At 54.8% G+C, this 226334-nt stretch carries 186 protein-coding genes, 1 rRNA gene, 1 pseudogene, 1 riboswitch and 1 other annotated feature; of the genes and pseudogenes, 42 read left to right on the forward strand and 146 right to left on the reverse strand.

The window, feature by feature from the left end; all coding sequences use genetic code 11:
* Positions 1–66 (reverse strand): 16S ribosomal RNA (locus tag K1558_RS17825); the annotation flags it as partial.
* A gap of 513 nt (positions 67–579) precedes the next feature.
* Positions 580–1455 (reverse strand): nucleotidyltransferase-like protein, encoded by an 876-nt coding sequence (locus tag K1558_RS17830; protein WP_238653002.1) that lies wholly within the window; start codon positions 1453–1455, stop codon positions 580–582.
* 129 nt (positions 1456–1584) lie between these two features.
* Here K1558_RS17830 and K1558_RS17835 point away from each other — a divergent pair, with 129 nt between their 5' ends.
* Positions 1585–1950: a YgzB family protein gene (locus tag K1558_RS17835; protein ID WP_238653003.1), complete on the forward strand. Its 366-nt coding sequence runs from the start codon at positions 1585–1587 to the stop codon at positions 1948–1950.
* 110 nt (positions 1951–2060) lie between these two features.
* On the opposite strand, the gene K1558_RS17840 is transcribed toward K1558_RS17835, so the two are convergent.
* From K1558_RS17840 to uptA, 18 genes are all read right to left on the reverse strand, one after another.
* The gene (locus K1558_RS17840; protein ID WP_238653004.1) at positions 2061–3782 is read right to left on the reverse strand and encodes a glycosyl hydrolase family 18 protein; all 1722 of its coding nucleotides are present in this window, start codon (positions 3780–3782) and stop codon (positions 2061–2063) included.
* 271 nt (positions 3783–4053) lie between these two features.
* A complete protein-coding gene (gene perR, locus K1558_RS17845) occupies positions 4054–4485 on the reverse strand; it encodes a peroxide-responsive transcriptional repressor PerR (RefSeq protein ID WP_238653005.1) in 432 nt (143 codons plus the stop codon).
* 124 nt (positions 4486–4609) lie between these two features.
* Positions 4610–6532, reverse strand: coding sequence for a DUF4097 family beta strand repeat-containing protein (locus tag K1558_RS17850; protein WP_238653006.1), 1923 nt, complete (start codon positions 6530–6532; stop codon positions 4610–4612).
* Positions 6533–6568: 36 nt separating this feature from the next.
* Positions 6569–7042 carry a GNAT family N-acetyltransferase gene (locus tag K1558_RS17855; protein WP_238653007.1) on the reverse strand — a complete coding sequence of 158 codons (474 nt, stop codon included), beginning with the start codon at positions 7040–7042 and terminating at the stop codon, positions 6569–6571.
* 82 nt (positions 7043–7124) lie between these two features.
* Positions 7125–8570: an Asp-tRNA(Asn)/Glu-tRNA(Gln) amidotransferase subunit GatB gene (gene gatB / locus K1558_RS17860; protein ID WP_238653008.1), complete on the reverse strand. Its 1446-nt coding sequence runs from the start codon at positions 8568–8570 to the stop codon at positions 7125–7127.
* A 32-nt stretch (positions 8571–8602) separates the two neighbouring features.
* The gene (gatA, locus tag K1558_RS17865) at positions 8603–10060 is read right to left on the reverse strand and encodes an Asp-tRNA(Asn)/Glu-tRNA(Gln) amidotransferase subunit GatA (protein WP_238653009.1); all 1458 of its coding nucleotides are present in this window, start codon (positions 10058–10060) and stop codon (positions 8603–8605) included.
* A 25-nt stretch (positions 10061–10085) separates the two neighbouring features.
* On the reverse strand, positions 10086–10373 hold the full coding sequence (gene gatC / locus K1558_RS17870; protein WP_238653010.1) for an Asp-tRNA(Asn)/Glu-tRNA(Gln) amidotransferase subunit GatC: 288 nt from the start codon (positions 10371–10373) through the stop codon (positions 10086–10088).
* 190 nt (positions 10374–10563) lie between these two features.
* A complete protein-coding gene (locus tag K1558_RS17875) occupies positions 10564–10947 on the reverse strand; it encodes an ATPase (protein ID WP_238653174.1) in 384 nt (127 codons plus the stop codon).
* Between the two features lie 159 nt (positions 10948–11106).
* Positions 11107–11874: an ABC transporter permease gene (locus K1558_RS17880; protein ID WP_238653011.1), complete on the reverse strand. Its 768-nt coding sequence runs from the start codon at positions 11872–11874 to the stop codon at positions 11107–11109.
* On the reverse strand, positions 11871–12785 hold the full coding sequence (locus K1558_RS17885) for an ABC transporter ATP-binding protein (protein WP_238653012.1): 915 nt from the start codon (positions 12783–12785) through the stop codon (positions 11871–11873). Before K1558_RS17885 ends, K1558_RS17880 begins: the two co-directional genes overlap by 4 nt.
* The gene (locus tag K1558_RS17890; RefSeq protein WP_238653013.1) at positions 12785–12976 is read right to left on the reverse strand and encodes a PLDc N-terminal domain-containing protein; all 192 of its coding nucleotides are present in this window, start codon (positions 12974–12976) and stop codon (positions 12785–12787) included. Before K1558_RS17890 ends, K1558_RS17885 begins: the two co-directional genes overlap by 1 nt.
* Positions 12977–13038: 62 nt before the next feature.
* Positions 13039–13275 (reverse strand): hypothetical protein, encoded by a 237-nt coding sequence (locus K1558_RS17895; protein WP_338019713.1) that lies wholly within the window; start codon positions 13273–13275, stop codon positions 13039–13041.
* Entirely contained in the window at positions 13272–13604 is a 333-nt protein-coding gene (locus K1558_RS17900) for a DUF5345 family protein (RefSeq protein ID WP_238653014.1), read from the reverse strand. Before K1558_RS17900 ends, K1558_RS17895 begins: the two co-directional genes overlap by 4 nt.
* Positions 13588–14130, reverse strand: a complete 543-nt coding sequence (sigY, locus tag K1558_RS17905) for an RNA polymerase sigma factor SigY (protein ID WP_238653015.1) — start codon at positions 14128–14130, stop codon at positions 13588–13590. Before sigY ends, K1558_RS17900 begins: the two co-directional genes overlap by 17 nt.
* A 58-nt stretch (positions 14131–14188) precedes the next feature.
* A complete protein-coding gene (locus K1558_RS17910; RefSeq protein ID WP_238653016.1) occupies positions 14189–14395 on the reverse strand; it encodes a hypothetical protein in 207 nt (68 codons plus the stop codon).
* Between the two features lie 191 nt (positions 14396–14586).
* On the reverse strand, positions 14587–15216 hold the full coding sequence (locus K1558_RS17915; RefSeq protein WP_238653017.1) for an MBL fold metallo-hydrolase: 630 nt from the start codon (positions 15214–15216) through the stop codon (positions 14587–14589).
* Positions 15217–15221: 5 nt separating this feature from the next.
* A complete protein-coding gene (locus K1558_RS17920; RefSeq protein WP_238653018.1) occupies positions 15222–15788 on the reverse strand; it encodes a thioredoxin family protein in 567 nt (188 codons plus the stop codon).
* Entirely contained in the window at positions 15785–16399 is a 615-nt protein-coding gene (gene uptA / locus K1558_RS17925) for an undecaprenyl phosphate transporter UptA (RefSeq protein ID WP_238653019.1), read from the reverse strand. The genes K1558_RS17920 and uptA overlap by 4 nt, the downstream gene beginning before the upstream one ends.
* 257 nt (positions 16400–16656) lie before the next feature.
* On the opposite strand from uptA, the gene K1558_RS17930 reads away from it, so the two are divergent.
* Positions 16657–17013, forward strand: a complete 357-nt coding sequence (locus K1558_RS17930; RefSeq protein ID WP_238653020.1) for an autorepressor SdpR family transcription factor — start codon at positions 16657–16659, stop codon at positions 17011–17013.
* Positions 17013–17666, forward strand: a complete 654-nt coding sequence (locus K1558_RS17935) for an SdpI family protein (RefSeq protein ID WP_238653021.1) — start codon at positions 17013–17015, stop codon at positions 17664–17666. The genes K1558_RS17930 and K1558_RS17935 overlap by 1 nt, the downstream gene beginning before the upstream one ends.
* Before the next feature lie 327 nt (positions 17667–17993).
* Here the strand turns inward: K1558_RS17935 and K1558_RS17940 are convergent, their stop codons facing one another.
* The 3 genes from K1558_RS17940 to K1558_RS17950 all read right to left on the reverse strand — a co-directional run bounded on the left by K1558_RS17940 (position 17994) and on the right by K1558_RS17950 (position 22876).
* Entirely contained in the window at positions 17994–20423 is a 2430-nt protein-coding gene (locus K1558_RS17940) for an O-antigen ligase family protein (protein ID WP_238653022.1), read from the reverse strand.
* 553 nt (positions 20424–20976) lie between these two features.
* Positions 20977–22167 carry a class I SAM-dependent methyltransferase gene (locus tag K1558_RS17945; protein WP_238653023.1) on the reverse strand — a complete coding sequence of 397 codons (1191 nt, stop codon included), beginning with the start codon at positions 22165–22167 and terminating at the stop codon, positions 20977–20979.
* Between the two features lie 46 nt (positions 22168–22213).
* Entirely contained in the window at positions 22214–22876 is a 663-nt protein-coding gene (locus tag K1558_RS17950; RefSeq protein ID WP_238653024.1) for a DUF6483 family protein, read from the reverse strand.
* Positions 22877–23122: 246 nt separating this feature from the next.
* On the opposite strand from K1558_RS17950, the gene K1558_RS17955 reads away from it, so the two are divergent.
* Positions 23123–23620: an ArsR/SmtB family transcription factor gene (locus K1558_RS17955; RefSeq protein WP_238653025.1), complete on the forward strand. Its 498-nt coding sequence runs from the start codon at positions 23123–23125 to the stop codon at positions 23618–23620.
* Positions 23621–24931: an MFS transporter gene (locus K1558_RS17960; RefSeq protein WP_238653026.1), complete on the forward strand. Its 1311-nt coding sequence runs from the start codon at positions 23621–23623 to the stop codon at positions 24929–24931. It begins immediately after the preceding gene.
* Between the two features lie 69 nt (positions 24932–25000).
* Here the strand turns inward: K1558_RS17960 and K1558_RS17965 are convergent, their stop codons facing one another.
* Entirely contained in the window at positions 25001–25783 is a 783-nt protein-coding gene (locus K1558_RS17965) for an alpha/beta fold hydrolase (protein ID WP_238653027.1), read from the reverse strand.
* A 69-nt stretch (positions 25784–25852) separates the two neighbouring features.
* Positions 25853–26380, reverse strand: coding sequence for a spore protease YyaC (gene yyaC, locus K1558_RS17970; protein ID WP_420800443.1), 528 nt, complete (start codon positions 26378–26380; stop codon positions 25853–25855).
* 170 nt (positions 26381–26550) lie between these two features.
* Between yyaC and K1558_RS17975 the strand changes: the two genes are divergently transcribed.
* A complete protein-coding gene (locus K1558_RS17975; protein ID WP_238653028.1) occupies positions 26551–26775 on the forward strand; it encodes a DUF1128 domain-containing protein in 225 nt (74 codons plus the stop codon).
* Positions 26776–26885: 110 nt separating this feature from the next.
* Here the strand turns inward: K1558_RS17975 and K1558_RS17980 are convergent, their stop codons facing one another.
* Positions 26886–27608: a pirin family protein gene (locus tag K1558_RS17980; protein WP_238653029.1), complete on the reverse strand. Its 723-nt coding sequence runs from the start codon at positions 27606–27608 to the stop codon at positions 26886–26888.
* Between the two features lie 337 nt (positions 27609–27945).
* Here K1558_RS17980 and K1558_RS17985 point away from each other — a divergent pair, with 337 nt between their 5' ends.
* Positions 27946–28449: a YtxH domain-containing protein gene (locus K1558_RS17985; protein ID WP_238653030.1), complete on the forward strand. Its 504-nt coding sequence runs from the start codon at positions 27946–27948 to the stop codon at positions 28447–28449.
* Between the two features lie 134 nt (positions 28450–28583).
* Positions 28584–28916 carry a DUF5665 domain-containing protein gene (locus K1558_RS17990; protein WP_238653031.1) on the forward strand — a complete coding sequence of 111 codons (333 nt, stop codon included), beginning with the start codon at positions 28584–28586 and terminating at the stop codon, positions 28914–28916.
* A 143-nt stretch (positions 28917–29059) separates the two neighbouring features.
* Here the strand turns inward: K1558_RS17990 and K1558_RS17995 are convergent, their stop codons facing one another.
* The 10 genes from K1558_RS17995 to K1558_RS18040 all read right to left on the reverse strand — a co-directional run bounded on the left by K1558_RS17995 (position 29060) and on the right by K1558_RS18040 (position 39977).
* On the reverse strand, positions 29060–29830 hold the full coding sequence (locus K1558_RS17995) for a sigma-70 family RNA polymerase sigma factor (protein WP_238653032.1): 771 nt from the start codon (positions 29828–29830) through the stop codon (positions 29060–29062).
* Positions 29827–30279, reverse strand: a complete 453-nt coding sequence (rsbW, locus tag K1558_RS18000; RefSeq protein ID WP_238653033.1) for an anti-sigma B factor RsbW — start codon at positions 30277–30279, stop codon at positions 29827–29829. Before rsbW ends, K1558_RS17995 begins: the two co-directional genes overlap by 4 nt.
* Before the next feature lie 18 nt (positions 30280–30297).
* On the reverse strand, positions 30298–30636 hold the full coding sequence (locus K1558_RS18005) for an STAS domain-containing protein (RefSeq protein ID WP_238653034.1): 339 nt from the start codon (positions 30634–30636) through the stop codon (positions 30298–30300).
* Between the two features lie 100 nt (positions 30637–30736).
* Positions 30737–32407, reverse strand: a complete 1671-nt coding sequence (locus tag K1558_RS18010; protein ID WP_238653035.1) for a response regulator — start codon at positions 32405–32407, stop codon at positions 30737–30739.
* Positions 32408–32423: 16 nt separating this feature from the next.
* Positions 32424–33293 carry a CheR family methyltransferase gene (locus tag K1558_RS18015; RefSeq protein WP_238653177.1) on the reverse strand — a complete coding sequence of 290 codons (870 nt, stop codon included), beginning with the start codon at positions 33291–33293 and terminating at the stop codon, positions 32424–32426.
* Positions 33294–33375: 82 nt separating this feature from the next.
* Positions 33376–37044: a response regulator gene (locus K1558_RS18020; protein ID WP_238653036.1), complete on the reverse strand. Its 3669-nt coding sequence runs from the start codon at positions 37042–37044 to the stop codon at positions 33376–33378.
* Entirely contained in the window at positions 37044–38213 is a 1170-nt protein-coding gene (locus K1558_RS18025) for a SpoIIE family protein phosphatase (RefSeq protein ID WP_238653037.1), read from the reverse strand. The genes K1558_RS18020 and K1558_RS18025 overlap by 1 nt, the downstream gene beginning before the upstream one ends.
* Positions 38214–38423: 210 nt before the next feature.
* Positions 38424–38771, reverse strand: a complete 348-nt coding sequence (locus tag K1558_RS18030) for a YflT domain-containing protein (protein ID WP_238653038.1) — start codon at positions 38769–38771, stop codon at positions 38424–38426.
* A gap of 91 nt (positions 38772–38862) precedes the next feature.
* Entirely contained in the window at positions 38863–39399 is a 537-nt protein-coding gene (locus K1558_RS18035; RefSeq protein WP_238653039.1) for a hypothetical protein, read from the reverse strand.
* A 71-nt stretch (positions 39400–39470) separates the two neighbouring features.
* Positions 39471–39977: a DUF948 domain-containing protein gene (locus tag K1558_RS18040; RefSeq protein WP_238653040.1), complete on the reverse strand. Its 507-nt coding sequence runs from the start codon at positions 39975–39977 to the stop codon at positions 39471–39473.
* Between the two features lie 188 nt (positions 39978–40165).
* Here K1558_RS18040 and K1558_RS18045 point away from each other — a divergent pair, with 188 nt between their 5' ends.
* Positions 40166–40333 carry a DUF1328 domain-containing protein gene (locus tag K1558_RS18045; protein ID WP_238653041.1) on the forward strand — a complete coding sequence of 56 codons (168 nt, stop codon included), beginning with the start codon at positions 40166–40168 and terminating at the stop codon, positions 40331–40333.
* 129 nt (positions 40334–40462) lie between these two features.
* Complete coding sequence (locus K1558_RS18050) at positions 40463–40867, forward strand: hypothetical protein (RefSeq protein WP_238653042.1); 405 nt, start codon at positions 40463–40465, stop codon at positions 40865–40867.
* Positions 40868–41084: 217 nt separating this feature from the next.
* On the opposite strand, the gene K1558_RS18055 is transcribed toward K1558_RS18050, so the two are convergent.
* Both K1558_RS18055 and K1558_RS18060 read right to left on the reverse strand, forming a co-directional pair.
* Positions 41085–42170, reverse strand: coding sequence for a C40 family peptidase (locus tag K1558_RS18055; protein ID WP_238653043.1), 1086 nt, complete (start codon positions 42168–42170; stop codon positions 41085–41087).
* 188 nt (positions 42171–42358) lie between these two features.
* Positions 42359–43252, reverse strand: a complete 894-nt coding sequence (locus K1558_RS18060) for a cation diffusion facilitator family transporter (RefSeq protein WP_238653044.1) — start codon at positions 43250–43252, stop codon at positions 42359–42361.
* Between the two features lie 138 nt (positions 43253–43390).
* Here K1558_RS18060 and K1558_RS18065 point away from each other — a divergent pair, with 138 nt between their 5' ends.
* Positions 43391–43576: a hypothetical protein gene (locus K1558_RS18065; RefSeq protein WP_238653045.1), complete on the forward strand. Its 186-nt coding sequence runs from the start codon at positions 43391–43393 to the stop codon at positions 43574–43576.
* A gap of 54 nt (positions 43577–43630) precedes the next feature.
* Here K1558_RS18065 and K1558_RS18070 read toward each other — a convergent pair whose 3' ends face one another.
* Complete coding sequence (locus K1558_RS18070; protein ID WP_238653046.1) at positions 43631–45256, reverse strand: ABC-F family ATP-binding cassette domain-containing protein; 1626 nt, start codon at positions 45254–45256, stop codon at positions 43631–43633.
* A gap of 120 nt (positions 45257–45376) precedes the next feature.
* Positions 45377–46375 carry an MBL fold metallo-hydrolase gene (locus K1558_RS18075; RefSeq protein WP_238653047.1) on the reverse strand — a complete coding sequence of 333 codons (999 nt, stop codon included), beginning with the start codon at positions 46373–46375 and terminating at the stop codon, positions 45377–45379.
* Positions 46376–46923: 548 nt separating this feature from the next.
* On the opposite strand from K1558_RS18075, the gene K1558_RS18080 reads away from it, so the two are divergent.
* The 3 genes from K1558_RS18080 (at position 46924) to K1558_RS18090 (ending at position 50497) form a co-directional block, all read left to right on the forward strand.
* The gene (locus K1558_RS18080) at positions 46924–48057 is read left to right on the forward strand and encodes a virulence factor (protein ID WP_238653048.1); all 1134 of its coding nucleotides are present in this window, start codon (positions 46924–46926) and stop codon (positions 48055–48057) included.
* A 99-nt stretch (positions 48058–48156) separates the two neighbouring features.
* Positions 48157–48376: riboswitch (Lysine riboswitch) on the forward strand.
* 158 nt (positions 48377–48534) lie between these two features.
* Entirely contained in the window at positions 48535–50022 is a 1488-nt protein-coding gene (locus K1558_RS18085; RefSeq protein WP_238653049.1) for an amino acid permease, read from the forward strand.
* Positions 50023–50179: 157 nt separating this feature from the next.
* Complete coding sequence (locus K1558_RS18090) at positions 50180–50497, forward strand: DUF3889 domain-containing protein (protein ID WP_238653050.1); 318 nt, start codon at positions 50180–50182, stop codon at positions 50495–50497.
* 7 nt (positions 50498–50504) lie between these two features.
* Here K1558_RS18090 and K1558_RS18095 read toward each other — a convergent pair whose 3' ends face one another.
* The 8 genes from K1558_RS18095 to xylA all read right to left on the reverse strand — a co-directional run bounded on the left by K1558_RS18095 (position 50505) and on the right by xylA (position 62589).
* Positions 50505–51650: a transglutaminase domain-containing protein gene (locus K1558_RS18095; protein WP_238653051.1), complete on the reverse strand. Its 1146-nt coding sequence runs from the start codon at positions 51648–51650 to the stop codon at positions 50505–50507.
* 196 nt (positions 51651–51846) lie between these two features.
* Positions 51847–53589 (reverse strand): ABC transporter substrate-binding protein, encoded by a 1743-nt coding sequence (locus tag K1558_RS18100; protein ID WP_238653052.1) that lies wholly within the window; start codon positions 53587–53589, stop codon positions 51847–51849.
* 72 nt (positions 53590–53661) lie between these two features.
* On the reverse strand, positions 53662–54561 hold the full coding sequence (locus tag K1558_RS18105) for a carbohydrate ABC transporter permease (protein WP_238653053.1): 900 nt from the start codon (positions 54559–54561) through the stop codon (positions 53662–53664).
* A 14-nt stretch (positions 54562–54575) separates the two neighbouring features.
* Positions 54576–55532, reverse strand: a complete 957-nt coding sequence (locus tag K1558_RS18110) for an ABC transporter permease (RefSeq protein WP_420800445.1) — start codon at positions 55530–55532, stop codon at positions 54576–54578.
* 144 nt (positions 55533–55676) lie between these two features.
* Positions 55677–57455: a sensor histidine kinase gene (locus K1558_RS18115; protein ID WP_238653055.1), complete on the reverse strand. Its 1779-nt coding sequence runs from the start codon at positions 57453–57455 to the stop codon at positions 55677–55679.
* A 183-nt stretch (positions 57456–57638) separates the two neighbouring features.
* Entirely contained in the window at positions 57639–59180 is a 1542-nt protein-coding gene (locus K1558_RS18120) for a response regulator transcription factor (RefSeq protein WP_238653056.1), read from the reverse strand.
* A gap of 164 nt (positions 59181–59344) precedes the next feature.
* Entirely contained in the window at positions 59345–60841 is a 1497-nt protein-coding gene (xylB, locus tag K1558_RS18125) for a xylulokinase (protein WP_238653057.1), read from the reverse strand.
* Between the two features lie 428 nt (positions 60842–61269).
* On the reverse strand, positions 61270–62589 hold the full coding sequence (xylA, locus tag K1558_RS18130; protein WP_238653058.1) for a xylose isomerase: 1320 nt from the start codon (positions 62587–62589) through the stop codon (positions 61270–61272).
* A gap of 344 nt (positions 62590–62933) precedes the next feature.
* On the opposite strand from xylA, the gene K1558_RS18135 reads away from it, so the two are divergent.
* Both K1558_RS18135 and K1558_RS18140 read left to right on the forward strand, forming a co-directional pair.
* Entirely contained in the window at positions 62934–64094 is a 1161-nt protein-coding gene (locus K1558_RS18135) for an ROK family transcriptional regulator (protein WP_238653059.1), read from the forward strand.
* Positions 64095–64225: 131 nt separating this feature from the next.
* Positions 64226–64420: a hypothetical protein gene (locus K1558_RS18140; protein WP_238653060.1), complete on the forward strand. Its 195-nt coding sequence runs from the start codon at positions 64226–64228 to the stop codon at positions 64418–64420.
* Positions 64421–64646: 226 nt separating this feature from the next.
* On the opposite strand, the gene K1558_RS18145 is transcribed toward K1558_RS18140, so the two are convergent.
* From K1558_RS18145 to bglB, 14 genes are all read right to left on the reverse strand, one after another.
* Positions 64647–64883: a glutaredoxin family protein gene (locus tag K1558_RS18145; protein WP_238653061.1), complete on the reverse strand. Its 237-nt coding sequence runs from the start codon at positions 64881–64883 to the stop codon at positions 64647–64649.
* Positions 64884–64961: 78 nt separating this feature from the next.
* Positions 64962–65903: a thioredoxin-disulfide reductase gene (gene trxB, locus K1558_RS18150; protein WP_238653062.1), complete on the reverse strand. Its 942-nt coding sequence runs from the start codon at positions 65901–65903 to the stop codon at positions 64962–64964.
* 159 nt (positions 65904–66062) lie between these two features.
* A complete protein-coding gene (locus tag K1558_RS18155; RefSeq protein WP_238653063.1) occupies positions 66063–68030 on the reverse strand; it encodes a heavy metal translocating P-type ATPase in 1968 nt (655 codons plus the stop codon).
* A gap of 749 nt (positions 68031–68779) precedes the next feature.
* Entirely contained in the window at positions 68780–71293 is a 2514-nt protein-coding gene (locus K1558_RS18160; protein ID WP_238653064.1) for a GH36-type glycosyl hydrolase domain-containing protein, read from the reverse strand.
* Complete coding sequence (locus tag K1558_RS18165) at positions 71290–75453, reverse strand: glycoside hydrolase family 2 TIM barrel-domain containing protein (protein WP_238653065.1); 4164 nt, start codon at positions 75451–75453, stop codon at positions 71290–71292. The genes K1558_RS18160 and K1558_RS18165 overlap by 4 nt, the downstream gene beginning before the upstream one ends.
* 2 nt (positions 75454–75455) lie before the next feature.
* Positions 75456–76121 carry a hypothetical protein gene (locus tag K1558_RS18170; RefSeq protein WP_238653066.1) on the reverse strand — a complete coding sequence of 222 codons (666 nt, stop codon included), beginning with the start codon at positions 76119–76121 and terminating at the stop codon, positions 75456–75458.
* 882 nt (positions 76122–77003) lie between these two features.
* Complete coding sequence (locus K1558_RS18175; protein WP_238653067.1) at positions 77004–79292, reverse strand: helix-turn-helix domain-containing protein; 2289 nt, start codon at positions 79290–79292, stop codon at positions 77004–77006.
* 87 nt (positions 79293–79379) lie between these two features.
* The gene (locus K1558_RS18180; protein WP_238653068.1) at positions 79380–83456 is read right to left on the reverse strand and encodes an Ig-like domain-containing protein; all 4077 of its coding nucleotides are present in this window, start codon (positions 83454–83456) and stop codon (positions 79380–79382) included.
* A 35-nt stretch (positions 83457–83491) separates the two neighbouring features.
* Positions 83492–85267: a hypothetical protein gene (locus tag K1558_RS18185; RefSeq protein ID WP_238653069.1), complete on the reverse strand. Its 1776-nt coding sequence runs from the start codon at positions 85265–85267 to the stop codon at positions 83492–83494.
* 32 nt (positions 85268–85299) lie between these two features.
* Positions 85300–86958 carry an extracellular solute-binding protein gene (locus K1558_RS18190; protein ID WP_238653070.1) on the reverse strand — a complete coding sequence of 553 codons (1659 nt, stop codon included), beginning with the start codon at positions 86956–86958 and terminating at the stop codon, positions 85300–85302.
* A 57-nt stretch (positions 86959–87015) separates the two neighbouring features.
* Entirely contained in the window at positions 87016–87891 is an 876-nt protein-coding gene (locus K1558_RS18195; protein ID WP_209991818.1) for a carbohydrate ABC transporter permease, read from the reverse strand.
* Between the two features lie 16 nt (positions 87892–87907).
* Positions 87908–88891 carry an ABC transporter permease gene (locus K1558_RS18200; RefSeq protein WP_420800444.1) on the reverse strand — a complete coding sequence of 328 codons (984 nt, stop codon included), beginning with the start codon at positions 88889–88891 and terminating at the stop codon, positions 87908–87910.
* A 155-nt stretch (positions 88892–89046) separates the two neighbouring features.
* A complete protein-coding gene (locus K1558_RS18205; RefSeq protein WP_238653071.1) occupies positions 89047–90144 on the reverse strand; it encodes an SGNH/GDSL hydrolase family protein in 1098 nt (365 codons plus the stop codon).
* A complete protein-coding gene (bglB, locus tag K1558_RS18210) occupies positions 90137–91207 on the reverse strand; it encodes a beta-galactosidase BglB (protein WP_238653072.1) in 1071 nt (356 codons plus the stop codon). Before bglB ends, K1558_RS18205 begins: the two co-directional genes overlap by 8 nt.
* Before the next feature lie 218 nt (positions 91208–91425).
* On the opposite strand from bglB, the gene K1558_RS18215 reads away from it, so the two are divergent.
* A complete protein-coding gene (locus tag K1558_RS18215) occupies positions 91426–92226 on the forward strand; it encodes a polysaccharide deacetylase family protein (protein WP_238653073.1) in 801 nt (266 codons plus the stop codon).
* Positions 92227–92298: 72 nt separating this feature from the next.
* Here the strand turns inward: K1558_RS18215 and K1558_RS18220 are convergent, their stop codons facing one another.
* The 9 genes from K1558_RS18220 to K1558_RS18260 form a co-directional block, all read right to left on the reverse strand.
* The gene (locus K1558_RS18220; RefSeq protein WP_238653074.1) at positions 92299–93555 is read right to left on the reverse strand and encodes an amidohydrolase; all 1257 of its coding nucleotides are present in this window, start codon (positions 93553–93555) and stop codon (positions 92299–92301) included.
* Between the two features lie 6 nt (positions 93556–93561).
* A complete protein-coding gene (locus K1558_RS18225; protein ID WP_238653075.1) occupies positions 93562–93996 on the reverse strand; it encodes a RidA family protein in 435 nt (144 codons plus the stop codon).
* Complete coding sequence (locus K1558_RS18230; protein WP_238653076.1) at positions 93993–94439, reverse strand: RidA family protein; 447 nt, start codon at positions 94437–94439, stop codon at positions 93993–93995. The genes K1558_RS18225 and K1558_RS18230 overlap by 4 nt, the downstream gene beginning before the upstream one ends.
* Before the next feature lie 29 nt (positions 94440–94468).
* Complete coding sequence (locus K1558_RS18235; protein WP_238653077.1) at positions 94469–95239, reverse strand: amino acid ABC transporter ATP-binding protein; 771 nt, start codon at positions 95237–95239, stop codon at positions 94469–94471.
* 27 nt (positions 95240–95266) lie between these two features.
* The gene (locus K1558_RS18240; protein ID WP_238653078.1) at positions 95267–95950 is read right to left on the reverse strand and encodes an amino acid ABC transporter permease; all 684 of its coding nucleotides are present in this window, start codon (positions 95948–95950) and stop codon (positions 95267–95269) included.
* Positions 95947–96624, reverse strand: a complete 678-nt coding sequence (locus tag K1558_RS18245) for an amino acid ABC transporter permease (RefSeq protein WP_238653079.1) — start codon at positions 96622–96624, stop codon at positions 95947–95949. The genes K1558_RS18240 and K1558_RS18245 overlap by 4 nt, the downstream gene beginning before the upstream one ends.
* Before the next feature lie 24 nt (positions 96625–96648).
* Entirely contained in the window at positions 96649–97551 is a 903-nt protein-coding gene (locus K1558_RS18250; RefSeq protein ID WP_238653080.1) for a transporter substrate-binding domain-containing protein, read from the reverse strand.
* A 188-nt stretch (positions 97552–97739) separates the two neighbouring features.
* The gene (locus K1558_RS18255) at positions 97740–98630 is read right to left on the reverse strand and encodes a LysR family transcriptional regulator (RefSeq protein WP_238653081.1); all 891 of its coding nucleotides are present in this window, start codon (positions 98628–98630) and stop codon (positions 97740–97742) included.
* A 487-nt stretch (positions 98631–99117) separates the two neighbouring features.
* Complete coding sequence (locus tag K1558_RS18260; protein WP_238653082.1) at positions 99118–100182, reverse strand: hypothetical protein; 1065 nt, start codon at positions 100180–100182, stop codon at positions 99118–99120.
* A 621-nt stretch (positions 100183–100803) separates the two neighbouring features.
* Here K1558_RS18260 and K1558_RS18265 point away from each other — a divergent pair.
* Complete coding sequence (locus tag K1558_RS18265; RefSeq protein WP_238653083.1) at positions 100804–101907, forward strand: IS4 family transposase; 1104 nt, start codon at positions 100804–100806, stop codon at positions 101905–101907.
* Between the two features lie 155 nt (positions 101908–102062).
* Here the strand turns inward: K1558_RS18265 and K1558_RS18270 are convergent, their stop codons facing one another.
* The 7 genes from K1558_RS18270 to K1558_RS18300 form a co-directional block, all read right to left on the reverse strand.
* Entirely contained in the window at positions 102063–103358 is a 1296-nt protein-coding gene (locus tag K1558_RS18270) for a homocysteine synthase (protein WP_238653084.1), read from the reverse strand.
* 146 nt (positions 103359–103504) lie between these two features.
* Positions 103505–104503: an alpha/beta fold hydrolase gene (locus K1558_RS18275; protein ID WP_238653085.1), complete on the reverse strand. Its 999-nt coding sequence runs from the start codon at positions 104501–104503 to the stop codon at positions 103505–103507.
* A gap of 399 nt (positions 104504–104902) precedes the next feature.
* Positions 104903–105625, reverse strand: a complete 723-nt coding sequence (locus tag K1558_RS18280) for a GntR family transcriptional regulator (RefSeq protein ID WP_238653179.1) — start codon at positions 105623–105625, stop codon at positions 104903–104905.
* Positions 105626–105635: 10 nt separating this feature from the next.
* Positions 105636–106649, reverse strand: coding sequence for a sugar kinase (locus tag K1558_RS18285; RefSeq protein WP_238653086.1), 1014 nt, complete (start codon positions 106647–106649; stop codon positions 105636–105638).
* Complete coding sequence (dagF, locus tag K1558_RS18290; protein WP_238653087.1) at positions 106642–107397, reverse strand: 2-dehydro-3-deoxy-phosphogluconate aldolase; 756 nt, start codon at positions 107395–107397, stop codon at positions 106642–106644. The genes K1558_RS18285 and dagF overlap by 8 nt, the downstream gene beginning before the upstream one ends.
* Positions 107397–108503 carry a DgaE family pyridoxal phosphate-dependent ammonia lyase gene (locus K1558_RS18295; protein WP_238653088.1) on the reverse strand — a complete coding sequence of 369 codons (1107 nt, stop codon included), beginning with the start codon at positions 108501–108503 and terminating at the stop codon, positions 107397–107399. The genes dagF and K1558_RS18295 overlap by 1 nt, the downstream gene beginning before the upstream one ends.
* On the reverse strand, positions 108481–109581 hold the full coding sequence (locus K1558_RS18300; RefSeq protein ID WP_238653089.1) for an amidohydrolase/deacetylase family metallohydrolase: 1101 nt from the start codon (positions 109579–109581) through the stop codon (positions 108481–108483). Before K1558_RS18300 ends, K1558_RS18295 begins: the two co-directional genes overlap by 23 nt.
* A 267-nt stretch (positions 109582–109848) precedes the next feature.
* On the opposite strand from K1558_RS18300, the gene K1558_RS18305 reads away from it, so the two are divergent.
* Positions 109849–112185 (forward strand): helix-turn-helix domain-containing protein, encoded by a 2337-nt coding sequence (locus K1558_RS18305; protein ID WP_238653090.1) that lies wholly within the window; start codon positions 109849–109851, stop codon positions 112183–112185.
* 299 nt (positions 112186–112484) lie between these two features.
* Here the strand turns inward: K1558_RS18305 and K1558_RS18310 are convergent, their stop codons facing one another.
* The 6 genes from K1558_RS18310 to K1558_RS18335 all read right to left on the reverse strand — a co-directional run bounded on the left by K1558_RS18310 (position 112485) and on the right by K1558_RS18335 (position 122741).
* Complete coding sequence (locus K1558_RS18310) at positions 112485–113501, reverse strand: glycoside hydrolase family 130 protein (protein ID WP_238653091.1); 1017 nt, start codon at positions 113499–113501, stop codon at positions 112485–112487.
* A gap of 236 nt (positions 113502–113737) precedes the next feature.
* Entirely contained in the window at positions 113738–116914 is a 3177-nt protein-coding gene (locus K1558_RS18315) for an alpha-mannosidase (RefSeq protein WP_238653092.1), read from the reverse strand.
* Between the two features lie 3 nt (positions 116915–116917).
* On the reverse strand, positions 116918–119221 hold the full coding sequence (locus K1558_RS18320; protein ID WP_238653093.1) for a glycoside hydrolase family 3 N-terminal domain-containing protein: 2304 nt from the start codon (positions 119219–119221) through the stop codon (positions 116918–116920).
* 29 nt (positions 119222–119250) lie between these two features.
* Positions 119251–120861 (reverse strand): extracellular solute-binding protein, encoded by a 1611-nt coding sequence (locus tag K1558_RS18325; protein ID WP_238653094.1) that lies wholly within the window; start codon positions 120859–120861, stop codon positions 119251–119253.
* Between the two features lie 36 nt (positions 120862–120897).
* The gene (locus tag K1558_RS18330; RefSeq protein ID WP_238653095.1) at positions 120898–121809 is read right to left on the reverse strand and encodes a carbohydrate ABC transporter permease; all 912 of its coding nucleotides are present in this window, start codon (positions 121807–121809) and stop codon (positions 120898–120900) included.
* 17 nt (positions 121810–121826) lie between these two features.
* Positions 121827–122741 (reverse strand): ABC transporter permease, encoded by a 915-nt coding sequence (locus tag K1558_RS18335; protein ID WP_238653096.1) that lies wholly within the window; start codon positions 122739–122741, stop codon positions 121827–121829.
* Between the two features lie 357 nt (positions 122742–123098).
* On the opposite strand from K1558_RS18335, the gene K1558_RS18340 reads away from it, so the two are divergent.
* Both K1558_RS18340 and K1558_RS18345 read left to right on the forward strand, forming a co-directional pair.
* Positions 123099–125855, forward strand: a complete 2757-nt coding sequence (locus tag K1558_RS18340; RefSeq protein ID WP_238653097.1) for an alpha-mannosidase — start codon at positions 123099–123101, stop codon at positions 125853–125855.
* 27 nt (positions 125856–125882) lie between these two features.
* Entirely contained in the window at positions 125883–127163 is a 1281-nt protein-coding gene (locus tag K1558_RS18345; protein ID WP_238653098.1) for a glycoside hydrolase family 125 protein, read from the forward strand.
* A gap of 519 nt (positions 127164–127682) precedes the next feature.
* Here the strand turns inward: K1558_RS18345 and deoC are convergent.
* From deoC to K1558_RS18425, 16 genes are all read right to left on the reverse strand, one after another.
* A complete protein-coding gene (gene deoC, locus K1558_RS18350; RefSeq protein WP_238653099.1) occupies positions 127683–128360 on the reverse strand; it encodes a deoxyribose-phosphate aldolase in 678 nt (225 codons plus the stop codon).
* Positions 128361–128525: 165 nt separating this feature from the next.
* A complete protein-coding gene (locus tag K1558_RS18355; protein WP_238653100.1) occupies positions 128526–130283 on the reverse strand; it encodes a methyl-accepting chemotaxis protein in 1758 nt (585 codons plus the stop codon).
* Between the two features lie 208 nt (positions 130284–130491).
* Positions 130492–131946, reverse strand: coding sequence for a SulP family inorganic anion transporter (locus K1558_RS18360; RefSeq protein WP_274528642.1), 1455 nt, complete (start codon positions 131944–131946; stop codon positions 130492–130494).
* A 160-nt stretch (positions 131947–132106) separates the two neighbouring features.
* A complete protein-coding gene (locus K1558_RS18365) occupies positions 132107–133183 on the reverse strand; it encodes a bifunctional 3-deoxy-7-phosphoheptulonate synthase/chorismate mutase (protein ID WP_238653101.1) in 1077 nt (358 codons plus the stop codon).
* A gap of 493 nt (positions 133184–133676) precedes the next feature.
* Positions 133677–135944 carry a PAS domain-containing hybrid sensor histidine kinase/response regulator gene (locus K1558_RS18370; protein ID WP_238653102.1) on the reverse strand — a complete coding sequence of 756 codons (2268 nt, stop codon included), beginning with the start codon at positions 135942–135944 and terminating at the stop codon, positions 133677–133679.
* 188 nt (positions 135945–136132) lie between these two features.
* A complete protein-coding gene (locus K1558_RS18375) occupies positions 136133–136522 on the reverse strand; it encodes a response regulator (protein ID WP_238653103.1) in 390 nt (129 codons plus the stop codon).
* 150 nt (positions 136523–136672) lie between these two features.
* Positions 136673–137347 (reverse strand): Na-translocating system protein MpsC family protein, encoded by a 675-nt coding sequence (locus K1558_RS18380; protein ID WP_238653104.1) that lies wholly within the window; start codon positions 137345–137347, stop codon positions 136673–136675.
* A gap of 300 nt (positions 137348–137647) precedes the next feature.
* Positions 137648–137992 (reverse strand): 4Fe-4S dicluster domain-containing protein, encoded by a 345-nt coding sequence (locus tag K1558_RS18385; RefSeq protein ID WP_238653105.1) that lies wholly within the window; start codon positions 137990–137992, stop codon positions 137648–137650.
* On the reverse strand, positions 137989–139596 hold the full coding sequence (locus tag K1558_RS18390) for an FAD-binding protein (RefSeq protein WP_238653106.1): 1608 nt from the start codon (positions 139594–139596) through the stop codon (positions 137989–137991). Before K1558_RS18390 ends, K1558_RS18385 begins: the two co-directional genes overlap by 4 nt.
* Before the next feature lie 47 nt (positions 139597–139643).
* A complete protein-coding gene (locus K1558_RS18395) occupies positions 139644–140444 on the reverse strand; it encodes an alpha/beta hydrolase family protein (protein ID WP_238653107.1) in 801 nt (266 codons plus the stop codon).
* A gap of 29 nt (positions 140445–140473) precedes the next feature.
* Positions 140474–141541 (reverse strand): ABC transporter substrate-binding protein, encoded by a 1068-nt coding sequence (locus K1558_RS18400; RefSeq protein WP_238653108.1) that lies wholly within the window; start codon positions 141539–141541, stop codon positions 140474–140476.
* A 53-nt stretch (positions 141542–141594) separates the two neighbouring features.
* Positions 141595–141927, reverse strand: a complete 333-nt coding sequence (locus K1558_RS18405) for a 4Fe-4S binding protein (protein ID WP_238653109.1) — start codon at positions 141925–141927, stop codon at positions 141595–141597.
* Positions 141924–143531: an FAD-dependent oxidoreductase gene (locus K1558_RS18410; RefSeq protein WP_238653110.1), complete on the reverse strand. Its 1608-nt coding sequence runs from the start codon at positions 143529–143531 to the stop codon at positions 141924–141926. Before K1558_RS18410 ends, K1558_RS18405 begins: the two co-directional genes overlap by 4 nt.
* A 49-nt stretch (positions 143532–143580) precedes the next feature.
* The gene (locus K1558_RS18415; protein ID WP_238653111.1) at positions 143581–144468 is read right to left on the reverse strand and encodes an ABC transporter permease; all 888 of its coding nucleotides are present in this window, start codon (positions 144466–144468) and stop codon (positions 143581–143583) included.
* Between the two features lie 15 nt (positions 144469–144483).
* Positions 144484–145305 (reverse strand): ABC transporter permease, encoded by an 822-nt coding sequence (locus tag K1558_RS18420; RefSeq protein WP_238653112.1) that lies wholly within the window; start codon positions 145303–145305, stop codon positions 144484–144486.
* Positions 145306–145374: 69 nt separating this feature from the next.
* Entirely contained in the window at positions 145375–146151 is a 777-nt protein-coding gene (locus tag K1558_RS18425; protein ID WP_238653113.1) for an ABC transporter ATP-binding protein, read from the reverse strand.
* A gap of 391 nt (positions 146152–146542) precedes the next feature.
* Here K1558_RS18425 and K1558_RS18430 point away from each other — a divergent pair, with 391 nt between their 5' ends.
* The gene (locus K1558_RS18430) at positions 146543–147667 is read left to right on the forward strand and encodes an LLM class flavin-dependent oxidoreductase (RefSeq protein WP_238653114.1); all 1125 of its coding nucleotides are present in this window, start codon (positions 146543–146545) and stop codon (positions 147665–147667) included.
* A gap of 524 nt (positions 147668–148191) precedes the next feature.
* Here K1558_RS18430 and K1558_RS18435 read toward each other — a convergent pair.
* Together K1558_RS18435 and K1558_RS18440 are read right to left on the reverse strand one after the other, a co-directional pair.
* The gene (locus K1558_RS18435; protein ID WP_238653115.1) at positions 148192–148425 is read right to left on the reverse strand and encodes a hypothetical protein; all 234 of its coding nucleotides are present in this window, start codon (positions 148423–148425) and stop codon (positions 148192–148194) included.
* A 4-nt stretch (positions 148426–148429) separates the two neighbouring features.
* The gene (locus K1558_RS18440; protein WP_238653116.1) at positions 148430–149431 is read right to left on the reverse strand and encodes a TIR domain-containing protein; all 1002 of its coding nucleotides are present in this window, start codon (positions 149429–149431) and stop codon (positions 148430–148432) included.
* A gap of 225 nt (positions 149432–149656) precedes the next feature.
* Here K1558_RS18440 and K1558_RS18445 point away from each other — a divergent pair, with 225 nt between their 5' ends.
* Positions 149657–150826 (forward strand): N-acetylmuramoyl-L-alanine amidase family protein, encoded by a 1170-nt coding sequence (locus tag K1558_RS18445; RefSeq protein ID WP_238653117.1) that lies wholly within the window; start codon positions 149657–149659, stop codon positions 150824–150826.
* A 67-nt stretch (positions 150827–150893) separates the two neighbouring features.
* Here K1558_RS18445 and K1558_RS18450 read toward each other — a convergent pair whose 3' ends face one another.
* Positions 150894–152477: a response regulator gene (locus tag K1558_RS18450; protein WP_238653118.1), complete on the reverse strand. Its 1584-nt coding sequence runs from the start codon at positions 152475–152477 to the stop codon at positions 150894–150896.
* A 29-nt stretch (positions 152478–152506) separates the two neighbouring features.
* Positions 152507–154339, reverse strand: a complete 1833-nt coding sequence (locus K1558_RS18455; RefSeq protein WP_238653119.1) for a sensor histidine kinase — start codon at positions 154337–154339, stop codon at positions 152507–152509.
* A gap of 209 nt (positions 154340–154548) precedes the next feature.
* On the opposite strand from K1558_RS18455, the gene K1558_RS18460 reads away from it, so the two are divergent.
* From K1558_RS18460 to K1558_RS18485, 6 genes are all read left to right on the forward strand, one after another.
* On the forward strand, positions 154549–155439 hold the full coding sequence (locus K1558_RS18460) for a carbohydrate ABC transporter permease (RefSeq protein ID WP_238653120.1): 891 nt from the start codon (positions 154549–154551) through the stop codon (positions 155437–155439).
* Positions 155439–156275: a carbohydrate ABC transporter permease gene (locus K1558_RS18465; RefSeq protein WP_238653121.1), complete on the forward strand. Its 837-nt coding sequence runs from the start codon at positions 155439–155441 to the stop codon at positions 156273–156275. The genes K1558_RS18460 and K1558_RS18465 overlap by 1 nt, the downstream gene beginning before the upstream one ends.
* 107 nt (positions 156276–156382) lie before the next feature.
* Complete coding sequence (locus tag K1558_RS18470) at positions 156383–157699, forward strand: ABC transporter substrate-binding protein (protein ID WP_238653122.1); 1317 nt, start codon at positions 156383–156385, stop codon at positions 157697–157699.
* 224 nt (positions 157700–157923) lie between these two features.
* Entirely contained in the window at positions 157924–158460 is a 537-nt protein-coding gene (locus K1558_RS18475; RefSeq protein WP_238653181.1) for a sigma-70 family RNA polymerase sigma factor, read from the forward strand.
* The gene (locus K1558_RS18480) at positions 158447–159658 is read left to right on the forward strand and encodes a DUF4179 domain-containing protein (RefSeq protein ID WP_238653123.1); all 1212 of its coding nucleotides are present in this window, start codon (positions 158447–158449) and stop codon (positions 159656–159658) included. The genes K1558_RS18475 and K1558_RS18480 overlap by 14 nt, the downstream gene beginning before the upstream one ends.
* Before the next feature lie 26 nt (positions 159659–159684).
* On the forward strand, positions 159685–160641 hold the full coding sequence (locus K1558_RS18485) for a DUF5643 domain-containing protein (RefSeq protein ID WP_238653124.1): 957 nt from the start codon (positions 159685–159687) through the stop codon (positions 160639–160641).
* 95 nt (positions 160642–160736) lie between these two features.
* Here the strand turns inward: K1558_RS18485 and K1558_RS18490 are convergent, their stop codons facing one another.
* The 3 genes from K1558_RS18490 to K1558_RS18500 form a co-directional block, all read right to left on the reverse strand.
* Positions 160737–162032, reverse strand: coding sequence for an Nramp family divalent metal transporter (locus tag K1558_RS18490; RefSeq protein WP_238653182.1), 1296 nt, complete (start codon positions 162030–162032; stop codon positions 160737–160739).
* A gap of 635 nt (positions 162033–162667) precedes the next feature.
* A complete protein-coding gene (locus tag K1558_RS18495; RefSeq protein WP_238653125.1) occupies positions 162668–164374 on the reverse strand; it encodes a glutamine--tRNA ligase/YqeY domain fusion protein in 1707 nt (568 codons plus the stop codon).
* Positions 164375–164452: 78 nt separating this feature from the next.
* Positions 164453–164714, reverse strand: a binding site (T-box leader).
* 346 nt (positions 164715–165060) lie between these two features.
* A complete protein-coding gene (locus K1558_RS18500) occupies positions 165061–166617 on the reverse strand; it encodes a tetratricopeptide repeat protein (RefSeq protein ID WP_238653126.1) in 1557 nt (518 codons plus the stop codon).
* A 117-nt stretch (positions 166618–166734) separates the two neighbouring features.
* Here K1558_RS18500 and K1558_RS18505 point away from each other — a divergent pair, with 117 nt between their 5' ends.
* Entirely contained in the window at positions 166735–167943 is a 1209-nt protein-coding gene (locus tag K1558_RS18505) for an oxalate decarboxylase family bicupin (RefSeq protein ID WP_238653127.1), read from the forward strand.
* Between the two features lie 63 nt (positions 167944–168006).
* Here K1558_RS18505 and K1558_RS18510 read toward each other — a convergent pair whose 3' ends face one another.
* Positions 168007–169296, reverse strand: a complete 1290-nt coding sequence (locus K1558_RS18510; protein WP_274528643.1) for an arsenic transporter — start codon at positions 169294–169296, stop codon at positions 168007–168009.
* Between the two features lie 207 nt (positions 169297–169503).
* Between K1558_RS18510 and K1558_RS32850 the strand changes: the two genes are divergently transcribed.
* Both K1558_RS32850 and K1558_RS18515 read left to right on the forward strand, forming a co-directional pair.
* A complete protein-coding gene (locus K1558_RS32850; RefSeq protein WP_274528644.1) occupies positions 169504–169635 on the forward strand; it encodes a hypothetical protein in 132 nt (43 codons plus the stop codon).
* A gap of 476 nt (positions 169636–170111) precedes the next feature.
* On the forward strand, positions 170112–171182 hold the full coding sequence (locus K1558_RS18515) for an LLM class flavin-dependent oxidoreductase (protein ID WP_238653128.1): 1071 nt from the start codon (positions 170112–170114) through the stop codon (positions 171180–171182).
* 83 nt (positions 171183–171265) lie between these two features.
* On the opposite strand, the gene K1558_RS18520 is transcribed toward K1558_RS18515, so the two are convergent.
* The 4 genes from K1558_RS18520 to K1558_RS18535 form a co-directional block, all read right to left on the reverse strand.
* Entirely contained in the window at positions 171266–171751 is a 486-nt protein-coding gene (locus K1558_RS18520) for a cysteine hydrolase family protein (protein ID WP_238653129.1), read from the reverse strand.
* Between the two features lie 147 nt (positions 171752–171898).
* Entirely contained in the window at positions 171899–172753 is an 855-nt protein-coding gene (locus K1558_RS18525; RefSeq protein ID WP_238653130.1) for a carbohydrate ABC transporter permease, read from the reverse strand.
* A 3-nt stretch (positions 172754–172756) separates the two neighbouring features.
* Positions 172757–173728, reverse strand: coding sequence for a carbohydrate ABC transporter permease (locus K1558_RS18530; RefSeq protein ID WP_238653131.1), 972 nt, complete (start codon positions 173726–173728; stop codon positions 172757–172759).
* 65 nt (positions 173729–173793) lie between these two features.
* Positions 173794–175215 (reverse strand): ABC transporter substrate-binding protein, encoded by a 1422-nt coding sequence (locus K1558_RS18535; RefSeq protein ID WP_238653132.1) that lies wholly within the window; start codon positions 175213–175215, stop codon positions 173794–173796.
* A 343-nt stretch (positions 175216–175558) separates the two neighbouring features.
* Between K1558_RS18535 and K1558_RS18540 the strand changes: the two genes are divergently transcribed.
* Complete coding sequence (locus K1558_RS18540) at positions 175559–178213, forward strand: cation-translocating P-type ATPase (protein WP_238653133.1); 2655 nt, start codon at positions 175559–175561, stop codon at positions 178211–178213.
* 66 nt (positions 178214–178279) lie between these two features.
* Here K1558_RS18540 and K1558_RS18545 read toward each other — a convergent pair whose 3' ends face one another.
* The 6 genes from K1558_RS18545 to K1558_RS18570 form a co-directional block, all read right to left on the reverse strand.
* Positions 178280–180106, reverse strand: a complete 1827-nt coding sequence (locus K1558_RS18545) for an APC family permease (RefSeq protein ID WP_238653134.1) — start codon at positions 180104–180106, stop codon at positions 178280–178282.
* A gap of 138 nt (positions 180107–180244) precedes the next feature.
* Positions 180245–181003, reverse strand: a complete 759-nt coding sequence (locus tag K1558_RS18550) for a DUF5071 domain-containing protein (RefSeq protein WP_238653135.1) — start codon at positions 181001–181003, stop codon at positions 180245–180247.
* A 25-nt stretch (positions 181004–181028) separates the two neighbouring features.
* Positions 181029–181970 (reverse strand): metal-dependent hydrolase, encoded by a 942-nt coding sequence (locus K1558_RS18555; protein WP_238653136.1) that lies wholly within the window; start codon positions 181968–181970, stop codon positions 181029–181031.
* Between the two features lie 106 nt (positions 181971–182076).
* Entirely contained in the window at positions 182077–183117 is a 1041-nt protein-coding gene (locus K1558_RS18560; RefSeq protein ID WP_238653137.1) for a hypothetical protein, read from the reverse strand.
* A 388-nt stretch (positions 183118–183505) separates the two neighbouring features.
* Positions 183506–184252 carry an SAM-dependent methyltransferase gene (locus K1558_RS18565; protein ID WP_238653138.1) on the reverse strand — a complete coding sequence of 249 codons (747 nt, stop codon included), beginning with the start codon at positions 184250–184252 and terminating at the stop codon, positions 183506–183508.
* A 207-nt stretch (positions 184253–184459) separates the two neighbouring features.
* Positions 184460–185125 (reverse strand): VOC family protein, encoded by a 666-nt coding sequence (locus K1558_RS18570; RefSeq protein WP_238653139.1) that lies wholly within the window; start codon positions 185123–185125, stop codon positions 184460–184462.
* Between the two features lie 181 nt (positions 185126–185306).
* On the opposite strand from K1558_RS18570, the gene K1558_RS18575 reads away from it, so the two are divergent.
* Positions 185307–186698, forward strand: coding sequence for a WD40 repeat domain-containing protein (locus tag K1558_RS18575; protein ID WP_238653140.1), 1392 nt, complete (start codon positions 185307–185309; stop codon positions 186696–186698).
* On the opposite strand, the gene K1558_RS18580 is transcribed toward K1558_RS18575, so the two are convergent.
* From K1558_RS18580 to K1558_RS18635, 12 genes are all read right to left on the reverse strand, one after another.
* Positions 186699–187454: a class I SAM-dependent methyltransferase gene (locus tag K1558_RS18580; RefSeq protein ID WP_238653141.1), complete on the reverse strand. Its 756-nt coding sequence runs from the start codon at positions 187452–187454 to the stop codon at positions 186699–186701.
* A gap of 14 nt (positions 187455–187468) precedes the next feature.
* Positions 187469–187717 carry a hypothetical protein gene (locus tag K1558_RS18585; RefSeq protein ID WP_238653142.1) on the reverse strand — a complete coding sequence of 83 codons (249 nt, stop codon included), beginning with the start codon at positions 187715–187717 and terminating at the stop codon, positions 187469–187471.
* A gap of 45 nt (positions 187718–187762) precedes the next feature.
* Positions 187763–188836: a WG repeat-containing protein gene (locus tag K1558_RS18590; RefSeq protein ID WP_238653143.1), complete on the reverse strand. Its 1074-nt coding sequence runs from the start codon at positions 188834–188836 to the stop codon at positions 187763–187765.
* A 149-nt stretch (positions 188837–188985) separates the two neighbouring features.
* Positions 188986–190395, reverse strand: coding sequence for a glycoside hydrolase family 1 protein (locus K1558_RS18595; protein WP_238653144.1), 1410 nt, complete (start codon positions 190393–190395; stop codon positions 188986–188988).
* A 24-nt stretch (positions 190396–190419) separates the two neighbouring features.
* The gene (locus K1558_RS18600) at positions 190420–192294 is read right to left on the reverse strand and encodes a beta-glucoside-specific PTS transporter subunit IIABC (RefSeq protein WP_238653145.1); all 1875 of its coding nucleotides are present in this window, start codon (positions 192292–192294) and stop codon (positions 190420–190422) included.
* A 192-nt stretch (positions 192295–192486) separates the two neighbouring features.
* Positions 192487–193344, reverse strand: coding sequence for a BglG family transcription antiterminator LicT (gene licT, locus K1558_RS18605; protein ID WP_238653146.1), 858 nt, complete (start codon positions 193342–193344; stop codon positions 192487–192489).
* Between the two features lie 131 nt (positions 193345–193475).
* The gene (locus K1558_RS18610) at positions 193476–194357 is read right to left on the reverse strand and encodes a stalk domain-containing protein (RefSeq protein WP_238653147.1); all 882 of its coding nucleotides are present in this window, start codon (positions 194355–194357) and stop codon (positions 193476–193478) included.
* Between the two features lie 169 nt (positions 194358–194526).
* Complete coding sequence (locus K1558_RS18615) at positions 194527–194895, reverse strand: VOC family protein (protein ID WP_238653148.1); 369 nt, start codon at positions 194893–194895, stop codon at positions 194527–194529.
* A gap of 71 nt (positions 194896–194966) precedes the next feature.
* Complete coding sequence (locus K1558_RS18620; RefSeq protein ID WP_238653149.1) at positions 194967–195740, reverse strand: MerR family transcriptional regulator; 774 nt, start codon at positions 195738–195740, stop codon at positions 194967–194969.
* On the reverse strand, positions 195715–196641 hold the full coding sequence (locus K1558_RS18625; protein WP_238653150.1) for a DUF2268 domain-containing putative Zn-dependent protease: 927 nt from the start codon (positions 196639–196641) through the stop codon (positions 195715–195717). The genes K1558_RS18620 and K1558_RS18625 overlap by 26 nt, the downstream gene beginning before the upstream one ends.
* 166 nt (positions 196642–196807) lie before the next feature.
* Positions 196808–197377 carry a chloramphenicol phosphotransferase CPT family protein gene (locus K1558_RS18630; protein ID WP_420800446.1) on the reverse strand — a complete coding sequence of 190 codons (570 nt, stop codon included), beginning with the start codon at positions 197375–197377 and terminating at the stop codon, positions 196808–196810.
* Between the two features lie 79 nt (positions 197378–197456).
* A complete protein-coding gene (locus K1558_RS18635; RefSeq protein WP_238653152.1) occupies positions 197457–198194 on the reverse strand; it encodes an SDR family oxidoreductase in 738 nt (245 codons plus the stop codon).
* Positions 198195–198374: 180 nt separating this feature from the next.
* Between K1558_RS18635 and K1558_RS18640 the strand changes: the two genes are divergently transcribed.
* Both K1558_RS18640 and K1558_RS18645 read left to right on the forward strand, forming a co-directional pair.
* Positions 198375–199283 (forward strand): AraC family transcriptional regulator, encoded by a 909-nt coding sequence (locus tag K1558_RS18640; protein WP_238653153.1) that lies wholly within the window; start codon positions 198375–198377, stop codon positions 199281–199283.
* A gap of 118 nt (positions 199284–199401) precedes the next feature.
* Entirely contained in the window at positions 199402–199884 is a 483-nt protein-coding gene (locus K1558_RS18645; protein WP_476641284.1) for a DUF4303 domain-containing protein, read from the forward strand.
* A gap of 54 nt (positions 199885–199938) precedes the next feature.
* On the opposite strand, the gene K1558_RS18650 is transcribed toward K1558_RS18645, so the two are convergent.
* The 4 genes from K1558_RS18650 to K1558_RS18665 form a co-directional block, all read right to left on the reverse strand.
* Entirely contained in the window at positions 199939–200319 is a 381-nt protein-coding gene (locus tag K1558_RS18650; RefSeq protein ID WP_238653155.1) for a type II toxin-antitoxin system HicA family toxin, read from the reverse strand.
* Positions 200316–200660: a hypothetical protein gene (locus K1558_RS18655; RefSeq protein WP_238653156.1), complete on the reverse strand. Its 345-nt coding sequence runs from the start codon at positions 200658–200660 to the stop codon at positions 200316–200318. Before K1558_RS18655 ends, K1558_RS18650 begins: the two co-directional genes overlap by 4 nt.
* A 28-nt stretch (positions 200661–200688) precedes the next feature.
* Entirely contained in the window at positions 200689–201141 is a 453-nt protein-coding gene (locus K1558_RS18660; protein ID WP_238653157.1) for a GNAT family N-acetyltransferase, read from the reverse strand.
* Between the two features lie 247 nt (positions 201142–201388).
* Positions 201389–203482 carry an ATP-binding protein gene (locus K1558_RS18665; protein WP_338019714.1) on the reverse strand — a complete coding sequence of 698 codons (2094 nt, stop codon included), beginning with the start codon at positions 203480–203482 and terminating at the stop codon, positions 201389–201391.
* A gap of 113 nt (positions 203483–203595) precedes the next feature.
* On the opposite strand from K1558_RS18665, the gene K1558_RS33080 reads away from it, so the two are divergent.
* Together K1558_RS33080 and K1558_RS18675 are read left to right on the forward strand one after the other, a co-directional pair.
* Positions 203596–206604 (forward strand): carboxypeptidase regulatory-like domain-containing protein, encoded by a 3009-nt coding sequence (locus tag K1558_RS33080; RefSeq protein ID WP_238653159.1) that lies wholly within the window; start codon positions 203596–203598, stop codon positions 206602–206604.
* A complete protein-coding gene (locus tag K1558_RS18675) occupies positions 206564–207301 on the forward strand; it encodes an S-layer homology domain-containing protein (protein ID WP_238653160.1) in 738 nt (245 codons plus the stop codon). Before K1558_RS33080 ends, K1558_RS18675 begins: the two co-directional genes overlap by 41 nt.
* Before the next feature lie 121 nt (positions 207302–207422).
* Here the strand turns inward: K1558_RS18675 and K1558_RS18680 are convergent.
* Positions 207423–208746, reverse strand: a pseudogene (locus tag K1558_RS18680) (adenylosuccinate synthase).
* Between K1558_RS18680 and K1558_RS18685 the strand changes: the two are divergent.
* Complete coding sequence (locus K1558_RS18685) at positions 208715–209335, forward strand: LysR family transcriptional regulator substrate-binding protein (protein WP_238653161.1); 621 nt, start codon at positions 208715–208717, stop codon at positions 209333–209335. The pseudogene K1558_RS18680 and the gene K1558_RS18685 overlap by 32 nt on opposite strands.
* A 37-nt stretch (positions 209336–209372) precedes the next feature.
* On the opposite strand, the gene K1558_RS18690 is transcribed toward K1558_RS18685, so the two are convergent.
* Positions 209373–209759, reverse strand: a complete 387-nt coding sequence (locus K1558_RS18690) for a MerR family transcriptional regulator (protein WP_338019715.1) — start codon at positions 209757–209759, stop codon at positions 209373–209375.
* A 222-nt stretch (positions 209760–209981) separates the two neighbouring features.
* Here K1558_RS18690 and K1558_RS18695 point away from each other — a divergent pair, with 222 nt between their 5' ends.
* From K1558_RS18695 to K1558_RS18705, 3 genes are all read left to right on the forward strand, one after another.
* Positions 209982–210737 carry an SDR family NAD(P)-dependent oxidoreductase gene (locus tag K1558_RS18695; RefSeq protein ID WP_238653162.1) on the forward strand — a complete coding sequence of 252 codons (756 nt, stop codon included), beginning with the start codon at positions 209982–209984 and terminating at the stop codon, positions 210735–210737.
* A gap of 232 nt (positions 210738–210969) precedes the next feature.
* Positions 210970–211575, forward strand: a complete 606-nt coding sequence (locus tag K1558_RS18700; RefSeq protein ID WP_238653163.1) for a TetR/AcrR family transcriptional regulator — start codon at positions 210970–210972, stop codon at positions 211573–211575.
* 76 nt (positions 211576–211651) lie between these two features.
* The gene (locus K1558_RS18705; protein ID WP_238653164.1) at positions 211652–213811 is read left to right on the forward strand and encodes an MMPL family transporter; all 2160 of its coding nucleotides are present in this window, start codon (positions 211652–211654) and stop codon (positions 213809–213811) included.
* Between the two features lie 134 nt (positions 213812–213945).
* On the opposite strand, the gene glmS is transcribed toward K1558_RS18705, so the two are convergent.
* From glmS to K1558_RS32860, 10 genes are all read right to left on the reverse strand, one after another.
* On the reverse strand, positions 213946–215778 hold the full coding sequence (gene glmS, locus K1558_RS18710) for a glutamine--fructose-6-phosphate transaminase (isomerizing) (protein WP_238653165.1): 1833 nt from the start codon (positions 215776–215778) through the stop codon (positions 213946–213948).
* 459 nt (positions 215779–216237) lie between these two features.
* Positions 216238–216378, reverse strand: a complete 141-nt coding sequence (locus K1558_RS18715) for a hypothetical protein (protein WP_238653166.1) — start codon at positions 216376–216378, stop codon at positions 216238–216240.
* Positions 216379–216600: 222 nt separating this feature from the next.
* Positions 216601–217941 carry a phosphoglucosamine mutase gene (gene glmM / locus K1558_RS18720; protein ID WP_238653167.1) on the reverse strand — a complete coding sequence of 447 codons (1341 nt, stop codon included), beginning with the start codon at positions 217939–217941 and terminating at the stop codon, positions 216601–216603.
* Positions 217942–218057: 116 nt separating this feature from the next.
* The gene (locus tag K1558_RS18725) at positions 218058–219506 is read right to left on the reverse strand and encodes a CdaR family protein (protein ID WP_238653168.1); all 1449 of its coding nucleotides are present in this window, start codon (positions 219504–219506) and stop codon (positions 218058–218060) included.
* Positions 219499–220332 (reverse strand): diadenylate cyclase CdaA, encoded by an 834-nt coding sequence (gene cdaA / locus K1558_RS18730; RefSeq protein ID WP_238653169.1) that lies wholly within the window; start codon positions 220330–220332, stop codon positions 219499–219501. Before cdaA ends, K1558_RS18725 begins: the two co-directional genes overlap by 8 nt.
* 201 nt (positions 220333–220533) lie before the next feature.
* Positions 220534–221148: a zf-HC2 domain-containing protein gene (locus K1558_RS18735; protein ID WP_238653170.1), complete on the reverse strand. Its 615-nt coding sequence runs from the start codon at positions 221146–221148 to the stop codon at positions 220534–220536.
* 97 nt (positions 221149–221245) lie between these two features.
* On the reverse strand, positions 221246–221812 hold the full coding sequence (gene sigW, locus K1558_RS18740; protein ID WP_238653171.1) for an RNA polymerase sigma factor SigW: 567 nt from the start codon (positions 221810–221812) through the stop codon (positions 221246–221248).
* 682 nt (positions 221813–222494) lie between these two features.
* Positions 222495–225287 carry a phosphoenolpyruvate carboxylase gene (ppc, locus tag K1558_RS18745; RefSeq protein ID WP_238653172.1) on the reverse strand — a complete coding sequence of 931 codons (2793 nt, stop codon included), beginning with the start codon at positions 225285–225287 and terminating at the stop codon, positions 222495–222497.
* A gap of 299 nt (positions 225288–225586) precedes the next feature.
* Positions 225587–225868: a holin gene (locus K1558_RS18750; protein WP_238653173.1), complete on the reverse strand. Its 282-nt coding sequence runs from the start codon at positions 225866–225868 to the stop codon at positions 225587–225589.
* The coding region (locus tag K1558_RS32860) for a M15 family metallopeptidase (RefSeq protein WP_274528646.1) at positions 225865–226334 on the reverse strand (470 nt) is incomplete at its 5' end. The genes K1558_RS18750 and K1558_RS32860, both read right to left, overlap by 4 nt.

Below are 226334 nucleotides of genomic sequence, written 5' to 3' on the forward strand. Positions count from 1 at the left end.
CTCGACTTGCATGTATTAGGCACGCCGCCAGCGTTCGTCCTGAGCCAGGATCAAACTCTCCAATTAGGACGCTTACGAAGTAAGCGCTTATAGAAAGAGCGATTGCTCATTTTGAAACATCTGACGAGAATTTGCATTCTCTGTTTTGAAATCACCGAAGTGATTTCTGATACTCACTCGTTGTTCAGTTTTCAAAGATCAAACACATCTTTTGTCGCTTTATTTTGTCTCAGCAGCGACCTTTATAATATATCACAGCGCCCTCGTTTTAGTCAACCTTTTTTTTAATTTCTTTTTGCGGCTGATTAACGAGTGTCTTGCAACACATCGCAATGTCAGAGGGACGAGTTATAATTTAACATACGATCTGCACTCAAGTCAACCCTTAAAATACCCTTCACAAATAAAAACACCCCCACTAAGTGAGGCTCTAGCTTCGATGATGATTCAGATCCTTTGCGGGGATCTCAAAACATATAATTTCCTATCCAATAAAAAAAAGAGAGTGCATCCCTCTCCATTCAATTGCTGTCTTTATCTAATTAATGGGTCATCCCCCATGCTGAACTTATTGCATCATTAAAGGGTATAGCGAATGGCATGTCCATCCCCTGCTTCCACTGCCCATGAGGTGATCTCCCGGATCAAGGACCGGGACACAAGCTTGCGCAGCACTAACGGCAATTCAGCCTGCAGATGACTTAACCCGGAATGCTGCAACAACTCCTTAATGCTCCATGCCTCCTGACGGCTGCCCAGAATACGAACCAGCATGGCACAACAGTCCGGCATCTTGGACATCAAGGCAAATTCACAGGCGAGCAAGATCAGTTCAATCCTCTGATCCAGCGTCTCGGTACTGATTGTAAGTTCCTCATACAGCTTATGGACCGGAGAGTTCAGGTTCTTGACTTGCCCCCAGACTGCCGGTTCCGGGAAATGTCCCGCTTCGCTCACTTCAATCCGTGCCCAATGGTACAAAGCAATCAGCACACAATTATAGGCATCCATAGTGCAGCCTGCCTCAATGTACCGCTTGGACTTGATATACATATGTAAAAAGCGCGCGAATTCCATAAACAGCACCCGCTCTTTGAGCGCCCCGTCAAACCGGTTGAGCTGCTTCCGCATCTCCACCAGAATTCCCTTCGGGTCCCAGATGACCTCCCCGGATATTAGACTGGTCAGCAGTTCATTATTATCTCCTGCCATCACAGCGCGTTCCAAAGCGGATAGACCCACATGCACCGATTGCGTCCGCTGATCGCCGGCAATGGTATGGGTTATGATACGTTCGGTCTCCTGTTCTTCGTACAGCATGAGGATCACCATATCATAATCGTGCAGCAATGCACTTTGAAAGGTGTCTTCCCCTCGTCGCCGCCAAGCCACAGCCCCCAAAACATTCTCATCGAATGTCTCCCCACTGAGTAGGGTCAAATTGGACAGTTCCATACTTCCCTCCATCGAATATGGCGATTTAGCATCCAGTCAGTTATAATCACTATAAATCATAATATTCTACATCTTCATGCCAGTTCCTCCTGAACGACCGAACTATATTTCAGTTAGGAGATCGCACTCATGAAATTTAAATCGGCCAAAATTAATGCATTCCGCACCTGGGGGCTGCTGCTCACCATGGTGGGCATGGGTCTTATGATCATGGGCACCGCAGGCATTGTGTTCTGGGGATCCGCAGGCAAGGTGTTCGCCGGAATCGGTCTGGTGATCGGCCTGATCGCTTTGATGGCCAGCATGGCCATCTATTTCTGGGCCGGGATGCTCTCAACCAGCGCCGTTCAGGTGGAATGTCCGGAATGCCACAAGCTGACCAAAATGCTGGGCAAAACCGACCGCTGCATGTTCTGCCACACGATTCTCACGACCGACCCGTCGCAAGCCACGATTACGGCTGAACAGCTTGAAGCCCAGCAGCTTAAGCAATAATCCTATCTTACCGTTGTTTATTGTAATCATTTGCCTATCAGAAATATGCAGCAGTATATGATTTTCTGCTAAAAAGGTGTTGTCCCCTGGAGGACAACACCTTTTTATAATTATTCTATGATGGCCTTCAAGGCTTCCCAGGCTTCAGGGCTGGCGAAGCTCCGGTTCCACGCCGCCACACCGCCGAGCTTCAGGGAGCGGGCAAGCTCCACTCTCGCTGTAAGCGAGGTCTTGTCCTCGATCCATATTTTGCGCAGAGCCTTATCTTCCTTATACTCCACGTAATTCTGCCCGGCCTTCGGATCGAACTCCGGGGTCAGCTTCTTCTCGGCAATGATCTCCTTGACCGCATTCATACTGACGGCCTTGGAGCTAACCTTGGTCTTGCCCTTCTCAGTGGTTTCCGTCCAGATTCGCGTGTAGAGCGGTACGCCAAGAATCAGCTTCTCCGCAGGCACCTCGTCCTCCTCCAGTATCCGGTTAACCGAAGTCTTGACCCAAGGGAGAGAGGCAACCGAGCCGGCTACCGGACTGGCGGCCCAGTGTTCATCATAAGCCATGACGATGAGGAAATCCGATACCGCGCCAAGCGCCCGGCGGTCAAGGAACAGAGACCACATTTCACTATTGGACTTGGGAGTTACATCAATAGAGACAATCAGATTCCGGCTCTGGGCCATCGGCTTCAGCTCACGCATGAACTGGGTAACATTCGGCCCGTCCTTAGTATAGACATTCTCAAAGTCAATATTGATCCCATCCAGATTGTACAGATCTGCGTACTTCAGCATCTGCACGATCGTGTTCATCCGCTTCTCATACGTGGACAGGGCTTCGGTAGTGAGATCCGGTTCAAAGCTGTTGCTCAGCAGGCCCCATACCTCCATCCCCTGATTATGCGCCCAATCCACGTAGGCACGGTCAGCCTGGCTGCGCACATTGCCGCTCACATCGATAATGCTGAACCAGGTAGGGCTAACCACATTCACTCCCGGCAGTGCCGCGAATTTGGCCGGATTCGGCTTACGCTCATACACGGCTTCCCAGAACATGTTCACCGGCTTGCCCTTCCAGCTCCGTTCAGCGCGTGTAGGGGTTACAGGCTGTTTCTCTACGGCTTTGGTTCCGTCCGGGGTAATGTCACTGGCCTTCACATAACCTGAATAGCCGTTGTCCAGCTGAACAAACATCCAGTCCTCAGGTTCTGTATTCCATATTCTGACCACCGTTCCAGGAGGCATATCCGCGAGGATGGGGGCATGCACCGTGGCTTCCGTACGCAGCGCTCTGGTGTTTCCGCCTTCCTTCCCCTTCACCTTGCCGAGCGGCACCGATTCCCCGGCTGTCATCAGCAGTACTGCACCGGTGGCTGTGTCCTCATCGATGTTGAATCCGTACAGATTCTCCAGCGTGTCTGCCGGCAGGAAGGTGACTTTATCCTTAACCTCGGGAGCAAGACGAAGCTGCAGAGGCTCATTGTTCAGGCTTGCTGCTGTGGATGATTCCTGCATATATAATAAACTGCTGTCTGTTGAGAGAATGACGGATTTGGTCTTGTCCTCATATCGGATGGAAGAATCAACGTATTCCTGCAGGAAAGGCAGCGGTAAAAGCAGGCTGTCGCCCGTTCCCGAGGCGGAATAGCCTGTAAGCTGTCCTTTGACGAAAATAGGCTTGTCCAGCCCCTTCCAATCCGGGTCCTGATGCTGGCGGTTCGGCATTACATAGTAAACAACATAAAAGGCTGCAGCGGCTATAATGACAAGTCCCAATAAGCGGCGTACAAGACTCCCGCGCTTCTTCACGCGTCCTCGTCTCTGTCTTCTGTCCAAGATAGGTCCTCCAAACCATGTGCTTTAATTTGTAAAAACGGGCATTGCTCCTGTTAAGTATACGCCATGCAGGTCTGAATGGTTGCGCCATTCTTCTGGAAGGGATGTCTTATTGCAAGTGGAAACGGCTTCGCCGTTCTTTTAAGGACGGCATCGTTTCAGCGAGAAATAGAAGGATAAGTTATCGTGTGGAACATATAAATTCTATATTTTAACAAAAAACGTGCAGAATCCGCAGCCGGACTCCACACGCTTATAGGTTAATTTCAGTTCAGTGCTGCTTCTCGCCGCAGCATTTGCAGACTCCGTACAGCTCCATACGCAAGCCGTGAATCTTAAAGCCTGTAGCCGCTTCAGCACGCTGCTCCACTTCATGCAGGGCAGGATAGCTGAAATCCTCAATCTTGCCGCATTCCTGGCAGATGACATGATAGTGATCAGACACATTGGCATCGAACCGGCTGGAATTGTCACCGTAGGTCAGCTCGCGGACCATCCCTGCTTCCATGAACATCTTCAGATTGTTATACACCGTTGCCACACTCATGCTGGGAAACTGAGGCTCAAGCGCCCGGTAAATGTCGTCAGCCGTAGGATGATTCATCGCTTCCATCAGATACGTTAGAATCGCATGACGCTGGGGCGTAATACGGACACCGGTTGTCTTCAGCTGCTCCAATGCATGTTGTACTCCACTACCCATCCATGCCACCGCCTTTTGATTACAACTTAATAATAACTCTAATGTAATTGTAAGACCGTGGTTTCGTTATTGTCAACGCGGTCATTACATTATATTGATTATTATATAATAAAAATTACTTAATTCAATATTTGCTCACATTTAAATTGCTGTTTCCATCTACACGGAGCTTGAATTCACCGGTGCCGATCTGGCCGGAAATCAGTTTTTTATCGATCACGAGTCCTGGCAGATCTGTCTTAATATCCCCGTAGCCGCTGGAGCCCTCTACCGAAAAGTTACCTGTAAGCGGCAGGAAGAGCTCAATATCGCCTACTGCACTGTAAATCTCCCAGTCGCCGCCGAAATCCGCGGAACGGACATGGATTCTTCCGTTGAGTGATTCGGCATGCAGCTTCGATCTGGCTCCCGCCACCTCCACGTTGCCGTTCTTGGTGGATACATCTACTGCATCGCCGCTGTCATAGGCCTTGATATTACCTACAGCCGTCGACAGCTTCATCGCCCCGCTCACCTCCCAGGCTGACACATCACCGCCGCTTGTCCCCAGCTCCACATCGCCCAGCACACTTCTGGCGCGCACTGCGCCGTTGAGCGTTTTGCCTTTGACATTCCCGAAAATGCGGTGCAGGATCAGTTCGCCGTTCCCGGTCTCCAGCGAGATATCTGCAATAGCTTCCACATTCTGCAGCGTAATCCCGCCGTTCATCGTGCGGACATTCAGATCAAACCGCCGGTCCTCCGGCAGGGAGATATCCAGATTAATCCGCGGCTGGCGTTTGCCGGATTCACCATATGCCTTGGTCTGGGGAGTGATTTTGATGGTTGTCCCTTCACTCACCTCGACAAAAGACTGATCCGCAATCGCCTCAGCCAGCACACCATCCAGCTGATCCACCCATACCGTCGCCTTAATCTCAATATCCTCAACAGCAGCCCGGTGAATGAGAATGTCTCCGTTGATCGCATCAATGCTGACTTTGGAGGTATTCAGTTCGACCGGAACGACCAGCGGCGGCTTCTCAAATTGATGTCCCTCCGCTTCCCCGTAATCAACCGCTGCCGCCGTCAGATTAAGACTGACCCGGTTCCACAGATGCAGATAATGCTCCTGCTCGGTTACGATAAACACACAGGCTGCCAGAACTATGGCGGAGATCAGGCCGCGCAGGTCCATCCGCGCTCTGCGGACAGTGCTCCCTGGCTTGCGGCGGGAGAATACATAGATCAGCAGATATTCTATGCCCCAGAGTACAGGGATGACGGGCCACCATTTCAGCAGCAGCATCATATAATCCGTGCCGTAGCTCCAATCCAGGAAAAGCAGCGTGCCTACAGCGGCCAGCGTGGCCGATGCTGTATATCTGCCGACGCGCCGGCTTCTCCGCTCCCCGCTCTCACGCACCAGCACATTCTTGGCCACCTCGCGAATGCCCATAAGCACGCCCAGCCCTATGAGCAGGACTGCCGCCGCAGCACCGGCCGAGCTCTCAATGAAGGCTTGCAGCCACGGCGGCTTCTGCCGGAAGAGAAAGAGCAATACTCCCCCGGCGAGCAGCATAACGCCGAAGGATACCCCCGGCTCGCTGATCCTTACCCGCCGTCTTGCCGAAGTGCCCGAATCAATAGTCTCCTCGTCTTCAGGGCCATGCTCTTCAGGAAAGCGCAGAATCCGGTCCGCTGCCTGGAGCGCATCGAACACGTTGTAGAAATACATTACCGGGATAAACAGCGCCAGGAGAATCAGCAGCGGCACATTAATCTGCATTCCAATAGAAGAGAAATACAGCAGCGCCATAATATCAAGCAGCAGCAGAAAAATAAAGGTGATTCCTTTGCGGAGCAGCCCCAGATACACATGGCCCGCGCCGGGCAGTACCGCTGCAAGCAGGCCGGCTATAAATTTCCGTTTGCGGGGACGCCGCTTGAGCCGGGGCGGTATTGTGACCGGCTTCATCGCCGCCGCTGTTTCAGGCTCCTGCACGCCTGATTCGTTCTGTTCATCCCTAACAGGATAATCTTCCTGTTCCTGTTGACCGGAATTCATCCTCGGTTATCCTCCTTTCTGAATCATTGGTAGGTCTCATTGCCGCTTGCCTGCCCGGTGCAATTCCAGCAGCTCTACTCCCGGAGCCACTTCCTCCGCTTGAGCAGGGACGAACCCGTGCTTAGTATACAGCTTCACCGCCGGCAGATTCAGCGTCCCGGTAGATACGATGAATTGCTCCATCCGGTCATAACGGTCAAAGATATATTCCAGCAGTCTGCCCGCCACGCCTTGACGGAAATGATCAGGACTGACCATCATCCGGGTCACCGTAAGCTTACCGGGGGATTCTTCCATTACTGCCACAGCGCCCAGGAGCTCCTCTGTGTCATCCAGACAGCCGTAGAACTCCTCCTTCACCCGGCTTAGCATCTCCCGGGTCTCCAGCAGCGGCGGAATGTCACGGAACCCGATGATCTCTGCCTCCAGGCGGTAGGCCTTATGCTGAAGGCTCCACAGGTCATCCAGCGTGAGCTCATCCTGCAGATTCAGCTTCATTATTGTATTCATCCCTATAAGTCCCCTTATATCTGTACAGGGCCTGCCGTTGCCGACAAGCCCTGTGCCCTCATTCTATGATCTATTACCCAATCTAGCTGTTCAGCACTTCAGCAAGCAGGGTGTTCACCAGACCAGGGTTGGCCTTGCCCTTACTCGCTTTCATGACCTGTCCGACTAGGAAGCCGATTGCTTTCTGCTTGCCGGCCTTATAGTCTTCTACAGATTGCGGATTCGCCGCCACTACATCCTGAACAATTTGCTTGATGGCTCCTTCATCGCTGATCTGCACAAGGCCCTGCTCTTCAACAATGACGCCCGGGAGCTTGCCGCTCTCCAGCATCTCCTTGAAGACGGTCTTGGCAATTTTGCTGCTGATGGTTCCGGCAGCGATCAGGCCGATCATCTCGCCCAGCCCTTGCGGCGTAATCTTCACCTGGGATAATTCCAGATTATTGCTGTTCAAATACCCCAGCAGGTCGCCCATCATCCAGTTGGCGACAGCCTTGGCATCCTGTGTATAAGCAAGACTCCCCTCGAAGAAGTCCGCAAGCGGCTTGGAGGAGGTAAGCACTCCGGCATCATAGGCAGTCAGGCCGAATTCATCGCTGTAACGGGCCTGACGGGCATCTGGAAGCTCAGGAATGGTGGAGCGGATTGCCTCCCTCCACGCATCGTCAATATGCAGCACAATCAGATCCGGGTCCGGGAAATAACGGTAGTCATGGGCTTCTTCCTTCCCGCGCATGGACAGGGTCTTACCTCCGGCTTCGTCCCAGCGGCGGGTCTCCTGTACAACGACTCCCCCGTCATCCAGGATCTCTGCCTGGCGGATCTGCTCATATTCAAGGCCACGGAGCACACCGCGGAAGGAGTTCATATTCTTCAGCTCGGCCCGGATGCCGAATTCCTCCTGCCCTTCAGGACGCAGGCTGATATTCGCATCACAGCGCATCGAGCCTTCTTCCATCTTCACATCCGATACGTCGCAGTACTGCATTATGGCGCGGATCTTCTCCAGATAGGCGCGTGCCTCCTCCGGCGAACGCAGATCCGGCTCGGAGACGATCTCAATCAGCGGGGTGCCTACACGGTTGAAGTCAACCAGTGAAGCGAAGCCTCCATCTACATGGGTCAGCTTCCCGGCGTCCTCCTCCAGATGCAGGCGGGTGATTCCGATCCGCTTGGTCTCGCCGTTCACCTCGATATCGATCCAGCCGTCCAGTCCGATCGGCTGATCATATTGCGAGATCTGGTAGGCTTTGGGCGAATCGGGGTAAAAATAGTTCTTGCGGTCGAATTTGCTGACATCGCCAATGGTACAGTTCAGAGCCATCGCCGCTTTCATGGCATACTCTACCGCCTGGCGGTTCAGTACCGGCAGTACACCCGGATGGCCGAGACAAACCGGACAGGTGTGCGTGTTGGGCGGAGCACCGAATTCGGTGGAGCAGCCGCAGAAGATTTTGGACTTGGTATGAAGCTCCACATGAACTTCCAGCCCGATGACCGTTTCATATTTCGACATAGATAATCTCATCCCTTAAAAGTTTTGTGGGCAACTCCTTCAAGCTACAATTGCGGGCGGGCCTTATGATGCTCTGTGTGCTGTTCAAAGGCATGGGCAACGCGCAGTACCGTGCTCTCGTCAAATTCCTTGCCGATAATCTGCAGACCCACAGGCAGGCCTTCGGCGAAGCCGCAAGGAATGCTGATGGCAGGTATGCCGGCCAGGCTGACAGGGATGGTCAGGATATCGTTCAGATACATCGTGAGCGGATCTTCGGTCTGCGAGCCCAGCTTGAAGGCTGTAGTTGGCGCAGTCGGCCCGAGCACGACATCATATTTGGTGAATATGTCATCAAAGTCCTGCTTGATCAGGGTGCGGACCTTCTGGGCTTTCAGATAATAAGCATCGTAGTATCCCGAGCTCAGCGCATACGTTCCGAGCATAATCCGGCGTTTAACCTCAGGGCCGAAGCCCTGGCTGCGGGAGTTATGGTACAGCTCCAGCAATCCGCCCCCGTCATCCACACGCTGGCCGTAGCGGACCCCGTCGAACCGGGCCAGATTGGAGGAAGCCTCCGAGGAGGAGAGCAGATAATAAGCGGCAACAGCATATTCGGTGTGCGGAAGAGATACTTCCTCCCATACCGCGCCGAGCCCTTCCAGCACCTTAAGCGCCGCCAGCACGGATTCACGTACCGCTGCATCTACACCTTCGCCGATGTACTCCTTCGGCACAGCAATCCGCAGGCCGGCAACATCGCCAGTCAGCGCGCTAAGATAATCAGGGATGTCCACTTTGGCCGAGGTCGAATCCTGGGCATCATAACCGGCAATAGCCTGCAGCACGTACGCGGAATCTTCCACGGTGCGGGTAATCGGGCCGATCTGATCCAGCGAGGAGGCAAAAGCAACCAGGCCGTAACGCGAGACCAGACCATAGGTTGGCTTGAGGCCTACTACCCCGCAGTAGGATGCCGGCTGCCGGATCGATCCTCCGGTGTCGGAGCCCAGTGTGAAGTAGACTTCGCCCGCAGCAACCGCCGCTGCCGAACCGCCGCTCGATCCGCCGGGAACCCGCTCCAGATCCCACGGATTGGATACCGCACTGAAGCTGGAATTCTCATTGGAGCCGCCCATGGCGAACTCGTCCATATTCAGCTTGCCGATGGTTACGGCATCCGCCTGGCGCAGCTTGGACACTACGGTTGCGTCATACAGCGGCTGGAAGTTGGCCAGGAACTGGCTGGCACAGGTGGTGCGCAGACCCTTGGTCACAATATTATCCTTAATTCCGGCGGGCAGTCCGAAGAGCAGGCCGCGGGAAGCCCCTGAGGCCAGCTTGTCATCAAGCACACGCGCCTGCTGGCGGGCCCCCTCCTCATTCAAAGTCAAAAAGGCATGAATCTTACTGTCACGCTCCGCAATAATGGATAACGCTTCCTCTGTCAGCTCACTGACCGAAACTGCCTTGGTGTGCAGCATGTTATGTACTTCAGGTAACCGGTATTGAAACAGGCTCAACTTGCTTCCTCCTCTCTTGGTATCGTTATTCCAGAACAGCGGGAACCTTGAATTGTCCGTCTTCATCATCGGGTGCGTTAAGCAGAGCGTCCTCCTGGGTCAGGCTCTCCTTCACCACATCCTCACGCATCACATTGCTGACCTGCAGCACATGCGTCGTCGGCTTCACATTCTCGGTATCCAGCTCATTCAGTTTCTCGGCATATTGTAAAATAGCATTCATTTGTTCGGTGAAGGTAGCCTCTTCTTCCGGGCTTAATTGCAGGCGGGCCAGCCTGGCCACATGCTGCACATCTTTGACAGTGATGCTCATATTGGATATCCCTCCTGTTTAAAGGGCTAAAGCGCCCGGATAACGTTTTTAATTATATTGTAGAAGGCCTTACAATTCAATGTGCTTGTCAACAGAAGGAAGATCAGGGAGGCGGCAGGGGGGACAGATTGGAAGGAATAGGCGGGAGAATGGGTGAAAAACAAAAAGCCGGCATTATGCCGGCTTCTACTTAAATCCAGGCGCGAAGGTTCACCTGCTTGATGAAATCCGCCTGGGACATACTCTCTTGGGATGTTGTCTCTATCTCTTCCGCCTCGGCTGCTTCACCGTTCATCAATTGATGGAACAGCTTCTCATTGTACGTTGACAGTGCGTAATCTATCAGCGCCTCATGCGTGGCTCTCTCGGCTTCCGCTGCCAGCATCTGCTCTTCGGCCTCAATGTCCTCAGCTGTAACATAGAAATTCCTGTTAGCCTCGGGAACACGAATGACATAATCAAACGCATTATCAGGATTGCGGTCGTAAGCAATCAGGTAGCCATAGTCTCCGATAGGAAGGCTCTGCTCGAAAGCGTCCGCGACAATGACAATCTTCTCTCCTAAACGCAGCATCATCCTACCTCCTGACTAAAATCTATCATGGATTTGCTTGTTTCAACAGTCTACTAAAAAAAGATAGAGCTGTCCAGCAGCAGGATGGCACTATTCCTGAATTGTCACAGAAAAAACGACGAAACATCTTGTAAACTTACATTTCTGTTACAAAATCCGTCAATCCGGTAATTTATGTCTGCCTGTCAGCAGAGAAGCCCCAGCGATGCAGGCTAGGATCAGCAGCAATGCACAGATCACCGGACCCGCTTCGGCTGTCCCGTCCGCAAGGACTGCCGCAGACAATCCGGGCAGCGCAGCCGGCAGCCAGCCGGTCTGGGAAGGCAGCAGGCTGTGAGCCAGGCTCATTCCGGCTGCCAGCAGGAGAGCAAGACCTGCTGCTGCAGGCCCGCGCAGCCAGGCACTGAAGAAGAGCGTGAGGGATACCGCGCAGAGCAGCCACAGCGCATAAAGCGAGGAGGCCGCTGCGACAGCACTCCAGGGCAGTTGCCCCATTAACAGAGCCGTATAATACGCAGCCCCTGCCGTCCCCAGTCCCACGGCCAGGAGCAATACAGTCAAATGTGCCGCCCACTTAGCCGCAACAATGGAGACAGGGGACAACGGCTTGGCCATCAGCAGCTCAAATGTCCCGCTTAAGCGTTCACCTGCCAGACTGTTCATCCCTGCCAGTGCGAGCACCAGCATCCCGATCGTTCCATATTGTCCCAGCGCCTGGGCCATTACCGTTGCAGCGCCCGGCAGCTCGTAGTTCTCCAGTAGAGCTGCAGGAGCATTGGAGGAGGCTGCCAGAATGTCAGGCATATAATAAGCGACCAGCGGCTGCATAATCCCCAGAATGATGAACACCACAGGCACCCAGACCAGCCTGTAGCTGCGGACAGCCTCAAGCAGCTCCCGCAAATACAGCGTCCATAGCCTCCTCATGCCCCCACCACCTTCATGAACAGCTCCTCCAGCGTAGAGGAGCCTGCCTCGAAGTGCAGCAGGGGAATATCCAGCTCTGCTGCGGACTGCAGAATCATCCGGCGGGCAAGTTCAACATCGCTTACGTTCAGCAGCGCCTTCCCGTCCGATATTTCGGCCCCATTAACCAGAGCACTGTGACTCAGCTCCTCCAGCCAACGGACAGCCCGTTGTTCTCCAGCTACAGCCAGTCTGATGACCGGAAGGCTGTATTCTGTTCGCAGGCGGGCTAATGTTCCCTGCTCAGCGATCCGCCCCTGGTTCATCAATATGACCTCATCGCAGATCTCTTCGGCATCATGCAGAACATGGGTGGAGAAAATGACGGTCGTCTCCTCGCGGATCTCCCTCAGCAGCTCCATCACCTCACGGCGGCCGATCGGGTCCAACGCAGAAACCGGCTCGTCAAGCAGCAGCAGGCGTGGACGGTGCACCAAGGCCTGGGCTAACCCCAGGCGCTGCTTCATTCCGCCGGAATATCCGCCGATCCGGCGGCGTGCCGCTTCCTTAAGTCCCACCCGTTCCAGTACAGCGGCCGATGCCGCCGACGCTTCCCGGGTGCGCATACCGCTTAGCTTGGCCGAGAACATGAGATATTCCAGCCCGCTCATCCAGTTATAGAATGCGGGGGCCTGCGGCAGATACCCCAGATGCCGGCGGTAATCTCCTCCAGGGGAACCCCCGGCGAAACTGACCGCACCGGAGGTCAGCGGCAACAAGCCGGCAAGCATCCGCAGCGTTGTCGTCTTCCCCGCTCCGTTCGGCCCCAGCAGCGCGACACAGCGGCCGGCTTCAATACTGAAGCTGATTCCATCCACAGAGGGACGGCCGCCATAGGTCTTGCGCAGATCAGCAACCTCAAGCAGCGGCATCACAGATCCCTCCTTCCCAGCGTGAAATAGGCGATGCTGCCGAGCAGGTTGCCAAAGATCAGGAACAGCACCCACATCCATCTCGGACCCCGCACCTGCTCTGCCTTCGTAAGTGAGATCAGACCAATAACCGCAAGCAAAACCTGCAGAGCCAGCAGCGGCCCGATCAATCCCCAATTGATATCGTTCATACCCGTATCCCTCCAGTTCTCATAAGTGTGACTGAAAAAGATAGACGGAAAATAGTGGTACGTTAGCGGTTCCTGCCAGCCTTCCGCTTCCGGTTATCCGGGAGAACTACAAACAGCAGATAGCATAATGCCGGTGTAGGCACAACAGTAAGTCCCCATATCCCCCAGAACCAGGCCTTCCATCCCTGGCCTCTGTCCCGGGCGTGGAGGAACAACCAGGTTCCCTGCAGCATCACTACAGCCACCAAAACAATCCATAACCAGAGTGGCAATTCCTGCAATTCCTGCAGTTCCTTCACGGCTGTGCCTCCTCCCGCCGGCGTCTGATCCACGCTGCTCCCGGGATACCAAGCGCTGCCAGCAGAAAAATCGCCTGCAGGCTCAGGTAGAGCACCGGTGCAGAGCTTAGAATGGAGATTACGGCAGTAATCAGCACCAGGGCAAGGAGGATGAATAACAGCAGCTCCTTGCGTCGCTGCCTGCTCCGGCGGAGTGCTTCCGATGCTATAAGCTGCTCCAGCTCCGGCAGTGAGGGAGGAGTGACATCATCATACTGTCTGTCCAGATTCTCCAGCTCTGCCGAGAGCTTATTCAGAAGTTCTTCATCACTGTTAAATCTCACCATCATTCAGCTCCTTCCGCAGCTGGCCCAAGCCGGCAGCTACACGTGATTTCACGGTTCCCGCAGGAATCTCCAGCATTTCCCCGATCTCATCGTACCCGTATCCGTAATAATGCTTCAGCAGAACCGCCATTCTATGCGCGGAGGACAACCGCGACATAGCATCAAGCACATCACTCCACTCCATATTACGGCTCTCAAACCCCCATCGTATCCGGCGGGTCCCGTGCTCCTGCGCCTGCTCCTGCTTCCACTTCATCTCACGCCGCCAGCGCCGCTTGCGGTCAATGTACAGGCGGCTGGCGATCGTAATCAGCCATGAAGAAAATTTGGACGAACCATTGTACGTTCCAATCTTCTCCATACACCGGACCATCGTATCCTGGGCAAGCTCCTCAGCAAGCGAAGGGTCCATGGTGGCCTTCACCAGATACTTGTACAGGAAGGGATAGTGCTCCCGCAGCAGCATAGCCAGCGCTGCAGCATCTCCCTGCTGTGCCCGGCTGATCTTCTCCAGCATCGCGTCGCCCATAGCCCCTCCCCTATCCTTTTCTATCACATCTGTAATACGCTTAAGTAACAGCTATCGTTCATTCACCGTCGGAATTATTCTGCAGCTCCCAGAGTCTGCGTCTCCACGGCTGGAATCTCCCCCTGCCCCTGGGGAAGCTCCAGAACAGGGTACTCTTAGTATCGCTTCTCCCTGCCGCATCATCCGCCTTATTGCATCCGCCTGCATCTATGTCAGCTGTTTCCGATTCTCCGTAATTAAGCTGGTACTGCATTTCTTCCTTCAAGCTGCTTCCTCCCAAGAAATTAAGATATCGGTGTGCACAAAAAAAGAACGCAAACCGGGATTATTTCCACAGTCTGCGTGCTTCGCGAGGTAAATGTTACATTTAATTAACATCATTGTAGCAACTCTGTATCTTTTTGTCCATCCTAAATTTCCCGGATCATGTCGCATCTGACCAAAAGATGTCGTTATTTATGCCGGGACATACGGATTGTGAAGCTTCTCATATCCAATCGATGTCCGCGGCCCGTGGCCGGGGAACACCCTGACTTCCTCATCCAAGCGGTACAGCTTGCCGCGGATGGAGTCGATGAGATCACGCTCTCTGCCTCCGGGAAGATCCGTGCGCCCTACGCCCATTTTGAACAGGACATCACCGGAGAATAAATCGCTGCCGCACAGGAGGCTAACGCTTCCCGGAGAATGCCCGGGCGTATGCAGCACGCGGAATTCAAGTCCAAGCAGCTTGAGTGTCTGGCCTTCCGCCAGATCGTACTCTGCCGGATCTGTGCTGACGGGAGGCGTAGTATCAGGCCACATTAAGGAGCCGTTCAGCTTCGGACTGCCCAGCCACTCACTCTCCAGCGGATGGATGTAGACGGGGCATTTCTTGGCTTTGCGAACCTCGTCAAGTCCCGCAATATGGTCGAAATGGGCATGGGTCAGCACAATGGCTTCAATCTCCATCCCCTCAGCTGCGCGGAGCAGGGCCGCAGGATTGGCGCCGGGATCAATAATCACCCCACGCTTAGGATCTGCTCCCGTGAGCAGGTAAGCATTCGTCTGGAGTGCCCCCAGATTATAAGATCGAATATTCAGCATCGGCGTTAGAATCCGGAGATCAGGCTGCGCAGCTCTTTGGCGATAACCGCGTGTGATTCCGTCCCTTCCCCGTAGGCTTGGCCCATTGCTTTGCGCACTTCGGTGATTTTGCTCTCATAGTCGGCCGCTTCGCGGTCGGGATTCTCACGTTTGAACTCTACCATCAGCGATTGAACATGCGCCGGACGCGGGCCCCAATGCCCCAGCACATAACCTCCGGTATCGGCAAAAATAACAACAGGAACGGAGCGCCCGCCCATCGTCAGGAACTGATCCATCAGATCCTGATTCTCTTCGAGAATCAATACCTCCGTCTTAATACCCGCCGTCTCCAGAATCCGGAAGACCACGGGAACATTGCGGACCACATCTCCGCACCAGTCAGCGGCCAGAATCAGCACGCGCAGATCATCGCGGTGATTCAGGCTCTCGAAGTATTCACGGTCACTCTCATCTTCCCAGGCAAACTTCTCATACCACGATTCAAAAGCCTGCTGATTCTTCGTCATAGACTCCACGAACTGGCGCGGAGTAAGGCCCTGGCCGAATTTGCTTGCTACATTCTGCTTCATGCTGCACTACCTTTCTTCTTGGATTTGTACCACTTGAACAGGAAGTATAGAACAATTACCGCAATGGCGGCAAGAATAATCTCATGCGTATACTTGGCTGCGACCTCATCAATACTCTTCCATCTGTCTCCTAGCGTATATCCCAAATAGACGAACAACACGCTCCACGGAATTACAGCAAGAGTTGTCAGCAGCGTGAACCGGCCCAGGTGCATCCGGGAGATGCCAGCCGGAACCGAGATCGCATGACGGACAACCGGAATGAAACGGGCGGTGAAGATAACGCCGGTCCCGTACTTCTGGAACCATTCCTCGGAATGGTCAATGTGCTTTTTGGAGATGAAGATGTACTTCCCGTACTTCTCCAGCACTGGCCTGCCGCCGTAACGGCCAATCCAATAGACAAAGATCTGGGCCACCACACCCCCAACCGTTCCGAACAGCACGGCGCCAAAAAAATTAATATCTCCCTGTGAAACCAAATACCCGCCGTAAGCCAGCACAATCTCGCTTGGAATGACTTCAATCATGAGGCCGATCATAATCCCGAAATACCCCAGAGACTGAATCCATTCAAATAGCTGTGACACAATATCAGATATGAAATGCAACTGCAGCTCTCCTCCCATGCTTATAATTAACCCGGCACTCTGCTGGCAAAATGCAATGCCCGGTCTGCTCTATGTATCCGGCTTCTCCTAGCCTATTCTAGCATATGCCGGCTTACGACTTCTACTTACGGAAAAGGAATATGCTGAGTTACGCCGATTGCAGAGGATTAATGTGATTTTGCAGGTTGACAATGCCTGAATTGAGTGACTATTATATATTTAGATAATTACTTAAATATCGAAAGGAGGAGGCGGAGTTGAATGAATCATTCAAAGCACTCGCTGATCCGACCCGGAGACAGATTCTCAGGCTGCTGCGTGAAAAGGACCGGACGGCCGGGGAGATTGCTGATTTTTTCAATATGTCCAAACCCAGTATCTCTCACCACCTGAATGCGCTGAAGCACGCCGGACTGATCCAGGATGAGCGGAAAGGCCAATTTATTCTGTACTCCCTGGACTCGACGGTGCTTGAGGAGGTGCTGGGCTGGTTTCTGGAATTGACGAGCAGGGGCAAGGGCGGCGAAGACGACACGAAAGCCGGATTAAAGAGCTCAAGTTCTAAGAGCAACAGCAACCCGGGCACTATTTTAAATACGGAGGATGGATCATAATGGCGAACTTCAAATGGAAATGGCAGGATACACTGATTGTATTCTTAGGACTACTCTCCCTGGGCTACGCGCTGGTGAATTACGGCAGACTGCCGGATCAGCTTCCGTCCCACATCGGCATCACCGGCAAGGTCGACCAATACTGGAGTAAGGGTTCGGTTATTGGCTTGTTTGCTTTTATGGGATTGATCTTCCCGTTTGCCATCCAATTTATCCGCAATTTCGATCCCAAGAGCGAGAACTATAACAGATTCCAGGGTGCCTATAAAATGGTCCGCCTTGCGGTTGCCGTCATCTGCGATGGTGCGCTTGTCCTGTCAGTCAGCTACGGGCTGGATGAGCAATTCGCTGCCGGGAAATGGGCCACGGTAGGCATCGGGCTGCTGCTGGCGGTCATCGGAAACTTCATGCCGCAGATTAGGGATAACTATTTCATCGGCATCCGCACGCCCTGGACACTGGCGAATCCTGTAGTATGGCAAAGAACCCACCGTTTCTCAGGAAAAATGTGGGTAGCAGGCGGGGTGCTGATTGCACTGGCAGCCTTTATGCCCGGAACCCTGTCGCCCGGAACGGTTATCGCCGCGCTGATCATTATCGCTCTTGTGCCGGTAGTATACTCGTGGATGATCTCACAGAGTTTCAAGGCGTAAGGAACGGCTTGAGGCTAACGGGGAGCGCAAGGACTGCTGGACGGAGACGGGAATTGCTGTGCTGGTTGGAGGCAGGATGAGCCGGACTGTGTTCTCAGGCTTCAATAGGGCATTAATAGGGACCGGCAATCTGCAACGAATCCAGCGGCTCATTCACAGCAGTCATGCGGATGCTGTAGGCGCTGGAAGGATCACCTCCTTGAATGGAACAGCAGAAATCGGTAGCGGGTACAGGATCAGCCCTATCTCCAGCTTGATGTTCATGCTCAGCCTTTAACACTCCTGAGGTTCATGACTGTATTGCTTAGCGTTACTGGCAACAGCAGGTTATTGGCCCGTCTCGGTTGCCGTGAAACGGGGCGGATCTGTGAGTATGGACTGCTCCTGTAGCTGTCTAAGCTGAAGGTAAATTTCATCCGCCTGCGGAAGCACAGCAAAGCCTCTGTCATTATGCTGCGGTCCTCTGCTCTCTTCCTTAGCGGCCAGCAGGCGGTATTGCCGCAGCAGCTCCAGTCCTGCGGCCGCGCTGTCTGCTGCTGTAGCTCTATCCCCTGCTGCTAAGCTGCGCCTGCCCAGGTTCAGCATTCCTTGCAGCGCTGACAGCCTGCGGGCAGCATTGAACGGGTCGGCCTGCTGGCTCCGGCGGACCCAGTAGAGCGCCTCCCCCGGACGTCCCCCCCGCAGATAATCTGCGGCAAGCTCCCATTGCAGGACAGCACTGCCCGGAGATAGCTTCAGGCTCCGCAGCAGCATGCCTGTCCCCTCCTCTTCCGGAAGAAGCCGCGATAGAGCAATTGCCGCCTGCGGCTCTCCGGGATTCCACTTCAGCGACTCCTGCAGCAGGGCTGCTTGTGCGGCTGGATGAGGATCATGGATAGCCTGTCTGAACAAGTCAGCTCCCCTCATCGCCCGGTAGGACAGCCCGCTGCACAGGACGGCTGCTCCGCAGAGGGCAAGCAGGCCGGCTTGTCTCCATTTGCGCTGCCGGTTCCCGGGTTGGCTGGGGACGGGCATACGGGAGTGGACGTTTGGTTGAACCGGAACCGCACGACCGGACGGGGAAGCACTGGATGAGGCATTCTCATCCGGAACTACGGGTAAAGCTCCCTCCGATGCATTGATTCCCGGATGAGGCAATGTGGACGGGGAAGGATTTGGCAGGGCCCCATGCGTTAACCGGCTGCGTTCCGTAGTCCATGGCGGCCTGCCCGGGGCCCCGGCCCGGCTGTTCTTCTCTGCCAGCGCCCAGGCCGGCAGCAGCAGGAGCAGCAGCCAGAACAGGCCATAGCTCCAGTCGAAATCGACGGCGCTATGCAGGATGATTACCAGCAGCGGCGGCAGCAGCCGTGGCGATGCCTTGGCGATCAGCCAGCCTGCGGCCAGCAGCAGCAGGAGGATCACCATCAGGCCGGCGATTCCCAGATTCAGCAGGGTGTCGAGGTACCCGCTGTGCACCTGGCTGCCTACATAGGGGCGGGACTGGGCGGCGAGGTATGACTGCCGCCAGGTCCCGCCCCCGCGCCCCAGCCAGGGCGCCTCTGCCGCGAGCCGCCAGGCGTCGCGGTAGAACAGGCCGCGCGCGGCGGCTGTCGGGGACGGCCCCGTGATCCGCGCGCGTACCAGCAGCAGGACGGCGCTGGCCGCCGCCGTCCAGCCCGCCGCCGCCAGTGCCAGCCCGGCGGCGCGGTCCCTGCCCGCCGCGCAGCCGCAGCGGCGGTACAGCCACAGGCCGGCCAGCACCGCGCCGGCCCAGAGCCCGGCCAGCGCCAGCAGGCCGGGCAACGGCTCTGCCGCCAGCCCGGCCCGGGCCAGCTGGCGGTAGAGCAGCGCCGCGGCGGCCACGGGCGCGGCGCCGTTCATGAGAAGCGGCACGAACAGGTGCCGCTTCGGGAGCAGGGCTGCGGCGGCAGCGATCGCCGCAGCCAGCCATGCGCCGCGCGACTCGCTGAGGAGCAGCGCGGCGGTGTACGGGAACAGCGGCGAGAGGCGTGCCGCTGTGAGCCATCGCGGGACGGCCATGCGCCCCGCAGCCGGCTTGAAGCCATAAGCGGCTGCGAACAGCCGCTCCAGCAGATACACAGCCATCAACGCGCCCATGGCATTGGGGTACTCAAGCAAGCCCCCCAATCTGGCTCCTGTTGCACTGACTCCGGGAGACTGCGTATAGGCGACGGCATAAGGAAGCGGCAGGCCCCCGCATACAGCCAATAGAGCGCTCAGACTGATCACGAGTCCCGTAGTATGCCAAACCGCAGCTAACCAGGCTCCTCCCCGGCGGCTTCCGGCAACAAGCACGGCGAACACCGCAAAGCTGCCATAGAATCCCCAGCGCAGCAGCTCGTTCAAAGTTCCCAATGAGGATAGTGGAGCACGCAGCATATGAATAGCATACAGCAGAAAGATTACGAGGCAGCTCCCCGGCAATAACCAAGCCGCCCCGTACCACCTCAGACCGCGACTTCCACCATCAGCCAGTCCCCGCCCGCTCTTGCCCCATACCACATTATCACCTGCAAGCATTACACCGTTCCCGGTCTCATCACCACCTCCAAGCCTCGCACCGTTCCCGCCCCCGCCAGTAACCAGCCAGCCCCCTCCGCTCCATCCAGCAGCCTCTGCCGGTAAACGCTCTATATTACCTTGTGTCCGCAGATCCCCTTCTCTTATAACTAACGAATTAGCCTGACTCGCCGCCCTCCTGGCGTCCTTCTTCCCAGACCATCCCCGCATCTTCCCCGCACATACCAGCAACGCCATGCCTCCGCACCATGCAAACCATAAGGTCAGGAACAAATACATCTCCCCAGCGAAAAAAAAACCCCGAAGCGCACATGCCACCGCCAACGCTGCAAATAATGCCAGCCCGCCAGCCACTGTAAGTAACCTAATCCTCTGCTGCTCAGATCTGCCCATAACCTTAGATATCTCCCATTCCTCTTGTTACTTAGCAGTCTGCCCATATTTCCCGCAAAACAGAAGACAGTGATGTAGTTAGCAGAAATATGCTGTGGCAGTGAGGGAGGAAAGGGTACGAAAGGAGAGTATACGCGGAAATGAAGAGCACTAATACACTTGATCTCAGCAAAAACCACCGTCCCCTGCTAATGAGGTGTATAAATACCCTTGATTTCACCGAAATGGGGCCATGCGCGAAAAATGAAGTGTACTAATACCCTTGAATTCACCAAAATCGGATCGCACACATCCGCCGCCCATTGAGTTCACTGTTTCCGCAACAAAAAAACGGCCACCCCCGTCAGGAAGCAGCCGCCCTCTCACACCCTTAACTATTCATCACATGAAGCTAACTCTAGCTCTCCTGCCCTCCGGAGGGCAGCAGGTCGGAGCAGGCGCGCTCCAGGTAAGGCTTCGCACCGAGGAAGTCGCGGAAGGCGCTGTACTCGCGCCATTTGGTGGCGTTGTCGCCGCTGTCGCTGCGGACAGCGCGGATCAGGATGTTCTTCGGCGTGTGCTCCATGTCGATGAATTCCAGCAGCTGGGTGCGGTAGCCCATCAGGTCCAGCAGCTTGGCCCGGATCGCGTCCGTCGCCAGAGCGGAGAACCGTTCCTTCAGAATACCGTGCGACAGCAGCGGATTCAGCACCTCGCTCTGCACCTGTGCGAACAGCTCATGCTGGCAGCAGGGCACGGACAGAATGACCGATGCGCCCCAGCGCACGGCTTTCTCCAGCGCGGCATCGGTGGCGGTATCACAGGCATGCAGTGTCACAACCATGTCCACCTGCTCCAGTTCGTTATAGTCGGCAATGTCACCGACCAGGAACCGCAGCCGGTCGTAGCCCAAACGGGCCGCAAGCGCGCTGCAATGCTCAATGACATCCGCCTTGAGGTCCAGGCCGACAATATGCAGCTCCCGCTGCTCACGGACAGCCAGGTAGTGATACAGTGCGAAGGTCAGATACGATTTGCCGCAGCCGAAATCAACAATCGTCAGCGGACGTCCGGCCGGAAGATCGCCCAGCACATCCTGAACCATCTCCAGGAAGCGGTTGATCTGGCGGAACTTATCATACTTCTTGGCCAGCACCTTGCCTTCGCTGTTCATGATGCCAAGCTCCACCAGGAACGGCACCGGCTCGCCTTCATCCAGCACATACTGCTTACGGCGGTTATGGGCCAGATCCGGCGTCTCCTGCTTGCTGGCTGATTTGGTCAGAATGGATACCTTATATTTTTTGCTGATCAGCACTTGGTAGTCGGCAGCAGTGGTGCACAGCAGACCCTGGCGGAAGGTCTCCCTGAACAAGGACAGCATCTCTTCTGCGGCAGTCTCTGCCGGAATATTACGGTGTTCGACCTTCGGGCCGGTATAATACGCAAACTGGTAGTGCAGCTTGCCCTTTAACATGACAGGTTTGATCTGGACTTTGCTGTAGGCGACCTCGCCTTTGCTGCGCAATTGGCTTAAGGTAGCCGTAATCAGGGTGCGGCCGGTGATGACTTGCTGGGTCAGTTCCTTCAAAGCTTCCAATAGGTACATCTCACTTTCGGGTTCAAGAATGGAGCACGCTGGCTCCTGAATGTCGTTATATTATAGCATTAACCGTCAGCCGGCTCCATTCCTCACGCCCCTGCTCAACTTCTTCCAGGGGAAGGCCGCCTTCCGCCAGACGCTCGGGGCTGGCCAGCAGCAGACGTTCATAGAATTCCCGGCCTTCCTCTGCCACAGCCTCCCCCTGCTCCCAGAGCCGGTACAGGCTGTTCTCCGCTTGGGCATAGCTCCCCATGGATTCGTGATAAGCCAGCAGAAGACGCTCCGTCTTCACCGGCAGGCGGTACGGCTCCACTTCCTTCAGCAGCTCATTGATCTCACCGGTCATATTCATCAGCTCACGGTCAGCCCCGTGCAGATCGGCATACAGGAACAAGTGCAGGGAGCGCATCGCCCGGAACAGAGCCTGATCGCGTTCACCCTTCGCCGTATAAATCCCGCTCTCCTCTTTCAGCAGCCTGGCTACCCCCTGCAGCTTATCCGCCTCCAGCACCGTGCCCAGGCGAAACATATCAATAATATCCTCAACGGACAGCGAATTCAGCAGACGCGAGTTCAGCCGGAAATGCCGCATCAGCAGCTCATCCACTTCCCATAAGGCTTCGGTTGTTTTTTTGTCCTGCTTCAGGGTTAGTACCTTGGCCACCATCGCTGTCATATCCTCAATCATGCGCACGATATAATCTCTCCGGAACATCCTCTTCACTCCTCACGAAAAGCTGTCTTATTGATTCCTATCCCTGTGTCCTCCATCTTAAACCATTCCACAGCTCTGTGCGAATGACGCCCTGGCTGCCTTTTATTTTACTATGTATTGCTTAGAAATCATTGACAAAAAAGAAATGGTGAACTATGCTGTTACTACTTTATCGATCTGGATTACAGATTGAACTGAGATCCAGATTGAATTCCCTCTTAAATGACAAAAAAGGAGCATTCAGCAATGTCAGATGTATATAATGAACAGCCGTTTCAAGTATCCCCCGAACAGAGCAAGCTGCTGGAAAGTGCGCTGCGGATCAAAATTATGCATATACTCGCTGAAGAACCGCTGACCTCAAAGCAGGTTGCCGAGAAGCTGGGCAAGACGCCGGGAAATATCCACTACCATATCGTGAAGCTGTACGAGGGCGGGCTGCTGGACCTGGTCCGTACAGAAGCGTCCGGCGGCATTATCCAGAAATTCTACCGTTCCAAGGCCACCTGGTTCCGCTCCGAGAATCACAGCGGCTACCAGTTCCTGCCGGAAGACAAGGTTGAACATTTCACGACCCGGCTGACGCTGTCTCCCGCAGAGCTGAAGGCGTTCCAGCAGGAGATGATGAAGCTTATCTCTTCCTGGGAATCCAGAGTTACAGAGGGAGATGAATATGGCATCGACATTGCGATCGGCCGCCTGCATTCTAATGATAACAGTACAGAGCCGGAGGTAAACCCTTAGATGATTCCTTCAGGTACTGCTGAAAAGGCAAAAAGCCATCCGCTGAGCCGGTTTGCCGCGCCTTTTGCAAAATCACGGGCCTTCCCCTTCTTATGGCTGGGTAATCTGGTATCGTTCCTCGGAAGCTCAGTCACCATGGTGATCCTTCCCGTACTGGTCTATTCGCTGACCGGCTCAACGACTACCATGGGCTTCGTAATGGCTGTCTACATGCTGCCCAATGTGATTATGCTGCCGGTGTCCGGACATATTGTAGACCGTTATGACAGGGTGAAAATTATGATAGCAGCGGATATCGCACGCTTTGCTATTATGATTGTCATCTGCTTCCTGTCCTTATCGGATATGCTGAGCATTCCGCTGCTCTATATATTCATGGCCTTCTACGGTATGTTTGACGGATTGTTCCGGCCGGCATATGCTGCGACCCAAGCCACGGTATTCACGCCTGACATCCGGATTACCGCCAACTCACTGACGCAGATGAGTCTGCAGACGATAAGGCTGATCGGACCTACGCTTGGCGGGCTGCTTATTACCCATATGTCGGCAGGTGTCGGCTTTGGGCTGGCCGCTTTTACCTACCTGTTCTCCCTGGTCTGTCTGTTCTATCTGCGCAAAGCCCTCATGTCTGGAAGGAAGGACACCGCTGCTGATGCTTCCACCGGACTGCCGGAATCTCCTGAGGCCGCCGCTCCCGCTTCTGCGGACTGGAAAGCGGATTTCAAGGAAGGCATCGCTGTACTGCGCAGCCATCCATGGCTCTGGATCACGATTCTGACCTTCTCTTTCTTCAATATTTGTTACGCCGGGGTCACCAGTATTCTTGTTCCTTGGCTCTTCAAGGTTCATCACGGCTGGGCTCCTTACATCTATGGATTAGCGGTTACCTTCTCCGGTGCCGGCGCCATTCTCGCAGGCCTGCTGTACGGCCTGAGGCACAAGTGGGCCAACCGCGGCATCATGGCTTACGGCGGAGTATTGATCAGCTGCATCTCGCTGTTCCTGCTGCCGTTCGCTTCCCATGCAGCGGCAGCCATTGCCCTGTTTGCCGTCGAGGGCTTCGGACTGATGATCTTCGGCCTCATCTGGGAGATCAGCCTGCAGGAGCTTGTGCCCCAGGAAGCCTTCGGCCGGGTAGCCAGTCTTGATCTGCTGGGCTCCTTCGCCCTGCTGCCGGTCGGCTACATCCTGGTGGGCTGGCTGGCAGATCTCATCGGCGGCACAGCCACCATATTTATCTTCACCGGGCTTGGCATTGCCTGCGCTGCATCTGTACTCTGCATTCCTGCTATCCGTAAATTTCAATAGAAGACAGCACAAAGAAGCAGCTCCGGGCCTATTGGCGGAGCTGCTTCTTTGTGCTATAGGGCTTCTGTCTTATCCATTCGCCGACAGAACAAAATCCTTAATGCTCTGCGCCAGCCGCTCCGGCGCTTCAAACATGCTCATATGGCCTACACCGTCCAGCGTCACCTTGGTAATATTCCGGTTATCCGAGGTGAAGGTCTGCGAAGGCGCTACCTTGGAATCCTCCGCTCCGGCGACCAGCAGCACCGGCAGCGCTGTAGCTGAGATCACATCCCGGCGGTCGGGACGCTCGCGCATAGCCAGCGCCGCACCTGCCGCGCCCTGCGGCGGCGTCTTGTAGCCGATCTCCTTCGCCCGGTCCACCAGCTGAGCGGCCGCTCCAGGGGCAAACAGTCCGGGCACCAGCTGATCTACAAAGGCAAAGATGCCTTCATTCTGGATCAGGCTGACGCTGCGCAGCCGGTTCTCCTTGGCTTCCTCGCTGTCCGGATACCCGGTCGAGTGGATCAGCCCGAAGCCCTTCAGTCTTGAGGCATGGCGCTGGGCAAACGACAGCGTAATATAGCCTCCCAGCGAATGGCCGAGCAGATAGCATTTCTCAATCTCCAGCATGTTCAGCAGGGACAGCACATCATCGGCCATCTGCTCGATGGTGTACGCTCCAAGCGGAGCATCCGAAGCCCCGTGCCCGCGCAGGTCAGGGGCAATGACCCGGTAATTCTTGACTAGCTCGGGGATCACCTTCTCCCAATATTCCGCGCTCCCGCAGAAGCCGTGCAGCAGCACGATAACCTCGCCTTTTCCCTGATCACTATAGCAAATATTGCTTCCTTCGCAGCGGACATTTTCCATGGTTGCTTTCCTTCTTTCTATGTAGAATGTCTATATTAATAAGCTAGAACAGGCCGTTTTGAAACGCTATCATTCTGCCAGTCCGAAGCCCCGGGCGGCAGCTCCGGAAATCTCGTCTGCCATGACCATCACCCGGTGCAGCGGAGTGGTCTGCAAGGTGCGGTAGGGACGGGGACTGTTCACATCCACGACTGCGGCCAGGCTATAGTTGCCTACGGCCGGCAAGGCTAATCCGACAGACTGTGCGGGCCGCAGCGGCCGTGCCGACGCGAAGTAGCAGCCGAGGACCGCCGGCGGGCCCAAGCAGGCATCCACTGCAATAATGATCTGCCCTTCCGGAATCGCGGCTATCCTCTGGACCAGATTGTTAGCATCGCAGGGGTCCGGCAGTGTTCCCGCAACGTTCGGGAAGCCGTAATCCAGCAGGCGGCTGCCCGTGAGCGGCCCAAGCGCATCCCCCGTGGAGCGGTCGGTGCCGATACACAGGAAGGTGATCTCTTCTGCGGAGTGCAGTGCTGCGATCCCGCCGAAGAAGGCAGCCAGGCCTGCGGCATCCATTTTACGGCGTTGTCTGCTCTCCTCTTCTCTGATGGCCAAGGTCCGGCCTCCCCTCATTCACAGGCTAGAGCTTGCCCGGACTATTTCCCTTTAATTTAACATGTTTGGCCGGGAATGCACAAAAAAATGGTCACCCGCTGCTCAAACATGATAAAATACTTGGACTGTACAAGACATTCTATATCGATTAGAGAGGACGGTTGTATGTAATGGATCTGTCGAACCCCAGCCAGGAGAATATTGAATATATGATCGAAGGCATCAAAAACAAGCTGAAAATGGCCAGCGCCGCCGCCATGCAGGCTTCAGCGTTCCCGGTCGAGAACTACGAGGATATCCAGGACATCTATGAGGTGGCTATGGGCAGCGACCGGCTCAGCATCTCCCAGGTGGAGGCGCTGGTCTCAGAGCTCGGCCGCCTGCGCAAGAAATAATCTCCGCACCAAGCATAAGCCCTTCATCTTCGTTGTCCGCTGTTACGGATGCTGAAGATGAAGGGCTTATATGTGCAGGTATCATTCTCAAGGCTGTACGGCTGCAGATGCTACGGGAGATCAATCAGAATGAACTCCGCTTCCCCTTCGCTGCTGATTCCCTTAAGGGTCATATCACAGTTCTTGCGGATACGGGCGGCATCCCCCTGCTGAAGCTGAAATACCCCGTCTGAGCAGGCGATCTCCAGATGGCCGGAAATCACATAAAGATGGGTACGTCTCTCTTCCTGCTGCGGGTAACGCAGCTCCCGGTTCGTCTGCAGAACCGACAGATAAATGTTCACATCCTCACCGAGTTGAAGCGCCCCTTGTGCCCCTGACCCGGAAGCCACCGGCAGCAGATTGTTCAGCTTGAGCTCCGGCGGGAAGAAACGGGCATCCCATCTTGGGGTCATGCCTGGCCGGTCCGGCAGGAGCCAAATCTGCAGGAAGCGGACATTCGTGCTGGGCGAGGGATTGGTCTCGGAATGGTTAATACCTGTGCCTGCGCTCATCATCTGCACGCTGCCGGCCTGAAGATCTGCGTGATTCCCCAGATCATCCTGATGCTTCAGGACGCCTGACACCACATACGTAATAATCTCCAGATCATGATGCGGATGCTCATGCATTCCCTGCTCCGGCTTCAGCTCATTGTCGTTATGCGCCAGCAGGACACCGAAATGGGCGTTGCTCGGATCATCATAGTCGGCAAAGGAAAAGCTGAATTCACTGTGTATCCATTCTCTATTTGATGTATGACGCTCTGCGGATGTTACGACTTTAATCATCATAATGCACCTCCATAGATGTTGGAACCTTCTCCATAGCATGAAGCAAAGGGCTCATTGAATGCTCCTTAGATTGAAATGTATACAGGCGCGATAATTATTTATTTCTTACCCCCTTACATTCACTGTCAATCAGCTTTGTAAAGCCGCAGATTCGACTGATTCTATAGAGAAAGAAGCCTCTTACGAACTCATACTGCCTCTCCCTCCGGCAATCTTTCCCACGCTTCTCCTCTGTTTCAGCCCATAGCACAACGTTTATATACGAAGTAAGAACCTTCAGGGTATGGCCTTTCAGACTATCCTGAACCCAACCAATTCAATTGAGGAGTGATTAATAATGAATAAAGCAGAGAAGGATTATCCGGTAGAAAGCGGAAGCACATTCTTTAAAGGTATTTTCATTGGCGGTCTGCTGGGAGCGGCAGCGGCCCTGTTGTTCGCACCGAAGCCGGGACGTGAAATGCGCAGCGATTTGTCCGACAAGCTTACGGTAGCCACCGACAAGACCAAGGAGGTTGCGGGTGCTGTAACCGACAAGACGAAATCACTCGCCACTACGGTCAGTGAAAAAGCCACGGATCTGGCCGGAACAGTATCTGCCAAGGCGTCTGATATCTTCACCACCGTCAGTGACAGCAAGCAGCAGATTGCCGCGACCTTGTCAGAGACCGGCAAAAAGATCGGCGAGACCGTAAGCGATGCCTCCAAGGACGTGGCTGCTGAAGCCAAGAATGCTTCCGGCGAAGTAGCCGATAAGGCGAAGGATGCCTCCCAGGAGCTGGCGGATCAGGCCAAGGACGCCAAAGAGGAAGTTAAGGATACTTACAAATCCTCTTATTAAGTTAAGCGGGGAACTCCGGCTGATGACACAGTCAAGAGAGGGGCCAGATCTCAGGACTGGTCCCTTTCTATTTAAGCATGCCTAATGAACAATGAATTCAGCCTGTTCCAGGCTACAGAAAGCAGGGACGCCTTATGGGAGAAGCTAATAACCGGACCAGGTCTTATGACGTCGATGAGCATCCCTTCGAGCTGCGGCATGAGGTCAAGCGCTTAAATGCCAGGCTTGATAAAATTGCCGATTCCCTTGAGAAATCAGAGTTCAAAGATATTCTGGAGAACTACACCGACCCCAAGAAACGGATTATCACCAATCTGATGGCGGGCATCTCCAGAGGCCTGGGGCTCTCACTTGGGACTTTTGTCATCCTCGGGTTACTGGGATACATTCTCAGCCTGTTCCTGGATGTACCGGTCATCGGGGAATATCTCGCCCAGATCAAGAAATATATAGACTCCAACAGCTAGGCCTGTTGCTCTTACCTCCCTCCTGCAGCCGGCTTAGTGGCCATAGAATGCAGGCGGGAGGTTATTGCTGTCTTCAGCAAAAAGAGCAAGCCCGTATCCCAACAAGGATAGGACTTGCTCTGCTTGGGTCATCACATGAATAATTAATAGGATGAATTCGCCATAATCTGCTTCAGCTTCTCGGTGGCCCGCTTCTGGATGCGTGATACACTCATCTGGGAGACGCCCAGCTTCTGGGCAATGGCCCGCTGGGATTGGCCGTCCTGGAAGGCCAGCAGCAGTACCTGCTGCTCCTGCTCCTTCAATTGTCCGAGCGCCTGCTGCAGATCCATACGCTTCTCAACCGTCTCGTAGTCGTTGGCCTCGGAGCTGATCAATTCGCCAAGGGTGGCCCCGCTCTCCTCTTGGGATAGCGGCGAATCGAGCGAAACATAATGATAACATTCTCTGCCGGCCAGTACTTCCACCGTTTCTTCCACGGTCAGATCCAGATAGCTCGCAATCTCTTCAACCGCAGGCGAACGCTCTAACCGGATGGTCAGTTCATCGATTGCCTGCTGGACGAGTGCGCCCTTTTCCTTGATCCGCCTTGGAACCTGTATGTACCAGGATTTATCGCGAAGGAAGTTTTTCATATGCCCGATCATGCTTTTCATCGCATACGGCTCAAATGGAATGCCCAGGCTGATATCGTATTGCTGGAGCAGCCGGATCAGTGCCATCTGCCCCACCTGGTACAGATCTTCATAGAGATCCGGACGGTTGCGGGCAATCTTGCCGGCGGCCATCTTCACCATCGGCTCATATTTACGGATAAGCACGGTGGCAATTTCATTGTCTTTGGTCTGCTGGTATTCCCAGATCAGGCTTACTGCATCATTCATGGACTCAGGGGGAGTCACTTTGTCATTCATACTTTCTCCTCGCTGAAATTAAGCCGTTTGGTCAGGGTAACGACGGTTCCTTTCCCTGCTTCGCTTACGACACTAACATCGTCCATAAGCGCCTGCATCAGATAGAAACCAAGTCCGCCGACCTGAACATCGTTGAGCTCCTTGTCATGAAGCGTCAGACGTTCCCCGGCCGCATCCATACCGTCAAAGCTCTCCCCTTCATCTTTGACAGTGATGGACAAGGCACCTGATCCTACCTCAAAGATTACATCAACCAGACCGTCCGCCTGCCCGTAGGCATACAATACGGAATTATTACAGGCTTCCGAGACGGCTACCTTCATATCCTCAATGTCCTCATAGGTGAAGCCCATCTTGGAGGCAATACCATATAAATTAAGTCTGACGATATCGACATATTCTGCGCTGGCGGGTAACTGAAGAACTACTCTTTGCACGTCATCACTCATCCTTAGTTCGATCCTTTCCTAGTGGGAATTCTCTTGGGGGGCAAAAAACTTAGAAATACCAGTCATGTCAAACAGCTTCTGGATTTGCGGAGGAACCTCATCCACGGTAAATTTGACGTCCATGCCGTGTCTTGCCTTGAGGATCGACAGCAGAATCCCGATGCCGGTGCTGTCAATGTATTTCAAATCCTTAAGATTGATGACGAGGTCAAGCCCCGTATCTCCCACCAGCGGTTCCATGACTATACGGAAATCAGGAGCCACAGACAGATCAAGCTCACCTACCAGATAAACGGTGCAAACGGAACCTACGGTTTCGGTTTTTGCGTGGAACTTTTCGCTTTTATGTGTATTCATAGACAATCTCTCCTGATTTTAAATGTTTTCTTTACCAATAACCCTAATGAACCATTGTTGAAACAAAAAAGGGAACATTGCTTAAGTGGTAATTCATGGATCAGGCATTGAAAAGTGAGGTGTTCCGCCGTGTGGCGGGGTTATCCCTGCCGGAATATTTAGATATTACCTGCTTAATGCTGCTAAGCTTGATTGGCTTGCTGATATAAGCGTCCATGCCGGCCTCAATACACCGGTTCTGGATTCCGTCCATTACATTCGCGGTCATCGCAATGATGACTGTCCGGTCCGGGGAGCCGGCCGCATCCTTACGGATCAGGGAGGTAGCTTCCAGGCCATCCATCACAGGCATTTGCAGGTCCATGAAGATAAAGTCATATACGGATCCACGGGCCATCTGTACCGCCTGGCTGCCGTCCTCGGCCACTTCGGCATCATAGCCCAGCTTGCTGAGCATACTCACCATCAGGCGCTGGTTAATCGGATGGTCATCCACAACAAGCACCCTGCTCCGGTGTTCCTCTTCGAGCTCATCCCCCGGATGCTCTTCTTCCCGGCAGCCGCTCTCCAGCTCCTCCTCAGGCACTGCGACCTGAATAGTGAACACGAAGGTAGCCCCCTTCTCTTCCATCGACTCCACGCGGATATCGCCGCCCATCATGCCCACGAGCGATTTGCAGATGGCCAGGCCAAGCCCGGTCCCGCCATACTTGCGGGTCATAGAGGAATCCAGCTGGGAGAAAGGCTGGAACAGCCGGTCACATTTATCCGGCGAAATGCCAATCCCTGTATCCTTGACGGTAAATTCAATTACCAGTTTATGATCGGATGAAGGCAGACTGGAAGCCACTAAATACACGCCGCCCTGATTGGTGAATTTCACCGCATTAGCAACAAGATTAATGAGTACCTGCCGCAGACGGGCCATATCGCCATACACCAGCCGCGGCAGCTTCTGATCGATGAAGTAGGCCAGCTCCAGGTTTTTTTTGCCGGCCTCCGCAGAGAACAGACTGAATACCTCCTGAATAGTGGTCTGCAGCTCAAACAGCTGCTCCTCCATCTCCATCTTGCCCGATTCCATCTTGGTGAAATCAAGAATATCGTTAATTACAGTAATTAAGGTATCGGCACTCTTGCGTATAATCTCCGTATACTCCTTCTGCTCCGGGGCAAGCTGAGTCTCCATCAGTAGATCAATCATACCTACGACCCCGTTCATCGGCGTACGGATTTCATGGCTCATCATCGCTAAGAATTCCGTCTTGGCGGTAGCGGCAATCTCTGCCTCCTCCTTAGCCTTGACCAGCTCTGCGTTGGTCCGCTCCAGCTCCAGCGTCTTCTGCTGCAGTTGCATCGCCTGGATCTGCAGCTTCTTGCTGGTCAAATACATATTTACAAAGCCTTCAATCTTGGATTTCAGAATCTGCGGAATAAACGGCTTGACCATATAATCAATTGCACCGGCGGAATAGCCTGCGAACAGATGCTCCGCCTCCTTGCTGTTGGCCGAGATGAAGATAATCGGAATATCCTTCGTCTTCTCCCTAGCCTTGATTAATTTGGCGGTTTCAATCCCGTCCATACCCGGCATCTGCACGTCGAGAACAATCACGGCGAACTCATACTTCAATAAGCACCGCAGTGCTTCTTCTCCAGAATTGGCTTTGATAAGCTTGTAATGCTGACTCTCCAGAACGGCTTCGAGTGCCAGCAAATTCTCGGGACGGTCGTCAACCAGCAGTATATGAATCGGTTCCTGAACCCCCATAGGCCCTCCTTACCCGCTATTTATTCTTACGGTATATTTTTTCAACCCTGTCCAGAGGCTCATAGCTGTCACTGTATCTTGTGAAATGAATGGACTCCTTGGAACCAAGCACCAGGACTCCGAACCGGCTGAGGCTCTCGTGAAACAGGCCGTGTACATGGTCGCGGAGCTCATCATTGAAGTAGATCATCACGTTGCGGCAGAAGATAACATTGAATTCATTGAACGAGGTGTCTGTGGCCAGATTATGCTCGGCAAAAATGATATTCTTGCGCAGATAAGGCTGCAGAATCACCGAATTATATTTCGCTGTGTAATATTCCGAGAATGCACGCGTGCCGCCCGCATCCATGTAGTTCTTGGTGTATTGCTTCATTTTGGAGATTTCATATACGCCTTCCTTGGCCTGCTGCAGAGAGCGTGCATTCATATCCGTGGCATAGATTCTGGCCTTGTCATACAGGCCTTCTTCATGAAGCATAATTGCCATCGAATAGACCTCTTCGCCTGTGGAGCAGCCTGCGTGCCAGATCCGGATATACGGATAGGTCCGCAAGAGCGGGATGACCTTCTGACGGAAGGTCAGGAAGAGCCCGGGGTCGCGGAACATCTCCGTCACAGGGATCGACAGGCTGTAGACGAACCGCTCGAAGCAGGCCCGGTCATGCAGCACCTTCTCCTGCAGGGCAGAGATGGTAGGCACATTCTCGGCATGAACATGATGCCAGATCCGCCGCTTCAGTGAAGGCAGCGCATAATTTCTGAAGTCATAGCCGTACAGGCGGTGAACCCCGCTGAGCAGCAGTTCAATCTCAATCTGCTCCAGCTCCTGCTTGCTGCCTGACGGCGTTCCCTGCTCGCCGTACCCGTGTTCCATAGCTGCCATCATTATCCATGCTCCCTTGCCTGATCCTTGATTTACGAATCGCTTCTAATGCTACTGTATAGCTATTACCCCGAAATCCCGGTTACGAATACAGCCAGACCCGCATTAACGAAAGAAGCTGGTCGGTACTGATCGGTTTCTTCATATAATCCGAGGCTCCGGCCTCAATACATTTCGCCCGGTCCTCCTTCATCGCCTTGGCGGTAAGGGCGATAATCGGCAGCTTCTGGTACTGCGGCATCTGCCGGATGCGGCGCATCGCTTCATAGCCGTCCATCTCCGGCATCATCATATCCATCAGCACCAGATCATAATCATGCTGCTCTACGAGCATATCAATGGCCTCCCGGCCGTTCTCGGCAAACTTCACTTCCATGTGATAGCCTTCAAGGACGCTGGAGAGGGCAAATACATTGCGGATATCATCATCGACCAGCAGAATCTTTTTGCCGTCGAACAGCTCTTCCTTATTGTGCAGCTTTTGCAGAATTTTACGCTTATCCTCCGGCAGATTGGCCTCTACCCGGTGCATGAACAGAGTAGTCTCATCCAGCAGCCTCTCCGGTGAGCGGACGTCCTTAATAATGATGGATTCTGCATATTTGCGCAGCTGTGTCTCTTCCTTGCTGTCCAGATCCTTGCCGGTATAGATAATAATAGGCAGATCATTCAGCTCTTCATCATCACGGATCTGGTCCAGCAGCTCGAAGCCGGTCATATCCTCCAGCATCAGGTCCAGCACCATGCAGTCGTACCTCTGCTTGCGCAGCTCGCTTAAGGCTTCGCTGCCGGTTGAGACCGCCGTGATCACCACATCATCGTGTCCGATCAGTTCTTCAATGGAACGGCGCTGAATATCGTCGTCCTCCACAATCAATAGATGCTTCAAGGTGCTGGAGGTGTAGTTCTCAATCTGCTGGAACGCCCGGTCCAGCGCCTCGCGGGAGGACGGCTTCCGCAGATAGGCCATCGCCCCCATCATGAGCCCCTGCTTGATCTCGTCATTGACCGAGATGACATGGACTGGAATGTGGCGGGTCTGGGAAGCACCTTTGAGCTCTCTAAGGATTGACCAGCCATCCATGACCGGCAGCTGAATATCGAGAATAATTGCATCCGGCAAATGAGTCTTGGCCATCTGCAGGCCAACATCCCCCTGCATGGCCACCAGTCCCTTGAAGCCCCGCCCGCGGGCCATACCGAGCAGGATCTTGGCGAAGCTCTCATCATCCTCAATAATCAGCAGAACCTTGTCGCCGCCGGCCAGAGAGTCACGGTCATCTTCCACAACCACTTGCACTTGCGGGGCAGGGGCAATATCTCCGGTAACCTCCCATGGCAATTCTTCCTTGGACGGCATGAGCTCTATGACCTCCCCGGCCGGCGCAGCCTGCACCGCTGCCGGAAGCAGGCTGTAGTTCGCCTGGACAGGCAAGTATAGCGTAAAGGTACTGCCTTGGCCCTCACGGGATTCCAGCCCGATCGCTCCGCCCATCAGACGGGCCAGCTCGCGGCTGATCGACAGCCCCAGCCCGGTGCCGCCGTATTTGCGGCTGGTCGTTCCGTCCACCTGCTGGAAGGCCTCGAAGACAATATCCATCTTGTCGGACGGGATGCCGATTCCCGAGTCCTTGACGGACAGGGCAATATATTCATATTCATGCGGCAGATACGAAGGCAGCTGCTTCGTATCTGCATGGCTGACCTTAAACTCAACATACCCTTCGCTGGTAAATTTGAAGGCGTTGGACAACAGGTTGCGCAGAATCTGCTTCAGCCGGTGGCTGTCGTTGTACACGCTATCCGGCAGCGGCTCCTCGAAGGACAAGCGCAGTGACAAGCCCTTCTTGGCTGCCAGCGGAGCGAAGTTCTGCTTCACGAAGGTCTTCAGCTCGACCAGCGGAATCTCTTCATGGTTCAGCTCCATTTTGCCGGCGTCGACCTTGGACAGATCCAGAATCTCATCAATCATCTTCAGCAGATCCGCACCTGACATATAGATGGTATGGGCAAATTCCACCTGCTTATCGGTCAGGTTGCCCTCCTTGTTCTCCGTAAGAAGCTGTGAGAGTATCAGCAGGCTGTTAAGCGGAGTCCGCAGTTCATGGGACATATTGGCAAGAAACTCAGATTTGTATTTGCTGGTCACGGCCAGCTGCATCGCCTGCTTCTCCAGCTGCTGCCGGGCCTGTTCAATCTCGTCCTTCTTCTCTTCCACCTCCTGCACCTGCTCCTGCAGGGCACGGGTCTTCTCAACCAGCTCTGTATTGTAATGCTCCAGCTCTTCCTGCTGCCGCTGCAGCAGCTCCTCGGAGCGCTTCAGCGCATCGGTCTGCTCCTCCAGGTTCTCATTGGAGCGGCGGAGCTCCTCCTGCTGGGTCTGCAGCTCCTCCGACTGGCATTGCAGCTCTTCGGTCAGCGTCTGTGATTCCCTCAGCAGCTCCTCTACCACCAACCTGCGGCTAATATTGTTCAGAATGATACCCAGATTGCCGGACAGCTGATGCAGCAGCTCGTTCTGCAGCGGTGAGAATGGGGTAAAGGAGGCGAATTCGACCACACCCAGCAGCTCTTCCTCAAATAACAGCGGGTAAATCGAAATGTAACCCGGATGGGATTGCCCGAAGCCGGAGCTCACTGAGATATAATCATCAGGAGCCTCTGTCAGCTTGATCGGCAGCTTGTCAAGAGCGCACTGCCCGACCAGTCCCTGTCCGATCTCGAAGCTCTCCTTCGGAGAGACTCCCTCCTCACCGGCATAGTAAGCGCTGCTGACCAGCAGGTTCGGATTGTCCTTACTCTTCAGATAGACCGCACCATACTGGGCGCTAAGCACAGGGGTGAATTCACTGACGAAGGTCTGGGATACCTGATCCAGCGAGCTGACGCCGCGCAGCAGCTCCGTAACCCGCGCGGTATTCGCATTCAGCCAAGCCTGATCGCTCTGGGCCTGGGTGTAGGACCGCTCCAGCTGCTGCTTCTGCTCAATATCCTCGGCCATGCGCTGGAACACGCGGGCCACATCACCAATCTCATCCTTCGACTTCACCCTGATCCGGCGGATGGTGCGCATTTTACCGTTTCCGAAGCTCGTAATCATCATCGATACCACACCCAGGCCGCGTGTAATGCTAGGGATCACCCACAGAATGACACCCAGCCCGAGCAGCACGCCTACGATCATAATAAGAGTAACCATCTGGATGGACCGGTCGGAGGCACTCTGGGCCTTGTCGTTCTCTTCAGTCATGCGGAAGGCATTATAATCGGACAAATCATTCAGGCTGTCCAGCACCTCATTCTGAATGGCTTGCCCTTCCGCATTGCGGTACGTATTGGCATTCTGGAACAATCCGGCGCCCAGCATCTCCAGCACCTTGTCCTGATACTTGAGATAAGCGGAATAGGAGTCCTCAATTCTTGAGAGCATCTGCAGCTCCTCCGCAGTCTTCAGAGAGCCTTCGATGTTCTTCAAGTGCTCATCAGCCTTAACTACCTTCGCGGCAATCTCTGTCTTCTGCGCTTCAACGGATGTGGTATCCGCGTTCAGCATGGAGGTCGTCAGAATCCGTGCCATATCATTCACTTCACCCCGGAGCCCCGAAGAGGCCCGTCCCTTGGTGTATCTCTCCTGGAAGCTGTCCAGCTGACCGCTCATATAATGAAGCCTGTCATACCCGATCATGGTCAGAGCCACCATAATCGCCAGCAGGGCGCTGAACCCGATCAACAGTTTCGCCTTAATCTTCATTACCTGTCTGTTCCTTTCTTCAGCGAGATCCATACCAGACACTTATCGTCATCACGGTCCGAGTTGACGGGTTCACTGAGGAATGCGGCCCGCATTGCCTCTTCCTGCCAATCATGGCTGGCATTCAAGTGCCCGACCATGAATTCAAGCTGCTCCTCCTGCCCGCCCTGCACCATCTCCAGCAGACCGTCCGTGAACAGCACCAGATGGCCGTCCTCTTCATAATTCAGGCTCTGCTGCTGAATATCGATGCGGTCAAACAGTCCTACCGGGTGGCAGTTGCTCTCCAGCAGCACCGGCGTCTTCGCCCCTCCCTCAAAAAACAGTGCCGGCGGATGCCCTGCATTGACATAATTAATCCGCTTCATCCGCGTATCAATGACCAGATAGATGGCCGTGAAGTAATACTGTACGAGTTGCTTCTCGATATATAACTGGTTGAAGCGCCGGTTAAGCTCCTGAATGACCTTCTCCGGCTCCACATAGGTGGTCACGGTATCCTTAAGCACCGAGGCCAGGAACATACAGAATAGCGACGAAGAGATGCCATGCCCCATCATATCAAGCAGGATTACGGCATACCGCCCGTCTCCCAGCGGATACCATGCATACAGATCCCCGGCCAGCTCGAAGGAAGGCTGATAGATGGCGTGAACCTCCAGCAGCTCCTCGGCCAGCGGCAGACTGAGCACAGCATTCTGGACCAGGGCGGCCAGCTTCAGCTCATCCTGGATACGCTGATCACGCTCCTTATGCCAGTCTTTCTCGCGCTTAAGCCGCAGGGCCAGACGGATGCGGGCCATCAGTTCGACCTTGTTGATCGGCTTCGTTACATAATCTACCGCCCCGGCATCCAGCGCCTCTGCCAGCTTCTTGGAATCACCTACCGCGGTAACCATAATAATCGGGATATCCTTCAAATGCTCATATTGCTGGACCACCCTGCAGGCTTCAATACCGTCCATCTCCGGCATCATCATATCGAGCAGAATCAGGTCGACATCGGACGGCCGGGGCTTCTCTGTCTCGGCACCCGCACCGACACCCAGCAGCTTTAACATATCTTTTGCGGACGAAGCCGTTATGAAATTGCGGTAATCTTCTTTTTTGAGGATCTCACGGATAATAATGACGTTGGTAGGATTATCATCTACGATTAGAATTCTCAAGTCTCCCTCACCTCACCCAAATAATATTTATCATACGATATTTTAACGGTCTGAGACCAACCTCCAGATGCTGGAATGAATGTGAAACCTGCAAATTCTTATATTTTCAACAAAGTAACCTCCAGCTCCACTATTATGCTGTGGAACTGGAGGTTACGCTATTGGACTATTAAGGCTGCACAAGCGGAAGCTGTACCAGCCGGCCTGACTTTACTTGGAATTCCTCCTGGCGATGACCAATACCTTGCCGGAATCAAGCTCCTTCTCATAGAAGGCCGCCTCCGCCGCGCTGAAGCCCAGCGAAGTAATCTTATGGCGGAGCGCATCGCCCCGGGAACGGAAAAGGTTCGCAATCGCACCAAACAACCCTTCCTCACTCAGCCCGACCTCATTCGTATCAGCAGCATCTACGATACGGCCTTCACGGTCTTCATCATGGCTGATTACATATAAGTCATCTCTGGTGTACCCGCTGCTCCGCAGACGATTCACTTCTTCTATCGCCTGGACACCATTCTCCAGCAGCTTGGCATACGCCTGTGTACCGATCGAATCCATGAACTCACGCTCCTTCAGGAATGTTAGAGGGCAAACACAATGATAGATGACTGACCATTCATTAACCATTATTTCAGCCCCTGAAACAGTTCTAGAAGGAATTGGCGTCGAAAAGATCCAGTCCGTCCCAAGCTCCGGTGTCCAGATTGCGGTAGATTTTGAGCGCGGCATTTCCTCTTAAATAAACATCGCCGTCCTCCGCCTCGAAATCAGCAGCTCCCAGCACCTCATGGACATTCATAGCCTGTGGATTCAGAGGCTGATTATTCAGAATCAGGCCATACTCTGCTGCTTGTGAAGGCGAAGCGTGAACATAGAGGACCACATCTCCGCAGACTCCTGCCGAGACATCGGCATATTGATATTCCAGGCATCCGGTCATGGGATCGTCAGCGGTCTGCAGCGGAGCCCCTTTGGCCTGAACCAATTCTTCCTTTGTCATATACAGCCTGATCCCTGATAAGGAGTCAAAGCTGCTTATGTAGGGGTCAGCAGACGCATGATGCCCGTAAGCGAACATGACCGGAGGCTGGACGGAGGTGTACGGAGCGGCAGGAGGAGCCTCAGCTTGAGCAGGTACAGACATGTAAGAGGACAAAAGGCTAAGCAAGAGAATTAACAGGTTCATGCTGGTTCCCGCCTTTCATACGCTGAAGTATCCCTCATCCTAAATTCCTGCCGTACTCCATAGCGCGGAGATTAACGGCGGAATTTCTGCCAGATCGCGGCTGCGGCGTCTACGCCTTTGAGGGCTGCCGCTATTTTGCCGGTGGACTTGCTTGCATTGACGGCCTCATAGGATTGAACAGTTCTCTCCTCGGAGGGAGTGAGCGGAGCCTCCTTAATCGATACAGCCTTTGCCTTATCCTTGAGCTCACGCGATTTGCGGAACTTCTCAATGACGGTTACAGATACCTGCTTCACGGTCAGAGTCAGCTCATTCATCACATCACCCAGGTTCTTGACAGAGTCGACGATCGGATCGATCTTCTGGATTTTGTTCTGGACATCAGCGGTGATGTCATTCGCATGCCGGACGGTGGTCTTCACCTCATACGTAAGCTCATCAATGGTCTTCTGTACTTCCTGCAGCGTCTGACTGACCTTGTCGAGGGATTCCTTTGCGGATTTCAAGGTTTTGATTAAAAAGAATACAAGGACTGCGAATGCAACCGCAGCGAGCGCTACGCTAAGTTCAATGATCATGTCGATAACCCCTTCCAAAGTGTCTTCATTGCCGGTTAGCCCTGCCTGATAATGCATAGTTACCCTTAGGGAATTAGGCCGAAACAAACGGTCAGGCCCCTGAAATCCTCCTCCTTCAGCGTGTGATTCAAATGGATAAGCCCCGTTTAAACATTGACTACACCAACCCACAGAAAGGATGACATCCCATGTTAAAATGGTCGATTATTCTGCTGGTGATTGCCCTGATCGCCGGTATCTTCGGATTCTTTAATATTGTAGCCGCTGCCGTAGGCATTGCCAAAGTATTATTCTACATCTTCCTGATCCTCTTCGTCGTTTCGCTCTTTATGGGCCGCAGGGGACGTTCAATGTAGCACCCAGAAGAAAATTAAAATTTATTCCTTCTCCCGGTTTCACTCCATGCAATTTTTGTTTACATCCATATTAGCACAGCACGAACCTAGAAAATCACACCAATACACCAAACCCAGGAGGAATCATCGATGAAAAAATTAGCCAGTGTAACAGTAGCATTAGGACTTATGGCTTCCCTGGCCGCAACAGCTTCCGCTGCTGAGGTAGTAACAGGCGAAACAGCAACCACCAAAACTACAGCTACAGATCCAGTAACCACTGTAACCTCAGCTACTTACCTGAACCCTGCTGATCCTGTTATCACTCCGGATGATGTTAAGCCTGCAACACCTCAGATCATTCTGACCAAAATTACATCATTCCATCTGTCTGCAGGAAGCACAACGGCTATTGGCTGGCTGGGTGCTCAGACTGTAGATACCACTGGTGTGATCGAGAGAGACGCGCTTGGCAACGAATGGAGAGAAATCTACACTTGGCTGGGCAAAGCCTGGATCAAGGTGCCTGCCTCCGCTTATGTAATCAATCCATAATCAGCTGACACATAGGAGCCACGGCTCCAGAAATGCATACTATAAAAGCCTGCGGTTCTATCCGCAGGCCTTTTTTATGTATATTCATAATAAAAAAAGGAAAAGAGGATGGCAACCGGCAGAAACTCTGCTGGTGCCATCCCCTGCACAACGACCGCTCTAGTTCACCCGTCACAAACTGTACTGCGTGCCGCTTCCTGCTGCTGGTTCTATATCATTAGCGGATGACCGAACCTCCGTAAAGGAAGCGGTTCATCCAAGAAGCGCTTAGGTTGTCCACTCTTACGCCGCCGGAGCTGACGGAATAGGTATGCAGCACCTGCCCGCCCCCCAAATACATCGCAACATGCGTAATTCTTGCTGTAGACTTGTTAATCCCTGCGTAAGCAGAAGCAGAATTCCCTTTGTAATCCATAAAGAACATTAAATCGCCGCGTTTCAGTCCGGCAATATCCGTAACGACGGTGCTGTTCTGCTTCACCCAGTCTCCCTGCTGCCGCGAATCGGCAGGCAGCTTCAGATTCAAGGCATCCATGAAAATCTGGCGGATGAAGTCGGAGCAATCGAAGGTACGGGTGTCATTCCGGCTGGAGCCGTATTCATACGGTGTTCCCAGATAGCCCATACCGGCAGCAATGACGCGTTCGATGTCCGCTGACTGCGACCCCGGCGATGGTACCGGCGCAGGTGCAGGCGTTGGAGCAGGCGTCGGTACCGGCGTTGGAACAGGTGCCGGAGCAGGCGCTGGCGATGATGATCCCGGCGCAGCAATAAACTGGTCAGACGAGCTTATATAACCTGTTGCCCCGGCGGCCGTTCTTACTTGATACCAATAGCTGTTTGGTTCCCCGATAATGGTCACCTGGTCGTTCTTATATAGATAGCCCAGTACTTTGCCGCTTGTAGAAGGGGTCTCCCGAAGACGGACGGAGGACTGGATCACAGCTGTCTTAGATGCAGGTGCTGATGAGGTAACCACACGGATATAGGAATCCCCCGAGCTGGTGTACCCGACGATTCCCTCTGCCGTTCTTACCTTGTACCAATAGCTGCCCGCGGCTTCCAGAATGGTGACCTGGTCGCCCACATTAAGATATTTCACTATCTTGCCGCTGGTGGACGGTTCTGTCCGCAGCCGGACGGAAGCTTCAATGATTCCGGTCTGCCCGGCAGCTGCCGCCATCGACACCGTGGAGGAATCGGAAGCAGCGTAAGCCTGCTGAGGGCTGAACACTCCCAGGGATAAAGCCAGTGATGCAGATACCCATAGCGATGCTGTCAATTTCTTGCTTGATACGATCATAGCGTTCCCCCGCTTAGCGTATTAAGAAATTCAACAACGGCGCGCGCTACGTTCGTTGCTTTCTGCCCTCATTATAGGCTTGCCCGGGATATGGAACATGCTCCAAATTTCACAAAAAAGCTTGCCAACTTATGGTAACACCCAGGTCTATAGTCTCGATTTCTCCTTGGATTTGGTGGAAATTACAGCTAACTAGGAGAAATTAAGGAATGATCCTCCTTGGGCTCGACATGAACATGCACATGCATGATGTTATGCAGCCGGGTCATCCGCTCCTCAATCAGATCGCTAACCTCATGCCCTTCCAGGACCGTCATCCGGGCATCCACCTCCACCACCACATCCACCAGCACGTTATTGCCGTGTACACGGGCCTTCAGATCCTTGATGCCCTCCACCCCCGGAACCCGGGCAATGGTGCTGCGCAGATCCAGCAGCTTATCCTCATCGAAGCCGTCGGTCAGGCGGTACGTGGAATCCCGGAAGATATCCCAGGCGGTCTTGATAATCAGCAGGCCGACCGCGATGGCAGCAACGGAATCGATCCACGGCAGGCCGAACTGGGCCCCGACAATCCCTACCGCCGCGCCGATACTGACAATAGCATCGGAGAAATTATCCTTGGCTGCGGCCATCAGCGCATGGTTATTGATTCTCTGCGCCAGCCGCTTGTTATACACATATACGCCCATCATCGCTACGGCACAGATCAGGGCAACGCCCGCAGACCAGAGCTGGGGTGCGGCCTTGGCTCCCTCAAACAGCGAACGCGTTGCCTCCACAATAACCTGAATACCTACCAGCGCCATAATAAAAGAGGCCATCAGCGCCGCCACTGTCTCTGCCCGGAAATGTCCATAGGTATGATCGGAATCCGGCGGCTTCCGTGAAATACGCAGACCGATCAGCACGGCAAGCGAGGCCACGATGTCCGTTAAGTTATTGAACCCGTCCGCCAGGAGTGCACTGGACGCGAACAAGTAACCGCAGATCAGCTTGAATGCAGACAGAATCAGATAGGCGATAATGCTGATCAGCGCCCCTTTTTCCCCTTTGCGTATATCTTCATAGATATCGTTCAACCCTATTCCCCCCTCTCAATCTCTATCCCAGCCGGATCTGCCCGGGAAAACTTTCTTTGAGTTATTCTTGCCCTTGTAGCAGGATTTAAAAACCATTAGAATAAGGAAAAGGACTTGCTGTCTAAGGGGGTTAACACATTGAGCGAAAATCAGGAGCGGCCAAAAATCAATCTGGCTGATGCGATCCGCCAGAAGCTGGAACAGAAGAAACAGCACAATTCGGGTAAACCGGGCTCCACATTCCAGGCCGGATCGGCAAAGCCGCTGAAGAGCCAGAACAATAAGAAGCCGAACAATCAGCGCCGCCGCACCGGCGGTTCCTAGACCTTATACATAAACGGCTGCGTTATCCCTTACGGGACGACGCAGCCGTTTATTTTATGCTTCGACAGGATACATCCGGGCCCGCAATTCCTTGATCTCAGGGTTCTCCAGATACTCGTCATAGCTCATCGTGCGGTCTATGATTCCGGTTGGTGTGATCTCGATGATGCGGTTGGCAATGGTCTGGATGAACTGATGGTCATGGGAGGTGAACAGGATCGTTCCGTCAAAGTCAATCAGTCCGTTATTGAGCGCAGTGATGGATTCCAGATCGAGGTGGTTGGTCGGCTCATCGAACACCAGCACGTTCGCCCCGTTCAGCATCATCTTGGCCAGCATACAGCGGACCTTCTCGCCCCCGGACAATACACTCGCCTTCTTCAGCGCTTCTTCGCCGGCAAACAGCATCCGGCCCAGGAAGCCGCGCAGGAACGTCTCATCCTGGTCCTTGGAATACTGACGCAGCCACTCCACCAGATTCATGTCCACTCCATCGAAGTATTTGGAATTGTCCTTAGGGAAGTATGCCTGTGAGGTGGTTACACCCCAGGTATATTCTCCGGCATCCGCTTCCTTCTCGCCCATGAGAATATCGAACAGGAGGGATTTCGGCTGGGAATGCGGACCTACAAAAGCAATCTTGTCACCCTTGTTCACGACAATGTTGAGATCATCCAGCAGCTTCTCGCCGTCAACCGACTTGCTCAGGCCGCTGATTGTAAGCAGCTGCTTGCCGGCTTCACGCTCAGGCTTGAAGTTCAGGAACGGATATTTACGGTTCGACGGACGGATGTCATCCAGAGTAATCTTCTCGAGCTGCTTCTTACGGGAAGTCGCCTGCTTCGATTTGGACGCGTTAGCCGAGAAGCGCTGAATGAAGGCTTGCAGCTCCTTCATCTTCTCTTCCTTCTTCTTGTTGGCATCCCGCTGCAGAGCCTGGGCCAATTGGCTGGACTCATACCAGAAGTCGTAGTTGCCGACATACATCTGGATTTTGCCGAAATCGATATCCGCAATATGCGTGCAGACCTTGTTCAGGAAGTGACGGTCATGGGATACCACGATAACGGTGCCTTCGTAGTCCATGAGGAAGTTCTCCAGCCAGCCGATCGATTCCAGATCCAAGTGGTTGGTAGGCTCATCGAGCAGCAGGTTGTTCGGACGTCCGAACAGGGCCTGGGCCAGCAGGACCCGTACCTTCTCGTTGCCGCTGAGTTCGGCCATTTTCTTGTCGTGCATCTCACGCGTAATCCCAAGGCCGATCAGCATCGCTGCGGCGTCAGGCTCGGCATCCCAGCCGTTCAGCTCGGCGAATTCGCCTTCCAGTTCACCGGCGCGGAGTCCATCGGCCTCGGTGAAGTCGCTCTTGGCATACAGGGCGTCCTTCTCCTTCATAATCTCATACAGGCGGGTGTGACCCATAATTACCGTCTCCAGCACCTGGAACTCGTCATACTCGAAGTGGTTCTGCTTGAGTACGGCCAGCCGTTCGCCGGGTGTAATATGCACCTCGCCGACATTGGCTTCAATCTCGCCGGACAGAATCTTCAGGAAGGTCGATTTGCCTGCGCCGTTCGCGCCGATCAGGCCATAGCAGTTGCCGGGTGTGAATTTTATGTTGACATCCTCAAATAGTGCGCGTTTTCCGTAGCGGAGTGTTACGCCGCTTGTGCTAATCATTAAGCATTACCATCCTTTTCACATATAGGTTCCGGCTCATTATAGCATAAATCTAAGCAAAATGGCCTTTATTCTGGCACCCGGCAGGCGATCTTTGGCCTTTGACGGGCAAAATTCCATTTAAGTAGTAGGCGGACGCTCCTCGGGATGCACCACCAGCGTCTCCCCGTACCCCAAGGTGCGGATGCGTTCCTCCGCAATGCCCTGCTCCACCCGCGCCTGCTCCATCCGGTCCAGCGCCTCGCGCGCGGTGTCATCGGCCAGCCGGAACGTCCCGAAATGCATCGGAATCATCAGCTCTGCGCCGACATCCAGGAAGGCCTGTACCGCTTCCTCGGGATTCACATGCTGGGAATTCATGAACCACTCCGGCTCATAAGCGCCGATTGGCATAAGCGCCACATGCAGCCGGTAGCGGCTGCCGATCTCCTTGAAGCCCGGGAAGAAGCCGCTGTCCCCGGCAAAATACAGGTTCGGCGGAAGCAGCTTGTGCTGCGCCTTGTCCCCCTCCCCTTCCGGGTGCTTCTGCGGATCGGCCGGCTGCAGCACATACCCGCCCCAGTGCGAGGAATTGGTATCGAACGGTGTCCGCCGGGTCCAGTGCTGGGTCGGGACAAACGCAAGCTTGACCGCACCCAGCGTAAGCTCCTGCCACCACTCCATCTCCAGGCAATTCGCAAAGCCCTTGCGCACCATCTTGCGCTTCAGCCCGGCAGGCACCACCACCGTCGTGCCGGTCCGGTACAGCTTGCGGATGGAGCTGATATGCAGATGGTCATAATGGGAATGGGAGATCAGAATCAGATCCACCGGGGGAATATCATGAATCGCAATGCCCGGCTCTCCGATCCGCTTCTCGAAGCCGAGCCTCCGGGCCCAGATCGGGTCCGTGATGATGTTCATGCCTTCATATTGCAGGAAGAAGGTCGAATGCCCGATCCACGTAACCGTCGTCTCCAGCCGGTTACCGGCCAGGTATTCCAGCCGCGGGGGATGATTCGGAACCTTGAAGGTGTAATCCTTCTTCTTCCGGCGGCGTTCCTCGCGCCACTGGCGGAATTCCTTCAGCGTCTTGTCGGTGCTGACATTATCTATATTGTTATAACGTATTCTGGCCATAGCCTTGAATCACTCCTTCTGCTTGAAACGGATACCCATTACAAATTTTACCCAAATGGCTCCGGCGGAAACGTCCGGGAGAGATTGGCAGCGCGGTTTGTGTGTGGAGCGTTGGCGCGGCCGCCGGATTAGCCGCCGGATAGACTGTTGGTGCTTTGGACTCATGCGGCTGCTCTGGCCTCATATTTGCAAAATCCTGCCCGAAATGCAACATTCGCCTTTTACTTTGGCCTAATACCCGAAATTGTTGCCTAAATAGCAGCATCTCCCCGCCAACCCGCGACTTAAACACTGGAATTCTGCATTTTGTGCAACTTTTACTCCGCACCCCAGGGTTCCCCGGATTCAGAATTGCAGAATGTGCAACATTAGTATGGGATACCTGCGCCAGAGGTTGGAAAATGACGGTAACGGATAAATATTAACTAAAATTTTAGCTAATATCGCCCCCGGCTGCTTTGAATTCGCCCCCCGAAAGAGGTAAAATGCGGGTAACGCAATCGGTATAGCATTTATGCGATTATATTGCCCAAAAGAGGAGCTGACGTATGAAGATCACCTTTATCGAACCGACCCCCAGTCCAAATACAATGAAGCTTCATTTAGATGAGAGCTTAGCCCCCGGCATCCGCCGGACCTATACACCGGAGACCCGGCGCTCCGCCCCGGCCTGGGCGCAGGAGATGCTGGACATTCCCGGCGTCACCAGCGTCTATCATGCCGCCGACTTCGCCGCACTGGAGCGCAAGGGCAGTGCAGACTGGGCCGCGATTCTCCGCGAGGTCCAGAACCGCTTCGGTGCCGAGGGCCTGGGAGAGGCGTACACCCCCGGCGACGAGGAAGACGGGGCGCACTTCGGCGAGTCCCAGGTATTCGTGCAGATGTTCCGCGGCATCCCGATCCAGATCCGCGTTAAGACGGGCGCGAAGGAGGAGCGCATCGCCTTATCGAGCCGCTTCACCCAGGCGGTGACCGATGTGGCCAGCGCGGTGCTGATCAAGGAGCGCAAGCTGACCGATTACGGCGTGCGCTACGGCGAGCCGCCCGAGATTGCCCGCGAGGTCGAGCAGGAGCTGGAGGCGGCGTATCCGCAGGAACGCCTCGACTCCCTTGTGCAGCAGGCGATCGCGCACGGGGCGGCCGGCGAGTTCGTCGAGCAGCGCCGCAAGAAGGAGCAGGCCGAGCTGCTGCAAGACCTGCGGTCCGAGGATTGGCGCGTGCGCTACGCCGCGCTGGAGGACTTGGCGCCAAGCGAGCAGCTCCTGCCGGAGCTGCGGGCGGCGCTGCACGACACCAAGCTGCAGATTCGCAGATTGGCAGTCGTGTACTTAGGCGACATCCGCACCCCCGGTGCGATGGAGCTGCTCTATGAGGCGATGGAGGACAGCGCCCCGGCGGTGCGGCGCACGGCCGGGGACACGCTCTCCGACATCGGCGATCCGGCAGCGACGCCGGTGATGACGGCGGCGCTGGCGGACAAGAGCAAGCTGGTCCGCTGGCGGGCAGCGCGCTTCCTGTACGAGGTCGGGACCGCCGAAGCCCGCGAAGCGCTGAGCATTGCGGCGGAAGACCCCGAGTTCGAGGTCGGGCTGCAGGCCAGAATGGCGCTGGAGCGGATTCTCTCCGGCGAGGAGGCGGCGGGTACGGTCTGGCAGCAGATGTCGGAGCGCCGCCGGAGCTAAACACCGGACTTGCCGTATTTTGTCATTGCCCGGAATGCCGCTTTGCATTATACTGTTTCCTGTTGTTCATATCGTTCAAAGATAGCCTCATCATACTTAAGGTGAGGTAGAGGTCGCGGACAGGAAGAGTAAGCGCGTGGAGATGCCTAAGAGCCATCGGGGAGACGCGCCCAAAGGACTGTCCGCCGAAATCATTACTGCTGCTCTTAGATTGCAGGGATGATTGGGGCCGTTAGCCGAAAGGCGCGGAACTGTCACTGTGCTCAAGGCTCTCCAAAAGACTGGACTGCTAAGTGCATAGTGTTGCGCTATCTTAACAGGGAGTATGATGCGGAGCCATATATTCAGGAAGCCGCAGCGTCCGTCTGCGGTTTTTTGGCGTACATGTGTATGCGGCACAAGATCCCGGCCGGTGCATATCAAGCGGCACTCCCCGCTGTGAACAGAACCATTTTATCCTAAGGGAGTGTCCTATTCATGCAAGCACAGCAGCCTAAACCACCGGGAGTACAGGCAGACAACGCCAATACGCCGGGCCTGCGCAAATCCTTCAAAGCCAGACATCTGACCATGATCGCCCTCGGCGGCTCGATCGGAACCGGACTGTTCCTCGCCAGCGGCGGCGCGATTGCCTCCTCCGGTCCGGGCGGAGCCCTGCTCGCCTATACCGCAGTCGGAATTATGGTCTATTTCCTGATGACCAGCCTCGGAGAGCTGGCGACTTATCTGCCCGATTCCGGTTCCTTCAGCACCTACGGAACCCGGTTCGTCAGCCCTGCCTTCGGCTTCGCGATCGGCTGGAACTTCTGGTACAACTGGGCCGTGACCATAGCCGCCGAGCTGTCGGCCGCTACGGTCATTATCAAGTACTGGTTCCCGGACAGTCCCTCCTTCCTGTGGAGCCTGCTGTTCCTGGCGGTCATGTTCGGCCTGAACTTCCTGTCCGCGCGGGGCTACGGTGAGTCCGAATACTGGTTTGCCATTATCAAGGTTATTACCGTGATCGTCTTCCTGACCGTCGGCGTCCTGATGATCTTCGGGATTCTGGGCGGCAAGGCGGTGGGCTTCAGCAACTTCCAGCTTGGCGGCAGCTCCTTCCACGGCGGCTTCTTCGCCTTCGTGGGCGTATTCATGGCGGCCGGCTTCTCCTTCCAAGGCACCGAGCTGGTCGGCGTTGCGGCCGGTGAGAGCGAGAACCCGCGCAAGAATGTGCCCGTAGCGATCCGCCAGGTGTTCTGGCGCATCCTGATCTTCTACATCTTCGCCATTCTCGTCATCGGGATGCTGATTCCGTATACGAATCCTGACCTGCTGCGCGGCGGAATTGATGATATCGGCGTCAGCCCGTTCACCATCGTCTTCAACAAGGCCGGACTTGCCATTGCGGCTTCTGTAATGAACGCGGTCATTCTCAGCTCAGTACTGTCTGCCGGCAACTCCGGTATGTATGCCTCCACCCGCGTCCTGTATGCCATGGCCAAGGACGGCATGGCCCCGCGCGCCCTCGGCAAGCTCAACCGCAGAGGCGTGCCGGTCGGCGCACTGCTCGTCACCACGGCGGTCGGGATGCTGGCCTTCCTGGCCTCCTTCTTCGGTGATGGCGCAGTCTACAACTGGCTGCTGAACGCCTCCGGGATGTGCGGCTTCATTAACTGGCTCGGCATTGCCGTCTGCCATTACCGCTTCCGCCGCGCCTTCATGAAGCAGGGGCATTCGCTGGAGGAGCTGCCTTACCGGGCAAGATGGTTCCCGTTCGGCCCGTTGTTTGCCTTCGCCCTGTGTATTGTAGCCATCCTCGGCCAGAACACGGGCGCGTTCACCGGCGGGCGGATTGACTGGTACGGCATCCTGGTCTCCTATGTCAGCGTACCGCTGTTCCTGCTCGTCTGGCTCGGCTACGGCTGGTTCCGCAAGAGCAGCATTGTCCCGCTTGAGAAGTGTGACCTGAGCACTCATCAAAGCTAGCAACGAATCACAAAAAAGACTGGTACGCACACAGCAGTTGTGCGCGTACCAGTCTTTTGGGTTCTGGGATTACAGCTTACCATGCAGCAGGCATAGAAGCACTTCTGGCGGGTTACCCTACCTGTAAGCACTATATTCACAACTTAAGGAGGCTGCTATGAGAAAAAGCTGGATGATCACCCTGCTGATGCTCTTCCTTGTCACTGCCGTTCCGGTCAGCACAAGCTCCGCTGCACCGGACTACGCCCGGTGGGGCAAAGTCGCCGTGAAGGCAGCGCAGCAGAAATACAATGCCGACATTATCGATTACAAGCACATCGGCCGCACCCAGCTTCAGCCGAAGCTGGCGGAGGAGAAGTTCAAGCTCCAGGTCCGGGGGAAGGACGGCCGGGAATTCGGCGTCCTGGCGAAGGTCCGCTTCAACCCGTCCAGTGGTAAGCTGCAAACGGTGCAATTCCTGGAGCAGAGAGGCTGACGCCGCTTCATTTCCAGGTGACGTACACCTTGAGATCTCCGGTATCCTCAAACGGCGAACTGTTGAAGGCCAGGTTGTTCAGTCCCAGCTCATAGAGCACTTGAAGGTCCTGCCTCAGCAGTTTGTCGCTTCCCCGGTAACGGAACAGGAGCGACTGCTTGCCTGCGCCTGCCGCAGCTTCAGCCAGCTGCTTCACTTGCCCTGCGGAAGAGATCACCTGTCCCTCCTCATACAGCCCGTAATTCAGCTCCTCCTGCAGCTTTCGGTATCCTTCCGCTGCCTGGCCTCCTTGTTTGACCAGCTTAGACAGCGTATCCGCATAACGGATCGATGCAGCCGGATAAGATTTGGTCCAGCTATGGTCCGCGCGCATCTGCTTATCTGTCCGCATGTAATATACGGTACTGATTCCATTCTCCGGACTTGGATCGGGATCATCCCAGGTCGTATCCAGGTGGTACCAGGTTCCGTTCAGCTGTACGAGATTCCAGGCATGGGACTGGACCACGCCGTCTTCTGATCTGGCTGTCCCCTCCACGATCCGGTTCGGAATCCCCGCTCCCCATAGCAGCTTATAGGTTAGCAGCGTATAGCCCTGGCAGACCGCACTTCCGGTCTGAAGTGCTTCATACGCGGTATATTTGCGGTGCGTGTGATCGTATTGAAGATTCAGCACCACCCAGTCGTGAATCGCCTTGACCTTCTGGTGACTGGTCATTCCGGGTGTAATGATCTGCTGCAGAATCGCCTTCACCTGCTTATTCACGTAGGCGGTCTGCTGCAGCGTCTCCCGGTACGCCATCTGGACCGTCACCTGGACCGAGCGCGCACTCCCTTGGTAAGAGAAGGCATAGCTGTCGATAATGTAATAGAGATACGGATCGCTCGCCATCGCCTGGTTAATCGCCGTCTGTACGTCGCTTTTCAGCTTCGATGTCTTGCCCTGATAGGTGAAGGTGATTGTCTCTCTGCGGTTGCTCATCGCTCCGGCCAGCCGCTGCGTCATATCACTGGTGGAATGCAGCACGGCCGCACTGCCTGCGGCTGAGGCCACCTCGTATCCCCAGTAGGTTACAGGCGGTATTGCTGCACACACCACCATGATTCCAAGCACACTCTTGATCAGTGACAGATGTCTCTTCCTCTTCGCCATATTCTCCGCGCGCCTCCCGCAATCTATATCATGGATCAAGGCATTCAGCACACACTCTATAGTAGATGCCTGTGATCCTGCGTTTACAACTCCAATCATCCCCACTATCATAACAAACAAGCCGCCCCCCGGTAAAATCTCCGGGAAGCGGCAGGCTTCATAGCAGGTGCATCCTATTCATATCTCACTGATTAGTTTACAGGTTCTTCCCCGTCCACAGGGACACTCTCTTCTTCACCAGCTCGGTGAATTCCTTCTCCATGTCCTGGGCTCCGGCTTTGTCCAGCTCCGCCAGGAAGCTGTCATAGACTTTATCGAAATCGCCCGGTTTGGACAGGATCGCTTCCGGGATGCGCTTGCGCACAATATCCTGCGTCTTTTTGAAGATGACCTGATACTGGCCGTCTGTTGGAACCGGCAGGTTATACAGGGCGCCTGTCTCCTTAACCGGGAATTCATCCTCCTTCGGGAACAGATCCTTCCAGGTGGTCGCATTATATCCGGCAAGGGATTCCTTCTCGGCTTCAGAGTAAGAAGCTACGATCTGTTCCGGGAAGCTGGTCGTGTAGTAGTTGTCGGTTGGGTCCTTGACCCCGTCGCCATAGCGTGCGCCGAAGATCAGGTACTGGCCGATCCCGGTATTCTTCTGAGTGTTTGCAGTATCGTTAGCCAGTCCGTCGCGGATCTCAGGCAGCATCTCACGTTTGCCGTCAGCGCTTACCGTATAGTGTTTGCCTTCAACTCCCCAGTTTCTCAGCACCTGGCCTTCATCCGAGGACATCCAGTCGAGCCATTTGATGATCCGCTCCGGATCTTTGGCCGCTGTAGTAATGGCAATGCCGTAGCCGTCGATCCCTGTCCGCATGAACGAATGATCCTTATATTCCTCGCTCATAGTAACCGGGAAGTGTCCGTAGGTGTATTCATCCTTACCTGCCGCCTTCAGCGCATTCTCGCCATCCTGGTACTCCCATTCCTGGGAGATCAGACCGAGCACGCGTCCGCTGGCTACCTTCGCCTTGTATTGGTCATCTTTTTGCACGAAGGTGTCTTTGTCCAGCAGTCCCTGGTTATACATGCCGTTCAGCCAGCGGAAATATTCCTTCTCTTCCGGGCGTTTGTAGTGCAGCTTGGCTTCAAAGGTCTCAGGGTCCACATAATACTCCCCGTCATCCGGTGCCCCTGTCGTAATGAAGGCCGGGTTCGTCACGGTGATCATGATCTTCCAGTCATCGGCATTCAGCGTCAGCGGAATGGTCGGCTGCCCGTCGGTTTCTGGATGCTTGGCGACATAATCCTTAAGCACCTTCTCGAAATCTGCTACCGTACGAATTTTCGGATAACCCAGCTCTTTGAGGACACGGTGCTGAATCTCGAACCCGCCTGTGGCGTCGAAGGACTGCTGATCCACCCCTACATTCGTAGGAATCTGATAGATACTCTGGTCATCCAGGCTATACTTCAGCCGGTTCATGTTCTCGCCGTAGACCTTCTTCAGGTTCGGAGCATATTTATCAATCAGATCGGTCATATCAATAATCAGGCCGGCATCCACCAGAGTGCTCAGACTTCCTTTGGCAAAAATCAGGTCAGGCACATCCCCGCTCGCCGCCATCATCGCAATCTTCTGGTCACCGCCGCCGCTGCCTACATCGAATTCAGCTTCCAGGCTGACGCCCGTCTTCTCTGTAATCGCTTTGCCGACATCGTCCTGCATCTTGTTCCAGTTCGGACTGGCATCTGCACCGAAGAAGGTGAACGTAACCGGAGAGGTATCCAGTGCGGTATCATCCCCTGCATTTGTAGCTGAAGGTGTATTATCTTTGTTGTTAGGAGTCGTTTTGTTGGCACCGTTATTGGCATCGCTTCCACAACCGGAGATCAGCATCGCACTCAGTAACATGAGGGTGAAGACCGTTTTGGTGCTTTTGCGGTTCATTGTGTTGCCCCCTTATCTCATCATATTATTATCTATGCATATCAGGCTAGGCCTGAATATACCATGGTTCCCCTAAGCCTTAACTGCCCCAAGCGTCATGCCGCTGACAAAATACTTCTGCAGGAACGGATACACCACAAGGATCGGTACCGTAACCACGATGGTAATCGCCATCTTAATCGATTCCGGCGAGATCTGGGCCATCTTCTGGGCCATATCATTCGCGTTCACCATGCCGCTGCCCTGGTTGGTGCTGGCTAAGACCTTCATCAGCTCGTATTGCAGCGTAGTCAGGTGCGGCTTGTTGCCGTTGTACAAATAGGTTGTGAACCATTCATTCCATTGCCCTACCGAGAGGAACAACGCAATCGTGGCCAGGACTGGCTTGCAAAGCGGAATGATGATTCTGTAAAAGATCATGAAATCGTTGGCTCCATCCAGCTTGGCGGATTCCTGCAGCGCGAACGGCAGCCCATCCATGAAGGAGCGGATGACGAACACGTTGAATGCTGAAATCGCACCCGGCAAAATGTAAATCCAGAACGTTCCGATCAGGTTCAGGTCTCTCATCAGAATGTACATCGGCACCATGCCACCGGAGAAGTACATGGTCAGCGCCAGGAAATAAGAGACGAACTTCCGGGCTCTGAATTCCGGACGGCTCAGGGTAAACGCCAGCATCGAGGCGCTGACCAGACCGAGAATGGTCCCGGACACGGTGCGCAGCACCGAAATTTTGAAGCCTTGAATCAAGCCGGTATAGCTGAAGATCCGCTGATAGTTCTCCAGGGTCCATACTCGCGGGAAGATATAGATGCCGCCCCGGACCGTGTCTGTGGATTCATTGAATGAGATCGCCAGCACGTTCAGGAAGGGATACAGTGTCACAATCATGATCAGTCCCATTACGATGTACAGGAAGATATCGAACGCTTTTTCACCTTTTGTCATTTGAAATGCCTTGCTGCTCATCTGTGCTCCCCTCCTTACATAATGCTCTCTTTGGTAACCTTCTTCATGACACCGTTGGCTATCAGCAGCAGGATGACGCTGACGACCGAGGTGAAGATACTTATGGCTGTACCGTAGGAGAACCGTCCGATCTGAATCCCGTATTTAAGCGCATACAAATCGAGGACTTCGGAATAATCGGTCACCATATTGTTCTGGAGCTGGAACTGCTTCTCGAAGCCGATCCCGACCAGATGGCCAATTGACATAATCAGCAGAACAGTGATGGTGGTGCGGATCCCCGGCAATGTGATGTTGATCATTTGCTTGACCCGGCCTGCACCGTCCACTTTGGCCGCTTCATACAGCTCCTTGTCGATGCCTGTAATCGCTGCCAAATAGATGATTGCGTTCCAGCCTGTTTCCTTCCACAGGTCGGCAGCCGTCAGAATGCCCCAGAAATACCTTCCCTTCGCCATGAACTGGATCGGCTCATCAATGATATTCAGCCACATCAGCAGGTCATTCACAATCCCTCCGTCGATTGCGAGTGTCTTGTAGACAATCCCGCCGACAACAACCCAGGATACAAAGTGCGGCAGGTAAGAAATCGTCTGGACCGTCCGCTTGAACATATTGCCCCGCAGCTCATTGAGCAGTACAGCGAACAGGATGGGAACCACGAATCCGAAGATCAGTCCCAGCATACTCATCGCCAGTGTATTTCTTAATACCAGATAGAAGCGCTCATCCTGGAACAGCTCTTTGAAGTTATCCAGTCCCACCCATTTCTGCTCGCTGAAGGATTTGACCGGTTTATAATTCTGGAAGGCCATAAGCCATCCCCATAAGGGCACGTAGCTGAAGATAAATACCCAGATCACGAATGGAAGAGACATGAGATATAAGTATTTTTGCTGCACTACGCTGTGCCAGAATCCGCTGCCGGGCCTCGCGGGCGGGCTGGGGGTTACGCTTTCATTCGGTGTCACGCCTTTATCCGTTAGCGCTTTCACATCTATTGCTCCCCCTTCGTTCTTGATACCCTTATCTTATCCCAGCCCCCGGAGTGAGAATACCCAACAGATTTCACGTAAAAACCTATAAAAATTAGTCATTCCCCCGCCCGTTACCTTCTAAGCCCTCCATTCACTGTCCACCGGCACTGAGAAGGATATCTGTGTTCCTTCCCCTTCCCGGCTGGTAATTCTAAGCCCATGCGCCTCCCCGTAATACAGGGTCAGCCGCTGCTGCACATTGCGCAGTCCGATCCGCCCGTGCTCCTCTTCCTCCGTCTTCGTAATTACTTCCATAATTGCAGCCAGCCGTTCTTCTGTCATGCCGATCCCGTCATCCTGCACGACCACCTGGACCTCCTTATTCCCGTTCAGCGTAATGGCGATGCTCACATGGACCGTACCTTCCTTGTTCTCCAGGCCATGGACGACCGAATTCTCGACCAGCGGCTGGATAATCAGCGGCGGGAGCATTACTTCGGCGGCTCCGGCATCGAAGGCGATCTCATATTCCAGCCTGTCCTCATAGCGGAACTTCTGAATCTCCAGATAGGAGCGGATCATCTCGACCTCTTCCTTAAGCGGCGCCCGCTCCCGGCCCACTTCCAGGTTCTTGCGCATCAGCTTGCCGAGCTGCCGGACGATATTCGCAATCTCCTTCTCACCCTTGAGATGGGCATTCATGCGGATCGATTCCAGCGCATTGAACAGGAAATGCGGATGAATCTGGCTGGCCATCATCTTCAGCTTAATCTCCCGCTGGGCAATCTCCAGGGTGCTGTTCTTCTCATTGCTCTCAATGACCTGGCTGATCAGCTGGTTGATGCTGGACACCATGTAATTGAACTGCCGCGACAGCTGGCCGATCTCATCCGTCCCGTCAATACGGGAGACAGCGTTCAGATTACCAAGCGCTACCTGATTGAGCTGGCGGCTCAGCCGCAGCAGCCGGTTGGTCGTCAAGAGCGAGATCGTGTACACCAGTGCAAGCGCCACGAGCAGCACACCGAAGACGATGATCAGGCCAAGCTTGCTCACCTTGTTGGCATCATTCAGAATGCTTTTGGTCTCGAAGACCGACACAATCTTCAGCTTGCTGACACTCAGGGCAGGGACGATCTCATCGATAATGACGTAGGAGTCCATATTTTTCACCTCGGCGGTGAATACGCCCTTCTCCTTCGACTGCACATCCATGCCCAGATCATAAGCGTCCACGGTGCTGCCCACCAGCATCGGGTTCTTGGCCGCCACTATATAACCCTGCTCATCGATTACGAGGGTGTCGAACGGCTCCTGATAGAGCATCTGATTCAGTTCATCCTGCGCCACCTGGACCATCAACACCCCGGATTTGCTGTATTCGAGATAGGGAACCTGGCGGACCAGGCTCAGCTTGTTGATGGTTCCTTTAGGGCTGATGATCTGGGGCTCCTTGTCAGGAATATACATCCAGTAGATCTGATTGGTCTGCATCGCCTTGACATACCAGCTCTTCTTCAAAATCTCTGGAGTGACCGGCGCGATCGACATATCGTCCACCAGCGTGGGATTATCGATGAAGAAGCGGATATTGGAGATTTCCCGGTACCGCAGCACATACTCCTTGAAATCTGTATAGTCCAGGTAAGCCTTGGTCAGCTCCAGAATGCCTGAGTACTGCGTATTGACCAGCTTCTCCAGCTCCTCGTTGAAGTAGAGCAGATTCGAAATATCTGTAGGCACACGCAGCTTGCTGGCCAGCTGGCTTTTGATTTTGTCCACGTTGTTGGTGGCCTGGGCAATCGCCCGGTTCAATGCCCCCTCACGGAAATAATTCGTCAGAATGAATCCGGCAATCAGCACAGGGATCATTACGACAATGATATAGAAAAAAATCAGCTTGTATTTCAGCTTCATATTATTGACCATCCGCACCAGCCGTTTGATAGCAGCCTCCCCCTTTCGGTATACGTGTATTATAACCTGTCCCCCGGCGTGAAGGATCAGTTGGACTTGAAGCAGGATTCAGAGCAGGACTTCTCTCCGCGTCAAACAGGCTGCCCCCTTATCCTCTGCCGGACGGGGACAGCCTGCCTGATCTTAATTCTCCTTGCGGAACGCGCTTGGCGAGACGCCGACATACTTGCGGAACTTGGCGTTGAAGTAATCGGCGTTCATGTATCCGACCTGCTCCGCTACCTCATAGACCTTCATGCCTTGGGCCAGGAGCTGCTTGGCCTTCTCAATCCGCACCTTGTCCAGGTACGTATTGAAATGCTCGCCCACCTGTGTTTTGAACATTTTGCCCAAATAGGCGCTGTTATAATTGAACACCTCCGCCAGGGTACCCAGCTTCAGATTCTCATTATACCGGCGCTGGATCAGATCCGTGATCCGCTTGATCTCATCTCCCCGTCCGCTGCCGCTGCCTGCCAGCCGCGCAATCTGCTCCATATAGCCGGAGACCAGCCGCTCGGCATCATGCAGATACCCGCTGCTGTATACCTCGCCCATCGGCGAGGCCTGACCGGCAATCAGCGGGCGTAATTCGGGATTCGCCGCCTCCAGGCGGGCGATCGTACTGCTGACGATCCGCAGCAGCTGATCCTTGATATAGCTCTCCTCCCGCCGGGTATGGACGAGCTGGCGGATAATCTGCAGGGTCAGCTCCCGGGCTGCCCCGCTGCTCCCGGCCTCCACCGCCAGCAGCAGCTGCATCTCCAGATCGCGCTCAGGGTCCGGCTCCTCCCCCGGATCTCCCGGCCTGTCCGCCGGCTCATTCCAGGGGTCCGGCTGTCCGCTGAGCAGCGCCTTCTTCTGCCCGAAGAAGGCATCCTCCAGTCTTGCGCGCGCCGTCTGAAGTGACTGACGGGCCTCCTCCAGCCTGTCCGCCGGACCGCCCGCTGCCGCCAGGAACTCCAGCCCTTCCTGCGACACCAGCCGGTGCAGCTCCTGCCACAGCGCGGCCCGGGCGCAATCATCCGGTAGCGGCTGCTTCAGCAGAATGCCCATATACGGGGACAGAGTGAAGAAGAAGCCGCGGGCCTCCTGCTCCTGCCAATGCTGCTCCAGTTGCCGCCTCACCTGCTCTTCCCGGGCATCCTCACCCTTGTGCAGCCCGGTTAGCTCCAGCAGAATCACCTCGCAGCTGCCGGTCAGCCCCAGCTTGTCCGCAGCGGCTCCGGCTTGCCCGGACTGCAGCAGCTCAAGCACCAGCACCTCCACTGCTCTTGCCGGGTCCGGAGCCGGGCTGCCGCCGCGCTCCCCCAGGCGGATCTTCTGCCTCATCTCTTGCAGATAGCTGATTAATTCCTCCTCATCGACCGGCTTGAGCAGATACCCGTCGATGTGATAGGATATCGCCTGCTTCGCATATTCAAAGTCGGCATAGCCGCTGAGAATCAGCACATGGCAGGCGGGGCTGAGGCTGCGCAGCTCGGCAATCAGCTCCAGCCCGGTCATGCCGGGCATCCGGATATCAGCGATCACAAGCTGAGGCGCCAGCTCACGGAACCTGTCCAGAGCTTCATACCCGTTAGCTGCCGTCGCCGCCACGGAATACCCGTACTCCTCCCACGGAATCAGGGTGCGCAATCCTTCTCTCAGCTTGGGCTCATCATCCACTATCAGTACCTTGATCAATACGGACCCTCCTTCAAGCTGTTATTGAATGACACAATCACAGAACCGACTACATTTGGTCCACACGCCCACCTAGCGCCGAATGTGATCGGTTTTTCGATTACCAGAAACAAATATCTGCCACCCTATACAGGATGGCAGACCTTCCTAACCGTATTCAAGTCTTATTTGCGGTATGAGGCCAGCTTCCCGTTCAGCTCGCGGGTCTGGGTGTAAACATCCTGGTACAGGGCGAAGATGCCATCGTATAAGGCAGCCTGCTCCGCATTCGGGGTGTAGACCTCAGCTGGACGGATGAAGGCTTCTGCGCACTCGCCCAGAGAGCCGAACCAGCCGGCGCCATAAGCGGCCAGCATCGCTGCGCCCATTGCCGGGCCCTGCTCGCTCTCCAGCTTGATGATCGAAGCGCCGAAGATATCAGCCTGCATCTGCAGCCAGGCTTCATTCTTGGCCCCGCCGCCGATCGCCACAACCTCAGTGATCGCTTTGCCGGATTCGCGGACAATCTCAATCGATTCACGCAGCGAGAACGTAATGCCCTCCAGCACAGCACGGGTGAAGTGGGACAGAGTATGCCCGGAATCCATGCCGATAAAGCTGCCGCGGATGTTCGCATCCGGGTGCGGTGTACGTTCGCCGCTGATGTAAGGGGTGAACAGGAGCCCGCTGCTTCCGGCCGGAATCTCGTTCACGCCCTGCAGCAGCTCGTCGAAGCTCTTGTCTGCGGCAAAGGTCTCCTTGAACCAGGTCAGGCTGTGTCCTGCCGCCAGAGTGACGCCCATAATATAGAAGGCATCCTTCTCACTGTGGTTGAAGAAGTGGACCTTGCCTTCCAGGTTAAGATCCTTGTTGCTCTCATAGGACAACACAACACCAGAAGTTCCGATGCTGCACATCGTCCGGCCTTCGCCCAGAATCCCGGCACCCAGCGCACCGCAGGCATTGTCGGCACCGCCGGCGTATACCCGGGTGGTTGGCAGCAGGCCGGAGGCTGCGGCAATCTCAGGCAGCAGGGTTCCCGTCTGGTCGAACGATTCCACCAGCCGCGGACAGATGGAGAGCGGAAGATTGAAGGCTTCAGCAATCTCAGCGCTCCACTGCTTCGCACCTACATCCAGCAGCAGGGTTCCGGCCGCATCCGAGTAATCCATCGCGTAATCACCAGTCAGGTGGTAACGCACGTAGTCCTTCGGCAGCAGGAAGACCTCTGCCTTGGCAAGCACCTCCGGCTCATTCTCCTGCACCCACAGAATCTTCGGCAGGGTGAAGCCTTCCAGCGCGCGGTTGCGGGCGATATCGATCAGCTTGCCGCCCAGCGCCTGCTCAATCTTGCGGCATTGCGCCGTAGTCCGCGTATCATTCCACAGAATGGCCGGACGCAGTGCCTGGCCTTCACCGTCTACAAGCACCAGCCCGTGCATTTGGCCCGAGAAGCTGATGCCGTCAATCTGCGAAGGCTCCGCACCGGATACCTCCATCAGGCGCTTGAGGCTGGCAATCGTTCCTTTGACCCAATCCTCCGGATTCTGCTCGCTCCAGTTCGGCTGCGGTCTGCTGAGCGGATACGCTTCCGAGTGCTCGAACGCCACCTTGCCCTGGGGATCAACCAGTACAGTCTTTACCGCGCTGGTTCCCAGATCGACACCGATTACATATTTCATAGTTAGCCTCCTAAAAGTTTTGCGGGGGGCCCGCATCCTGTATTCACTTCAAGCAAAACTCGCTTCGTAAGCATACGCTTAGTTATTATGAAGCATTACATCTAATGAACCTTCTCCGCACCGTAAGGCGGCAATTGTATTCCCTGCAATAGATTCCACTTACATCGGCCGAAAACCGCAGGCGATTGCACTTTGTACATTAGATTTTCCTGATAAGGCTGTTTTGTACGTGATCCTCTAGCATCTGTTGTACGAAATACAGCAGAATGCTATTTTCCAGCGAAAGCAGCGCATTCTATTGCACAAAATACACTCACGACTCCCTACTCCGCAGGAACTCTGCCATTTCAGTATCCAATCAGTATGAAAAAAGGGGGCTGCCGAAGAATGCTCTCTTCAGCAACCCCCGTTGCGTGTATTATCTGATCTTACTCAACAGTCAGGATGTACTGGTTCAATGTAGCTCTCAGCAGCTCCTGGCGGCCGGACTTGTTCGGACGAGGATTCTCGTTGTTCAGCGCGTAGTCAGCAAGCGAAGCCAGAGTAGCCTTGCCGGATACGATGTCAGCGCCAACGCCTTCGTTGAAGCTGCTGTAACGCTCAGCGATGAAGTTCTCGAATACGCCGTCTTCCAGCAGCTTGGCAGCTACCTTCAGGCCCTTAGCGTATACGTCCATACCGGAGATGTGTGCCAGGAACAGATCCTCAGGCTCGAAGGAAGGACGGCGTACCTTGGAGTCGAAGTTGATTCCGCCTTTGCCCAGTCCATCGTTCTTCAGTACTTCATACAGAGTCAGTGTAGCATCGTAGATGCTTGCAGGGAATTCGTCAGTATCCCAGCCCAGCAGCGGATCGCCCTGGTTCGCATCGAGTGATCCAAGCATACCGTTGATGCGGGCTACATGCAGTTCATGCTCGAACGTGTGGCCAGCCAGTGTAGCATGGTTCGCTTCAAGGTTCAGCTTGAAGTGCTTATCCAGGTTGTACTTCTGCAGGAACGCGATGCAGGTTGCTGCGTCGAAGTCATATTGGTGCTTGGTAGGCTCTTTCGGCTTAGGCTCGATCAGGAATTGTCCGTCGAAGCCGATTTCCTTCGCATAATCAACAGCCATGCTGAACAGGCGGGCAATGTTGTCCTGCTCAAGCTGCATGTTAGTGTTCAGCAGTGTCTCATAACCTTCGCGGCCGCCCCAGAACACATAGTTGTCAGCGCCCAGACGTTTACCCACTTCCAGACCCTTCTTCACTTGTGCAGCAGCGTGTGCGTATACGTCAGCGTTGCAAGTGGAGCCTGCACCGTGCATGTAGCGCGGGTTGGTGAACATGTTGGCCGTGTTCCACAGCAGCTTTTTGCCGGAGGATTTCATACCTTGTTCAAGGATGTCTACGATCGTATCGATGTTGCTGTAGAATTCACGCAGGGACGCGCCTTCAGGAGCGATGTCCACATCATGGAAGCAGTAGTACTGCAGATCCATCTTCTCCATGAATTCAAAAGCGGCTTCCGCACGGGCTTTAGCTTTATCCAGTGTGCTCAGCTTGTCCCAGGCGCGGACGGCTGTTTCGGCACCGAACGGGTCGGAACCGCCAGCGGTAAGTGTATGCCAGTAGGCCATTGCAAATTTCAGATGCTCTTCCATCGTTTTGCCGGCTACGATTTCTTTCGGGTTGTAGAATTTGAATGAATACGGGTTGGTGGAACGGCTTCCCTCATAAGAGACCTTGCTCACTGTTTCAAAATAAGCCATTTGTAAAATCCTCCTCAATATTCGCTTTATCCGCAAGCGTTTACAGCAACATCTTAACACATCTTTTTGACTTTGTATATTGGTTAAACAAAGTTTTTTTATTTTTATTTTCCGGCCCTGTCTGTGCCCCATTCTCCCCGATTGGTGTTGCATTTTTGCGCTCTTCATTCTAGACTAGGTGGCATACCCGCGCAGCGGAGAGTCAGCCTCAGGGCGTACCGCCTCCCCTGCGCATGGCCCCTTAATTTATCGGTTCTATCCTGAAACAACGGCTTTTCCCAGTGTTATATGCCGCCGATCAGCAGACCGGACGATCAACAATTTCGTAAAAGGAAGTGTGCTTCTTGAAAGTTACCGGTGATCAGGCGCTGGTCAAAAAGATCAATAAATCAATTATTCTACATACGATTCGTACGCAATCCCCGGTCTCCCGGGCGAAGGTGTCCGAGATGACAGGCCTTAACAAAGCCACCGTGTCGAACCTCGTAGCCGAGCTATGCGGGCAGGAGCTGGTAACTGAAGCCGGGCCCGGGGAATCGAGCGGGGGACGCAAGCCGCTGATGCTGCATTTCAATGAAATGGCCGGCAGCGTCATCGGGATCGAGCTGCGTGTGAAGCAGCTGAAGGCCGTGCTCTGTAACCTTGGAGGCGGTATTCTGCATGAACAGGAGAGTGTACTGGAGGCTCATGACTTCCCGTATGTGCTGGAGCAGATGCAGCAGATGATCTCCGCGCTGATTGCTGCCGCTCCCCCTTCCCCCTACGGCCTGGTCGGCATCGGTGTCGGCGTACCGGGTATGGTTGATGAACAAGGTGTCGTCCTGTTCGCGCCCAACCTGGGCTGGGAGATGGTGGACCTGCGGTCCATTCTCGAAAGCGCCTTCGAGGTGCCCGTCACCATTGACAATGAAGCCAATGCAGGCGCGCAGGGCGAGCTGAACTTCGGGGCGGCGCGCGATGTCCGCCATCTGCTGTACATCAGTGCCGGCTCGGGGATCGGGTCGGGGATCATCATCGGCGGTGAGCTGTATAAGGGAGCACGCGGCTATGCCGGCGAGACCGGGCATATGACGATTGAAGCGGAGGGCAAGCCCTGCAGCTGCGGCAGCCGGGGCTGCTGGGAGCTGTATGCCTCCGAGAAAACCTACGATAACCCCGGCCTCTCCCTCCCGGCCCGCACCACCACCGGACTGGTCCGGTATGCGCTGGAGGGCCATGAGGAAACACTGCACCATCTGAATTCCATCGGCGAGTATCTCGGCATCGGCGTAACCAACCTGATCAACAGCTTCAACCCCGAGCTGATCGTGATCGGCGGCGCATTATCGGAGGCCGAGCCATGGCTCGGCGAGCCGCTGCGCCGGGTGGTCGCCGAGCGTACGCTGCCCTATCACAAGCAGCAGCTGGAGATTACCTTCTCCACCCTCGGGGGCCGCGGAACGATGATCGGCGCAGGATTTTCGGCAGTGATGCACTTTCTCGGCAATATCCGGGTCACCCTCTAGACGAATTGACGTAAAATCGCCGCATTTTCAGCAACATTTTCTGCTCTAAAAGGAGAAGCTATCCTATATAATAAGGATACTTGTGTGACATTTATCACCATACTCCTTGTTCTGAAATGGAGAGACCATCCATGACCTATGTTGATACGTCTGATATCTCAGCAAGAATGTTTGTTACCGTGCTGCTGCTGCTGATCATCATTGCACCGCTCATCAGCCTGGGTGTCCTGCGGCTGTTCCAGTCGCGGAAGAAATCAGGATTCATGCTTATTGCCGGCGGCGTTGCCGTCTATGCAGTCTTTCAGCTTGTAATGTCTTTTACCTGATGAACCGGGCGCCAAGCTGGAGACTCTGTAATTGCTTGGCGCCCGGCTGTTTTCTCTATCGCTTTGGAACATTGTATCGGGTTTTTCACATACCTTCGATCCATGCACCCTCGCCCCGCAGCAACACCAAGTGGACACGGCTATGCCGTCCTTTTTAAGGGCGGTATCAAAAAACCGCCTCCCTGCGGGAAGCGGCCTCTGTATGCTCTTCAATTCATTCAGCTAATTACTCCATTGCAGCCAAGGCTTTGTCGAACTTGGTCTTGTTCATGCCGACAATCTTGGTGTCGCCGATGACGGTAATCGGCACCGCTCTCATGCCCATATCCCATACCTGCTGGGCGTACTCATCGTTCTGCTCGATGTTGCGTTCTTCGTAGGCTACGCCTTTATCGCTCAGGAAGCTCTTCACCTGACGGCAATGCGGGCAGTTGGTTGAAGTGTAGACAATAACATTCTCCATAGTATGATTTCCTCCTAATTGGTTCAGTATCTTAGCTCTATTGTAGCACCGGCACCCCTGCGGGACCAAATGCTGAGGTTACATCATTACTGCGCTGTGCTCCAGACTCTCGATATATTTCTCGGCATCCATAGCCGCCATACATCCGCTGCCTGCAGCTGTAATTGCCTGTCTGTAACGGGTATCCTGAACGTCGCCGCAAGCGAATACGCCGGGAATGTTCGTCTCGGAGGTTCCGGGATTCGATACGATATAGCCGTTCGCATCCGTAGTGATCTGTCCGCCGAGGAACGCCGTGTTCGGATGATGGCCCACGGCCACAAATACGCCGCTCGCTTCAATAAACTCTTCCTCGCCGGTCTCGTTGTTGACCACCTTCAGTCCGGTTACGCCTTTGTCGCCGGCAATCACCTCTACAGGGGTACGGTTCAGCGCCCAGGACACTTTGGCATTGTCGCGGACACGATCCTGCATGATCTTGGAGGCCCGCAGCTCATCACGGCGGTGCACCAGCGTTACTTTGGAAGCGAACCGGGTCAGGAAGCCTGCTTCCTCCAGTGCGGAATCGCCGCCGCCGACCACCACAATCTCTTTGCCCCGGAAAAAGAAGCCGTCACACGTCGCACAAGTGCTGACTCCGCGTCCGACATTATCCTGCTCGCCGGGAATACCGAGGTACTTCGCTGTTGCACCGGTAGAGATAATCAGGGTATCGGTCACCAGTGTACCCATGCCTTCTACATTCAGCTTGAACGGACGTTCGCCGAGCTCCACACTGTTCACCCAGCCGGTTACAAACTGAGCGCCGAAGCGTTCAGCCTGCTTGCGCATATTGTCCATCAGATCAGGACCCAGAATACCTTCCGGGAAGCCCGGGAAGTTCTCGATCTCCGTTGTGGTCGTAAGCTGTCCGCCCGGTTGCGGACCTTCAATCACGAGCGGGCTCAGGTTAGCCCGCGCCAGGTATATAGCAGCTGTCAATCCGGCCGGTCCGGTACCGACAATAATCGATTTGTACATGATAGTATCCCCCTTGAGATGGGTGGCTGAAGCGCCATTCCTTATTTAAAATAATTATAATGTAGTATTTATTATGATCACCTTAAGGGGTATTGTCAATACGCCAGACACGATGTAAACGTTCCATTTTGTGAACAATTCAATTTTAAACAATCAAAATTAGCGCAGCAGTCGCAATCCGTTAAGAATGACGAGAATGGTGCTGCCTTCATGACCCACCACACCGAACGGCAGTGCAATTCCCTGCACAAAGTTGCTGACCATCAGCGCCGCAATCACCGTCACCGCAAATATCATATTCTGCTTCACAATCCGCTGCGTCCGGCGGGCCAAGGCTACGGTTCCGGCAATCTCTTCAATATTGTCATTCATCAGCACCACATCGGCAACCTCCAGCGCCGCGCCGCTGCCCTTCATGCCCATGCCCATCCCGACTGTTGCCGTAGCCAGCGCGGGCGCATCATTCACCCCGTCACCTACCATAATGACATGGCCGTATTGCTCGCGGAGTGCTTTGACATGCGTGACCTTATCCTCCGGCAAAAGTCCGGCGAACACCAGATCTACGCCCGCCTTCCCGGCAATCACCTGCGCCGTGGCCTCGCGGTCCCCGGTCAGCATCGCTACCTTGATCCCGAGATCATGAAGCTTGCGCACGGCAGCAGCCGCCTGGGAGCGCACGGTATCCTGCAGCGCGATCATTCCGGCAACGGTATCACCGTCCATAATGAGCGAGACGGTTTTGCCCTCCTGCTCCAGCCTGCTGCGTTGTACGCTCCAGTCGTCAGCCCCGGACTGCTGTATAGCACCAGTCTCTTCATCCAGCAGGTTCGACTTGCCGATCCGCCAGAGATGCCCATCAATGACGCCTTCAATGCCCCAGCCCGTGACGGATCTGCTCTCAGCTACCTCCCGCAGCGTGATCCCCTCTGTCTCTGCCAGTGCAACAACTGCCTCTGCCAGCGGATGGCCTGACAGCTTCTCGATGGAGGCGCTGATCGAGAGCAGCTCTTCCCGTTCATAACCAGCTCCAGCAATGAAATCTGTAACCTGAGGGACACCTTCAGTCAGAGTACCTGTCTTGTCAAAAGCCACCACCGAGGTCCGCGCCATATTCTCCAGGTGAACCCCGCCTTTGAACAGGATGCCTTTGCGGGCGCTTTTGGATATCGCTGACAGCATAGCCGGCATAATGGAGGATACAAGCGCACAAGGCGAAGCCACGACCAGGAAGACCATTGCTTTGTAGAACGTATTGCTCCAGCTCCAGTCCAGCAGGAACGGCGGCAGCGCGATCAGCAGCACGGTTGCCGCGACCACGACACGGGCATAGACGGATTCAAGACGTTTGATAAACCGCTGGGAATCAGGAACTTCATTCTCAGCCTCTTCCACCATGCGGATGATTTTGGCGAACAGCGTATTCTCAGCTGTCTTCGTCACTTCTATATATAGAGGCCCTTCCCCGTTGACTGTACCTGCGAATACTTCACTGCCCGGGTTCTTGTCTACAGGTAGCGATTCGCCGGTGATCGAGGCCTGGTTAACGGAGGACTCACCACGGCAGACCTTGCCGTCTGCGGGAACCAGCTCACCCGGACGGACCAGCAGCAGGTCACCAAGCATAAGCTGGTCGATAGTAACCTCACTCATCGCTCCCTGCTCGATGCGTACAGCGGTAGCTGGCTTAAGCGCCAGCAGAGAGGAGATATCCTTCTTGCTGCGCTCCATGGTGTAGCTCTCCAGCGCTCCGCTCAGAGCAAAGATGAAGATCAGCATCGCTCCTTCATTCCAGTAGCCGATCGAGGCTGCGCCCAGGGCGGCGGCAATCATCAGCAGATTGACGTCCAGATCACGTTCCTTGACCAGCGTCTCGACGCCTTCCTTCGCCTTCACCCAGCCGCCCAGCGTGTAGGAGATCACATAGAGCAGGACGGACAGCACCTCCGACCAGCCGCTGACCGCCCAGGCGGTCAGCATGAGCAGTCCGCTGCCGAGCGCGGCCTGCATTTCGGAGTTGCCGAGCATCGCCAGCGGATCGAAGCGGCGCGGCTCCGGTGTCCGGGGCTGCTGCGCTCCACCCTGGCGCGCGGCGGATTTGGGCATTGATTTCGAGGTTGCTTGCATAATAGATCACCTTCCTGATTGTAGTTAATGCGGGTATAAGCAGCATGCTTTGAGAATGAGAGCCATTATTAACACCCTTAAAATGACACATGCTGCCCCGGCTAAGCCGGGACAGCATGTTGAATAGGTATGGAGTTGAGGATAATGACTGGAATAATGAAACGATTGAAAGTGGTGGCCAGAAAAACATAACTGAGAGATAAGTGAGAATGATAATCATTGTTGCAATAATACAACTATATTTCCTCAATGCAACTTATACCTATACTATACCACGCAGAGCGTAAAAGTAAACCCGGAGACAAGCCTGATTTTTAGGGAAAGAGGGTTGGTGTGGAGAAAGGGTATGGCTTGCTGGGAAGCGGATGAAGGAAGTGCGGGTTAGGGAGGGCGCTTGGGAATTGATGGAGATAATGAGGTTAATGAGGGCGTTCGAGCGGAGTGGCAGCTAGGAATATGAATTTGTTTAACGTCACTAACAGTAACACTTTCCACTTTCCGGCTTTCAGCTAATTCAAGTACACTTGTGCACCTCATTACAGCATAGCGTCCACTCATAGTAGATTCAAAGGGATTTATACACTTCATTGATCCAGCGATTATAAGCGGTGGGGCCCTGACCACACAGTTCCTTGTTAATTCAACCCGGCTGATCGTAGAACGCCAAAAAGTGTCCCGCCCGGCGCTACTGGGAGCCGATGGCGGGACACTTTTTATATACTGCTTATATACTCTGGTTCAGCCTGCAGCTACATTATGACTTCCACTTTCACTGATTGCTTGTGCGGGTACGCGGGGATGACTGTTCCTTCGAGCCGTTCGCCGTCCACCCGGATTTCCCGGACGCCTGAGCAGACATGGCTGTTATTCTTCACGGTAATCTCATACTCGCAGCCACGGAACCGCCGGGTGACGGAGAAGCCCTCCCAGGAAGACGGGATGCACGGGTTAATGGACAGTCCGGCCAGCACCGGCTTGATGCCCATGATATACTGCGTAGCGGCTACATACATCCACGCGGCGGTCCCGGTCAGCCAGGATACATTCGCCAGACCGAATCTGTCGGACTCGGGCCCGAACAGGTTCGAGGCATAGACATACGGCTCCGCCTTGTAACGCCAGATTCCGGCCTGCTCCATGGCGATGTTCGGGATCAGCTGGCGGTAATATTTGTACGCCTGGTCCCCTCTGCCCAGCATACACTCCGCAATAATCGCCCAAGTGTTGGCATGGCAGAAGACGGCACCGTTCTCCCCGGTTCCCTTGTTATAGTTGGTTAACGGATCGGCGGGATCGGGGAAGGTGGTGATCGACGGATGCAGTTTTTTGATGCCCAGCTCTGTATCGAGAATGTCGCACACACTGTCCATCGCCTTCAGCCCCTTGTCAGGCTCAGCCATCCCGGACAGGGTCGCCCAGGTCTGGGCATTGAGCCAGATCTGGGCCTCCTCATGCTCAGCGGTACCCAGATAACGCCCGTCATCCATCACCGCCCGCCGGAACCATTGCCCGTCCCAGCCCAGCGTGTTCACAAGTTGCTTCTGCTCCCCGTAGAGCCGGTCATAGTCAGCCGCATGCTCCGGGTAACCGGAGGCCGCCGCCAGATCCTTCATGCGCAGCAGCACCGTTCCGAACTGCATCGCTGTCCAGATACTCTCTCCCCTGCCCTCACGGCATACGCGGAAAAGCTGGTCATTCCAGTCCGAGCGCAGCATCAGCGGGAAGCCGTTCGGTCCCAGACGGGAGACGGTGAAATCCACCGCCCGCTTCAAATGTTCATAGAGCGGCGCTTCACCGCCGTCATAGAACGGAATATTTTCCTGGAGGAATGAGGCGTCCCCGGTCTCGGCAAGAATGTCCCATACGGCCAGCGCCGTCCACAGGTGATCATCCGAATGGATGCTGGTCACCGGGTCCCAGCCCTCATTCGGGAAAAAGTAATGATTCACATGCCCGTCCTGATACTGCTGCCCGAGGAGCAGACGGACTTTATCCTTGGCGGCCTCAGGATCGTAAGGTACGACTGCCAGAATATCCTGAGCGGTATCCCGGTAGCCTACGCCCCGGAAGGTGCCGGTGGCATAATACGAAATATTGCGCGAGAACAGGAAGTTCCGCTGCGACTGGTACGGATTCCAGGTGTTGAGCATACGCTGCGCATCCCGATCCGGCAGCTCACAATTCCACGCCCCCAGGTAACGCTCCCAGTTCTCCTGAAGCGCGGCGTAGGAACGGGTGACGAAATCCGCCTCCCGCGAATGGACGATGGCGCGTTCAATCTCGGCCTCATTCATCGCTGTCCCCAGAAAGAAGTTCACGGTGCGGGTCTCACCGGGCGCAAGCGTTACCCGGACCTGGAGTGCGCCGCAGGGGTCACCTCCCAGAATCGACGAACCGGTGCAGCCCCCCTGCTCAATAGCAGCCGGATTGGATTCGCTGCGGTAGCTGCCGATGAATTCCTCACGGTCTCCGTCATACCCGGCAAGCGGAGCATCGGACATCATATAGACGAGCGGGGTTTCGTCCGGCTTGGGCTGATTTTCCACCCCGTATTTGTAGATCAGCGCTTCCTTCTCATGGTACTGCACCGAGACCTGATGCTTGTTATAGCATTGCCATTGCAGCTCGCGCATGAATTCCATCATCCCAAACTCGGCGTAGGCATACACGTTCAGCTCCTTGACCTTACTGCTATTGTTCGTCAGCGTCAGATTCCAGATCAGCGAGTTCTCATAGGGCCCGACAAAATAAACCGTCTTCGCCGCCAGCTCATCCGCCTGTGCTTCAAACCGGGTATAGCCCATGCCATGGCTGCTCCGCCACTCCTGCGGCTTCTGAAAAGCCGGCTCAAACGTGGGACACCAGTAGCTGCCTGTTCCGGCATCCTGCAAGTAAATATACGGGCCGGAGCGGTCGGTGGGCAGATGGAAGAACCGGTAGCGGGTAATCCGCCAGATTTGCGGAGACTTATAGAAGGATAGTCCGCCGCCCGCATGGGACAGCATCGTATGGAAGGTCCCGTTGGATAAATAGTTCAGCCAGGGGGTCGGCATATCATGCCGCTTGAACTCCACCTCCCTCGCCTCATCGTTGAAGGCAAAATACTGGTCCAGCTCAGCAGTACGGGCAAGCATATTGTTCTCATAAAGCGGTTCTGCAGCCTGGTTACTCTGTGCGTCGACAGATGGGTCTACGGATGATGCGGATGGTAGCGGTTCGTTGGCGTTCATATCTGCCTGCTCCTCTCGATTGTTCTTACTCATTTGGGCTCTACCTCATCCATCGTCAGGCGGAACTCCAGATCATTCATATACGTGCCGTCTGTATTCAGGAATACCATGCCGAAGGCAATATCCTCCTGCGCTCCCCGGACGATGGCGATCAGGCGGTTGACCCCGCTGGCCAGCGTAATCTCCTGTTCAGGCTCAGGCACGCGGCTGCCATTCATATAGATCTCAAAAGCACAGGCCGAGTTCACCCGGAGTCTGCCGGTTCTTGTGCCGCCCTTGCTCACGCTGCCCAAGGCTGCATCCGCCGTCTCCGGCAGGTGTACGAAGCAGCTCAGGAACAGAGGGCGTCCTTCCGGTGAGGGGATGAGGAAGGTTCCGTCCGGGCGGCGTTCTTTTTTCTTCATCCAGCCGTATAAGCCTTCCCCTAAATTGTTCAGGGAGAACTCAGGGTCGGTATAGTAGTCCTTCATCGCCTCATAGTCGATGTGCGGCGGACAGAAGAGCGTCATGGCTGCTTCCACCGCCCACTGCGCAGCCTCCTTATCATGGAGCAGCAGCTCATCGGCGAAAGCAGCGCCGAGATTGGCGAGCAGGCGGGTGTAGAGCCTGAGGCTTTTGTCGCTGTCCGGGTCGGCGAGCAGCTGCGAGCAGAGGATTTCTCCTGCTCCGGCCGCCTGGCGGATCACAAAGGCCCCGGGAGCAGCGGCCTGGCGGCGGTTCAGCTCGACCAGCGCCAGCCGGCTGTATTCCGCCGTATGCTGCCCGGCGAAATAGTCCTTCCAGGCTGTGCCTTCGACGCTGGTGCACAGCACCTCGGCGTCCGGCACCTCCAGCCTGTACCCGGCCAGCTCCCGGTTGACGACATCCCGCGGCGAGAGATGCACCTTGTCGAAGCCGAACAGGTCGACCGGGCTGATGCCCTGCACGGCGGCGTGCGCATAGTCCGCCGCCAGATGATACGTCCCGTGCGGCGCGATGCGCACGGGAGCGTCCAGCAGGCGGGCGAGTGCCTCCTGCCCGCCGGGCTCTGCCGGCAGCACCAGCACGCTGCCGCCGGCCAGGGCCGCCTGGCGCACGGCTTCCGCCGCGCCCGGCGCGCCCAGCAGTGCGGCCTCCACGACGAGGAGGCCGGGGGTCAGGCCGGACAAGCCTGCGGCGCTGTCCAGCCTGTGGCCCTTGAGGCGGAGCTTGCTGAGCAAGGCCTCCGCCATTCCGCCGCTGCGGACCCAGGCCGCAGCGGACCTTGCCGCGGCTGGCGCCAGCGCGGCGGCGGCGGGCTCGGCTGCGGCGGATCGCGCAGCCGGGGGAGCGGCCGCGTGGACCGCGCGGCCCGCGTACTGCAGCAGGCTGCGCAGCAGCAGCAGGGCCTGGGGAACCCGCTGGAGATGATCCATAATCTCCAGCTGATTCGCCAGGAACATGCCCGCACCGCTGCGGTATTCGAGCAGCGGCGACCACAGATCGCCGCCGTCTCCGAAGTCCCCTGCGCTGCATTCCAGCAGCAGGGTGAAGTCGCCGGTGACCGGCTTCTCGAACGCCGCCCGGATGATCGGCAGCGGCCCGTCCTCGCGCAGCTCTTCATGCCAGTACATCAGGTCCTCCGCGCCTAATCCCCGGAGCACCGGATGCCCGTAATCCCCGGCATGTGCGCGGATGAATTCCCGGCGGGTCAGCGGCAGCCTGCCAAGAGAGAGATGAAGCTGCTCCAGCAGCAGCAGCCGGCCGCCCCGCTGCACGAAGCCCCTTAGCCTCCGGTCAAGCGACCCGTCCTTATCCTGCATTTTGCTGCCGACAATCAGCAGGGTTCCGGCCGCAAGCTTCCCTATAGCTTCCGGTTCTGCCCGGACCAGCGCGGGCACCAGCGTATGAATCTCCTGGAAGTCCCGGTCTGAGCCGATGTAGGCTGCGGACAGGGCGATCTCTACCGGCTCCGTCCGGCAGCTCCCGGACACCAGCCGGTAGCTTACCTCAAGCTCATGCATCAGCTCGCCGCCATGGAACAGCCGGGCGGACAGCGTGGTTTCTTCTTCGCCGGAGACAGCCTCCGGCATCCATTCCAAACGGATGCTCCGGCGCTGAGCAGGCTCATGACGGAAGCGGAAGGTCTCGCTGTGTAGCCTGCGCCCGCCCTGCATAATTTCATATTCGACCGTCACTTCCTGCGCTGACAGCGTATCGTTATAGACATCGAAGCTGCGGGAGATAGGCGCATCATCGAAGAAGCAGCGGTTGTATTCGGCAGCAATCAGGGTCACCGGCTTGAAGGCCGCGGCCATAATGGCAAAAGCCGGATTAGGTCTGTAGACCGGATACTCCTCCGGCAGCAGCCCGTTGTTCAGCGAAAGCGAATAGGCCGGAATTACAGCAGGCTTGGGGCCGGGTGTGGTCAGGTCGGCCTGCGGCAGCTTGATCTCCTGCTCCGGCATCGCCCGCATGAAGTAATGGACAAAATTAAAGGTAGAGATGCCTGATACGCCTTGCCGCCGTGCATATTCCACGAACAGCCGCTCCTTATGGGCCAGTCCGGCAGCACTTGCGTCCGAATCCTTATATACCTCCATTCCCGAGTACATGCTGCTGTTCTGCGGGCAGATGTACCACCAGCCGCCATGCTCGCCGAAGGTGAGCGGAACCTGCCGGTCCCACTGCGCGATGGTGCCGTCAATATTGTAATGACGGCTCTCTACCTCGGTCTGCTGCTTGGAGACCAGGCGGTTATCCCCCTCCACCATGACCGGACGGGTATCATCCAGCGCCTTCATCAGCTCAATCAGGCCGGGGATATGCTGCTTGTATTGATCGCGTCCGTCCACCCAGCGCATCTCGTTCTGCACACTCCACAGGATGACCGAAGGGTGATTCTTGTCCCGCTGCACCAGCCGCTGCACATGCGCGCGGCAATTGCCTATGAAATCTGGGTGGGCGGCATCCATGCTTTTGCTGGAGCCGTAGATGGCCGTCTCATCGACAATCAGCATCCCCTCCTCATCGGCAATCCGCAGATAATCGGACGGATACGGCTGCGCATGCAGGCGGATGCTGTTAATGCCCGCCTGCCGGCACATCCGGTACCAGTTACGGATATAGTCCTCTGTCTGCTGGGCCGCCCCCTGAAAATGCCAGGAGTCCCCCCGCAGATTAACAGGAATCCCGTTCAGCATAAATTGCGGACCTTCGCACCAGAACTCCCGGAAGCCGAAGGTCTCGCTCCGGCGGTCCAGAATCTCACCGTCCGCTTGCAGCACAAGCTCCAGCTCATACAGGACAGGGGATTCCGGGCTCCATAGTATAGCCTCCTGCCAAGGCAGGCTGAAGGCCGCTCCGCCCCACTCCCGGCTGCCGGTATTGACGCATAACTGCTTCCCGGCCGCAGCCTCCGCAGGGCGGGGCGTTACTGCCGCTTCCGCTTCAAGGACGGGCAGCGGCCGAGCGGACGCCGGCGGCTGCGACAGATGCGGCAGCTCTGCCAGTGCGGCGGGAACGCCGGACTTCCGCTCTCTGACCTGGAGGAGCACCCGCAATCCTTCCGGTGAGAGGCCATCTTCTTCAGCGCTGCTGATCAGAGCATCCACTTCCAGCCTTCCCTGCCGGACAGAGGTGCGGATCGTAAGGTCCTCCAGCGAGACCTGCGGATAGGCCTCCAGTACAACATCCTGCCAGATCCCCCGGGCGATTCTGCCGAACCAGGAGCCGGAGAGGCCGGTGATTTTGGTCTCCCCGGAGGGGAGCACCGCCGTGTCGAAGCTGCCGCAGACTACATGGAGCTGCTGCTCCCGGCCGGGCTTCACCAGCGCGGTGATATCCAGCCGCAAGGGCAGGAAGCCGTCCTCCCAGACGGCAAGCCGCTCGCGGTCCAGATAGATGGCCGCTTTTTGCAGAATGCCCTCGAACCGCAGTACGATCCGCTGACCTAGCATCGTCTCCGGCACCTGGAAGGAGCGGTGAAGCACCCCGGCTTCCGCTTCATTCCATTCCTCGGGGTATCTGTATACATCGAAGGGCTGGAACTGATACTCGGCGACTTCGCCGAATTTGCTGCCCGAAGGCGCAGTATAGCTGTAGCGCCAGCTTGATGGGACCTGTATTTTGCGGGCCTCGTATTGCAGTCTCTCCGGAAGCGCACGGCTGCGCGGCTGGTCATAGAGCGGCATGAAGTCCCACTCGCCATTGAGACATATAGATGTACGTAGCATAATCATTCTCCTTTTCCTGTATGGGGGCGGGGGATGGTTAGGACGGGCGTAAGCTTTTTCCAGATGGCCTGATCCGGCTCCATCTCACTCCATTTCCTGAAATGCGGCTCCATCACCTCACCCCAGTTCTCCGGCCGAAGATTCGTGGTCAGCTTCCCGGCGTACGGGGCAGGCTCCACCGTTGCAGGCAGCTCAGCATAGAAAAACAGCAGGTTCTCATGCAGCCCGATGATCCCGTACTTGTCGCCGTCTCCCGGGCGCTCCTCCTGATACTGGTAATGGTGATACACGTAGCTTGCGACCTGCTCCGGCTTCAGTGCCGCCACTCTTCCGTATGGGGTTCCCGCCATATGACTGCGATTCCAATGTTCTGCGGAGACCGGCTGCTGATAATGAAAAATATCCATCATAGGCATCCACAACCGGGGCTGCTCCCCTCCCGGCCACTCCTTGAGAATCTCTGCCGCGCCCTGAAATAACTGCTCCGGCTCCGCCTCCAGGCTGGTGCACTCATAGTACAGAAACAGCTCCTTGCCATCCTGAAAAATACTAAGCCGTTCAACGCCCAGCCTGTCCATGCGTTCATTCAGTAACTCGGTCTGTGCACTCCAGAACGCTGACGGATTAGCACCCTCCCGGCACTCAGCTCTATATAAACAACGTTGCATCGTGTCCCTCCAACCTTGTGTCTTCTACCCCTCTAGAGTACCGTATCCGGCGGGCCGATTCCTTGACGATCATGCCCTTCTTTAGCATAATAACGACATGCGAAAATGGAGGTATAAGCGGGGAATAGATACACTTGAGTGACTCATGCGCCGACGGTGCTATTCCAGTAACGGTGCTATTCCAGTAAATGTAGTGTACTAATCCCCTTCATCCGTGCGCTGAAGGTGGATTGGAGGAAATATGGTGTATTTATACACTTCATTCGCACGCCAACGGCGGATTTCCAGAAATGTAGTGTATTTATGCACATCATCATCCGCGCTCCAACGGTGGATTGACGGAATGTAGTGCATTTATGCACTTCATCCGCGCTCCAACGGTGGATTGACGGAAATGTAGTGTATTTATGCACTTCATTCGCGCGCCAACGGTGGAATGACGGAAATGTAGTGTATTTATGCACTTCATCCGCGCTCCAATGGGGGGGGATTGAGGGATTCGCGGATTGGGCGGTTGTGCTGGTTGACGGGTTCGCGGGTTCGCGGGTTGGCAGTTGGCAGTTGACGGGTTGGCGGTTGACGGGTTCGCGGGTTGGCGGTTGACGGGTTCGCGGGTTGGTGGTTGGCGGGTTGGTAGTCCGGTGGTTTGGCTGTTGGCAGTTCGCGGGTTGGCAGTTGGCAGTTTGGCCGAATATAGTATATTTATAGCCACGCCTACGCAGCAGCAAGCACACGAACAAGACGGCCGGGTCCCCGGCCGCCTTGTTACACACTTATCAGCTCCACTAACTATTCCTGCGACCAACTATCCTTGTAACCAACTATCCCCGTAGCCGTGCCGCTGCGCCCCCGCTAACACCACGCATCCACGCGCCCACGCGCCTAACCCTCCCCAGCACCATTACCATCACGGTCACCATTATGCAAGGGACTGCCCTGGGCTTTGCGGTATTCGCCCGGGGTGATGCCTTCGAGCTTCTTGAAGACGCGGATGAAGGACATGGGGTACAGATACCCCACGCGCTCCGCGACGCGCTGCACCGGCTCGGAGGTGCCGGCCAGCAGGCGCTTGGCCTCCTCCATGCGCAGGCGGGCCAGATAATCGACGAAGTTCTCGCCGATCTCCTCCTTGAAGATCCGGCTTACCGTCTTGGTGTTCATGGCGAAGCTGTCGGCAACATGGGTCAGGGAGAAGTCGGGATCAGCATAATTGCAGGCGATGAATTCGCGCACTTTATTGGCGAGCGTGTACTGCTCACGGTTCATCCGCAGGCTGCGCAGCGCCTCCTCCATCTCTTCCAGCGAAGCGACCAGCTCCCCGTGCAGCTCCTCAATCCATTCAAAAGACTCCGGCGAACGCGGAATCCCCCGCAGCCGCCCGCTGCTCCAGACTTCCTTCATCTCCGGCGGCAGTTCCCGCATCTCCCGGGACAGGCCGGTCTCCAGCAGCCTCAGCAACCGGACGATATCCTCCTTGGAGTAGTTGCCGCCTGCCAGCAGTTCAAAGATCCGCTCCATCTGTGGCTTCCACTCCGCGTTCCCCAGCCGGTAGAGCTGGGGAACGGCGCCGATGGCCTGAACCAGCACATCCATGCCTTCTGCCGGAGGCAGCGGGCTTCCGGCTGGCGCGGCATAGACGCGGTCCGGGCCGGCGGTGATTTTGCGCTCCAGCGCCCCCAGCGCCTGGCGGTATGCGGCTGATAAGCCGCTGAGACCGGCGGCAGGTCCGCTGATGCCGAAGGTGACCGTGAACTTGAGATGCTGCTTCACCCAGGAGCGGGCAGACTCAGCAATGATCAGCGGCTTCTCTACAATATTCGCTGACGCTTCATCCGCAGAGCGGCGGAACAGCAGTCCGAGCCGGCCCGGGCCGATCCACTCGGTCCACAGGGACACCCCTTCCTTCTCGGCGATCTCCTGAATTACACTGCGCAGCGTGAATTTGAACAAGGCCTGATCCCGGGCCGAGTAATCTGCGGCAAAAGCCTCATAGAAATCAATCTCGGCAATGCCCACCACCGCACCGGCGAGTTCACCATCCAGACCGATCCGCTGCGCTTCCCGGCTCCAGTTATCCGCCGACATCTGGCCGCTGTTCTCCAGCAGCTCCTTGAATAACTGATTCCGCCTGTGCAGAATCCCCTCGGCCTGCTGCTGCTCATAGCTGTTGGTCTGCTCAATCAGGCTCTCCAGCGCATGGCCGATGAAGGCGAATTCGTCACCTTCCCTGCTCTGCGGCTTGAGGCCAAAAGCCCGCTCCTCCCCGAAGGCGTAAATCCGGCTCATGACCTGCTCAATCGGACGGTAATTCCGGTGGCTGATATACGTCATGGCAGCGATGCCGCCAATGATTGCGGCGAACCCCAGGACCGCCCAGACATTAGAGAAGGCCGACAACAGAGAGAAGGCCTTGGCCCGCTCCATGCCTACCTCGATCGTCCAGCCGGTATAGGAGGATGTGCGGCTGACTGTCTGACGCTGAGCCTGCGGCCCGGAGCAGGCCTCTCCCCCGGCAAAAGCGCGCCCCGCCGCATCCTTCAGGCAGATTTCCGTATTCGCCATGTTCATCTCCTGAATCAGCGCCTGCAGCGACTGCTTCCGCACGTTAATGACAATCAGCCCCTGCTCACCGGAGAAATACGGCACCTGCTCCACCAGCGAAATGACTGATTTCCGCTGATCCTCACCGGGAAATAGCTGCAGCTCGCGGATTCCGCTCCAGACCGCACTGCCGGTATTCTTCATGGCAGACGCTATGAAGCTGCGGTCCCCGAAGTCCGGCAGACGGGAGGAGAAGTGCTGCATCAGTACCTTGCCGTCAGCTGCGCGGTATAGATAGACCGAATCAATCATCGGCAGCGGCGACATGAAATCCAGCAGTACCTCCGTTACCCCGTAATCGCGGTAAGGATCAAGCTTCCCCGGACGGTCAAAATAACTGCCCACCTGATCGTCCATCAGCAGGCTTTTGATCGTCATCGTCTCCAGATTGCGCAGGGTAGTATCAACAATCTGCAGCACATTCTCTGCATATACACCGTTTGCCTTCGAGGTCTGCCGCTCCATTGCTTCATTTAAGGTCACGAAGAACAGAATAATCAGGCAGAACACCACGGCAAACAGGATGGGCAGATAGGAAAGAATCAGTCGGTACAGCCATTTCTTATGCATCGGTGTCATCCCCTGTAAGTCCAGATGTTGGTGATCCTTTAAGGCTGCGGGTGCGGTCTACAGTACCGGATTCCGAAATGCAGGTGGTCAGTACCCCAGCTCAGTGCTGGCATTCCGGGAGACCAGTCCGAAGTACCCGGCTTCGCCAATCGCCCCGGCGGCGGTGTCCAGATAATTGAATACCTGCACCCCGTTAACCTTCAGGATCAGGCGTACACCCCCCGATTCTTGAAAAGCACCCAGCTGAACCCGTTTGCGCTCCCCAAAGGGCAGGAACGAATTAGGAATCGCCGGTCCGCCCAGGCTGGTCAGGCCCTCGATTGCGCCATAGATCACGGTCCGTACTCCGCTATTGAAGCGGTGCAGCTCAATGCCCGAGGCTCCAACGACCACCAGATACATGCTGCCGGTGCTGTAGTTCAGCTCCTTGCTCTGATTATTCAGCATCAGGGCATACCAGTTGGAGGAGCCGGGGCTGTCATTGATTTTCATAGTAAAATCCAGCAGCTCGTTCTGATACTTGCGGTTCTGGTAGATGATATGGCCGCCGGGTGCCCGCAGGGTCAGCGAATCCGTCCCGCTCTCCTTCAGCCCGTTGGCCGTTGCTGCTACATACCAGCCGTCCGGGTCCTGCACCTCGCCTTGCAGGGTATGATCGTAGGCACTCTCCTCATTCCATACCTTAACCTCATACTGCCCCTGCGTCACAGTGCCCAAATACTCCGTAGCGAGTGTCAGGGTGGCCGTGCCGGTCTGATGGGCCGTTAACAGGCCGTCTCCGCTGAGACTGACGATGGAAGGATCGCTGCTTGTATAGGTGACTTCATCTAACTCCTCACGGTTGCCGAACAGCGTCTCGCCATAAGGCTGCAATTGCAGGTCTGTACCTTCACGGATGTAAGCAACATGGCCGTCATGCCCCTCCAGCAGGACCGTGGACAGAGTGTCTCCCACGAACACATCTGTGCTGAGGGTGCGCAGCATGGAGCCATTCAGGATGCTCACTACAAGCTTCGTCTGTCCCTGGCTGAGCCCGGTGACCTCACCCCCGCTGCTGACCGAGGCCACTGCCGGATCGAGAATGCTATAGAGGAAGGTGCTGGACGCTGTACTCAGCGGCCGGTCTTTGCCGTCCAGCGCCTGAAGGGATACCTGCCCGCTTGCACCGGCGGCCAGCTTAAGCGGAGCAAGCCTCCAGCGGCTGACCTGCCCTTCAGCAATGGAGACGTATTGAGGCTGAAGCCCCGCCTGCTCCATAATGGTCAGCGCCTCCTGCGGCCATGCGGCATCCGGCTGGACCAGATTATTCTGAAACAGCACATTGCGCCCGTTGTTGGTGTATCCGCCGGTTGTCGTATAGTTGTTCACGAAATCCACATCATGGATGGTCGGCACATACGCCATCGCCCAGCGGAGCGGAGAATGCCAGAGCGGAGCGTCCTTCAGATCAATGACGTTGTGTTCAAATTTCCAATAGGCAGAGCCTTCGTCCGTGTAGAGAACGGCATTGCCGTCCATCTGGTTGCGGATGTAGTTGCCGCTGACCAGGTTTTTACCTTCGGCTGTGGCTCCTGTCGGGCCGAGACTGTAAATGGCACCGCCGTCCCGCAAACCCATGCCCATGAGGTCATAGATCAGATTGTTCTGAATTTTGACGTTGCGGGTGGCGGCATCAAACAGCTTATCCCAGCCGTAGCCGATATGCGTGCCGCTGTAAGGCAGATTGTACATTTCATTATGGCTGATATCCATATCCACCGGATACCCTGCCGATACGGCGGACGCTGATTTATAATCAATGCCGATATCGTGAATCACATTGTTCAGCACATCATTATTCTTCATCAGCAGCCGGTCGTCTGCCGGATGATAGATATTGCGGTCCGACGAATTTGGCTGGCCCACGTTCAGCGCGCTGCCGGAAATATCATAGAAGCGGTTGCCCTCGATCAGGCTGTTCTGAACACCGTTCTGCATCCGCACCGCTGTAATCCCCAGCTTGGTGAACTCGTTGCTGCGGAAATTCACCGTGTTCGCCAGCTCCAGCATCACCGCCGCATCGGTCAGCTCATCGGGGATGGACGGATAACGCAGATGGTTGTTCTGGGAATCGGAATGTCCCGCCGCCGTGCTGGGCCGGTTCCAGGTGGTATACATCCATTTCAGCCCTGCAAAATTCAGGTTGCGCACCGGCTCATCCGCTGATTCCCCGTAGATTGTAGCAAGCTGCTCCAGTACAGGAGCCACCACCTCTGCGGTGGAGAGATTCTCCCAGGCGCGCGGCTTGTAATACAGCATCCCTTCCTGGCGGTTATAGTACCATTCGCCAGGCTCATCCAGCAGCTCAAACGCATTCTCATAATAGACCGGAACGGTCGCTGAGGTTAACCCCCGGTTGAAGACCGCGCTGCGGCCCGGCTCCTGGAGCACAATCTGCGCTTTGCCGCCTGAGGAAGCGATAGACGCTACTTTGATCCGGGAATTCGTCCACAGCTCATTATATACAAGCTCCATATCGGGAATATTGCCCCACCCGGCCAGCTCCGGGTTATCGGATGTATAGCCGGTGGCTGTTTTGACCGGATTAACCAGCCCTGCCGTACTGCGGGCCCGGACCGCGCGGATACCGTCGACAAATAGCTGCCGGGTCTGAAGGCCGGTTCCTACGTTAGCCCTGTAGATCCCCTTGGCACTGTCGAACACTGCCCAGTCCGTGACGGACTGTCCGCCGCTGATGGCTGCCTGCTCTCCGGGATAGCTGCGGTAAGTAACAAAATAACCGTTCGTCCCGGAATCCTCAGGTGTGAAGGCCAGCGGCTCACTCAGCGTATAGGTGCCTTCCCTCAGGTTCACCACGATATCCGCGTCCATATCGTCATTCAGCAGGCGAACCGCCTCCTGCGCCCGGGCAATGGTGCGGAAGGGTGCTGCTTCTGTACCGTTATTGCTATCGTTCCCGTCAGGAGCGACATACAGCTCCTGACCAGTAGTGCGCCCGGTAACGGTGACATCCGTCTCGGCGCGGACGCTTCCGGTCTCATCGGTCACGAACACGGTTGTCGTTCCGGGGCTGACACCCGTCAATTCCCCGTAGCGGTCAATGACGGCGATGCTCTCGTCCTCCGTTCCCCACTGGATGCCGGTGTCGGTATTATTTTCGGGTGTTACCGCTGCCTGAAGCAGCACCCGTGAACCCGCGGGGACAGCCCGCGCCAGCGGAGCCAGCACGATCTCCGTGACCGGAGTCTCGTAGACGGCTACTGTCGCAGTGACGGCCGGAAGCCCCTCATTCGGCTGGGCCGTCACCACGGTCGTTCCCTGACGGATGCCTGTGACCAGACCGTTGCCGTCCACTGTGGCGACCCCGCCGTTACCGGAGGACCAGACAGCCGTCTGATCGGTAGCATCCGCAGGGGTGAACTGAAGAGGCAGGGACAGCTTCTCGCCTCTCCGCAGACTGTAGCTGTCCTGGGAAAAGGCCGCACTAAACGCCTGCTTGTATCCGCTTACAATAAAATTGTCAAAGCCGATCTTGCCGATGCTGTCTTTATAGAAGCCCATATAAAAGGAGGTTAAAGCCCCTCCCTCGGCCATCGGCTCCTTCGTCAGCAGACGGTTGCCGTCAATGGACAGATCGAAGGTATGGCCGCCGCCGTCTAGCGACAGACGCACCTCATGCCATACGCCTGCCGATACCGGCAGGACGGAGGTCCAGGAGCCGGCGCCTTTTTTCATATAGCTGAACGCCCCGTTGTTAATGGCGAACTTCACCAGCGGCACGGAACCGCTCTGCGGGGTGGGCAGATAGATCACGGCTCCGGTCTGCTCGGCTCTGAAGGAATAGCTGAACATGCTTCTGTACGTCACATCGGTAACGGTTCTGCTGATGCTGTAGCTGCTGGCAAGCTTGCTGGTCTGCTCCAGCTCCAGCAGCTTGCCGGGATACCCCTCCCACGCCTGCACCCCCACACTCACTCCCTGGGGAGGTGTCTTAATCGTCCATCCGGCCGGCTTCGCACCGGTGCTATACGTCTCAAAGGTCTCTTCCAGCCTGTAATCACTATCCGCCCGGGCAACAGATCCAAGGTCTGCCGGGAGAAGGCCCAGCAGCAGCACCATAATGATAGCGTATACAAAAAACGGTTTCCGGCTTGATTGTCTCATAATAGCCACCTTTCCGTATGGAAGCAAGTATTGTGTTACAGGGCGTACGGATCAACGGTCAGCTGAACCGGGGGCTGGTGGCCCGCAGTCAGCCTAATGCTGTGTATCCGGGCCCACGGCTCACGCGGCACCTCCCGGTCATCCTGCACCGTATCCTCAATCGTCACCGTATCAAGCAGCCTCTGGATGTCCGCCGGCTCCGCAGCTTCGTCCAGACATACCACCGCCCAGCCCGCTTCCAGCCGGGGCAGTGCCAGCATCTTGCTGCTGCCGGAATAGAGCACCTGGCGGAGCCTGATCCGTCCTTCCTCCCGCACCACCGTGACCGGCAGTACGGCGTGAGCTTCCGCCTTGGAATCCAGGCCCCTGAGCGCCGTGACTGCTACCGCGCAGTCCAGGTAACGCAGCACCAGCCATTCCCTGTCCCCGGCAGTATTCACTACAGCTTCCACCTCGCCGTCATAGCGGTGGATCAGCCATTCATCGGCTATCTCCGCTGCCCGGTTATGCACCCGGGTCATCGAGCGGACCACCACCAGCGCGTTGCCCTGCTGGGCGGAACGCGTCTCTACCTCCGGGTACAGCGGCTCGGAGAACAAGGCGGGCATCAGATAGGCACTGCGGTACTCCTCCGCCGGATGCGTCCGCACCGCAGCGGAATCATCCACATACCAGCGCAGATAGGACACCTGCTGCTCTCTTACGCTGAAGCTGACCGGGAAGCTCTGCCAGCCCAGCCCCCAGGCCGGATTCTGGTAGCTGCCCGGCATGACCGGAAAACGGTTAATGCTGCCCAGCCGGGTACGCTGCCCGATCCAGGTATAGGCGCGCGAGGCATCGAAGATCCGCTCCTCGCGAATGCGCGGGACCGGCAGCACAGCGGGGGCGTGCTCCCGTGGCGGCAGATCCGCCGCGAACAGCAGGCCCCCCGCCAGATCGTTAAGCGAGAAGGTCTGCTCCGCCAGAGTACTGACCCCCGTCACACCGGCAACCGTCCACAGCAGGCTCTGCCGCGAGGTCTCTCCCCGGAAGTTATAGCTGCGGATCGAAGGCACGAATTCCTCTCCGTCATGGAAGAGGAGCAGCTGTTTCAGGGCATCCATCTGCACAGACAGCCGTCCGGCCAGCCCGCGGTCATGCTCCTGCAGCACAGAACGGGCAATGCTCAGCGCGTTCATCATCACCCCTTGATACACCAGGCTGATATTCTCTCCCCAGCCCCAGCCCCGGCGGACCGTATATTCCTCCCACCGCTTGAAATAGGCGGTTGCCGTCCGGAGATATTCCGGTTCCCCGAGGAAGTGGGCCACCGCCAGCAGCATCGCCCCGTCACTCATCGTTTTGTTCGGGTAGAACAGCTCCGGCGAACGGCATTCCCTGGAGAACCAGGCCGCCGCATGACGGAACATGCGCTGCATAATATCCAGATGGCTGGCCGGGAACACGCCGGGACTGGTGAGGCGCACCGCCACCAGCGGCATGAGAATGAAGAAGGCCGCATTGGAATCCTGAATCACGCTCTCCTCCCGGTACCAGAGAAAGCCTCCGTAATCCGGGTGCTCCGGGTCAGTGAATTGCAGCGCCGCAATGGCTTCGAGCATCTCCAGCCCGGCCGCTTCATCCAGCCGTCCCAGCAAGGTACCGTAAGCATAATATCCGGCCGAGTACCGGGCCTCATGGCAATACGGCAGTTGAGCCATCTGCCGGGTATGCCCGGGCCGGTCATAGCGGACCAGCCCTGCCTCGATTACAATATCCGCCGAGGCGGCGGCATAGCTTTTTTCGAGAATCTGTCTAATCTCATAATTCAATGCTGCCCGCCCCCTGTACTTGAAAACATCTGTTATTCCACCGTGCTCAATTGCTTGCCCATTTCATAAATATCCTTCAGCATAATGGCATCCGCTTTATGCTCCTGATACCAGGAGGCATAGAATTCATCGACCTTGGTGCCGCCTGCCTTCTCCCAGACCCCCTTGGCTTCTTCAATGAACTGGTCCACCGAAGCCGGATCGGAGCTGACGATAGCCTGCATGGCCCGGTCGAGGATCGTTTTATTCGCATTGGTGTTTATCTGGGTCAGCTCCTGCGGCAGCAGCGGCAGGAAGGCCTTCTGCGTAATGCCGACAATCGGACGGTCCGGGTTCATATACAGCTTCTCAGCCATTTTGTAGATTTCGATGAAATCCTGCTCCGCCGGTGTAGGGTTCACCTTGTTCTTCAGCCCGTAATTTTTGCCGATCAGCGGGGTGAGCATCCCCATATCGCGGTTATACTCCAGCTCCTTCTTGTTCTTCTCCGGGTCGATCACCTCGGCACGGCCATCGGCGGTTTTCTTGTAATGGACCCCTTCGATCCCGTTCTGAATCGTGGTGGTATAGGTTTCTGTTACCATGAAATCAATCATTTTCATGACGGATTCGGGGTCCTTGGCTGCTGCATTCACCATCCCGGTCATCTGAATCGGCGAGGTCAGCGTCGGGCTGAACTGGCCAAATTCCGTCGTTGGCAGGGCAATCGGGATTACCTCAGCCTCCGGCGAGTTCTTCTTGAGCGTCTCATACGTGCTGACATCAGCCCCGTTGCCGCCGTAAATGCCCAGCTTGCCGGAGATCCAGTCCTGCTTCTGCTTTTCGCCGTTCTTGTCGGTCACGAAGTCCTTATCCGCCACCCCGGCCGCATACAGCTCCTTCTGGAAGGAGACCGCCGCCTTGATCCGGTCCCAGTCATGCACCACCTGGTCATTCTCCAGCACCCACGGATACTGGTCTTCGCCGAACAGCGTAAATCCGGTGCCGAACATGTTGTTCAAAATAATACCGGCCACGAAGCTGAGCCCGGTTCCATACGTATCTGCTTTGCCGTTGCCGTCCGGGTCCTGCTCCGTGAAGGCCTTCGCGACCTTCAGCAGCTCCTCCGGTGTGGTGGGCACCTCCAGATTCAGCTTCTTCAGCCAGTCATTGCGGATAAACAGATAGTGCTGCGGGCCGAACTGGACCGGACGCCCCACCGTATACAGCTTGCCGTCCGCCATAGTGCCTGCCTTGCGCAGCGCCGGATATTTCTCCAGCATCGCCTTATACTCTGTACTGCTGCTGTCGATCAGGTCATCCAGCGGCAGCAGCTGCTTCTGGTTATAGAGCTGGCCCTGGTAAGCGGTATCAAATTCAAAGATCAGGTCGGGGGCGGATTTCGAGGCGAACAGCACATTGAACTTTTGCAGAGATTCGAAGCGCGGAACCGTAACGTATTTGACATTCACTGGCCCGTTCTCGTTGACCCATTGAGTCCAGCGGTTGTCGCTCATAGTCCCCTCTTCTGCGGGTACGGAGCCGCGGTCGTACAGCGAGACGGTGATGGACCCGCGCTTGCCGGAGCCCTCTCCCTTGTCTGTTCCCTGCGTGGCGGCATTGTTGCCGCCGCAGCCTGATACCGCGATGGCAAGCAGCACGGATGCTGCACCGGCAGCGGTTGCTTTTCTAATCCGGGGTGAATTGTACATATGAGTATGACCCTCCTATAATGGCGTTCTGGTTGTTGCGGTATGGCACAGCAGCGGTCAGCCCTTGATGGCCCCGATGGTGACGCCTTTGACAAAATAACGCTGCAGCAGCGGATAAACAATCAGCATCGGAATGACCATGACCATAATCCCCGCAGCCTTGATGCCCTCCGGTGTAATATTGACCACCTCCTGCGAGTTCATCGTATTCAGCTCCTGCAGGACGGCCTGGCTCTTCACCATCTGCTGGATCAGCACAGTCAGATTGATTTTCTCCGGGCTGTTCATGTAGATCATGACGTTGAAGAAGGAGTTCCAGTAATACACGCCGTAAAAAAGACCGATTGTCGCCAGTACCGGCAGGGACAACGGCAGAATAATACCCGCCAGCAGCCGCCATTCACCGGAGCCGTCAATTCTGGCCGCTTCCACCAGCTCCTCGGGGATGTTCTCAAAAAAGGAACGCATAATCATCATATTATAAGTGCTGACCAGAGCCGGCAGCCACAGCGCTGCGTAGGAATCGACCAGCCCGAGACTGCTGACCACAAGATAGGTCGGGATCAGCCCGCCGGTGAACAGCATGGTGAACACAATCGCCAGCGTCAGCGTGCGTCTTCCGTAGAAATCACGGCGGGACAAGGGATACGCGGCGAAAATAGTGAACAGCATACTGGCCGCCACACCGACCAGGGTAATCAGCAGGCTGTTGCCGAAGGCGCGCACCACCGGCGTTCCTTCAAAGAGCATTGTATATGAGCTCAGCGTAAAATCCACCGGCCACAAGGTAACAAAACCGGACAGCACCGCGTCCTTGCCGCTGAGCGACAGGGAGGCCAGATGGAGCAGCGGCAGCAGACACAGAATGCCTGCCAGGGTCAGCAGCAGATAGTTGAAGCTGTAGAATACTTTTTCACCGTTTGTACTTTGCATAGATCGTGTCCTCCTGTTACCACAAGCCTTTGTTGAAGCGCCGGGCAATGGCGTTGGAGATCAGCACCAGAGTCAGCGCGACCAGGGAATCGAACATCCCCAGGGCAGCCGTCAGGCTGAACTGTCCGCCTTGCAGTCCAATTGCGTAGATATAGGTGCTGATAACCTCGGAAATGCCCGATACAATCGAGTTCTGCAGCACGTAGACATGGTCGAAGCCGACCTCCATGACCCGGCCCATGGCCAGAATCAGCATAATAACGATGGTCGGACTGATCCCGGGCAGCGTAATATGACGGATCTGCTTCCATTTGCCCGCCCCGTCCATACTCGCCGCCTCATAGAGACTGGGGTCGATGGAGGTCAGCGCAGCCAGATAGATGATCGCATTGAAGCCCGCGTCCTTCCATATTCCCGAGCCGAGGAAGATCGAGACCCAGGACCACTCCTTGAACAGGAAGGGAAAAGCCTGGCCGGTCAGCTTCTCAACCACCACATTGGCTACCCCGGTCTGGGCAAAAATCGTCACCACCAGCCCGCCGACAATGACCCAGGAGAAGAAATACGGGAGGTAGACGAGGGTCTGGACTGATTTTTTGAACCACTTGTTCCTGACTTCATTCAGCATAATCGCCAGGGCAATCGGGAACGGAAAGCTGACCAGCACGGATAATATACTGAGCACAAGCGTATTGCGGATAATCTGCACCGACTGTGCCTGGGTGAACAGATTGGTGAAATTGTCCAGGCCAACCCACCGGCTGCCCCATACGCCCTCATAGAAGGTGTAATCTTTGAAGGCGATGACCAGCCCCAGCATGGGGGTGTATTTGAAAATCATATAGAAGGCGATAACCGGAACAAACATGACCCACAGAGGGACATTGTTCTTGAACCGGCGGGTCTGCCAGAAGCGCCTGCGGCTGCTTCCGCTCTGCCGTGAGCTCTGCCGCGAGGTGTCCAGCCGCAGCACCGTTTCACTGCTTGTATTCGCTTTCATATCGGTGCCTCCTTTCGCTTGCGTGTTGTAACGTGATGAAGTCCTTCTATGAAGCTGAAATGGCCGATTTCATGTCCTCACCTTAGCCGCTTCAGCGGGTTAGGGCAATATTCAGTTTTTCTGTTAATCGGCGCGAACCCTTATGCAGCCTGGGTTCACAGGATTCCGGCCAGCTCCCGGGCCAGATTCTCACCCATCCGTATATGCCCCTCATCCCCCGGGTGAATCAGGTCGCAGGACAGCCCGGCCAGATCATCCAGCACCCGGCTCCCCTCGATCAGGCTCAGCTTGGGATGGGACAGACGCTGCACATGACTGCGCAGAATATCATTGAATTGAAGATCCTTCTCCGCGATTCCGCTGCCGGGGAACACCGCAAAGTTAGGATACATCGTGATCACCGCTATCGGCTTCCCGGGATGTCTGCTCACCAGCTGGTCAAGCAGGTAGCCGCTCCGCTCGCGGAATTCATCCGCCGGCAGATGGTCGCGCATGTTCACGCCCAGCTCCAGCGTCATGAGTGACCAGTCCTCCTGTGCCGCAAGATAGTCGCTCATCTCCCGTTCACAGTGGCAGGAGCCGCTCATGCCGAGATTCAGTACATCGGCCGCCAGCCTCCTGGCCGCGTGGGCAATATACGGCACGCTGCCGTTCTCTCCATAGGTAATGGACGAGCCGTAAGCGATCCAGCGCTTGCCAGGGATCTCCCCTTCCACCGGCGGGCGGAGCGGATGGCCGAAGGTCTCGATGCCGCAGACCACACAGTCATAGCGTCCGAAGCAGATCCGCCATACCTCCGGCGCGAAGCCCGCTGTCATCAGCAGCTCACGCTCTGCCATCGCCAGCCGCGGCGGCTCGCTTAACTGGAGGGTGCGGATCGTCCCGGCCTGCAGCTCATGCCTGGAGTGGAACAGCCCGCCCTTGTATACTGTTACGCTGCCGTCCGTCTCCGGCAAGGTCAGCGTGACCCGGATATTCGGAGCCGGCGTGACGAATCTGAGCTCGCAGCCGCCCGCTTCCCCGGCGATGAACCGGCCCCGCTCGTTCAGCTGCTCCCTGACGCTGCGGGGAACGCGGCGGAGGTGCACGCCGTAGCCTGCTGCCGGCTCCAGCTCGGCCACGTTATGGAAGGCAATCCGGTCCAGCCCCGGCAAGCCAATGACGGCGGAATTGATGCTGGATGGATTGGTGCTGGAGGGATTGATGCTGGAGGGATTGATGCTGGCAGACTTGGTGCTAGCGGAATTATACATGCTTTATCGCCTCCACCAGCAGCAGCAGGGTCATGGATTGCCCGTAGGGCATCGGGCAGACCGGAATCTCCCGGTAGTCCTGAAGCGTACCGCCCATCCCCGTGCCGTAGGAGACGCCCTGCACCATCCCGTCTTCACCGATCTGGCCCAGCACGTAATGCAGTGCTGCCATTGCAGGCTTGCGGTAGTGGTCAGGCAGCAGCCCTTGGCGCACCGCCTTCAGCATCCCGTAAGCAAAAGCGGCGGTGGCCGAGGTCTCCAGATACGAGCTGCTGTCGTCCAGCAGAGTATGCCATGCGCCTTCCGGGGCTTGCAGCTCCGTCAGCTTGCGTACCTGCCGTGCCAGTGAGGACAGCAGAAAGCTGCTCACCCCTGACGGCAGCTCTACCATCTCCAGATAATCCACGAGCCCGGCGGTATACCAGGAATTGCCGCGTGCCCACAGGGCCCGGGCAAAGTGATGGCTGCCCTCGAAGGTCCAGCCGTGGAAGAACAATCCGGTCACGGGATCGGTCAGATACTTGAGATGGACGAGAAACTGGCGGATGCTCTCCTGAATACACTCCTCCTCCTTCAGCACGATCCCCATCCGGGCAACAAACAGCACTGTCATATATAGCGTGTCGTCCCAGAGCTGCCCGGTGTTCGGACTGCCGGTCACCTCATGCTGGAGACCGCCTTCCTCTGTGCGCGGCATCTCATGCAGCGCATACTCCAGCCACTCCCGGCACAGCTGCATATAATCCGCGCGCCCGGTCTCCTCGGCCAGATAGCTTAGGGTAAGCATCGGACACATCGTATTGACGTTTTTTACCGGAATGCCTCCGTCAAGCTTGCTGTCGAACCAGCCGGTCAGATAATGCAGAAGCTCCTCCTGCCGGGTCTCGCGGTAGTAGCTGTACAGGGCAAACAAGCCCACCCCCTGCGGCCACTCCCAATTGTCCATAGCAATAATTCCGATCGGTGCGGTCTCCTGAATCGAGCCTTGCATATCCTTCATCCGCTCAATAACACGGGCGATATGGCCTTCCAGTACTGTTCGTGACACGGTCGTCTTCATCATGTTCCCCCTTGTGAATGTCCTGACCAGGGTCTGCTGCTGCCCGAATGCCCTGTTCGCCACCTCAGTGTAGTCAAGTGGCGGAATGCCGTCCATTAACAAGAATCTTGCTAATCGCGCTCTATTCTGGCATTGTTTTGGGTAGAGCCGTATTCGTCTTAGGCGGGACCGGTGCACACATGCAAATTCGGTATATTTTATAGTCAGGGAGGATAACAGCAATGAGAGTCAAATTCGATTTATTTCCGGGCGGAGTTTCTAAAGCGCTAACAACGAGCTGGGATGATGGAAGAACCTACGACCGGAAGCTCGTGGAGATTCTGAATCAGCATGGGCTGAAGGGAGCTTTTCATCTGAATTCGGGGTTGTTCGGCAAGGAGGGCTACATCTCGGGGGACGAGGTGGCTGCACTCTATGAGGGCCATGAGATTTCGGCGCATACCAGCACGCATCCCTTCCTCACCATGACCCCGCGCGAGGGGATCGCGGATGAGATTCTGACCGACCGCAAGGCGCTGGAGGCGCTGGCCGGTTATCCGGTAAGGGGCATGTCCTATCCGTTCGGCAATTACGATGATCAGGTGATCGGCCTGCTGCCTGCCCTGGGCATCGAATATTCCCGCACGGTGAATTCCCACCGCAGCTTCAGCCTGCCGGACAACCTGCTGGCCTGGCACCCTACCTGCCACCACAAGGAGATGCTCGCCCTGGGCAACAAGTTCCTGGAGGAGAAGCCCCGCTTCTCACATATGCAGCTGCTGTATGTCTGGGGACACAGCTATGAGTTCAATGACGATGACAACTGGGGAGAGCTGGAGCAGTTCGCCGCCATGATGGGCGGTCACGAAGACATCTGGTATGCGACAAACATTGAGATCGTGGACTATCTGTCCGCTGTGCAGGGACTGCGCTTCTCGGCTTCGCAGGAGATGGTCTATAACCCTTCGGCTACGGAAGTATGGGTTTCTGTGGGGGATGAAGCGCGCCGGATTCCGGGCGGGGGGATGGTTAGGTTAGGGTAGAGCGGATTAGATCGACAAAACCCGGTTCCGCCTCAGCCTTAGGGCTGGCGGGACCGGGTATTAAAAAAGACGTTACACCAGCACTTTCCGCGCTATGCCTGCCAGCAGATTAGCGGCCGGCGCAAGGACGGCTTCGTCAATATCGAACTCAGGCTGGTGATGGGCTGCAGGCCGGTCAGAGCCGATAATCATATAAGTGCTGATCCCTCCGCGCTGCTGGACCCGCTGCATCATGAATCCGGCATCCTCGCTTCCGATTGCTACTGCCACACGCTCAGAAATGGAACGGAAGGCCGGGTGTCCGGCTGCTTCCTCCGCCACAATCCGCACAGCTTCCTCGTCACAATGAACCGGAATGGCTGCACCTGTCACTTCAACTTCACAGGACAACTCATACATCTCAGCACTATGCTGAAGAATCCGCCTGATCCTGCGCTCCAGATCGTTATTGATTTCGAGGGAATCCGAACGGCATTCCAGCACCAGCCGGGCTTGCTCCGGCACAATATTGGCCGCCGTTCCGCCCTGAAGCACACCTACATTCACAAAAGTCTGCCCGCCGCTGTGGCGGGGGATGGCATGGATGTTCAGCAGTGCCGCCGCTGCGCCCAGCAGCGCATTGCGGCCAAGCTCCGGAGCCGCTCCCGCGTGGGAGGATATTCCTCTGAATTCCGCCGTAAGCTTGGTAGTAGCCAGAAAGCCAAGCGCACCGGCGAACAGCTGGCCTGAGACAGCGTCTGTCGCCAGATGGTGGCAGAACAGATAATCGGCATCATCCAGCCAGCCCTTGCTGACAATAGCCTCCGCTCCCCTGACCCCTTCCTCCGCCGGCTGAAAAATCAGCTTCAGCGTTCCGGCAAACTCCCGGTCCGCCAGCTGCTCCGCCAGCGCCAGGCCGATGGCCGTATGGCCGTCATGCCCGCAGGCATGCATGATTCCGCTGTAGCGGGAGGCGAAGCCCTCCCGGTGCGGAAGATGCTGCTCCCCCCGGCTCTCGGTCACGGGCAGCGCATCCATGTCGAACCGGAAGGCGGCGGCAGGCCCGGGACGTTTACCTTGCAATATGCCGATTACCGCCGTATATCCGCCTTTCATCCGCCGGACAATGTCAGGATCAGCACCATCCTCCAAGGCGCGTTCATAAGCAGCTTCCAGTATTCCGGCAGACGGAACTCCTTTGCGGACAGCTCCGTCCAGCGCTTCCGGTCCATACACCGTAGTGTAGCCCCAGGAAGATAATAATCCCGCTACAATGGAGGCTGTACGGAACTCTGTAAATCCGACCTCCGGATGGGCATGTAAATCCCGCCGCATGGCAATAATGTCCATACTCCGTTACACTTCCCTGATCACAGCTTCAACATCGATTTCCATCAGCAGCTCCGGCAAGGCCAGGCCTTCCACAATCAGTCCCGTACTGCAGGGAAATACCCCGCGGAAATGCTCCGCGATCACTGCATAAGCCTCGCTGCGGTACTCTCTTTCTGTCAGGTACACCGTGATTTTGCACACATCCTGCATGCTCCCTCCGGCCTCTTCCAGCAGCTGCTTCACATTCCTGCACGCTTGCCGGGTCTGTTCAGCCACATTGCCCAGCCCGTGAAAGTTGCCGTCCAGGTCAAACCCCGTCTGGCCGCGGAGAAACATCCGCCGCCCGCTGCGCACCGCCATGCTGAATTCATTCTGCACATGATGCTCCGGTGCACCCATCCCGGCAGGATAGAATTGCTCTGTCTTAAACGTCCTGAATCTTGTAGTCGTTGCTGTCATCTGAATTCCCCCTGATTCTTATTCGGCACCATGGCTTCGACATCGATCTCCACATACATTTCGGGCAGAGCCAGCCCCTTCACGACAAGACCGGTACTGCAGGGAAATACGCCCTGAAAATGCTTGGCAATAACAGCGTAGGCTTCGCTCCGGTAATCCCGGTCAGTCAGATACACCGTAATCTTGCAGACATTGTCCATCGAGCCGCCGGCTTCACCCAGAAGCTGTCTGATATTGAGGCAGGCCTGTTCGGTCTGCTCGGCAACATTGTCCAGCCCGCGGAAGTTCCCGTCCAGATCAAATCCGGTCTGCCCCCGCAGGAAAATACGGTCACCTGCCCGGACAGCCATACAAAATTCATTCTGAATATGATGCTCCGGCTCCCCCATCTGTGACGGATAAAAGCTCTGGGTCGAAAACTTGCGGTATCTTGTAATTTCCATAATGAACATTCCCCTTATCATTCATAGGATCAGCCAAAGGCTGTAAAGCTTGTATTGGACAAAAATTGCTGCAATCTGGGACTCTGCGAATGGCGGAATATCGTCTCCGGTGTTCCCTGCTCCACAATGGCTCCCTGATCCATAAAAATCACCCGGTCAGCCACATTGGCGGCAAATTCCATCTCATGCGTGACCACAATCATGGTCATGCCTTCTCCGGCAAGATCCTTCATTACCCGCAGGACATCACCGACCAGCTCGGGGTCCAGCGCAGACGTAGGCTCATCAAACAGCATAATTTCAGGCTCCATCGCCAAGGCCCGGGCAATCGCAACCCTCTGCTGCTGGCCGCCGGACAGATAAATGGGATGCATATCCCGCTTTTCCAGCAGACCCACCTTTGCAAGCAGCGCCTCCGCCTTCTGGATAGCCGCCTTTTTATCCGTCTTCTTCACCCGCAGCGGTGCTTCTATGACATTCTCCAGCACGGTCATATGCGGCCACAGATTGAATTGCTGAAAGACCATGCCGGTTTTGAGCTTGCCAGGGGCTGACTTGGCAGGCCGGGCCTCCCCTGCTTGTCTCGCATACAGCACCTCATCCTGAATCCGGATGACACCTTCGGTCGGCGTTTCGAGCAGGTTCAGACAACGGAGCAGCGTGCTTTTGCCTGAACCGCTGGGGCCGATGATGCCCACAACCTCTCCCATGTCAATGTGCAGATCAATGCCTTTCAGAACAAGCTGGTCCCCGAACTTCTTGTGCAGCCCGGTTACCTCTACAGCTACAGAACTACCCATACAGATCCCCTCCTGCTGAAAAATTCGCTAAATCCACTCTGATCTTTTGTTCCGCTTCATATATTTGGTGAAATGTGCCTCCCACTTGTCCGCCAGCGCAGCGAGCAGTGTATTCAATATCCAGTACAGGAGCGCAAGCGCAATGTATACTTCGAAATAGCGGAAGGTCTCGCCGATAATCCTTGTCCCGGCAAAGGTCAGCTCATGAACCGTCACGGTGGACAGAATCGCCGACTCCTTGACCAGACCGACCAGCTGATTGGTCAGCATCGGAATAATGAGCGCCATCATCTGCGGAAAGGTAATCCGGGTAAAAGCCTGAAAACGGCTCATGCCCAGTGAACGGGCTGCTTCCAAATGTCCCTTCGGGACGGACTCCACTCCAGAACGGTAAATCTCCGCGAAATAGGCGCTGCCGAAAATCGTCAACGTAATCACTCCGCAGGCAAAGGCGCTTAAGGTTAATCCGTATAACGGACCTACGTAGTAGAGCAGATAGACCTGAACCAGGAACGGGGTTCCGCGCACCACATTGATATAGGATTTGCCGATGAACCGGACCACGGCGCTGGCGGACATTCTCAGCATGCAGATCGGCACGCCGAGCAGCATCCCCAGCACCAGGCTGGATGCACAGATCAGTATCGTATTATAGAGGCCGTGGAGCAGGGCCGGATAGAAATCGAGCAGGATAGAGAAATCAATCGTCATGCCCTGTCACCTCCGCTTCTGCCGGTCCACACCGATTGTTTCCTGCGGTACAGATTAATCAGGAGCATCAGACCCAAATTAATGACCAGATAGATCGCTGCAACCATGATATAGATTTCTGTAGGCCTGTAGGTGGTTGTTATAATTTGCTGTCCGGTCCGCAGCAGCTCCACGACGGAGATAATCGATACAATCGCCGAATTTTTCAGCACCAGAATGAATTCATTCGTCAGCGGCGGCACCAGCTTGGCAAAGACGAGCGGCATTTTGATCCGCAGCAGAATCTGCAGCTTGCTCATATCCAGGGCCCGCGCAGCCTCAATATAGCCTGGCGGAATTGATTCCAGCCCCGCGCGGAAATACTCGGATTGATAGGCCGCAGAGTTCATGGCCAGCGCCAGCATGCCGATGAGCCAGGTGGGCATGTCCACCCCGATCAGGGAGATGCCGTAATAAATGACGAACAGCTGGATAATAAACGGGACACCGCGGATAAAGCTTACGTATGCACGGACAGGAAGCTGCAATACTTTCAGTCCGCTGACCCGCATCTGCGAGAGCAGAATTCCTCCCAGAAAGGCGAGTACAATGGCCCCTGCCGATATTCCCGCTGTTAACAGGGCACCGTGCAGTAAATTCGGTAAATACTTCACAACCGTTTCAAATTCAAACATTCACACACCCCGCTTCACACATCCTTAATCTTGGATGCTGTACATTTCATCAGGAACCTTCATCTCAAACCCGAACCACTGCTTTTGCATTTCCGCCAGCTTGCCGCTGTCCTTCATCCCGATAATCACACGGTTGAGATACTGCTGCATATCGGTGTCCCCTTTGCGGACCATCCAGGCCAGATATGTCGGATCTCCTATCGTGCCTACGATCTCAAAGGTATCAGGCCGGCTTTTGACCAGCTGGGACATGGCCGGCAGAGCCTGGACCACTGCATCCACCCGTTTGGCAGCGAGATCCTGATAGGCATCGGGATAGCTTACATATTCCTTCATTTCCTTGAAGCCGCCGCCATTCGCTTTTAACTGCTCGTTATATTTTTTCAGTGCATCCACCGGACCCGAATTGATCAGAACACCGACAATCTTGCCGTTCAGGTCATCCACCGTCCGGATCGAATCATCCCCCTTATGCTTCATCACCGCCGCCGTTCCTTCGGCAATCGGGACTGTGAAGAGGTAGTTCTCCTGTCTTTTCGGTGTGATGGTCATGGACGTAGCCACAATATCGAACTTCCCGGCATCCAGCCCCGGCAGTATACCGGTAAAAGGTGTATCCGGCTGCTCCAGCTTCACTCCCAGCTCTTTCACCACTTCAGCCAGAATTTCCGCGCCATAGCCTACAATTTTGCCATCCTCAACAAATTCAAACGGTGCATAGGTTGCATCCGTACCGACCTTTATTTTGCCGTCCGCTTTAACCTTGTCCACCAGGCCCCCGCTTGCAGAGGTAGTATTCCCCGGGGAAGGCGAACCCGCCGGATTGGCCGCAGAAGTGTTGTCCGCAGCATTGCCGCATCCCGCAAGCAGGGAAGTCAGGATTGTAATCACAGCCAGCGACTTGATGCCTTTAAGATGAAATACCATTTCAGAACACCCCTTCAGTCATTGTAGTTTGCGACGCCGTGGGATTGAGCTTTAAGTTAACTTTAATGACATCCCGGTGTCTTTATTTCTTGCTAACTACCTTAACATGAATTTTTAAATAAAAAAAATAGACATAATCTTATTTGTTATAAAGACTGTCTATTTAGAGCTAACTTGATATGTTATTGTTATGTTATATTCTTCCTGTATAATTCCTTGTTCGAGAAGAATTCCAGCACAGCAGTTTCATCCTTCTCCTTCAGATACATCAGCGAGACCTTGGCGTGAATATCCACCTCGGACTCAACCGGTATGCGGGCCAGAGTCTTCTTGAGGATCTCACTTCTGGCCGAATATTCCGGCAAAAAGCATACGCCCCTGCCGATCTCCACCAGCCGCTTGGCGGTCTCCATATTATCCACTTCAAAAATGATGTTGGGGCGCATCTGCATCGATTCGAACATTTTGACCAGCAGCAGCCATTCCTCCGACAGGTGATCATAAAAGATAATTTCATGGTCCAGCAGGTCGGCCGTCTTGATGGTCTCCTTGCGCAGCGCAAGCGGATGATCCGGAGCAGCGTACAGGCCGATGGAGGTGGACAGCATCGTTTTGCTGATCATCCGGGGATGGGTCGTCGTACGCACCAGGCCGAAATCCACCTCTTCCTCCAGAATGCGGGTCATGATCTGCTCGGACGGATACGACAGGATTTTGACCCGGGTGTCGGGGAATTTGGCTCTGAAGCTCTCCAGCAACCCGGGGAGAAGATAATTGGAGATCGAAATGGAACAGCCGATCCGCACCTCCTCCGGCAGCGCAATATGCTGGTTCATTTTGTAGGTGGCTTCACGGTAAGACTGGAGGATTTTCTCCGCATAGGGAATCAGCTTCTTGCCGCCCTCTGTTAATTGAATATATCTGCCGTTGCGGTGGAACAGCTTCACATTCATCTCGTTCTCCAGGGAACGGATGCGGGCCGTCACGGACGGCTGGCTCAAAAACAAGGCCTCCGCCGCTTTATTAAAGCTGCCTAAATGGACTACAAATACAAACGCCTCCAGATTCTCGATGTTCATGAGTCATCCCCCTGCTCGTTCTGCCTGATTTAAAATGAGTCTAACGAGTAGCCGGGAGTTGTGCAAGTGCGTAAAGTTGGATGGTTCAGGATGGAGGAGTGACGGTGCCTTCTTTCACCGGCCGCTTATATGGGTATGGAGCAGCATAGTTGCACTTTATGCAGGATTTCTTTATGAAGGTTACTGGCTGGGGTACAATGTTGCATAATTTGCAAAAATTCCGGCGCAGAGAGCAAGTTATCGCTGACTTTGTTGCATTTGATGCAGGATTTCCGCGTGGACCGCTTCGTATTGGGCAGTATTGCTGCATTTGGTGCAAGATTTCTCTATGAATGTTACTGGCTGGGGAGCATGGGAGAGCATGGGTGAGCGTGTGGCTCCTCCCTCGGTTTTTCGCATACCAAAAAGAGAGTGGTTTCCCACTCTCCCGATTACCGGCTGAGCATGGCCGCTACTGCCGGTGCTGCTGGTGCTGCCGGTGCTGACGCTACTGCCAGCCTCCGGCAGCAGCATCGGGGTGCTCCTGCCTCGCTATCCAGGTGAGGCAGGCCGCCCGCAGCAGCGCGTCGGTCCGCTGGGCCGCGCCGCAAAACACCCCGCTCAGCCCGATCTCATACAGATCGGCCAGCGCGTACGCCGCCGGTGCCCCCGCGGCGAGCACTGCCGCCGCCGGCCGCACCCGGCGCACGGCGGCCAGCACCCCGGCCGCCGCCCGGGCGAAGCCCTCGGCGGCGTTCTCCCCCGGCGCGGCTTCGCCCGCCGCGCCGTCCAGCACCAGGAAATCGGCGATGCGCGCGATTTCCCCGGCGGCAGCCGGGCTCACATCGGGGGCGAGCAGCGCCCCGATGCGGCAGGCTGCCGCATAAGCGTGGCCGAGGGTCTGCTCGGCCACGTCCTCGATGAATTCGCGCTGCGCTGCGAATTCCTCCAAGCTGGCGGGGTACGGCGCCAGCAGATCAATGCGGCTGTCGCCGCCCAGCCGCTGGCTGTGCAGGACGGCGGCGAACAGCGCGCCGAGCAGCGCGTCCTGCAGCGCGGCCAGCCGGTCCGGGCGGGCGGCCAGCTCCGCCGTATAGGGCAGAGTGACAGCCGCCCATACGCCGTCAGGCGATTCCACTAAGGCCGCCGAGGATGCCCGCAGCCGGTAATAGATGCGCTGCAGGATGCGCTCAGCCTGCGCCGGCTCCGCCTCCCCGCATGACATCCAGCGCGAATAGAGCGCCGACAGCTCCGGCTCCAGCAGCCATTCCTCGGCGCGGATCAGGCAGGGGCCCACAGGGTAGACGCAGGACGCCTCACGGCGGGCAGCCCCGTCCCCCTTGCCCTCACGCAGCACCAGGAAGGGCTGGCGTTCCCCGGGACGGCGGACATAACTGCGGTTCGTGCTCACGGTACTTTTGCGCCGGTCCCCCTCAGCAAGAAATTCCGCTGCGGCAGAGGCTACTGAGGCGGATTGGCTCATCTCTGCACCAAACACCCGGCTACCGGGGTTAGACTGGAACGGATGCTCCTCATGCTTAAGACCCTCATTCTGCTGGCGTTCACCCTTCATCCACGCACCCACCTTTTCTCACTTGGATTACTGCCGCTCTGTTCCTCTCAGGACTGCTGTCAACACCTCACATGCTTCATTCTATAGTTACGGGCAAAGATGCTGAAATATGCAAACGGTATCAAATGAATGCGGCAGCAGCACCTTACCGGATCGGTAGTGGACACGGTGGGGCGGCGAGTTGGGGGAGTGCGCGAGCTGGAGTAGGTGGGTGAACTGAAGCGGGCAGGAAGTAACATTTACATATTTTGTTGTTAGTCTCTAATGGCTTTGAACTGGGGTTGCGTTGGGTTGCGTTTCGGCTGCGGGTTCGAGCAAGGCTTCGAGTTCTGCTTGGCGCACAGTGATCTATTGTATTTTATACAGCAGATCTTCTCTTTAGCGGCTGCAAAAAGCGATCTGTTGCAGTTTGTACAGCAGATTTTTGCGGAAATGGTGTTTTGGGGACGTATGCCGGAAATCTATTGTATGGAATACATTAGAACGGGTTTTAACGCCGGATATGGCTTAATCTATTGCACAAAATACAGGCCTGTTGATTAGCCAAAAAAAGGTAGCAAAAAGGCCGCTCATTCGGTAAAGTGTTTGTACCCCTACAAACATCCGAAACGAGGCGACCTCATGAAAAAGTCTACTTCAATCTCGAACATTCTGCAATTGGTGATTCCCGAAAAGAAACTTCAACCATTCCTTCAGGAGCTTGAATATGTCGATCGAGCAAGGAAATTCACCGTCTATGACCTCTTTTTATTCTTGGCGGAGGCTTCGTTCCAGCAATGGGAGGGGTATCGGGATGGTGAAGTACGCATGGATTCCAGCGGTCTTAGACCCGTAGACCATTCTACGCTCTCCAAAAAAGCGAAAGATGTCCCCTTCGAGCTGTTTAAGCAACTGCTGAACCTCATGATCGATCTGTGTAATCGCTCGACTCGAAGACATTTAGGGATTCCTAAAGACTTACTTCTCGTCGATTCCACTAAAATTACTGTGGGTAAAAAGCGGCTTCCTTGGGCTCCGCTGAAAGGCGAACGTGCTGGAATCAAATTACACGTGTCGGTGGTGGCTGATGAAGGCCGACTCTATAAGGTGACCGAGACTACGGGGAATTCCCATGATTTTAAAAGCTGTCCCGAGGTGATCGACAAGCGGTTTATTCTCGTAGCCGATCGGGCGTATGGCGGTCACAAACGATTCGATGACTATCTGGAGCAGCAGCAATTCTTTGTCATTCGGCTTAAGGACAACACGCTCTTTCAGTCCCCGGTCGCCCGGACACGAAGCGAACCCTTCACGGGAACCCTCGAACAAGATTTCACCTGCCAATTGGGAAAAGGGCAACGGCTTTCCAAACACCGTTTTCGCGTAGTGATCCTAAAAGATCCGCAAGGTAACCCGGTGATCCTTGCTACGAATCTGCACTGGCACTCCGCTGAGCGGATTGCAGAAATCTACAGGAAGCGGTGGCAAATTGAAGTGTTTTTTCGCTGGATTAAGCAGCATTTAAACATTCCAACCTTATTTGGGACCACACCCAATGCTGTGTACGGACAGTTGTATACCGCTCTACTGGTTTATGTGTTATTGAAATTCCTGTTTGACGAAGGCAATGCAGGGGTGCATTGGAGCGCCAAACTAACATTTGCCGATTTTGACCGCTTATTTACGCTGCAACGTTTACCCGTTGAATGGATTACTTTTTTGACTAATAATCTTGCATTCCCATAATTTAGCTAATCAACAGGCGTGCACAAAATACACTCACCGGCCCACTTCAGTTGGGGAATTAATCCCGCCAAAAAAAGACCACCGCCTCATGCAGAAACGCCCTGCATCAAACAATGGTCTGTGATTTCCTTTCCTATTGCCGCAAGGAACAGCGCCTATCCCCGCTGGCTGGCAGCGATCGCCTGCTCCAGGTCATAGAGGATGTCGTCGATGGATTCGGTGCCGATGGACAAGCGCAGCAGCTCTGGTGTTACACCAGCCGCCTTCTGCTCCTCAACCGACAGCTGCTGGTGGGTTGTGCTGGCCGGGTGGATGATCAGCGACTTGGAATCGCCGACATTGGCCAGATGCGAGAACAGCTTCACGTTCTCGATGACCTTCACACCGGCGGCAGCCCCGCCCTTGATGCCGAAGGTCAGGATCGCCCCTTGGCCCTTCGGCAGGTATTTCTGGGCCAGCTCATACGATGGATGGCTCTGCAGTCCGGCATAGCTGACCCACTCTACATCATCATGCGCCTCCAGATACTGGGCCACCTTCAGCGCATTCTCGCTGTGACGCTCCAGGCGCAAGTGCAGCGTCTCCAGACCCTGCAACAGCAGCCAGGAGTTGAACGGGGAGATCGCCGCGCCAAGGTCGCGGAGCAATTGCACGCGGGCCTTGATGATATAGGCGATTGGCCCTACCGCTTCTGTGTAGACTACGCCGTGGTAGCTCGGGTCCGGCTCGGTCAGGCCCGGGAACTTGCCGCTGGCCTTCCAGTCGAACTTGCCGCCGTCCACGATGATGCCGCCGATGGAGGTTCCGTGTCCGCCAATGAATTTGGTGGCCGAATGTACGACGATATCGGCCCCGTGTTCAATCGGACGCAGCAGGTACGGGCTCGGGAAGGTGTTGTCCACAATCAGCGGAATGCCGTGCTCGTGGGCGATGGCGGCAACCTTTTCGATATCGAGAATGTTCCCTTGCGGATTGCCGATCGTCTCGGCGTAGAGTGCCTTGGTCTTATCTGTGATCGCTGCCCGGAAGTTCTCCGGGTCATCGGAGTTCACGAAGTTCACCTTAATGCCCAGCTTGGGCAGCGTGGTGGAGAACAGATTATACGTTCCGCCGTAGAGGCTGGCCGAGGAGACGATCTCATCGCCTGCTCCGGCAATATTAAGAATAGAGAAGGAAATCGCCGACTGCCCGGAAGCGGTCGCCAGTGCGCCAGCCCCGCCCTCCAGTGCGGCCAGCCGCTGTTCAAACACATCGGTCGTCGGATTCATCAGCCGGGTGTAGATATTGCCGAACTCCTTCAGCGCGAACAGATTCGCAGCATGCTCCGCATCGCGGAAACCGTAGGAAGTGGTCTGGTACAGCGGCACGGCACGGGCTAGAGTAGTGGGATCAATCTCCTGGCCTGCATGGACGGCGAGGGTTTCAAAGGACAGCTTGCGCTCTTCTGACATGGTGTTTCCTCCTCTAAATATAGGTGATGGCAAATGTTGACTCTACCAAGATTGTACCTATTCTCTCACAAACCATGTCATTTGAAAAGCTAAAATTCTCATTAATTCACTGTGTTTTATTAAGTTTAGTAAGCCCCGGCAGAGCCTCAAGGCTGCTGCGCGATTCCCTTCATGAAGCTCATGAATTTCTCCGCAATTTCTGCGGGATGGGAACGGTACAAATAATGGTTGGCATCCAGCAGCTCCATCTCAGCATGGACGGAATTCCGGATCAGCTTCTCATGCTCAGGAATCCATTGATCGGTTGCCGGATGCTCTGCCTGAACAAAAAGAAGGACAGGGAGATTAGGCGGGAACGTTACCCTCCGCTGTTCAGCCCCTTTAAAGCTGGAGTACATGTTCTCCGCCTCATTTAACAGCGTCGGGTTGTACATATTTTTCTGGATCAGCAGCTTCAATTGTTCTTTGGTATGTTCATCATACGGCAGTCCCTCATATTGGTCAGCACTCAGCTTCAATTGCAGCCGGGCAAAGCCTAAGTTGCGGAACCATTTAACCATAGTTGTCTCTGAAGACTCAATCTTTTTCTCACTCAGCGAGGGTACACTGTTGTCCAGGCCGACATATGCAATGACTTCATCTGAGTATTTATTCACATAATCCAGACTATAAATGCCTGAAATGGAATGGCCCATCAGGATGTAACGGTCAATATCAAGCTGCTGCAGTGCTTCATGGATCTCACTTACGATATTCTCTGCGGTCCGTTCTTTCTTCGTGGCGTCGCTTAAGCCGTAGCCGAAAGGCTCCACTACTACAACCTTGTAATGCGGAGACAGCTCATCAATGAGCAGCTTGAAATCAAGCGCCGGTGAAGCGGTTCCGAAGCCGGGAAGCAGTACGACCGTGTCCGGGCCGTCGCCTTGAATGAACACATTCATATTCTTGCCGTCTACGGATACATGCTGGCCGTAAGGCTCTATCCTTTTGGCCTCAGCATTGCTGCTGATAACATTCGTGATATACACAATCCCCACAAAAAGCACGATAGCGGCTAGGATCGCCCCCAATATTGTAAGCAGAATGTTGCGCACTTTCTTGAACTTCGTTTGCTTTACAGCTGTTTTCTTCTCAGGTGGTCTCATGATCATCTTCCCCTGTCTGTTTGTAGGCTTGCTTCATGGCTGTTCATACAAGCTTACCGGACGAAGATGTCCTCTCTATGACGGCAATATGAACAGAAGATGAACGGAAGATGTACTATATAGAATGTACTTGTATTTTCTGTTGCGGGATAGCCGTGACTCCAGAGAATGTTTGGACTTTCGGCCGCTGTTGTCCCCAGATTTCATGATTAGAACCGCTAATAGCGGTAAAAATCCGGTGACAAAGGCGGACGCTATCGCTCCTACAGTTCCAAAATTCCCCTCCGCCACTTTCCCTTTCCGTATATTTTCGCGTCCAATCTATATACGCAAAAATGCTACGGCCACCCACAAGCAAGCTTGTGGGTGGCCGTAGCATAATGATGAGCATGATGAGCCTTAAGTATCGTAGCTGACCAGATAATGATGCAGCTCCGTATTGTAGCAGCCGATGCTGTGTTCAATGAGTCTGCCTTCCGCATCATAAGAGTTGCGCAGGCGCTTGAGCACATGCGTACCGGGCGGGAGGTTCAGCAGCAGGCAGACCTCAGGCGGCGCAGGCTCCACGAAGAAGCGGTCCCTGAAGCTCTCCAGCACGATGTCGTTCTCCTCCAGGGAGTCGTACAGGGACTGGAAGTCCGCATCCATCTCTGCTGCACCTCCGCCTGGCAGGGCTGCTGCGGCCAGAAAATGGACCAGGTGGATATAAGGCTGTCCATCCAGAATGTACAGACGTTCAATCCGCTGGCAATACGGCCCGTAGCGGCTGTATTCCTCGGTCCTGGGATCATTGGTGACCAGGCTTGTGACCAGCAGCTTCTTTTCCAGCTTATGGCCTGCTTCCACCAGTAGCTCTGTGAACCGTTTGCCCTTGGAGAGCTTCTGGTGGGCGGTATTGCGCATGACAATGGTTCCGACGCCGCTCTTCTTCTGCACATACCCTTCCTGGGCCAGCTCCTGGACCGCGCCGCGGACCGTCATTTTGCTGACACCGAACTCCTTCTCCAGCTGCGGCTCGGAGGGGATAATGCTGCCGAGCGGGTATACCCCGTGCAGAATCCGGTCCTTGAGGATCTTCTGGATCTGCTGGTATAAAGGACCTTGCTTGCGTTTCAGTGACACCTTACGTTCACTACCTTTCAACATCTAAGGTATGGCCATCCAGCGCCCGGAGCACCTCGCTCTCGGTAAACATCGCTGTATCGCCCGGGATGGTGTGGGCCAGCATCGCTGCGGCCGCTGCCATATCCACCGTCTGCTGCTGCGGATAATTCTGCAATTCACCATGAATAATGGCGCTGGCAAAAGCATCCCCGGCACCGATTCGGTCATACACCGGGAAGGTCAGCTTGGGAGAGAACGCGAACGCATCTTGACGGTAAATGTAGCCGGTCAGGGAATGCGTATTATCTGCGTTAATCTCACGGTGTGTGCCTGCTGCCACTGTGATTCCGAAGCGCTCCGCCACAGCGGGAATCGCTTGCTTCAACTGTGTTATTCTATCATAATCTGCCGTGCCGGTGCCAAGAATGTGCAGCGCATCTTTTTCGTTCATCAGCACCAGATCCGCAAGCGTAAGCAGGTCCTCATAATGCGGGCGGGCCTTGGCATAGCCGTTCTCGCCCCATAAGGCCGGACGGTAGTTGCAGTCGAATACCACCCTGCCACCGGCACGCTTCACCTCCGCCGCAAGCTGCTTCATTTGCCCGCGCACCCCGTCATTCATAGCCAGCGTAATGCCGCACAGATGAAGCACATCCACCCGGGAAGCCAGCGCTGCCATGTCATACTGACCGGCCTCTGCGGTATTGAAGCTGCTGCCCAGCCGGTCGGTATACGTGACTCTTCCGGGGCGGGCACCGAACCCGTTCTCCAGGAAGTACATCCCGAGATGCTTGCCGCCCCGGCGGATCAACGACGTATCTACCCCAAGCTTGCGCAGATAAGCGATGGCGGCTTCCCCCACCGGAGTCTCCGGCAAGGTCGTGATCAGTGCTCCGTTATGGCCATATCTGGCCAACGCTGCCGTTACATTTACCCCGCTCCCCGAAAAAGAGTACTCCAGCCTGCTGCTCTGGGCCAATGTCTCCACCCCCGGAACCTGCAGCCGCATCATCACTTCGCCGAAGGCAGCGATTCTAGGCATACCGGTCCACCAGCGATTTCATCGTGCCAAGCAGTGTGCGGACATCCTGCACGTTCGTATTGCCCGTCTGCGGATCAATGATCGAGGAATAGACATGCGGGATCACCTGCGGCACGCCGGCCTCAAGCGCAATCTCCAGAATAGGTGCGAAGTTATCCAGATCGATGCCGCCCGTAGGCTCCAGAGCAAAACCTTCCTCAGCGCAGCCCTTGGCTACCGCACGATACTCTTCTTCCAGCTCCAGCCCCTTCATCGGAAAATATTTGAGCGCATTGCCGCCCATATCCCGGACCAGCGCAATGGCGGCGCGGACCGGAACGATGGCCTGCGAGGCATTCCCCGCGCTGACCGGGCCGGTGGATATATTGACATAACCCGGCTGTCCGCAGGGGGAGACCAGGCTGTTAATCCAGCTGTCCTTCGCTCCCAGATTAGCCCGGGTTGCGCCTACAGCCGGAAATACCTGATTGATATGGCTGCCCGCATAGCTGGAAGCAATCTCTGCGACCACCGCCGCCTGGCGGTTGTCTCCCGCGCCAAGCCCGATGGAGACGGCATCCTGGATGGCTTGTCCATACTCCGTCATAGCGGCGGACGCTTCCTGGGCGTTGGCGTAATTTTTGGATAATACGCCTACCAGTACGTGCCCTTCGGCAGCCTCATAGATACCCTTGGCATTGCCGATACTGCCGGCCAGCACATTCAATGCCGCTCTGTTCTTATAGAAACGCTCCTGAATCTTGCTCATTATGATCTGCCTCCTATAATCTCTTGAATTCTGCTGACAATGACCTGCAGATCATCACCCTGCAGCGGCCTTGGATCGATATCGAAATATCCCTGCTTCACCCCATAGTCCCGCGTATACACCGCAATCTCGCCTTCCCGCAAGCGGTCATTGACCTCCCGCGCATCCACGCCCGCAGCAGCGGCATCAATCTGGATGCGTCCCCGGTAAATCGCCCGGCCCGCTTCATCCTGCACAATACGGACCGATACTCCGGGAAGATCAGAGAGCGGCTGAAGTGCTTCCAGCGACTGCTTCTCCTGCTGGCTGTTGTCCCGCTTGTCCTGGTATTCGTCCAAAGCCTGGAGCAGTCCGAAGGTCGTCTCTTTGCCGACCTTCATGCTGCGGCCGATCCCGTGCAACTGCACCTTCAGCCACCCGATGTATTGCTGCTTGCCGGCTACAATGCCTGAAGTAGGACCTTCGACCGCCTTCGAGCCGCTGTAGATGGCCAGATCGGAATACTGGACATACTTGCGCAGATCCTCCTCCGCAGCCGCATCGACAATCATCGGCACGCCCCTGCGCTGTGCAACCTCCCAGGCTTCCTCTACTGAGATCATATTCTTCTGGACGGCGTGATGGGATTTCACATAGAGAATCGCGGCGGTACGTTCCCCGATGGCCTGTTCGATATGCTCTGCGCGGCCTTCGTTGGCATATCCTACTTCGACCACCCGGCCGCCGCCGAGGAAGACCATCGTCTCTACAGGCGCTCCGTACTGCACATTATGGCCCTTCAGCATAATGATCTCATTCTTCAGCACCGGCTCCTGGTGCAAGCGCAGACTGAGGCGCGGATCTCCGGCGGTTACAACCGCAGCTACCGACAGTGCAATGCCGCTGGAAGCCGAGTTCACGACAACGGCTCCTTCCGAGCCGAGCAGACGGGCGATGTACGCTCCCGATTTGTCCACCAGATCCGCGATCTCCACATACCGCTGTCCGCCCTGCTTCATTGCCTCCATGACTGAATCCGTCGGCGCGGATACGCCGAGGATGCTCATTCTTCCGCTGGCATTAATCACGCGCTTCAATCCATATTTAGCCTGTAATGAGTGTTCCATTGATAAAGACTCCTTTTGCTTCAATATAGTGATTCGCGGTCCGGACCTCGCCTTCGGAGTCCTTAAGCTGCTTCTCCCCTGCTTCCAGGCTGAACAAGGTCAGATTGGCCTGCTCCCCTACCCGGATCTGCCCAAGCTCCGGCTTGCCGAGCCACGCTGCGGCGCTGCTGGTGACTGCACGGATCACCTCTTCCAGACTGTAGCCGAGATAGAGGAACTTGGTCAGCACATCGGCCATACTGTACACCGGACCGTTCAGCCGGTTGCCCCGGTAGATGTCTGTGCTGATCGTATTCAGCGCAATCCCGGCCCGCTTGGCCTGCTCCGCCACCCGGAAGGAGAAGCTTGCGGTGCCGTGTCCTACATCCAGCCGGACGCCCCGGCCTACAGCAGCCAGCAGCTCCGGCAGCGGTGTACCGTCCGCCTGGAACAGATTATTGGCTTTGCCGTTCAGGTAGTGGGTAATTACGTCGCCCGCCCGCAGCAGCTCCAGCACTTCCGAGATAGCAGGCGGAGCAGAGCCGATATGCACCATGAGTGGAAGCTTCAACTCCTCCGATAAGGTACACGCCAGCTTAAGCGGCTGTATGCCGCTGTCTTTGACGACACTTTGGCTGATACGGGCCTTCAGGCCGACGATGAATTCAGGATAAGCCTTCACTGCTGCAATTGCGCAGGTCCGGTCAATCCAGTCCAGCTTGGAGAGCTCATCGGTCCGCGCAAGGCCAATTCTTGAGATGTTGAGCAGCGCGAACACCCGTGTAGCAGCCTGAAGACTGGCATCATAAAAAGCCCCGATCCGGTCTGCCCCGCAGCTTCCGGCATCCACCACTGTCGTCACCCCCTGCTTCACCCCGATCTCGTCGATCTCATCGCCGTAGGGGTCAAGCTCCGGCACAGCATGTACATGCAGATCAATCCATCCGCTGGAGCCGTATAAGCCGGAGCAGTCCAGCAGGGTCTTCCCTTCTGCCTGCCCCGGCGGGGTAATCGCGGTGATAATTCCATCCTGAATGGCGATATCCACCGTCCGGCCGTCCACCAGCCGCAAATTGCGCAGCACGTTCTCTGTGCCCACTCGTCCCATCTCCTTCTCTAGCCCCGGTTCACAGGGGATTACAAAAAATGATTAATGACATGAACTTCATACATCTTTATATTTAACAAGTAGTAACGGACATGCCGTCCTCTTAGAAAAATATAAAGCTGCTTCACTCTAAAGATTATAATGTTATAATGTTTATAGTAGCACAAGTGTAATCCAGAAGAGAACCACAATTTCTAATTCAAGAGATTCCATCCTAGATTTCTAGTCCGAATATCTTAATACTGGAGGTACTGCTGCATGGCCAATCCCGCATCCAAGCCATCCTTGCTGAACCGGTTCCGGCTGACCTGGAATCATTTCAAGTCAAGGCTGCTGCTGAAATACGCTTTTTCCTATATCCTCATGTTCCTGATCCCGCTCACGGGCGTTACCATCTTCGTCTATGAAAACGCCGTCAAGGGCCTGCGGGTCGAAATTGAACAATCTAATGTCAATCAGCTCAATCAGGTGAAAAGCACCATCGACGGCCGGATGAACGAGCTGCAGGAGATCGCCGGCAGAATTGCCTATGACAAGCATCTGACCCCTTACATGGTCCGGCATCCCTATTACAGTCTGGAGGCGATTCAGGCCCTGGCGAATTACAAGGCCAGCAGCAGCATCGCGGAGGATCTGTTCCTCTATATCCATGGCGATGCCAATATTTATTCTTACCGCGGCCTGACTGATCTTCATGTCACCTTCGATACGCTCTACCAGTTCGAGCGCTGGACCCCGGAGGAGCTGCGGCGCGATTTGAATGAGACCCGGCAGCCGCTGGTGCGCCCTGCCGAGAATGTAACCGTCAATTCCCGGAGGGAGCCGATGCTGGCCATGCTCGTCCCGGTGAAGCCGAATGACCCGTTCCCTTACGGGACGGTCGTCTATCTGATGAAGGAATCCAATCTGACCGGTGTCATGGATTCGGTACTGAGCGATTTCTCAGGCAGCAGCTATATCTTCGGTCCCTCCGGCGAGGTGCTGACCGCGAACAGCCATGGCGTCAGCCTTCCCCAGAACGAGCTGCAGACGATCTCGGCTCTTCAGCCGGGAATTCATAACCTGGAGCTGGACGGGGAGCAATACTCCGTGGTCTCTGTGAAGTCTGAAGAGAACGGTTGGACCTACGTCACCACAATGCCCAGCTTCCAGTTCTTCAGCCGGGTCGCCCATGTGCAGACACTGATTCTGATTGTCTTCGGCATTACGGTCGTTACCGGCATAGCGGCCGCGCTGCTGCTGGCCAAGCGGCAATACCACCCGATCCGCGATCTGATGGAATTCGCCAAGCCGCGGGGCAGCGGCAATGACGCTCCGAAGCTGCGCAATGAATGGGAATCCATCCGGCAGACGCTTCATGACTACAGTGCCCGGATTAATCTTCAGGAGCCTTTTGTCCGCAACCAGTGTATGCTGCTGCTGCTCAAGCACGGCCAGCCGGATGATCCCGAGATCGAGCAGATGATCCTGAGCGCAGGCTTCCGGCATCCGCAGGGACAGGGCCTCTACTTCTCGGCCATCCTGTCCTGGGATGATACCGCTCCGGGCGGCAAGTCCTGGCAGGAACGCCATCTGCTGCAGGAGATGCTAAGCAATATCTGCCTGCCGGGCCCGGATGCGCAGATCTTCGGGATTGAATTCTCGGTTAAGGACCAGTTCGCCCTGATCATCTCCCTCCCAGGAGAGGGGGAGTTGCCCGTTCAGAGCCGGATGGAGCAGGTCATTGAAGGGATTCAGGATGTAATCCGTGAACACTCGCAGCTTGCGCTGAGCATCGGTGTCGGCATGGCCTACCGCGATCTCGCCCGGGTGAACCAGTCGTTCATTGAAGCCGCCGCCGCGCTGGAGCACCGGATGATCCGGCGCAGCGGCCAGGTCACCTACTTCGAGCAGCTGGCCGAGCTGAACCCCTCCGCAGCCGAGAGCTTCTGGATTCCGCGCAAATCCATGCTGAAGCTGGAGCAGAGTCTGAAGCAGGGCAACGAGTCGGTAGCGGCCCAGATGATTGCTGACACCATTGACACGATCAAGGATGAGCCGCTGCAGGTTCATCTGCTGCGGTGTATCTGCTTCGATCTGCTGAATGCTTTTCTGCGTACTGCTTCCGAGCTGGGTATGGATGAGGTGTTCACCAATATGCCGGAGCTGACCTCCTTCGAGACGCTGGAGGAGCTGGAGAGCCGGCTGCTCTCGCTGGCGGCTGCCATATGCGCCCAGGTCGAGCGGAATACGGAGACCAGTGAGTCTTCCCTGATGGATGACATTCTGGCGTATGTGGACCAGCAGTTTGCCGACTACACCCTGAGTCTTGAGCATGTAGCGCTGAAGTTCGCCATCTCGACCTCTTATTTAAGCCGCAGCTTCAAGGAGAAGACCGGCAGCAATTTCTCGCAATATATCTGGCAGCGGCGTGTGGACGAGGTCATCCGGCTGCTGGAGAACACCAGCGCGCCGCTCAAGGAGATTATCGAGCAGGTCGGTTACCTGGATACGCCCAACTTCATCCGCAAGTTCAAAAAAGAAACCGGCCTGACGCCGGGACAGTACCGCAAGGAACATGCCTTGAAGGGGACCGCTGCGAAAAGACCGGTTTGATTGGGCGGAGTCTCCGCCCTGGATGTTGACTTGCAATCAATCCTGCACATAATGCAACATTTCACTCATCCTGTTGCCCCGAACGCGTAATTGTTGCACAAAAGGCAGGATTCCATCTTTTCCGGGCAATGTGGCAGGATTATTCCTGCATTCTATGCAACATTCCTGCTGTTAAGCTGGCTATCTGCGAACCGAAGCTGCAAAATATGCAACATTTATGTCACCAGCAGCTGTGCAGGAGATTCGCCACCGCGCCATTTGCGGGACGAATCAGGCAGCCTGCCTCACGAGTGCTTGGGTTACTCCGCTTCCTGCAAAATATGCTCCACCAGTTCATCCAGCGGCACGGTAGCCAGCGCAATCGCTGTGTCGGTTACGCCGTAGTAGATATAGAGCAGGCCGTCCTTGACCACGTTGCCGGTCGGGAAGATGACATTCGGAATCTGGAAGCCGAATTTCTCGTAATACGTCTCCGGCTCCATAATGAAGTTATGGGTCCGGGCGATGATTTTCTCCGGCTGCTCCAGATCCAGCAGCATCGCCCCTACACGGTAGACGATATCCTCATCTACACCGTGATAGAGCACCAGCCAGCCCTTGTCTGTACGGATTGGAGGCGTAGAGCCGCCGATCTTCCGCGATTCCCAGGACAGGTTCCCGGCGGTGGCGAGCAGCTTGGGCTCTTCCCAATGCACGAGATCCTCGGAATAGGTAATCCACATAGCGGCTTTCTCCGTGCCGTAGGCCTCGCCCACATATTCCTCAGGGCGGCGGAGCAGCACGAATTTGCCGTTGATTTTCTCAGGGAACAGGATGTTGTCCCGGTCGTTGATGTCCAGCGGCGTGGTGTCGGCGACGAACTCCCAGTCCAGCAGATTGGTTGACTTCAGAATCGAGGAGCGGGTCAGCCAGTGGCCCTCCTCTTCTCCCCAGCCATCCGGGTATTTCGGAATGGAGCGCTCAGGGACGCCGCGTCCGGTAGGATAATAGCTCATGGCGCAAGGGCGCAAGGCGTAGTTCAGGTAGAATGTGCCATCGATCTTCACAATGCGCGGGTCCTGTACACTGCCGTACGGGAAGCCCAGCATATCCGGGGTGACAATCGGCTCATCCTTCACATGGGTGAAATTCACGCCGTCCTCGCTTTCCAGCAGCCCCAGAAAGTTCTTGCAAGGAGTCAGGGAGCCGGCGGTGCGCTCGATCATATAGAATTTGCCGTTATCGATGATAACCGCCGGGTTGAACACGGTCACCTTACGCCATTCATAGCCGCCCGGGACGACAATCGGATTATTGGGATGTCTTGTAATTTGCATGTCTATTCCTCCTGCGAATGATGTTCGTGGTATATAGGAAGCACTGTAGTATACAAGAAGCACTTAGGATTTGGACTTGAAGCTTGATCGTCACTGCGGTGAACATTTGGACTTCCGGCCGCTGTTGTGTTTGAATTTCCTGATTATACCCGCTCCTCGCGGTTGAAATCCAAACACAAAGGCGGACGCTACCGCTCCTACAGTTCCAAATTTCCCCTCCGCTTCTTTGCTTTCTGTTAAATTGTTTTGTGCTTCTTATATAGCTTAAGCGTCTGGACCTCATAGGGTCTGAAGGACAACGGGATCACGCCGCCGGTGGTCTCCACGGAGCCAGTCGTGCTCTCCAGCAGATTGACCCGGCAGGCGCTGGTCTTCTCGTCTTTCCAGTCCAGCGTGGCCGTCTCTCTGCTGCCCGCCGCTTCATACAGTCGGACAATCGTGCCGCTGCCGTCCTCGGCTGGCTTGATCGTATCCAGCATGACATGGCTGCTCTGGAAGGCCAGCCAGGCATGGGTGCTTGGATAGCGGCCGGAATGTACGGCTTCGCTAATCGCCAGCAGCGGCTCATTCAGCGCGGCCGCTTCACGTACTACATCGGCCTGCCGCCAATCTCCGCTGTGCGGGTAGAGCGAATATGTGAATTCATGCTCACCCTGGTCAGCATTGCGGTCCGGCCAGCGGGGGGAACGCAGCAGCGAGAGGCGCAGCACTCCGTCATGGATGTCATAACCGTATTTGCAGTCGTTCAGCAGGCTGACGCCATAGCCGCCCTCAGACAGATCGGCCCAGCGGTGCCCGCAGACCTCGAATTGCGCCTGCTCCCAGCTGGTGTTGCGGTGGGTCGGGCGCTCCAGCGCGCCGAACGGAATCTCATACGTAGCCTTAGTTGCCACAATGTCCACCGGAAAAGCAACCTTCAGCAGCTTATGCTGCTCCCTCCAGCTTACACTGGTGCGGAAATCCACTCTGCGGCTGCTCCGGGGCAACACAATCTCCTGCTCAATCTGTGATTCACCGAGCTGCCAGCGGAACCTCAGCACGGTCTGCACAGGTCCGCTGCTGACTACCCGGCGGTCCAGCAGCTTCGCTTTGCCCGCAGGCTGCTGTTCATAGCGCGGGTCTAGATCCCAGGCATCCCACAGCGGCGGGGTGTCATGATAGAACTGCAGCTGGTTGCCGGTCTGGCCGGGCTGGAGCAGCTCGCGGCCCGCGCTTTTGTCGAACCAGCGGCTAATCTCGCCGTCTTCATTGAAGGTCAGGAGATAATGGTCCGTCTCCCATTGCTCCGGGAAATCGTCTCCGGCGGCGGGTTCACTCAGCGGCTCAGGCCTTACTCCGGCTGGCTCCGTAACCTCCCGCAGCCAGATCGTCCGGCAGCCGAAGGCCGGAACTTTACGAACCTGCACAGCCAGTGTGTAGCTGCCTCCGCCAGCCCCCGTATTCCAGCATTCACTCGGCAGCAGGCCGTCTTCATCGCAGGCCTGCATAGCAGCCAGCTCAGGACCACCCTCCAGCCGGATGATCTCCGTCCGCTCCCAGCCCAGGCTGTTGAAGACCACATAAGGACGGCCTTCGCCCGCCGAAGTATCCACCTGGCCTGCTAATGCGTGCAGAGCGGTGTCCAGCACCTGCCCGCCCAGACGGAAGATCTCACCGTATTCCTCCCGCGAGGTCGTGTACACCTCCGGGATGGAGGTGCCGGGGATGATGTCATGGAACTGGTTGAGCAGCAGCAGCTTCCAGCCCTCAGCCAGCTCCCCCGCAGGCAACAGACGCTGCACATCCGGCTGATCCGGCTGCTCCAGCTCCAGAGTACCGTCCTTCTGCGCCAGCACGCTCCAAATCTCCGCCTGCCGGTACAGAATCTCCGCCTTGCGGTTGCTGCGTTTATTGAAGGCATGGGTCGTGAAGGTGCCCCGGTGCAGCTCCAGATAGAGATCCCCGTGCCACGCCGGAAGCTCCGGCTGGCGTGAACCGATCTCCGAAAAGAAGGCTTCCGCCGTCGAGAATCCGCTGACCGGCTGGCCCGGGGCAAGCCCGGTGCGGCTCACATATTCCAGCATCTCGTGGGTGACTCCGCCTCCGCCGTCGCCATGTCCGTAGAGCAGCATCAGCTCATCATGCTCTTCCTTCTGGGCGTAGGCCTCCCAGTGCTCCTGCACATCCTTAGGATGTGTATGCTCGTTCACCCCATGGTTCTGATAGGCCACAATCTTCGTCCCGTCAATGCCGACCCAATGGAATAAGGTATGCGGGAAGGGATTGGTATCATTCCAGCCCAGCTTGGTGGTCATGAAATAATCGATGCCCGCCTGCTTCAGCAGCTGCGGCAGAGAGGCACAATAGCCGAAGGTATCCGGCAGCCATTCAATCGTAGAATGCTTGCCGAATTCCTTCATATAGAAATCCTGGCCGTACAGCATCTGCCGGACCAGCGACTCCCCGCCGGGAATGTTCAGATCCGGCTCCACCCACATGCCGCCGACCAGCTCCCACCGGCCTTCAGCGATCCGCTCCTTGATCCGCCCGTACAGCTCGGGATAATACTCCTTGGCGAAGGCATAGAGCTGGGGCTGGCTCTGCGAGTACCGGAAGTCCGGGTACTTGTCCATCAGGGTGCAGACCGTGGAGAAGGTCCGGCTGACCTTGCGCACCGTCTCCCGGACCGGCCACAGCCAGGCCACATCAATATGCGACTGGCCGACCATGTGCATCGTCCCCGGGTTCAGCCCCGCAGACCGTTCCGCTGAAGCGGCCGCCCGCAGCTGCTGTTCCGCCGCAGTTATAGCCTCGCTGTCCAGCAGCAGCTCCTCCTTCATATAGAGCGTGTCCATCACCCGCTCCAGCGCCTTAAGGCTGCGGATGCGGCGCATGTCGCCCTCCGGCAGCAGCAGGGCCGCTTCGTGCACGATTCGCACCGTATGCAACAGGCTGTATACCGGGCGATTGACACGCACCAGCTTAATTTCAATCCCCGTCAGCGGCGGCTTAATCACCGCCTGCCGGTTCAACGGGTCCTCCGGCTCAGGCACCGGATCATACAGCTCGATGTCCAGCTCCAGACGTTCACCTGGAGCAGAAGACGGCAGCGGAATGAACCAGTGATTGCTGTCCAGGCCATGATACGGCGCTCCGTTCAGCTTCAGCAGGCCTTCCCCGCGCCCCAGATAGAGCAGCGCCGCTTCTTCATGCGCCCACTCTCCCGGAACCGTGATCTCCCGGTGAAGGAAATAGGTGGTTCCATACCCGCCGTCCAGCACAGAAACGTTGTACTTCTGATGCAGCTCCGCCTCATGCTCATAGCAGCCGGGAGTGAGATAGCGGGACTTACCCATCGTCCATTCTGCAAGCTCTATCTTCTCAGCCCACTGCCGCTTGGCCAGCCATCCGGTGAACCGGTCCATACGCTTCATGGCTTAGCCCTCCTCTCTGACCTGGAGCGGCGCGCTCAGGTACTCGGCGGAGTTCGGCCCGGCCATAACCGTGAATGCTCCCGGCTCGACGATCCGCGTCAGGTCCGCCGATACATACTCCAGCTCCTCCCGGCCGACACGGAACTTTACCGTCTGCGTGTCTCCCGGCTGGAGGCTGATTTTGCAGAAGCCCTTCAGCTGCTTCTCAGGACGGGTAATGGAAGAGGCCAGGTCGGAAATATACAGCTGGACCACCTCGCTGCCTGCCCGGTCACCCTGATTAGTTACATCCACGGAGACCAGCGCTTCCTCATCCGCAGAAATGACTGGAGGCTCCACCTTCAAGTTGCTGTACCCGAATTCACTGAAGCTAAGACCATAGCCGAAGGGATATTCCGCGTGAAAATCCGTCTCCAGATACCGCTTCCCTCTTGTCCGCCGCTTGTAGTAATACACGGGCAGCTGGCCGACATGCTTCGGAATGCTGATCGTCAGCCGCCCGGAAGGATTCACCTCGCCGAACAGGATATCGGCAATCGCATGTCCGCCCTCCTGCCCCGGGTACCACGCCTCCAGAATGGCGTCGGCGTGTTCTACAATCCAAGGCTCGGCAATCGGGCGGCCGTTGATATAGACCACAATCAGCGGCTTGCCCAGCTTGTGCAGCTCCTGCGCCAATTCAAGCTGCACGCCCATCAGATTCAGCGTGGACCGGTCGATGCCCTCTCCGCATTCCATGTCGCTCCAGGAATGCTCCGTCACGACAGAAGCGCCGGTGAGCAGGTCAATCGTCCCCTCACCGAAGTCTCTGGCGCTGGAGCCGCCGATTGCCAGCACCACCGCATCGGCTTCGGCCGCGCAGGCCAGCGCAGGGGCGAAGCCCTCCCGGGAATCCCCCTTGATCCGGCAGCCGGGTGCGTACAGAACCTTGTCCGCTCCGCCGCCCAGCGCCTGCCGGATGCCGTCCAGCACGGTGACAATCGCACCTTTGGGCTGCGGCGAGGTGTAGTCGCCAAGCTGGTTGTACGGCGCATCCGCATTGGGACCGATTACGGCAAGCTTACGGATCTCCTTGCTTAGCGGCAGCGCTGCGTTCTCATTCTTCAGCATAATGATGCTCTCCCCGGCGATCCGCCGGGCCAGCTCACAGTGCTCCGGCTTGCCGATGATGCTCTCCGCCTGCTCAGGATCAGCGTAAGGACGGTCGAACAGCCCGAGCTTGAACTTCAGCTCCAGAATCCGCGCTGCCGCGCGGTCCAGATCTGATTCCTGCAGCCGCCCGTGCTCGATAGCAGCGGCGATATGCTGCTCGAACATCTCGCCCGACATCTCCATATCGATGCCCGCCAACAGAGCCTGAGCTACAGCTGTCTCCCCGCTATCTGCGGTGTTATGACCATTCGTCAGCATGCCCAGCGCTCCGCAGTCCGTGATCACGAACCCGTCGAAGCCCCACTGCTCCCGCAGTACATCCTGCAACAGATAACGGTTAGTCGTACAAGGCACGCCGTCAATCTCGTTGTAGGCTGTCATAATGGACAGCGCTCCGGCCTCTACTGCCTTACGGAACGGCAGCAGATCGACCTCATGCAGCTCGCGCAGTCCCATATGCACGGGTGCGGAGTTGCGCCCGCCTTCCGAGCTGCCATAAGCGGCGAAGTGCTTCAAGGTGGCCAGCACGGAATCCTCCGCATCCAGCCGCTCCCCCTGCAAGCCCTTCACGGCTTCTACACCCATCGCCGCAATCAGGAACGGGTCTTCGCCGAAGGTCTCCTCCGTCCGGCCCCAGCGCGGATCACGCACCACATCCAGCACCGGCGAGTAGGTCGCCGCTCCGCCCTGGCTGCGGGTCTCCAGCGCCACCACCCGGCACATCTCCCGGTACAGCTCCGGGTTCCACATGCTGCCCAGCGCCAGCGGCACCGGAAATACAGTCGCCCCGATCGCCATATGCCCGTGCGAGCATTCCTCCCCGAACAGAATCGGAATGCCGAGCCGGCTCTCCTTCATCGCATAGGCCTGAATCGCATTAACCGCCTCCGCCCCCTCCTTCAGGGACAGGCCGGTCTCCAGCGTGACGCCGGTCCACGGGTCGGCACGCAGCGTCCCGTACAGGGAGCCGACACCTCCGGCGGCAACCTGCCTTTTGAAGGCCTCCGTCATGCCTGTGGTTCCGTCCGCGCGCTTCTCATAGCACTGCCAGCCGAAAGGCTGGACTAATTGTCCAGCCTTCTCTCCAAGCGTCATGCGCTGCAGCAGGTCCTGTACCCGATCTGCCACAGATTGTGTTTTATCCTTATAGATCATTTTTACAGCACCTTTCTGCCGGGCCTGATTTAGTTAGTCTTCCAGCGGTCATAGGCAGCCTGATTGATCTCGGCTACACGCTCTCCGCCCATCTTCTTGACAGTATTCACATAGTTGTCCCAGCCGGTCAGCGGCTCAGCGCCGGTGATGAACTTCGCTTCCATCTGCTTGACATAAGTGCTCAGATCGGAGTTCAGACTGCTGATTTCCGTCTGCTCTTCCACGGTAAGGAACAGGGCCGGGAATGGAATGCGCGCGCCTTTATCCAGCAACTTTTGCTTGGTCTCCTGCTCTACCCACAGGTCAAAGTCGGTCTTCAGCCCCTTATTGATGTCATCCATCGACAGGGTTGGTGCAGGAATACCGTAGTTCGGCGTCAGAGTGGCCCGGAAATCCTCCATCTCCTTGCCGTCAGGTACAGGCAGGTATTGCTTCACGCGGTTCTCCTTGTCGGTGTACTCCCAGAGCGTGCCTTCCGGCCCTTTGTTGAAGAACAGAGCGCCTTCATAGGAATAGAGGTAATCTACCCAGCGGAGCGAGGCTTCCGGTGCCGGATTCGTGTTCGTGATGGCGAATGCGCCAGTTGTAATTCCTCTATTCTTGGCAATCGCCGGAGCAGCTACCGATTCACTGCGCACCGGGGCGAACATCGGATCTGACGTGGACGGCTCCCCGCCCTTCGTCATATAAGCATGCCAGTCGGAAAAGAGCGCCACGCGGTTATTCTGCGCCTTGGCCTTCTTCTGCTCCGCCGTCTGCGAGAAGCTCTCATGATCCAGCAGCTCCTCGGACCACAGGCGGTTCATATACGTCAGATACTCCTTATAGGCTTCTTCCATCGGTGTATAGTGGACCTTGTCCGCATCGTCTACATAGATCTCTTCTTCATAGATCCCGAACGCGCCCATCAGCCAGGTGCGGATATCGCGGAGGTTCGCAGCCGTTGTCGTCACGGAGGAAATCGGAATCTCGTCAGCAACACCGTTGCCGTTCGGATCCTCTTCCTTCACGCGCTTCAGGTAGGTGTACAGCTCCTCGGTCGTTTCCGGCAGCTTATCAATGTTCAGCGCCTTCAGGAAATCGCCGTTATACCACATCGGGTTGCGGTACCAGTGCTGGCTCATCTCCACCACCGGCAGGGAGTAGATATGACCGTCCGGGGCGGTAATCGATTTGCGCACATCCGGATTCTCCTCCAGCAGCGCCTTGAAGTTCGGAGCGTATTCTTCGATCAAGTCCTCCAGCGGAATCAGAATCCCCTGTTCGCCGTAATTCATCTGCTCGGCAGTCGTCAGACCGGCAGCGTAGAAAATATCCGGGTAATCGCCGCTGGCGAACACCAGATTCTTTTTGGTATCGAAGCTGTCCTTCGGCGCATTTTTATATTCCATCGTAATCCCGGTCTTCTCCTTCATCTGCTGAAGCACGGGCATATTCTCCCAGTTCTGAATGCCTACATCCGGGGCCATCATGGACAGAGTGATCGGCTCACTCACAATCGGGAAGCCCTCCTTGTTCACCGTGGCCTCGCCGGTACTCTTATTCGCATTGCCTTCATTGGAGCTCCCGCAGCCTGCCAGCAGTCCAACAATCACAGCCGAAGACAGCAGAATCTTCCATGGTTTACGTGTGATCTGCATTAATAATTCCTCCTTAGGTTCATTACATTTTAACCTTTAGCCTTTCACAGAGCCAATCATGACGCCTTGGACAAAATAACGCTGCAGGAACGGGTAGACCGCCACAATCGGCAGTGTCGAGACGACGATAACGCCATATTTGACCAGCGATGCTGTCTCTGCCTTATTATTCATGGCCATAGCCACCTCGCCGTTGATCGCAGCGCCTGTAGTCTCAGCCGACATTTCCTGCAGGACCAGGATCTGGCGCAGCACCATCTGCAGCGGATATTTGGCTTCATCATTCAAGTAGATCAGGGACGGGAAGTAGCTGTTCCAGTGTCCAACCCCGTAGAACAAGGCCATCACGGCGACAATCGGCGCAGACAGCGGCAGGATAATGCGGAGGAACAGCTTCAGATTCGTACAGCCGTCGATGTGGGCCGCTTCCTGCAGTTCTTTTGGAATGGTGGACTGGAAAAAGGTGCGGGCGACCACGATGTTCCACACCGATGCGGCCACCGGCAGGATCAGCGCCCCCATGCTGTTAATGAGGCCCAGGTTCTTGACAAGCAGATACGTCGGCACCAGCCCGCCGCTGAAGAACATTGTGAACAGAATGAGGCCCATGAACAGCTGGCGTCCGACAAAATCAGACCGGCTGAGCGCATACGCGGCAGGCAGCGTAACGGCCAGATTCAGCAGCGTACCCACCACGGTGTAAATGATGGTATTCAGATACCCGTTCCAGATCTTCGGGTTCTCGAACACCAGCTTGTAGCCGTCCAGGGTCACATTCTTCGGGAACAGCCACATCGCGCCCGAATTGACATCCTGCGGCGAGCTGATGGACGCGCTGAGGATATAGATCAGCGGATAGAGCACCACTACCAGCGCAAGGCACAGATAGATGTAGGTGCTGATCAGAAACAGCTTATCTCCCCTGGATTCTTTCATGGCAGTAACCAAAAGACTTCAACTCCTTTCTACCAGAGGCTGTTCTCACTGGTGCGTTTGGCAATCCGGTTCACGGTCACCAGCAGAATTACGTTGACTACCGAGTTGAACAATCCGACAGCGGTCGAGAAGCTGTATTGGGCGTTCACCAGACCGGCGCGGTAGACATAGGTGGATATGACATCGGAGGCTTCCATGTTGAGCGAATTCTGCAGCAGCAGGATTTTCTCGAAGCCCAGGCCCAGAATGTTACCCATGTTCAGAATCAGCATGATTGTAATCGTGGGTATAATCGTCGGCAGATTGATATGCAGCACCCGCTTGATCCGGCTCGCTCCATCCACGATGGCTGCTTCATGCAGCTGGGGATCTACGCCGGACAAGGCCGCGAGATAGATAATCGTTCCCCACCCGGTGCTCTGCCAGACGCCCGAGAAGACATATACTGTCTTGAACCAGGCCGGATCGGTCAGGAACTGTGCGGGCTGGAAGCCCAGGAATTCAATCGCCCGGACAATCATTCCGCTGGAGGGCGACAGGAAGGTAATAATCATCCCTGCCATGACGACCACTGAAATGAAATGCGGCGCATAGGTAACCGTCTGGACCGACTTCTTGAACGGGCCGTTGCGGACCTCATTGAAGGCCAGGGCCAGAATGATCGGCAGCGGAAACCCGATGGCAAGCTCATAGAAGCTGATGCTGAATGTGTTCCACAGCAGATCCCAGAAGAAATAAGAATTGAAGAACCGTTCGAAATGGTCGAAGCCTACCCAATCGCTGCCCGTAATTCCTTTGGAAGGTACGAAGTTCTTGAAGGCAATCTGAATGCCGTACATCGGACCATAATGAAAGATGAAGAAATACAGCAGCGCCGGAAGCATGAACAGATAGAGCTCCCAATTCTGCCAGATTCGTTTGCCAAGGGTTTTGTTCCCCTTCATTCTCCCACTCCTCTCTATGTTAGTTTTCATTACAGCAAATCATGTATCCGCTTCGCATTCCTGTGAAGGTCTAGCCTGCTAACGCTTACATCCCAAATTGTAGTGAAACTAAGCTGACACAGTAAATATGTAGGTTGTGCATTGTCATGTTAACGGAGTGTAAAACCGCACCGCTGCGGGGCTTACAGCCTGAATAGCTTGTCTGCGCTTCCGCCCGCTGTCTGCGGTAAATGTGTGAATTATGAACCCGCCTCCCCGCTGCAAAAGTTACATATTGTGCTCCCCCGGCAGGTATGTAAACATTTGCTACGAATGCCGACACTACAACACCGACTGAAGATATAGGAGGTTTCTGTCATGACCCGTACAACTGCCCACCTGATCTCACATACCCATTGGGACCGGGAATGGTATATGCCTTATGAGCGTCACCATGTGCTGCTGGCGAAGCTGATGAATGAGCTGCTGGAGACGCTGGAGCAGGACGAGCGCTACCGGTACTTCCACCTGGACGGACAGACCATAATTATTGAAGACTATCTGCAGATTCACCCTGAGCGGAGAGAGCAGCTGGAGCGGTTCATCCGTGAAGGCCGGATTGTCATCGGCCCCTGGTATGTGCTCCAGGATGAGTTCCTGACCAGCTCCGAGGCCAATGTGCGCAATCTGCTGATTGGCCATCAGGACGCAGCGAAATATGGCGTGATCTCGAAGCTCGGCTACTTCCCCGATTCCTTCGGCAATATGGGCCAAGCCCCCCAGCTGCTCAAGCAGGCTGACATCGAGACTGCGGTGTTCGGCCGCGGCGTGAAGCCGACGGGCTTCGATAATATGGTCGGCGAGCTGAACAGTACCAGCTATGAATCGCCTTACTCCGAGATGTACTGGGAATCCCCGGATGGCTCGGTGGTGCTTGGACTGCTGTTTGCGAACTGGTACAGCAACGGCAATGAGGTTCCGGTGGATGCCGAGGAAGCCAAGCTCTTCTGGGACAAAAAACTCGCCGATGCCGGCAAATACGCCTCCACCCCGGAGCTGCTGTTCATGAACGGCTGTGATCATCAGCCGGTGCAGCGCGATCTCGCGGATGCGCTGGAGACGGCCCGGAAGCTGTACCCGGACACGGACTTTGTCCACTCCAGCTTCGAGCAATACCTGAAGGCGCTGGCGCCTTCGCTGCCTGAGGATCTGGTCACCGTGCACGGCGAGCTGCGCAGCCAGCATACGGACGGCTGGGGGACGCTGGTGAATACCGCCTCCGCCCGCGTCTACCTGAAGCAGCTCAACCAGCAGGGCCAGACGCTGCTGGAGAAGGGTGCTGAGCCGCTGGCGGCATTGGCTTACCTGGTCAGCGGGCAAGCTTATCCTCATGCCCTGCTGACTTATGCCTGGAAGACGCTGATGCAGAACCACCCGCATGACAGCATCTGCGGCTGCAGTGTGGATGAGGTCCACCGCGAGATGATCAGCCGTTTCGAGAAGAGCCGCCATGTCGGCGAAGCTATTATCGAAGACAGTCTGAAAGCGGTCTCCGCACAGATTGGCACCCGGAAGGTTGCCGCCTGGGGCGAATCGGCCCGGCCGGTGACGGTGTTCAATACTACCGGCTGGGAGCGCAGCGGAACAGTAAGCGTGGAGGTGATCTTCGCCAAGCGTTATTTCAAGGAAGGGCCGAATCCGGCGGCGATTGCCGAAGCGCTGGATCAGCTGCCGCTTGACTTGGAGCGCGGGCGTCTGCTCGATGTTGAAGGGCAGACTGTGGCTTGCAAGGCGGAGGATCTGGGCACCCGGTTCGGCTATGAGCTGCCTGACGACCAGTTCCGCAAGCCATATATGGCCCGGATGGTCCGGCTGACCTTCGAGGCTGCGCAGGTGCCGCCGTTAGGCTATAGCACCTATGCCTGGGTAGAGTCGGCGGATGAATCCGCCGGGGTTGCTGCTGAAGGTCCGCTTAAGGTGCTGGAACAGGGGATGGAGAACGACTTCCTGGCCGTCCGTATCCGCGAGGACGGGTCTTACGATGTGGCCGACAAGCGGACGGGCCGCAGCTTCACCGGACTCGGTGTCTATGAGAACTGCGGCGATATCGGCAATGAATATGTGTTCCGCCAGCCGGAGGGCGATGCTGCGCTGACGACCAAGGGCCTCGCTGCCCGCATCTCGCTGGCTGAGCATGAGCCTAACCGCATCACGTATGAAATCGTGCACGAATGGACGATTCCTGCCTCCGCAGATGCTTCGTTCGAGGACGAGAAGCGCAGAATGGTGCCGTTCCGGCAGCGCAAGGCCGGACGCTCTGTAGAGCAGGTGCCGCTGCGGATCGTGACCCGGATCAGCCTGGAGGCCGGCGGGACCGGTGTTCAGGTCTCGGCCGCATTCAATAATCAGGCCAAGGACCACCGGCTGCGCGTGCTCTTCCCTACCGGGCTGGATGCATCGACCCTGCGGGCCGATTCGATCTTCGAAGCTGCCGAGCGCGAGATTGAGCCGGCTGCGGACTGGATCAATCCAAGCAATGCCCAGCACCAGCAGGCTTATGTCAGTGTGTCGGATGGCAGCACCGGACTGCTGGCGGCCAACAAGGGACTGAACGAATACGAGGTGCTGCGGGACGGCAGCAATACGATTGCCGTCACCCTGCTGCGCAGCGTATCGGAGCTGGGCGACTGGGGCGTATTCCCTACACCGGAGGCCCAGTGCCTTGGCGGGCAGACCGTGGAATTCGCGATCCGTCCCTTTGCCGGAGATGCGGACTGGACGGAGGCTTGTGCCTGGGCCTACCAGTACCAGGTGCCTTGGTTCACGGTCCAGACCAGCTGGCAGGAAGGCTCGCTCCCGGCGGTCTATCAGCCGCTGGAATGGCAGGGCCGCACCCTGGCGCTGTCCGCCTGCAAAATGTCCGCAGACCATGAGGACATCATCCTGCGCTGGTACAATCTGGCGGGAGTAGAGCAAGAGCTCGCGCTTACGCCGCATTTTCCGGTGGAGGCCGTATATGCCAGTGATATTCTCGAACGGCGCAAGCAGCGGGAAGCCCTGGATGAGGGTACTCTCCGCCGCTCTGCCGGTAAAGCACAAATCGTCACCTATGCTCTAAAGCCTGCACAATCCTAAATTCACTATGCCAGGAGGAGTTACACCATGAATCTGCCAGCTTCCATTACCGCCTATCTGAATGAGGCCGATGAACGGCTTGCGCATCACCCAAAACTTCAGCAGTTGTTCCGCAACTGCTTCCCGAACACCCTGGAGACCACGACTAAGCTACTGGATGACGGCACGACCTTTGTGTTCACCGGCGATATCCCGGCCATGTGGCTGCGCGATTCGACGGAGCAGGTGCGGCACTATATTCCTTTTGCCAAAAACGACCCTGAATTGCAGCGGATTCTCCGCGGCCTGATTGCCCGCCAGATGTTCTATGTGAATATTGATCCGTACACTAACGCCTTCAACGAAACCGCAAATGACAAGCATTACCGCGATACGGACGACTGCAACTTGAATCCGTGGATGTGGGAACGCAAATATGAGCTGGACTCCCTCTGCTTCGTCGTTCAGCTCGCTTATATGTACTGGAAGGAAGCGGAGCAGACCGACATCTTCGATGCCGCCTGCTACCAGGCGCTGACCTCTATCGTGAACACGATCGAGACCGAGCAGCATCACGGGGAGAAATCCCCTTACCATTTCATCCGCCAGACGCTCCAGGATACGGAGACGCTGCATAATAACGGACGCGGGATGCCGGTCAACTATACGGGGATGAGCTGGTCGGGCTTCCGCCCGAGCGATGACAGCTGCGAATTCGGCTACAATATTCCTTCGAATATGTTCGCTGTAGTGATTCTGGGGTATATCGGCGAGATCGCGAGCGAAATATATCAGGATGAGCGGCTGGCGGCGAGAGCGGCGAAGCTCCGCAAAGAGATCGACTTCGGCATCCGCACCTACGGCATCGTGAACCATCCGAAGTACGGCAGAATCTACGCCTATGAGACGGACGGCTATGGCAATTACTCGTTGATGGACGATGCCGGAACCCCGGGGCTAATCTCTATTCCTTACATTGGTTATGTTGGCGTGGAGGATGAGATCTATCAGAATACCCGCCGGTTCGCACTCAGCTTCGACAACCCGTTCTATTTCGAGGGCAAGCACGCCAAAGGCATCGGCAGTCCGCACACCCCGGGCGGTTACGTCTGGCATATGGCGCTGTCGATGCAGGCGCTGACGGCGGATAACGATGAGGAGATCAAGGAGCTGATCGACATGCTGATCCGCACCGATGCCGATAGAGGCTACATGCACGAGGGCTTCCACCCGGATAACCCGGCCGACTTCTCGCGCGAGTGGTTCGCCTGGTCCAACAGCCTGTTCGCCACGCTGATCGGCAAGGCGATGGATAAGGGATTGGTTTAGGGTGAAGCCCTGAATAGATAGCTCTCCTGCACCAAGCAAGTGGAATAACGTATCTTAATTCGCCCATTGGGCTGGAGTTACCGGAAAAAGGTGGAAAAACAGCAACTAATATTGTTACTTTATGCTATTTGGGATGAATCGGGAGAATTTAAGTGCTGTTTATCCAACTACTGGTTCTCCAGCGCTCATTCGTTCATTAATAGTTGGAGTAAATCCACCTACCCTACTTCCTCTAAACACAAAACGGCTGCAGCTCCCTTGAACCCAAGGAGGCCGCAGCCGTTTATTAATCTATGTAGATTGAACTTGGAATACATAGACAGGGAAAACGTGACGGAGGGGAATTTTGGCACTGTAGGAGCGTCAGCGTCCGCCTTTGTCACCGGATTTCAACCGCGAACAGCGGTACAATTGAGGAAATCTGGGGACAACAGCGGCCGGAAGGCCAAACATTCTTTGGAGTCACGCCATTCCTGGTCCAGAAAACTTACAAGTACAATCCGTTTAGCTTACCTCAGCTTAATAACTGCTCTGGCTCTGCTCGCCCTTGGCGATGGCTACACCGCCGCTGGTGCCGATCCGGCTGGCGCCTGCGCCGATCATGACCATCGCATCCTCTGCGCTGCGGACACCGCCGGAGGCCTTCACGCCGATCTCCGGTCCGACTGTCGCCCGCATCAGAGCGATATCCTCCTTCGTTGCACCGCCGGTAGAGAAGCCGGTAGAGGTCTTCACGAAGTCTGCACCCGCTGCTACAGCAAGCTTGCAGGCACGGATCTTCTCTTCCTCAGTCAGCAGACAGGTCTCGATGATCACCTTGGTCAGCGCCTTGCCGCGTGCAGCGTCCACTACCGCAGCAATATCACGCTTCACCAGTTCATCGTCTCCGTCCTTCAGGGCGCCGATGTTGATGACCATGTCCACTTCGCCGGCACCGTTACTGATTGCATTGGTTGTCTCGAATGCTTTCGTTTCCGGTGTAGAAGCTCCCAATGGGAAGCCGATTACTGTACATACCTTCACCTCAGGCGTGTCCTTCAGTACGGCATGAGCCGTAGCAACCCAGGCCGGGTTCACGCAGACCGAGGCGAATTTATAGGCCTTTGCTTCTTCGGCCAGCTTGATAATATCGTCTTTCCGGGCATCTGCCTTCAGCAGTGTATGGTCGATCATCCCGGATATTGTCGTTTCACTCATCATTAATTCCTCCATCTAATCGGTAATGGATTCAGCATCCCTTGTAATCATACCAATAGTGGGACGCTTTGGAAAGCTGGCGGAAGACGGGCATACCCGCTGTCATTGCCTGACCGGCGGCGCCGGAGCATTCCCAAGCGCCCGGCAGGCGGCAGCCCGTACCTTCTATACCTTCACCTGACCAATAGCCTCCCGCAGATCGCCGGTACTGTCGCTGATCGTCTGCGAAGCCTCGTAGACCTCTTGAATTCTCGCCAATTGCAGACGGGTCAGCTCACGAATCTCCCGCGTCTGCTCAGCGGCTTCCCCGGCGATATCCGCCATGCTGCCCACCGCTGCGGCAACCTCCTCAGAGCCGGCGGACAGCTGCTCGGCGGTCGCCGATACATCGATGATCTGTCCGGCTACCTCACGGAAGGCGCTGGCCGCCTTCATAAGAGAAGCCTCCGCTTCGGCTGACATCCGCACCCCTTCCTGCACTTCAGCGGATGCGCCTGACATCTGTACCCCGATGCTTGCCGAAGCCTGGCTGATCTGCAGCAGCAGCCCGGTCACCTGCTCGGCAGCGGCTGCGGAGCCCTCCGCCAGCTTGCGCACTTCACCGGCTACAACGGTGAAGCCTCTGCCGTGCTCGCCTGCACGCGCCGCCTCGATGGAGGCGTTCAGTGCCAGCAGCTTCGTCTGGTCGGCGGACTGCCTGATCGCAGCCAGCGCGCCTTCAATCTCATCCGTATAGCCTTGCAGCAGCAGCACGGTATCCAGGGTGTCCCCGGTGGATACGGAGATCGACTGCATCTGCTGATTCGTATGATTCATCGCGGTCTGGGAGGACTCGACGATGTCCAGCGCCCGGGCTGCCGATTCCGAGACCGCCGCCGAGGACTCAGAGATCCGTGAGATGCCCAGCGCCATCTCATGCATGGCGATAGCGCTGCTCTGCGCTCCTTCGGTCTGCGAATGAGCACCGGCGTCGATGTCACTGATTCTGCCGCTAACGGTCTCGCTCATCTGCAGCACATCACCGGCATTCCTGGCGAACGTCTCGGAGGAGCTGTAGAGACTGTCGGACGCGCTGGACACCCCGGACACCATCCCCCGCACTCTGGCATTCAGGTCCCCTGACATCTGGAGCATCGCCTGATAAGCTCTGCCAATCTCATCCCGGGAGTTGACCGGACGGCCGCGCAGAATACCGGCAGCCCCGGCGAGGTCCCCTTCGGCCATGGCACCCGCGCTCTGCGTAATCGTCTTCAGCGGACGCAGTGACCTGGATACGAACCAGGCCAGCACTGCGAGCGCCCCCAGCGATAGCGCCAGAATAATGCTATAGAGCGGCAGGCTCTGAAGCAGGACATCCCGGGTAAGCGTACTCAGGACCGCAACATCGGTATCAATACCCAGCGCCCCGACCAGTCCGCCGCCCGTGTCCTTCACCGGAACGAATGCAGAGATATAATCCCCGTATTCAGGGTTGCTGATCAGCGGCGTACTGGCATTCTCACCGGCAAGCACCGATTGCACCGCACCTGCGGGCATATCCGTCGCTTCATTGATCCCTGAGGCCAGCGGGTCCCCCTGCGGCCTGCCGTCAATCATCAGCAGCGGCTGACCGGCTTCACTGATTCGGACAAAATACACATACCGCGCACCTATCGACTTGCGGAACTGGTCCAGCTCGTTACGCAGGGACCAGTACAGATCCGACTCCTGAGGGTCGGCCAGGAACTGCTTATAACGGGCAGGATCTATCTGTGTCACATAGTTACTGGCAATATTCATGTTGTAGCTGCTAATTGTCCCTCTGACCGCTGTGCCGGTGTTCACCCATTGAATAGCGGCGTTGCCGGCTGTAATACATAGAATTACTGCGGTCATAACACAGAGAATACGGGCAATCAATCGGGTTCGGATAAAAGAAAACATGGAGGCCTTCCCTTTCGCGCATCACAATAGCGTGGTTATAGTAGGGCCATCCGAAGAAGCAATGACAAATGTCCCTCTCCAGGAAAATTTCGACAAACTTTTTGAAAATCCTTTTCCGCCGGGACCTGAATGATTAAAAATTATGTATTTCAAAAAAAGGCTGCTTCCAAAGCGTACCCGCTTCAGAAACAGCCTCTGGCCTTTCCCGTCAATGACCGCCCGAAGGCGATAAGCCGACTCTCTGTACAAGCCGGGTACTTTCTTCATTCAGACCGGTTATTGTTACTTTTTTGCCGAGTGCACCGTATTTGTGAGTGGCCTTCGCGATAGCTCCAACTGCCGACTGATCCCACACATGCGAATGGCTGAAGTCGATGACAACCTGCTCCGGATCACTCTCATATCTGAATTCCTTCAGGAAATGGCTGGTTGTGCCAAAGAAGAGCTGGCCTGATACCCTATAAGTGGTTACAGAGTCCGCAGGGTCAACGCTTAGCTGGATGGATGCGATCTTCCAGGCAAAGCACAGCGCGCTGAGCAGGACACCAAACAGCACACCGATGGACAGGTTATCGGTAGCCACTACTGTAACTACGGTAACAATCATCACCAGGGCATCGCTTAAGGGGACCCGCCGCAGGCGGGTCAGGGATTTCCATTCAAAGGTGCTGATGCAGACCATAATCATTACACCGACCAGTGCGCCCATAGGAATCCGCTTGACCACATCACCCAGAACCAGAATCAGAAAGAGGAGAAAAACACCGGATACAAAGGTAGATAAGCGCGTCCGCCCGCCTGATTTCATATTGACCATCGACTGGCCGATCATCGCACAACCCGCCATGCCCCCGAAAAAGCCGGTTACGATGTTGGCAAGCCCCTGACCTTTTGCTTCGCGGTTCTTGTCACTGCCGGTGCCGGTGATATCATCGATCAGCGTGGCCGTCATCAGGGATTCCAGCAGCCCGACTACCGCCAGCGACAGCGAATACGGCAGAATGATCAGCAGGGTATCCAGCGTAAGGGGAAGCTCCGGCAGATGAAACACCGGAAGGGCTGAAGTAATAGTTCCCATATCGCCTACAGTTCTAACATCCAGACCAAGCGCTATACTGAGGACGGAGACGGCAACAATGGCCACAAGGGCCGAAGGCACTGCCCGGGTAATCCGCGGAACGGTATAGATGATGAGCAGTGTAAGCGCCACGAGCGCGTACATCAGCCAGCCTTGCCCTTCAAAATGCACCAGCTGAGCCATGAAAATCAGAATCGCCAGCGCATTGACAAAGCCGGTCATCACCGGCTGCGGCAGGAAGGTAATGAATCTGCCCAGCTTCAGCATCCCCATTACAATCTGCAGAATTCCGGCCAGCACTGTGGCTGCGAACAGGTACTCAATGCCATGGGACAGCACTAGGCTGCCGACCAGCAGTGCCATCGCTCCTGTCGCCGCCGAGATCATACCCGGCCGTCCGCCGGCAAGGGCGGTCACTACGGCAATGCAGAAGGAAGCATACAACCCCACCATGGGGCTTACACCCGCGAGAATAGAGAAGGCAATAGCTTCAGGGATTAAGGCAATCGCCACGGTCATTCCTGATAATATGTCACTCCGTGTGTTGGAGAACCAACCGTTGTTGTTTAAACCGTGGGGCTTCAAAATTTCTGTTCCTCCTGTGTGTGTTAAAGGTTAACTGCTGCCCCTTATTCTATCCGACCCGCCTTTAACACCACAAAAGTCCAGCCCCTTATTGTAAGCGTTACCTTCTTCCCTATGCTCGGGAATTCAGCGATTTACACCTGAATTCGGGTTATTCAAATTAACGGTACAAGCCCGATGCCTTCACTTCATTGAAGAAGGTGTTGAACTCCTCAATATTAAGCTGCTGCGCCGCATCCGACAAAGCGGTAGCCGGGTCCGGATGCACCTCAACCATAATTCCGTCAGCTCCGGCGGCAAGAGCAGCCTTGGCACATGGAATCAGAATATCCTTGCGTCCGGTCGAATGGGTGACGTCCACCAGCACCGGCAGATGGCATTCCTGCTTGAGAATCGGCACCGCCGAGATATCCAGCGTATTGCGCGTCGACTTCTCATACGTGCGGATACCGCGCTCAATCAGCATAATCTCCATATTGCCGCGTGACATGATATATTCGGCCGCATGGACGAATTCATCCAGCGTAGCGGATAATCCGCGCTTCAGCAGCACCGGTTTATTCACTTCCCCTACCGCCTTCAGCAGCTCGAAGTTGTGCATATTCCGTGCGCCGACCTGAATCACATCCACATAGTCCAGCGCCTCTTCAATATGGCGGGGGTCGACAATCTCGCTGATGGTCAGCAGCCCGTACTCATTCGCCGCTTCACGCAGAATTCTCAGCCCGTCCATCCCCAATCCCTGGAAATCATACGGGGAGGTACGGGGCTTGAAGGCTCCGCCGCGCATCACCTTCACACCTGCCTTCTGCAGGGCGGCAGCCACGGTGCGGGTCTGCAGCTCGCTCTCCACCGAGCACGGGCCGGCCACCATGAGGGACGACAAGCCGCCGACAGTGACTCCACCCGGAAGATTAATGACCGTATCCTCGGTATGGTTCTTGCGCGCTACCAGCAGGGACTTCTTGTGCTCGGTACTCTGGAGGTCCAGGGACGCAGAGAAAATCTGCTTGAACAGCGTGCGGATCGTTCCGCTGGTGAACGGCCCCTTGTTGCTCGCTACCAGCTTCTCCAGCATCGCCTTCTCCCGTTCAGGATCGAACTTCGGCACACCCTGCTTCTCTTTGAGGACACCAATCTCCTGCACGACTCCGGCACGCTCCGAGATCAGCTCCAGCAGCTGGCCGTTAATCTCATCCAATCTTGTTCTCAGATCCTCAAGCTCCATCTTACTCATTCCAGACACTCCCTTGTGTAGTTAATGATTAATCCTGTAAATGAACGCAAAAAGGCCCCCGCCGCAAGGGACGAGGAGCCGTGGTACCACCCTTATTTAGAGATGAATCCTGCTGATGATCTCACTGACGGCACGCTTAAGCAGCGGCCATCCCGGAATTCACTCTGTCTTACACCCGTTAACGCAGGGGGCGGGCCTCCCTACCCATACCTGCTGCAGCAAGGTACTTCAAGGGCCGACTCGGAAGTGAACTTCGGCACTTGCAGCTCATAAGGGTGCTCTCAGTCTCCGGCACACCTTCCCTGTTCTGATCCGCTATACAGTGCTTACTCTCTTCGTCATTGTCATTTCATGGTATATCGGTGTATTGCATACACCAGTTTCTGCTATCTTAATCAAAAAGAGTTCCCGGTGCAAGACCTTACAGCACTGCATTACAGCTTTAATGCAAATTTGTGTTGGAATGGTGAACAGAACCTCCTGTTCTCAGGGCTCAGAAAAACTTCGCCAGCACATTCCCGATGGCTTCACTTCGCAGCGGCTTGCTGATGTACTCATCCATTCCCGCTTGCAGGCATAACTCCCGGTCGCCCTTGAGCGCATTGGCGGTCACGGCAACAATCACCGGACGGCGGCCCTCCGCCTCCAGCTCTCTGATCCTCGCAGTCGCCTCCAGACCGTTCAGGCCGGGCATCTGGATATCCATGAAGATCAGGTCGTAGCTCTGCTGTGCGGCCATCGCTACAGCCTGCAGTCCGTCCTCCGCCACGTCCACGGCTAACCCGCGCTTCTCCAGCATTTTGCGCAGGACGGTCTGGTTGATGGCATTGTCCTCCACCACCAGAATGCGCAGGCTGCGGCTTAGCGGCTCCGCCTCCGGCATGGCCCCGCCCGGCCCCTCAGCAGGTACGGCTTCCGCTTCTGCCTCAAGCACCACGGTAAATACAAACGTCGCCCCTTCTGCCGCCGTGGTATCCAGATAGATACGCCCGCCCATCCGCTCCACAAGCTGCTTGCTGATCGCAAGCCCCAGCCCCGTCCCCTCGGCCCGGCGGCTCATGAATTCATCCGGCTGGTAGAACGGCTCAAACAGACGGCTGCGGGCTTCTTCCTTAATGCCTCTGCCTGTGTCCGCCACGGTGAATTGCAGCGTCACTCCCGCCGGACCTCCATCCAGACGCCGCACGCTGACCCGGATGCCGCCGGTGCAGGTGAACTTCACAGCATTGCCAACCAGATTGATCAGGACCTGCTTCAGCCGCTCCCCATCGCCTACCAGATGCTGCGGCACCTCCGGGTCCACCTCGACCTGCAAGGACAGACCCTTGTGCTCCGCCTTCAGCTTTAGCACCTCCAGGGCCGAATCCAGGCAGTGCTGGAGCACGAACGGCTCGGCGTGCAGCGAAATTTTGCCCGCCTCAATCTTGGAGAGATCCAGAATATCGTTAATGATATTAAGCAGCGATTCCCCGCTCTGCCGGATCAGCTCCAGATACTCCCGCTGCTGGGAACCCGGCTCGCTCTGCTCCAGCAGCAGATCGGTCATGCCGATGACCCCGTTCATCGGGGTGCGGATCTCATGGCTCATCATGGCCAGGAATTCGCTCTTGGCCCGGTTCGTATTCTCTGCGGTTTCTTTGGCGATCAGCAGCTTCTTCTGCTCGGTGATATCCTTGACAATAATATAGGAGCCGACAGTGGACTTATTGATAATAATTGGCGCCAGGGTGGTGAGCACCTCTACGGTATGCCCGTTCTTATGCCAGATCAGATCAATATCCTGCTCCATGGACCCGCTCTTCTGGCCGCTGCCGGTCACACTCTGCAGGTGATGCTCCCCGATAATCCGCCCGACATTCATGCCTACCAGCTCAGGAATTGTATACCCGGTCAGGCGCACGGCCTGTTCATTCCCGTTGATAATCCGCCCTTCCAGGTCCAGGGAGATAATGGCATCGTGATTATACTTCTTAAGCGAGGTATACCGTTCAATCGTTTCCTGCAGCTTCTGCTCGACCGCCTTGCGCCCGGTCACATCACGGCCCACGGCCAGCACGCCGCTTGCTCCATCCCCGTCTTCTATAATTCTGAGGGTGAATTCGATCCAGAGGTAGTGTCCGTCCGCATGAAGGATACGTAACTGGACGCTGGGTTCTTCCCAAGCCCCCGGAGTGCTGATCCATTCCATATCCTCGGGATGGACCAGTCTGCTGAGGTCATGCCCGGTCAATTCCTCCGGTCTGTACCCCAGAATCTCCTCGACAGACGGCGAGCAGTACCGGCAGACTGTACCCGGTGAAGCATAATAGATAATATCCCGTATGTTGTCGGCAATGAGTTGGGACAGCCCTTCCGGCGGGCTGAAGCGCTTCCCGCCGGTTTCCGCAGCCGCCGCTTCAGCCAGATGAACGATATAATACAGCCCTTCACCCGTCGAGGGCTCGCTGACCCTTGTCACATGCAGCAGCACCGGAATTGCGGAGCCGTCCGCATGGATCATCCGGATTTCGTATACACCAAACGGGGCTTCCCCCGACCGCAGAGTCCCCATCCTGGTGTTATGTATTTGAAGGGAACCCTCCTCCACAAATTCTGTGAAGCCATATCCCAGCAACTGTTCTTCCGTATACCCGAGCAAGAGGGATACCGCCGGATTCACACCAGTCCATTCTTCAGAAATGGAGAGAAAGGCTACTCCGGCAGTTCCTGTCCTAAATGCCTGTTCCCATGGAGAGGACATCCCCGTATTCCGTTCTAGCATAAGACTCACCGCCCGTTCGTGAAGTGATTATTGCAATAAATTTATATTAAATCTGCAATATAAATATCTTGTATAACCGGGCGAAAGTCAAATCATTGTCACAATTTGGCGAACCACCTGCCAGACAGAGCTCTCCCCAGTTCCCCGTCTTTGATGATCCCTCTGTTGCAGTGTGCACAGCCCGCACTTTAGTCTTGGCTGTTCAGCAGCCTTTTCACGGTTTCGGTAAATGCTTTGACCTGAAACGGCTTCGTGATGTAGGCGGCAAAACCCTTCTGGCGGGCCCTCTCAATATCCGAGACCTGGGCAAATGCGCTGGTCCCGAGCACCGGGATATGACGGGTCGCCTCATCCTGCTGCAGAATCTCCAGCGCTTCATATCCGTTAAGGCCGGGAAGCGCGATATCCAGGATGATCAGATCCGGCAGAGCTTCCCGGGCCAGGCTTAAGCCGAGCTCTGCCGTCTCCGCCTTCAGCAGCAATACGGAGGGCAGGTTTCTTTTGAAGATATGATAGACCAAAGCCATGTTCAGCTCATTATCTTCCACATACAGGACTGTCCGCTTGTACTCCTCCATCCGGCTAATCCTCCTAAAAAGTCACAGCAGCACCTGCCGCGGATAGACAGAAAATAAAAAAACCGAAGAAAGGGACGTATCCCCCTTCTTCGGCTCATGTCCGGCTCATTCGCATGTCCGGCTCATTTCCGCCTCATATATGGTTAGACTTTATTGAAAAGTATAGGCTATCACACTGGTGTCCTTGTCGAAGTCCCAGTCCACATAGATGTCCGACAGCTCTTTGCCGAGCATCGGGGCGATGGTAGTAGTGTCCTCCAGGTACCGCTTCTCCATCTTGCGTTTGGTCGTCTTAAGTGTATTCTCATAGCCAAGGCTGATCAGTTCCTTCTCCAGCGGGATCAGGATGCCCTCGCGCTTGATGATCAGTATGCGGGAGCCCAGCCACCAGGAGTCGATAAAGACCGGTTCCTTCTGCACTTTCCTGCTTACTTCGCTAATCTGGGCATGGACCTCTTCACGCCCGGCATAATTGTCGATGAGCGTACCGTCATTCTTGATCAGTGCAACGATCATACCCGATGCGTTATGTATGCCCCAATCATAGAACAGCTCTCCGACCTCAATAGCCATATTCTCCTTCAGGTAAGCCGCAAGCTCGGGAAGCAAGGACTTCATCAGAAGCTCCCTTGTATAACGAAATGCCTGTTCCTCTTCCTTATTTAACAAAAACCTCTCCACAGGCCCGATAAAATTACGGATATGCAGCGCGATACATTGTTCTCCGATCGAAGCATGTATCGACTCTGGTCCCTTCCCGAAGCGTTCCCGCAGCAGCCTTCCTGTATAACTGGAAAGTTGGCTAGTAAGTTCTGTAGTGCTCATTCAAGTTCCTCCAGCATTATATTCTAGTGTCTATGTGTGTAGGTATGGGGAGAAGCTCATGTCTGCTGAAGAAATGGTCGTTCACTTTAGTATAATCTCAACCGGGGGATTCGTATATATTTAAAATAATTTATATTTTTCTGCAGCAGCTTAACCTTCTTCTATATGTATCGGTACGATCCTAGTATTGCCCTGATTATTTCATATTACTTAGACACAAATGAAGCGATTCTATACAAAAAGATGTTCCGCTGCCTGGAAAGGCTGCAGAACACCTGTGGCTTGCTTGCATCTCTCTTGCTACTTGCCGCGGTAAGCTTCGGTGAAGACCTCAAAGAACGGTGTCGTGTCCCGCTCTGCCATCGTGTCCTCCGCGCCCGGATTCCAGCCGATCTCCTTCCGCCAGCTGCCAAGCAGGCCAGCCTCAATCAGCTCCTGCTCATCCGGATTCGCTTCCTTATCAGCATGCGGCGCCACATACAATGCATCCGCCGGACAATAGGCTTCGCACATGAAGCAGGTCTGGCAATCCTCCTGGCGGGCAATGACGGCAAGCTTGCCCTCCATCGCGAAGACATTCGTCGGGCAGACCTTCACGCACAGCCTGCAGCCGATGCAGCGGTCCTGGCTGACCAGCTCAATCATATGGCCCGCTCCTTTCCCGGAATCCGCAGCTCATGGGCATGAGGCACACGTTCCGTGCGGATGCCGATCGTATCAATGCCGGAGAGGATCAGGCGGTGGGTCTGGCGCGGGTCCAGCGCCGGATACTCGGCCAGGCGCTGCAGCCCGCGGCTCTCCTTGCGAGCCAGCGCGGCCGTGTAGATCCAGCGGCCGACATTCAGCATGGCGGCCGCTTCACGCGACTGCACGATGCCCTGAACCGTGGCAGGCACCTGCCCGCCCAGCTCGGGCATCAGGCAGTTCAGGCGCTGCAGGGCAGCAGCGACCACGGGCTCGCTGCGGAAGTAATTGATCCGCAGCGGCAGGATCTCCTGCTGGACCGCCCCGATCAGCGGCTTCGCGTCCAGCGCCCTTGCGGTGCCGGCGCCAGCCGACATCCCGTAGCGGCCCGCTGCGCGGAGCAGCCGGCTGCCCGCCGGATGCCGTTCCTGCAGAGCGTGCCGCGCCGCGCTCCGGCCTGCCCAGCTGCCGCTGCAGATGGCCCAGGATGCATTATAGGCGCCGCCGCCGGAGATGGCGCCGGTCACTTTCTCGCGGGAGGCGGCGTCGCCTGCCGCATACAGCCCCGGCACCGAGGTTTCACACCCGGGGCCGGTCAGGCGCAGGCCGCCCGTGCCGCGCATCGTGCCTTCATAGCGGAGCGTCAGCGGAAATTTATCCTTGAACGGATCAAGCCCCGCCCGCTCCAGCGGCATGAAGAAGATCGGATGGGCATTGCGGAGGAAGTCCTGCTTCTCCTTCGTATCTGCCAAATCCAGAGAAGCATAGACCGGGCCCTTCAGCATCAGCTCGGGAATGCTGCCGAAGGTGCGGTCGCCCCGGTGCAGCGGCCTGCCCGCAGCATCATACAGCGTGGCCCAGGCCAGCATCCGCCCGCGGGTGACCGTTCCATCTGCGAAGCTCGGAGCATATTGCCGGGTGAATTCCATGCCCGACAGCTCGGCACCAGCTTCGGCTGACATCAGCAGCCCTTCACCGGTAAGCACATTACAGCCCAGCCCCTTGCTGAGGAAGGCGCAGCCGCCCGTAGCCATAATCACCGCATTCGCCTTCACTTCCCATCTCTCTCCGGTCAGGCGGTTGATTCCCCGGGCACCGCCCACGCCGTGCTGATCATGGAGAAGCTCCAGCGCCGGCGATTGATCCCAGATGCGCACTCCGGCCTTGCGCACCACTCTGCGCATAATCTTCATGTATTCCGGGCCATGCAGATGCGTCCGCAGCGGCCTGCCATCCTCATCCTTTGGGAAGGGATATCCCCATTCCTCTACCAGCTGCAGATTCTGTTCAACCTGATCCAGCACACGGTGTATCCAGGCATTCTCCGAGAGATAGCCGCCGGCCTTAAGTCTGTCCTGCACGGCCTGCTCCCGCAGCTCGGCTACCGGCGGAATGACCAGCAGCGTCGTCCCGCCCGGAGCGGTAGCCCCGCTTGTTCCGAGATATCCTTTATCGGCCAGAATCACCTTCGCTCCCTGAGAAGCTGCACTCCATGCCGCCCATGCTCCGGCCGGGCCTCCGCCCAGCACTAGAACATCTGCTGTTGCCTGCTGTTGCTGCGGCATTCCGCTTCCTCCTCTTCATGGTTCTTCTGAAATGTATAGAACTAAGTTCAGACCAGCTTCTCCTGCAAAAATGCTATCGTCGAGGCGACAGCCTCATTCAGCACAGAGGTGGAGCCTTCGTACGGATCTACCGTGCCGAAGGTGTGATCTGCACCCCGGATGCCCAGGTACCGGTGCTGCGGCGCCTGTTCCCTGAAGCCGGCATGCTGCTGCAGCAGGGCTTCACGGTCCTGATCGCCCTGAATCAGCATCGCAGCAGCTGATACTCTGCTGAGCGCGTCCTCCAGATTGAAGCGCTCCTTATTCCGCTGCTGATCCTCCCGGATCGCCAGCTCCTGCGGTGTAAGCGCCGCAGTACCTTCGCCCTGCTGAGGCTGCTGTGCAGCACCGCCGTTCCAGACCACCAGCGCCTTCACCTCAGGGTGCTCTGCCGCAAACAGAATGTTGCTCCCGCCTGCACGGCTATGCCCCAGCACCGCTATCCGCTCCGTGTCGGCCAGTCCGGCAAGCGGCAGCCTGCCTTCAAGCAGGCTCTTGAGCAGCTGCTCCAGATCCAGCAGCTCTCTGCTCAGCGTAGCCGCTTCGGCTGCTTGCTCCGGGCTAATCCCGTCAGCACCACGGGCAGCGATACGCGAGAAATTGAAGCTTACGGTGTAGAACCCGCTGCCGGCAATTCTGGCGGAGACCTCCGGCCAGAACGCCCAATCCTTATGTCCTCTGAAGCCATGGCTGAGCAGGAGTACGGGCTTCAGTGCAGTCCCCGCAGGAACCCGCACCTCGCCCTCCAGATAGAGCCCATTCTCCAGCGGCAGCTTGAAATGTTCAATGGTTAAGGTTTCTTGAGACATCGGCATTTCCTCCGTTTCCCTATCAGGAATCACTTGATCTGCCAATCGCTGATATTGAAATCCTTCTTGGCCAGCTTCTCTTCGACGAGGAAATTCTTGGTCCCCTCCAGCAGCTTAAGGCCGTCATCCGTAAAGGCTGTATCCTTGATATCACTGATCGGAGTGACCTGCTTCGCGATTTCCGGGGTGGTATCTCCGATCTCCGCCAGGAACTTGTAGTATTCCTCTTCATGCTGCTTCAGGTCGGCCAGTGCCTTCTCCCGTGCCGCATTCCAGACCTTGGGGAAATCCGGGAATTTCGCAAGATACTCCTCCGACACTACGGTAGCGCTGCTTCCGAGCAGATCCGGATGGGACGAAGCATCATCCAGATGGGTGTACCCCTGCTCTATCTGCTTAAGCGCCGCCACACCGTTATTGGTGGTCGCATCTACATCGCCGCGGGCCAGTGCTGCGCTTGCATCGGGAATCAGCATGTGCACCAGCTTATAATCAGTTACGCCCTCCTGCTTCAGCAGGCCGACTACGTAACGGTGCATAAACGAGCCTTTTTGGATCGCAATCGTCTTGCCCTTCAAGTCCTGCACCGTCTTCGGCCCGTCCTTCTTGCCGATCAGATAACCGACCGTATGCGCTGAGGTCTGGGCGATCAGCCGGGTCTTGGCTCCTGAGGCGTAGGCGATAATCGCCGGGGTATCCCCGAGGCTGCCGAAATCAAGTCTTCCGCTGATTAAGGATTCCGTCTGATCCGGTCCGTTCGGGAAGCCGGTCAGCTTTATTTCGGTAATTCCGTACTGCTTCAGCTCCTCCTGAATAATACCTTTGTAGAGGCCCCAGCCCTCCGCGCCTCCCGGCAGATTCAGCTTATTGGAGCCGATATAGCCGAAATTCAGCACGGCCGGAACATTGCTTGCAGCCTTGCCGCCAGCCGCTTCAGCGGTATTGGTACCTCCACTGCCTGCTGCCGTGTTGCTCCCCGAGCCTGTATTATTGCCGCAAGCCTGCATTACCAGCATGATCATCACCACAGCTGTAACCAGCGTGAGGCGTCCCCCTTTGCTCCATACACCTTTAATCTCTCTGTACAATCTGCTCATTGCTGTATTCTCCCCTCAGTCGTCTACTGGATGTTGTTCACGCCTATCTGAAATCAGAATCCTGCCCGGGCCGCCAGCTTCACCATGAAGTCATGACTAGCCACCGGCTGTCTGCCCTTGCCCCAGCCTACCTTCTCGCGGTATCCGCCAAGCAGGCCCTGCTGCTCCAGCTCCGCCTCTGTAATGCCGGTAATCCCCTCGGAATCCGGAGCGACATACAGCGCGTCCACCGGGCAATACAGCTCACACATGAAGCAGGTCTGGCAGTCGCTCTGCCGGGCGATCACGGGAATTCCGTTCTCTACCCGGTCGAATACATTGGTCGGACAGACGGATACGCATTGGTTGCATTCTACGCACCGCTCAGCGCTGATGACTTCAATCACAACAATACACTCTCCTTCGCTACCTCTTCTGTCTTCACCCATACCTGATCCAGTCCGCCGCTGATTAAGCGGTGATGCTGGCTGTCATCACTTCCCTTGAAGTCCTCCCGTTTGTGCATTCCCCGGGTTTCGGTGCGGGCCAGTGCGGAGCTGTACATCCAGCGTGCCGTTGCCGTCATCGCCTCAGCTTCACGCGCCTTCACACCTTCCGGCGTGCGCTGGATTTCCCGGCTGCGCTGCTCTTTCCATAGTCCGTCCAGACGTTCCAGTGAAGAGGTCAACCCCTGCTCTGTACGGAAAAGATTAATATCGTACGGTTTGACTTCTGCCTGCACAGCCTCCACATATTCTGCGGTTCTGGCCGCCGCTCCCGCCTTCACTTCCTGGTGAACCAGCGGTGAAGAGGATAGCCCGACGGGTGTGCGGTGATCCGCATGCCGGCCGAGTGCGGCTGCATAGGCGGCTGCCCCTTCTCCGGCGAACGAGCCGGAGGACATCGCCCAGGCGGCATTATGGCTGCCGCCTCCGGTGAATCCGCCGCAGATCAGCTCGCGGGTGGCGGCATCTCCCGCCGCGTACAAGCCGGGGACGCCTGTACCGCACTGCTCATCCGTAATCCGGATGCCGCCGGTCCCCCGGACGGTCCCCTCCAGCCGCAAGGTGACCGGGAAAAGATCCTTAAAGGGATTAATGCCCCGCCGGTCGAACGGCAGGAAGAAATTCGTCTGCGCTACCCGCAGCAGCGGCTGCAAGGTCTCATCGGCTCCGTCCAGCTTCGCGAACACCTGGCGGCCCGCCAGCAGATTCCTGGCAATGACCGAGCGGCCCTTCTTGGAGCCTGCTCCTTCCACCACGCTGCCGTCCTCATAATAGAAGCTGGCATAGCTGTAATACGCGGTCTTCGTTACAGAGGAGAAGGTCGGGCAGATCGCATAGGCATTGGAGAACTCCATGCCGGACAGGCTCGCCCCGGCTTCCGCAGCGAATAAGTAACCATCACCCGTCAGGACGTTGCAGCCCAGCGCCTTACTGAGGAAAGCGCAGCCCCCGGTAGCGATAACCACCGCCCCGGCATGCACACTCCAGGCTGCTCCGCTCTGGGTCTGCACACCGGCCGCTCCGGCTACCCCATGCTCATCGGCTAGCAGCTCCAGCGCGGGACTGTGGTCCAGAATCTTCACTCCCGCCTTCTTCACCAGCTTGCGCATCAGCCGCATATATTCAGGTCCCTGCAGACCCCGGCGGTATGGATTGCCCTCCTCATCGACCGGGAACGGATAGCCGCTGACGCCCAATCTGTTCATATTCTCATAAGTGCGGTCCAGCACCCGGTCCATCCACCGCTGCTCCGCCAGCTTGCCGCCCATCGCATAGCGGCTGGCCTTCGCTGCCTCGCGCAGCTCCGCCTCCGGCTTCACATACCACACGCCTGTGCCCGACGGGGCAGTCGCACCGCTGGAGCCGCAGTAGCCCTTATCGGCCAGGATCACCTTCACTCCCTTGGCTGCGGCTGTAAGTGCCGCCCACGTTCCTGCCGGACCTCCGCCGATTACCAGTACATCTGCCGTCAGTTTCAATGCTTCCTTCAGTGCCGGTTGGCTCATGTTGTTGCCCCCTTGGTTTCATTAGCGTTAGCGTTGCATTAGCCCGTCTTTACCCTTGATAGCTGTCACGCCAGTACAGGAATTTGCGTTCGATGACACGGAATAGAGAATCGATTAGCTTGCCGACCACGGCGAAAATAAGGACTCCGACAAATATAACTGCGGTATTGGAATTCTGCTTCGCTTCATTAATGAGAAAGCCAACCCCGGACTGTGATCCGATCAGCTCAGCAACCACCAGGCCGATCCAGGCCACCGCCATCGACAAGCGCAGTCCCAGGAGAATGCCGGGCAGCGCAGCCGGCAGAATCAGCCGCCGCAGCTTCTGCAGCGGACTGAAGCCAAGCACCCGGGCCACTTCGAACAGCTTATTGTCCACGCCCCGGATGCCCATGAAGGTATTAATATAGAGCGGGAAGAAGGAGCCGCTCATGATAATCACCACCTTCGAAACCTCCCCGAAGCCAAACCACAGAATAATTAACGGGGCAATCGCCAGATGCGGAACCAGCCGCAGAATCTGCACACTCGGGTCCAGCAGATAGGCTGCGCTGCGGAACAGGCCGGTCAATGTCCCCAGCAGCAGGCCGAGAATTCCTCCAATCAGGAACCCGATGCCCGCCCGTCCGATGCTGACGCCCAGATGATGGATAAGCTCCCCCTTAACGGCCAGATCCGCAAATGCGGAGAGGATCGTCAGCGGTGCCGGAAGGAACTCCGGCGAGATCCAGCCTGCACTCCCTCCAAGCTGCCATACGGCCAGTACCGCTACGGGAATGGCTGCTCCGGCCCCCCAGTCATACAGAAGCTTTTTCCAGAATCCAGAATCTGTCACTCTCTTGTTGTTAGCCGTAGTAATTGAGGCAGTTCCGCTATAATCACGGGCTTCCCTTACCCCCTTGGCTGTCTTGATTATGGCTTCTATCCCTTCACTCATGCTGTTCTTCCCCTCCTATCCCTGATAACTGTCCCGCCACCGCAGCAGGCGCTGTTCGATCAGGCGGACAATCGTGTCACTCAGCAGTCCGACAGCGGCAAATACAATAATTCCGACAAATACAACGGGCGTATCAGCAAATTGGCGGGCATCTGACATCATGTAGCCGATCCCCGAGGTAGAAGCAATAAGCTCCGCGACCACCAGTCCCAGCCAGGAGAGTCCCAGCGACAAGCGCACCCCGAGCATAATATTCGGCACCGCCGCAGGAAGCACCAGCCGGACAATCTGCTTCCCTCTGCTGAAGCCGAGCACTCTGGCTACCTCAAACAGCTTGTTATCCGTCCCGCGTATCCCCATAAAGGTATTGATATAGACCGGAAAAAACGCCCCTTTGGCAATCAGCAGCACCTTGGATTCTTCACCGATGCCGAACCAGAGAATGAACAGCGGCACTACGGCAAGGCTCGGAATCATCCGGATCATCTGCAGCGAGGGGTCCAGCAGCTTCTCCGACCGGCGGAATAATCCGACCAGTATGCCAAAAAACAGACCGAGCCCGCCGCCAAGCAGAAAGCCTGACAATGCCCGCACGACACTGATTCTCAGGTTGCTCCATAAATCCCCGGTAGACGCCAGCGTAATGAACGACTGGACAATCGTATAAGGCGTCGGGAACAGCATCTCGGAGATCACTCCGTAATGGCCCAGAAGCTGCCACAGAATCAGCACCCCTGCCGGAAGCAGCAGCCCCAGACCGGCAATGACCACTTTACCGGGTCCCTCAGACCGGCCGGTTCTTCCGGCATTCCCTGCCGCTACAGTTCTTTGAGCCATGGCTGTCTCTCCTTCTGAATTAATTAATATATTCTCATGGATTAAGTCGGATATAGAATCTGGATTCACTTATATTCCGGCCCCGTCCTTCAGTTCAAGCTCATCCACCTTCTCGAAGTAATTCAATACCTTGAGCCGCAGCTCTTGAAAGGAGGTTGTTGTTTTCTTGCGCGGATAGGGAAGATCAATGGGAACGATTTTGCGGATCCGGCCGGGACGGGGCTCCAGAATGACCACCCGGTTGCCCAGAAACACAGCTTCATCAATATCATGGGTCACAAAGATCATCGTCGTCCGGTTACGCCGCCAAATGTCGAGCAGCACCGTCTGCATATGCGCCCGGGTAAAAGCATCCAGCGCGCCAAAGGGCTCATCCAGCAGCAGCACCTTGGGACTGCGCAGCAGCGCCCGGGCAATCGCTACACGCTGGGCCATCCCTCCCGACAGCTCACGGGGATAGGACTTCTCGAAGCCGCCGAGCTTCACCAGCTCAATCAGCTCATCTACCCGCTGCCGGATATCCGGCCTGCCCAGCGGCAGATCGGAGGCAATATTCTTCTCTACCGTAAGCCAGGGGAACAAGCGGTGCTCCTGAAAAATAAACCCCTTATCGATTCCCGGTCCGCTGATCGCTGCTCCCTCCAGAGTAACACTGCCCGTATAGCCGGTATCCAGACCGGCGATGATGCGCAGCAGGGTGCTTTTGCCGCAGCCGCTGGGTCCAATCACCGTGATGAACTCGCCCTCCTGCACCTCCAGCTCCACATTCTCCAGGGCCTGAACCTGGCCCCCAGCGGTATCAAAGTGCTTATTCAGTTCTGTAATAGACAACAAAGCCTCTCCCATAGCTGCTCCTCCTTCTGGCTGAATTCCCTTAGTAACAAAAAACAGAGGAACCTCGCGCAGCAATCACGCAGGCACCTCTGTATGTACAGTCGGTAATTTATAATCCAAAGTAAATCGATTGGAATTTGTAAACTTAAAATATCATCCCTCAGATGATCTGTCAATAAAAATACACAATATCCGGGCGGATTAATTTGATTTGATGCTGACATTCTTCTGAAACTATGAAACAGTAACGAGGGAGCAGTCCCTGTTAATGGCCAATCGCAAACTTCCGCTCATATACTTACATTTAGTAAGTTATTGTGTTATACTGGGCTATATCCTTGCACTAACGGACAAGCTTAAGCTATGCAGTTATCTAAATTCTGGATTATAAGGAGTCAGTACCATGAATAACCAAGGGAATACGCAAGCGAATACGCCTGCAAAAGAAACCAGCCTGCCGGCGTTCGAGTTCGGCATCTATACACTCGGCGATATCGTCACCGACTGCCATACCGGGCAGCGGATCAGCCCGCGCCAGCGCCTGCATGAAGTGATTGCCGCCGCGAAGCTGGCCGATGAAGCCGGGCTGGATGTATTCGGTGTGGGCGAGCATCACCGGCTGGATTTCGTGATCTCTTCGGTGCCCGTTGTCCTGGCGGCCATTGCCCAGGTTACACAGCGGATCAAGCTCACCAGCGCCACGACCGTGCTAAGCACCATTGATCCCGTGCGGGTCTTCGAGGATTTCGCCACCTTGGACTTGCTGTCAGGCGGCCGGGCTGAGATTATTGCCGGACGCGGCGCTTTCCTGGAATCCTTCCCGCTGTTCGGCTACGAGCTGGAGGATTACAAGCAGCTATTCAGCGAGAATCTCGACCTGCTGCTCACCCTGAACCAGCATGAGGTCATGAACTGGCAGGGCAAATTCCGCTCCCCGCTGCATAACGCCGAGATTGCTCCCCGTCCGTTCCAGCCGAAGCTGCCGCTCTGGGTCGGCATCGGCGGGTCGGCCGAGAGCGCAGCGAAGGCTGGAACGCTCGGAACCGGCATGGCCATTGCGATTCTGAACGGCAGCCCGGAGCCGTTCCGGCATCTGGCCGAGTCGTACCGCAGTGCAGGAGCCGCCGCCGGGCACCAGCCGGAGGACCTGAAGATCGCCATTACCAGCCACGGCTATATCGCCAAGACCGCCGAGCAGGCACTGGATGAGTATTACCCCTATTACTACAGCTACCGCAACGCGATCAGCCCGAGCCCCGGCCAGGAATACCGCGTCCCGCGCAGCGAATTCGGCGGGTTCACCTCGCCGGACAACACGCTGGCCGTGGGCAGCCCGCAGCAGATTATTGAGAAGATCCTCTACCAGCATGAGCTGTTCGGCCACCACCGCTTCATGACCCAGCTCGACATCGGCGGCCTGCCTTACGCCAAGGTAGCCGCAGCCATCGAGCTGCTCGCTACCGAAGTCGCCCCGGTGGTCCGCCGGGAGCTGGCGAAGAAGCGGAGTAACGTCTCCTCCGCGCAATAGTATGTTTGGATACCGAAGCCGCCCATCCTACCGGGCGGCTTCTTTGGGCGGGCCGCCGACTTTCGGCGAATTCTGGTGCATTAGTGCTCCTCATTTGGCCCGTGCACCTTCACGCCAACACATTGTAACTTGCCAACTAGCCCACTTCCCACCGAATCAAAGGGACTTATCCCTCTTATCTCACCAATTAGCTCACTTCCCACGTAACCGAAGGGATTTATCCCTCTCATCCCACCACTCAGCCCGTTTCCCACCAAATCAAAAGGATTTATCCCTCTCATCTCATCAAGTAGCCCACTTCCCACCAAATCAAAGGGACTTTTCCCTCTCCTCGCCCCACCCGGCCCGCTTCCCACCAAACAACCAAAAACAAAATAGCCCCCGGCGTCCACCGGAGAGCTGCGTAAAACATAAAATTGTATTGTACCTGCTGGAGGCATCATGAAGATGTTACTTAGTAACTCTTAAATGTTATCCAGTGACTTGTTATCTAATGATTCCAGTGATTTGCTTCCTACGCTTAACTAAGCAAATGACGGCTTGCTGTTATCCACCTTGCCGCTGACCAGCTTCTTGTACTCGTCGTCTCCGCCTTCCAGGGAAGGTGCGAGATACACGCCTGGTACCGAAGGTGTAAGCTTGGTGCCGGATTTGCGTCTGGGACGGCCCTTGCTGCCCGCGCCTGGGCTGTTGCCGTCACCGCTTGCGGACCGGCGGGCACTACTGGATATACTAACGGCATTCTTCATATTCTTCATCCTGTTAGTCCCCTCCCACTAAATGATTGACGGTACGGAACAAATCCCGGTTATAGGCCACAACTGCGGTGAGATCCTCTGCCGACAATCCCTGGTTGCCAGAGAAATGCACCGACAGAACATGCTTCTCACCTAAAGGATAGCACAGGATATATACCTCCGCAACTTCCGTTCGCTGTAAAAACGTCCATTCTTTCGCCAAAAAAGCATCCAGCACACCCGGCTTACCGCCCGGCTCATCGGAGGCCGAGAACGGATAGACATGCCCTTTTCCCACATTGCCGCCGACCTGCTTCAGCCCTTCGCCCTCCTCGGCCCGCCACATGGCGGCACCGATCACCCGGCAATCCTCCGGGGCCACGAAGGAATTGCGGATGGCCTCACTGAGCGCCTGATACTTCTCCCCCGCCTGGGGGGGCGATACATTATTATTATATTGCCAAAAGAAGTGAAGGATACTTTCTTTTCGCCTAAGCTCTGAACGAAGCTGCTGCAGCTCCACTGCCGGATCATGATATTTGCCCTGCGCCTGAATGATGTCGATAATCTTGCCGCAGCTGACATCCACCGCAGCCGTTACATTCTCATGCTGTGATTCATATTCCAGCGGCGTCAGCCCGGAGAGATCGGACAACAGATGATACGCTTCCACATTCTCGCCCGGGATCAGATCACTGCGGGCGGGCACCTGGTCCGGCAGCAGGCAGAAGACGCGGCCGCGCCGCAGTCTGGACCAGAACAGGCCCATCTCAAACTGCGTGTTATCCCGGGTCACATAATAATATTGTCCCCTGATCCGCGCCACATCATCCGGCGAGAAGACAAATACGGCGAAATCGCTCATATCCAGATTGCGCTCCAGCGACTCCATCGTGTATTCATTCGGCCGGAAGGCTGCGGCATACCAGGGATGAACCTCGGCGCTGCGCTTAAGTTGTTCATGAATAGCCCGGGCATAGCGGATGGATTCTCTCGAAGATCCAATGAATAATCTAGGTCTGATCACGGCGGCACTCCTTTGTGTTTCCCGATATGTAATAATTATACAGAAGTTTCCCGGCGGGGAATAGAGTTTACAATAATAATAAGGAGCATATCAGAAATGCTTCCATTCGCGTTGTTATCCGAATCCAATTCATTTTAGTAGATTCAAATTTAATTATTTAGTGTTCTCCAGCCGATGAAACGGGTAATAGCGGTATATCTATCCGGGAAATGAGGCTTTTTGGTTATGAAAAAAATACATACCGCACTCCTGGCAGCCTGTCTGCTTACTACATCTGTGCTGCCTGTATTACCGTCTTCGCAAGCCTATGCCTTCTCCGCTTACAGCGCCAAAGTATATGCAAGCTCTCTGAATGTCCGCAGCGAGCCTGCAGCAGGCGCCGCCGTCTCAGGCAATCTGGCAGGCGGTGCCATAGTTACCGTAACCGATGAGCAGCACGGCTGGCTCAAGGTCCGGGCCGGGTCCGTCTCCGGCTGGGTGGCCGGATATTACCTGAAGCGCACAAGCGCAGCAGCGCCCGCTTCATCCGCCGGAAGCCCGTCCGGCTCCGGCAGCGCGAAAGCGCCGGTCAAGACCTCGGCAGCTTCCAGCGGCACAGCCACTGTCACCGCCTCCTCGCTGCGCCTGCGGGGCGGGCCGGGAACCGGCCATGAGGTCGTCGGCTCCCTGCAGTCCGGCGACAAGGTAACCATTCTGCTCCGCCAGGGCGAATGGTCACGGGTCCGCACCGCCGGCGGAACGGTCGGCTGGGTAGCCGGCGAATATCTGTCAGGCGGGGGCATCCGCAATGTCAGTACAAGCACGGCAGGCTCCAGTAGTCCAAGCCGGAGTGTTGTACGCAAGGCCGGCAGTATCCGCGGCAAGCTGATTGTAATCGATCCCGGCCATGGCGGCAGTGATCCCGGGATGATGGGCACCACCTATAACACGATGGAGAAGGACTTGACGCTGCAGACCTCACTCTATCTGCGGGATTACCTCACCGCCAAGGGAGCCCGAGTGGAGCTGACCCGCACGCGCGGGGACCAGAAGCCTGCCCTGTCCCAGCGGGTACAGCTCGGGCTGAGGCTCGGTGCGGATGCTTTTGTCAGCATCCATTATAATTCCTCGCCGAAGAATGTCTCCGGCACGCTGACCTTCTTCTACTCGGAGCAGAATGATCTGCGGCTGGCCAGAGCCATTGAGACCCGGCTCGGCCAGGGTATCGGTCTGCGCAGCAACGGCCTGTCCTACGGGAATTATCATATTCTGCGGGAGAACCCGCTGCCGTCCACCCTGGTGGAGCTGGGCTTCCTCAGCAATCCGTATGATGAATCAGTGGTGCGCAAGGCGTCCTACCAGCGGAAGGCGGCCCAGGCTGTAGCCGAAGGGGTCGCAGACTACTTCAGCAATTAGTCCCCCCATAAAGCGGGGCTTTAGCTGCTATGATGACTCAGGTACTTTGCTATTTCGCTAAATGTTTCTATATAGATACCGAATTGCGATACTCTCTCGGTGTAACTCCGGCAGTTTTTTTGAAGACACGGCTGAAATACTTCTCATCCTCATAGCCCACCAGCTCCGCGATCTGCGCCAGCCGCAGATTCGTGTTCTGCAGGAGGGCTTTTGCCTTGTCCACCCGCAGGCCGGTCAGATAGTCGGACAGGTTCTCGCCGGTAATCTGCTTGAATTTGCGCGACACATTCTCCCTGCTGATGAAGAAACGTTCGGCAATATGCTGCAGCGTCATCTCCTGCGCATAGTTCTGGTCCAGATACGCTCTAATCTCGTGGACAAGCCGTTGGTCCGGGGTCTCAGCGTTGCCCTGGAACAGCCGGTGCAGCAGCGCCTGCAGCCGGCTCCGCCACATCTCCACCGAGAACAGCCCTCCGGCGTCATAACACAGCTCCAGGCGGATGTCCTCCTCCGGCCGCCAGCGCTTCAGCACAGCCACAATCTCTGCCTGCTGATGCAGGAGGGCGCTCTCGGTCAGCATCGTCAGCCGGGCCAGATGATCCGCCCATTCCTCCACCACCCGGTCCATCCGCTCCAGATCTCCGGACAAGACGGCCATCCGCAGCTTCTCCAGCTGGTCCTCCAATGCGTAGTCTTCCAGAGGTCCACTCCCGCCGGAATGCTCCCTGAACAGATGGATGTGCCCTTCCCGCTGCAGGAGATTCCGCTCCTCCAGCCCCAGGCGCGCCTGCTCAAAAGCCAGCTCCAGCCCTTCCGGCAGCGGATGCTGCAGACTAAGCCCGATATCCACACTGACACGGAACGCCTGACAGATGGCATCATTCATACGGTTAAGCACCTTCATGGCCTCCGTCTCCGCCGGAGCGTTCCATAGCAGAACAATCAGCTCGCTCCCGCCCTTCCAGCTGCGGAAGGCGTACCCGCTCTGCTCCTCCGCCATGACCTCATTGCAGACATTGGCCAGCACGAAGGCGGTCAACGCCACATCGCCGTGGAACCGCCGCAGCAGGCCGCAGTCTGCGCCTTGCAGCGAGATAACGGCCACCCGGCAGGCTGAGGCGCCGATCGGCATCCCCAGCTCTGCGCAGAGCGCCAGCTTCTGCTCGTGGAAGGAGGCCTCCCCGCTGACCAGATCGGACAGCAGCTTCTCCCAGTAGAGCGGGCGCAGCGCATTGAGCTGCATGACCTGATGCTGCCGCCGCTTCCGCTCGGCCTCCTCCTCCATCCACAGCTTGAAGGCATGTTCTGCTGAGGCGATGAGCTGCTTGCTGTTCAGCGGCTTCAGCAGATAATCCGTCCCCCCGTACACAATTGCCGGCTTCACGTAATGGAAATCCTGGTAGCCGCTGATGACAATCGTCTTCGTATGCGGATAATGGCGGTGCAGCCATTCCAGCAGCTCCGCCCCGTCCATCAGCGGCATCCGCATATCCGTGAACACAATTGCCGGCTGATGCTCCTGCATAATCCGGGTCGCTTCCTGGCCGTTCACGGCCTCATAAATCGCGGTGATGTTATATTTGTCCCACGGCACAAAATACCGGATCGCCTCCCGCACATGCTTCTCATCATCTACAATCAGCACCTTCATATCAGCCGCTCCTTCACCCGCAAATGTTATTATTCCTGACCGGTTCCAAGGGGAATGATCAGGGTTACCGTAAGCCCTGGACCCTCTTCATTATTCCTAAGCGTCATGCCTGCTTCGCTGCCGAATTGCAGCCGCAGACGTGCCAGCACATTGTACAGCCCGATCTGCTCATCCTCTGGCCGGCCGCTGCTGCGGAGTCCGGCGGTAATCTGACTGAGCCGCTCAAGGCTCATGCCCTTGCCGTTATCCTTCACCGCAAGCACCAGCCGCGACTCACCCTCAAGCTTACAGGTGATGCCGATCTCCGCCTGATGAATGCCATCCGCGAAGCCGTGCTTGAAGATGTTCTCCACCAGCGGCTGGAGAATCATTTTGGGCAGGACAGTGTCCAGCGCCTCTTCTGTGGCCTCGATCTCCAGGCGCAGATTCTCTTCCCCGAACCGCTCCTTCATGAGAATCACATAATTCTCGACATGCTGGGTTTCATCCCGCAGCGGCACCTGCGTCCGTTCTGTATTCATCGAGTAGCGCATCATGCTGCCGAGGGAATAGATGAGCTCATACACCTGCGGCGCGTTGTAGCGCAAGGACAGGCTTGCTATGGATTGCAACGCATTATACAGAAAATGCGGATTCACCTGGGCCTGCAGCGCCTTCAGCTGATTGGTGGTATTCGCCAGCTCCAGCCGGTACTCCTTCACGATCAGCTCGTTGATGGTCCTTGTCATCCCGGTGATTTTGCGCGTCAGCAGCCCGAATTCATCCTCCCGCTCCACATCCATCTGTGCATCAAGCTGTCCGGTCTGCACCTTCTGCGTGAACTGGATCAGCTTCTTGATCGGCCGCGTGAAGCCGACCGAGATCAGCACGGCGGTGATTCCGCCAATCAGCAGGAACAAGAGGCCGATGCCCATATTGAACCGGGTGATCACCCTGGCATCGCCATACAGGTCCTCATAAGGCACGAGCTTGATAATACTGCCGCGAAACAGCGGGTCCTTGATGTGCCTGTACATAACAATCCCCTTGAACCCGTCCTTCTTCCACGTAAAATGGCCGCTGTCCCCGCCGTCCGGAAGCTGGCTCCACCCCGTCTCAATCCGCTTGCCGACCCAATCCGGGTCTGAGGCGAACAAGGCTTGTCCCTGCTCACTCAGCACATACAGCCGCTCCGTATCCGAATTGTACATTGACTGGACGACACCCTCCAGCTCATCCAGTCTGTAGTCAATCGACAGATCCGCCAGCACGCTGTCACTGGGTGTCTTGTAGATGGGAAAATGCGCGGTGAACACCGGAACGGTCCCGGGCCTCAGATTGGGATTGGGAGAGCCTGATTTCACCCCGTACTGGTGGTTCATATGGGTGACTTCAATATAAGGGCGGTAAGTGTCGCCAGGATGATCTGTCCCTGCATATTCCGTGTTCTCCTCCCGGCGGAACAGCCCGCCCAGCAGGAGATTGGACTGTCTGGCCGCTCTGACATACAGATGGATCTGGAACGTATTGCGGTCCGAGAGGAACAGATTATAGAGCTGGGTGGAGATGACCGCGCGGTTATCCGGTATAATGGCACCGGGCGGAGCCTGGGCCGGGCTTTTGGCGGTAAGCAGCAGGGTGTAGAACGAGCTGGGCACATTGATCCCGCTGTATAGAGACATCGCCCGCTGGTTCATACCGCTGAAATAATTGCTCAGGTTCGCCTCCCCCAACGTGAGCAGCTTCGTGTTCTGCTTCACCGACTGCTCGGTGACCGACTGCCGGGTGTAGAGATAGGAGAAGGTAATGGAGATGCCGGACGGAATCACGGAGGCCAGCAGCACCAGTGCCATCAGCCGTGTCCGTATGCTGTTTCTGAACATGGGGACCCTCCTGAACATATTGTGGATGCCATATCACCCTGCCTTAAGTCTACGCCTATTCTTGCAGATCAACCGCTCCTTGTGCAACCCCTCCCAGCGCTGCAATATAATCCACCTTTGTCATCATGAAATTGAGTGTCGGGCCTTCTCAAGGCTCCCTATAATGGAGCTGTGAACCAAGCAGAAATATGAATCAAAGGAGATTCCCTATGCGAAAAGCCCATACCCTGCACAAAGGCTGGGGACAGCAAATTGTCTTTCTCGGACCCTGCCTGCTCTTTTTTCTGACCATTGTGGTGACCCCATTCCTGCTCGGCTTCTACTACTCTTCCACCGACTGGAACGGGCTGGATCTGGACAAAGCGGTCTGGACCGGCGCGGCCAACTGGAAACGGATCTTCCTCAATGATGACAAGTTCTGGGAGTCGCTGCTGTTTACGCTCCGCTTCACCGTAGTCTCGGTAGTGGCCGCCAATATTCTGGCGCTGCTGCTCGCCTTCATCCTAATGACCACGCTGAAGACGAAGAAGCTGCTGCGTACGGTCTTTTTCATGCCCAATGTCATCGGCGGTATTCTGCTCGGCTACATCTGGCAGTTCATCTTCACCAAGGGCTTCGCCACGATCGGCGAGCTGACCGGCCTCTCCTTCTTCAAGCTTCCCTGGCTGGGAACGCCCGGCACGGGCTTCTGGGGTCTGGTCATTGTATTCGTCTGGCAGACCGCCGGTTATATGATGGTCATCTATATCGCCGCACTGGCCGGGATTCCGAAGGATCTGACCGAAGCGGCCCGGATTGACGGCGCGCGTGCACCGCAGCTGTTCAAGAGTGTATATGTACCTCTGATTATGCCCGCGATCACGATCTGCCTGTTCCTGACCACCTCGAATGCCTTCAAAATGTTCGATCTTAACCTGTCGCTGACCAAAGGCGGACCGGGCACCTCGACCCAGTCGCTGGCCTATAACATTTACGCCGAAGCGCTGATCAATAACCGGTATGGCCTGGGCACAGCGAAAGCCCTGCTTTTCTTCGCCGCCGTCTCCCTGATCACGGTCACGCAGGTATGGCTTACTAAGAGAAAAGAGGTGTCCGCCTAATGAACAGCAGCAGATACCGTCCGCGAAACTTCATGCTGGAGATTATCGCTATTCTTATGGCGCTTGTGTTCCTCTCCCCCTTCTATCTGGTGCTGAGCAATTCGGTGAAGGGGCTGAAGGACATCCTGATCGACGCGGCCTCGCTGCCGCAGGTGTTCCACTGGGATAATTATACGAAGGTATGGAAGGCGATTGACTTCCCGCAGGCTTTTCTGAACTCCCTGCAAATTACAGTGCTGAGTGTGATCTTCATCGTCCTGTTCAGCTCCATGGCCGCTTATCAGATTGTGCGTAAGCCGACACGCTTCAATTCCTTCGTGTTCCTGCTGCTGGTCTCGGCGATGATCATCCCGTTCCAGTCGCTCATGCTGCAATTGGTCCGGGTAACCAGTATTCTGGAGCTGCGCGGGGAATTGTACGGCATCATTGCCTGTTATCTCGGCTTCGGGATGCCGCTGTCGGTGTTCCTGTTCCACGGGTTCATCAAGACGGTGCCTGTTGAGCTGGAGGAAGCGGCCCGGGTGGACGGCTCCAATCCGTATGGCGTGTTCTTCCGGATCGTCTTCCCGCTCCTGATGCCGATTATTGTGACCGTTATTATCCTGAATACGCTCTGGATCTGGAATGACTATCTGCTGCCGGTGCTCGTCATCGGAGGCAACAAGGATCTGACCACCCTGCCGGTGGCGGTGACCAAGTTCTTCGGGCAATACACCAAGAAGTGGGACCTCGCGCTGGCCGGTCTGGTGATGGCGGTTACGCCGATCCTCTTGTTCTTCCTGTCCTTACAGCGTTATATTGTGGAAGGTGTCACGTCAGGCTCCATTAAGGGCTAAGCCCCTTGCAACAATATCCACCTTTTCGAGCAATATATGAAGTGTAAGCCCGCGCTCTGATCCATTACGATTGAATTGCAGGAACCACAGACCAGGGAGGTTATTCTATGAAAAGAAAGTTCGCGTTCATTATCGCAACCGTGTGCACTCTACTTGTTGCAGGCTGCGGGAACAGCGGCAATGCGGGTTCTGGAAACAACGGCAATGCGGCAGGAACTCCCGGCGCGTCCACCGAGACCGCTGCACCGGAGGCCAGCGCAGCACCGGCCAAGGATGTTACAATCAAGATGTTCCAGTTCAAGGTAGAGATTGCCGAGCAGCTTAATGCGCTCGCTGAGGAATATGAGAAGGAGACCGGGGTGAAGGTCGAGGTCGAGACACATGGCGGCGGCGAGGATTACGGCGCGCTGCTCAAAGCGGAGATCGCCTCCGGCTCGGAGCCCGAGATTTTCAATAACGGCGGTTATACCGCACTTGTCCCTTATATGGACCGCGCCACCGATCTGAGCAATGAGCCTTGGGCCGCTAATCTGATTCCGACCGCCAAGACGCCGGCAACCGTGGACGGCAAGCTCTATGGGATGCCGATGAATGTCGAAGGCTATGGGCTGATCTACAACAAGGATCTGTTCGCCAAGGCCGGGATTACAGAAGAACCCAAGACGCTGCCGCAGCTCAAGGACGCCGCCGCTAAACTGAAGGCCGCCGGAATCACCCCGTTCGAAGCCACCAATGAATGGTGGTCGATGGGGATTCACCTCGTCAACGTAGGCCTGGCCCACCAACCTGATCCGAAGCAATTCATTGAAGATGTTAAGGCCGGAAAGCAGACCATTAAAGGTAATGCCGTGTTCAAGCAATGGCTGGATCTGGTCGATGTAATCTTCGGCAACGCCCAGGATAACAAGATGACTACTGATTATGCTACCCAGGTGGCTGAATTCGCCTCCGGCAAGGCCGCGATGATGCTGCAGGGCAACTGGACCCAGGGCGACATCGACAAAATTGACCCCAACCTGAATCTGGGCATCCTTCCGCTGCCGATCAGCGATCAGGAAGGCACCATTCTGGTAGGTGTGCCTAACAACTACATTGTGAACAGCAAATCCGCTCACCCGGAAGAAGCCAAAGCCTTCCTCAATTGGCTCGTCTCCTCCGAGACCGGCCAGAAGTACCTGACCAAGGAATTCAAGTTTATTCCGGCAGAGACTAACATCACCGCAGATCCGGCGGACATCGGCCAGGTGGCCGTTGCTGTGCAGGAGAAATCCGCCACCGCTCTCGGCTGGAACTGGGATATGTTCCCGGACGGCGTGACCCAGGGCTTCGGGGCAGCGATGCAGGAATACCTCGGCGGCCAGCTGAACCATGATCAGCTGCTGGAGAAGCTGGATAAGGCTGTGCAGGATATTGTGAAGCAATAGCTTAAATCGTATTAAGAAGTGTAATATTGCGTTACAATAATAGCTATCCCCCAATATACAGCTATACAACGTGAACTTGAGAATGAGAACTTCATTTTCAAGTTCATTCTTGTATAGCTGTATTTTCCATTAAATTTTTTGCATGCAGATATAACATTTCGCCGGGGTAGTTCATCTAATCTTACAGAGGGCCCTCAATAAAGGAGATGAAATTCTTGAAGAACATGGAACAGGAAGTCAAGCTGGCGCAGCAGGGAGATCGTGAAGCCTTTATCCGTCTGTTTCGCAAGCTTGAACCTGAACTATACAGCTTAGCCAAAACCATTGTCAGACGGGATGAAGATTGTGCAGACGTCTTTCAGGAGACGACGCTGAAGGTGTATCAATCGCTGCATACCCTTCGCAAGCCGCAATATTTCAAAACCTGGGTGATCCGCATTCTGATTAACGAATGCAATCAGCTGCTGCGCAACCGTTCCCGGACCGTTGCCATGCCGGAGGTGCCGGAGAGAGATTCCGGCGGCCGCTACTACGAGAACAGCAGCAAGCTGGATTTAACCGAGGCGGTGAACCAGCTCGACGAGTCGCTGCGGATTGTGGTTCATTTATTTTATTTTCAGGATCTGTCGGTGAAGCAGATTGCAGATGTGCTGGATATCTCCGGAGGCTCGGTCAGGACACGTCTGCACCGTGCGCGCGGGATACTGGCCGAAACCGTCAAATCGACAAGAGGAGGAAAGCTCGCTTATGACAACATTTAAATGGGAACAAGAGCTTAGACAAGAAGGACAAGCCCGGCTGCAGCCGGTGCCGGAGCTCATCCGGACACGCCAGGATGGCGTTTACGCTTCACTGGCTGATTTGCCTGCACCGGGAACCGGTACAAGACGCAGACAGACCCGCAAGGCTATCGCCCGTACCGCCGGTGCTGCCGCTGCGGCTGCTATTATCGGCCTGATGGGCAGCGCCTATGTATCGCCGGTTATGGCGAAGTCGCTGAAAGCATGGCCGGTGGTCGGAAGCATTTTCGAAATGACCGGTGACCTGGGGCTGCAGACCGCCGATGTGCGGGGCTTAGCTGCCGAGCCGGGGGTTAAGGTTACACATGACGGGATTACGCTGGGTATTCCGCAGGTGATGTATGACGGCATACGGCTGACGCTGGCTGTCCAGCGGGAAGGACGGGAGCTGCCGGGCGGCTTGTCTGAAGTGAGCTGGACAGGAGAAGGCGAAAACGCCGAGCCGGTTCATCCGGTTGGCTCTATTAAAGATTTCGAGATGTTCATCAATGGCACTTCGCTGAAGGCAATGAAAGGCGAGCAAAGACCATCCATGGTTGGAAAGCCCTCCTCCGATCCCCATTCGATGCTGTTTGAGCTGACCAGCTTCTCCCATCAGAACGCCGAGGCCTGGATGCCGGACCGGTTCAGCCTCACGGCCAAGTTTACCATGGAGGGCGTAGCGGAGCCGTTTGTGCTGGAGCTGCCTGTAGAGAAAAATGCAGCCCGGCTGATCCTCCCTGCTACAGAGGAACGGACGGCTGACGGCGTCAAACTTACGCTGGAGCAGCTTAAGTTCACACCGGTTTCCACCGCCGTCATGATGCGGATCGAACAGACAGGCTCCTCAAGTCCGCTGAATCCCGCTAACTTCATCCAGGAGCTGTGGGATGATCAGGGCCGTCCGGTCCAGTTCGTTTCGGGACTGGGACTATACGAGGATGACGGCAGCAATCCGAGCGAGCTGATCTTTGACCGGCTGAAGGATGTGCCCAAGGAGCTCACTCTGAAGACCTTTGTGCCAGAGTTTCAGGATAAGGAGAAAGGGAACGGCTTGTTCGCCTTGGACAGTGAAGGAAATGTAATCAAGCACGAGATTGAGGCGCTTCGGATCACTATTCCGGTTGACTATGACGGACTGCAGAAGCTCTATGAAGGGGACAGCTTAAAGACCCCTTAAATAAATATACATGGGAGGAACACGTCTTGAACCAATGGATCAGAATCACCGGGATTGCCGGACTAGCCTTATCATTACTGGGAGCAGGCTTGGCGGATGATAACCGTGCTGGCGCTGCCCCTGCCATAGGAGCGGCCGCCCAGAAGGCCGCCCCGGCAGGAAGCACTGTTACACAGGACGGTATTTCATTAAGCCTGGGCAAGTCTTTTTACGATGGAAATATGATTGAGATCAACCTCAAGCGCAGCGGCAAAAACCTGTCAGGGGGCATGACAGAGAGCCGGTGGGATGCAGCTTCAGAGAGTCTGGTCATGAACAAGGGTGCGATTCAGAACATTGAGGTGCTGCTGAACGGCAAAACCATCCGTGCAAGCAGTGGGGCCCGGCTGTCCAGTCAGCCTTCAGCGCTCTTAAGCCCCGGGGCAAACGGTGATTCCGCCGTTCTCCGCCTGTCGGATGCATCCTGGCTGGGACCTAAGCTGGCGGCTCTTCCGGATACGGTCCGGGTAACCTTGAAGGTCAGCCTGGAAGGAATTCAGAAGCCTTATACGCTAGAGGCTTCGCTCCAGAAGCAGCAGCCCAAAAACCAAACCGTTCTAAAGCCTAACATCTCCAAACGCGACGGGGCGCTTACGGTCACTGCCGCCAAGGTGAACCGCACGGCCACCTCGGTCCGGCTGCAGCTGATCATGAAGCAGGTCAAGCCGGAGTCCATGCCGATGTTCGAGGTGTATGATGATAAAGAAATGCTAGTAGAAACCCTGATGAGCCGGGGAAGCGATGACAACAGCAAAAATGGTGACTTCTATTACGATATCCACCTTAAACCGCTTGATCCCGGTGTCAAAAGTATAACGCTTAAGCCCTTCTATCCTGAGTATAAGGAGCCTGGTGCAACCTCAGGCCCGTACAAACTGGACGGGAACGGCGAGCTCGTTAAAAAAGCGGTCAAAGCGCTGGAGATGAACATCCCTGTGAAGTAGCCGCACTTTGTAAGGCCCTGCCAGAAGTAAGCAAAAGCGGCCGGTTAAAGGACTTATCCTTTGACCGGCCGCTTTGCGTATTTTGCGATGACTATTTACACGAACATCTCTGCTACCAGGAACAGGTTCAGCGCTACGACCAGCCCGGAGATCATCCAGCCCAGAATTGTGGTCCACCGGCGGTTGACCAGCCCCTTCATGATCTCGCGGTTGCTGGTGAAGATCACCAGCGGAATCAGCGCGAAGGCAATCCCGAAGGACAGCACCACCTGGCTCATCACCAGCGCGCTAGTCGCATTGATGCCGAAGGCGATAATGGCCAGCGGCGGAATAATCGTAATGGCGCGCCGGAGATAGAGATTGATTTTTTTATTAATGAAGCCCTGCATCACGACATCCCCGGCCATCGTGCCGACCGACGAGCTGGACAGTCCGGCAATCAGCAGTCCAAGACCGAAGGAGACCGCAGTGACGGGTCCGGCCAGATTGCGGAACTGGGCGAAGGCGACATCCAGATCCTCGACGACCAGCCCGTTCTTGAAGAACAGCGCTGCCGCGACGATCACCATCGCCATATTCACCGCCCCGGCAATCAGCATGGCAATGAGAATATCGATGAATTCCAGCCGGAAAATCTGCTTCTTCTCCCGCTCATCGGCCCCGACGATCCGGCTCTGGGTCAGCGAGGAGTGCAGATAGATTGCATGGGGCATTACGGTAGCCCCGAGAATCCCCGCTGCCAGCAGAATGCTGTCTACGCCCTCGAACTTGGGAGTGAACATTCCGGTAATGACACTGCCCGCATCCGGCTTCGCTACAATAACCTGGAAGGCAAAAGCCAATACGACAATCATCACCATCCCCGCAATCCCGGCCTCCAGAGTACGGTAGCCGCGCCGCTGCAGCTCCAGAATGGCGAAGGAACCCACTGCTGTAATCAGCGCTGCCGGCAGCATCGGAATGCCGAACAGCAGATAGAGCCCGAGCGCTGCGCCGATGAATTCCGCCAGATCGGTTGCGATAATGACCAGCTCACTCTGAATCCACAGGAAGATTGACACGCCCTTCGGGAACCGCTCGCGGGCCACCTCCGGCAGATTCTTGCCGGTGGCGATGCCAAGCTTGGCAGATAAGGATTGTATCAGTACAGCCATCAGATTCGAGGCAAAAATAACCCATAACAGCAGATACCCGTATTTCGAGCCTGCGGTAATATTGGTAGCGAAATTGCCGGGGTCCAGGTAAGCTACGGAAGCGATGAAGGCCGGGCCCAGAAAAGGCAGAAGCCGCTTCAGCCCCTTCACCTCCCCGTTCAGCACCGATTGTGCCGAGTGGTGATTAGTATGCCCTTTAAATATAGGAGATGATTCTACTGCTGTATTTTGTTCCATCATGTTCTGTCCCTCCTTGCCCGGAAAAAGTTGTCTTCACACACGAAAGTTTCCCAGGTGCAACATTTGATCTGGTTTTATTATATTCCTCTGCATGAGAAATGTAAATGGCTTTTCATTGATTTTTCATTCGCTGCTTCTACCCATATTATGTAAGGCTACCCGGTTGAGTGAGGCTCATGCCTTATGTTATTACCTGTATGTTATTACCCGCGGTAACGATGGAGTTGACACTCCACGCTTGGAGGCTGCCCCTTCACCGCTGGGGGCTTAACCTCCATTGCCGGGGCTGACCCTCCAATGCCGGGGGTGATTGTATTTTGTACAACAGATTACACAATAATTAGCGATAAAACTCACTCTGTTGTATTTCATACATTTGATTTCCGGATATCTGTTGCCAAAAGCAATTTACCCAAGAATCTGCTGTACAAAATACACTAGAAGCTGCTTTCTGGCCGATTTGAATCAAATCTAATGTACAAAGTGCAACCAACGCAATTACTTCTATCGCCAGTGCTCCCGCTTGTCCACCATGAGCCTGATAGACCCATACACAAAGCAGCGGTCCTCCAGTATCAGGAGCACCGCTGTTCGCTTAAAGTCATCTACTTATCCACTGCTGCTTACGCGGCTTACGTAGCCGCCTTCCCCTTCCAGCTGTCCTTAAGCGGGACAATCCGGTTGAAGACCGGCTTCTCTTCCGTGCTGAGCTTGCTATCGGTGCAGAAGTAGCCGTGGCGCAGGAATTGATAGCGGTCCCCCGGCAGCGGGCGGTCTGCCAGCGGCTCCAGCAGGCAATCCTTCAGATGTGTAACCGAGTCCGGGTTGACGTAATCTGCCCAGCTCTCCCCTTCCTTCGGCTCCCCGTTATCGGCAAGCAGCTTCTCATACAGATATACGTCACTCTTGACGGCATGAGCTGCCGAGACCCAATGAATCGTTCCCTTCACCTTCCGGCCGCTAAGCGTACCGCCGCTGCGGGTCTCCGGGTCATAGGTGCAGCGCAGTTCCAGGATTTCTCCCGTCTCGGCATCCTTGATCACCTTATCACAGCGGATAATATATGCCCCCTTCAGCCGTACCTCGCCCCCGGGAACCAGTCTGCGGAAGCCCTTGACCGGCTCCTCCATGAAGTCCTCACGCTCGATATAGAGCGTGCCGGAGAATGGCACCTCCCGGCTCCCCAGTGCGGCGTTCTCATTGTTGTTGGTGATGGGGAGCAGCTCGGAAGCCCCGGCCTCGTAATTAGCCAGCACCACCTTCAGCGGGTTCAGCACCGCCATGACCGCCGGCACCTTCGCCTTCAGGTCCTGCCTCAGGCAATGCTCCAGCAGCGGGAAGTCCACCATCGCCGTATTGCGGACCATGCCGATCTCCCGCACGAAGGCCTCGATGCTCTCGGGCGTGAACCCCCGTCTGCGCAGCCCGCTGAGCGTGGGCAGGCGCGGATCATCCCAGCCGTCCACGAAGCCTCCGGCCACCAGTGCCCGGAGATGCCGCTTGCTTGTGACCACCCCGGTCAGGTTCACCCGGCCGAATTCTCTCTGTCTCGGCGGTTCCGGGATGTCCAGCTCCCTCAGCACCCACTCGTACAGCGGCCGGTGATCCTTGAATTCAATCGAACAGAGGGAATGCGTGATCCCTTCAAGCGCATCCTGAATGGGATGGGCGAAATCATACATCGGATAGATGCACCAGGCATCGCCCGTACGGTAATGCAGCGCATGAATAATCCGGTACAACACCGGATCACGCAGATTCATGTTCGGTGAGGCCATGTCGATCTTGGCCCGCAGCACCTTGGCGCCATTCGGATAGCTCCCCGCACGCATCTCCCGGAACAGCCGCAGATTCTCCTCCGGCAGGCGGTTTCGGTAAGGACTATCTATCCCCGGCGTGGTGAGCGTCCCCCGGTAAGCCGTCATCTCCTCCGGTGTCAGGTCACAGACATAAGCTTTTCCCTTCAGGATCAGCGTCTCCGCGCTGCGGCAGATGGCTTCCGAATAATCCGAGCCGTAGTAGATATGCTCACCCGGGCTGCAGCCCAGCCATTCGATGTCGCGGATAATCGCCTGCACATACTCCATATCCTCTTTGAGCGGATTGGTATCATCGAAGCGCAGATGGAAGCTGCCGCCGTATTTCCGGGCAAGGGCGTAATTCGTATGGATGGCAAAAGCACTCCCGATATGCAGATACCCGTTAGGCTCCGGCGGGAACCTCGTGCAGACCTCCCTGCTGAAGACGCCGTCCGCAACATCCTCACTGATCAGCTTCTCCATATAATTCTCCGGCATAACCGCCGTGTTCCCGTTCTCATGCTCATTGCCAACTGTCATGATAATCCCCTCCTGTTATGGGTGGTACTAGCTAAACTCCGGATACAAAAAAAGAACCTCACCTCCAAGACTGTAAGTCTTGGGGACGAAATTCTCGCGGTACCACCCCAGGTTCGTTAATATGTCGCCATATTAACCTCATCAAGTACGGCGCTGCCGGGCAGGCAGGGCTTATACTCTAGCTCTGTAACAGGAGCTCCTGTCTTGCCATCCCCGGTGCTGCTGGTTCCGGCAAGCCGCTCAGAGGCTTGTTTCCATCCAGCCTCCCCTGCTCCTTCCCACCTGCCGGAGCTCTCTGTGAAAGGTGTACTGGATATACTCTTCTCGTCATCGCGTTTCGATTATTGGATACAGAATAGCAAATCTGACGCAGGGTGTAAAGGGCGGCAGCCGTTGGCAGGATTACAACGACCTTAACGGTTGTACGATGCTGGCGGCAAGGCATTTGGCTGATATACCTTCGCGCCTGCCGATTATAGTCGGTTTTCCGATTACATTTGGCCCGCATCCCTCGCGCCTGCCGATTATAGTCGGTTTTCCGATTACATTTGGTCCTTACCCATCGCGCCTGCCGATTATAGTCGGTTTTCCGATTATATCTGGCCCGCATCCCTCGCGCCTGCCGATTATAGTCGGTTTTCCGATTACATTTGGTCCTCACCCATCGCGCCTGCCACCCCTCTGCACTACTCCCCGCTCAGCGCCCGCAGCAGATCCAGCGCTTCCTCATTCTCCGGCTCAATCTGCAGCGATCTGCGCGTATAGTCCAGTGCCGCCTCCATATCCTCCTGCTCGTAGCTGCAGATCGCCAGACAGTAGAGCACGGTAATGACCGGCTCCTCATCGCCATTCTGCAGGGAGTGCTCCAGGAAGCGGCGGGCTTCCCCATATTCCTCCATCTCGAATAGCAGCAAGCCGCAGTCGAGGGCCAGATCGTACTTCTGCGGCATGGGGTAGAAGCCGTTCCACATCCGCCGGATGCCCAGCTTAAGGTCCAGCAGCTCTTCGTCACTGGCTTCCGGCAGCAGTGCAGAGATGCGCTCGGCGCTCTGGATGAACATCTCGGCGTCATAGCCGCCCACCCGCCAGAAGGCCAGCAGCGGCTGCAGCTCAATCGTATCGTAGTTCCGGTCAATCCAAACCTTCAGGCTGAAGTAGTCATCCGGCCCGAATCTCGCCACAAACCGGCGGTAGGCCAGACGGGTATGCGTATATCCCTGCGGCGCTTCCAGCATCAGGACGCAGCCCACATTGAGATTCTTATAGTGATGCTGGGTGAACAGGGACTGGGCACCCATCTTCTCATAGTAGTATACCAGTGCATGATAATTCGCTGTAAGCGAGATGCTCCCGTGGTGCATCAGCTTCGGCGGCTCAAGAAACGCCCAGTTCTCCAGGCGGTGGTCGCCCTTGTCTGCCGTAAGCAGCAGGAAGCCTTCAGAAGAGAGTGCCCGCAGACGCTCCATGCAGGACAGTGCTGCCGCCGGGAACAGCACATGCGAATCCTCCAGCTTGTCCTGATAGAAGGAGATGATCTCATGGTAAGGGTAAGAGCTATCCTCATACTCTGCCGCCCGCTTGTAGTGGTATTCAGGCACGAGATCACGCAGCACCTCGGAAGGCCCCATGTCTGCGGACTGCTCGGGATATTGCAGCGAAACCTCACATTCATAGATCTTGCCTTCATCGATATAGAGCAGCTCCTGCTGGATGCTGTCAAAGAAGTAGTTGGCAATAACCATCAGCGGCTGCCGAAGCGCGCCTGGCTTAATGAAACTGCCGCTCTGCGTCAGGATCAGCTCCGTATCCAGGACCGCATCGAAACGGGCGAAATCCAGTACCCCCCGCTCCACAAAAGGCTTCAGCCCCTCATGCTGCTGCCAGCCCTCAATATTCTTCACTGGCAAGTCGCTCATCACGTAGCGGTAAGGCGGCAGCGGTATATCTGCATATGCGATCAGCTCGTCTAACTGCTGGAGTACATGAAATGCCAGGCGTCCCGCCCCGGCGCCGAGCTCCAGTATGATCACCGGCTCTATGCTCTGCCCCATGGCAGCACGGTCCTGAAGCAATCCGAAGATCATCTCGGCATAGGCGGTCCCGATCATCGGGTTACTGGTGATATACTGCGGAACCTGGCCATTCACCCAGGCCTGCAGGCCCAGTTGTTCATAATAAGTACGCTGCAGATCCCATATGGGTGCTTCACTGAAGCGGTAACGTTCTGGTCTGTCTATTGTCATTGGTCTCTAACCCTGCTCTCTATTTATCGTCTGGAGATTTGTCCGGTAGTCAAATCTTATCATATTTGTGCATATCATTTCTTGATATGTCTACATTCCCAGTAAAGGAGCTACGTAATGAACCCTGCCGATTCCCATAACCCAAGCCGCCCCGCCATTCCCCAGCCCATCCGAAGTGACGGTGCAGGCAATGTCGATCTTGGCCCCCGTGATGTCATGCGCGACCGGGAGAACCCCGATATGTTCGTGCCGCCGCTCACCGACAACGGCCTGATCCCGAATCTGAAATTCTCATTCTCTGACGCCCATATGCAGCTTAACCACGGGGGATGGTCCCGGGAGGTTACCGTCAGAGAGCTGCCGGTGGCCACTACGCTGGCCGGGGTGAATATGAGTCTCACGCCGGGCGGCGTGCGTGAGCTGCACTGGCACCAGCAGGCCGAATGGTCGTATATGCTGCTTGGCAGCGCGCGGATTACAGCCGTGGACCAGAACGGGCGGAATTTCATTGCCGATGTCGGCCCCGGCGATCTGTGGTATTTCCCTCCCGGCATCCCGCATTCAATCCAGGGACTGGCAGAGGGCTGTGAATTCCTGCTTGTCTTCGATGACGGCAGCTTCTCGGATCTGAACACGCTGTCCATCTCCGACTGGTTCGCCCACACGCCGCCGGAGGTATTGTCCGCAAACTTCGGGGTCCCGGAAGCTGCCTTCCGCTCCATTCCGAAGGAGCAGGTGTACATCTATCAGGATCAGGTGCCGGGTCCGATTCAGAGCCAGAAGATAGAGTCTCCTTACGGAGAGATTCCGCTGAGCTTCAAGCACCAGCTTCTGGCCCAGCCCCCGCTCCGGACGCCGGGAGGCAGTGTACGGATTGTGGACTCCAGCAATTTCCCTATCTCCAGGAATATCGCCGCAGCCCTGGTAGAGATTGAGCCCGGCGCAATGCGCGAGCTGCACTGGCATCCGAACAATGACGAGTGGCAATATTATCTCAGCGGGCAAGGGCGGATGACGGTGTTCGGCGGCAACGGAGATGCGCGTACCTTCAATGTCAGGGCCGGAGATGTCGGCTATGTGCCTTTTGCCCAGGGTCATTATATCCAGAATACCGGCACCGATACGCTCTGGTTCCTGGAGATGTTCCGCAGCGACCGGTTCGCCGATGTCTCCCTGAACCAGTGGATGGCCCTCACTCCCCGCGAGCTGGTCAGCAGCAATCTCCACGTCGGCCCCGAGCTGATGGACGCCTTGCGCAAGGTGAAATGGCCTGTGGTGAAATACCCGGATCAGTCACAAGGACAGACGAAGAAGTATAAAGAGTGACCTCAGGCAAAAACAAGAAGGAGCGGCCAGACGCCTTGTCTGCACCACTCCTTCGATAATGAATCAGAACAGCTTCAGCTCCAGATACAACCCGAGCAAGGTGAGGAATAACGTCGGGACGGTCAGGATGATGCCGATTTTGAAATAGGTGCCCCAAGAGATCTTTACGCCCTTGCCGGACAATACGTGCAGCCACAGCAGTGTTGCGAGCGAGCCGATCGGTGTAATCTTCGGACCCAGATCGGAGCCGATGACATTGGCATAGACCAGCGCTTCCTTGATCAGACCCCCGGTGTGTGCCGTATCCACGGCGATCGCGCCGATCAGCACCGTCGGCAGGTTGTTCATCACCGAGGAGAGCAATGCCGCCAGGAAGCCCATCCCCATCGTAGCCGCGAACAGCCCATGCCCTGCAATGCCGCCGATCATCTCCGCCAGCACATCCGTCAGCCCGACATTGCGCAGTCCGTACACCACCACATACATGCCAATGGAGAAAAAGACAATCGCCCAAGGCGCATCCCGCACCACTTCTCTCGTATTCACAGACGGGCTTCGGCGGGCCAGCAGCAGGAAAATGACGGCAATCACGCCTGCAACCACCGATACCGGAATATCCAGAAACTCACTGACAAAATACCCGATCAGCAAAAGCGCCAGGATAACCCACGAGAGCTTGAACATCCTCGGGTCCTTAATCGCTTCTGCGGGAAGCTTCATCGCCGAGGTATCGTAGAGCTTAGGAATGCTTCGGCGGAAGAACAAATACAGAACCAGAATGCTTGCACCCAGTGAGAACAAGGTAGGCAGCCACATATGGCCCGCATACTGCATGAAGGTAATGCCGAAGAAATCGGCCGAGACGATATTCACCAGATTGCTGACCGTCAGCGGAAGCGAGGTCGTATCAGCAATGAAGCCGCTGGCTATAATGAAGGGAAATACTTTTTTCTCGTCAAAATTCAGCGCCCGGACCATCGCCAGCACGATCGGGGTCAGAATCAGCGCCGCCCCGTCATTGGCGAACAGCGCTGCCACCACTGCACCCAGAAGGATGACATAGATGAACATCAGCGTCCCGTTGCCGCGCGCCGCCGCAGCCATATGCAGGGCCGCCCATTCGAAGAAGCCGATCCGGTCAAGCAGCAGTGAAATCAGAATAATCGCAACAAAAGCCAGCGTCGCATTCCATACAATCAGCGTTACATCGCGGACATCCCCGAAGCTGACCACACCCGCCGCCAGTGCCACAATAGCTCCGCCGCAAGCCGACCAGCCAATGGACAAATTTCGCGGCTGCCAGATCACAAATACCAGTGTAATAACAAAAATGAGACCGGCAACAACAATCATACCCCGGCCTCCCGTTCGACCTGCAGCAGCATCCCCTGAAGCACTCCTTAAGTAATTATAGATATAAGCCAATTTATATATACTAAAGCAGCCCAATCCGAAGTACAAGAGAAATTTACAGGGAATGATTTATAGGCTTAAGTTCTAACTGTATGAATAAATACATAGGCTGTAATATGGGGGACACCGCTGCTTCCCGGAGAGGAGATGCAGGTCCGAAGAGCCATCCTTGAGACAGGATTGGAGGTTCGGACACGTATGGGTACAGATCAGCTCATTGCACTGCTCGTTCTCATCATCATGATCGTACAGCTTGCCGTCAAGAAGGATAAATCTTGAATCCTGAAGACAACAGGCAGCCAAAGAGGCCGGGGCACCCCGGTCTTTTTGGCGTGAGAACGTGGGAATAAGTGTAGGGCCTCGCCCATCCTACCTCACCCACCTCCTGTCAGCCCATTGTAATCGGTTTTCCGACTACATTTGGTCCACACGCCGCCTCCGCTCCGATTGTAACCGGTTTTCCGACTACATTTGGTCCACACACCGCCCCCCGCTCCGATTGTAATCGGTTTTCCGATTACATTTGGTCCACACACCGCCCCCCGGTCCCATTGTGATCGGTTTTCCGATTACATTTCGTCCACACACCGCCCCCCGCTCCCATTGTGATCGGTTTTTCGCATACATCGGTTCAATCTGCTAAAACTATAATTTCCTATACAATAATAAAAAATTAATCGCCAATTCACTTACTAAAGTTGAGAAACATTAAAAAGTATAGTAGAATGATGACATGAAGAAAGGGGCGGATGAACATGGCCGAGGAGAAGAAGATGATGGAGATTGGGATTAGTACGTTTTTGGAGACTACGCCTGACCCGGTGACGGGACAGACGATCAGTCATGCGGAACGGCTCCGCGAAGCCGTAGAGGAGATTGTGCTGGCCGATCAGGTGGGCCTGGACGTATATGGTATTGGCGAGCATCACCGTAAGGATTATGCCGGGAGTGCCCCGGCTGTTGTTCTTGCCGCAGCTGCGGCAACAACTAAGCGGATCAGACTGACCAGTGCCGTGAGCGTCTTGTCTTCGGATGACCCGGTGCGGGTCTACCAGGCATTCGCGACACTGGACGGCATCTCGAATGGCCGCGCGGAGATTATGGCTGGCCGGGGTTCGTTCATCGAGTCGTTCCCGCTGTTCGGGTACAGCCTGGACGATTATGATGAACTGTTCGAGGAGAACCTGGAGCTGCTGCTGGCGATCCGCGCCTCCGAGAAGGTCACCTGGCGCGGCGGGCATCGCCCGGCCATCAATAATCTGCCGGTCTATCCCCGCGCCGTTCAGGACCCGCTGCCGGTCTGGGTCGCCAGCGGCGGCAATCCCGAATCCGCTGTACGGGCCGGAACGCTGGGCCTTCCTATCGCCTTCGCTATCATCGGCGGAATGCCGGAGCGGTTCGCTCCGCTGGTGAACCTGTACAAGGAGGCCGCCGCACGCGCAGGACATAACCCGGACAAGCTCCAGATTGCCACCCACTCCCACGGCTTCGTAGGCGAGACTTCGGAGCAGGCAGCCGCCTTGTTCTACCCGTCCACCCAGGCGCAGATGAATGTCATCGGCCGCGAACGGGGCTGGGGCGGAACGTACAACCGTGCCGCCTTCGACGATGCCCGCAGCCTGCGCGGCGCGCTCTATGTCGGCGATGCCGAATATGTGGCCGAGAAGATCATTCTGCTGCGCAAGAATCTCGGCGTGACCCGGTTCTTCCTGCATGTGAATGTCGGCTACATGCCGCACCGCGAGGTGCTGCGCGCCATCGAGCTGCTGGGCACCAAGGTCGCACCGATCGTGCATAAGGAATTGGCCCGCATCGAGGGCAAATAATTATAGGAACTCCCTGGACATACAGAAACACTTCAAGCCCTCAACAGAGCTTGAAGTGTTTTTTGCGTGTATCTCGAGGTGAATTATTGCACCAGCGCCTTAATCACAGGATGCGAGATCAGATTCCGGTCTCTGTACGCCGCCGTGATTACATCCTGGTGTGAGCTTAGAATACCATTTTGCAGAAGCACCGCCTTAATCCCCCGTTCCGCAGCCCCATTGTAGGTGAACAGTACACAATGCTCAGCCGCATAGCCGGAGAGAACCAGCAGGTCGATGCCCTGCTCCCGCACAAGCTTTTCCAGATCCGTCTTCCAGAACGCATTCGAGTATTCCTTCTTCACATTCAAATCCGTCTCGTGAATCTCAACTCCAGGGATAATCGCGAACTTCCCTTCCTCTTCAGGCTGCATCCCTTCAATATCCTGAATATGGATTACGGGATGACCCTTCGCGCGCAGCAGCCCAGCGACATAATTGATGTACTCACAGGCGCGGTCAATCTCCTTCTGCTCTACCTCGCTTACATGAACCTCTTGAAGATCAATAATTAACAGTCCTATTTTCAATCGTGCTTCCCCCTATCCGTTGATCCTTCCACATTACCCGATGCCGGGTGTTCATTCAACTGGCCACACAAAAAACTGCAGTAGATTGATCCACCGGAATGGATCCTTCTCTGCAGTATGTTTGTTCTTCACACCTATCCTAAGCAGTTACTCCTTAACACCGCCCAGGGCAACCCCTGCAATAATATAACGGGACAGCAGGAAGTAGACCACAAACAGCGGCAGCGCAGTCAGCGCAAGGCCCATATAAATCGAACCGAATTCTGTCTTGTAAATATCCCCGCGCAGCAAGCTTACCATGATTGGCATCGTATACTTCTCTTTCTGGGTAAGCAGGATCAGCGGCATAAACAGGTTGTTCCAGTTAGCTACAAACGCGAAAATCGCCTGTGTCGCAATCGCCGGCATCATCAGCGGCATAATAATCCGGTTGAAGGTGCGGAACTCGCCGGAGCCGTCCACACGCGCTGCTTCTACGATCTCAATAGACAAGGTAGCAAGCAGGTATTGACGCATGAAGAACACCACCGCAGGCGCTGCGATTGCAGGCAGGATCAGCGGCAGGAAGTTGTTGGTCCAGTGCAGCTTATACATGAACTGATAGAAGCCGATGGCACTGGCCTGGGAAGGGATCATCATAACGCACATAATGAAGGTGAAGAATGCGCCGCGCAGTTTCCAGCTGTAGGTTACCAGACCATAAGCGGCCAATGATGAGAAGTAGACCGTACAGAGGGTTGCCGAAGCAGCAATAATGAATGAGTTCATGAAGCCTTGCAGCGGATCGAAGCTCTTGTCCAGCAGCACCCGCAGATTGCTCATCATGTGGCTGGAGGGCAGCAGCGAGAGCCCGCTCTGAATCTCTGGTGTGGAACGGGTAGCATTGACGAACATAATCCAGAACGGCAGTATGCTGAGCAGCGCCAGCGCGATGCAAACCACATAGATAATGATCTTATTAATGGAATTGGTCACTTTTCCGTTTTCCCGAACTTTCTCCATGGATTACACCTCCCTAGCGGCTGTCTGAGCAGCTTTTCTGTGCATTTGCTTTTGAATTTTCTTCATCTTGGCCGCATCGCGGTCACGCATGAGATAGAACAGCAAGCCGGACAATACCGCCGAGATGAGGAACATGATCATACTCGCCGCAGCCGCGCGGTTGTACATGTAGCTGCCCTTGAACGCTTGCCCGTAAATGAACATGGACGTGGTCAGCGTAGAGTCATCCGGTCCGCCCGCCAGGAATAATTGCGGAATATCGAACATGGTCAGACCGCCGACCATCGAGGTGATCAGAGTGAACAGCATGATGGTGCGCAAGCTTGGCAGCGTAATCCGGAAAAAGGTCTGGAATCCGTTCGCGCCGTCAATAGCCGCTGACTCGAAGAGCGCCGGGTTAATCCCCATAACTCCTGCGATCAGGACGATCATAGTGTTCCCGTACCACATCCAGAACTGGATGAAGGCGATAATGCCGCGCGCTGTCGTCTTATCCTGCAGGAAGAAGATCGGCGCGTCACTCCAGCCCAGCATTTGGAACAAGCTGTTGACCGGACCCATCGGATAAGCGAACAAGGTGCTGAACAGCACGGCAATGGTACTTGCAGTGATGATATTCGGCATATAGAGCAATACCTTGAACAAGCCTTGTCCTTTGATGTTCAGACGCTTGTTAGTGAACCAGGCGGTCAGCAGGAGCGCAAGGGCCATCTGCGGAATGAAGTTGGTGATCCACAGCAGGAAGGTATTGGTCAGGGATTTCCGGAACGAGACGTTATCGAACAGGAGATCCTTGAAATTCTGAAAAGGGTTATCCAGAATATGAATCGGCTTGGGAATAAGCCCCTTCATATCCGTGAACCCGATGACTGCGGTATATAGAATGGGGTATAGCGAAAAAATCAGAAATGCAAGTACAAATGGAAACGTAAAAATATAGCCGAACTTCGCATAGCTGACGTCCTTGCGGCGCATCCTCTCACCTCTTTAGTTGATTATAGGGGCGGGAAACATCCCCCGCCCCTCCCGATTCCTTCTGCTTATTCGCTATCAATACCAAGCTGGTCTTTAACTTGCGACTTGAAGGTTTCGATTGCTTTTTCTTTGGTCTTATTGCCTGCAGTGTACTCGCGTACCTGATCGCGCCAGGCTTTGTTGATCGTTTCATCGAATTGGGTCAGGTTCTTACCGGAAGCATTGGCGTTGGCCGGAACGAAGATGTCGAACATATTCTGTCCGCCGAGCAATGGAACTTCACCATTGGATTTGGACATCACCACGGAAGAAGCTACGCTATCCTTCGTGCCTTGTTCGCCTTCCTTCATCGTACCGTTAGCCCAGTAATACTGGAGGCCCGTTTCAGAGCTGTCGAGTGTTACCCATTTCACGAAGTCAGCAACTGCTTTTTTCTTTGCTTCATCCTTGGTTACTTCGGCATTCGCCAGCAGCCAGGTACCGCCCCAGAAGAAGCCTGTAGTCGGTTCAGTAACAGCCCAGTCACCATTGGTATCCTTCACTTGGCCGTTCATAACGTAGTTGATCAGCCAGGCCGGACCGAAGAATCCGAAGATCGGTTGAGCGCCTGCACCGGACATATCTGCATACCATGCTTCTGTCCAGTCTGTTGTATCGTTATGATAGCCGTTATCCTTCAGCTTCTTGGAGAGATCCATGAATTCTTCACGCTTCGGATCGATGTGCAGCTTGCCGTCTACGATCCAGCCCTTATCCGAGCTGTTCTCGATCGGGTGCCAGATATCGCCGTCGCCGGATACGATGCCATAGCCCTTGTCTTTCAGCTTCTTCGCAGCATCGAAGAATTTATCCCAGCCCGGTCCGATCTCTGTCTTGATCTTGGACGGATCATCGGTTCCGAAGACATCCTTCGCAATCGAGCGGCGATAGATGAAGGCACCGCCGGTGGCCTGGTATCCGAGACCTTTCAGATGTCCGTCGGTGGTGCTGCCGATATCTACAGAATACTGGGCGATGCCGGCATCTTTTACCATCTGATCGTCAAGGCCAAGGTCTGCATAGTTCGCAGCATAGCTGGATGCATCACCTTGTGTATATTTCAGTACGAATGCGGATTCCGCTGCATAAATATCCGGGGCATCCTTCCCGCCGCCTGCCAGCGCCTGGTCAAGAGCCGGCTGGTAAGCACCGTCTGTTGTCGCAATTACGGTTGTTTTGAATTCTACGTTGGCTTCCGGATGAACTTCCAGGTACTTCTTCGTCATGTTCGGAATTTCATCGGTGAAGCTCCACAGATTGATCGTAACCTTCTCGCCGCTTCCTGCTGCCGGAGCTGTTGTAGCCGCTGCCTCTGTAGCTGCCGGAGCTGTAGTTGCGCCTGCACCGGACGAGCCCGAATTGGAGTTGTTGCCTCCGCACGCCGCCAGAGCAGACGACATCAGAACCAGTGTAGAGACTCCAGCAAAAACACGCTTCATACTTTTCATACTTTGCCTCCCCTTTTTTATTGTTCCTCGGTTTTTTTGTAACCGCCTTCATATTATAATTCTTGTCTCCCTCCGGCATAAGGAACCGTCATTGGGAAAAATACCACATTTTATAGATATCACTCCAAAAAGGTACAAAAATAGACGCCGGGGCGATAAGCCATAGCGTCTGAGTTTTGCGCAGAGTGGATTATCTGTTGCCTGTCCTCCCTGAGATTGAATACCGCACTCCCCTCTTAGGGTATAGATATATAGTCGTTCAAGCTGATTACGTTGAAACTTGTCGCATTCTAAAACGTAAATTTGGACCATACGCGAAAAGCTGGAGAGGAGCTAATACCTGATGGAGTATTACCGCCGCAGTGTAACCGAAACGCTGGATGAAATCCGCAGCTCTACGGGCGGACTAACAACTGCCGAAGCCGCCAGCCGGCTGGAACGGGACGGCTATAACGAGTTGAAGGGCAAGCAGAAGGACCCGCTCTGGAAGCTGTTCCTGGAGAACTTCAAAGACCCGATGGTTATCGTGCTGCTGATCGCGGCAACGGTGCAGATTGTGATGGGCCATCTGATGGAGTCCATCATTATCTTCGTGGTGCTGATTCTGAATGCAGTGATCAGCGTGGTTCAGACCCGCAAGGCGGAAGGCTCGCTGGACGCGCTGCGCAAGATGTCTGCGCCCGAAGCCAAGGTTATCCGGGACGGGGCGCTGCTGTCCATTCCGGCCAGGGAGCTGGTCCGGGGCGATATTGTGTTCCTGGAGGCCGGCGATTACGTGCCTGCTGACGGCCGGATTATCGAGTCAGGAAGCCTGCGAATTGACGAAGGGATGTTAACCGGCGAATCGGAAGCCGTGGAGAAGCATACGGAGCAGATCAAGCAGGATGTACCGCTGGGTGACCGGCGCAATATGGCCTTCAGCGGCTCGCTGGTCGTCTACGGCCGGGGAACGCTGGTCATTACGGGAACGGCGCTGGATACGGAGATCGGGAAGATCGCCGGGCTGATCGAGAGTGCGGAAGCGAAGCAGACGCCACTGCAGCGCAAGCTGGAGGGCTTCAGCAAGAAGCTGGGGATCGCCGTCCTGCTGCTGTCCATCCTCATCTTCGCCATTCAGGCGGCCCGCGTGTGGCTCACGAAGGATACGGTGGATACGGGTGAAGCGATTCTGAGCGCCCTCATGTTCGCTGTAGCAGTAGCCGTTGCCGCGATCCCCGAGGCCCTGTCTTCTATTGTAACGATCGTGCTGTCCGTGGGTACGAACAAGATGGCCCGACAGAATGCCATCATCCGCAAGCTGCCCGCCGTGGAAGCCTTGGGCTCAACAAGTGTAATCTGCACGGATAAGACCGGAACACTGACCCAGAATAAGATGACGGTTGTTGATTATTACCTCCCTGGAGGGCCCAAGGAGCAGTTCGACCTGAAGGCCGATGAGTGGTCGGAGGAAGCCCGCAAGCTGCTGCATATCGCCGTGCTCTGCAACGATTCCAACATTAATGAGGAAGGCAAAGAACTGGGCGACCCGACCGAGGTGGCGCTGATCGCGTTCAGCAACAGCAAGGACAAGGATTACCGCGAGATCCGCGATAACTTCCCGCGCGAGGCCGAGCTGCCGTTCGACTCTGAACGCAAGCTGATGACAACGCTGCACACCTTCAGCGGGCAAAAGGCGCTGCTGACCAAAGGCGGCCCGGATGTCCTGTTCAGCCGCTGCACCCGTGTGCTGCTGGAGGGCGAAGAGGTCCCGCTGACAGCGGAGGTACTCGAACGCTTCCAGGAAGCGAACGAGCAGTTCTCCGGCAGAGCGCTGCGCGTGCTTGCTTACGCTTATAAGAATGTGCCGGATACGATGACCGAGGTGGGCCTGGATGATGAGCAGGACCTGGTGCTGGTCGGCCTCTCGGCGATGATTGACCCGCCGCGTGAGGCTGTATATGGCTCGATTGCCGAGTCCAACAAGGCGGGAATCCGTACAATTATGATTACCGGCGACCACAAGACCACCGCCCAGGCGATCGGCCGCGACATCGGGCTGATGGCGGAGAATGAGATCGCCGTCACCGGCCAGGAGCTGGACGCGATGTCCGATGAGGAGCTCGACAACAGACTGGAGCAGATTGGCGTCTATGCCCGCGTCTCCCCGGAGAACAAGATCCGCATTGTCCGGGCCTGGCAGCGCAAAGGCAAAATCACCGCCATGACCGGGGACGGCGTCAACGACGCCCCCGCGCTGAAGCAGGCGGACATCGGGGTCGCCATGGGCAGCGGGACCGATGTCGCCAAGGACTCGGCCGCCATGATCCTCACCGATGATAACTTCGTATCGATCGTGAGCGCGGTGGCGGTCGGCCGGACGGTGTTCGATAACATCAAGAAGGCCATTGCCTATCTGTTCGCCGGGAACCTGGGGGCGATTATCGCCATCCTGTTCGCCCTGATCTTCGACTGGATCAACCCGTTCACCGCGATCCAGCTCTTGTTCATCAACCTGGCGAATGACTCCCTGCCCGCGATTGCCCTGGGCATGGAGAAGGCCGAGCCGGATGTGATGAGCCGCAAGCCGCGGGACATTAATGAAGGCATCTTCGCAGGCGGCATGATGCAGGCCGTGGTTATGCGCGGCCTGCTGATCGGGATCGCCGTCATTATCTCCCAGTACATCGGGCTGCAGCATTCAGATGAGCTGGGCATTGCGATGGCCTTCACCACGCTGATCCTGGCGCGCACGCTGCAGACCTTCGCGGCCCGCTCCAACAGCCAGACCGCGATTGAGGCCGGCTTCTTCAGCAACAAATATGTCATCGGTGCGGTCATGATCTGCTTCGCCTTCTACGGCATCGCCGTCCTGCCCGGCGTCAGAGAGATTTTCTCGATCCCTGCCTCCTTCGGGCTGAATCACTGGCTGACTGCCACCGGCCTCGCCGTAGGCGCAGTCATTGTGATGGAGCTGGCGAAGCTGGTCCGCCGCCTCCTGCCTGCGAAGCAGACTGCTTAAGCCAGGCTAAATTAACAGTAAGAAGCCTGCACTCCCGGTATGGGGGTGCAGGCTTTTTATAGTCAATCACTTTTTCAAATGATAAGGCACTGTAGTAACAATTACATCGCTGCGGAGCAGCAGACGGGCGCGTATCAGCAGACTCGATTGATTATGCAGGATATTATGCCAGCCTTTCTTCGGAATGAACTGGGGAATAATTACCGTGACCCTATGGTTCAGCTCTGCGGCCTTCCAATTCACTTTATCGATAAACTTGGTCAATGGCTGTACGATGCTTCTATAAGGAGTATACAGGGTGACTAACCTTACGTCCGGCTGCCACTTTCTCCACTTCTCCTCGAACACCGCTTCATCCTCCCGCTCGAAGGGCACATAGACGGCTATAATCTGCTGCGGAGACAGCGACTTGGCATATTCCAGGGAGTTCATCACGACATGAGTGATTCCGGCAACCGGCACGATAATGACATTGCCTTCAATCTTGATCGTTTCCTCACAGGTCGTAATTCTAAGCTGGTCCGCAATCGCCTCATAATGCTTATGAATCCGGTGGAACACCAGGAGCAGAATCGGCAGGAAGACAAATACCGGCCATACCTGAGTAAACTTGGTCACGAAGAACATCATCGTCACCACGAAGCTGATTAGAGCGCCAACGGTGTTGATGATGAGCTTTTGCACCCAGCCCGCAGGCTTCTCCCGGAGCCATTTCACCATCATCCCGCTCTGCGACAACGTAAAGGGAATAAACACACCTACAGCATATAAAGGAATCAGTTGCTCCGTTTTCCCCTCAAAGACATAAATCAGAAGCATGGACAGAATACCCAATATGATAATACCGTTGGAGTAACCCAGCCGGTCCCCCCGCATGGTGAACATTCGCGGAATGAATTTATCCTTGGCAAGGTTCACAGCCAGCAACGGAAAGGCGGAATAACCGGTATTGGCAGCCAGGATCAGGATTAATGCAGTCGTTCCCTGGATAAAATAGTACACCGCATTCCGGCCAAAGGTCTGCTCGGCAATTTGCGAGACCACAGTGACGTCAGCGCGGGGAGCAATCCCGTAATAATAGGCTAACAGCACAATGCCTGAGAACATCACAGCCAGTAATACGCCCATGGCGATTAAGGTTTTGGAGGCGTTGGACGCTTCCGGGCTTTTGAAATTCGGTATGGCATTGGAGATCGCTTCTACCCCCGTTAATGCCGAGCTCCCGGAAGAAAATGCACGCAATAACAGAAATAAGCTGACCCCCGCCACCGGAGTCCCCAGCGAAGTATGCAGCTCTGCCGGTACGTTGCCCGACAAGATGTTGTACAGACCTGTACCAATCAGGATGAATAAGGCCAGGACGAATAAATAAACCGGATAAGCGAGGACAGAAGCAGATTCCGTCACCCCTCTTAAGTTCAGAATCGTGATCAGCAGCACAAAAGCAATGGCAATCACCACTTTATGCTCATGCAGGCTTGGAAACGCTGAGGTGATGGCATCCGTACCTGCCGATATGCTTACAGCAACCGTTAGAATATAGTCAACCAGCAGCGAACCGCCAGCAATTAACCCCGGGTACTTGCCCAGGTTCTCCTTGGACACCACATAGGCGCCCCCGCCGTGGGAATAAGCAAAAATAATCTGCCGGTAAGACAGAATGAGCGCGGTCAGCAGGATCAGCACACCCAGCGCAATCGGGATCGAATACCAGAAGGCGGCCGCCCCAATCGTAACCAGCACAATCAGAATCTGCTCCGGCCCGTAAGCAACGGATGACAGCGCATCAGAAGACAGGATCGCCAGCGCTTTCTTTTTATTTAACTTTTGCTCTCCGAGTTCACTGGACTTTAAGGGCCTGCCAATTAAAAACCGTTTTAAAAATGAAATCACTCAGCTTCACCACTCGCTTGTTATTTGTAGGACACAACAAAAAACACCACAGAAGACTATTCCGTGGTGTACAACATATCATGCCCGGCATTAATATAGCGTTAAGGAATACGCCAAGACATTAAGATTGCATTAAGATTATTCTCTGGCTGGAGCATGACCTGGGCCCATACACTCGCTAATCAGTTCCCCGATTTCACTTACGAGGTCATGAAGACTAGATTTCCGGTAACAGAAGCTGAATTCTTCCCGATGCTGCTCCATATAAGCTTTGGACAATCCAAATTGGGCGCTCACTTCACTGAATCCTCTTTCCAGCGCTTCACAATCGATGACGGGATGCGCGTTGTCCAGCTCCACAATTTCTGCAAGGGCTCTCTGTTTCTTGTCCTCTAATAGTAGCTGAACGGCTTCAGCCGTATAGATCTGGTGGACCCATAGAATCCGCAGTGCCTTCAGGCCTATCGTTCCTCCTTCAGTCAGCCGGATTAGCTCCTCCTGAAGCTGTGCGATCTGCTCCGAGTTCCAGTGATCAAGGATCACTTCGAAAATCCAATACATCCAATCCTCATCTTGACTCTGATTCCTGAACACCTCTTGAATATAGGGAATTAACGGATCACCGATCTCTCTCAAAAAAGGAGCAATCCGGCGAGCTCCCGGCCAATTCATGTCCTGAACCCACTCCAGCAGTCCCGGCAGGATCGGCTTCACGCGGGGATAGCCCAGCTTAACAATAACCTCCGCCGCTCCGTCCCAATACTCTTTGCCCAGCGGCTGCAGCAATAGATGAAGCTCTTCGTCGCGGATGTCCTGGAGCGTCTGAATAGCCTCAGCTTGTTCTGCTGCTGGTGTGTCCCAGTCCAGCTTTTGAATAAGTGCTTGAATGTCTTCCACGCGCTGCCCTCTACTTTGCAATAGTCTATTCCCTCTGTCCCTCCGCCCAAGCTCCATCCTTATAGATGAAAAGGCGGGGATTCCCTTCCCGGTCCCGTGCAACAACCTCTGCGGCGGGGCCTTGTCTACTCTCCTCTCTCACTTCAAATGTAGCTTCATCTTCAGCAGCAGGCAACCGGTACACGTTCTCCAGCCCGTCTTTTCCCGAATTGTTGCGCACCACGTCACCCTTCATGGCATAGATCAGGTTAAGATCCAACCGGATACCGCCGCCCGGGATAGGCAATACGCCCAGAATTCTGCGCTGGGAGTCGATGACGTCAAACCCCATTTTCCAAAAATCACTTAGCTTGTGCACCCGGTTATCCCCGAGCGGAGCCACCTGTACGGCTGCCTGGGGAGTGAGCGTGAATTTACGCGGAAGCCCTTGCTCCAGTTGCATTAGCATGGCAAGCTTAAAGCCGAGATACAGGACAATACACACAGCACCGGTTACACTCAGCACCCGTCTCCTGCCCAAAGGCATTGGAAGCACGAAACTCATAACTACCACTAACATAGGCACCCAAACCGTCGGATCACCGAGATAGATCAATGGCAGCGTATATGCCTCACTGGACAGCGGGTAGACCAGATGAACTCCATGCCCCAGATAGTCCACCAGTATATGCCCCAGCACACTCCCCGCCAGACACAGATACAGCTGGATATACGAATATTTCTTCAATAGAAGCTTGAATATGAACACGATTGGCACCATAACCAGCCCCATGACGACAATGGAATGCGACCAAGGAGACACATACCTGTTCCCCAAGAGATCCGGCACAATTCCCAAGAGCGAGGCCAGTCCGAGCAACACCACTTTTTCCTTAAAAGAAATCGCCTTGCGCATAAGCACCATCGATACAATGAAACTGCCCGTAAGCAGATGTGTCATCACATGCATAGCCAATATCATAGACATCTGTGATCCCCCGCTTTGTTGTTAAGCTTTATTCCTCAGAGCCTGGCAAGTTATAAACAAATGGAGCGGGGAAAAGGTTCATTTGTTATTCAAAAATCACTTAAATTCAGTTTAAATATGCTTCCCGGGCGTCCTCAAAAATAGCAACTAATTGTTCCCGGATAGGATTGTCTCCCTTAAACTGTATATCATCAGCTGTGCTCTTAGAGTGAATTCCCTCATCCGTAGCAGGTACTTTCCCATAAACAACGCCACGGATAATGTATACACCAGGATCAGTGAGGCTCTCTCGCAAAAACAGCAAATATTCTTCATTTTCATTCATCAGCTGATATCCTAATGTGCTGTAAACTCTTGATGAGTCTGCTGCTGCATTTTCTTGAACAATGATGGTCTCCCCGCTGGACAATGTGTGGCCAGTATTATTTTTAAATACATCGCTCAGTACAAATTGGGATAATGTGCGATTGTCAATAACCAATCCGTTCACATCTTCTTTTTTCAGAACTATTTCCTGAGCTCCGGCCTTCGTTCCCTTAACAACAATATCTGTTTGTGCATCCATTTCTGAAAATGTTCCGTAGCTAATGGCGCTACTGTTTGTAATGGCGTAAGGAATTGTATTCGTCCCTGCCGTATCTTGAACGGTTAATGGTTCAAGCGAAGTAGCCGCTCTCTCATACTCAGCCCGACAAAAGGCTCTAGCTGAACTCATACTGAAATATAATCCGTCTTTCTCAAAGTATAAATACGGTATTCCATTCTCTTCAGCAATCCACTCCCCAGATACATCTTTAGAGAGCTCAACTTTTTTAGTCGAAGCAATCTCGTTAGTCGGTTTAAGTTCTTCTGTGGATTGAGTGATTGCACCACGAAAAAATACAATACGGACTTGATTGTCTTTAGCTTCAACACGATCCACAAAATCATCGACACCTAGTTCTACTGTAGGAATGTAGACTTTATCTAATCCGGCTTTCTTAGCAGCTTCACGAATTTCATTTTTTTGTTCTGCGGTATAAGAGAACGGCTCTGTTTCTGTCATTCCTTCACCTTCACTATTGGCGGAATTTACATTCTGACTGCATCCTGCTAATAAAGCACCAAACAGCAATCCAATAATCACGACTTTCCCTTTGTAGTTCATGGAATATCCTCCACTTGTCGATTGGTCACCTCACCATAATAGACTGAACTGTCCTTCCAAAAGTTGCATAATATTCTCAACTCAGTTTCTTTTTTGAAACTCTTATCAGGTCTAGCAAACTAAATCAGATGGGCGCTGAGAACAAAATCACCCTAACGAATGAATAAGATTACCCTCAGGCGATACAATGTATGCTGTTTTCCACATACATTCGGTCCGTGTGCTTGCTTGCGAGCAAATGTATGCTGTTTTCCACATACATTCGGTCCGTGTGCCTGCTTGCGAGTATATTAGAAGAAAATCATAGTTTCCTAAACAATCAAAATACAGCGGCGCCCTGGCCCCTCTAAGAGTCCCGGCTACCGCTGCTTATTCACCACATTACTGTTTATTTACGGCGGGTTACCATCATAATCTCCATGCTCCCGAGCTGTAAGGGGTGCTTCCCGAATTGTCCCGGGTTACAGCCATATACGGCCTCTACTGCGAACCCTTCACTCTCCAGAAGCATCTGTAATTCCCGAAAGGTAAAAGCGGTAGTATAGATCAACACCTCTTTGGATTCACCCTCGGGGCTGTGGATCTCTTCTTTATCGATTACGGTGCAGGAATACGGGTCAAATAACGACTCATCCTGTATACGCCGGGCTAAGTTAAGCGCATTAATTACCGTAAGAACAAATAAAGAACCCGGCTTCAGCGCCCGATGAACTCCTCTAAGGACCTTCCGGTGATTCTCTTCACTGCCCGCCAGTCCAAAGGCCCCTTCACACAGGCAAATCCCACCATCGAATTCCTGCTCAAACGATAACTCCCGCGCATCCGCCACCAGAAATGCTGCCGACAGTTTGTCCTTCGCAGCCTCCCGGTTCGCGTGCCTGATAAATTCCGCAGAAATATCCACACCCGTTGTGCTAATTCCGCGCCGGGCCAATTCCAGACTATGCCGCCCCGGACCGCAGCCAATATCCAGGATACGAGTATCCTGCCGCAGATTCATTAACTCCATTAAAAAATCTGCTTCCTGCATCGTTCCCTGGGCGAAACCGTATTTCAAATACTGCTCCCGCATGAAATCTCCGATGGCTTCATAATAATCCCCACTGTACTCAAAGCCTGCTTGCGTATTCTTCAAAAGCTATCCCTCCGTATCTATTGTGCCTACACGGAAGTGGATTGGCGTGACAGCTTAACCCCTTCCGTGTCCCGAATGACAACGTTCAGCCTGTCAGCGCTTCTATTCATAAGTTCACTCGCTTTCCTTATTATGTAACTTCAGGGTAGATAATCGTAGCCGGGATGTCAAAAGAAAGAACTGTTATACTCATTCTGTACGGTTAGCTTAACGAAGCTCCTTTATTTCCATCCCCTCTATATTATCCAGCGTAATCTCACAGACATCCGTCCTGATCGTTAGCGAATGCGGATAAGCTTCCTCCTGGTCAGACATGAACCAGACCCGGCCTTGCTTCACCGCAATAATCAGCCCATGCTCGTCACCTGCGGCAGCGAACTGGCTATCGTAATCCTGCCAAGGAACGATCCCTACCCGCGATAGCTTGAGCAGTGCCTCCTCCACATCGGGTACAGGCAGACCAATCTCACTGACACATAACAGACTGGCTGGGGAGAATGCTTCATTGGCGGAATTGTTCAGATTGTGCCGGGCAATCAACTCTACAATATTACCGGCCGGGTCATAGAAATAGATGGAGTCGGCATTCCAATCCTCGAAGTGTACAATCTCCTGTCCTTGGCTCGGAATAATTTGAACCTTTGGAGTAATCCAGTGCAACGCTTCATCTATCTGGTTCTCAGGGATGTTGAAGGCAAAATGATATTTCGGTTGTCTGCTTAGGTTAGATTCTTTGAAGGTTAGACGGGAATCACCTGCTTGTACACTGAAGGATGTGGGATGTTCCTGAACTACCGCCAGCCCAAGAGTATTCTCATAAAAGTCTTTCATTTCTTTCAAGGAATGAGTTTGCATCTCTACTTCTCTGATCATTCAGGATCACCTCTATTTGTGCATTTTCATCCAGATATTTGCTTCCATAGTAGCCGAGCCGAACTGTGAAGTCAAACCCGGATCTGCAACTTCTGCCCAATAACCGCGTCCATAACAATATGGAAAATCTATCTATTCTCTGAAAACAATAGAACAATCGAACATCTCAGGAGGTTTCTATATGCGCTACATCGCAGTAGTTTCTCTGGCGGCAGTTCTGCTCTCAGGATGTCAGGGGGCGGACAAAGAAGCTATGAACAGCTCTTCCTCAGCCCCATCCACAGCTTCCCCAACCATCGGATCACCCACGGCTACACCAGCCCTCTCTTCCCCTTCAGCACCTTCAAGCGAGGAGGAGCCGCTGCTCTATATTGAGCAATTGCGGATTATCGGCGGAGGCGGACAAGTGATACAGGTGAAATCGAACAGCGATATCGACCAGAAATCATTGGAGCAGGCGCTGAAAAATAGTCTGCAAACCAGTAATCCCGAAGCAGAGTTCCGCTACACACTGGAATGGGAGTCCCCGCGGTTTGTGCAAATCCGCCTGCATCTGGATGAGAGCAGCGCCTGGTCCGGCACGTTCAATCTGGATGAAGCCGTCACCACAGACGGGCGCAAGTATGCCAGCACAGAGCAGCCTTACCGTAACACGGTAGTGATCAGAGCCCAGGACGGCAAGGGCAGTCTGCTGTTCCAAGGCGTCACCTCCGGTACCCGGCGCGTAGTACCTGCCTGGAACACGGGCTGGATCAAGTCCGTTCAGACTGCTGAATCCTCCGCTCCCTCCTATCTGTTCTACGGACAGGAGAAGCACCATCTGGTGCACGCTTTGACAGGCGATTCGCTGGAGATTCCGGCTTTTCCGCAGGAGAAGGATGCCTACGGCAATGATTACGGATACCATGAGCTGTACTCCGACCGCTTCTATTCGGGCTTCACTTATATGATCTCTGGCAATAAGACGCTGTACCGGGTAGACCTGAAGGACTTCACCCGTACGAAGCTTCATGTGTTCGACAAGCCGGTCTACGGCATGTCCTCCTCGCCTGACGGCAAGCGTATCGCGGTACTTACCGCACATGACGAGTTCATTGGCCCAGCGGCAGACTTGACGGTGCTGGATCAGAAGGGGAAAATACTGCATTCGCAGCAAAACACTGCCTTCATCTCCCATAGTGACGGCTTTCTGTTCGTCTATTCTCTGACTTGGGAGGACGATTCGCATCTGCTGCTTCCCGTAGACAGAGGCGAGGAGAACCCGCTTGGACAAGTCCGATACAATATCGGAAGCGGAGCCTCCACGGTTATGCAGGATGAGCGCATCACGGACCAGCTGAAGCAGGATCTCAAGGAATATGAACGGCAGCCGCATAATGACCTGTTGCTATCCGGGCTGATGTGGTCACCGGACAACCGATTCGCCGCCTTCCAGTCAGGTACAGGAACCATCCAGGTCTACGACACACAAGAGCGGACGTTCACGTTCGTCTCCGCAGGCACACTGCTGGGCTGGATGCCGGATGGAACGCTGGCCTGGGCGGATGCCGGGGACAATGTGTATACTTTTTGACTATACTTCTCCCCAATAAATCTCTGTTTCATATTCAAAGGGAACCATCCCGTCCTGATTATGCCTGTCAAATATATTCTGCAGTTCTGTCATCATCGGGTTGTAATTCGGATGCCCCGGAACAGGGCAATAGGAGGAGGATAACAGCCGGCCGCGCAGACCCGCGAAATCGAACTCCTGAGTCATTTCAAACTGGCTTTTATGCATCGTATTTTCTTTGAAAAAAGCGACAAGCATCGCCTCAGAAATGTTTTTATGATTCACTTGTGCATAATCGGTTCCGTAGGTGAGAAGCAACTGATCGTACTCTTCACGAAATGAAGTGCCGTGTGTAAGCCGGGAATTCCATAGGAGTATGACTTTGCCGCCAGGCTGTAGTATTCTGCGGAACTCCGTTTGCGCGGCTGCTTGGTCAAACCAGTGAAATGCCTGCGCACAAACAATAAACTCAACCGACTGATCCGGTAACCCGGTGGCTTCCGCAGACCCTGATCTGCTCTGAAAATTCGGATGGCTGGCTAACCTTTGCTCAGCGGCTTCACGCATGGCCTGATTGGGCTCAACCGCGATTACCTCGCTACCGCGTTCCAGAAGCAGCTTGGACAGGCTTCCTGTGCCTGAACCGATATCTGCTATTTTACTGTTCGGGCGCAGACCAATATCGTTGTACAAATAATCAACAGCCTCCGATGGATAGCTTGGGCGGTACTTCACATAGGAATCGACCCGGTTCGAAAACCTTTCACCGTTGTTCATCGCTGTTCACTCTCCTATTTTGTATTTTTCGGAAATCCGTATACGAACAATATCACACCAATTAACGTAAGGATTGGCACAAAGAGATTATCGAAGAAGCCTGCGACATGAGTTTTAGGCTGGACATCGTACATTTGCGCTTGGTATAACGCAGAAATTTCATAATTTCGAGCGATCAATGTCCCTACACGTTCGAACGTGTAGATTAACCCGGCAGCAATCAGGAAAGCTGCCCCTAGTTTCCGGTATAGGTTGTTTCCCATAGAATATTTATCGCCTCCTCACTCTTGGCAGATAGATGGATTGAGTTACGGCTTCTCCACGCCGGCCGGAAGCTCGGAGGCCGGCGGCCAGACGATGGTTCCGCTGCGGTTCATGTACCCTCTGATTTCCTCGCGTGTCTCTGGAACCAGCAGGGTGATTTCCGCCAATTCGCCATTGAACGAATCGGCCCAGTAGAGTTGCGGCTTGACCACGAAGCGGCCGGAGGTATTAATATAGCCGTACCGCTGCCCCGGGCTGACCGGAGCCAGACCGCCCTTGAACAAACCCCCGGCCGTGAATCCCTGGATGACCTTGGCGCCCTTCTTATTAATATAGAAGGTGGCTCCATTGCGCTCGACGAACGCCAGTCCTTCCGAGAACGGCTGCGCCATGCTGAACTGCGGCTTGATCAGGTAATTGCCATTTTTGTCGATGTATCCGTATTTGCCGTTCACATACACGACTGCCGCCCCGTCGGAGAACAGCGTGGCGTGATCATACCGGGGCGTAATGCGAAGCTTGCCCGTGGTGTCGATATAGCCGTATTTACCGTTAACGGCAAGCTTAACGACTGCCATGCCTTCGGAGAAATCAGACGTCGAGCTGTACCGGTACGGAATGATTAGCTTGCCCTTCGTGTTAATGTACCCTGAGGCTTTGCCCATATTGACCGAGGCCAATCCTTCAGAGAAATTAAATGCCTTGACGTAGATTGGCTGTATCGCGACCTTGCCTTGACTGTCGATATACCCGTACCGGGTCGCCGTAGCCCCGCCTGCGAGTTGAACCTTCGCCGTATACAGCGCACGGTCATTATACAGAATGCTGGCGTCTCTCAGCTTATATTCGAACAGCTTGGTACCGGCCGAATTGAAATAATATTGCTTTTTGGCCGCGTGGTCCTCGACATATACCTTTCCTCCAGGCGCTGCTGAATACCCGTATCCGTCGTACACCGCTTCGATGACCACCTTGCCTTGGCCGTTGATGAAGCCGTATTTCCCGTTCACTTCAACCGGATATAATTGATCAGCCGTCTTGGCCTGCACAGGACCCGCTACACTTGCACTGAACACCATCGCCGTCATTAAAAGGGTTAAAGCCAGTTTCTTTAACACTTGCAGTTCACACTCCTTTGAGACTATTTTCCATTCTTTATGTATAGACGGTGATTGTGCCGGTTTTGTTGTGCATGTTTTGGAAGAAAAAAAGAGGGCTGCCCCAAGCAACCACTCATGGCTACCGGGACAACCCTTTGTAATCACAATCAGCGAACCTCGCCTCTGGAAGCAATCAGCTTCTGATACCAGTAGAAGCTCATCTTGCGGATTCGGCGCAGCTCCTTGAGGTCAAACTCTTCACGGTCCACATAGATGAAGCCGTAGCGTTTGCTGGAACCCTGATGCGTGCTGACCAGATCGATGGCAGACCAAGGACAGAAGCCGAACACCTCTACCCCATCGGTAAGTGCGAGCTGAATTTGCTCGATATGCTTGCGGAAGAAATCGATGCGGTACGCGTCATTGACGGTTCCGTCTTCCTCCAGCTTGTCGAATGCTCCCAGCCCGTTCTCCGTAACAATCAGCGGCAGGTGGTAACGGGAATAAATCTGGCGGAGCGTTGTTCTGAAGCCAACCGGATCAATCTCCCAGCCGAATTCTGTGGTCTGCAGGTTAGGGTTCACTGAACCCCGGTACGCCCCCGGTTCACCGACAATTTCGTGCTGATCGCCGGTGTGGGAGAAGTCGTTGCCGTCATTTTTGCTCTCGCCAACGGTCTGCGAGGTGTAGTAATTGAAGGCGATGAAGTCTGGGTGGCCTTGCCGGAGGATATCCATATCCCCTTCCTCAATCTTCGGCTCATAGCCCTTCTCCACCAGATAACTCCAGGCAATATGGTTATACCGTCCATAGACCGCCATATCCAGATAGAGCCAATTACGGATCGCAGCATAGTTATCTGCGGCCAGCACATCCTCAGGCTTGGAGCTAGCCGGATAGATGACACCGATGTTGGGTGCAGGACCAATTTTCGCATCGGGCAGCATCTGATGGCACAGCACCATAGCCTTCGCCTGCGCAACGAGCATATGGTGGTTCTGCTGGTAGAGCTCTTTTTGCGGATCGGTCATGTTCTCATTCAAGGTTCCGATCGATCCCGGGTGCAGAATCAGCATATTCTGTTCGTTGATCGTCAGCCACCACTTCACGCGGTCCCCGTAATGCTCGAAGAGCGTCTTGGCATATTGTTCAAAAGCATCGATTGTCGCCCGGCTGGACCACCCTCCCCGCTGTTCCAGCCCGTAAGGCAAGTCGAAATGGTACATTGTAACGATAGGCTCAATGCCGTATTTGAGCAGCTCATCGATCAGATTGCTGTAGAATTCAAGCCCCTTCGGATTAACGGCTCCGTCCCCTTGCGGGTAGATCCGGCTCCAAGCGATGGAGAAGCGGTAGGCCTTGAAGCCCATTTCCGCCATCAGAGCGACATCCTCTTTGTACATATGGTAGTGGTCACTGGCGACCTTGAAGTCCGTTACCCCTTCCACATGGTTGGCCAGATCAATGACGGAAGGCCCTTTGCCGTCCTCATCCCAGGCACCCTCCAGCTGATAAGCCGAAGTGGAGCCCCCCCACAAGAAATTCTCCGGAAAAGCTTTAAGTTGTTTGTGCAGCATACCCAATTCCTCCTCTGTCTTGTATTAATCCACCAATGTCAAAAGCACTTCGTTCTGCCTAATCTGCTGCTGGTCCGTCTCGAAGACCTCGACCTCTTTGGCCGTTAAGGTTACGATGACCGGCGTAATCGTCTGATACCCGGCTGCCCGGATCTGCTCCAGATCGAAACGGATCAGCAGATCGCCCTGGCTCACCCGGTCGCCTTCCTTGACCACTGGTGTGAAGTGCTTGCCTTTCAGCCCGACGGTATTAATTCCGATATGAATCAACAGCTCTGTTCCGGCTGCTGACGTAATGCCAATCGCATGGCCTGTCGGGAAAATGGAGGTCACCGTCCCGTCCACAGGAGAGACCGCCTCCCCGATAACCGGATCGATCGCCAGCCCTCTGCCCATGGCCCCGGTGGAGAACGCATCGTCCGGTACGGTGCTAAGCGGGAAGGCTTCGCCGGTCAGCGGGCTGAAGATCAGTTCCTTCTTCAGGTCCACCGCTGGTGCTGCCGGCTTGTCCGGCTGAATCTGTTCGGTTACAACTACTGGAGCAGAAGCCTCTAATTTACTCTTGCTCTCATAGCCGAACAGCCAGGTCAGCAGCAGTCCGGCCCCCATGGAGACAACCATCGAGACAATGAAGATCGACATCGGCTGCTCCACCGGAATCGAGAAAATATTATGGAACACATACGCCGTATACAGTACACCGAAGTGGCCGTTAATCGCGCCGCCTAGCGCCCCGGCAATAATAACGATCGGGATCACCCGCTTGTAGCGGAGAATCAGACCGTATACAATCGGCTCGCTGACCCCGGCCAGCAGACCGGTAATCCCGGAGGAGGCGGCGATACTCCGCAGGCTGCGGTCTTTCTTGGCCCGCAGGAAGATCCCGAAGGCTACCCCGATCTGGGCGAATACCGCTGCTGAAGCCATCGCTTCAATCGGGTCGCCGCCGTTCGCAATATTTTGCAGCGTGATTGGGGTGAAGCCCCAGTGGAGTCCAAACACGACCATGAAGGTCATGCCTCCGCCGAGCACGATCCCCGACAGGATGCCGCTTACGCCAATCAGCCAGGTCACGCCGGAAGCGATCCAGTCGCCGACGCTTGTACCGAACGGACCGAAGGCAATCACCGACAGCGGAACCATAATCATCAGGGAGATCATCGGGACCATGAAGATTTGCAGGTCCTTGTGGATGATCTTCTTCAGCAGCTTGTCCAGCAAGGCATAGATGCTGATCGCAATGAAGATCGGGAAGACACTGGAGGCATAACTGACCATCACCACCGGAATGCCCAGGAAGGAATGTCCGCCATCCCCCTCCAGCATCGCCGTGAAGTTCGGTTCCATCAGCGCTGCCCCGATGGCTCCTGCTACGTATGGGTTTGCTTTTAACTTGATGCCCAGTGTAATGCCCAGGAAGATCGGCAGGAAGTAGAAGACGGCATTGCCGGCCGCAGACAGAATCTTGTAGGCATCACCTGAATCGGACATCCAGCCCAGCAATGTAAGTACTGTTAGCAGCGCCTTCAGCATCCCTGATCCGGCCATTACAGGAATCAGCGGCGAGAAGCTCCCGGAGATGACCTCGAATACCTTGGATACCGCCGAGGTTTTCTGCCCGGAATTCTGCGCATCTGTCGAGTTGTTGGACAGGAAGCTGGTATTCTTGACAATTTCGGCGTAGACATTCGCTACATTGCTGCCAACGACAACCTGGAATTGTCCCCCGCTCTCTACCACGGTAATGACGCCCGGATGCTTCTCCAGCGTCTCCCGCTGGGCCTTCTTGTTATCCTTGAGGCTGAATCTCAGCCGGGTGGCACAATGGACAAGATCGTTGATATTCTGCTCTCCGCCTACGAGACGGATGATGTCTTCCGACATTTTTCGGTTATCCATACTGATTCTCCTTTGCTATACTGCCAAAAATGGGCATAAAAAAAACCTAAACGAAAGCTGCGAGATCACACCGGTGTGATCCACATCTCGTTTAGGTATCGCCTGCTTGAGCAGTAACAATCCTTAGATTTAAGTTGTGACTCCAATATAGCGGATTAGGTAATCGTTTGCAAGCACTTTCTGGCTTCCTTTTTAATCCAACGGGTTCATATCTCTTGAAGTGACCCGCTGAATATGGATCGTCAGATAGACCTTCTCATCAATGGACATGGCATTCCCGTACGTCTCCTCCAGGTAGCGGTTGATCTTGCCCGTACACGCAAAAGCCTTAGGAAACTTCACCTTAATCTGGTCATACAGGAAGTTGTCGCCCGATGCGGACCGCTCCTGTTCCCCGCTGATCATGCGCTGGAGGAAGTACTGGAGATGGGTGAGGAACCGGGAGTAGTTGAACGAATTCTCGTTAAGCTTGACCTGGTATTCATCCGCCAGAATATTGAAAATATCGCTCATCGCCTTCGTCACCTCGACCGTCCGCTGCATCTCCTGCCCGTCCTGCCGGGCATTCACGAAGTGCATCGCAATGAAGCTCGCCTCATCCTGGTCCATCTCGATATCAAAATGCTTGCGGATCAGGCTCAACGCCTGTACACCGATAGCGAACTCCTTGGGATAGAACTTCTTGATCTGCCAGAACAGCGCGTTCTTCAGATTCATCGACTTCCGGTAGCGGGCAATCGCAAAATGAATATGGTCAATTAACGTGATATAGATATTGTCGTTGAAAATGTCGCCCATCTCCGCCTTGGCGTGGGCTATAATCTCATCGGCCAGCGAGAAATATTCAGCAGATGTCTCCCCGATCAGATCAATCAATTTGCGCGGAACCTTCTCGGGCTTGAGCATAAAGGTCTTCTCAATCCGTTCCTCTTCGACCCGCTGCCCCGCCTTCTTCTTAAACCCTAATCCGTTCCCAATGACAACGTATTCATGTCCGACCTGATCCTCAGCCCGAATCACATTATTATTGAAAATCTGCCGGATGATCATTGGTGCTTCACCTCTTCTGTATGACTCCCTGAAAATATATCCTAAGATAACACAGTGGTGTTAGAAAAGACAAGGGGCGGGGGGTTCTGTTCATTTGGAACGTAATGGTACCGCACGTTTAGTAAGCAAAATCACTGTGGATGATAATCAGAGAATCCCGAAATCAAAACTCTAGTCCCTTTAGTGACGCTATCCACCTTCCACGTTCCATTCGCGAATATTAACGAGACTGTCCGATCCTCTGCATATTGATCTTCACCCGTAAGACCATTTGCAACAATAACAGATTGTGAAAATGTGGCAGAATTCTTACTAGTATAAACGGGTAAAGTGGCAGGCGTTTCATACGTACCCGCTGTTTTCAATCCTTTGTTCTGAATAATAGATTTCATTAATTTATCCGTGAAGTACGGTTTGAAGGTTGAATTTACATTCTTAATGGAGGATACATTTGAGGCTTGATTTAATTTATCAGACAGGAGCTTCAAACGTGCGTCAGAAATTTTGTTCTTTTCCGGGATTTGAATTGACGGGGTCTCCATATGAACAACCAATCCTTTGTTGCCCATTGTTACTGTTGCTTGTTTAGACAGTTGGTTCCACGCTACCGTGGCCCCTAACGACTGACTAACAAAACGAAGAGGGACATAAGTTGTTCCATTAATGACTTGTGTTGCAGTATCCAAATCCATATATTCCCTCGATGGCTTATCTGGAGCCTCACTCAATGGAGCAGATTCAATAATCACACGTTTAAAATTTGCTGCAAGCCATATCGTCGAATTCCCGTTTTTGATTTTAACAACTTTATCTGTTTGAAACCATTCCAAGCTTGCGCCAAGATTTTCGGAGACAGCACGTAAGGGAATTAATACTCGGCCGTTGTTTAACTGACCATTGTTAATTGTTGTAGATGTTCGTGCCTCTGCAACATAGCTAGACCCAGTTGTTACAGGTAGCATAAGAACTGCTGATGAAAGCAATGCAATCGTCGCAATCGTCCATTTTTTCATAATATTTCCTCCTCTTAAATCATTCACCACAAACTACTCTCACGCATCTGATTTCTCTATGAAAATAGAATAACAAAAACTCCCCATACAGCAACAGGCATAATTATCTCACCTGTCTACCATATGGGGAGCAAATCAATACAGAAACACTGTCTTCTTGTGGTGCGGATTAGCCTTTACTATGAAGAGTGATCAGGTAACCGTCCGGATCGGCGAAGGTAAAGGTACGTCCGAAGGGGCCGTCGATGGGGGCGGATGTAATTTTCACGCCCGCTGCTGCGAGTTTATCATGAATGTCTTGCGTATCCGGGGCATAGAGCCATAGCGCAACACCAAGTCCAGGCTGAGTTCCCTTACTGAGTTCGACTCCCGGCATGAGGTCACGAAGTGCAAAGGCAATAGGCTTGGTGTCAAAAACCACCGCATGAGGCGGACCCGCCTGTGAACGGACGAGCCCAAGATAGTGTTGATAAAATTCAGCAGAGCCTTCCAGATCGCTGACCTGAAGTGAGATGAAATCGGGTCCAATGACTGACATAATATAGCCTCCTAATATTCGCGTTTGTTGTTTAACGTTGTCCTTAGTATACTTCCCCCTTCCTGACAACGTTATGTCAGTAGCGTTCTATTAAGATCCGTTAGCCCCCTGATGTTATACATAATCGCACTATACAGGAAATCTGCTGTCCCCTCTTTAAATTGATTGAAATAGCTGTTGAACCGGACATCGTATTTATAATTATGGGCTATACAAGCAAGCAGCTCCGCATCACATGGCATGAATTGCATTAGAATGCTTTTCCATTCCTCAATCAGCTGCTGGACTTCAGCGGAGGAAGGTTCCTGACTGGAACAAGCCACAATGCGCTTGAATATTTCTTCAAAACCGGAAAAGCACCTCTCTTGATCCTCTGCCGACATGTTGGCCATCGCTTCGTCATAGGCTTGGTAGGCCTCTGTTTCACCGTAAATGAACTCAGCCTCATTCGCATACTGCTCCTTCAAGGGCAGGATCGAAGAATGGTCGAAAATACGCAGAGTACTGACATCATTCCCTGACACATATTCATCCAGAGCCGTCATGATATTTTCCAGCCTTTGTTTTTTTGTGAATAAGGTTTGCCTGTGTTTCTGCAATACTTGTTTCTGTTCTTCCCGGGTCAGCTTTATAATGTCCGCAATTTCTTTCAGGGAAAAATCCATTTCCTTCAAGATCAGGATCGTTTGCAGTTTCTCCAGGCTGCTGCGTTCATATAAGCGATACCCTTTGTCCGAGAGCTGTGCCGGTTTAAATAAACCGATTTTATCGTAGAAATGCAGCGACCGGGCCGTAATGCCCGTAATCCGGACTATATCTTTAACCGCTAATAATGGTTTCTTCATCCCAGAATCCCTTTGCTTCTTCCAGTATTTGTGCAGCAGGCGTGATGGTCGCCTCCCAAATCGTCTTGCCGGTTGCTCTCAAGTAATACTTGATTAAATGATACCCGCATGCATAACCGGCACTGTAGGGCATATTGACCGGCTGAAAGTTCTGAAGCTCTGCCAGCTCATCACCGTAAAGATACGGGGCAAATTGATGAAATCCGGTTAATTGCAATTTCCCGCGGAGCACGGGCTTAATACGTCTGTTAAGAGTTTCACTATCGGTTCTCGTTACCCAAGGCCCCAGCAATTCTTCGCCAAACAGGGAGGTAGCATAATTCTCCGCTAACCCTTCACTTACAATAAGCTCACCCAGATCAACCGTATGGTCCCACTGAATGTATTGATAACGGACATTATGATTGCATTCATGCGCTAGCGCTGCTTTTATCCGGGAAAGGGTATTCTGATTGGGCAATAGCGTAATCCAGATAAAACCGGGAATGCCCCCAAAGCCGCTGTAACCTTCGTTTATAGTCAACGCACGACTCCCTGGATCTCCCAGTTGGATGGTGAATAAATAATCCGATACAGGAAGACTTATTCCATGTTCAATAAATTGACCGAGGCTTGTGGTTACTGCTTGCTCACACTCAGACCAGAACGAATCCGAAGAGATCCATTCTACCTCAGGTAAAATGTTTGGAGTCATCTGATCAGGTGCCCGGTTCATCATACTATTAAACGTAATCACGTCGAACCCATTCGCTTCCTCCGCTCTAAAAGGAATCTGTTGGATTTGCCATTGTTTCATAAAAGGAGCCAACATTTCGTTTCGGAATAACTCCAGCTTGTCCTCCGGCGGAGCTTGAATCACCTGCTGATAAATGTGGTCTGAACGTAGTGCTGTTATATTCATCTAATTCACTTCCAGTCTTCTGTTCTTACCGTGAATTATGCACTATGACGCAACGTCATAGTCAAGTACATAGCAAAAACTCCCCATACCGTGAACAGGTTAACCTCTCACCTGCCTGTCGTACGGGGAGCATCCACTTATAGAAGCCTGTTGTTTATGCCATTAACTAAGCTCTCTTGCGCAACTTCTTAAATGCCGTATATTCCTGATTGGACTTAATATAGTTAAGGATTTGTTCAGCGCATTCCGCCGGAGTCAGCTCTTTCGTGTTCACTTCGAGGTCATATTCATCAAAACTATAGACGCTGTCGAACTGCGCATCCGCCAGTCCAATCTGCCGGTCGCCTCTGGCCTGCTCTCTTCGGATGAGCTCTTCCCGCGAGCACAGGACACCAACAAATAACGTAGTCCGATCAGCAAAATGATCCCAAAACTCATTAAATCTCTTATCGTTGTCGAATACGGTATCCACGATGACATTGAAGCCCATTTCCGCTAACAGCTTAATCGTTGAATAGTACACGGAGACTATGGAGTCATCCAGTATTTGCGAGACCACCTGATGGTCGATTTCGCGTACTGGCTCATCCGGGAATTTATGATTAATGAAATCATTGTAATTCATGAAAAAATCATCAATCGACACATGGTAGAACGGAATCTCTTTCTGCTTTACAACCTCAGCCGAGATGGACGTCTTCCCGGAGCTTGAGGTTCCATTTAGAACAAGCAACATCCCTTTATCCAATTCGTTCCCTCCTATTCATCCACCCATTATAAACCATAGGCAATAGAGGAAGGAACTCTCCACTTTATCAGTTAAACCCGCCGTTGACGCGAATCGTCTGCCCGGTAATCCAGCGGGCTTTGTCACTGACGAGCAGGTCGATCACATTCGCAATATCCTCCGGTTCACCAAGCCGTCCAAAAGCATTCATCCGCCGGAAGGAATCCACCATATCTTCAGATTTTCCATTGAGGAATAACTCCGTCGATACCTGCCCGGGCGCAACGCAATTCACAACGATATCCTTCGCCCCGAATTCTTTGGCTAATTGGCGGGTTAACTGCTCGACCGCCCCTTTGGTTGCGGCGTAGACGCTATAGGTCGGCAGCATCGCGCCCGATACGGAGGTTGAGAAGTTGATAATCGTTCCGCCCCGCTCCATATGCTTCATTGCTTGCTGGCAGGCGAAATACGTGCCTTTTACATTTACAGCAAAGTGCCGGTCGAACATCTCCTCCGTTACGTCCGCGATAGGCACACAGTCCATAATTCCGGCATTATTCACCAAAATATCGATACGCCCGAATTGCCCGATTGTCTCCGAGAACAGCGCTTCAACCTCACTCACCTTGCTTACATCACCTTGAACAGCTATCGCTTCCCCGCCGGATTCCTTAATGATTTGCACGACCTCGTCCGCTTTTCCCCGGTTAGATGAATAGTTGACCGCCACTTTTAGTCCTAACCCGGCCAACTGAATGGCGATTTGTCTTCCGATCCCCCGTGATGCACCTGTAACGATGGCTACTTTTCCGTTCTGACTCATTGTGAGCACTCTCCTTAGTCTCAAATAGGCCGAATGAATATCTGTTGACCTTATGGATTCATTGTAAATCAATCGACCAGCATCCCGTTATAACAGACCTATCCCCTTCTTGCCTATTTCTCTTCAACTCGTTATGATTAACAGCAAACCCTATGAATACGGAAAAAGGAGGCTTCTAACTTGGACGATACATTGCGGACCGGACCGCTTTTACAGCAACTGGCTACGCTGATCCTTCGCCATGCTCCATCGGCAGGCACCCATCAGACGCTCATTCCTTCCTTGCAGTTAATGCACGCTACGGATGTTGCCGAACCGCTGGAGTCTGTCTACAAGCCATCGATCTGCGTCGTTGCTGAGGGAGCCAAAGCAGCCACCCTGTCCGGCGAAAGCTACCATTACGACCCTTCCACTTACCTGGTCACTTCGGTCGAGCTGCCGATTAACGGGAGAATTACTGCGGCTACGCCGGAGCATCCGTTTCTGGGCATCAAGCTAAGCTTCGATCCAGGAACCATCCTGGAAATTGTAAAAGAAATCGATGACCCCACCCTTATTGCGGGTGAACCATCGCTTGGCATCACCGTTGCCCGAACCTCCGAGCACTTGCTTGCAGCCATCGTGCGGCTCATCCAGTTACTCGACACGCCGCAGGATATCCCTGTTCTGGCACCACTCATTATCCGTGAGATTCTCTATCGGGTCCTGCAAAGCGACCAAGGCGCACACCTGCATCAATTCGCCATCATTGGCAGCCATGCACACCGGATTGCTCAAGCCATCCAAGTGATCACTAAGCAGTACGATCAATCCCTTGTCGTGGAACAGCTTGCAGAATCCGTGAATATGAGCACCTCCGCCTTCCACAAGCATTTCAAGCGCGTCACCGCCATGAGTCCGCTGCAATACCAGAAGGTGATCCGCCTGCAGGAAGCCCGCCGCCTCATGCTGACCGAATCGCTCCAAGCCTCCGATGCCGCCTTCCGCGTAGGCTATGAGAGTCCGTCCCAATTCAGCCGCGAATACGCCCGCCAGTACGGGAGACCGCCTGTGACCGATGTTCAGGAACTGCTGGGTTCAGCGAAATAGTGAAGCGGCAAGTGAAATTATCCGGTATCTCAACTTATCATAATAATGGAAGGATGAGCTAAATGAACCGTTTTTAAATGAATTCGAGGACCACCTTAGAGCAGGTTTTCTATCCGATCTGGAGCAAACGCTGGCTATAGTGCAGCATGAGAAAGTGTATGCTTGTGCTTTTGGAACAGACAGTGATTGGGTTACCCTGTTTCTGGCAGTAAATACAGAGGAATCCCTGGCCAGGCATATCTCGGATATGGAAGAGCAAGGATTGTATGACAGTGAGGAAGACATGATCTATTACAGATGGGGCTGCTCCGAATACCAGTATGGCGATGATACGCACTTCAACCACATCAGCCGGCTATTGTATGCAACAGAAGATGTATATAAGTATAAAGATGATATCATTCGAATCATCGCCAAAGTAGTGAATGAGACTGCAGACGATGTTTTTGCCCGCTATGGACAAACCAAAGCAGACATTACATTCTTCGTCTCGTTGACCGATGATGATCTGGCAGAGGATACCGAGAATCAGTCGGTCCGTCAAATGACGGCACCCGGCTTGGCCAACGAGTTCTTAAAACGGTACGATGGTATGATTTAGCGCGTGGAAACGTAAAACAACGCCTTTTTACAAAATAGGGCGTTGTTTTCTTATCTAGTCCTCAAGGTTCGCTACTTCAGCATTCAAACTGTATATGATATAAAAATGATTCCATTGCTGTGTAGTGACGATTTCTTCCCTGCCGTCTTTCTTAAAAAAATAACCTGATCCCTCCTGCTGACTATATACCCAACCTTCCCGTTCCATGCGTGACTTTAACAGTTCCTTTGGATCGCTCTTTTCTTTCGTGAGATAGCGCTCTCGGCTAGTCATATCGCTATCTATTCGAATAACGGATTTACCGGCTGATTCTAAATGATACATGTGTTTCACATTATTATATCCAATGCTATTGACGTATAAGGCTCCTAACATGACTAAAAGAACACCAGCCCCAATAAAGCTAAATAAAGTGACCTTCCCTTTCTTCTTCATCCGTTCCCTCCCTTTAAAAATGCTCTCCATCTTTTCTTCGAAAATGGCTGATAAAAGAGCTGTTCCAGTTCCTCGAACTGTGCTTCATTCAGATGTAGAAAAAGCGCATGTTTTGCGATTTTGGCGGCAGTCTGGGAAGAGGTTTTCCGGCCTCCGGCCTTTCGCTTGATAGGGATATGAAATTTCAGCAAGTCCTCTAGCTGATCCCAGCCTTCCCAACTCAGCCGGCCTCCGCGTTTCCAGTCGATGGCATAGAGGACATAATAGGCATGGGCTTCTGATTGTTTGGCAGCAATAATCCAGGTGGAAGGAATAAACTTGTTCCTTTGTCTTCGATTCATTGAATCATGCTCCCTTTGTCTAAGGATATCAATGTCCTGCACACGTAACATCGAGATACATCCGGGGTGCCGGTCCGCCTTCTGTGTTAACGAAGCCGTCAGCGATAAAGCCCGCGGCTTCGTAAAACCCTACAGCTTGCGGGCTGGCGGTTACCTCCACACGTACACCTCGGCGCGCAATATCTTGGATCAGGGCACTCGCGACACCTTGGCGCATCCAATCAGGATCAGTGAACAGATCCTCTAGTTCAAGGCAGCCGTTGACAGGGCGAGCTGACACAAAGCCGACGACCCGCCCGTTAACAACAGCGACACGTGTGAACGGCAACATCTTGTCGTCCCATACGAGCCAATCAGGATGAGCAGCGAAGAGATCCCGGTCAGCCTCAACAGTCAGCGACGCACGGCGATAGATATCGCGAAGCAGGCCGATATCGCCGAAGACTGCGTTTCTAATGATGAGGTATAACGACTTTTTCATCCCACCTCGACTCCCTTTTTAAATATAACGGCTTCATTCTCTGGCCAATTCTGAGAGTTATCTCTAAGCAGCCGAATGTATGGAGCGCATTGTTGAACTTTTTACAGGATTTCTCTATAACTGTTACTAGCTGCGGAGCACTGAAGCAATCCCTTACCTGATTCTTCTTTGAATATCGGGTTGTCCCATTTGGTCTGAAATCAAAGCCTTCAAACAAATTTAGACCTCCATAGCGCTTTCTGATAGCTTAATTATTTTTGGTTGTGAAACCATTTAATTTCCCGGCCAACACATGGCCCAGATGCTCCAGCGCCTGCCGGGTATGGCGGTAAAAGGTCGTCCGGCTCATATGAAAGGCGTCCGCAAGCTGAGATTTCCGGTGATTTTTACGTAAATAGCTCTCCCGCAGGATATGCTGCTCCAGTTCTGTGAGCGGATAAGGCGGCGGCTCTGCCGTTAATATGGTCTGCATCAGGTCCCTCATCCCGGCACCGCTCATTCCCGCCTCCGCCACAATCGGCAAAGAGCGTAGAAGGTTATCGTTATACAGATGCTGAAGAAGGCTTCTCACCTGGTCCCACGGCACGGGAGGGAGCTCAGCCGCCAGCTCCTGTTGCGGGGCCGACTGCAGAATCACCCGCTCCACCCACCGGTCGAAAGACGCCTGCCTGAAGTCCAGCTCCCATACGACCATCCCCGGCTGATGCCGGTCTGACGGCTGCGGTGGCTTGGGCTGGAAACCGGACAAAGGAAGCAGCATATGCAGCTGCGGGTCCTCCGTCGCGATAATCGCCCGCCATCCATTCGTTGTCTCGATCATCCATGACTGGAACAGCTCAGCGCCTAGCTCCTCCGGCCGGTAAAAGGACTGATCCACGTTGACCGCGGCCAGCAGCATGCACATCGTATCCGCCGATTCGGAGGACAACGTTCGCAGTTCCTCTGCCTCTTTGCCCAGCATTTCGAGATATAGCGGAGCGTACCGCTCCAGCAGCGGCATCGTTTCTGCATGCAGCCACAGCCCGGCAGAGAATCCCAGCGGAATACCGTCAGTATTTCTGGTGACCAGAATGCTCATTGGACTCCATTTGGCAATCTCATCAAGCAGACGGTGATGCTCTCCGGCCTTCACCAGCTCGGATTGCCAGTCGGAGCGGGACAAAGATACCTCCAAAAAACGGTGCAAATACGGCAGATCCTCCGGACCAAAACCTTGCCGCTGCTCCTGCCCGTGAACACCGGAGAAATCAACATACTGATGAGCTGCAGGCAGCTGCTCACGGTACAGCTCCAGCGCATGAGCCGCAAACTGCATTCGCCGCAGCCGGTCTGCAGTCGGATATAGCTCGATCAGCAGTTTTAACGCCCGCCAGCGCATTGTATTATATTCTCCGGGATCACGCTGCTTATAGTCGTCCCTCAGAATCCGGCCTACAACCTGATGCAAGGCAAGCCCGGCCGGAACCATCCGGACGCATGACAAGCTGCTAAGTGCCATGTATTCCGCTGCCTGGAGCGGATGCTTCAGCAGGCGGTTCAGCATCGTCTGATCTGCGGCAGGAACCAGCGACAGTAGCTGCAGAGCCTCATACATGTACGGGTCAGCGGCCTCCCGAAGCAGCTCTGCACTTAGGATTCTGGGCAGCTGAACCACCTTTTCCATTTGATCCGTACCATCGCGCCTCATCAGGTCTGTGGTCAACGCAAGCAGCAGCGGATGCCCTTCCGATCTCTGCGCAATGTCCTGCTGCAGCCGGTCCGGAAGACCGCTGTCCTGCAAGTATTCATAGATTTGCTCCCGGGTAAACAGCTCCAGCGGAAAGCTCTGAATCCTGCCCGACCACATAGGGTCTGTATACCAGTGAAGCGGCAGTCCGGTTCTCGATGCCATCACCAGCAGGCACGCAGAATCCTGTAGTCTGGGGAGCAGCTGTGCCAGCAGCCAACTCTCGGACCGGGCCAACGACTCGCAGTTATCCATAATAATAACGGTTCGCTCACGATATAATTCCCCTATCACATGGGCAAGCAGCGTCTCATCCGCCCTGCGGACCCTGCCGTATTCCGTCTCCAGGCTCATGTCCAGATAAGCCAGCACATCCCTTGGCGTATGCAGACAGAGCTGCCCGTCCACCCACAACACACGCACTGATGCCCCGCGGGCCTCCGCTGCCAGCTTTGTAAGCAGTGTCGTTTTGCCGATGCCGCCAATGCCGGATACCGCAAAAATCTGCATACCCTCCCCAGGCGTTTCCAGCCAATCGGACAATGCCCGGATTTCCCGAGTACCGCCAACAATCCGCTGAGCATGTGAAATGGGCCCCGCTGAAGAATTATTCATTCCTGCACGCTACTTTCCGTTTGAATTAAATTTGAAACATAATCGGAACAATCTATGAATTTAAATATACTATAATTTGATCTAATCAGCAGCGTTAGGAAGGGGAAAAAGAAGTGAGAATACATAAATCAAAGATAGCCGCCCTGCTTGTGGGCGTGATGCTTATCGGACAGCCGGGACTGGGGACATCGCCCGTTTTTTCGGCTGGCTCCGCTGCAGACGGCATCATTACAGCTGCGGACAGCCAGCAGGCTATACCGCCGGTGACAGAAGGCTGGGTAGAATTATCCGCCCCGGAGCATCTGGTCTATATCGATCAGCACCAGGAGCACTATGTAGATAAGAACCTGCGGCTTCTCCAGGACATCGACCTGTCCGGCGTGACCTGGATTCCTTTTGGCGGTAATGAGTATGCTCCATTTAGCGGAGTTTTTGACGGGCAAGGGAACTCTGTACAAGGGGTCACCGTCGACGGCTACACGGGCGTCTACGCCGGTTTCTTCGGCGAGGCCAGCGGCAGCATACGCAATCTGAGCTTGGAGTTGAATATCAGAGGCGGCTCCATTACAGGCGGCGTAGCGGGATTTTTGTCCAAAGGAAGCATCGAAAGAGCTTATACAAAAGGCAATGTAACCAGTATTCTTCCCCGCAATCCGAATCAGGTTACTGCTGCCGGCGGAATTACAGGGATGCTGGAGGGGGCAACCATTGAGCGAAGCTCCTCGGATACCGTTGTCACCGTCGGCCCGGGAGCCAACAGGTACAGCGGCGGGATTTCCGGAGCTCTTGCCACCTCATCCATTATCGACTCCTATTCCGGGGGCCCGGTTCGCAACACAGAGTATGCCGGAATAGGTCATCTGTTCACCGCCGGAGTCAGCGCCTATTTGATCGGTTTTCCAGGAGATAGAAACACTATAAAACATACTTATTCCCGCGGAATCATACCTTCTGATTATCCCGGAACTTATACAGGCAGAGCAGGTATTGCAGCTTATGTGACACGGACAGATGTATATAGTTCATACTTCGATACGAATACTACCGGGATGACAGCCGGGGTAGACAGTTCCTATGAATCGGATATCGCCGGAGCTACCGCACAAACAACCGCCGAGATGAAGCAGCAAACGACTTACAAGGGCTGGGATTTCGTGCATACCTGGAATCTGGACTCCAGGGTAAACGATGGATACCCTTACTTCCGCCCCGAAGTCTTAACAGAGACGCTCCCCTATGCCGTGCATAATGAGCCTTATTCCTATGCGCTTGCCGGTTATGACGGCGCACATGCCGGGCTGACCTGGAGCGCTTCAGGACTTCCTGGGGGCATGAGCTTGAGCGCTTCAGGCGAAATGCAGGGTACCCCGACAGCCGGTTTTCCGGACAATCGCACCTACACTGTTAAAATAACGGCAATGGATGCCGGCGGGGCAACGGCTGTTCGTTCTCTCCAGCTTGAGGTGAAAAGACCGGCACCGGAGCTGAATGTAGCGCTCCAGCCTGGTAGAGCGATCGGCACGACGGCCATAGATGTGACACCGCAGGAGGCCGACAGCTCCTTCGCATATATACTGGACCGGGCAGAAAATGCTCCTCCTCTGTTGGACAGCTCCCTCCCGGAAGGTGCAGTGCCATATATCCCCGGCTCCGATCTATCCGGTGTACAGCCGGGAACAACTATAGATCTGTATGAGATAAACGGACAAGGGCATATTCGGGCCTGGCAGCGTGTTGTGCTGGAGGCCGCGCATATCCGGCAGGAGGTCCCGGTTAGCAGCATCACGCTTGAACCGTCCTCCCTTCTTCTGACAGCCGGCGGAGCGCCGGTGAAGCTTACTCCAATTCTGAAGCCAGACTCCGCCACCTATAAAGAAGTGACCTGGAGATCCACTGATCCTGCGGTAGCGGAGGTAGACGAATTTAGCGGTGAAATACGTCCCCTGAGTTCCGGTCAAACGGTTATTGTCGCCACCACTTCAAACGGTCTTACGGCCGAGGCATCTCTCACCGTCGAATCTGCGGCAGGCAGCGTGACAGGCTCAGTATACAGCTCTGAACTTGACCCGATTGCAGGCGCTTCGGTATCGCTCGGCGACACCGTCCAGCTGACCGATTCGCAGGGACATTTCAGACTGGATCACATTATGGTTGGCACGCACACGATAACGATAGAAGCAACGGGTTATCACACGTTCACGCAGAGCATCGAGATTGTGGAAGGGCAAACAGCAGATACAGGAAGGATTACGCTCACTTCAAGCAAGACGCCTGAGCCGGAAGCTTCGCCTACGCCGACGCCATCAGCGACACCAACACCAACACCGACATCGACACCAACGTCATCACCGACAGCATCACCAACACCGACACCATCACCGACACCGTCAGCGACAGCATCACCGACACCGTCAGCGACGCCGACACCATCACCAACACCGTCACCGTCGCCAACACCGTCGCCAACACCGTCGCCGGAACCAGCTCCGGAGATTGGTTCGGCTCCGGTTAGCCCCGCAGCCACAGCTGACCCGGCAAAGGTTCTGCTGACCATTAACGGCCAAGGCGTTCTGGTAACCATGTCGCGGGAGATAACCAAAGACGGGCAGTCGGCGATCCGCTTGAAGCCGGATACAGCGATATTGGCTGAAGCACTCGCTGCTCAAAATGAAGTTCGTATCGAATTCCAGACAGACAGCTATTCTGCTGTATTTCTTAATCTCCCGGCAGAAGCACTGCTAAACAGGCTGAAGCTGACCTCAGCTGCAAACGTGCCTGCGAACCATTTGGGAACTTCTGCTGATGCCAAAGAAGGATTCGGCACCGGTCCAGGTGACCCGGCCATCACTTTTGCAGTGAACGGAGCCGAACATCAGCTGCCTCTGCAGGGGTTCAATGGTCTTATGCCTGAGCTGGATTCCGGCTCCATCGTGACCCTGGGCATCTCTTGGCTTACAGCGGCTGCGACGGAAACACTAAACGCCGTCCTGACGAACCAGGGAGCGGAGCTGACCGGAAGCCCTGTCGCTTTTTCCGTGGAGCGAAACGGGAAGCCTGTAGAGAGTCTACAGGGACACGAATATGTATTTGAAAAAAACGCTGCCGCTTCCCTCCCCCGCTGACCCGCTGCAAGCTGCGGTCGTCCGGGTCGATAAAAACAACCGTGTCCATTTTGTACCTGCACTGTTCGGCGCAACAGCGGGTGAAGTGATCATTTATTCGCCGAATAACGGCTTATTTGCAGCAATAGTAACCCGTCATTCCTTCGCTGATACAGCCGGACACTGGGCTGAGGGAGATATTCAGCTTTTGGCTAACAAGCGGATTATTCAAGGCGTAAGCCAAGCCTCATTCTCACCGGATACCGTCTTGACCCGTGCGGAGCTCACTGCTATGCTGGTGCGTTCTCTGGGATGGATGGAGTCCGGGGCCGTCCGCTCTTTTGCCGATGTCCCTTCTGGTGCCTGGTATGCTGCGGCTGTTTCCACAGCCCAGGAAGCAGGACTCATAACGGGATATGAGGACGGCACCTTCCGGCCGAATGCCGGATTAACGCACGAGCAGTTGGCCGCTGTGATCGCCCGTGCCTTGAGCTTCGCCGGAAAGGCCCCGGAGATAAGCGGACTCACCCCGGAAGCATTGGGCGGCACTGCCGGCCTCACTACTTGGGCGGTACAGCCTGTATCAATGCTGCTGGAGGCGGGTATCCTGAAGCATTACGAAGCCGCAGACTTTTCACCTAAAGCCCCGGTCACCCGTGCTGAGAGTGCGGTTATGCTGACGCGGATGCTGCAATATTTGAAGTTTATAGATAGTTAGGGACGAATCCGGCTATCGGAATAACTACAAGTTCAAAAAAGACAAATAGCCTATAGATATGCCAGAAGCACAGAGTTTAAACAAACTCTGTGCTTCTTTAATGAACGCTAAATAGAATGTTCTATATACTCTTTACTATTAACTGCTCACGCCTAGGCCCTACTGAAACGTACGTGATTTTCACATGAATTGCGGATTCAATAAACTCAACATAATACTTCGCGGCATCTGGCAGGTCATCATAAGATCTTGCATTAGTTATATTCACATTTCCAACCTTGAAAGTGCTGCAGAACCGGCTTTGCTGTATCTAACTTAGCACTCACTGGAAATTGGTCAGTTATGGTTCCATCTTCTAATTCATAACCCGTGCAGACTGGAATAATATCCAAATATCCAAGTACGTCAAGATTCGTTAATGCGGCTTCCGTTGCACCTTGTACCATACAGCCATAACGGGTTGCGACAACGTCAAACCAGCCGACACGACGAGGGCGGCCGGTGGTTGCGCCATACTCCCCCGCATCCCCGCCAAGCCGTCTTAATTCATCTGCCGCCACTCCATCTAATTCGGATACAAAGGGCCCCGTGCCAACGCAGCTTGAATACGATTTAACTACAGCCAGTACCCCCGTGATTGCAAATGGAGGCAAACCAGCACCTACTGGAGCAAAACCTGCAAGTGTTGAAGAGGATGTAGAAAAAGGATAAATGCCGTGGTCGGGATCCCGAAGTGCACCAAGCTGGCCTTCTAACAATATTGAATCCCCGTTTTCGTACGCTTCTTGTAGCATTGAAGTAGTGTTGCAAACAAATAGACGAAGCTGTTCTCCCTGGCTCACTAATTCCGGCATCAACTCCTCGGGTTGAACCGGTTTCCGCCCGTACATATGCACAAGCAACACATTTTTAGTCTCCAGCGATTGCTGTAAGCGAGAATAGAGCCGCTCCTCATTGTACAGGTCCGACACTTGAATCCCTAGCTTTGCGTATTTATCTGCGTAAAAGGGCGCGATTCCGCGTTTTGTCGAGCCAAAGCTGCGTGAACCTAACCGCTCCTCTTCCAGTTCATCAAACAAACGGTGGATTGGAAGAACGATTTGGGTACGATCTGATACACGTAAACAAGGTTCTGGGACACCCCGGGCAAACAGTTCTTCCCTTTCTCTCATAAGATACGCTACATCAAGCGCTACTCCAGGGCCAATTACATTCGTAACGTTTGGATAGAAAACTCCCGAAGGCAGCATGTGTAGTGAAAATTTTCCGTAATCGTTGATAATCGTATGCCCCGCATTGCTTCCGCCTTGATAACGGACCACATAAGCTGATTTTGCAGAAAGCACATCCGTCATTTTGCCCTTTCCTTCATCTCCCCAATTCGCTCCAAATTGTGAGAAGAAAATTGCTGAGATGCAGGAGTTGTCATATGAGGAAATCAACATCGGAGCAAGTGATACGCTATGCAAGCATTTTCTGTTGCCCCACCTTGAACAATTCCACAAGCTATATCCAGAAGTCAGAATCCGTATCACTAATCGGACAACACCCGAGACCATCACACTTTTGAAGGAAGGTAAAATTGATTTCGGCGTTGTGAACTTGCCTGTGTTTGATGCTAAGATCGATTTCCGCACCAGTTCCACGCAGCAGGATTGCCTTGTTGGGAATCAAGAGTATGCGGCTTTAGCAGACAATCCATTACCTCTGGAGGAACTTCATCGTTATCCTTTGCTGCTGCTTGAACCCGGAGGAAGCACGAGAAATTTTCTGGATGAGTACGCTGCGTCTAACGGGATTACGTTAAGCCCTGAGTTTGAATTGGGAAGCCTTGATCTCCTTATCCAATTTGCACAAAGCGGGTTTGGCCTTACCTTTATCGTGCGGGAATACGTTACTAAGGAATTAAATGAAGGTAAGCTAATTGAAATTCCTCTAACGCCTCCAATTCCTGAACGCCATGTCGGGATTGCGACACTTAAAAGCGTCCCACTCTCTGCTGCTTCGCAACGATTCCTTGAATTTTTGCCATGAAAGTTAAAACTGGGTAAGAACCCGATTATGTCGACGGTCAAATTTTTATGCTAGTCCGTTCAATCTGTGATTCTAATACATCATAAAGAGCAAGTTTATAGTTTATTTTGTCCAGATTATAATATAGCTCCTTTATACTCTTCTCAATTTCTTTTTTATGCTGGAGCATCATTTTTTTCCTTTCCGAAATAGTCGCGTCCCCTTCTTTATACAAATAGACATATTTCTGAATTTGGGCGATCGGCATTCCTGTTGCCCGAAGTGCAGTAACAAAATGGATCCAGCTTAAATCTTCTTCGTCATATAATCGCTTCCCGCTTTCATTTCTCTTCACATGTGGAAGCAGCCCCTCCTTTTCGTAATACCGAAGTGTTGGAGCTGATATCTCTGTCATCTCAGTAACCTCTCTGATCGTCCACATCATTAATCACCATCCATTAAAGTGTACTTTAAACGAATTCTTAACTTGTCGTGTTAAACTCTCCCCGATTTTATGTTACAGAAGACAAAAACTCAATTAAATCAAAGTCCTTCACTGCTTTAGTATACATATTTTATTCAACCAAAAAAGCCTTGACTTCAAGTGAACTTGAAATTATATGATGACAGGGTGATTAAAAATCATTTCTGAGAGGATGAAATTACAATGACAAATATCTCACTTATCACTGGCGGTAGCCGCGGCCTTGGCCGCAATACAGCCAGCCATATTGCGAAGCATGGCGGTGACGTCATTCTGACTTATCGCAGTCAAGAAGAAGAAGCCAAATCTGCCGTTGCTGAAATCGAAGCCCTGGGGCGTAAAGCAGTCGCACTACAACTCGATGTAGAAAACATCGCCAGCTTTGCGGCCTTTGCGCAGACAGTCCGTTCGGCCTTACATTCTACCTGGGGCAGCACTACCTTCAATCATCTGGTAAACAATGCCGGCTACGGAGAAATGACAGACTTTGCCGAAACAACCGAAGCTCAATTTGACGGCTTGTTCAACGTACACGTTAAGGGCGTATTCTTCTTGACTCAGACCCTTCTCCCGCTTCTTGCAGACGGCGGCAGTATTGTGAATTTCTCGACAGGTCTCACCCGTGTATCTTATCCCGGATTCTCCGCCTATTCTGCGGCTAAGGGAGCTGTCGAGATTCTAACTAACTATATGGCCAAAGAGCTTGGACATCGCGGTATTAGAGCGAATACCATTGCACCAGGTGCCATCGAAACCGACTTTCTGGGAGGTTCAGTACGCGATATACCTGCTTACAATGAGTCGTTTGCCAAGATGACTGCTCTTGGCCGAGTTGGCGTACCGGATGACATTGGTCCCGCAGTCGCCAGCTTACTCAGTTCCGACAATCGCTGGGTTAATGCGCAAAGAATTGAGATCTCTGGTGGTCAGAACATCTAATTGCTGGTAATTAGCGTTAAAAAGATAAAGCCGTCCTGCATTTTCAGGACGGCTCATGACTTAAAGCGCACATGAATCATTGCAAATCCAGGCCGTAGATTCTTTTTCTATCGCAGCATAAGCTGTTGTTGAACAAATGCTTCCCGTTTAATGAGGCGCCCTCCAGTGTGTTGCATCATAGGCAAGAATGGTTTATACTACAAACATCCTAAAAGTGAACGGGTGTTTACTAATGCAGATATTAAAAGAAGATACAAACAAACGGATTTTAGCAGCCGCTCGCCAAGAGTTTGAGCAATTCGGCTATTCCCAGTCCTCTATGCGCCGGATTGCTGCTGCTGCTGGAATGACTACGGGCAACATCTACCGCTACTACAAGAACAAAGAGGATTTATTTCATGTATTGATTCAACCCACGTATCTGCATTTCACTAACTTCATTTTGAAGATTCAGACCAATGTACATGTGTTTCTTTCTGCAACGCAGCATACCGAGGAGCATACGAAGCTGGTCTACCAGCCCTTCTATGACTTGATTCTTTTCCTGGAGGAGTCCAGCATAGAAGCCAAAATACTCCTCACCTTAAGTGAGGGCTCCCCTTTCCAAAACGCCAAGCAGGAATTAATTACTATTATTGTACAGATTTTCGAAGCCATTTCCTATAGAAATAAAGAATCGCTCAGTTCAGTGGAAAAAGTAGTGATTGGTGTTTTGGCTTCAACTTTAATAGAGGGGGTGTGCATCACTTTGAAAACAGTGGATAACAAGGAGCAGATGAGATATTCGATCCTCGCTCTAGCGTCTACGTTCTCAGAGGGTATCAAAGACGTTATTTGATAAAAAAGCTTCACATTATTTTTTTCGATCAAAAATGAACGCATGTTTACTATTGTAAAAGGAGAGAGAACATACTATGGCAAAAATGTTATACCGGATGGGAAAATGGTGCGTGCGTTATCCTTTGATCGTGATTTTGGCATGGGTTTTGGCCCTTGGAGGTATTACTTCCATGGGAATATTGCTAAAGGGCCCGTTGAGCAACGACATGTCTATTCCGGGAACCAAGGCGCAGGAAGCGTTGGACCTGTTAAAATCCGAATTTCCCCAGGCAACTGGAGGCACCATACGTGTGATATTTGCTGCAAGCAATGGAACTTTGGATAATACGGCCAATCAGCTTGTAATCAAAGACACCTTGGAGGCAGTGCAAACGGATTCGGCTGTGCAAACCGTAAGGGACCCGTTTCAAACCGGCACCCTCAGCAAGGATAAAACCATCGGTTATGCTGATATTGTCTACAACGTTTCTTCTCATGATGTAAGTGAACTATCGAAAGACCATGTTTTGAATTCTATTGAACTCAGCCGTAAGGCCGGAATCCAAACCGAGCTGGGTGGAGATGTGCTTTTCTCGGAGATGGATATTGGTGGAGTGTCCGAAATAATAGGTCTTGCCTTTGCCTTTATCGTGCTTATTATTACTTTCCGTTCCTTTCTGACAGCCGGGTTGCCGATTGTTACAGCTCTCGTAGGCGTTGGCATTGGCATCATGAGCGTATTTTACAGCTCCAACTTCATCTCTGTGACGTCCACGGGAACGGTTTTGGCCGTAATGCTGGGGATTGCTGTCGGAATTGACTATGCTTTATTCATTACCTCCAGACACAGGCAACAGTTGGCCGATGGCCTGGATGTAAAAGAATCCATTGCCAGGGCCAACGCTACTGCGGGGAGTGCTGTCATTTTTGCGGGTTTGACCGTTATTATTGCCTTGTCCGCATTAGCGATCGTCAATATTCCGTTTCTGTCGGTGATGGGGTTGGCCGCAGCATTTACGGTATTGATTGCGGTTATTGTAGCCGTAACCCTCCTGCCTAGCTTGCTCGCCCTTTTGGGCAATAAGCTGCAATCGAAAAACAGTGGAGCAAGCCTGAAGGCAACCCAAAAGATGAACAAGCCCTTGTCTTATCGTTGGGGACGCTTTGTTTCCCGCTATCCTGTCCCGATAACTATTCTTATTGTGCTGTTGTTGGTGGGTGCGGCAATTCCAGCCGGCCATATGGAGCTTGGCATGCCGGATAACGGGGCTAAATCTACGCATACAACGGAGCGCAAAGGCTACGATTTATTGTCAAAAGGCTTTGGCCCGGGATTTAACGGTCCACTCATTGTAGTCAAGAAAGGGAGCGAATCAGGAGGGCTGCTGGATGAAGCCCAGAAGGATATCGCAAATATTAAGGAGCTTCCCAACGTGGCCATGATAGCTCCGCCGATTCCTAACCAGAACGGGGACCTTGCTCTCATCACTGTCATCTCCGAAGCGGGTCCGAATGAGAAGGAAACCAAACAACTGGTCCAAGATATTCGCAATCTCAGCACGGATCTGTTAGTAACGGGAGGAACTGCTATCAATATCGATATTTCCGAAAGGCTAAACAACGCGTTTCCGGTATTCAGCGGTATCATTCTTACACTCGCCTTTATTTTGCTGACACTTGTTTTCCGTTCACTGCTTGTGCCGGTTAAAGCGGTTCTTGGATTTTTGCTATCTCTTCTGGCATCACTAGGTATGGTTGTCTTTATTTTTCAGGACGGTCATTTAGGTCAGATCTTCGGTGTGTCCGGTTCCGGAATTGTCCTGAACTTTTTGCCCATTCTGTTAACAGGTGTTCTCTTCGGCTTGGCCATGGATTATGAGGTATTTCTGGTCAGCCGGATACGGGAAGAATTTACGCATCATGACGATGCCAAGCAAGCGGTTGTCACCGGGATGGGCCTAAGCGGAAGGGTGGTCTCTGCGGCAGGTCTGATTATGATCTTCGTATTTGGAAGCTTCTTCTTTGTTACGGACCCTATGATCAAAGTAATGGGGTTTGCTCTAGCGATGGGTGTTCTGATTGATGCTTTCCTGGTTCGGCTGACCCTGGTGCCTGCAATCATGACGCTGCTTGGCCGCTCCGCCTGGTATTTGCCACAATGGCTTAATAAGCGGCTCCCCAATGTGGACATTGAAGGCGAGTCCATCACTAAGGAATTGAACGCTCCCCTTTCAAAGGAAACAAGCTCCCTGTAGACAGCCAATGAATATTTTAAAAAAAGAGGGCAGCCTGAATTATTTTCCAGGCTGCCCTCGAGATGTATTTATTACTTTATATAGTGATTCCACTGTTTTAATTCACTGGACAATTCCGATTGCAATCCTATCCCCTACTCCACCGTAACACTCTTCGCCAAGTTTCTTGGCTTATCGACATCATGGCCCAGAGCCAATGATGCATAATACGCCAGCAGCTGCAGGGAGACGACGGACAGGGCCGAGGTCAGGAGCTGCAGGGTCTGCGGGATGACGAATACCTGGTCGACGGAGCGGAGCAGGTCGTCTTTGTGCTCTTCGTGGGTGATGGCCAGGACATGGGCGCCGCGGGCCTTCACTTCCTTGATGTTGCTGACGGTCTTCTCCAGTACCGATTCCTGGGTGGCCAGGGCAATGACTGGAACGCCTTCTTCGATCAGCGCCAGCGTGCCGTGCTTCAGTTCACCCGCAGCGTACGCTTCGGAGTGAATATAAGAGATTTCCTTCAGCTTCAGCGAGCCTTCTTGGGCGACTGCGTAATCTACGCCGCGGCCGATGAAGAACAGGTGCTCATGCTTGGCGATCTGTTCAGCATAGGCTTTGATCGCATCCTTTTGAGCCAAAATGGCTTCCACTTGCTCCGGCAGGGACTGCATGGCTGCCAGAATCTTGGCTACCTCAGACTCCGACTGGGTGCCGCGCACTTCAGCCAGGAACAGTCCAAGCAAAGTGAACGCAATCAGTTGGGACGTGTAGGCTTTGGTTGAGGCTACGGCAATTTCCGGTCCTGCCAGTGTCACCATGACGCTGTTGGCTTCCCGGGCAATGGAGCTGCCTACGACATTAGTGATGGCCAGTACATGAGCGCCATTCGCTTGCGCTTCACGAAGTGCTGCCAGTGTATCTGCGGTCTCACCGGATTGGCTGACCACGATCACCAGCGTCTCAGGAGTCACGATCGGTGCACGGTAACGGTATTCCGAAGCAATATCATTCTCTACCGGAATGCGCACCAGAGTTTCGATCAGGTTACGGCCTACCAGACCGGCATTATATGCAGTACCGCAAGCTACCACTTGGATATTGCGGATGTTCTTGATTTGTTCCTCGGTCAGGTTCAGCTCAGGCAGAATGACCTTATTGCTGGCAGCATTCATGCGTCCACGCATAGTATCGCGGTATGCCTTAGGCTGCTCATGGATTTCTTTCAGCATGAAGTGCTCGTAGCCGCCTTTTTCTGCGGTCACTGCATCCCAATCGACAGTAATCATTTCCCGAGAAATAAAGTTGCCTTCAATCGTCATCAGTTCGACAGCATCCCGTGTCAACACAGCCATTTCGCCGTCGTTCAGAATGTATACGTTCCGGGTGTATTCCAACAGTGCCGGAATATCCGACCCGATGAAGTTCTCACCATCGCCCAGACCGATAATCAGCGGGCTGGCCTGACGTACAGCTACCAGCTTATCCGGCTCATATTCGGTCAGAACGCCAAGTGCGAATGCACCGCGCATGTAAGAGATCGCCTGCTGTACAGCCTTAACGATATCTCCCTTGTATTCACGGGCAATCAGGTGAGAGATCACCTCAGTATCCGTCTCGGAGGTGAAGTGGCATCCTCCGGCAATCAGCTCTTCCTTGAGATCCAGGTAATTCTCGACAATCCCGTTGTGTACCACCGAGAATTTGTGACTGTTGTCTGTGTGCGGATGAGAGTTCTCATCGGACGGTTTGCCGTGGGTCGCCCAGCGGGTGTGCCCGATCCCTGCGCTGCCGGTCAGCGGAGTGGTTTCCAGACGGGATTCCAGGTTTGCCATACGTCCCTGCGCCTTAACCACCTGAAGACCATCCTTCGTGAATACGGCAATCCCTGCGGAGTCATATCCGCGGTACTCCAGCTTCTTCAGACCCTCAACCAAGATCCCCTGCGAATTCTGATTCCCGATATATCCAACAATACCACACATTATATTTTCCTCCGTCCAATTTATCGTAGTGTGGGCGGCATAAGGAAAGAAACGTGCCGTGCGGCATGTTTTGAAGAAAAGCAAATATGATGTTGTCCAAGAAGCCCAACATAATAACCTGTCACTTGCATCAATGATCATGAAAATGCACAGTCTTCTCTTCTGCCGTGGCAGAATTCCTGCGTTTCGTGCTTATGCGCATACCCATGATTAGTTTCTTCTTATTGGCACCCACAGAAGCGTTGTGTGAGAGGTCGCCCTCGCATTTTCCGTTTCCATTTACGGCTCTGGTGCATCACCGGGAGGTCCCCGCCGAACATTTCGAACACCTCCACCTCGTCAGCTTACATCTGCCGTGATCCGTTCCGAGCGCTCCGGCTTACGTCGCCGCTTCTGCTCTTCCCTTCTCCCCCGCGCAAATCAAGCTCTGGCGCTTATGTTGCAGTAACCTTACGATCCTCACTTTCCTTCTGGAATGACACTTAGTCTATTATATGCACCTTGTAGCGTTTTGGCAACGCTGCGGCGAAGAAAACCTTTTTTAACCTTTTCAACCGATGCCATTAATGATTCAGCCGGTGAAGAAATCAGGTCGATCACTTCACCGGCTGCTTGGACTTGTAAGTCTCCGTTTTGGGACTAGTGTGGCTCCAGAGAATATTTGGACTTCCGGCCGCTGTTGTCCCCAGATTTCTTTAATTAAGCTGCTGTTCGCAGTACAAATCCGGTGACAAAGGCGGACGCTTACGCTCCTCCAGTTCCAAAATTCCCCTCCACCACTTATCCCTACGGTTTGTTCCAAGTCCCATCTACATATCCTATTTACACCAATTCCCGCTCCACCACTTCAACAATCTGGCCCACATACAGATCCAGCTCCGCTTTATCCGGCCCTTCGGCCATCACACGGATCAGCGGCTCGGTACCCGAAGGGCGTACCAGTACGCGGCCGTTGTCGCCCAGCTTGCCTTCCACTTCCTGAATCGCGGCTTCAATCGCCGGATTGTTCGGATAGTTGGTTTTGTCCTGCACACGCACATTCACCAGCACCTGCGGGTATTTGGTCATCATCGATTTCAGCACGCTAAGCTTCTTGCCCGATGCCTTCATCGTGTTCACCAGTTGAATGGCGGTCAGAATGCCGTCACCCGTTGTATTATAGTCCAGGAAAATCACATGCCCGGATTGCTCCCCGCCCAGATTATACCCGCCGCGGCGCATCTCTTCCATGACATAGCGGTCCCCGACCGCTGTCTTCGCCGTATTCAGCGACAGCTTCTCTGTCGCCTTGTAGAAGCCGATATTGCTCATGACGGTGGACACAATGGTGCCGTCTTTCAGCTTGCCCGCACGGTTCATAGCATCGCCGCAGATACAGAGAATGAAGTCCCCGTCGACCTCGTCGCCGTTCTCGTCAATTGCAATCAGGCGGTCGGCATCCCCGTCAAAAGCAAGCCCCAAATCAGCCCCGTGGCGCAGCACTTCCTCACGCAAGGTCTCCGGGTGTGTGGAGCCGAAGCCGTCGTTAATGTTCAGCCCGTCCGGCTCCGCCCCGATGGCAATCACCTCTGCCCCCAGCTCGCGGAACAGCCGCGGTGCCAGCTCATAGGCTGCGCCGTGCGCACAATCGAGTACAATTTTGAGCCCCTGGAAGCTGTGATCAATCGTTGTCTTCAGATAATCCAGATACAGATATTTCGCCTCATGATCCTCCCGCAACGAACCGATTCCTGCTCCAACCGGACGCGGCAGCTCATCGTGCTCGGCATCCATCAGTTCCTCGATCCGCAGCTCGGTCTCATCCGTCAGCTTGAAGCCGTCTCCGCCAAAAAACTTAATCCCGTTATCCTCCACCGGATTATGCGACGCCGAGATCATGACTCCGGCATCCGCCTTCAGCAGTCTTGTAATATAAGCTACGGCAGGTGTAGATACTACACCCAGGCGGATCACATCCGCACCAATGGACAACAGGCCGGCAATCAGCGCCGACTCCAGCAGCGGACCGGATATCCGTGTATCCATGCCGATGACCACCTTAGGCTTTTCCACATTTCCTGCCAGAACATATCCTCCGCAGCGGCCAATGCTATACGCCATCTCTGCTGTCAATTCACGGTTGGCTACACCGCGTACACCATCTGTTCCGAAATACTTACCCATCTTATTGTTCTCCTTTGTGAATGCGCTGCTTCAGCTTAATAAAATCATAGTATGAATAATCCGCTAATCCGTGTATGTCAGGTACACATTAAATAGACTGCGTTGTGGTCAAAAAGTTACGTCCCGGCCGTACCGTCCGCATTACTGCCGCCTGCAGGAGGTGTGGCTTCAACCTCGGGCGGGGTATGAGTCGGCATCGGCGTCTCCTGCACAGCATCTGCTTCATCTGGAGAAGGCGTAGGCTCTATGATGTTCTCCTCACCGGAGGAGGCCGGCTCCGCACTGGGCTCAGGTGTCGGCGCAGGGGTACTCTCAGCCGCTGCAGAAGCCTCAGGCGTTGCCGGAGCCAGCAGCTCCACCTTAGCTGTCAATGGCGCGGAATTCTGCAGCGTGATGAACCGTGGAAGAGAGACCTGGAGCGGGACATCGTGAATCCCGGCCGTCAGCCCCCCGACATCAGCCACTACACTGATGCTGTTCTGGTTCAGCTGGTCGAGCAGCGCCGGCGCACCGGATACCGTCAGATCCATAGAGGTGCTTACCGGGTCTAAAATAAGCGCCGTCAGCCCGTTGCCGACACCCTCAAGCTTAATTGGCACCCCCGAAAGGGTACGCTGGGTAATCTCCGCTGCGGAGACCGACACATTCATCGCTGACGGTTCAATCTTTCCTGCCCCCTCCGGCGGCTTCAGCTCCAGCTTCAACTGCTCCGTGCCAGCCGTCTTAATGGTGCTCAGGTCAAGCACGGCCTCATACGACGACATGGTCTGCAGCGTCTCTTCACTGCCGTAGACCGTGACCATATCCAGCTCCGGCGTCACCTTGGACAGCACCAGCGAGCCGGGCAGACTGCCGGTGAAGCTGATATCCAGCGGCAGGGTTTTGGACGGGAGAGTAATCGGCAGCTCCACAGCTACTGTAGAGGGCTCAATCACCGCATCCTTCAGCTCGTTCCCTTTATTGTCAACCGCATACAGCTTCAGCCGCTTCTCGCTAACCGTCTCCTGCTCGCCATCCAGCTCAATCTTGCCCTGCACCTTCGCCACCTGTGCCAGCTCACTTGCCGGCAGGGTGACCTCTGCGGAGGCCGGGTCTGTCACCGGGGTCCCCACTTCATAGCCTGGAGCAGGCTTGCCGGCAATATTCACCGTCACCGGAAAAGCTTTGGTCGTCCGCAGCTCAATATGCACATTCACCTGATTCGGGATCATGGCATCCAGCGTCACGCCGCTGGGTGTTGAATACATCAGCGGAAGCGTGTTGTCGCCGGGCTTCACGTCCTTCAGGTCAATCCACACCCGGTAGGCATCGGAGAATTTGTAGGTGAGATCGGACTTTTTGCCCCTAACCTCCATTCGGACGCTATCCACATCCTTGGTCAGGACATAAGTATCACTGTCGAAGCCTTCCACCTCTATTTTGACATTCTCAATGGTCTTCGATTCGGTGTTGACGGTCGTCTGATAGGCCGGTGCCGTATCCACATGCACAATGGTCCAGAGAATAATCCCTAAGGCAAGGGCAAGAATCTTATTGAAGTTATTATTCTTCATCCACTTATCCATTGTTCTTATTCCCCCTCCGTCTCCAGAACGCGGAACTTTTCTCCATCAGGGGTGAGCTTGCACTGCTCAGCTCTTGGTGCAGCTTCGAGATCAGGGATTCCTCCTTGATATCCCGGACAATTTGTCCATTGATCGCCAGCGAGATCTGACCGGTCTCCTCAGAGACCACGACAGACACTGAATCGGCCACTTCACTGATACCAATGGCAGCGCGGTGCCGTGTGCCCAGCTCCTTGCTGATGAACGGATTCTCCGACAACGGCAGGTAGCAGGCCGCCGCAGCAATCTGGTTCCCCTGCATAATCAGCGCTCCGTCATGGAGCGGGGTATTGGGGATGAAAATATTAATCAGCAGCTCCGAGCTGACTTCAGAGCGCATGGCGATCCCGGATTCCGTATATTCATTGAGCCCCGTGGCCCGTTCAAATACGATTAAGGCTCCGATTTTGCGGACCGACAGATAGTTCACCGCTTTAATAACCTCACCCACGAGCCGGCTGATCTCCTCATCATTCTCCGCATTGCGTCCGAAGAACTTGCCCCGGCCGAGCTGCTCCAGCCCCCGCCGCACCTCCGGCTGAAAAATAATAAAGATCGCAAATACCCCAAAGGTAAACATCTGGTTCATCAGCCATTTGAGGGTATACAAGTCCAGCAGGGTACTGCCCCCCCAGATCCCAACCAGAATCAGAATCCCCTTCAGGAGCTGAACCGCCCGGGTCCCGCGCACCATGTTGAGCACTTTGTAGATGATGTAGCTGACAATCAGGATATCAATTATATCTTTAATGGACTCTTTCCATGTAAGGTCGGTAAAGTAGCTCATGGCCGGCAACCCCCGTGATTTTCAAATTAGCTGGGTTTATGTAAATGGTGTGTTAACATTCGCTGCGCTATTCTAAGGTTATAACGTTCCGCCTCCGGTTGCAAGTTTCCGGGCAGGTAAATAAATGAACAACAAAAAAGCGCCATCTTTCCGGAAAAAGAGGCGCAAATGAGTTATCTGTTACAAGCGACCAACACTCAGCTATCGGTAGGCAACTTCAGAGAACATGTTTGTCACTTTATACCAGATCCAGCTTACTGCTTGGTCTATGCTCTTGACTTGCCCGGAGATATGGGCGGTTGAAGCCTGATACAGCGAGCCGTCGATCACTGTCAGGTTGCCGTTGACTTCCCCGTACACCTGGGTTTTCCCGTTCTCCACCGTCAGATCACCGGAGATGACTTTGCCGGAGGGTACAATCACCGTATCCCCTTGGATGACCACCTGATCGAGATCCGTTCCCCGCACCACAAGCTGCTGGTCCTGGTTCCAGAACGTCATGGAGCTCATCAGCATGACGAGAATGAACACAGAGGCCGCCGTAAGTGCCGGATGTCTCTTGATCCAGGTGACAAACGCCTTCTCTTTCTTGGGCTTCGGCAAAGACTCCATAATCCGGCCCACAAGCTCCTCCGAGGCAACCGGTGACTGGTGCATCAGGGAGAACATCAGCATATCGGTCTGTTCCAGTTCTTTGAACTTCGCACGGCAATCCGTACAGGATAGAAGATGCTCCTTCAATTCCCTCTGCTGCAGTTCGGGCAAGTCGTCGTCCAGGTAATCGTGCATCATAGAGACGGCCAGTTTGCATTCCATAGGAGCCAATCCTTTCATACATGCTTATTTAGTGCATAGACTTGCTTAACTTACATACGTCAATACCATGCAGGAGTTTCATAATATCTAATCTATTTTACATTTTGGGGCCTAATTTTTTGCGTAAAAATTCACGTCCGCGGTGTACCCGGGTCTTGATCGTTGTCACCGGCATATCCAGCACATCCCCGATCTCCTGAAGCGACAGATCCTGGAGATACCGCAGGATCATCACCGATCTGTATTTCACGGGCAGACTGTCGATGGCCTCATAGATGAGTCTCTGCGTCTCCGAGAGCAGCAGCTCTGTCTCCGGCGTCACATTCGTGCTCGGAATCATCGAATACCCGTCAATCCCCTCCTGGTCGTTCACCTCGGCATCCAGCGAATAGACCGGGCGCCGCTTGCGCAGACGGTCGATACAGAGATTGGTGCCAATCCGGTAGATCCATGTCGAGAACTTCTGTTTATCATCGTATCTGTCCAGATTCCGGTAGACGCGCAGGAATGTTTCCTGGACGACATCCTCCGCCTCATGGCGGTTGTTCAGCATACGGTAAGCCAAATGATAAATTTTGTCTTTATATAGTTCCACAAGCTCGGCAAATGCCCTTTGATCGCCCTTCAGGGCGAGCTTTGTCAATCTGCCCTCAAGATTCTCCACCTGTTAACTCCCCCAGACTTGCCGCCCTTGGTCTTTCAGCCTTCTGAAACCACGGTACAAGCATTTAAATCGTAATTCATGTTTCTGTAAAAATCAAGGTTTGTCTTGTTACCTTCATTATATGCTGTGCTGGGAAAATCGGGCGGAGCTGGAGATATGTTGGGAGGTTTCGGTTGGCCGGGGAGGGGGGCGGCTGATTAAGCCGCCGGCTCCGCAGAACATTTGGACTTCCGGTCGCTGTTATTGGCAGATTTCCTCATTATAACCGCAGCCGCGGTTGAAATCCGCCAATAAAGGCGAACGCTGCCGCTCCTCCAGTTCCAAATTTCCGCTCCGCCGGCTCTATCAGCCTGTTTCTCACCAAACAACTGCGCGCGTTTTCCGTTGCCCAAAATATAATTCAGGCAACAAGGGGTGGGGCACGGGGTCGGCCGGGTCTCTGACCCCCGGCCTCCCTGGAAACATAAAAACCCCCGTCCACCTCCGATTACGGAGACGGACGGGGGACTTAAAGCGGCTTCGCCGGCTTTTAAGATCAAAACCTTCTAAGCGGCTTCGCCGGCTTACAAGACCAAAACCTTCTAAGCGGCTTCGCCGGCTTACAAGATCAAAACCTTTTAAGCGGCTTCGCCGACTTATAAGATCAAAACCCTTAAGCGGCTTCGCCGGCTTTACACCAGCATCAACCGGTATTCCGAAGACCGGCGGCAATGCCGTTGATTGTAAGCAGCACTTCCCGCAGAAGGTCGGCGTCATCGCCCTCAGCCTCACGCAGGGCGCGCAGCTCGGCAAGCAGCTGAACCTGCAAGTAGCTGAGCGGATCAACATACGGGTTACGCAGGCGGATAGATTCCTGAATGACCGGAACATTATCCAGAATCTCCTGCTGGCCGGTGATCTTAAGGATCAGCTCGGAGGTCAGCTTGAACTCGGCCTCGATCTGGCCGAAGATCCGGGCGCGTGCCTCTTCGTTCTTGCCCATGCCGGCGTATTCCTTGGCAATGACAAGATCCGCCTTAGCGATCGCCATCTGCAGCGTATCGATCAGGGTCGTGAAGAACGAGAAGTTCTCATACATATGCTGCATGATCTTCATATTCTCTTCCTTGCCCTCATAGAAGCTCTGCAGACCGGTTCCGGCCGCATACCAGGCAGGCAGCAGATAACGGCTCTGCGTCCAAGCGAATACCCAAGGAATCGCGCGCAGATCCTCGAAGCGTTCGCTGTTCTTGCGCTTCGACGGGCGTGATCCGATATTCAGTTCCCCTACCTCCGGCAGAGGTGTAGATTCCTTGAAGTAAGTCAGGAAGTCCGGATCACGGAAGATCAGATCCTGATACTTGGTCAGCGAGACCTCGGAGATCCGGGCGATAATCTCATCCCACTTAGCCTCATACAGATCGGTCTGCGGGGTTCTGGCATGAATCGCCGCTGTGATCAAGGCAGACGTCGCCTGCTCCAGACTGCGGTAGGCAATCCCCTTCATCGAATACCGGGAGGAGATGACCTCGCCCTGCTCGGTAATCTTGATGCCGCCGCCGATGGTGGATGCCGGCTGGGCCAGAATGCTGCGGTTCAGCGGCATCCCGCCGCGTCCGAGCGCACCGCCGCGTCCATGGAAGAACTTCAGCTTGATGCCGAAATCTTCGGCCGTTGCTGTAATCTCCTTCAAGGCTACGCGCAGCTCCCAGTTCGCTGTTACTACACCGCCGTCCTTGTTGCTGTCCGAGTAGCCCAGCATGATCTCCTGCAGATCATTCATCGCAGTGACCGCAGCACGGTAGATCGGCATATTGAGCAGGGTGCGCATAATCCGCGGAGCATCGTGAAGATCGTCGATCGTCTCGAACAGAGGCACCGCCTGCAGCGTACAGACAACCGTCCCGTCATTGTCCTTGCGGAACAAGCCGACCTCCTTGGAGAAGACCATGACCTCCAGAATATCGCTTGGCGCTTCCGCCATACTGATCAGATAGCTGGTGATGCACTGCTTGCCGTATTCCTGCTGCGCCTCGAAGATCGTGCGGTATACCGCAAGGCACTCCTCGGTTGCTTCACTGTAAGACTGATACGGTGAAGTCAGCGGGCGCGGATCATTCAGCAGATTCTCGAGCAGCACAATCTTCTCCTGCTCTCCGAGCTTGGAGTAATCCGGCGTCACATTCATCTTCGCGAGAACCTCTGTCATGGCATTCTCATGCTCCTGGCTGTGCTGGCGCACATCCAGCGTTGCGGTATGGAAGCCGAACAGCTCGACCTGGCGGATCAGCTTCTTAATGTAGGTATCCGCTACATAATCGGCATAGTGATGCCGCAGGCTGCGGTCAATCACATTCAGATCCTCTATGAAATGGGCGGGGGAGGCGTAGCGCTCCGGCGTCCCTTTTTTCTCATCGTCCAGCACATTCTGGGTCTTGGAGATCATGTAGCTGAGCTTAATCCGGTAAGGCTCGTTATCATTACGCCAGGCGTCAACCCGGTTGAGATTGATAATATTCCGGTCCGCCTCAATCGACTCCAGCAGCTCCGGCGTCACCTTCACAATGCTTGTACTAAAGCTCAGATACTGCATCAGCTCGCGCATAATCCGCTGGTATTCCCGAATGGCCAGCTTCCGCTGCAGGCGCAGGGTCTGCATAGTCACCGTTGCCTTCACGGACGGGTTGCCGTCGCGGTCGCCCCCGATCCAGGAACCGAACCGCAGGTACGTCGGCACATGCCAATTCTGGCCCGGGTAATATTTGCTCAGACAGCGCTCCAGCTCCTGATACACATCCGGCAGCACCTCAAAAATCGTCTCATGGAAGTAATACATCCCATTACGCACTTCATCCAGCACCGTAGGCTTGCGGTCGCGCAGCTCATCCGTCTGCCATAAGGTGATGACCTCATTCAGCAGCTTCTCGCGCAGCTGTTCGCGTTCGCGGAAGGTCAGCGTCGGATTGTCCAGCCCCATAACATCGTCGGAGATACGCTTGTGAATATCAAGGATCGCACGGCGCATCGCTTCGGTAGGGTGAGCGGTCATCACCAGCTCCAGCGACATGCCCTTCATGATCTCGTGAACCTCTTCCGGCGAGAAATCCCGCTCGCGAAGCTCCTGTACGGCGCTCTCGATCGAACCAGGCTGTACCGTCTCCCCGGCGGAACGCTCGTAGTCGCGCTTGCGGCGAATCCGGTGGTTCTGCTCGGCAATATTCACCAACTGGAAATAAATAGCGAACGCACGGATGACCTGATGACGGTTCTCCGGGTCCAGTGAGCTGATCAGCTCTTTGAATTCATTGTGCAGTTCAGGCAAAAACAATGAGCGCAGTGATTTGCTGGTCTCGCGGATCTTCTCCACAATATCCAGCAGTTCGTTGCCGCCTTGGTGTACCAAGACTTCGCCCAGTATATTCCCCAGGAACCGTACGTCCCGCCGCAGCAGATTGTTGGAGTTGCTTTTGCTAACGGTAGTCGTAAGTTCGGTCATGCTGCTCCCTCCATCCTCTTCCGGATCAATGCTCTTAACATTGTCTATTTGAAAAGCTTTCCTCATATCATACAATAAAACGGCCGGGAAATCTTCAACTTTATTGCGCGGTAAAGCGATACAGTAATTACGATTATACACCAATTCGGCTATTTATAAAGTTAAAAATAATTATGTAATTCTTCCTATTAGATTACCTGAGAAATCTGTGTTTTATGTAGTTTACATGTAATGTTTCATGACGCAAAATACCAAAAAACCCGGCTCTGAGAGCCAGGCGTCGTTATTCAAGTCATCTTTTATTTCATCGTATGCCCTGAACGGTTGTTGAAGGCCAGTTCAAATAATCCGGTGGCCGATAAACCGGCCAGTCCGCCAGCCCACAGACGCAAGATCAGCTCCAGATCGGTAAAAGGATACGCCGCAGCTCCCACCAGCAGTCCGATGCCGAGTCCGATAAAAGGGATGCTGTTGCGCGGCAGAATGGTAATATTTTTGATCAGCTGCACTAAGGCAAGAATGAAGACGGCTAATACCGAGGCAAAAGCTAAAACGTTATCCAGCAGTTCGCTGTTAATCATGAGTTTGCTCCTTTCTGAAGGGTTGTAGTGATCTCAACTGCGTTAGCAGCTGGTTGGTAGGCAATCTGAGCGCCCAGCGTTTCCGCAACCGCACGTGCAGGAACATAAGTGACCCCTTCCTCCAGCCATCCGTCTGTAATCTTCTTTCCATTAACGAGCACGTCCACCCTCTTCTGAGCTTTCACCGTTTGTTCCTCCTTGGGCTTAATCCGTTCATACACTGCCTCCACTGCCGCAGCCGCCGGCTTCTTTCCGGCCCGAAGGTCGGCCAGCCTGAGCCCGAAGCTCATCTGCAGATGCGGGTAGTCCTTGAAGCTCGTCCAGTCTCCGCCCCATTCGAAGCCGATCGCCTTCGCCAGCTGCACCACCTCCCGCCAATCCGGAGTGCCGTCCTGGTCCCCGTCCCTTGTCATATCCCAGGAAACGCTTGAACCATTAGGGAGCAGCAGCGCAAAATCGACCGCCA

Source organism: Paenibacillus piscarius (genome assembly GCF_022234545.1).
Lineage (GTDB): Bacteria > Bacillota > Bacilli > Paenibacillales > Paenibacillaceae > Paenibacillus_AQ > Paenibacillus_AQ piscarius.

Excerpts from the sequence above, each read along its gene's own strand:
- K1558_RS18230 (WP_238653076.1), bottom strand. The coding sequence starts at position 94,439 with ATGGAAATTACAAGATACCGCAAGTTTTCGACCCAGAGCTTTTATCCG.
- K1558_RS18040 (WP_238653040.1), bottom strand. The coding sequence starts at position 39,977 with ATGATCATTGAACTTAGCGTAGCGCTCGCTGCGGTTGCATTCGCAGTC.
- xylA (WP_238653058.1), bottom strand. The coding sequence starts at position 62,589 with ATGGCTTATTTTGAAACAGTGAGCAAGGTCTCTTATGAGGGAAGCCGT.
- K1558_RS18055 (WP_238653043.1), bottom strand. The coding sequence starts at position 42,170 with ATGATCGTATCAAGCAAGAAATTGACAGCATCGCTATGGGTATCTGCA.
- K1558_RS18195 (WP_209991818.1), bottom strand. The coding sequence starts at position 87,891 with ATGCAAAGTACAAACGGTGAAAAAGTATTCTACAGCTTCAACTATCTG.
- K1558_RS18020 (WP_238653036.1), bottom strand. The coding sequence starts at position 37,044 with ATGAAGATTAAGGCGAAACTGTTGATCGGGTTCAGCGCCCTGCTGGCG.
- K1558_RS18615 (WP_238653148.1), bottom strand. The coding sequence starts at position 194,895 with ATGTCAGTCATTGGACCCGATTTCATCTCACTTCAGGTCAGCGATCTG.
- K1558_RS18470 (WP_238653122.1), top strand. The coding sequence starts at position 156,383 with ATGAAAAGAAAGTTCGCGTTCATTATCGCAACCGTGTGCACTCTACTT.
- K1558_RS18100 (WP_238653052.1), bottom strand. The coding sequence starts at position 53,589 with ATGAACCGCAAAAGCACCAAAACGGTCTTCACCCTCATGTTACTGAGT.
- K1558_RS18075 (WP_238653047.1), bottom strand. The coding sequence starts at position 46,375 with ATGGCCAGAATACGTTATAACAATATAGATAATGTCAGCACCGACAAG.
- licT (WP_238653146.1), bottom strand. The coding sequence starts at position 193,344 with ATGATCATCCGGCAGATTTTCAATAATAATGTGATTCGGGCTGAGGAT.
- K1558_RS18260 (WP_238653082.1), bottom strand. The coding sequence starts at position 100,182 with ATGAAGGGTGAACGCCAGCAGAATGAGGGTCTTAAGCATGAGGAGCAT.
- K1558_RS18190 (WP_238653070.1), bottom strand. The coding sequence starts at position 86,958 with ATGTACAATTCACCCCGGATTAGAAAAGCAACCGCTGCCGGTGCAGCA.
- K1558_RS18500 (WP_238653126.1), bottom strand. The coding sequence starts at position 166,617 with ATGACAATAGACAGACCAGAACGTTACCGCTTCAGTGAAGCACCCATA.
- K1558_RS18160 (WP_238653064.1), bottom strand. The coding sequence starts at position 71,293 with ATGAGTAAGAACAATCGAGAGGAGCAGGCAGATATGAACGCCAACGAA.
- K1558_RS18275 (WP_238653085.1), bottom strand. The coding sequence starts at position 104,503 with ATGAGACCACCTGAGAAGAAAACAGCTGTAAAGCAAACGAAGTTCAAG.
- K1558_RS17950 (WP_238653024.1), bottom strand. The coding sequence starts at position 22,876 with ATGTTCCGGAGAGATTATATCGTGCGCATGATTGAGGATATGACAGCG.
- K1558_RS18695 (WP_238653162.1), top strand. The coding sequence starts at position 209,982 with ATGACAAATATCTCACTTATCACTGGCGGTAGCCGCGGCCTTGGCCGC.
- K1558_RS18585 (WP_238653142.1), bottom strand. The coding sequence starts at position 187,717 with ATGGGAAACAACCTATACCGGAAACTAGGGGCAGCTTTCCTGATTGCT.
- K1558_RS18735 (WP_238653170.1), bottom strand. The coding sequence starts at position 221,148 with ATGGAATGCAAACTGGCCGTCTCTATGATGCACGATTACCTGGACGAC.
- K1558_RS18540 (WP_238653133.1), top strand. The coding sequence starts at position 175,559 with ATGGAGTATTACCGCCGCAGTGTAACCGAAACGCTGGATGAAATCCGC.
- K1558_RS18555 (WP_238653136.1), bottom strand. The coding sequence starts at position 181,970 with ATGTCTATGATATTGGCTATGCATGTGATGACACATCTGCTTACGGGC.
- K1558_RS18460 (WP_238653120.1), top strand. The coding sequence starts at position 154,549 with ATGCGAAAAGCCCATACCCTGCACAAAGGCTGGGGACAGCAAATTGTC.
- K1558_RS17875 (WP_238653174.1), bottom strand. The coding sequence starts at position 10,947 with ATGCTGCGTTTAGGAGAGAAGATTGTCATTGTCGCGGACGCTTTCGAG.
- K1558_RS18530 (WP_238653131.1), bottom strand. The coding sequence starts at position 173,728 with ATGCGCCGCAAGGACGTCAGCTATGCGAAGTTCGGCTATATTTTTACG.
- K1558_RS18235 (WP_238653077.1), bottom strand. The coding sequence starts at position 95,239 with ATGGGTAGTTCTGTAGCTGTAGAGGTAACCGGGCTGCACAAGAAGTTC.
- K1558_RS18080 (WP_238653048.1), top strand. The coding sequence starts at position 46,924 with ATGAAGATCACCTTTATCGAACCGACCCCCAGTCCAAATACAATGAAG.
- sigY (WP_238653015.1), bottom strand. The coding sequence starts at position 14,130 with ATGGGCGACGCGATGCTGGAGAAGATCAGCCGGGCACAGCAGGGAGAT.
- K1558_RS18580 (WP_238653141.1), bottom strand. The coding sequence starts at position 187,454 with ATGAACAACGGTGAAAGGTTTTCGAACCGGGTCGATTCCTATGTGAAG.
- K1558_RS18595 (WP_238653144.1), bottom strand. The coding sequence starts at position 190,395 with ATGCTGCACAAACAACTTAAAGCTTTTCCGGAGAATTTCTTGTGGGGG.
- K1558_RS32850 (WP_274528644.1), top strand. The coding sequence starts at position 169,504 with ATGCAGGTCCGAAGAGCCATCCTTGAGACAGGATTGGAGGTTCGGACA.
- K1558_RS18070 (WP_238653046.1), bottom strand. The coding sequence starts at position 45,256 with ATGATTAGCACAAGCGGCGTAACACTCCGCTACGGAAAACGCGCACTA.
- K1558_RS18510 (WP_274528643.1), bottom strand. The coding sequence starts at position 169,296 with ATGATTGTTGTTGCCGGTCTCATTTTTGTTATTACACTGGTATTTGTG.
- K1558_RS18140 (WP_238653060.1), top strand. The coding sequence starts at position 64,226 with ATGACCTATGTTGATACGTCTGATATCTCAGCAAGAATGTTTGTTACC.
- K1558_RS18155 (WP_238653063.1), bottom strand. The coding sequence starts at position 68,030 with ATGCAAGCAACCTCGAAATCAATGCCCAAATCCGCCGCGCGCCAGGGT.
- glmM (WP_238653167.1), bottom strand. The coding sequence starts at position 217,941 with ATGGGTAAGTATTTCGGAACAGATGGTGTACGCGGTGTAGCCAACCGT.
- K1558_RS18180 (WP_238653068.1), bottom strand. The coding sequence starts at position 83,456 with ATGAGACAATCAAGCCGGAAACCGTTTTTTGTATACGCTATCATTATG.
- K1558_RS17900 (WP_238653014.1), bottom strand. The coding sequence starts at position 13,604 with ATGATGGTGAGATTTAACAGTGATGAAGAACTTCTGAATAAGCTCTCG.
- K1558_RS17850 (WP_238653006.1), bottom strand. The coding sequence starts at position 6,532 with ATGAATTCCGGTCAACAGGAACAGGAAGATTATCCTGTTAGGGATGAA.
- K1558_RS17940 (WP_238653022.1), bottom strand. The coding sequence starts at position 20,423 with ATGGCGTTGCTGGTATGTGCGGGGAAGATGCGGGGATGGTCTGGGAAG.
- K1558_RS18325 (WP_238653094.1), bottom strand. The coding sequence starts at position 120,861 with ATGCAGATCACACGTAAACCATGGAAGATTCTGCTGTCTTCGGCTGTG.
- K1558_RS18450 (WP_238653118.1), bottom strand. The coding sequence starts at position 152,477 with ATGAAGGTGCTGATTGTAGATGATGAGAAGCATGTGCGGGAGGCGATC.
- K1558_RS18030 (WP_238653038.1), bottom strand. The coding sequence starts at position 38,771 with ATGGATTCGATCGGTACACAGGCGTATGCCAAGCTGCTGGAGAATGGT.
- perR (WP_238653005.1), bottom strand. The coding sequence starts at position 4,485 with ATGGGTAGTGGAGTACAACATGCATTGGAGCAGCTGAAGACAACCGGT.
- K1558_RS18750 (WP_238653173.1), bottom strand. The coding sequence starts at position 225,868 with ATGATTAACAGCGAACTGCTGGATAACGTTTTAGCTTTTGCCTCGGTA.
- K1558_RS18215 (WP_238653073.1), top strand. The coding sequence starts at position 91,426 with ATGAGAGTCAAATTCGATTTATTTCCGGGCGGAGTTTCTAAAGCGCTA.
- K1558_RS18050 (WP_238653042.1), top strand. The coding sequence starts at position 40,463 with ATGAAAAAATTAGCCAGTGTAACAGTAGCATTAGGACTTATGGCTTCC.
- K1558_RS18340 (WP_238653097.1), top strand. The coding sequence starts at position 123,099 with ATGACCCGTACAACTGCCCACCTGATCTCACATACCCATTGGGACCGG.
- K1558_RS17965 (WP_238653027.1), bottom strand. The coding sequence starts at position 25,783 with ATGGAAAATGTCCGCTGCGAAGGAAGCAATATTTGCTATAGTGATCAG.
- K1558_RS18310 (WP_238653091.1), bottom strand. The coding sequence starts at position 113,501 with ATGCAAATTACAAGACATCCCAATAATCCGATTGTCGTCCCGGGCGGC.
- K1558_RS18570 (WP_238653139.1), bottom strand. The coding sequence starts at position 185,125 with ATGATCAGAGAAGTAGAGATGCAAACTCATTCCTTGAAAGAAATGAAA.
- K1558_RS18425 (WP_238653113.1), bottom strand. The coding sequence starts at position 146,151 with ATGGGAGAGGCTTTGTTGTCTATTACAGAACTGAATAAGCACTTTGAT.
- K1558_RS18495 (WP_238653125.1), bottom strand. The coding sequence starts at position 164,374 with ATGACAGTTGGCAATGAGCATGAGAACGGGAACACGGCGGTTATGCCG.
- K1558_RS18725 (WP_238653168.1), bottom strand. The coding sequence starts at position 219,506 with ATGGATAAGTGGATGAAGAATAATAACTTCAATAAGATTCTTGCCCTT.
- K1558_RS18250 (WP_238653080.1), bottom strand. The coding sequence starts at position 97,551 with ATGGTATTTCATCTTAAAGGCATCAAGTCGCTGGCTGTGATTACAATC.
- K1558_RS18420 (WP_238653112.1), bottom strand. The coding sequence starts at position 145,305 with ATGGCTCAAAGAACTGTAGCGGCAGGGAATGCCGGAAGAACCGGCCGG.
- deoC (WP_238653099.1), bottom strand. The coding sequence starts at position 128,360 with ATGAGTGAAACGACAATATCCGGGATGATCGACCATACACTGCTGAAG.
- K1558_RS18385 (WP_238653105.1), bottom strand. The coding sequence starts at position 137,992 with ATGATTGAGCTGGTCAGCCAGGACCGCTGCATCGGCTGCAGGCTGTGC.
- K1558_RS18175 (WP_238653067.1), bottom strand. The coding sequence starts at position 79,292 with ATGCATAAGAAATGGCTGTACCGACTGATTCTTTCCTATCTGCCCATC.
- K1558_RS18465 (WP_238653121.1), top strand. The coding sequence starts at position 155,439 with ATGAACAGCAGCAGATACCGTCCGCGAAACTTCATGCTGGAGATTATC.
- K1558_RS18265 (WP_238653083.1), top strand. The coding sequence starts at position 100,804 with ATGAAAAAGTCTACTTCAATCTCGAACATTCTGCAATTGGTGATTCCC.
- K1558_RS18305 (WP_238653090.1), top strand. The coding sequence starts at position 109,849 with ATGGCCAATCCCGCATCCAAGCCATCCTTGCTGAACCGGTTCCGGCTG.
- K1558_RS18085 (WP_238653049.1), top strand. The coding sequence starts at position 48,535 with ATGCAAGCACAGCAGCCTAAACCACCGGGAGTACAGGCAGACAACGCC.
- rsbW (WP_238653033.1), bottom strand. The coding sequence starts at position 30,279 with ATGAGTGATGACGTGCAAAGAGTAGTTCTTCAGTTACCCGCCAGCGCA.
- K1558_RS18455 (WP_238653119.1), bottom strand. The coding sequence starts at position 154,339 with ATGTTCAGAAACAGCATACGGACACGGCTGATGGCACTGGTGCTGCTG.
- cdaA (WP_238653169.1), bottom strand. The coding sequence starts at position 220,332 with ATGAGCTACTTTACCGACCTTACATGGAAAGAGTCCATTAAAGATATA.
- K1558_RS18035 (WP_238653039.1), bottom strand. The coding sequence starts at position 39,399 with ATGAACCTGTTAATTCTCTTGCTTAGCCTTTTGTCCTCTTACATGTCT.
- K1558_RS18515 (WP_238653128.1), top strand. The coding sequence starts at position 170,112 with ATGGCCGAGGAGAAGAAGATGATGGAGATTGGGATTAGTACGTTTTTG.
- gatB (WP_238653008.1), bottom strand. The coding sequence starts at position 8,570 with ATGAGATTATCTATGTCGAAATATGAAACGGTCATCGGGCTGGAAGTT.
- K1558_RS18015 (WP_238653177.1), bottom strand. The coding sequence starts at position 33,293 with ATGGCAGCTATGGAACACGGGTACGGCGAGCAGGGAACGCCGTCAGGC.
- K1558_RS18525 (WP_238653130.1), bottom strand. The coding sequence starts at position 172,753 with ATGGAGAAAGTTCGGGAAAACGGAAAAGTGACCAATTCCATTAATAAG.
- K1558_RS18505 (WP_238653127.1), top strand. The coding sequence starts at position 166,735 with ATGAACCCTGCCGATTCCCATAACCCAAGCCGCCCCGCCATTCCCCAG.
- K1558_RS18285 (WP_238653086.1), bottom strand. The coding sequence starts at position 106,649 with ATGCCTAGAATCGCTGCCTTCGGCGAAGTGATGATGCGGCTGCAGGTT.
- K1558_RS18240 (WP_238653078.1), bottom strand. The coding sequence starts at position 95,950 with ATGACGATTGATTTCTCTATCCTGCTCGATTTCTATCCGGCCCTGCTC.
- K1558_RS18675 (WP_238653160.1), top strand. The coding sequence starts at position 206,564 with ATGTATTTGAAAAAAACGCTGCCGCTTCCCTCCCCCGCTGACCCGCTG.
- gatC (WP_238653010.1), bottom strand. The coding sequence starts at position 10,373 with ATGAGCATCACTGTCAAAGATGTGCAGCATGTGGCCAGGCTGGCCCGC.
- K1558_RS18345 (WP_238653098.1), top strand. The coding sequence starts at position 125,883 with ATGAATCTGCCAGCTTCCATTACCGCCTATCTGAATGAGGCCGATGAA.
- bglB (WP_238653072.1), bottom strand. The coding sequence starts at position 91,207 with ATGATGAAGACGACCGTGTCACGAACAGTACTGGAAGGCCATATCGCC.
- K1558_RS18380 (WP_238653104.1), bottom strand. The coding sequence starts at position 137,347 with ATGAGCACTACAGAACTTACTAGCCAACTTTCCAGTTATACAGGAAGG.
- K1558_RS18005 (WP_238653034.1), bottom strand. The coding sequence starts at position 30,636 with ATGAATACACATAAAAGCGAAAAGTTCCACGCAAAAACCGAAACCGTA.
- K1558_RS17835 (WP_238653003.1), top strand. The coding sequence starts at position 1,585 with ATGAAATTTAAATCGGCCAAAATTAATGCATTCCGCACCTGGGGGCTG.
- K1558_RS17980 (WP_238653029.1), bottom strand. The coding sequence starts at position 27,608 with ATGATGATTAAAGTCGTAACATCCGCAGAGCGTCATACATCAAATAGA.
- K1558_RS18115 (WP_238653055.1), bottom strand. The coding sequence starts at position 57,455 with ATGAAGCTGAAATACAAGCTGATTTTTTTCTATATCATTGTCGTAATG.
- K1558_RS18255 (WP_238653081.1), bottom strand. The coding sequence starts at position 98,630 with ATGAACATCGAGAATCTGGAGGCGTTTGTATTTGTAGTCCATTTAGGC.
- K1558_RS17945 (WP_238653023.1), bottom strand. The coding sequence starts at position 22,167 with ATGTACCTATTGGAAGCTTTGAAGGAACTGACCCAGCAAGTCATCACC.
- K1558_RS18690 (WP_338019715.1), bottom strand. The coding sequence starts at position 209,759 with ATGATGTGGACGATCAGAGAGGTTACTGAGATGACAGAGATATCAGCT.
- K1558_RS18410 (WP_238653110.1), bottom strand. The coding sequence starts at position 143,531 with ATGAGCCAACCGGCACTGAAGGAAGCATTGAAACTGACGGCAGATGTA.
- K1558_RS18045 (WP_238653041.1), top strand. The coding sequence starts at position 40,166 with ATGTTAAAATGGTCGATTATTCTGCTGGTGATTGCCCTGATCGCCGGT.
- dagF (WP_238653087.1), bottom strand. The coding sequence starts at position 107,397 with ATGAGCAAGATTCAGGAGCGTTTCTATAAGAACAGAGCGGCATTGAAT.
- K1558_RS17995 (WP_238653032.1), bottom strand. The coding sequence starts at position 29,830 with ATGAATGACAAAGTGACTCCCCCTGAGTCCATGAATGATGCAGTAAGC.
- K1558_RS18655 (WP_238653156.1), bottom strand. The coding sequence starts at position 200,660 with ATGAATCGAAGACAAAGGAACAAGTTTATTCCTTCCACCTGGATTATT.
- K1558_RS17975 (WP_238653028.1), top strand. The coding sequence starts at position 26,551 with ATGGATCTGTCGAACCCCAGCCAGGAGAATATTGAATATATGATCGAA.
- K1558_RS18200 (WP_420800444.1), bottom strand. The coding sequence starts at position 88,891 with ATGAAAGCGAATACAAGCAGTGAAACGGTGCTGCGGCTGGACACCTCG.
- K1558_RS18665 (WP_338019714.1), bottom strand. The coding sequence starts at position 203,482 with ATGAATAATTCTTCAGCGGGGCCCATTTCACATGCTCAGCGGATTGTT.
- K1558_RS18320 (WP_238653093.1), bottom strand. The coding sequence starts at position 119,221 with ATGATCTATAAGGATAAAACACAATCTGTGGCAGATCGGGTACAGGAC.
- K1558_RS18685 (WP_238653161.1), top strand. The coding sequence starts at position 208,715 with ATGCAGGAGTTGTCATATGAGGAAATCAACATCGGAGCAAGTGATACG.
- K1558_RS18395 (WP_238653107.1), bottom strand. The coding sequence starts at position 140,444 with ATGTCTCAAGAAACCTTAACCATTGAACATTTCAAGCTGCCGCTGGAG.
- K1558_RS18705 (WP_238653164.1), top strand. The coding sequence starts at position 211,652 with ATGGCAAAAATGTTATACCGGATGGGAAAATGGTGCGTGCGTTATCCT.
- K1558_RS18650 (WP_238653155.1), bottom strand. The coding sequence starts at position 200,319 with ATGAAGAAGAAAGGGAAGGTCACTTTATTTAGCTTTATTGGGGCTGGT.
- K1558_RS18010 (WP_238653035.1), bottom strand. The coding sequence starts at position 32,407 with ATGGGGGTTCAGGAACCGATTCATATACTGCTGGTTGACGACCGTCCC.
- K1558_RS17880 (WP_238653011.1), bottom strand. The coding sequence starts at position 11,874 with ATGAGGAGGCTATGGACGCTGTATTTGCGGGAGCTGCTTGAGGCTGTC.
- ppc (WP_238653172.1), bottom strand. The coding sequence starts at position 225,287 with ATGACCGAACTTACGACTACCGTTAGCAAAAGCAACTCCAACAATCTG.
- K1558_RS17830 (WP_238653002.1), bottom strand. The coding sequence starts at position 1,455 with ATGGAACTGTCCAATTTGACCCTACTCAGTGGGGAGACATTCGATGAG.
- K1558_RS17935 (WP_238653021.1), top strand. The coding sequence starts at position 17,013 with ATGGCGAACTTCAAATGGAAATGGCAGGATACACTGATTGTATTCTTA.
- K1558_RS18630 (WP_420800446.1), bottom strand. The coding sequence starts at position 197,377 with ATGTTGCTTGTTCTAAATGGAACCTCAAGCTCCGGGAAGACGTCCATC.
- K1558_RS17885 (WP_238653012.1), bottom strand. The coding sequence starts at position 12,785 with ATGCCGCTGCTTGAGGTTGCTGATCTGCGCAAGACCTATGGCGGCCGT.
- K1558_RS18490 (WP_238653182.1), bottom strand. The coding sequence starts at position 162,032 with ATGGAACAAAATACAGCAGTAGAATCATCTCCTATATTTAAAGGGCAT.
- K1558_RS17915 (WP_238653017.1), bottom strand. The coding sequence starts at position 15,216 with ATGCTGAATATTCGATCTTATAATCTGGGGGCACTCCAGACGAATGCT.
- K1558_RS17955 (WP_238653025.1), top strand. The coding sequence starts at position 23,123 with ATGTCAGATGTATATAATGAACAGCCGTTTCAAGTATCCCCCGAACAG.
- K1558_RS18105 (WP_238653053.1), bottom strand. The coding sequence starts at position 54,561 with ATGAGCAGCAAGGCATTTCAAATGACAAAAGGTGAAAAAGCGTTCGAT.
- K1558_RS18170 (WP_238653066.1), bottom strand. The coding sequence starts at position 76,121 with ATGCAACGTTGTTTATATAGAGCTGAGTGCCGGGAGGGTGCTAATCCG.
- K1558_RS18660 (WP_238653157.1), bottom strand. The coding sequence starts at position 201,141 with ATGAAAAAGTCGTTATACCTCATCATTAGAAACGCAGTCTTCGGCGAT.
- K1558_RS18370 (WP_238653102.1), bottom strand. The coding sequence starts at position 135,944 with ATGCTAGAACGGAATACGGGGATGTCCTCTCCATGGGAACAGGCATTT.
- K1558_RS18375 (WP_238653103.1), bottom strand. The coding sequence starts at position 136,522 with ATGGAGGAGTACAAGCGGACAGTCCTGTATGTGGAAGATAATGAGCTG.
- K1558_RS18315 (WP_238653092.1), bottom strand. The coding sequence starts at position 116,914 with ATGAAGCGTATGGACCGGTTCACCGGATGGCTGGCCAAGCGGCAGTGG.
- K1558_RS18480 (WP_238653123.1), top strand. The coding sequence starts at position 158,447 with ATGACAACATTTAAATGGGAACAAGAGCTTAGACAAGAAGGACAAGCC.
- K1558_RS18145 (WP_238653061.1), bottom strand. The coding sequence starts at position 64,883 with ATGGAGAATGTTATTGTCTACACTTCAACCAACTGCCCGCATTGCCGT.
- K1558_RS18205 (WP_238653071.1), bottom strand. The coding sequence starts at position 90,144 with ATGTATAATTCCGCTAGCACCAAGTCTGCCAGCATCAATCCCTCCAGC.
- K1558_RS18475 (WP_238653181.1), top strand. The coding sequence starts at position 157,924 with ATGGAACAGGAAGTCAAGCTGGCGCAGCAGGGAGATCGTGAAGCCTTT.
- K1558_RS18095 (WP_238653051.1), bottom strand. The coding sequence starts at position 51,650 with ATGGCGAAGAGGAAGAGACATCTGTCACTGATCAAGAGTGTGCTTGGA.
- K1558_RS18535 (WP_238653132.1), bottom strand. The coding sequence starts at position 175,215 with ATGAAAAGTATGAAGCGTGTTTTTGCTGGAGTCTCTACACTGGTTCTG.
- K1558_RS17890 (WP_238653013.1), bottom strand. The coding sequence starts at position 12,976 with ATGAACGATATCAATTGGGGATTGATCGGGCCGCTGCTGGCTCTGCAG.
- K1558_RS18270 (WP_238653084.1), bottom strand. The coding sequence starts at position 103,358 with ATGTCAGAAGAGCGCAAGCTGTCCTTTGAAACCCTCGCCGTCCATGCA.
- K1558_RS18575 (WP_238653140.1), top strand. The coding sequence starts at position 185,307 with ATGCGCTACATCGCAGTAGTTTCTCTGGCGGCAGTTCTGCTCTCAGGA.
- trxB (WP_238653062.1), bottom strand. The coding sequence starts at position 65,903 with ATGTACAAATCGATTATTGTCGGTACCGGACCGGCCGGATTGACAGCT.
- glmS (WP_238653165.1), bottom strand. The coding sequence starts at position 215,778 with ATGTGTGGTATTGTTGGATATATCGGGAATCAGAATTCGCAGGGGATC.
- K1558_RS18560 (WP_238653137.1), bottom strand. The coding sequence starts at position 183,117 with ATGAACTACAAAGGGAAAGTCGTGATTATTGGATTGCTGTTTGGTGCT.
- K1558_RS18165 (WP_238653065.1), bottom strand. The coding sequence starts at position 75,453 with ATGCTACGTACATCTATATGTCTCAATGGCGAGTGGGACTTCATGCCG.
- K1558_RS18620 (WP_238653149.1), bottom strand. The coding sequence starts at position 195,740 with ATGAAGAAACCATTATTAGCGGTTAAAGATATAGTCCGGATTACGGGC.
- K1558_RS18245 (WP_238653079.1), bottom strand. The coding sequence starts at position 96,624 with ATGTTTGAATTTGAAACGGTTGTGAAGTATTTACCGAATTTACTGCAC.
- K1558_RS17985 (WP_238653030.1), top strand. The coding sequence starts at position 27,946 with ATGAATAAAGCAGAGAAGGATTATCCGGTAGAAAGCGGAAGCACATTC.
- K1558_RS17990 (WP_238653031.1), top strand. The coding sequence starts at position 28,584 with ATGGGAGAAGCTAATAACCGGACCAGGTCTTATGACGTCGATGAGCAT.
- K1558_RS18220 (WP_238653074.1), bottom strand. The coding sequence starts at position 93,555 with ATGGACATTATTGCCATGCGGCGGGATTTACATGCCCATCCGGAGGTC.
- K1558_RS18430 (WP_238653114.1), top strand. The coding sequence starts at position 146,543 with ATGAATAACCAAGGGAATACGCAAGCGAATACGCCTGCAAAAGAAACC.
- K1558_RS18390 (WP_238653106.1), bottom strand. The coding sequence starts at position 139,596 with ATGCCGCAGCAACAGCAGGCAACAGCAGATGTTCTAGTGCTGGGCGGA.
- K1558_RS18355 (WP_238653100.1), bottom strand. The coding sequence starts at position 130,283 with ATGTTTTCTTTTATCCGAACCCGATTGATTGCCCGTATTCTCTGTGTT.
- K1558_RS18295 (WP_238653088.1), bottom strand. The coding sequence starts at position 108,503 with ATGGAACACTCATTACAGGCTAAATATGGATTGAAGCGCGTGATTAAT.
- K1558_RS18610 (WP_238653147.1), bottom strand. The coding sequence starts at position 194,357 with ATGAAAAAATGGACGATTGCGACGATTGCATTGCTTTCATCAGCAGTT.
- K1558_RS17960 (WP_238653026.1), top strand. The coding sequence starts at position 23,621 with ATGATTCCTTCAGGTACTGCTGAAAAGGCAAAAAGCCATCCGCTGAGC.
- xylB (WP_238653057.1), bottom strand. The coding sequence starts at position 60,841 with ATGAAATATGTAATCGGTGTCGATCTGGGAACCAGCGCGGTAAAGACT.
- K1558_RS18600 (WP_238653145.1), bottom strand. The coding sequence starts at position 192,294 with ATGGATAACCGAAAAATGTCGGAAGACATCATCCGTCTCGTAGGCGGA.
- K1558_RS17920 (WP_238653018.1), bottom strand. The coding sequence starts at position 15,788 with ATGAAGCAGAATGTAGCAAGCAAATTCGGCCAGGGCCTTACTCCGCGC.
- K1558_RS18400 (WP_238653108.1), bottom strand. The coding sequence starts at position 141,541 with ATGAGCAGATTGTACAGAGAGATTAAAGGTGTATGGAGCAAAGGGGGA.
- K1558_RS18445 (WP_238653117.1), top strand. The coding sequence starts at position 149,657 with ATGAAAAAAATACATACCGCACTCCTGGCAGCCTGTCTGCTTACTACA.
- K1558_RS17855 (WP_238653007.1), bottom strand. The coding sequence starts at position 7,042 with ATGAATACAATAATGAAGCTGAATCTGCAGGATGAGCTCACGCTGGAT.
- K1558_RS18415 (WP_238653111.1), bottom strand. The coding sequence starts at position 144,468 with ATGAGTGAAGGGATAGAAGCCATAATCAAGACAGCCAAGGGGGTAAGG.
- K1558_RS18090 (WP_238653050.1), top strand. The coding sequence starts at position 50,180 with ATGAGAAAAAGCTGGATGATCACCCTGCTGATGCTCTTCCTTGTCACT.
- K1558_RS18335 (WP_238653096.1), bottom strand. The coding sequence starts at position 122,741 with ATGAAGGGGAACAAAACCCTTGGCAAACGAATCTGGCAGAATTGGGAG.
- K1558_RS18365 (WP_238653101.1), bottom strand. The coding sequence starts at position 133,183 with ATGAGTAAGATGGAGCTTGAGGATCTGAGAACAAGATTGGATGAGATT.
- K1558_RS18635 (WP_238653152.1), bottom strand. The coding sequence starts at position 198,194 with ATGAGTCAGAACGGAAAAGTAGCCATCGTTACAGGTGCATCACGGGGG.
- K1558_RS18700 (WP_238653163.1), top strand. The coding sequence starts at position 210,970 with ATGCAGATATTAAAAGAAGATACAAACAAACGGATTTTAGCAGCCGCT.
- K1558_RS18225 (WP_238653075.1), bottom strand. The coding sequence starts at position 93,996 with ATGACAGCAACGACTACAAGATTCAGGACGTTTAAGACAGAGCAATTC.
- K1558_RS18435 (WP_238653115.1), bottom strand. The coding sequence starts at position 148,425 with ATGAAGAATATGAAGAATGCCGTTAGTATATCCAGTAGTGCCCGCCGG.
- K1558_RS18625 (WP_238653150.1), bottom strand. The coding sequence starts at position 196,641 with ATGAATATAACAGCACTACGTTCAGACCACATTTATCAGCAGGTGATT.